General features: G+C 30.5%; 218 protein-coding genes, 6 tRNA genes, 3 rRNA genes, 1 other RNA gene, 4 pseudogenes and 1 riboswitch (1 of these 233 cut by a window edge). Of the genes and pseudogenes, 36 read left to right on the top strand and 196 right to left on the bottom strand.

Annotated features, from left to right (window positions below):
• The 4 genes and pseudogenes from FVE75_RS01140 to FVE75_RS01125 form a co-directional block, all read left to right on the top strand.
• Positions 1 to 326, top strand: the 3' portion of a protein-coding gene (locus tag FVE75_RS01140) for a MarR family winged helix-turn-helix transcriptional regulator (protein ID WP_147004826.1). The gene continues 337 nt to the left of window position 1, outside the view; only the last 326 of its 663 coding nucleotides appear in the window; its start codon lies beyond the left edge, outside the window; it ends in the stop codon at positions 324 to 326.
• 215 nt (positions 327 to 541) lie between these two features.
• Positions 542 to 1,450: pseudogene (locus tag FVE75_RS01135) on the top strand (Abi family protein).
• A 61-nt stretch (positions 1,451 to 1,511) separates the two neighbouring features.
• Positions 1,512 to 3,143, top strand: a complete 1,632-nt coding sequence (locus FVE75_RS01130; protein ID WP_147004825.1) for an Rqc2 family fibronectin-binding protein — start codon at positions 1,512 to 1,514, stop codon at positions 3,141 to 3,143.
• Positions 3,144 to 3,264: 121 nt separating this feature from the next.
• Complete coding sequence (locus FVE75_RS01125) at positions 3,265 to 3,525, top strand: HPr family phosphocarrier protein (RefSeq protein WP_147004824.1); 261 nt, start codon at positions 3,265 to 3,267, stop codon at positions 3,523 to 3,525.
• Positions 3,526 to 4,151: 626 nt separating this feature from the next.
• On the opposite strand, the gene FVE75_RS01120 is transcribed toward FVE75_RS01125, so the two are convergent.
• The 46 genes and pseudogenes from FVE75_RS01120 to FVE75_RS00900 all read right to left on the bottom strand — a co-directional run bounded on the left by FVE75_RS01120 (position 4,152) and on the right by FVE75_RS00900 (position 53,831).
• A complete protein-coding gene (locus FVE75_RS01120; RefSeq protein WP_147004823.1) occupies positions 4,152 to 5,765 on the bottom strand; it encodes a CTP synthase in 1,614 nt (537 codons plus the stop codon).
• Between the two features lie 618 nt (positions 5,766 to 6,383).
• Positions 6,384 to 7,367, bottom strand: a complete 984-nt coding sequence (locus tag FVE75_RS01110) for a class II fructose-bisphosphate aldolase (protein ID WP_006805020.1) — start codon at positions 7,365 to 7,367, stop codon at positions 6,384 to 6,386.
• A gap of 127 nt (positions 7,368 to 7,494) precedes the next feature.
• Entirely contained in the window at positions 7,495 to 8,214 is a 720-nt protein-coding gene (locus tag FVE75_RS01105; protein ID WP_147004822.1) for a glycoside hydrolase family 25 protein, read from the bottom strand.
• Positions 8,215 to 8,365: 151 nt separating this feature from the next.
• Positions 8,366 to 9,637: a serine--tRNA ligase gene (gene serS / locus FVE75_RS01100; protein ID WP_021744813.1), complete on the bottom strand. Its 1,272-nt coding sequence runs from the start codon at positions 9,635 to 9,637 to the stop codon at positions 8,366 to 8,368.
• Between the two features lie 21 nt (positions 9,638 to 9,658).
• The gene (locus tag FVE75_RS11145) at positions 9,659 to 9,973 is read right to left on the bottom strand and encodes a hypothetical protein (protein WP_232052574.1); all 315 of its coding nucleotides are present in this window, start codon (positions 9,971 to 9,973) and stop codon (positions 9,659 to 9,661) included.
• Between the two features lie 45 nt (positions 9,974 to 10,018).
• Positions 10,019 to 10,435, bottom strand: a complete 417-nt coding sequence (locus tag FVE75_RS11140; RefSeq protein WP_232052573.1) for a hypothetical protein — start codon at positions 10,433 to 10,435, stop codon at positions 10,019 to 10,021.
• 145 nt (positions 10,436 to 10,580) lie between these two features.
• Positions 10,581 to 11,594, bottom strand: coding sequence for a tetraacyldisaccharide 4'-kinase (lpxK, locus tag FVE75_RS01090; protein ID WP_147004821.1), 1,014 nt, complete (start codon positions 11,592 to 11,594; stop codon positions 10,581 to 10,583).
• A 28-nt stretch (positions 11,595 to 11,622) separates the two neighbouring features.
• Positions 11,623 to 12,525 (bottom strand): DNA-binding protein WhiA, encoded by a 903-nt coding sequence (gene whiA, locus FVE75_RS01085; protein ID WP_147004820.1) that lies wholly within the window; start codon positions 12,523 to 12,525, stop codon positions 11,623 to 11,625.
• Between the two features lie 214 nt (positions 12,526 to 12,739).
• Positions 12,740 to 12,921, bottom strand: a pseudogene (locus FVE75_RS11805) (hypothetical protein).
• Positions 12,922 to 13,082: 161 nt separating this feature from the next.
• Positions 13,083 to 13,898 carry a toxin-antitoxin system YwqK family antitoxin gene (locus FVE75_RS01080; protein WP_039901494.1) on the bottom strand — a complete coding sequence of 272 codons (816 nt, stop codon included), beginning with the start codon at positions 13,896 to 13,898 and terminating at the stop codon, positions 13,083 to 13,085.
• Positions 13,899 to 14,016: 118 nt separating this feature from the next.
• Positions 14,017 to 15,306: a thioredoxin/cytochrome c biogenesis CcdA family protein gene (locus FVE75_RS01075; protein WP_147004819.1), complete on the bottom strand. Its 1,290-nt coding sequence runs from the start codon at positions 15,304 to 15,306 to the stop codon at positions 14,017 to 14,019.
• A gap of 21 nt (positions 15,307 to 15,327) precedes the next feature.
• Complete coding sequence (acpS, locus tag FVE75_RS01070) at positions 15,328 to 15,696, bottom strand: holo-ACP synthase (protein ID WP_147004818.1); 369 nt, start codon at positions 15,694 to 15,696, stop codon at positions 15,328 to 15,330.
• A gap of 487 nt (positions 15,697 to 16,183) precedes the next feature.
• Entirely contained in the window at positions 16,184 to 17,422 is a 1,239-nt protein-coding gene (gene tyrS, locus FVE75_RS01065) for a tyrosine--tRNA ligase (protein WP_147004817.1), read from the bottom strand.
• A gap of 179 nt (positions 17,423 to 17,601) precedes the next feature.
• Positions 17,602 to 18,528: a phosphatidate cytidylyltransferase gene (locus tag FVE75_RS01060; RefSeq protein WP_147004816.1), complete on the bottom strand. Its 927-nt coding sequence runs from the start codon at positions 18,526 to 18,528 to the stop codon at positions 17,602 to 17,604.
• Entirely contained in the window at positions 18,518 to 19,336 is an 819-nt protein-coding gene (gene uppS / locus FVE75_RS01055) for a polyprenyl diphosphate synthase (protein ID WP_147004815.1), read from the bottom strand. Before uppS ends, FVE75_RS01060 begins: the two co-directional genes overlap by 11 nt.
• A gap of 200 nt (positions 19,337 to 19,536) precedes the next feature.
• The gene (locus FVE75_RS01050) at positions 19,537 to 20,295 is read right to left on the bottom strand and encodes an amino acid ABC transporter ATP-binding protein (RefSeq protein WP_147004814.1); all 759 of its coding nucleotides are present in this window, start codon (positions 20,293 to 20,295) and stop codon (positions 19,537 to 19,539) included.
• 1 nt (position 20,296) lies between these two features.
• Complete coding sequence (locus FVE75_RS01045; protein ID WP_147004813.1) at positions 20,297 to 21,010, bottom strand: amino acid ABC transporter permease; 714 nt, start codon at positions 21,008 to 21,010, stop codon at positions 20,297 to 20,299.
• A gap of 21 nt (positions 21,011 to 21,031) precedes the next feature.
• Positions 21,032 to 21,823 (bottom strand): transporter substrate-binding domain-containing protein, encoded by a 792-nt coding sequence (locus FVE75_RS01040; RefSeq protein ID WP_147004812.1) that lies wholly within the window; start codon positions 21,821 to 21,823, stop codon positions 21,032 to 21,034.
• A 60-nt stretch (positions 21,824 to 21,883) separates the two neighbouring features.
• Positions 21,884 to 22,666, bottom strand: coding sequence for a transporter substrate-binding domain-containing protein (locus tag FVE75_RS01035; RefSeq protein WP_147004811.1), 783 nt, complete (start codon positions 22,664 to 22,666; stop codon positions 21,884 to 21,886).
• A 445-nt stretch (positions 22,667 to 23,111) separates the two neighbouring features.
• The gene (locus tag FVE75_RS01030) at positions 23,112 to 26,240 is read right to left on the bottom strand and encodes a cellulase family glycosylhydrolase (protein WP_232052572.1); all 3,129 of its coding nucleotides are present in this window, start codon (positions 26,238 to 26,240) and stop codon (positions 23,112 to 23,114) included.
• Between the two features lie 72 nt (positions 26,241 to 26,312).
• Positions 26,313 to 28,052, bottom strand: a complete 1,740-nt coding sequence (locus FVE75_RS01025; RefSeq protein WP_147004810.1) for a hypothetical protein — start codon at positions 28,050 to 28,052, stop codon at positions 26,313 to 26,315.
• 501 nt (positions 28,053 to 28,553) lie between these two features.
• Positions 28,554 to 29,597, bottom strand: a complete 1,044-nt coding sequence (locus FVE75_RS01020) for a glycosyltransferase family 4 protein (protein ID WP_232052571.1) — start codon at positions 29,595 to 29,597, stop codon at positions 28,554 to 28,556.
• Complete coding sequence (locus FVE75_RS01015; RefSeq protein ID WP_147004808.1) at positions 29,491 to 30,747, bottom strand: glycosyltransferase family 4 protein; 1,257 nt, start codon at positions 30,745 to 30,747, stop codon at positions 29,491 to 29,493. Before FVE75_RS01015 ends, FVE75_RS01020 begins: the two co-directional genes overlap by 107 nt.
• A 168-nt stretch (positions 30,748 to 30,915) precedes the next feature.
• Positions 30,916 to 31,791 carry a ribosome biogenesis GTPase YlqF gene (ylqF, locus tag FVE75_RS01010; protein ID WP_147004807.1) on the bottom strand — a complete coding sequence of 292 codons (876 nt, stop codon included), beginning with the start codon at positions 31,789 to 31,791 and terminating at the stop codon, positions 30,916 to 30,918.
• 644 nt (positions 31,792 to 32,435) lie between these two features.
• Positions 32,436 to 33,134 (bottom strand): 16S rRNA (cytidine(1402)-2'-O)-methyltransferase, encoded by a 699-nt coding sequence (gene rsmI, locus FVE75_RS01005; protein ID WP_147004806.1) that lies wholly within the window; start codon positions 33,132 to 33,134, stop codon positions 32,436 to 32,438.
• Positions 33,135 to 33,178: 44 nt separating this feature from the next.
• Positions 33,179 to 34,495 carry a S41 family peptidase gene (locus tag FVE75_RS01000; protein WP_147004805.1) on the bottom strand — a complete coding sequence of 439 codons (1,317 nt, stop codon included), beginning with the start codon at positions 34,493 to 34,495 and terminating at the stop codon, positions 33,179 to 33,181.
• A 114-nt stretch (positions 34,496 to 34,609) separates the two neighbouring features.
• On the bottom strand, positions 34,610 to 35,347 hold the full coding sequence (locus FVE75_RS00995; protein WP_147004804.1) for a TlyA family RNA methyltransferase: 738 nt from the start codon (positions 35,345 to 35,347) through the stop codon (positions 34,610 to 34,612).
• 322 nt (positions 35,348 to 35,669) lie between these two features.
• A complete protein-coding gene (locus tag FVE75_RS00990; RefSeq protein ID WP_147004803.1) occupies positions 35,670 to 36,131 on the bottom strand; it encodes a divergent PAP2 family protein in 462 nt (153 codons plus the stop codon).
• A gap of 24 nt (positions 36,132 to 36,155) precedes the next feature.
• Positions 36,156 to 36,491, bottom strand: coding sequence for a ribosome assembly RNA-binding protein YhbY (gene yhbY / locus FVE75_RS00985; protein WP_147004802.1), 336 nt, complete (start codon positions 36,489 to 36,491; stop codon positions 36,156 to 36,158).
• A 1-nt stretch (position 36,492) separates the two neighbouring features.
• Complete coding sequence (locus tag FVE75_RS00980; RefSeq protein WP_147004801.1) at positions 36,493 to 38,364, bottom strand: ribonuclease J; 1,872 nt, start codon at positions 38,362 to 38,364, stop codon at positions 36,493 to 36,495.
• Positions 38,365 to 38,384: 20 nt separating this feature from the next.
• On the bottom strand, positions 38,385 to 40,352 hold the full coding sequence (mrdA, locus tag FVE75_RS00975; protein WP_147004800.1) for a penicillin-binding protein 2: 1,968 nt from the start codon (positions 40,350 to 40,352) through the stop codon (positions 38,385 to 38,387).
• A 77-nt stretch (positions 40,353 to 40,429) separates the two neighbouring features.
• The gene (gene rsfS / locus FVE75_RS00970) at positions 40,430 to 40,795 is read right to left on the bottom strand and encodes a ribosome silencing factor (protein ID WP_147004799.1); all 366 of its coding nucleotides are present in this window, start codon (positions 40,793 to 40,795) and stop codon (positions 40,430 to 40,432) included.
• Between the two features lie 184 nt (positions 40,796 to 40,979).
• Positions 40,980 to 41,693: an RsmE family RNA methyltransferase gene (locus FVE75_RS00965; RefSeq protein ID WP_036070299.1), complete on the bottom strand. Its 714-nt coding sequence runs from the start codon at positions 41,691 to 41,693 to the stop codon at positions 40,980 to 40,982.
• Positions 41,694 to 41,821: 128 nt separating this feature from the next.
• Positions 41,822 to 42,832, bottom strand: coding sequence for a Holliday junction branch migration DNA helicase RuvB (gene ruvB, locus FVE75_RS00960; protein ID WP_147004798.1), 1,011 nt, complete (start codon positions 42,830 to 42,832; stop codon positions 41,822 to 41,824).
• A 315-nt stretch (positions 42,833 to 43,147) separates the two neighbouring features.
• Complete coding sequence (locus FVE75_RS00955; protein WP_147004797.1) at positions 43,148 to 43,774, bottom strand: DUF445 domain-containing protein; 627 nt, start codon at positions 43,772 to 43,774, stop codon at positions 43,148 to 43,150.
• A 127-nt stretch (positions 43,775 to 43,901) separates the two neighbouring features.
• Positions 43,902 to 44,324 carry a flavodoxin gene (locus FVE75_RS00950; protein ID WP_147004796.1) on the bottom strand — a complete coding sequence of 141 codons (423 nt, stop codon included), beginning with the start codon at positions 44,322 to 44,324 and terminating at the stop codon, positions 43,902 to 43,904.
• 65 nt (positions 44,325 to 44,389) lie between these two features.
• Entirely contained in the window at positions 44,390 to 45,586 is a 1,197-nt protein-coding gene (locus tag FVE75_RS00945; protein WP_147004795.1) for an acetate/propionate family kinase, read from the bottom strand.
• Positions 45,587 to 45,628: 42 nt separating this feature from the next.
• Positions 45,629 to 46,633: a phosphate acetyltransferase gene (pta, locus tag FVE75_RS00940; RefSeq protein ID WP_147004794.1), complete on the bottom strand. Its 1,005-nt coding sequence runs from the start codon at positions 46,631 to 46,633 to the stop codon at positions 45,629 to 45,631.
• 28 nt (positions 46,634 to 46,661) lie between these two features.
• Positions 46,662 to 47,852: a signal recognition particle-docking protein FtsY gene (gene ftsY, locus FVE75_RS00935; RefSeq protein ID WP_147004793.1), complete on the bottom strand. Its 1,191-nt coding sequence runs from the start codon at positions 47,850 to 47,852 to the stop codon at positions 46,662 to 46,664.
• Positions 47,852 to 48,592 (bottom strand): tRNA (adenosine(37)-N6)-threonylcarbamoyltransferase complex dimerization subunit type 1 TsaB, encoded by a 741-nt coding sequence (gene tsaB / locus FVE75_RS00930; protein WP_147006423.1) that lies wholly within the window; start codon positions 48,590 to 48,592, stop codon positions 47,852 to 47,854. Before tsaB ends, ftsY begins: the two co-directional genes overlap by 1 nt.
• A 72-nt stretch (positions 48,593 to 48,664) precedes the next feature.
• Complete coding sequence (tsaE, locus tag FVE75_RS00925; protein ID WP_147004792.1) at positions 48,665 to 49,117, bottom strand: tRNA (adenosine(37)-N6)-threonylcarbamoyltransferase complex ATPase subunit type 1 TsaE; 453 nt, start codon at positions 49,115 to 49,117, stop codon at positions 48,665 to 48,667.
• Between the two features lie 482 nt (positions 49,118 to 49,599).
• On the bottom strand, positions 49,600 to 50,052 hold the full coding sequence (rfaE2, locus tag FVE75_RS00920) for a D-glycero-beta-D-manno-heptose 1-phosphate adenylyltransferase (protein WP_408610440.1): 453 nt from the start codon (positions 50,050 to 50,052) through the stop codon (positions 49,600 to 49,602).
• 588 nt (positions 50,053 to 50,640) lie between these two features.
• Positions 50,641 to 51,078, bottom strand: coding sequence for a GNAT family N-acetyltransferase (locus FVE75_RS00915; protein WP_147004790.1), 438 nt, complete (start codon positions 51,076 to 51,078; stop codon positions 50,641 to 50,643).
• 90 nt (positions 51,079 to 51,168) lie between these two features.
• Positions 51,169 to 52,017, bottom strand: a complete 849-nt coding sequence (locus FVE75_RS00910; RefSeq protein ID WP_147004789.1) for an FtsZ/tubulin family protein — start codon at positions 52,015 to 52,017, stop codon at positions 51,169 to 51,171.
• Between the two features lie 76 nt (positions 52,018 to 52,093).
• Entirely contained in the window at positions 52,094 to 52,606 is a 513-nt protein-coding gene (locus FVE75_RS00905) for a type III toxin-antitoxin system ToxN/AbiQ family toxin (RefSeq protein WP_147004788.1), read from the bottom strand.
• Positions 52,607 to 52,853: 247 nt separating this feature from the next.
• Positions 52,854 to 53,831 carry a cell division protein FtsZ gene (locus FVE75_RS00900; protein WP_147004787.1) on the bottom strand — a complete coding sequence of 326 codons (978 nt, stop codon included), beginning with the start codon at positions 53,829 to 53,831 and terminating at the stop codon, positions 52,854 to 52,856.
• Positions 53,832 to 54,337: 506 nt separating this feature from the next.
• Here FVE75_RS00900 and msrB point away from each other — a divergent pair.
• From msrB to FVE75_RS10850, 10 genes are all read left to right on the top strand, one after another.
• Entirely contained in the window at positions 54,338 to 55,417 is a 1,080-nt protein-coding gene (gene msrB / locus FVE75_RS00895) for a peptide-methionine (R)-S-oxide reductase MsrB (protein ID WP_021743700.1), read from the top strand.
• Between the two features lie 24 nt (positions 55,418 to 55,441).
• Positions 55,442 to 56,080: a cytochrome c biogenesis protein CcdA gene (locus FVE75_RS00890; protein WP_147004786.1), complete on the top strand. Its 639-nt coding sequence runs from the start codon at positions 55,442 to 55,444 to the stop codon at positions 56,078 to 56,080.
• Positions 56,081 to 56,206: 126 nt separating this feature from the next.
• Positions 56,207 to 56,677, top strand: coding sequence for a redoxin family protein (locus FVE75_RS00885; RefSeq protein ID WP_021743702.1), 471 nt, complete (start codon positions 56,207 to 56,209; stop codon positions 56,675 to 56,677).
• Positions 56,678 to 57,460 carry a response regulator transcription factor gene (locus FVE75_RS00880; protein WP_147004785.1) on the top strand — a complete coding sequence of 261 codons (783 nt, stop codon included), beginning with the start codon at positions 56,678 to 56,680 and terminating at the stop codon, positions 57,458 to 57,460.
• Positions 57,457 to 59,127, top strand: coding sequence for a sensor histidine kinase (locus FVE75_RS00875; RefSeq protein WP_147004784.1), 1,671 nt, complete (start codon positions 57,457 to 57,459; stop codon positions 59,125 to 59,127). The genes FVE75_RS00880 and FVE75_RS00875 overlap by 4 nt, the downstream gene beginning before the upstream one ends.
• 145 nt (positions 59,128 to 59,272) lie before the next feature.
• Positions 59,273 to 59,455, top strand: coding sequence for a hypothetical protein (locus FVE75_RS00870; protein WP_147004783.1), 183 nt, complete (start codon positions 59,273 to 59,275; stop codon positions 59,453 to 59,455).
• Positions 59,456 to 59,715: 260 nt separating this feature from the next.
• A complete protein-coding gene (locus FVE75_RS10860; protein WP_232052570.1) occupies positions 59,716 to 59,889 on the top strand; it encodes a hypothetical protein in 174 nt (57 codons plus the stop codon).
• Positions 59,890 to 59,919: 30 nt separating this feature from the next.
• Positions 59,920 to 60,090: a hypothetical protein gene (locus tag FVE75_RS00865; protein ID WP_232052569.1), complete on the top strand. Its 171-nt coding sequence runs from the start codon at positions 59,920 to 59,922 to the stop codon at positions 60,088 to 60,090.
• Positions 60,091 to 60,120: 30 nt separating this feature from the next.
• Positions 60,121 to 60,294: a hypothetical protein gene (locus FVE75_RS10855; protein WP_172618751.1), complete on the top strand. Its 174-nt coding sequence runs from the start codon at positions 60,121 to 60,123 to the stop codon at positions 60,292 to 60,294.
• A 115-nt stretch (positions 60,295 to 60,409) separates the two neighbouring features.
• Positions 60,410 to 60,571, top strand: a complete 162-nt coding sequence (locus FVE75_RS10850; protein WP_172618750.1) for a hypothetical protein — start codon at positions 60,410 to 60,412, stop codon at positions 60,569 to 60,571.
• Positions 60,572 to 60,880: 309 nt separating this feature from the next.
• Here FVE75_RS10850 and upp read toward each other — a convergent pair whose 3' ends face one another.
• The 28 genes and pseudogenes from upp to FVE75_RS11895 form a co-directional block, all read right to left on the bottom strand.
• A complete protein-coding gene (upp, locus tag FVE75_RS00855; RefSeq protein WP_147004781.1) occupies positions 60,881 to 61,504 on the bottom strand; it encodes a uracil phosphoribosyltransferase in 624 nt (207 codons plus the stop codon).
• Positions 61,505 to 61,557: 53 nt separating this feature from the next.
• Positions 61,558 to 61,854 (bottom strand): PG0541 family transporter-associated protein, encoded by a 297-nt coding sequence (locus FVE75_RS00850; RefSeq protein ID WP_147004780.1) that lies wholly within the window; start codon positions 61,852 to 61,854, stop codon positions 61,558 to 61,560.
• Positions 61,855 to 61,885: 31 nt separating this feature from the next.
• Positions 61,886 to 64,951 (bottom strand): efflux RND transporter permease subunit, encoded by a 3,066-nt coding sequence (locus FVE75_RS00845; RefSeq protein ID WP_147004779.1) that lies wholly within the window; start codon positions 64,949 to 64,951, stop codon positions 61,886 to 61,888.
• Positions 64,952 to 65,102: 151 nt separating this feature from the next.
• Complete coding sequence (locus FVE75_RS00840; RefSeq protein ID WP_147004778.1) at positions 65,103 to 66,218, bottom strand: efflux RND transporter periplasmic adaptor subunit; 1,116 nt, start codon at positions 66,216 to 66,218, stop codon at positions 65,103 to 65,105.
• Between the two features lie 36 nt (positions 66,219 to 66,254).
• The gene (locus tag FVE75_RS00835; RefSeq protein WP_147004777.1) at positions 66,255 to 67,529 is read right to left on the bottom strand and encodes a TolC family protein; all 1,275 of its coding nucleotides are present in this window, start codon (positions 67,527 to 67,529) and stop codon (positions 66,255 to 66,257) included.
• Positions 67,530 to 67,550: 21 nt separating this feature from the next.
• A complete protein-coding gene (locus FVE75_RS00830) occupies positions 67,551 to 68,177 on the bottom strand; it encodes a TetR/AcrR family transcriptional regulator (protein WP_147004776.1) in 627 nt (208 codons plus the stop codon).
• A gap of 156 nt (positions 68,178 to 68,333) precedes the next feature.
• Positions 68,334 to 68,753 (bottom strand): MarR family winged helix-turn-helix transcriptional regulator, encoded by a 420-nt coding sequence (locus FVE75_RS00825; RefSeq protein WP_147004775.1) that lies wholly within the window; start codon positions 68,751 to 68,753, stop codon positions 68,334 to 68,336.
• 391 nt (positions 68,754 to 69,144) lie between these two features.
• On the bottom strand, positions 69,145 to 69,816 hold the full coding sequence (locus FVE75_RS00820) for a DUF1269 domain-containing protein (RefSeq protein ID WP_147004774.1): 672 nt from the start codon (positions 69,814 to 69,816) through the stop codon (positions 69,145 to 69,147).
• Between the two features lie 70 nt (positions 69,817 to 69,886).
• Positions 69,887 to 71,530 carry an ABC1 kinase family protein gene (locus tag FVE75_RS00815; RefSeq protein ID WP_147004773.1) on the bottom strand — a complete coding sequence of 548 codons (1,644 nt, stop codon included), beginning with the start codon at positions 71,528 to 71,530 and terminating at the stop codon, positions 69,887 to 69,889.
• Positions 71,531 to 71,547: 17 nt separating this feature from the next.
• The gene (locus FVE75_RS00810; protein WP_147004772.1) at positions 71,548 to 72,747 is read right to left on the bottom strand and encodes a M50 family metallopeptidase; all 1,200 of its coding nucleotides are present in this window, start codon (positions 72,745 to 72,747) and stop codon (positions 71,548 to 71,550) included.
• Positions 72,748 to 73,012: 265 nt separating this feature from the next.
• Complete coding sequence (locus tag FVE75_RS00805; protein ID WP_232052568.1) at positions 73,013 to 73,552, bottom strand: cell division protein SepF; 540 nt, start codon at positions 73,550 to 73,552, stop codon at positions 73,013 to 73,015.
• A gap of 11 nt (positions 73,553 to 73,563) precedes the next feature.
• Positions 73,564 to 74,247 (bottom strand): YggS family pyridoxal phosphate-dependent enzyme, encoded by a 684-nt coding sequence (locus FVE75_RS00800; RefSeq protein ID WP_147004771.1) that lies wholly within the window; start codon positions 74,245 to 74,247, stop codon positions 73,564 to 73,566.
• A gap of 56 nt (positions 74,248 to 74,303) precedes the next feature.
• Complete coding sequence (gene hemW / locus FVE75_RS00795; protein WP_147004770.1) at positions 74,304 to 75,680, bottom strand: radical SAM family heme chaperone HemW; 1,377 nt, start codon at positions 75,678 to 75,680, stop codon at positions 74,304 to 74,306.
• Positions 75,681 to 75,833: 153 nt separating this feature from the next.
• Positions 75,834 to 77,552, bottom strand: coding sequence for a phospho-sugar mutase (locus FVE75_RS00790; RefSeq protein ID WP_147004769.1), 1,719 nt, complete (start codon positions 77,550 to 77,552; stop codon positions 75,834 to 75,836).
• A 147-nt stretch (positions 77,553 to 77,699) separates the two neighbouring features.
• Positions 77,700 to 78,866 (bottom strand): MFS transporter, encoded by a 1,167-nt coding sequence (locus tag FVE75_RS00785; RefSeq protein ID WP_147004768.1) that lies wholly within the window; start codon positions 78,864 to 78,866, stop codon positions 77,700 to 77,702.
• 574 nt (positions 78,867 to 79,440) lie between these two features.
• On the bottom strand, positions 79,441 to 79,800 hold the full coding sequence (locus FVE75_RS00780) for a YbaB/EbfC family nucleoid-associated protein (RefSeq protein ID WP_021743723.1): 360 nt from the start codon (positions 79,798 to 79,800) through the stop codon (positions 79,441 to 79,443).
• 67 nt (positions 79,801 to 79,867) lie between these two features.
• Positions 79,868 to 79,952: transfer RNA gene (locus tag FVE75_RS00775), tRNA-Tyr, on the bottom strand.
• Positions 79,953 to 79,975: 23 nt separating this feature from the next.
• Positions 79,976 to 80,051: transfer RNA gene (locus tag FVE75_RS00770), tRNA-Thr, on the bottom strand.
• Positions 80,052 to 80,057: 6 nt separating this feature from the next.
• Positions 80,058 to 80,134, bottom strand: a tRNA-Asp gene (locus tag FVE75_RS00765).
• A 4-nt stretch (positions 80,135 to 80,138) separates the two neighbouring features.
• Positions 80,139 to 80,214: transfer RNA gene (locus tag FVE75_RS00760), tRNA-Val, on the bottom strand.
• A gap of 44 nt (positions 80,215 to 80,258) precedes the next feature.
• Positions 80,259 to 80,333, bottom strand: a tRNA-Glu gene (locus tag FVE75_RS00755).
• A 118-nt stretch (positions 80,334 to 80,451) separates the two neighbouring features.
• Positions 80,452 to 81,042, bottom strand: a complete 591-nt coding sequence (locus tag FVE75_RS00750) for an IMPACT family protein (RefSeq protein ID WP_147004767.1) — start codon at positions 81,040 to 81,042, stop codon at positions 80,452 to 80,454.
• A gap of 210 nt (positions 81,043 to 81,252) precedes the next feature.
• Positions 81,253 to 82,407, bottom strand: coding sequence for a hypothetical protein (locus FVE75_RS00745; RefSeq protein WP_147004766.1), 1,155 nt, complete (start codon positions 82,405 to 82,407; stop codon positions 81,253 to 81,255).
• Between the two features lie 17 nt (positions 82,408 to 82,424).
• Complete coding sequence (locus FVE75_RS00740; protein WP_147004765.1) at positions 82,425 to 83,306, bottom strand: hypothetical protein; 882 nt, start codon at positions 83,304 to 83,306, stop codon at positions 82,425 to 82,427.
• 132 nt (positions 83,307 to 83,438) lie between these two features.
• Positions 83,439 to 84,203 (bottom strand): site-2 protease family protein, encoded by a 765-nt coding sequence (locus FVE75_RS00735; protein ID WP_147004764.1) that lies wholly within the window; start codon positions 84,201 to 84,203, stop codon positions 83,439 to 83,441.
• Between the two features lie 370 nt (positions 84,204 to 84,573).
• Positions 84,574 to 84,885 carry a hypothetical protein gene (locus FVE75_RS00730; RefSeq protein WP_039888993.1) on the bottom strand — a complete coding sequence of 104 codons (312 nt, stop codon included), beginning with the start codon at positions 84,883 to 84,885 and terminating at the stop codon, positions 84,574 to 84,576.
• 48 nt (positions 84,886 to 84,933) lie between these two features.
• Positions 84,934 to 86,763 (bottom strand): glutamine--fructose-6-phosphate transaminase (isomerizing), encoded by a 1,830-nt coding sequence (gene glmS / locus FVE75_RS00725; RefSeq protein WP_147004763.1) that lies wholly within the window; start codon positions 86,761 to 86,763, stop codon positions 84,934 to 84,936.
• A gap of 354 nt (positions 86,764 to 87,117) precedes the next feature.
• Positions 87,118 to 88,036, bottom strand: a pseudogene (locus FVE75_RS11895) (DDE-type integrase/transposase/recombinase).
• 387 nt (positions 88,037 to 88,423) lie between these two features.
• Here FVE75_RS11895 and FVE75_RS00715 point away from each other — a divergent pair.
• From FVE75_RS00715 to FVE75_RS00695, 5 genes are all read left to right on the top strand, one after another.
• Entirely contained in the window at positions 88,424 to 89,305 is an 882-nt protein-coding gene (locus tag FVE75_RS00715; protein WP_147004762.1) for a peptidyl-prolyl cis-trans isomerase, read from the top strand.
• A 186-nt stretch (positions 89,306 to 89,491) separates the two neighbouring features.
• Positions 89,492 to 91,006: a hypothetical protein gene (locus FVE75_RS00710; protein WP_147004761.1), complete on the top strand. Its 1,515-nt coding sequence runs from the start codon at positions 89,492 to 89,494 to the stop codon at positions 91,004 to 91,006.
• Between the two features lie 84 nt (positions 91,007 to 91,090).
• Positions 91,091 to 91,834 (top strand): phosphonate ABC transporter ATP-binding protein, encoded by a 744-nt coding sequence (phnC, locus tag FVE75_RS00705; RefSeq protein ID WP_021744166.1) that lies wholly within the window; start codon positions 91,091 to 91,093, stop codon positions 91,832 to 91,834.
• Positions 91,835 to 91,857: 23 nt separating this feature from the next.
• Positions 91,858 to 92,652 carry a PhnE/PtxC family ABC transporter permease gene (locus tag FVE75_RS00700; protein ID WP_147004760.1) on the top strand — a complete coding sequence of 265 codons (795 nt, stop codon included), beginning with the start codon at positions 91,858 to 91,860 and terminating at the stop codon, positions 92,650 to 92,652.
• 29 nt (positions 92,653 to 92,681) lie between these two features.
• Positions 92,682 to 93,488, top strand: coding sequence for a PhnE/PtxC family ABC transporter permease (locus FVE75_RS00695; protein ID WP_172618749.1), 807 nt, complete (start codon positions 92,682 to 92,684; stop codon positions 93,486 to 93,488).
• 73 nt (positions 93,489 to 93,561) lie between these two features.
• Here the strand turns inward: FVE75_RS00695 and FVE75_RS00690 are convergent, their stop codons facing one another.
• The 28 genes from FVE75_RS00690 to FVE75_RS00555 form a co-directional block, all read right to left on the bottom strand.
• Positions 93,562 to 94,278: a porin family protein gene (locus FVE75_RS00690; protein ID WP_147004758.1), complete on the bottom strand. Its 717-nt coding sequence runs from the start codon at positions 94,276 to 94,278 to the stop codon at positions 93,562 to 93,564.
• Between the two features lie 328 nt (positions 94,279 to 94,606).
• Positions 94,607 to 95,914: a preprotein translocase subunit SecY gene (gene secY, locus FVE75_RS00685; protein ID WP_147004757.1), complete on the bottom strand. Its 1,308-nt coding sequence runs from the start codon at positions 95,912 to 95,914 to the stop codon at positions 94,607 to 94,609.
• A gap of 46 nt (positions 95,915 to 95,960) precedes the next feature.
• Positions 95,961 to 96,575: a 50S ribosomal protein L15 gene (rplO, locus tag FVE75_RS00680; RefSeq protein ID WP_147004756.1), complete on the bottom strand. Its 615-nt coding sequence runs from the start codon at positions 96,573 to 96,575 to the stop codon at positions 95,961 to 95,963.
• A 5-nt stretch (positions 96,576 to 96,580) separates the two neighbouring features.
• The gene (gene rpmD / locus FVE75_RS00675; RefSeq protein ID WP_006806072.1) at positions 96,581 to 96,760 is read right to left on the bottom strand and encodes a 50S ribosomal protein L30; all 180 of its coding nucleotides are present in this window, start codon (positions 96,758 to 96,760) and stop codon (positions 96,581 to 96,583) included.
• Positions 96,761 to 96,781: 21 nt separating this feature from the next.
• Positions 96,782 to 97,291 carry a 30S ribosomal protein S5 gene (rpsE, locus tag FVE75_RS00670; RefSeq protein WP_021744161.1) on the bottom strand — a complete coding sequence of 170 codons (510 nt, stop codon included), beginning with the start codon at positions 97,289 to 97,291 and terminating at the stop codon, positions 96,782 to 96,784.
• A gap of 18 nt (positions 97,292 to 97,309) precedes the next feature.
• Positions 97,310 to 97,672, bottom strand: coding sequence for a 50S ribosomal protein L18 (gene rplR, locus FVE75_RS00665; RefSeq protein ID WP_147004755.1), 363 nt, complete (start codon positions 97,670 to 97,672; stop codon positions 97,310 to 97,312).
• Between the two features lie 13 nt (positions 97,673 to 97,685).
• Positions 97,686 to 98,219 carry a 50S ribosomal protein L6 gene (gene rplF / locus FVE75_RS00660; protein WP_021744159.1) on the bottom strand — a complete coding sequence of 178 codons (534 nt, stop codon included), beginning with the start codon at positions 98,217 to 98,219 and terminating at the stop codon, positions 97,686 to 97,688.
• A 32-nt stretch (positions 98,220 to 98,251) separates the two neighbouring features.
• Positions 98,252 to 98,647: a 30S ribosomal protein S8 gene (gene rpsH, locus FVE75_RS00655; RefSeq protein ID WP_006806076.1), complete on the bottom strand. Its 396-nt coding sequence runs from the start codon at positions 98,645 to 98,647 to the stop codon at positions 98,252 to 98,254.
• A 21-nt stretch (positions 98,648 to 98,668) separates the two neighbouring features.
• Positions 98,669 to 98,956, bottom strand: a complete 288-nt coding sequence (gene rpsN / locus FVE75_RS00650) for a 30S ribosomal protein S14 (protein ID WP_012806360.1) — start codon at positions 98,954 to 98,956, stop codon at positions 98,669 to 98,671.
• 30 nt (positions 98,957 to 98,986) lie between these two features.
• Complete coding sequence (gene rplE / locus FVE75_RS00645) at positions 98,987 to 99,541, bottom strand: 50S ribosomal protein L5 (protein WP_021744158.1); 555 nt, start codon at positions 99,539 to 99,541, stop codon at positions 98,987 to 98,989.
• A 25-nt stretch (positions 99,542 to 99,566) separates the two neighbouring features.
• A complete protein-coding gene (gene rplX, locus FVE75_RS00640) occupies positions 99,567 to 99,950 on the bottom strand; it encodes a 50S ribosomal protein L24 (RefSeq protein ID WP_147004754.1) in 384 nt (127 codons plus the stop codon).
• A 15-nt stretch (positions 99,951 to 99,965) separates the two neighbouring features.
• Entirely contained in the window at positions 99,966 to 100,334 is a 369-nt protein-coding gene (rplN, locus tag FVE75_RS00635) for a 50S ribosomal protein L14 (protein ID WP_021744156.1), read from the bottom strand.
• Positions 100,335 to 100,429: 95 nt separating this feature from the next.
• Positions 100,430 to 100,690: a 30S ribosomal protein S17 gene (gene rpsQ / locus FVE75_RS00630; RefSeq protein ID WP_018451266.1), complete on the bottom strand. Its 261-nt coding sequence runs from the start codon at positions 100,688 to 100,690 to the stop codon at positions 100,430 to 100,432.
• Positions 100,691 to 100,701: 11 nt separating this feature from the next.
• The gene (gene rpmC, locus FVE75_RS00625) at positions 100,702 to 100,893 is read right to left on the bottom strand and encodes a 50S ribosomal protein L29 (protein ID WP_006806082.1); all 192 of its coding nucleotides are present in this window, start codon (positions 100,891 to 100,893) and stop codon (positions 100,702 to 100,704) included.
• Positions 100,893 to 101,318, bottom strand: coding sequence for a 50S ribosomal protein L16 (gene rplP, locus FVE75_RS00620; protein WP_018451265.1), 426 nt, complete (start codon positions 101,316 to 101,318; stop codon positions 100,893 to 100,895). The genes rpmC and rplP overlap by 1 nt, the downstream gene beginning before the upstream one ends.
• 1 nt (position 101,319) lies before the next feature.
• The gene (gene rpsC / locus FVE75_RS00615) at positions 101,320 to 101,976 is read right to left on the bottom strand and encodes a 30S ribosomal protein S3 (RefSeq protein WP_147004753.1); all 657 of its coding nucleotides are present in this window, start codon (positions 101,974 to 101,976) and stop codon (positions 101,320 to 101,322) included.
• 25 nt (positions 101,977 to 102,001) lie between these two features.
• Positions 102,002 to 102,340 carry a 50S ribosomal protein L22 gene (gene rplV / locus FVE75_RS00610; RefSeq protein WP_147004752.1) on the bottom strand — a complete coding sequence of 113 codons (339 nt, stop codon included), beginning with the start codon at positions 102,338 to 102,340 and terminating at the stop codon, positions 102,002 to 102,004.
• A 40-nt stretch (positions 102,341 to 102,380) separates the two neighbouring features.
• Positions 102,381 to 102,653, bottom strand: coding sequence for a 30S ribosomal protein S19 (rpsS, locus tag FVE75_RS00605; RefSeq protein ID WP_021744152.1), 273 nt, complete (start codon positions 102,651 to 102,653; stop codon positions 102,381 to 102,383).
• A 215-nt stretch (positions 102,654 to 102,868) separates the two neighbouring features.
• Positions 102,869 to 103,696, bottom strand: coding sequence for a 50S ribosomal protein L2 (rplB, locus tag FVE75_RS00600; RefSeq protein ID WP_147004751.1), 828 nt, complete (start codon positions 103,694 to 103,696; stop codon positions 102,869 to 102,871).
• Positions 103,697 to 103,881: 185 nt separating this feature from the next.
• Positions 103,882 to 104,166: a 50S ribosomal protein L23 gene (gene rplW, locus FVE75_RS00595; protein ID WP_021744149.1), complete on the bottom strand. Its 285-nt coding sequence runs from the start codon at positions 104,164 to 104,166 to the stop codon at positions 103,882 to 103,884.
• Positions 104,166 to 104,810 carry a 50S ribosomal protein L4 gene (gene rplD / locus FVE75_RS00590; protein WP_147004750.1) on the bottom strand — a complete coding sequence of 215 codons (645 nt, stop codon included), beginning with the start codon at positions 104,808 to 104,810 and terminating at the stop codon, positions 104,166 to 104,168. Before rplD ends, rplW begins: the two co-directional genes overlap by 1 nt.
• Before the next feature lie 21 nt (positions 104,811 to 104,831).
• Positions 104,832 to 105,458 carry a 50S ribosomal protein L3 gene (gene rplC / locus FVE75_RS00585; protein ID WP_021744147.1) on the bottom strand — a complete coding sequence of 209 codons (627 nt, stop codon included), beginning with the start codon at positions 105,456 to 105,458 and terminating at the stop codon, positions 104,832 to 104,834.
• 65 nt (positions 105,459 to 105,523) lie between these two features.
• A complete protein-coding gene (gene rpsJ / locus FVE75_RS00580) occupies positions 105,524 to 105,829 on the bottom strand; it encodes a 30S ribosomal protein S10 (protein WP_012806349.1) in 306 nt (101 codons plus the stop codon).
• A 196-nt stretch (positions 105,830 to 106,025) separates the two neighbouring features.
• Complete coding sequence (gene tuf / locus FVE75_RS00575; protein WP_026745237.1) at positions 106,026 to 107,210, bottom strand: elongation factor Tu; 1,185 nt, start codon at positions 107,208 to 107,210, stop codon at positions 106,026 to 106,028.
• Positions 107,211 to 107,282: 72 nt separating this feature from the next.
• Positions 107,283 to 109,367, bottom strand: coding sequence for an elongation factor G (gene fusA, locus FVE75_RS00570; RefSeq protein ID WP_147004749.1), 2,085 nt, complete (start codon positions 109,365 to 109,367; stop codon positions 107,283 to 107,285).
• Between the two features lie 156 nt (positions 109,368 to 109,523).
• Entirely contained in the window at positions 109,524 to 109,994 is a 471-nt protein-coding gene (gene rpsG / locus FVE75_RS00565) for a 30S ribosomal protein S7 (RefSeq protein ID WP_021744579.1), read from the bottom strand.
• A 32-nt stretch (positions 109,995 to 110,026) separates the two neighbouring features.
• The gene (rpsL, locus tag FVE75_RS00560) at positions 110,027 to 110,395 is read right to left on the bottom strand and encodes a 30S ribosomal protein S12 (RefSeq protein ID WP_006806098.1); all 369 of its coding nucleotides are present in this window, start codon (positions 110,393 to 110,395) and stop codon (positions 110,027 to 110,029) included.
• 582 nt (positions 110,396 to 110,977) lie between these two features.
• Positions 110,978 to 111,691, bottom strand: a complete 714-nt coding sequence (locus FVE75_RS00555) for an N-acetylmuramoyl-L-alanine amidase (protein ID WP_147004748.1) — start codon at positions 111,689 to 111,691, stop codon at positions 110,978 to 110,980.
• A gap of 270 nt (positions 111,692 to 111,961) precedes the next feature.
• Here FVE75_RS00555 and FVE75_RS00550 point away from each other — a divergent pair, with 270 nt between their 5' ends.
• Positions 111,962 to 113,437, top strand: a complete 1,476-nt coding sequence (locus FVE75_RS00550; RefSeq protein WP_147004747.1) for a carbon starvation CstA family protein — start codon at positions 111,962 to 111,964, stop codon at positions 113,435 to 113,437.
• A gap of 80 nt (positions 113,438 to 113,517) precedes the next feature.
• Here the strand turns inward: FVE75_RS00550 and FVE75_RS00545 are convergent, their stop codons facing one another.
• Positions 113,518 to 114,159, bottom strand: a complete 642-nt coding sequence (locus tag FVE75_RS00545) for a hypothetical protein (protein WP_147004746.1) — start codon at positions 114,157 to 114,159, stop codon at positions 113,518 to 113,520.
• Positions 114,160 to 114,481: 322 nt separating this feature from the next.
• Between FVE75_RS00545 and FVE75_RS00540 the strand changes: the two genes are divergently transcribed.
• Complete coding sequence (locus FVE75_RS00540; protein ID WP_232052566.1) at positions 114,482 to 114,907, top strand: phosphatase PAP2 family protein; 426 nt, start codon at positions 114,482 to 114,484, stop codon at positions 114,905 to 114,907.
• A gap of 41 nt (positions 114,908 to 114,948) precedes the next feature.
• On the opposite strand, the gene FVE75_RS00535 is transcribed toward FVE75_RS00540, so the two are convergent.
• The 20 genes from FVE75_RS00535 to FVE75_RS00440 form a co-directional block, all read right to left on the bottom strand.
• On the bottom strand, positions 114,949 to 116,604 hold the full coding sequence (locus tag FVE75_RS00535) for an SEL1-like repeat protein (RefSeq protein ID WP_147004744.1): 1,656 nt from the start codon (positions 116,602 to 116,604) through the stop codon (positions 114,949 to 114,951).
• Between the two features lie 10 nt (positions 116,605 to 116,614).
• The gene (gene fic / locus FVE75_RS00530; RefSeq protein ID WP_147004743.1) at positions 116,615 to 117,313 is read right to left on the bottom strand and encodes a protein adenylyltransferase Fic; all 699 of its coding nucleotides are present in this window, start codon (positions 117,311 to 117,313) and stop codon (positions 116,615 to 116,617) included.
• Between the two features lie 54 nt (positions 117,314 to 117,367).
• Entirely contained in the window at positions 117,368 to 119,302 is a 1,935-nt protein-coding gene (locus FVE75_RS00525; protein ID WP_147004742.1) for an ABC-F family ATP-binding cassette domain-containing protein, read from the bottom strand.
• Positions 119,303 to 119,697: 395 nt separating this feature from the next.
• Complete coding sequence (locus FVE75_RS00515) at positions 119,698 to 120,783, bottom strand: MFS transporter (RefSeq protein ID WP_232052565.1); 1,086 nt, start codon at positions 120,781 to 120,783, stop codon at positions 119,698 to 119,700.
• A gap of 31 nt (positions 120,784 to 120,814) precedes the next feature.
• Positions 120,815 to 121,111: a hypothetical protein gene (locus FVE75_RS11130; RefSeq protein ID WP_232052564.1), complete on the bottom strand. Its 297-nt coding sequence runs from the start codon at positions 121,109 to 121,111 to the stop codon at positions 120,815 to 120,817.
• A gap of 78 nt (positions 121,112 to 121,189) precedes the next feature.
• On the bottom strand, positions 121,190 to 121,549 hold the full coding sequence (gene crcB, locus FVE75_RS00510; RefSeq protein WP_147004741.1) for a fluoride efflux transporter CrcB: 360 nt from the start codon (positions 121,547 to 121,549) through the stop codon (positions 121,190 to 121,192).
• Between the two features lie 115 nt (positions 121,550 to 121,664).
• Complete coding sequence (locus FVE75_RS00505) at positions 121,665 to 122,243, bottom strand: DUF937 domain-containing protein (RefSeq protein WP_147004740.1); 579 nt, start codon at positions 122,241 to 122,243, stop codon at positions 121,665 to 121,667.
• Positions 122,244 to 122,389: 146 nt separating this feature from the next.
• Positions 122,390 to 123,049, bottom strand: a complete 660-nt coding sequence (locus FVE75_RS00500; protein ID WP_147004739.1) for a lipoprotein — start codon at positions 123,047 to 123,049, stop codon at positions 122,390 to 122,392.
• 170 nt (positions 123,050 to 123,219) lie between these two features.
• Positions 123,220 to 123,459, bottom strand: coding sequence for a 30S ribosomal protein S18 (rpsR, locus tag FVE75_RS00495; protein WP_006806119.1), 240 nt, complete (start codon positions 123,457 to 123,459; stop codon positions 123,220 to 123,222).
• A gap of 90 nt (positions 123,460 to 123,549) precedes the next feature.
• A complete protein-coding gene (locus tag FVE75_RS00490) occupies positions 123,550 to 123,972 on the bottom strand; it encodes a single-stranded DNA-binding protein (protein ID WP_147004738.1) in 423 nt (140 codons plus the stop codon).
• 94 nt (positions 123,973 to 124,066) lie between these two features.
• On the bottom strand, positions 124,067 to 124,351 hold the full coding sequence (gene rpsF / locus FVE75_RS00485; protein ID WP_021744601.1) for a 30S ribosomal protein S6: 285 nt from the start codon (positions 124,349 to 124,351) through the stop codon (positions 124,067 to 124,069).
• A 155-nt stretch (positions 124,352 to 124,506) separates the two neighbouring features.
• Positions 124,507 to 125,613 carry a cell division protein FtsZ gene (gene ftsZ, locus FVE75_RS00480; RefSeq protein ID WP_147004737.1) on the bottom strand — a complete coding sequence of 369 codons (1,107 nt, stop codon included), beginning with the start codon at positions 125,611 to 125,613 and terminating at the stop codon, positions 124,507 to 124,509.
• A gap of 61 nt (positions 125,614 to 125,674) precedes the next feature.
• Positions 125,675 to 126,343: a cell division protein FtsQ/DivIB gene (locus FVE75_RS00475; protein WP_147004736.1), complete on the bottom strand. Its 669-nt coding sequence runs from the start codon at positions 126,341 to 126,343 to the stop codon at positions 125,675 to 125,677.
• Between the two features lie 99 nt (positions 126,344 to 126,442).
• Positions 126,443 to 127,297, bottom strand: a complete 855-nt coding sequence (gene murB, locus FVE75_RS00470) for a UDP-N-acetylmuramate dehydrogenase (RefSeq protein WP_147004735.1) — start codon at positions 127,295 to 127,297, stop codon at positions 126,443 to 126,445.
• 69 nt (positions 127,298 to 127,366) lie between these two features.
• Positions 127,367 to 128,728 (bottom strand): UDP-N-acetylmuramate--L-alanine ligase, encoded by a 1,362-nt coding sequence (murC, locus tag FVE75_RS00465; protein ID WP_147004734.1) that lies wholly within the window; start codon positions 128,726 to 128,728, stop codon positions 127,367 to 127,369.
• Positions 128,729 to 128,757: 29 nt separating this feature from the next.
• Positions 128,758 to 129,810, bottom strand: coding sequence for an undecaprenyldiphospho-muramoylpentapeptide beta-N-acetylglucosaminyltransferase (gene murG, locus FVE75_RS00460; RefSeq protein ID WP_147004733.1), 1,053 nt, complete (start codon positions 129,808 to 129,810; stop codon positions 128,758 to 128,760).
• 29 nt (positions 129,811 to 129,839) lie between these two features.
• A complete protein-coding gene (locus FVE75_RS00455) occupies positions 129,840 to 130,979 on the bottom strand; it encodes an FtsW/RodA/SpoVE family cell cycle protein (RefSeq protein ID WP_147004732.1) in 1,140 nt (379 codons plus the stop codon).
• Positions 130,980 to 131,015: 36 nt separating this feature from the next.
• Positions 131,016 to 132,395, bottom strand: coding sequence for a UDP-N-acetylmuramoyl-L-alanine--D-glutamate ligase (gene murD / locus FVE75_RS00450; RefSeq protein WP_147006421.1), 1,380 nt, complete (start codon positions 132,393 to 132,395; stop codon positions 131,016 to 131,018).
• 438 nt (positions 132,396 to 132,833) lie between these two features.
• Complete coding sequence (gene mraY / locus FVE75_RS00445; RefSeq protein WP_021744609.1) at positions 132,834 to 133,922, bottom strand: phospho-N-acetylmuramoyl-pentapeptide-transferase; 1,089 nt, start codon at positions 133,920 to 133,922, stop codon at positions 132,834 to 132,836.
• A gap of 90 nt (positions 133,923 to 134,012) precedes the next feature.
• The gene (locus FVE75_RS00440) at positions 134,013 to 135,392 is read right to left on the bottom strand and encodes a UDP-N-acetylmuramoyl-tripeptide--D-alanyl-D-alanine ligase (RefSeq protein WP_147004731.1); all 1,380 of its coding nucleotides are present in this window, start codon (positions 135,390 to 135,392) and stop codon (positions 134,013 to 134,015) included.
• Positions 135,393 to 136,137: 745 nt separating this feature from the next.
• On the opposite strand from FVE75_RS00440, the gene FVE75_RS00435 reads away from it, so the two are divergent.
• Positions 136,138 to 136,494: a phage head-tail adapter protein gene (locus FVE75_RS00435; RefSeq protein WP_232052563.1), complete on the top strand. Its 357-nt coding sequence runs from the start codon at positions 136,138 to 136,140 to the stop codon at positions 136,492 to 136,494.
• Positions 136,495 to 136,587: 93 nt separating this feature from the next.
• Positions 136,588 to 137,139 carry an ankyrin repeat domain-containing protein gene (locus tag FVE75_RS00430; protein ID WP_147004729.1) on the top strand — a complete coding sequence of 184 codons (552 nt, stop codon included), beginning with the start codon at positions 136,588 to 136,590 and terminating at the stop codon, positions 137,137 to 137,139.
• A gap of 798 nt (positions 137,140 to 137,937) precedes the next feature.
• On the opposite strand, the gene FVE75_RS00425 is transcribed toward FVE75_RS00430, so the two are convergent.
• Entirely contained in the window at positions 137,938 to 139,686 is a 1,749-nt protein-coding gene (locus FVE75_RS00425) for an ABC-ATPase domain-containing protein (RefSeq protein ID WP_232052562.1), read from the bottom strand.
• A 128-nt stretch (positions 139,687 to 139,814) separates the two neighbouring features.
• A complete protein-coding gene (locus tag FVE75_RS00420; protein ID WP_147004728.1) occupies positions 139,815 to 141,041 on the bottom strand; it encodes an NADH:flavin oxidoreductase/NADH oxidase family protein in 1,227 nt (408 codons plus the stop codon).
• Between the two features lie 252 nt (positions 141,042 to 141,293).
• Here FVE75_RS00420 and FVE75_RS00415 point away from each other — a divergent pair, with 252 nt between their 5' ends.
• Positions 141,294 to 141,851 carry a TetR/AcrR family transcriptional regulator gene (locus tag FVE75_RS00415; protein ID WP_147004727.1) on the top strand — a complete coding sequence of 186 codons (558 nt, stop codon included), beginning with the start codon at positions 141,294 to 141,296 and terminating at the stop codon, positions 141,849 to 141,851.
• 89 nt (positions 141,852 to 141,940) lie between these two features.
• Here the strand turns inward: FVE75_RS00415 and FVE75_RS00410 are convergent, their stop codons facing one another.
• The 4 genes from FVE75_RS00410 to FVE75_RS00395 all read right to left on the bottom strand — a co-directional run bounded on the left by FVE75_RS00410 (position 141,941) and on the right by FVE75_RS00395 (position 144,497).
• Positions 141,941 to 142,534, bottom strand: a complete 594-nt coding sequence (locus FVE75_RS00410; protein ID WP_147004726.1) for a flavin reductase family protein — start codon at positions 142,532 to 142,534, stop codon at positions 141,941 to 141,943.
• A 93-nt stretch (positions 142,535 to 142,627) separates the two neighbouring features.
• A complete protein-coding gene (locus FVE75_RS00405) occupies positions 142,628 to 143,014 on the bottom strand; it encodes a VOC family protein (protein WP_147004725.1) in 387 nt (128 codons plus the stop codon).
• 38 nt (positions 143,015 to 143,052) lie between these two features.
• On the bottom strand, positions 143,053 to 143,736 hold the full coding sequence (locus tag FVE75_RS00400) for a YczE/YyaS/YitT family protein (protein ID WP_147004724.1): 684 nt from the start codon (positions 143,734 to 143,736) through the stop codon (positions 143,053 to 143,055).
• A gap of 20 nt (positions 143,737 to 143,756) precedes the next feature.
• Positions 143,757 to 144,497, bottom strand: a complete 741-nt coding sequence (locus tag FVE75_RS00395; protein WP_147004723.1) for a TraX family protein — start codon at positions 144,495 to 144,497, stop codon at positions 143,757 to 143,759.
• A gap of 211 nt (positions 144,498 to 144,708) precedes the next feature.
• Here FVE75_RS00395 and FVE75_RS00390 point away from each other — a divergent pair, with 211 nt between their 5' ends.
• Positions 144,709 to 144,891, top strand: a complete 183-nt coding sequence (locus tag FVE75_RS00390) for a hypothetical protein (protein WP_147004722.1) — start codon at positions 144,709 to 144,711, stop codon at positions 144,889 to 144,891.
• A gap of 201 nt (positions 144,892 to 145,092) precedes the next feature.
• Here the strand turns inward: FVE75_RS00390 and FVE75_RS00385 are convergent, their stop codons facing one another.
• The 3 genes from FVE75_RS00385 to FVE75_RS00375 all read right to left on the bottom strand — a co-directional run bounded on the left by FVE75_RS00385 (position 145,093) and on the right by FVE75_RS00375 (position 148,187).
• On the bottom strand, positions 145,093 to 146,514 hold the full coding sequence (locus FVE75_RS00385) for a 6-phospho-beta-glucosidase (RefSeq protein WP_147004721.1): 1,422 nt from the start codon (positions 146,512 to 146,514) through the stop codon (positions 145,093 to 145,095).
• Between the two features lie 405 nt (positions 146,515 to 146,919).
• Positions 146,920 to 147,243, bottom strand: coding sequence for a YlxM family DNA-binding protein (gene ylxM / locus FVE75_RS00380; RefSeq protein ID WP_147004720.1), 324 nt, complete (start codon positions 147,241 to 147,243; stop codon positions 146,920 to 146,922).
• Positions 147,244 to 147,293: 50 nt separating this feature from the next.
• The gene (locus tag FVE75_RS00375; protein WP_147004719.1) at positions 147,294 to 148,187 is read right to left on the bottom strand and encodes a tetratricopeptide repeat protein; all 894 of its coding nucleotides are present in this window, start codon (positions 148,185 to 148,187) and stop codon (positions 147,294 to 147,296) included.
• Between the two features lie 344 nt (positions 148,188 to 148,531).
• Between FVE75_RS00375 and FVE75_RS11890 the strand changes: the two are divergent.
• The 4 genes and pseudogenes from FVE75_RS11890 (at position 148,532) to rfbC (ending at position 153,030) form a co-directional block, all read left to right on the top strand.
• Positions 148,532 to 149,450 (top strand): annotated as a pseudogene (locus FVE75_RS11890) (DDE-type integrase/transposase/recombinase).
• 666 nt (positions 149,451 to 150,116) lie between these two features.
• Complete coding sequence (locus tag FVE75_RS11125) at positions 150,117 to 150,671, top strand: hypothetical protein (RefSeq protein ID WP_232052561.1); 555 nt, start codon at positions 150,117 to 150,119, stop codon at positions 150,669 to 150,671.
• A gap of 550 nt (positions 150,672 to 151,221) precedes the next feature.
• Complete coding sequence (locus FVE75_RS00360) at positions 151,222 to 152,427, top strand: dTDP-glucose 4,6-dehydratase (RefSeq protein ID WP_021744573.1); 1,206 nt, start codon at positions 151,222 to 151,224, stop codon at positions 152,425 to 152,427.
• A 30-nt stretch (positions 152,428 to 152,457) separates the two neighbouring features.
• Positions 152,458 to 153,030: a dTDP-4-dehydrorhamnose 3,5-epimerase gene (gene rfbC, locus FVE75_RS00355; protein WP_147004718.1), complete on the top strand. Its 573-nt coding sequence runs from the start codon at positions 152,458 to 152,460 to the stop codon at positions 153,028 to 153,030.
• Positions 153,031 to 153,498: 468 nt separating this feature from the next.
• On the opposite strand, the gene FVE75_RS00350 is transcribed toward rfbC, so the two are convergent.
• The 6 genes from FVE75_RS00350 to FVE75_RS00325 all read right to left on the bottom strand — a co-directional run bounded on the left by FVE75_RS00350 (position 153,499) and on the right by FVE75_RS00325 (position 162,106).
• Positions 153,499 to 154,515 carry a glycoside hydrolase family 16 protein gene (locus FVE75_RS00350; RefSeq protein ID WP_147004717.1) on the bottom strand — a complete coding sequence of 339 codons (1,017 nt, stop codon included), beginning with the start codon at positions 154,513 to 154,515 and terminating at the stop codon, positions 153,499 to 153,501.
• A 907-nt stretch (positions 154,516 to 155,422) separates the two neighbouring features.
• Positions 155,423 to 156,256 (bottom strand): glycosyltransferase family 2 protein, encoded by an 834-nt coding sequence (locus FVE75_RS00345; protein WP_147006419.1) that lies wholly within the window; start codon positions 156,254 to 156,256, stop codon positions 155,423 to 155,425.
• A 1,067-nt stretch (positions 156,257 to 157,323) separates the two neighbouring features.
• A tRNA-Asn gene (locus FVE75_RS00340) sits at positions 157,324 to 157,400 on the bottom strand.
• Positions 157,401 to 157,415: 15 nt separating this feature from the next.
• Positions 157,416 to 157,528, bottom strand: a 5S ribosomal RNA gene (gene rrf / locus FVE75_RS00335).
• Between the two features lie 62 nt (positions 157,529 to 157,590).
• Positions 157,591 to 160,483, bottom strand: a 23S ribosomal RNA gene (locus tag FVE75_RS00330).
• Positions 160,484 to 160,594: 111 nt separating this feature from the next.
• Positions 160,595 to 162,106 (bottom strand): 16S ribosomal RNA (locus FVE75_RS00325).
• Together the 16S, 23S and 5S rRNA genes with 1 tRNA gene alongside form the textbook arrangement of a ribosomal RNA operon.
• A gap of 562 nt (positions 162,107 to 162,668) precedes the next feature.
• On the opposite strand from FVE75_RS00325, the gene FVE75_RS00320 reads away from it, so the two are divergent.
• Positions 162,669 to 163,028, top strand: coding sequence for a winged helix-turn-helix transcriptional regulator (locus FVE75_RS00320; RefSeq protein WP_147004716.1), 360 nt, complete (start codon positions 162,669 to 162,671; stop codon positions 163,026 to 163,028).
• Between the two features lie 283 nt (positions 163,029 to 163,311).
• On the opposite strand, the gene FVE75_RS00315 is transcribed toward FVE75_RS00320, so the two are convergent.
• The 7 genes from FVE75_RS00315 to gap all read right to left on the bottom strand — a co-directional run bounded on the left by FVE75_RS00315 (position 163,312) and on the right by gap (position 170,562).
• Positions 163,312 to 164,394 (bottom strand): SDR family oxidoreductase, encoded by a 1,083-nt coding sequence (locus tag FVE75_RS00315; protein WP_147004715.1) that lies wholly within the window; start codon positions 164,392 to 164,394, stop codon positions 163,312 to 163,314.
• 279 nt (positions 164,395 to 164,673) lie between these two features.
• The gene (gene rsmG / locus FVE75_RS00310; RefSeq protein ID WP_147004714.1) at positions 164,674 to 165,396 is read right to left on the bottom strand and encodes a 16S rRNA (guanine(527)-N(7))-methyltransferase RsmG; all 723 of its coding nucleotides are present in this window, start codon (positions 165,394 to 165,396) and stop codon (positions 164,674 to 164,676) included.
• A gap of 51 nt (positions 165,397 to 165,447) precedes the next feature.
• A complete protein-coding gene (gene mnmG / locus FVE75_RS00305) occupies positions 165,448 to 167,370 on the bottom strand; it encodes a tRNA uridine-5-carboxymethylaminomethyl(34) synthesis enzyme MnmG (protein ID WP_147004713.1) in 1,923 nt (640 codons plus the stop codon).
• Positions 167,371 to 167,570: 200 nt separating this feature from the next.
• Positions 167,571 to 167,909: a transfer-messenger RNA gene (ssrA, locus tag FVE75_RS00300) on the bottom strand.
• 66 nt (positions 167,910 to 167,975) lie between these two features.
• Positions 167,976 to 168,395, bottom strand: a complete 420-nt coding sequence (locus tag FVE75_RS00295; RefSeq protein WP_232052560.1) for a COG2426 family protein — start codon at positions 168,393 to 168,395, stop codon at positions 167,976 to 167,978.
• A gap of 252 nt (positions 168,396 to 168,647) precedes the next feature.
• Complete coding sequence (locus tag FVE75_RS00290) at positions 168,648 to 169,373, bottom strand: class I SAM-dependent methyltransferase (RefSeq protein ID WP_197735191.1); 726 nt, start codon at positions 169,371 to 169,373, stop codon at positions 168,648 to 168,650.
• A 175-nt stretch (positions 169,374 to 169,548) separates the two neighbouring features.
• The gene (gene gap, locus FVE75_RS00285) at positions 169,549 to 170,562 is read right to left on the bottom strand and encodes a type I glyceraldehyde-3-phosphate dehydrogenase (RefSeq protein ID WP_147004711.1); all 1,014 of its coding nucleotides are present in this window, start codon (positions 170,560 to 170,562) and stop codon (positions 169,549 to 169,551) included.
• A 672-nt stretch (positions 170,563 to 171,234) separates the two neighbouring features.
• Positions 171,235 to 171,342, top strand: a riboswitch (adenosylcobalamin-variant (AdoCbl-variant) riboswitch).
• Between the two features lie 178 nt (positions 171,343 to 171,520).
• On the opposite strand from gap, the gene nikA reads away from it, so the two are divergent.
• From nikA to FVE75_RS00260, 5 genes are all read left to right on the top strand, one after another.
• Positions 171,521 to 173,143, top strand: a complete 1,623-nt coding sequence (gene nikA, locus FVE75_RS00280) for a nickel ABC transporter substrate-binding protein (RefSeq protein ID WP_147004710.1) — start codon at positions 171,521 to 171,523, stop codon at positions 173,141 to 173,143.
• 128 nt (positions 173,144 to 173,271) lie between these two features.
• Positions 173,272 to 174,222, top strand: coding sequence for an ABC transporter permease (locus tag FVE75_RS00275; protein WP_147004709.1), 951 nt, complete (start codon positions 173,272 to 173,274; stop codon positions 174,220 to 174,222).
• Between the two features lie 2 nt (positions 174,223 to 174,224).
• On the top strand, positions 174,225 to 175,037 hold the full coding sequence (locus tag FVE75_RS00270; protein WP_147004708.1) for an ABC transporter permease: 813 nt from the start codon (positions 174,225 to 174,227) through the stop codon (positions 175,035 to 175,037).
• Positions 175,025 to 175,810: an ATP-binding cassette domain-containing protein gene (locus FVE75_RS00265; protein ID WP_147004707.1), complete on the top strand. Its 786-nt coding sequence runs from the start codon at positions 175,025 to 175,027 to the stop codon at positions 175,808 to 175,810. The genes FVE75_RS00270 and FVE75_RS00265 overlap by 13 nt, the downstream gene beginning before the upstream one ends.
• A 1-nt stretch (position 175,811) precedes the next feature.
• A complete protein-coding gene (locus tag FVE75_RS00260) occupies positions 175,812 to 176,582 on the top strand; it encodes an ABC transporter ATP-binding protein (protein WP_147004706.1) in 771 nt (256 codons plus the stop codon).
• A gap of 205 nt (positions 176,583 to 176,787) precedes the next feature.
• Here FVE75_RS00260 and FVE75_RS00255 read toward each other — a convergent pair whose 3' ends face one another.
• The 36 genes from FVE75_RS00255 to FVE75_RS00085 form a co-directional block, all read right to left on the bottom strand.
• Complete coding sequence (locus FVE75_RS00255) at positions 176,788 to 177,249, bottom strand: cupin domain-containing protein (RefSeq protein WP_021743459.1); 462 nt, start codon at positions 177,247 to 177,249, stop codon at positions 176,788 to 176,790.
• A gap of 25 nt (positions 177,250 to 177,274) precedes the next feature.
• Entirely contained in the window at positions 177,275 to 178,372 is a 1,098-nt protein-coding gene (locus FVE75_RS00250) for a haloacid dehalogenase-like hydrolase (RefSeq protein WP_374123913.1), read from the bottom strand.
• 83 nt (positions 178,373 to 178,455) lie between these two features.
• Positions 178,456 to 179,553 (bottom strand): ethanolamine utilization protein EutH, encoded by a 1,098-nt coding sequence (gene eutH / locus FVE75_RS00245; RefSeq protein ID WP_147004704.1) that lies wholly within the window; start codon positions 179,551 to 179,553, stop codon positions 178,456 to 178,458.
• Positions 179,554 to 179,815: 262 nt separating this feature from the next.
• Entirely contained in the window at positions 179,816 to 180,469 is a 654-nt protein-coding gene (eutL, locus tag FVE75_RS00240; RefSeq protein WP_006805299.1) for an ethanolamine utilization microcompartment protein EutL, read from the bottom strand.
• 44 nt (positions 180,470 to 180,513) lie between these two features.
• Entirely contained in the window at positions 180,514 to 181,440 is a 927-nt protein-coding gene (gene eutC / locus FVE75_RS00235) for an ethanolamine ammonia-lyase subunit EutC (RefSeq protein WP_147004703.1), read from the bottom strand.
• 13 nt (positions 181,441 to 181,453) lie between these two features.
• The gene (locus tag FVE75_RS00230; protein ID WP_006805301.1) at positions 181,454 to 182,818 is read right to left on the bottom strand and encodes an ethanolamine ammonia-lyase subunit EutB; all 1,365 of its coding nucleotides are present in this window, start codon (positions 182,816 to 182,818) and stop codon (positions 181,454 to 181,456) included.
• Between the two features lie 30 nt (positions 182,819 to 182,848).
• On the bottom strand, positions 182,849 to 184,279 hold the full coding sequence (gene eutA / locus FVE75_RS00225; protein WP_147004702.1) for an ethanolamine ammonia-lyase reactivating factor EutA: 1,431 nt from the start codon (positions 184,277 to 184,279) through the stop codon (positions 182,849 to 182,851).
• 31 nt (positions 184,280 to 184,310) lie between these two features.
• The gene (locus FVE75_RS00220) at positions 184,311 to 185,714 is read right to left on the bottom strand and encodes a sensor histidine kinase (RefSeq protein WP_147004701.1); all 1,404 of its coding nucleotides are present in this window, start codon (positions 185,712 to 185,714) and stop codon (positions 184,311 to 184,313) included.
• Positions 185,707 to 186,285, bottom strand: coding sequence for an ANTAR domain-containing response regulator (locus tag FVE75_RS00215; protein WP_147004700.1), 579 nt, complete (start codon positions 186,283 to 186,285; stop codon positions 185,707 to 185,709). Before FVE75_RS00215 ends, FVE75_RS00220 begins: the two co-directional genes overlap by 8 nt.
• A gap of 21 nt (positions 186,286 to 186,306) precedes the next feature.
• A complete protein-coding gene (locus FVE75_RS00210; protein ID WP_021743452.1) occupies positions 186,307 to 187,425 on the bottom strand; it encodes a 1-propanol dehydrogenase PduQ in 1,119 nt (372 codons plus the stop codon).
• A gap of 118 nt (positions 187,426 to 187,543) precedes the next feature.
• On the bottom strand, positions 187,544 to 187,846 hold the full coding sequence (locus tag FVE75_RS00205) for a hypothetical protein (protein ID WP_147004699.1): 303 nt from the start codon (positions 187,844 to 187,846) through the stop codon (positions 187,544 to 187,546).
• A 4-nt stretch (positions 187,847 to 187,850) separates the two neighbouring features.
• A complete protein-coding gene (locus FVE75_RS00200; RefSeq protein ID WP_039900985.1) occupies positions 187,851 to 188,120 on the bottom strand; it encodes a EutN/CcmL family microcompartment protein in 270 nt (89 codons plus the stop codon).
• A 1-nt stretch (position 188,121) separates the two neighbouring features.
• A complete protein-coding gene (locus tag FVE75_RS00195) occupies positions 188,122 to 188,766 on the bottom strand; it encodes an ethanolamine utilization protein (protein ID WP_147004698.1) in 645 nt (214 codons plus the stop codon).
• Between the two features lie 22 nt (positions 188,767 to 188,788).
• Positions 188,789 to 189,427 (bottom strand): ethanolamine utilization phosphate acetyltransferase EutD, encoded by a 639-nt coding sequence (gene eutD / locus FVE75_RS00190; protein WP_147004697.1) that lies wholly within the window; start codon positions 189,425 to 189,427, stop codon positions 188,789 to 188,791.
• Positions 189,428 to 189,447: 20 nt separating this feature from the next.
• Positions 189,448 to 190,233, bottom strand: a complete 786-nt coding sequence (locus tag FVE75_RS00185; protein WP_147004696.1) for a cobalamin adenosyltransferase — start codon at positions 190,231 to 190,233, stop codon at positions 189,448 to 189,450.
• Between the two features lie 17 nt (positions 190,234 to 190,250).
• On the bottom strand, positions 190,251 to 191,717 hold the full coding sequence (locus FVE75_RS00180) for an acetaldehyde dehydrogenase (acetylating) (protein WP_147004695.1): 1,467 nt from the start codon (positions 191,715 to 191,717) through the stop codon (positions 190,251 to 190,253).
• Between the two features lie 51 nt (positions 191,718 to 191,768).
• On the bottom strand, positions 191,769 to 192,065 hold the full coding sequence (locus FVE75_RS00175; protein ID WP_021743445.1) for a BMC domain-containing protein: 297 nt from the start codon (positions 192,063 to 192,065) through the stop codon (positions 191,769 to 191,771).
• A 2-nt stretch (positions 192,066 to 192,067) separates the two neighbouring features.
• Positions 192,068 to 192,823 (bottom strand): BMC domain-containing protein, encoded by a 756-nt coding sequence (locus FVE75_RS00170; protein WP_147004694.1) that lies wholly within the window; start codon positions 192,821 to 192,823, stop codon positions 192,068 to 192,070.
• A complete protein-coding gene (locus tag FVE75_RS00165) occupies positions 192,824 to 193,273 on the bottom strand; it encodes a EutP/PduV family microcompartment system protein (protein WP_039900984.1) in 450 nt (149 codons plus the stop codon).
• A 2-nt stretch (positions 193,274 to 193,275) separates the two neighbouring features.
• The gene (gene eutS, locus FVE75_RS00160) at positions 193,276 to 193,626 is read right to left on the bottom strand and encodes an ethanolamine utilization microcompartment protein EutS (RefSeq protein ID WP_021743442.1); all 351 of its coding nucleotides are present in this window, start codon (positions 193,624 to 193,626) and stop codon (positions 193,276 to 193,278) included.
• Between the two features lie 26 nt (positions 193,627 to 193,652).
• Positions 193,653 to 193,928, bottom strand: a complete 276-nt coding sequence (locus FVE75_RS00155; RefSeq protein ID WP_006805317.1) for a BMC domain-containing protein — start codon at positions 193,926 to 193,928, stop codon at positions 193,653 to 193,655.
• A 70-nt stretch (positions 193,929 to 193,998) separates the two neighbouring features.
• The gene (locus tag FVE75_RS00150; RefSeq protein ID WP_021770241.1) at positions 193,999 to 194,283 is read right to left on the bottom strand and encodes a BMC domain-containing protein; all 285 of its coding nucleotides are present in this window, start codon (positions 194,281 to 194,283) and stop codon (positions 193,999 to 194,001) included.
• A gap of 441 nt (positions 194,284 to 194,724) precedes the next feature.
• The gene (gene mfd, locus FVE75_RS00145) at positions 194,725 to 197,760 is read right to left on the bottom strand and encodes a transcription-repair coupling factor (RefSeq protein WP_232052559.1); all 3,036 of its coding nucleotides are present in this window, start codon (positions 197,758 to 197,760) and stop codon (positions 194,725 to 194,727) included.
• 197 nt (positions 197,761 to 197,957) lie between these two features.
• Complete coding sequence (locus tag FVE75_RS00140; RefSeq protein WP_147004692.1) at positions 197,958 to 198,995, bottom strand: RnfABCDGE type electron transport complex subunit D; 1,038 nt, start codon at positions 198,993 to 198,995, stop codon at positions 197,958 to 197,960.
• A 134-nt stretch (positions 198,996 to 199,129) separates the two neighbouring features.
• Positions 199,130 to 199,720, bottom strand: coding sequence for a hypothetical protein (locus FVE75_RS00135; RefSeq protein ID WP_147004691.1), 591 nt, complete (start codon positions 199,718 to 199,720; stop codon positions 199,130 to 199,132).
• A gap of 69 nt (positions 199,721 to 199,789) precedes the next feature.
• Positions 199,790 to 201,547: an ABC transporter ATP-binding protein gene (locus FVE75_RS00130; protein ID WP_147004690.1), complete on the bottom strand. Its 1,758-nt coding sequence runs from the start codon at positions 201,545 to 201,547 to the stop codon at positions 199,790 to 199,792.
• 142 nt (positions 201,548 to 201,689) lie between these two features.
• A complete protein-coding gene (locus tag FVE75_RS00125) occupies positions 201,690 to 202,760 on the bottom strand; it encodes a polysaccharide deacetylase family protein (RefSeq protein WP_147004689.1) in 1,071 nt (356 codons plus the stop codon).
• A 341-nt stretch (positions 202,761 to 203,101) separates the two neighbouring features.
• Positions 203,102 to 203,815 carry a glycosyltransferase gene (locus FVE75_RS00120; protein WP_232052558.1) on the bottom strand — a complete coding sequence of 238 codons (714 nt, stop codon included), beginning with the start codon at positions 203,813 to 203,815 and terminating at the stop codon, positions 203,102 to 203,104.
• Positions 203,787 to 205,343, bottom strand: a complete 1,557-nt coding sequence (locus FVE75_RS00115; RefSeq protein WP_147004688.1) for a glycosyltransferase family 2 protein — start codon at positions 205,341 to 205,343, stop codon at positions 203,787 to 203,789. The genes FVE75_RS00120 and FVE75_RS00115 overlap by 29 nt, the downstream gene beginning before the upstream one ends.
• A 31-nt stretch (positions 205,344 to 205,374) precedes the next feature.
• The gene (locus FVE75_RS00110) at positions 205,375 to 206,469 is read right to left on the bottom strand and encodes a glycosyltransferase family 9 protein (protein ID WP_147004687.1); all 1,095 of its coding nucleotides are present in this window, start codon (positions 206,467 to 206,469) and stop codon (positions 205,375 to 205,377) included.
• Between the two features lie 63 nt (positions 206,470 to 206,532).
• On the bottom strand, positions 206,533 to 207,636 hold the full coding sequence (locus tag FVE75_RS00105) for a glycosyltransferase family 9 protein (protein WP_147004686.1): 1,104 nt from the start codon (positions 207,634 to 207,636) through the stop codon (positions 206,533 to 206,535).
• Between the two features lie 94 nt (positions 207,637 to 207,730).
• Entirely contained in the window at positions 207,731 to 208,867 is a 1,137-nt protein-coding gene (locus tag FVE75_RS00100; RefSeq protein ID WP_147004685.1) for a glycosyltransferase, read from the bottom strand.
• A gap of 143 nt (positions 208,868 to 209,010) precedes the next feature.
• Positions 209,011 to 210,021 (bottom strand): capsular polysaccharide synthesis protein, encoded by a 1,011-nt coding sequence (locus FVE75_RS00095; RefSeq protein ID WP_172618748.1) that lies wholly within the window; start codon positions 210,019 to 210,021, stop codon positions 209,011 to 209,013.
• Positions 210,014 to 210,718, bottom strand: coding sequence for an O-antigen ligase family protein (locus FVE75_RS11120; protein ID WP_269472158.1), 705 nt, complete (start codon positions 210,716 to 210,718; stop codon positions 210,014 to 210,016). The genes FVE75_RS00095 and FVE75_RS11120 overlap by 8 nt, the downstream gene beginning before the upstream one ends.
• A gap of 51 nt (positions 210,719 to 210,769) precedes the next feature.
• Entirely contained in the window at positions 210,770 to 211,315 is a 546-nt protein-coding gene (locus FVE75_RS11115; protein ID WP_232052556.1) for a hypothetical protein, read from the bottom strand.
• A 46-nt stretch (positions 211,316 to 211,361) separates the two neighbouring features.
• A complete protein-coding gene (locus FVE75_RS00085) occupies positions 211,362 to 212,378 on the bottom strand; it encodes a glycosyltransferase family 9 protein (protein ID WP_147004683.1) in 1,017 nt (338 codons plus the stop codon).
• A 245-nt stretch (positions 212,379 to 212,623) separates the two neighbouring features.
• Here FVE75_RS00085 and FVE75_RS00080 point away from each other — a divergent pair, with 245 nt between their 5' ends.
• Positions 212,624 to 213,262, top strand: a complete 639-nt coding sequence (locus FVE75_RS00080; protein WP_232052555.1) for a hypothetical protein — start codon at positions 212,624 to 212,626, stop codon at positions 213,260 to 213,262.
• A gap of 185 nt (positions 213,263 to 213,447) precedes the next feature.
• Here the strand turns inward: FVE75_RS00080 and FVE75_RS00075 are convergent, their stop codons facing one another.
• The 15 genes from FVE75_RS00075 to dnaA all read right to left on the bottom strand — a co-directional run bounded on the left by FVE75_RS00075 (position 213,448) and on the right by dnaA (position 230,196).
• The gene (locus FVE75_RS00075) at positions 213,448 to 213,723 is read right to left on the bottom strand and encodes a hypothetical protein (RefSeq protein ID WP_147004682.1); all 276 of its coding nucleotides are present in this window, start codon (positions 213,721 to 213,723) and stop codon (positions 213,448 to 213,450) included.
• Between the two features lie 11 nt (positions 213,724 to 213,734).
• Positions 213,735 to 214,289 carry a hypothetical protein gene (locus tag FVE75_RS00070; protein ID WP_147004681.1) on the bottom strand — a complete coding sequence of 185 codons (555 nt, stop codon included), beginning with the start codon at positions 214,287 to 214,289 and terminating at the stop codon, positions 213,735 to 213,737.
• Positions 214,286 to 214,987, bottom strand: coding sequence for an ABC transporter ATP-binding protein (locus tag FVE75_RS00065; protein WP_147004680.1), 702 nt, complete (start codon positions 214,985 to 214,987; stop codon positions 214,286 to 214,288). The genes FVE75_RS00070 and FVE75_RS00065 overlap by 4 nt, the downstream gene beginning before the upstream one ends.
• A gap of 20 nt (positions 214,988 to 215,007) precedes the next feature.
• Positions 215,008 to 215,574 carry an aminoacyl-tRNA hydrolase gene (gene pth / locus FVE75_RS00060; protein WP_147004679.1) on the bottom strand — a complete coding sequence of 189 codons (567 nt, stop codon included), beginning with the start codon at positions 215,572 to 215,574 and terminating at the stop codon, positions 215,008 to 215,010.
• A 30-nt stretch (positions 215,575 to 215,604) separates the two neighbouring features.
• Positions 215,605 to 217,008, bottom strand: a complete 1,404-nt coding sequence (locus FVE75_RS00055; RefSeq protein ID WP_147004678.1) for an MATE family efflux transporter — start codon at positions 217,006 to 217,008, stop codon at positions 215,605 to 215,607.
• Between the two features lie 102 nt (positions 217,009 to 217,110).
• A complete protein-coding gene (gene mnmG, locus FVE75_RS00050; protein ID WP_147004677.1) occupies positions 217,111 to 219,003 on the bottom strand; it encodes a tRNA uridine-5-carboxymethylaminomethyl(34) synthesis enzyme MnmG in 1,893 nt (630 codons plus the stop codon).
• A 756-nt stretch (positions 219,004 to 219,759) separates the two neighbouring features.
• A complete protein-coding gene (locus FVE75_RS00045; RefSeq protein ID WP_147004676.1) occupies positions 219,760 to 220,656 on the bottom strand; it encodes a hypothetical protein in 897 nt (298 codons plus the stop codon).
• An 18-nt stretch (positions 220,657 to 220,674) separates the two neighbouring features.
• Positions 220,675 to 221,721 carry a tetratricopeptide repeat protein gene (locus tag FVE75_RS00040; protein ID WP_147004675.1) on the bottom strand — a complete coding sequence of 349 codons (1,047 nt, stop codon included), beginning with the start codon at positions 221,719 to 221,721 and terminating at the stop codon, positions 220,675 to 220,677.
• A 78-nt stretch (positions 221,722 to 221,799) separates the two neighbouring features.
• Positions 221,800 to 222,591 carry a spherulation-specific family 4 protein gene (locus FVE75_RS00035; protein WP_147004674.1) on the bottom strand — a complete coding sequence of 264 codons (792 nt, stop codon included), beginning with the start codon at positions 222,589 to 222,591 and terminating at the stop codon, positions 221,800 to 221,802.
• Positions 222,592 to 223,083: 492 nt separating this feature from the next.
• A complete protein-coding gene (locus FVE75_RS00030; protein ID WP_147004673.1) occupies positions 223,084 to 224,127 on the bottom strand; it encodes a DciA family protein in 1,044 nt (347 codons plus the stop codon).
• A gap of 14 nt (positions 224,128 to 224,141) precedes the next feature.
• Positions 224,142 to 225,230 (bottom strand): DNA replication/repair protein RecF, encoded by a 1,089-nt coding sequence (gene recF, locus FVE75_RS00025; protein ID WP_147004672.1) that lies wholly within the window; start codon positions 225,228 to 225,230, stop codon positions 224,142 to 224,144.
• Between the two features lie 27 nt (positions 225,231 to 225,257).
• Positions 225,258 to 226,895: an AAA family ATPase gene (locus FVE75_RS00020; RefSeq protein WP_147004671.1), complete on the bottom strand. Its 1,638-nt coding sequence runs from the start codon at positions 226,893 to 226,895 to the stop codon at positions 225,258 to 225,260.
• Between the two features lie 72 nt (positions 226,896 to 226,967).
• Positions 226,968 to 227,204 carry a S4 domain-containing protein YaaA gene (yaaA, locus tag FVE75_RS00015; RefSeq protein WP_147004670.1) on the bottom strand — a complete coding sequence of 79 codons (237 nt, stop codon included), beginning with the start codon at positions 227,202 to 227,204 and terminating at the stop codon, positions 226,968 to 226,970.
• Positions 227,205 to 227,228: 24 nt separating this feature from the next.
• Entirely contained in the window at positions 227,229 to 228,182 is a 954-nt protein-coding gene (locus tag FVE75_RS00010) for a hypothetical protein (RefSeq protein ID WP_147004669.1), read from the bottom strand.
• 661 nt (positions 228,183 to 228,843) lie between these two features.
• A complete protein-coding gene (gene dnaA / locus FVE75_RS00005; RefSeq protein ID WP_147004668.1) occupies positions 228,844 to 230,196 on the bottom strand; it encodes a chromosomal replication initiator protein DnaA in 1,353 nt (450 codons plus the stop codon).
• Positions 230,197 to 230,686 lie beyond the last annotated feature (490 nt).

Genomic DNA, 230,686 nt, shown 5'->3' with positions numbered 1-230,686 from the left:
AAATCACAGACGATATTCCACAAAAAAAACTGGACACATTTATCGAAGTTTTTGAAACAATCGTAAAAAATCTAGATAAAGTCAAAAAAGACATTCAACCTGAATCAATCTTAAATTTTGAAAAAAATGATTTAGTGCAAGTCTCTTCAATCAAAGGAAGTACTGCAATTAGAAAATACCTAAACGAAAAAGGCGTTATGATAAAATCACTTATAAAAATTTTAAATATTGATAAATATTTAATAACTTTAATTGTTGATGGGGATGAAAAAGTTTTAAATATTGAGGATGCAGAAAATATTATGGTTAGGAAAAATACGCTTTAAGAAAATCCACTATTACAAAATCATTAGATAAGATAATAATAAAACAACATAAGAACAATGGCAACTAAATATAGTAACTGTAATAAAATTTTTTTATTTTTTATTGACAATTTTATAAAAATAGAGTAGAATTAATTATATCAAACCCCCTGCAGTATTTTAAATAATACAAGGTTAGTATACCTACGCAGGGCTTTTTTTTAGGAGAATTTAAGATGATTATGGTAAGAGATGAATTTCTGACTTTTAAAGAACAAGTGAAACTCTTTAAAGATAGGGGAATGATTATCACTGATGAAGAAAAAGCTGAAAAAGTATTGCAATTTATAAATTACTATAAATTAAAAGAATGTTCGTTACCTTATTTTAAAAATGGACAATATATACAAGACATTACTTTTGATGAAATATTAACTAGATTTTATGAAAATAAGAATTTAAGAATTAATTTATTAAGATTAACTGAAAAAGTCGAAATTTCATTAAAAACTAAATTTTCTTATTTAATAGGTGAAAAATTTGGAGCTTATGGATACCTTGATTTTTATAAGTGAGTAGATAAAACAGAATATTGTAGACATTTCAGAACATTTAAAGAAAAAGATTTTAAAAAAAGAATAGATAGAAGTTTAGGAAATAGTAAAAACGAATTGCTTGAAACGTATAAACAAAATCACAATAAAATACCAATATGGCTAGTAACAGATATTTTAACATTTGGGGAAATACTGGATTTATATAAACTACTATATAAAAAATATCAGAATAAAATAGCTAAAGAACATAATTTATCTGGAATTATATATTTATCTTGGTTAGAAAATATCAATTTAATTAGAAACTTATCAGCTCATAACTCGAATATTGTAGATATAAAATTTTCCACAAAGCCCAAGATATTAGATGAATTTAAAAACAAATTATATTTCATTAATGGTAAAATATCAGATAGGATAGCAGTATCAGTTTTAATATTAGAATATTTAGTTTTTGTAATTAATTTAAAATATCCAGGTGGAGCCATTAGAAAAAGTTTAAAAAAGTTGTGTCGTAACAGAACAGATGAAGAAGCTCAAAAATTAGGTTTTAAAGATTTTGAAACAATTAAAAATTTAAAGATATAATCACAGTTATTAGTTTAATTGTGATTTTTTTGATAAAAATAAAATATATTAAGGAGGGAATATGCTTTATTTAGATGGAATTGGGATTTCATTTTTGATAAAAGAAATAAAAGAAAAAATATTACGATATAAACTGACAAAGATTTTCCAATATGACAGAGTTTCATTTTCACTCTTTTTTGGAAAAAATAACTTAATTTTTCAAGTAAAAGACAATTCAACTATTTTTTATTTAAAGGATGAAAAAGATCCAAATACTGATTTTCAGTCAAAATTTTTATTGTCATTAAAAAAATATCTGCAAAATTCAATTTTGATAAATATCAGACAAGAAGGTTTTGACAGGATTGTTTATTTTGACTTTGAGAAGTTAAATCAGTTTGGAGATGTGGAAAAATATACGTTAATTATTGAGATTATGGGAAAAGCGAGCAATATTTTTCTGACTAGCAAGGACAAAATTTTGTCTGCGCTTTATTTTACTTCAATTGATGTTGGGAACCGTGTTATTATGACTGGTGCAAAATACACGTTGCCATTTGAGGAAAAAAAGATTTCACCTATATATCTGGAAGCTGAAAATTTTCCATTTGAAACAGAATCTTTTATGGAAAAAATTGAAGGTGTAGGACGTGCTTTTGCACTAGAGTGTTCACAAGATTATGATACTTTCAAAAAATATTTATCCAGCTATAATCCTGTAATGTACGAAATCATGAATCGTGGAAAAATTCAAAAAGTACTAACTTACAACGAATTTTCTGAATTTAGCCAAAAGGAAAATACAAATTTAGAAAATAGCAGAAAATATTTTGAAACCTTAAATGATGGGTTAAACGCTTATTTTAAAACAACTATTACTTCTAATGTTATTAGTGAAAAAAAGAAAAACTTGCTAAAATATGTTGATTCTCAAATAAAAAAATTCAAAAAAATTGAAAAAAATATAAAAGTTGACTTGAAAAAAAATGAAAATTTTGAAAATTATAAAAATATCGGGGATATTCTGGCAGCAAATATGCACCAAATAAAATACGGAATGAAAAAAGTTACAGTTTTTGACTTTTATAACAATCAGGAAATTACAATAAATTTGGATCCGCTCTTATCTCCAAACGATAATCTGAATTTTTATTATAATAAATATAATAAGGGAAAACGAACTATTTCAGCCTTAAATTCTAGATTTTTAGACATTCAAAATGAGATAAAGTATTTTGAAGAAATAAAAATGTTTATTGAAAAAGAAAATGATTTTATTGGAATTGAAGAAATTGAAAATGAACTGAATTTAACAAATAATGGAAATAAATCAAAAAATAAAATTAAATTGAACAAACCGAAAAAACGTGAACTATTGTCATTTAACTACAAAGGCTTTCAAATCTTTGTTGGTAGAAACAATAAGGAAAATGAGGAAATTTCCTTTTCCAAAGGACAACCGAATGACATTTGGTTGCACATAAAGGATATTCCTGGAAGCCATGTCCTTATTTTACGAAATAATCAAGAACTTCCAAACGATGTTCTTTTGCATGCCGCAAACCTTGCCTGTGAGTATTCTAAAGCGAAAAGAGGCGACAAAGTTACTGTTGATTACTGTGAAAGAAAATTTGTAAAAAAAATAAAAAATAGTAAACCAGGAAATGTTATTTATACAAACTATCACTCTTTATTAATTGATGTTCAATAACTTTTTTAAATAAACTATATTGTTTAACTGCCCAACACAAAAAATGTTCTTCAGACTTATTGACAAATACCGAAAACTGTTGTAAAATTAAGGTAGAGATATAATTAAGGAGGATAAATAAATGGCAAGTAAAACAGTTACTATGACAAATCCTACAGGATTACATACAAGACCAGGTGGAGTATTTATTGCTAAAGCAAAAGAATTTGAAAGTACAGTAGAAGTTGAAAATGAAGGAAAAAAAGTAAACGGAAAATCTTTATTAAAACTATTATCAATTGGGATCAAAAATGGTTCAGAAGTTACAGTTTACGCTGAAGGACCTGATGCTGATCAAGCAGTTGAAGTTTTAGGAGAATTATTAGCAACTATTAGAGACTAATAAATTGTAGTAATTAAGTGAAATAAAAATATTGTTTTTTATAGATTTGTTATAGAAAATATGTTTTATTAAACTAAAAAATAAAAAGGCTTTCTTATTTTTAAGATTGTCTTTTTTTTTTGTTATTTATTTTCAGACTAAACCTCTCTCTAAGTATATACTTTATACTATTCCTCATTTAAAAATGAGAATAAATTTTCATAATAAGGTTGTTCAACAGCTAATTCATAATTATTCAACTTTTTTATTTTTTCTTTTCGTAGGATTGCTCATTGCCGCAAATCCTACAACCTATGGCTAGACTACGACTTTTATTTGCCCAACTCCGAAACTCCTCCTTTCAGTCGTCAAACAGTCGTAGTTGAACAAATAAAAGCTCCGTCGGTTTATTAAAACAAAAAAAATTATATTTTAATTATTTTGAAATACTAGGTTTTTATCCTTTATTGAAAAAGTTTATATTAAATGGTTAGTTTATTTTGTTTATATTTTAAGTAGGCTGTCTCCTTTCACCTACATTTCTAGAATTTCAATTTTACTAATTCAAAATTTCCAAAATAAAAAAGCAGAAAAACTCCTAATTAATAAAAATTTTCCTGCTTAATTTATTTTTTAATTAATTATTATTATTTTTCACTTCGTTTCTTTAATGCCGCTTTTATCCAACCTGTGAACAATGGATGTGGACGATTTGGACGGCTTTTGAATTCTGGATGATATTGTGATGCTATAAAATATGGATGGTTTTTTATTTCGATTACTTCCACATAATTTCCATCTGGAGATAATCCTACAATATCCATTCCAGCTTTTTCAAATTCTTCCCTGTAAGCATTGTTAAATTCGTATCTGTGTCTATGTCTTTCAGTTATTTCAGTTTTTCCATATATATTTGCAGCCAAGCTGTCGTCTTTTAATACACATGGATATGCTCCAAGACGCATTGTCCCTCCCATATCTTTCAGACCTTTTTGTTCTTCCATGAGGCTTATAATTGGATATGAAGTGTCTTTTTCAAATTCTGTCGAAGTTGCATCTTTATAGCCAAGTACATTTCTTGCAAATTCCACACAAGCCATTTGCATTCCAAGACAAATTCCAAAGAATGGAATGTTATTTTCTCTTGCAAATTTTATCGCTTCAACTTTTCCATCTACTCCTCTGTCACCAAATCCACCTGGCACTAAAATTCCATCATAATCAGCCAGTTTTTTCACATCAAATTCTCCAGCTTTAAAATAATCAATTTCAACTTTTGTATCAAGATTAAACCCAGCATGCTCGATTGATTCATGAATACTGATGTAAGCATCTTTTAATTCAATATATTTTCCAACAACTGCTACTTTTACAATCTTTTTAGGGTTTTTGAATTTTTCTACCATTTTAGTCCATTCAGTCAGTAATGGCTTTTCATTTTTTATTTTAAAATGTTTACAAATTACATCGGCAAGCCCTAATTTTTCCATAGTTAATGGTATTTCGTAAAGACTTTTAGCATCAAGCGATTCAATCACTGCCTCTTCATCAATATCACAGAAAATCGAGATTTTTTTCTTAATATTTTCATCAACAGGATGTTCACTTCTCACTACAATCACATCTGGCGAGATTCCAAGCCCTTGAAGCATTTTTACGCTATGTTGTGTAGGTTTTGTCTTCAATTCTCCTGCTGCTTTTAAATAAGGCAATAATGTTACATGAATGTAAGCAATATTTTCTCTTCCAACTTCTCTTTTCAACTGACGAATTGCTTCAATAAACGGATCACTTTCAATATCCCCAATTGTCCCACCAATCTCAGTAATTACAATATCAGAGTTATTCTCCTCAGCAGCTTTTATAACATTGTACTTAATTTCATCTGTCATGTGAGGCACAGTTTGCACAGTTCCTCCTAAAAATTCCCCACGACGCTCTTTTGCAATAATTTTTGACATAATTTTTCCAGTTGTCAAATTATTATACTTTGTCAAATTCTCATTGATAAATCTCTCATAATGCCCCAAATCCAAGTCAGTTTCTGCTCCATCTTCTGTAACAAAAACTTCCCCATGCTGATAAGGACTCATAGTTCCTGGATCAACATTTATATACGGATCGAATTTCTGAATTGTAACCTTATATCCTCTCTCTTTTAGCAATCTTCCTAAAGAAGAAGCCACAATTCCTTTTCCAAGCGATGAAACAACTCCACCTGTGACAAAAATATATTTTGTCGTGTTATTTTGTCTATCCATTTTTCCTCCTATTTCTATTCCTATTTATTCAGTTTTAAATATTTTGGCAATTTTATAAAATATCACTTAATTTAACAGATTATTTTTTTAATAAACTATTATTTATAAATATTTTTCTCTTTGATTTCTATATTTTTCTTTTTATTTTCGTAGGATTGCTCATTGCCGCAAAACCTTATCTTGCAGTAAAGGTTTATCCTGATAATCAAAATATTTGGCAAGATTGCTACGCAATAACCTATGGCTAGTCTACGACATTTTTATGCACTGACAAAAAACTCGCTATGCTCAGACAGTTTTGCCAGCACAGAAAAATGCTCCGACGGAACATTTATACTAGAATCTGTTTGAAAAATGAAAATTATATTTTAATTATTTGAAAATATTAAGTTTTATCCTTTAATTAGAAAAATTTGTAATAAATTCGTCATTTAAATGGGGTTTAGTATAAGAATTAAATTTTTAAATACTTTTATTGTTTTTTCCACAAAAAAAGAGGAAAAAAAAAATTTTCACCTCTTTTAAACAAATTTTATTTATGTAAAACTCAAAAGGAATATCCCAAGTTTGAGAATAAACTTGAGATAGTCTAAATTAATTTTCATTTTTTATTTGTTATTATCTTGCAGCTCCAGCTTTGTAAGCTCCATTTGATCCGAATACATTTCTGATTTTATCTTTGTAATATTCTTTCATGTAGTCTTTTGCAGGTCCTACATATTTTCTAGGATCAAATTCTCCTGGGTTTTTAGCGAATACTTCTCTGATTCCTGCTGTGAAAGCCAATCTTCCATCAGTATCTACGTTAATTTTAGCTACTGCTGATTTAGCAGCTTTTCTTAATTCTGAATCAGGGATACCAATTGCATCTGCAATTTTTCCACCATATTGGTTAATCATTTCAACAAATTGGTGAGGTACTGCTGATGAACCATGTAATACGATTGGGAATCCAGGTATTCTTTTTTCAATTTCTTCCAAGATATCCAATCTTAATTTAGGATCGTCTCCTGGTTTGAATTTGTGAGCTCCGTGAGAAGTTCCAATTGCGATTGCTAATGAATCAACTCCTGTTTTTGTTACGAAGTCTTCAACTTCATCAGGTTGAGTATAAACATGTTCTGCTGCTACTACATCGTCTTCGATTCCAGCTAAAACTCCTAATTCAGCTTCAACTGTAACATCGTGTTGATGAGCGAAATCAGCAACTTGTTTTGCTTCTGCAACGTTTTCATCGTAAGGGTGATGAGATCCATCATACATTACTGAAGAGAATCCGTATTCGATACAGTCTTTTGCTTCAGCAAAATTTGGACCATGATCCAAGTGCAATGCTACTGGAATGTCTGATCCTGATGCTTCTACATAAGCTGTTGCAGCTTTTGCAAGCCAAGGTAACATTTCTTTACCAATATATTTTCTTGCACCTGTTGATACTTGAAGAATTACTGGTGATCCTTCTTCAACGCACGCTTCGATAATTCCTTGTAATTGTTCCATGTTGTTAAAGTTAAAAGCAGGTACTGCGTAACCTTCTTTATTTGCTTTAGCAAACATTTCTTTAGTGTTGCTTAATCCTAAATCTTTAAAATGATATTTCATTTTACGCCTCCTAATATTTATTAATTAGATTAACTTCTTTAATTATATGTTATCAAATTTTCGTATAAAAATCAATAGAAAACAAAAAATAATGTTAAAAATAAGATATTTTTTTAATCTACTTTACTTAATTTATTTTACTTTGATTTATGAGTTCTTCCACTGTCATTCCTTTTCTAAGTACATTTTTATCTGTAAATCCTGGAATTCCTTCAATTCTGCCACGTCTTGAAACTTGCCAAATTATCCACCTATTCTCTTCGTCTATTTTAGGAAAATATTTATAATCTGTAATCCAAATTTTATTTTCAGGAAATTCACCTTTTATGTATGCATTATAAGTGTTATAATTCACATAGAAAATTACTCTTTTTTTATAATGTTTTTCAAGTTTTTCAACCATAACTCTCAAATGCTCAATTACATCTGGTTTTTTATATTTTTTCGTAGAAATTTCAAGATCAATAATTGGAGGTAATGTTTTCTCAGAATCAGGCACTTTACTTATATAAAAATCCGCTTGTGCTTCTCCACTGCTAGTCATTACAAAAAAATGATACGCTCCAACTACAAATCCATTTAACCTAGCGTTATTCCAATTATATAAAAAATCCGTATCAAGAAAATTCTGTCCTTCTGTCGCTTTTAAAATGATAAATTTATATTTTTTATCAACAAGAGTCCAATTCACTTTTTCCTGATGATGTGAAATATCCAGCCCATGAACTTTATATCCAGCTAATTCCGCCAAAATATCATTATGATATAAATAACCACTAAGTTCTAGAAACCCCACTATACCTCCACCAATTATCATAATTACCAAAAATTTTATAAATTTTTCCATATTCTCTCCGTTCAGTTATTTAATAACAAAATTATTTTTAAAATTCTCAAATAACCTATTTTTATTATTGTACTTAATTTTAGAGCAGTTTTTGACAGTTTAGGAAAAAATCAGATTAATATGATAGTTATATACGGTTATAGTGTTTTTGTTACTTTATAACTGTCATTCCACCCATATAAGGCACTAATACTTCTGGAACTTTTATAGTTCCGTCATCTTGCTGATAATTTTCCATAATTGCAAGCAATGTTCGTCCTACAGCAAGTCCTGATCCATTCAGAGTATGCACAAAATGGCTTTTTCCAGTTTCCTTTTCCCTGTATTTAATCATTGCACGTCTAGCTTGAAAGTCTTCTGTATTTGAGCAAGAAGAAATTTCTCTGTATTTTCCTTGACTTGGAACCCAAACTTCCAAATCATAAGTTTTTGCCGCACTAAATCCTATATCTCCGCTGCAAAGTGCCAGTACTCTATATGGCAATTCGAGTTTTTGTAATATTTTTTCTGCACAATTTACCATTTTTTCAAGTTCATCGTAAGAAGTTTCAGGTTTTACAATTTTTACCATTTCCACTTTATTAAACTGATGCTGTCTTATAAGCCCCTTTAAATCACGACCTCCAGAACCAGCTTCCTTTCTAAAACAAGCTGTATATCCACAGTAATATTTAGGTAATTCCTCTTCATCCAGAATTTCGCTGTTATGTAAATTTGTAAGTGTAACTTCTGCCGTTGGAATCAAATACATTTCATCACCTTCAATTTTATAGGCATCATCAGCAAATTTTGGAAGTTGTCCTGTTCCCACCATCATTTCTCGTCTAACTAATTGTGGCGTAAAAATTTCCTCAAATCCATTTTCTCTAGTATGAACATCAATCATAAACGAAATCAATGCTCTTTCCAATCTTGCAGCTGCATTTTTATAAACTGTAAATCTTGAACCACCAAGTTTTGCCCCTCTTTCAAAGTCCAAAATCCCTAGTTCTACTCCTAGTTCATCATGTGATTTTATTTCAAAGTCAAACTCTCTTGGAGTTCCCCATTTTCTAACTTCTACATTATCATCTTCATCTTTTCCAACTGGAGTCGTATCACTTAATTTGTTTGGAATCGTATAAGCAAGTTCCAACTGCTTTTCATCAATTTCTGCTACTTTTTGGTCAAGTTCCTTAATTTTTGCACTGACAGTCTGCATTCTCGCAAGTAGTTCAGCAGAATCTTTTCCTTCCTGTTTATATTTTCCTATCAATGCACTTGATTCATTTCTTTCTTTCTTTAACATTTCCACTTCTTGAAGCAAATTTCTTCTATCTTCATCAAATTTCAGCAATGAATTTAAATCAAAGTCACTATTTCTATTTTTTAAATATTCTCTGACTTTATCAGCATTTTCCCTTATGTATCTCATTTCCAACATAATTTTTTATTTCCTTTCTTTTTATATATATTTATATAGTATTTTTTTACTTTCACTTAAATTTTCAAAATCATAATTTTTACTAAATTGTATTTTTTTCACATTTTGAATATTATACTTTTCCACAATTTTATCATAATTTTCCACATAAATTTTTTTGTAAAGTTCATCAGCTTGATTTTCCACAAAATAGTTTAAGTTTTCCACATTTTCAAAATTTAGAAAAGCTGAATCAGATTTTATGAAATAGTTTATGATATTTTTTATTATCTCATCTATTTTATCACGAATTTCGTTAAATTTTGAACCATTTTCAGTTTCAACTTTTTCTATCATTTTTCTGCAAAAAAGTTTTTACAAGTTTATTTGTATCTGTTGAAATTAATGAATAGTTGTATAAAATTTCAAAAATTTATCTTTATTCCGATAAAGCAGTTCATTTGCTAATTTTACAGCATAAATTGATTCTTTATTAAAAATGCTTCTTCTAAATCCATCTATTAATTTGGGAAGTTCAACTTTGCTTAACCGTTCTATTTTTTTGTCTTTTTCTCTAAATGTTTCCAAAAATTGTTTGCTTATGATTTGTTTTACATTTTCATTTTTTTCGTTTTTACTAAAATAAATATATCCCAATTCTAGTATAAATGATGGTTCTTTAGCTGTTACCTTAAAATTTTTGTTAAGCTGGAAATATTTTCGTTTTTCAAAATTATTTTTATATTTTAGAATAAATTGTGAAAAATTTTCTGTATTTAAAAATACATTTTCACTTTCCAGCTTTTTATTTTCAGTCAAAATTTAATTCCTCCCTTCTGCTTCATTTTCTAATCTTTGTAAAAATTTTAATTTTTTAATAACTACAATATTTTTATATTTGATTTTATAACTTTTATTTTTAAAATTTTGTAAAATTTGGGTTTCACAAAATCTTAAATTCAATTTATTTTTCAACAATTTTAAATTCCATTTTTAAAATCATTAAATTTTCTATATTTTCATCAATTTTCACAATATCCTTTTCCGTTGTCAAAACATAATCGTAATTTTGGGATTTTTCCTTTATTTCCAAAATTTCTTCATTTGTGTAAACGTGATGATCTGTAAATTTTATTTCATCAATATTACTTGGATTTAATTTTTTTATTGTCTGATAAAATACAGCTGGATTTGCTATTGAAGAAAAAATCAGAACATTTTTATTTTTAATAATTTCTAATGGAAATTTTTCATTTCTTATATTGTTTTCATTATTTATTTTACCCAATTTTTTCCTATTTTCAAAATTTAATTTGTAAAAATGACTTTCTTCAAAAGTAGCAACAGAAATCGGTTTTTGATATTTTACCAGTCTTTCCTTAATTTTCGTAATTTCTTCTCTCGAAACATAATTACTTTTTGTAATAATAATTTCATCAGCTCTTTTTAAAGAGTCAAGCGATTCCCGCAATCGGCCTTTTGGCAAATAATCATTCATTCCAAAAGGATTTGTTGCATCAATTAGAATTATATTTTTATCTTTTTTCAATTTTCTATGCTGAAAGCCGTCATCCATAATAATTGTTTGTACACCACATTTTTCTTTTAAAAAAGTTGCACCTTCATAACGATTTTTACATACTACGACAGGAATTTGAAAATTTAAGGCATGCAAATAGGCTTCATCTCCGGATTCCTTTGAAGTGGCATAAATCTCTTTTTCATCCCGCACAAGCAGTAAATCAGTTTCCCGTTTTCCCTTGTAACCTCGACTCAGAATTCCAACTTTTTTATTCTTTTCTAAATATTTTTGCACAAAATACTGCACAGCTGGTGTTTTCCCAGTCCCTCCTGCCACAATATTTCCAATGCAAATTATTTCCACTCCATCAACCTTTTTTTCTTTAAAAATATTCAAATCATAAAGTTTATTTCGTAAAAAGACAATAAATCCATATATAATCGACAATAATTTCATTAATTCTTCCTCAGCTTAACTTTCTTAATTAGTTTTCTAATAGTCCTTTATAAATTGTTTCCAGCCGTCTAAATCTATTTTTTATTCCAGATTTGGAAATTTCCATTAAGTCTGCTAGTTCCTGTAGGGACATTTCCTGATTTTCCAGTCGAATTCTTGCGGTTTCGCTTAATACGTCTGTCAATTCTGAAAGACCCATTTTTTCATCAATTACCTTTATCATGTTAATCTGCTTTTCAGAAGCCGATAATTTTTTTGTTTCATTTGCGATTTCCCAATTCATATTTCTATTAATTTTATTTCGAATTTCCTTATTTATCGTAACTTCTTCAAATTCAAAAAACGAATTTATTCCCCCAATTAAAAAAATTATATCCAAAATGTCTTCTGAATTTCTTAAATAAACAAGGCTCTTATTTTTTTTCTCTGTCTGAAAAACTTTTTTTCCCATCTGTTTAAACAAGTAATACAAATAAGTGGCAGAATCTTCAGTATCCACAAAAAAGTCCATTGCATAAGCCTTTTCTGGAGACTTTATATATCCACAGCTAAGGAAAAAGCCTCTGATTATCCCAGCTAACTGTTTTTCATTCTCCACAACTGAAAAATTTTTGTGAAAATAGATTTTTTTTAAAAATGATTTGTATTCCTGCTGATTGTGCTGAGTGGGAAAAAGTATCACTTCATACATTTTGTGTGTTCCAAGACGCTTACTAATAACGTATTTTAGTTGAATTGGGATATTTGTTACTGCCCGTAAATTTGAATAAATTCTTTTAGCAAGCGAGACATTTTCAGTACTGAAATAAATTCCGTGTTCTGTAATTACATTCTTTGCAATAAAAATTCCAAAAAGCTCTGCATAAACAGTATCTTTATCTGAATTTTCCAAGTTGAAGATTTCTCTTTTTACATTTGCTGAATATGACATTTTTCCCCCTCTCTTTATATTTTTTTCTCTGTTCCTAAATTAAAGTTTTTGACTTTTTGCTGTTTATTATTGCTCTATTTTTATAAGACCTATACACTTGTTTATAAAATTTCGTTAAAATAAGGACTTTCAGACTTTTATTAATACTAAATCCCATTTAAAAATGAAAATAAATTTTTATAATAGGGTTGTTCAATAGATAATTTATAATCATTCAACTTTTTTCTTTTTTATTTTCGTAGGATTGCTCATTGCCGCAAATCCTTATCTTGCAGTAAAGATTTATCCTAATAATTAAAATTGTGGCAAGATTGCTACGCAATAACCTATGGCTAGTCTACGACATTTTTCCATGCTGACAAAAAACTCGCTATGCTCAAACAGTTTTGCCCACACAGAAAAATGCTCCGACAGATTAATTTATATTAGATTCTTTTTAAAAAATGAAAGTTATATCTTAAATTACTTGAAAATATTAGGTTTATATCCTTTACTTAGAAAAGTTTGTAATAAATTCGTTATTTAAATAGGGTTTAATAATTAAAACTACAACAAGCCTAATAATTCATTTTTCTAGGATTCCCTGATTTATCATAGTAAGTCCAAGTTCCTGTTCTTCTTCTGCCTTTAATACTTCCTTCAAATCCAAGGCTTCCATCTGTATAATATCCTCTTACAGTTCCAGTTTCCCCATTCATATTTGCTTCATATAAAGGTCTTCCGCTTTCGTAGTAGACATTCATTTTCCCATTTATTTCATCATTTACATAATTGATTTCAGATTTTTTACCTCCGTTAGTGTTCCATTCACTAAATAATCCATTTTTCTGTCCATTTGAATAATTTCCTTGTGATTTTTTCGAGCCATTTTCATAATACTCAGTCCAAGTTCCTGTCATTTTTCCATTCTCATAGTTCCCAACTGTTTCCTGAGACCCTGTTTTTCCGTAATATGAAGAATAACGTCCATTTAACTGATCATCTTTGTATTGATATTTTTTCCAGACTTTTCCATTTTCAGTATAAACTGTCCATTCTCCTTCTTTTTTTCCATTTTTATAATTTCCTATCGTAAATCTATTTCCGTTTGCATAAAATTCATCATATTTCCCATTCAGTATTCCATTGCTTAAATTAACAACAAGTCTTCTTCCGCCTTCTTCCATAATTCTATATTCTCCGCTTCCTGTCAATTCATAAGTGCTAGAATCTATTCTTTTTACATCTTCCATATTTGATGAGCTAAGCTTCGATAATCTAACCTTCCCAAAATTTGTCCCATAATTTGCAAATACATCTTTTCCATATGCAACTGCTGATAACATCATCATTCCAGCTATAAATAATATTTTTTTGCTATTATTTTTTTTCATTTTCATATCTCCTATTATTTTATAAAGTTTGTTTTTTTATTTTATTAATTTACCTTTTTACATTATAACAAATTTTTCTCATTTTTTAAACTAAATTGTTCATTTTTCTAGTTCCAGTTTACATTATAAGCAAACTTGGCTTAATTAGCATTATAAGTCCCAAAATTATCATAAGAATTCCACCAAACAGATTTACCCATTTAGAATATTTTGTAGTTAATTGCAATTTATTTACACTCATTAAGGCAAATCCAAAAACTATTATATCATCTATCATATAGCCAATTATGTAGATAAATGTGTAAAATTGTCTAGTCCAGAAAGGAACTTCATTTATTTGTAGGATTTTTGTGTATGTTTGAGGAATTCCAACTGAACAGGCAAATTCTATTACATTTACCGAAAGTGCCAATCCGATTATCGCAAGTGCCGTAAGCAATGTGAATGGCTTATTAGCAATGTCTTTTATCTTCTTAGAAATTTTTGCCCTCTGCTCAAAATCTGTCACTTCACATTCCAGCGTATCCCCTTTTTTCAAGTAATTTCTAATAAAGAAAATCCCACCAGCAATTCCAATAATTCCAACAAGCGGAGTTACCCATTTATCCAGTCCCACAAAATCCCAAGCATAAATCCAAGCATTTAAAATGAAAAAATACATTACAGCTTCAGCCAAGATAAACAGCCCTGCCACACGAAACATTTTCACCTTATTTCCAACGGCAATCAAAGCTGTCAAAAATAATACCAGAACCCACATTGCACAAGGATTAAATCCATCAATTGTTCCCAAAATTATTGACATTGTAAGTAGCGAATAATTTGTCAAGTCAACAGTCTTATTAATAATCGGAATATTTACAAGTACCTGATTCTCAGCACCTTTCGTAAGTCCTGGCACCTCACATACTGTATCGCCTGTACAGACTGCACCATTGCTGCTCACATTTCCCGTCTGTCCACTTTCCACATATTCCTTCAAAGTCAAAATCTTGTCCTTTATTTTCCCAGAATTTATCAAATTTTCAATTTCTTTCCCAGTCGTGTCAGCTGTATTAAACCCTTGAATAATATGTCCGTCAATGTAAATAATCGGAGTTCCCTTGACAAGTTTTAACTTCGATGTAGTTTCATCAAAAAACACTTTTTCTTCCTTGCTTTGATCAATTTTATGCTCCACATATTCAAAATCATCCCTTTTAGTAGATAATTCCTTCAAAAATTTCTCCAAATTTGCACAATTTTTACAGTCTTTTCTACCAAAGTACTCAATTTTTACTTTCTTTGACTGACTATTTCCAGCAGAATAACCAATCTGACTTATACAAAATATACCAAAAAGCATAATCATCAACGCAAAAAATCTACTTTTCTCTATCCCAATATTAAAATCTTTTCTCCAAACCATCTTTTTTCACACCTTTCTTTTTTATTTTTTATAAATAATTACCGTACTAACCGCATATTCTCTGCTATGTGAAATACTAATCTGTATTGTAAGCCCCTGTGCCTTCTCCTTTATCGCATTATAAAGCGTTACATAAGGTTTCCCCATCTCATCATTCAAAATCTCAATATCACTTAGCGAAAACCCATGCACCCCAGTCCCAAATGCCTTAGAAACTGCTTCTTTCGCAGCAAATCTCCCTGCATAACTGGCATACGGATGCCTTTTTTTTTCGATATGCTCAATTTCTTTTTCCGTATAAACTTTTCTTTTAAAAAGGCTTGTCTGGTTAATCGCTTTTTCAATTCGGGATATTTCAATAATATCTGTCCCAATACCGTATATTTCCATATTTATCTCCTTTTTTAAACTTACTATTGTTAGATTATACTACAAATTTTTAAAAATACAAAATTTGTATAATTTTAGTAGTTCAATTTTTAATGAGTTTACATATATTTTTTTCATTTTTGAAACATAGTCTAGCATAAATAACCCGTCGGAGAATTTTTCTGTGCTGGCAAAACTGTTTGAGCATAGCGAGTTTTTTGTCAGCATGGAAAAATGTCATAGACTAGCCATAGGTTGTAGGATTTGCGGCAATGAGCAATCCTACAAAAATAAAAAAGAAAAAACATAGTAATATGAAAAAATATTTATTAATCAAAATATCTAAAAAATAATTTAATTGAATAATTACGAATTTGCTATTAAACAACCTTATTATAAAAATTTATTCCTATTTCTAAACGGGATTTAGTATTAATACTTATAAAAAAAAACTCTACATAAGAAAAAATAATTCCTAAATAGAGATTTTTTTATTTGTTAAATTTTACTATTTCACTTTCACAATTTTCTTTTTCCCAGCCCTAATAATCATTCCGCTTTCGACATTTACATTTGCCTTAATATCTTTTATCGCCTCGTCATTTATTTTGAATCCACCTTGTGAAATTAGCCTTCTTGCCTCACTTGTTCCTCCAAGTAATTTTGCTTCTTTTACAAGCAAGTCAATTACATTAATTTGTCCATAAGGAACTTCCACTTCTGGCAAATCTACGTCAAGATTTCTTTTGCTGAATACGTTTTCAAACCAGTCTCTTGCTTCCTTAGCTGCTTCTTCACCGTAGTAAATTTTTACAACTTCAGCTCCTAATTGCTTTTTGGCTTCCATTGGATGTAAACTTCCATCTACAATTTGAGCCTTGATTTCTTCAATTTTTTCAAAAGGAACATCTGTTATCATTGTATAGTAATTTTCCATCAATTCATCTGAAATTGACATGACTTTACCAAACATATCGTTAGGAGTGTCCTTTACACCAATGTAGTTTCCAAGTGATTTAGACATTTTTTCCACTCCGTCAAGCCCTACCAGAATTGGCATTATCATACAGACTTGTTGCTCCTGTCCAAAGTTTTTCTGTAAATCTCTTCCTCTTAGCAAATTAAATTTTTGTTCTGTTGCTCCCAATTCCACATCAGCCTTCAGTTCAACTGAATCATATCCTTGTAAAATCGGATACATAAACTCAATTAGTGAAACTGGTTTATTTTCAGCCAGTCTTTTTGAAAAATCCTCTCTCGAAATCATTTGCGATACAGTGAACTGCGATAATAAGTTCAACGCATCCGAAAGTGATAATTTTTCCAGCCAGTCAGCATTATAAACAACTTTTATTTTATCCAAGTCCAATATCAATTTTACTTGATCCAAATATGTTTTTATATTTTCATTTACTTGTTCCTCTGACAACATCTTTCTAGTTTCAGATTTCCCTGTCGGATCTCCAATTCTTCCAGTAAAAGTTCCAATCAAAAATAGAACTTCATGCCCCAAATCTTGAAACTGCTTCAATTTTCTCAAAGGTACTGCATGTCCCAAATGTAGCTCTGAACCTGTCGGATCAATCCCCAATTTAATCCGTAGCGGAGTATTAGTTGAAATTGATTTTTCCAACTTTTTCTTAAATTCATTCTCATTAATTATTTCATCGCACCCACGGCTCAAAATATTAAATTGTCTTTCTACTTCGTTTTTTACTTCTATTTCATTATTTCTATCTATACTCATTCTTATTTTTTCTCCTTCTTCTGTTTTATTCTTTTATTTATTTCTATATTTTTTCTTTTTATTAAATGCAAAGGGAACAATCACCACCCCTTGCAATCACGACATTTTTAATTTAACTACAAAAATTAACATAAATATCAAGTAAAACAATAACTGATTTAACTTGCTTTAAAAGACTTTTATAAATATGCCACGTACTTCATAAAATAATACACAATTGGCAATACAAATAACGCACTGTCAAATCTATCTAAAAATCCACCATGTCCCAAAAGCAGATTTCCAGAATCTTTTACTTCCAACTCTCTTTTTATCTTGGATTCTACCAAATCTCCCAGTTCGGCAAAAATTCCTATTACAAGCGCAAGAATAAAGGCTTTTAATCCTCCAATGGCAACATAATCGTAATTTACAGAACAGTTTTTTGATAAAAATGTAATTCCACATACGAAATTAGCTATAAATAAATAAATTTTATCAAAAGACAGGATTACTATAAATACTGCTAGAATCCCTGCAATTGCACCTTCAATTGATTTTTTAGGACTGATTTTTGGAGCTAATCTATGTTTGAATATTTTTCCACCAATTGCCATTCCAACAAGATAGGCAAAAATATCGCATGCCCAAATTAACATAAATGTCATCACAACTAGAATATTTCCATTTGGAAATTCATATTTTATCAGCAAAATATGTGAAAATAAATATGAAACATAAATTATTCCAAATAAAGTATATGAAATTTCTGCCATTGCATTTTGAATTTTTACTTTCAAAACCTGCCTTAAAGACAGAAGAATTATTGCAAATACGATAAATCCTCCCATATCAAAGTTAATTTGCTTGAAAAGAGCAAATCTGAAATATGAAAAAATATTTTTGGAATTTTCCTGAAAATATATTGCAACTGGTAAAAACAATCCAAGTCCCATTCCAATCCTGCTTGCTACCTCAAAGCCCTTATCCTTTAGCATTTTATAAAATTCAAACAGGGACATTCCAGTTATTACAAGTGTAAATATTAGAAACATCACATTTCCCTTTAAAAATATCCACAAAAGGAAAGGTACAAATAACAAAATAATAAATAATCTACTTAACATTCAGTCCTCCGTATCTTCTATCCCTTTTATTAAAGGATAAAATTGCTTTATCTAATTCCTCTTCGTTAAAATCAGGCCAGTAAACATCTGTTATGTAAAACTCTGAATAGGCAACTTCCCAAAGCAGAAAATTACTTATTCTAAATTCTCCACTTGTTCTGATTACAAGTTCTGGATCTGGAATTTCTGGACGGTACATAAATTTAGAAAATTCTTCTTCTGTAATTTTTATATTTTCTAAACTTTTCTTTTCATCTACAAACCCATTTACTTCTTTTTTTGTAACATTCAGCCGATTATTTTCATTATTAAACTTCTCTTCTATTATTTCACTTGATTGATCCAAAAGTTTAGTTTGCAAAACTTTGTTCACAGCATCAATAATCTCTCTACGTCCACCATAATTAAACGCTATATTAAAAACAATATTCTCACAATCCGTCAAATAATTTTCAGTTTCCTCAATTTTCTTTAGCAATTTTTGTGAAATATTTTCCTTTGCTCCTGTAACAAGCAATTTTACACCTTGTTTTTTTAAATTTTTCTTCTCTTTATCCAAATACTTCGCAAATAAGTCCATAAGCCCATTTACTTCCTTTTCAGGTCTTTTCCAGTTTTCAGTCGAAAATGCATACACAGTCAAATATTTCACACCAATATTCCCAGCATACTTTAAAATCTTCTCAAGACTGCTAGCCCCAGCCCTATGCCCTTCTAGCCGAATCTTTCCACGCTCCTTAGCCCAACGTCCATTTCCATCCATAATAATGGCAATGTGCCTAGGAATCACCAATTCATCTCTATCCATATTATTCCTTTCAAGAATAAAAATATTATTGCTATAATTATAACAGCCAAATCATTATTTTTCAAGGTGTTTGTAAAATTATTACATAAAAAAGAAGCAGAATTTTCAAAATTCTACCCCTAACCATAATAAGCCTTTCTAAAATAAAAATTATACTTTAATAAATTTATTTTTCTTTCTAAAAATTTAACTACATTTTATTAAATTAAATAAACATCTGTACCGCTATCGTAATATCTTCTTAGAAAATTTTGCAATCTTTCACTTCCAGAATTTTTAAAAATTTCTTCAGGCTTTCCTTCTTCTATAATTGTTCCGCTATCCATAAATACTACATAATCGGATACTTCTCTTGCAAACTGCATTTCATGGGTAACAATTATCATTGTCATATTTTCTTTTACCATATCTTTTATAACTTTCAGAACTTCTCCAATAAGTTCAGGATCAAGTGCCGAAGTTGGCTCATCAAGCAAAATTACCTCTGGACTCATCGCAACCGCCCTTGCGATTCCCACTCTTTGCTGTTGCCCTCCAGAAAGCTGATTTGGATAAAATTCGGCTTTATCTTTTAACCCTACTTTTTCAAGCATTTTCAATCCTATTTCTGTTGCTTCGTTCTTATTCATTTTTTTTACAATCAAAAGACCTTCAATTACATTTTCCAAAGCAGTTTTGTTTTTGAATAAATTATAATTCTGAAAAACCATTGTCGTATTTTTTCTAAGCCTGTTTATATCTTTTTTATTTATTTTACTCAAGTCAAATGTTTCGTTTCCAAAAGTTATTGTTCCCGATGAAGCTGTTTCAAGAAAATTAAGGCTTCGTAAAAATGTTGATTTTCCAGATCCACTCGGTCCTATGATGCTTATTACCTGTCCTTTTTCTATTTTAAAGTTTATTCCTTTCAAAACTTCATTTTTTCCAAAAGACAATTTTAGATTTTCAACCTTTATCATTTTACAGTCCACCTACTCTCAATTTCTTTTCCACAATTCCCATGACTTTTTCCACAATTATACAAACAACCCAGTAAATTCCAGCAACAACAATATATGCCTCAAAAATATCCAGCCCTGAAGCCGATATTATTTTTGCTTTTCCCATCATTTCTACAATTGAAACTGTAAAAGCAAGTGAGGAATCTTTTATCAGACTTATAAAAGTATTTCCAAAATTAGGAAAAGTTATTATAATCGCCTGCGGAAGTACAATTCTTTTCATTGCCTGCCATTTTGTCATTCCAATAGACAATGCAGCTTCAACTTGCCCTTTATCAACCGACTGAATTGCCGCCCTAAATGTTTCCGACAGATAACCCGATACATTTAAAATAAATGCTACGTAAACAAAGATAATAGCAGGAATATTATTCACATCTATATTAAACCCATACTTTAAATGTATATAATCTAATATTTTAGGCAATCCATAATAGGCAAGGTAAATCTGAACTAAAAGAGGTGTCCCTCTTATAAAGGACACATAAATTGTAGCAAGCCTTGTCAGCACAGGAATTTTATTTATTCTCACAAGTGCGATAAAAAAACTAAGTATCAGCGAAAATATCATCGTAACAATCGCAATATTCAGAGTCATTGGCAATGCTTTCAATATTTCTGGAATAGCTCTTACCATAAATCCCCAGTTTAAAAAAGGTACATTATTATTCATTACTTTTCTCCTGTTTATAAATTATTTCGTATAATCTCCACCAAACCATTTTTCTGATATTTTGGCAAGTGTTCCGTCAGCTTTCATTTCAGCTAGTGCTTTATTTACTTTATTTTTCAATTCTTCGCTATCTTTTCTAAATGTGAAATATACAGGTGTTTTTGTTACAGGCTCTCCTACGATTTCTACAAGATTTCCTCTTTGTTTTGTGAAATATCCTACTGTCAATCTGTCATTTAAAGTAGCGTCTGCCTTTCCTTGTGCAATTTCTTCTAGTGCAATTGAAACATTTCCATCAAAATAAGCATAATTTATTTCCTTATTTTTGTCAAAATCAGTCAAAGTCTTGTTATAATTGCTTCCTACTCCTGTCATAACTCTTTTACCTTTTAAGTCCTCAAGTGTCTTAATGTCAGTTCTTCCTTTTTTAACAATAATTTGAGCAGCTGATACTAAATAATCATCAGAGAAAGTATATTTTTTCTCTCTTTCAGGATTTTTAGCAATTTCATTTGCAATAAAGTCAAATTTTTTCGATTCCAGTCCTAAAAACATGCTATCCCAAGGCGTAGGCACAAATTCTATATCTAAATTTGCCCTTTTCCCAATTTCTTCAACAACTTCCACATCATATCCAGTTAATTTCCCACTTCCATCAGTAAACGTAAATGGTGCATAAACTCCTTCTGTTCCAACTTTAACTTTTTGTTTTCCTTCACTACTCCCACTTTTACCATTTTCCTGTTTTCCTCCACAGCTGATAAGAAATAGTCCTATCAATAAAATTCCTGTTATTTTCAAAATATTTTTCATGATTTTCCTCCTAAAATTTTTATATTTTTTATTTATATTATCGTAAAATTAAATTTTTAACTATTTCGTATAATCTCCGCCAAACCATTTTTCTGATATTTTAGCAAGCGTTCCATCGGCTCTCATCTCAGCAAGTGCTTTGTTCACTTCATTTCTTAATTCTTCGCTATCTTTTCTAAATAGGAAAAATGTTGGTGTTGTACTCAAAGGCTCCCCTACCAGCTGAACTTTATCTCCTTGCTGTTTTTTATAGTAACTTACCACAAGTCTGTCGCTCAATGTTGCATCCGCTTTTCCTTGTGCTATTTCTACCAATGTCAATGTAATTCCACCGTCAAAATAGTTAAGATCTATCTTTTTAGCAGCTGTTTTATTATATTCCTCAACAGTTTTTGAATAATTGCTTCCAACTGCTGAAATTACTCTTTTACCTTCTAGATCCTTCAAAGTCTTTATATTATTCTCTCCCTCTTTTACAATAATCTGAGCAGCTGAAACTAAATATTTATCAGAAAAAATATATTTTTCTTCTCTTTCCTTAGTTTTTTCAATTTCATTGGCAATAATATCATATCTTTTTGACTCCAGCCCCAAAAATATGCTATCCCAAGGAACAGTTGTAAATTCAATATCTGCATTTATTCTTTTTCCAACTTCCTGAATAACCTCAACATCATATCCTGTCAATTTACCGCTACTTTCATCCTTAAACGAAAATGGTGCATAAACTCCATCTGTCCCTACTTTTATAACCCTTTTTTTCCCAGCATTCACTTTATTTCCACAAGATACGGCTAAAATCAGCAATAATAAAACTCCTAGCAATAATTTAATTTTTTTCATTCCAAGACCTCCAAAAATAAATATTTTTTAAAGAAAAAAGCCGAATAAGATTATCCGGCTTTCTAAGATGCAATCTTATTTTATCAATTTATTCACTTTAAAATAAGCTTACATCTAAAATTATTTTTTAATTAATTTTAAAATAAACTATACAAATTCATACACATTATCATATCTAATTTTTTGTCTTTTTTTATAATATTTTCCATTTTTACAACTCTCTTTCACAATTATATTTGTATATAAAAGCATTATACTATAAAAATTTTAATTTGTAAAGTTTTATTTTGTACATACATTTATTTTGGATTAATAAGTATTTTGTCTTATTTTATCCGATTATAACTATTTCTATATATCCGTAAGGTTTCTTTGACAATTTAAATTAATTTTCAAATTATATGAAACTAATAATCCTAAATTAATCTGAAACTGAATAATACTACTATTTCTGATACAACCGAACATAATCAATTTCTGTAGTTTGAACCGGGAATGGAGAATGCTCAGATGGCGGGTTCAATCCTGGTTCCCATTCCACATAGTCATTGAAAATAAAATGCCATTTATCATTCTCAAATCCTTGTTTAATTAAGGACGATGGAGCATTCAACTTGCTAAAGTCTTCATCTGGCATAGTAGAAAGATAATTACCATATTGGTCATATCTAGTATTATCAACTACACTGATACGTTGAGCATCCTTAATACGGTAATGAACAACAGGAATCAATCTTCCATCCATATAATAACGTACTTTTGTTCCATCAAACTCAATTGTCCAGACGTGCCATTCATGCGTCAATGATTTACTCTGTCCACCAACAATATTTTCAAGACGATGTGTAAAGCCACGTGGAGTCCATTCGTGATTTACTTGGCTGTAATAACAGCTGATATTAGTTGCAGGCCATGCATAACTAGGAGTACTTGAAAACCATTCCAAAATTAATAATGAACCATAAGGAGCACTTCCACCTGGATTTTTACAAATAGGCGTATCCACATCATTTTGCTGTTTCTGCATCCAAAGGGCTGTACGCATTCCCTGCAGACGATTCCAGTTCATTCTGGCACGTATTTCTGCACGGAACGGTTTAGAAGCATCTACAAGCTTATTAGATTCTAATCTACCACTTGAATATTGAGTAACTTTACCTGCAGGACATACACCTGTAGTGGCATTTGCATCAGTTAAAGGATCACCTTTTCTGTTAACACAATGACGTCGTGTAGTAAGTATTGCGTGATCACCATCTAAACTGATACTGCTTGGCAAATAAGTCAAATGGCTACCCAAATGATTGATAATTCTTTTACTTACCCAACCAGAAGGGATATTTCTATCTTTAAATTCCCAGCATTTCACACTCTTCCATTGTCCCGAAGCATCTGTAGCACTGCTACATCCGTTTGTTAATGGCGATGGTCCAGGTGCTGGCTGATTTTTAATAAATCTTCGAATTACATCTACTGCTTTTTTTTCTGTGCCATCTGACTTCCAAATCCCAAAATAATTTTCAGGGTCTGCAGCATCTAATATATCAGGCCGTCCGTTATTATCTGCATCAATATTCGCATCAGGAATACCGTCTCCATTTGTATCAATATTTACATCAAGCCATCCATCTCCATTACTGTCTCTATCGACTACTCCTGAGGTAATATACGGCTTTCTATCTTTTGCCTGATATAGAATAAGAGGCCCAAATATGTCTGATTTTTGATACCATCCTAAAATCTGGCTTATTACATTAGCCTGTTTTGTTTCATCAACTCCAGGATAAGCGGCATCCAGTCCTACTTCTGATGGCCATATTTTTTTATTTCCATCACCATTCTCTGACATTATCTGATACAATGTTTTTTCTCCACTACCAGGTGCCACAACATCACCTATCATATTTGCCCAACCATTATCTCGAAATGCTCTGGCATAAATTCCATAAGGATGATGCGATACACCATCAAAATACCCCTTTGCACCAGATCTATACATCCTTTCTAAAAATTCCATTGGTCCGATGTATCCTGTTGAACTATTGCTGTTTCCTACCGTCATTCCACCAGCCATAACATTTACATCATTATAAGCATTATGTGCTGCCGTATATGCTATTTTCAGCAAATGAGTATAATGTTCAGGATTTGGTCTAGGGTTTTGAATTGTATCATGCCAAAATTCTGGATTTCCTGGTTCATTCCAAAATTCATAGTCAATTACTCCCTGTGAAGCGTATCTTTTTACCAATGCACTTACAAAATTTGAAAAATCGTTATCATACTGCTGAAGCGGCGCAAATGATGCTACCCAAATTTTTCTTGCATTCAATGCATTTTTTTCAGCAGCTGAAAGTTTGTCTGCTCCTGTTGCCCATTCAGGAGCACCACTTATTTGCATTAAGACTTTCAAGTTATATTTTTTGGCAAGAGCAACAGCATCATCTATATCCTGCCAGTCGTATCTTCCATTTTTTGAAGACTGGATTCTATTCCATGAGGCTGTAATTCTTACCCATTGAAATCCTACTTTTGCTATTTGGGAATAAGAATCTTCAGCTTCCCTAAGATTACTTCTCCAAAAAGGGTTGACAGGCTGTATTCCAATTCCTTTCACATTATGAATTTTTGTATCATCTTTTTTTTGTTTTTTAGGATTATCATCTTTGCCACCATCATTTCTGCCGTTTTGATGTCCAGGGTTTCCACCTTTTCCGCCACCTTTATGATGGCCAATTCCACCAACTATCGCTCCGACAGCAGAAGCTCCTGCCACTCCGCCAATAATAGGCCCAACAGGCACTTTTCCTCCTATATTGCCTCCTAAAGATCCTATATTTACTTTTGGCTGTCCTATATTTCCAATAATATTTGCGTTTTCTGTTTTATCTGAACAGCTTAATATTACTGCAGTATCATTTTCCGAATTATCTGAAAAAACTTTATTTCCGTCAATAACTCTAACTATATTGGAACATTTTAATGTTATTTCTGTTGAATTTCCTGTTCCATTGTTTATTTTTGTTTCGTTTTTTGACAAATCTTCGGATACATTGGAACATTTTAATATTATATCATTTGAGCCACCACTATCTAATAATGGTATTTCAGATTTACCTATATTCTTTATTGTATTTGAACATTTCAGCTGAACTCCATTAATATTTTCTATTTTATCTGTCTGAAACAATTCATTTGCATTAATTATTTTGACTAAATTTGAACATTTTAATATTTTCTCATCCGAATTTTCATTTTTTACCATTTCATCAGATGTATTCTTACTTGTATCTAAACACTCCAGCAATATATCTTTAGAGTTAATTTTATTTGTTGTAACTGTATTTTCACTACTATTTTCAAAATTTAAGCATTTTAAAAATATATTATTGCCATTATTTTCAGTTATTTCAGTTCCTTGCGTACTTTCTCCCACTGTATTTAAACATTTCAATAATATTTCGTTACCTGATTTTACTTCATTTACTGAAGAAGGCATGTTACCTATATTTTCAGCCATTATTGAGAAACTCACAAAAATTAGGAGCAGTACAGCAACTATAGATTTTTTCATTTTCTGTCTCCTTCTCAAAATTAATATTTCAACTTCACATTGTAATTGGATTTTTTTAGAAAATCTGTAATTTTATAATCTGTTAAAACTTAAATTATTGATTATATCTATAGAATCTTCTTCAGATACATTTTTAGCATTTTCTTTTTTTATCTCATCTTCAAAGTATTTTTCTCTTTTTACAGTATCTTTTTTTAAAGTTGAAACAGTATTGCTTTTTCCTTTCAAATTACCAACTATATCTATCCTGTCTTCTTCTGGTATATCATTATAAGTTTTATAGCCTGCCACTCTAGCTTCCTTTATTTCATTTTCCAAAGATTTATGTCTTTTTATAGGATTCTTTCCAGAAGTTAAAACTTCGTTACTTTTATCTCTCAAATTATTAATTATATCTATTCTATCTTCTTCCGGTATGTCATTATAGGCATATCCTGCTGTCTTAACTTCTTTTATTTTGGGTTTATTTTTTATACTTCCTATTCTGTATCCTACTCTTATACCAAATGTATCAATTTTACCTTTAGTTTTTATAGGACTGACTGTATCTTTTGGCTGATATTTGAAATTTGATCTTTCGTAAAGAGCTTCTATAGAAACTGGGCCTAATTCTGTACCTAATCCTCCAGCATAGTAAAGACCACCATGAAGATCTTTCTTGTTAAAGTTTTCTTCCTTTATTTCACCGTGTACATATCCTATTCTTCCAACAGCATAAAGAAGATTATTCCCTTTATTATTTACTAAGTTAATTTTTGTTGTAGCGTAAGCGGGATAGGTTCTTAAAACATGTTTCTGTTCTTTATCATTAAAAAAAGCTGTAATATCAAGAAATCTTTGTTCAACACCTAGACCTAGTTCAACAATTCCCTGATTATCAAATAAATATTCCAAACCAACAACAGGCATCTTTTTAATATCAAAATCAGATTTTGCAGACTGCCATTTATTATTTTTCATTCCTGTTCCTAAAAATTGCTCTGGCTGGATATTATATCTATTTTTAAAATTATATCCTGCATTTAATCTAAGTTCTCCGCCATTCCATTTTCTTTTCTGAATTTTATCCGTAGTGTACTGCATATCTCCTGTTTTAGCAAAAATATCAGTTCTAAAAGGATCAAAAGGCACAGTTCCATTTTTTTTCTTTGGTAAATTTTTGATATTTCCGATACTGTATCCTACTCTTACACCAACCGTATTTATATTATCTTTCGTCTTTTTAAAATTATTTAGAGTACTTATATTATTTCTGTTTATGTTACCTAAATTTACTTTATCATATCGTAAGTTTGATCTTTCGTATAATGCTTCAATCGAAATAGGACCAATTTGAGTACCTAGTCCACCAGCATAATAGAGTCCACCACGAAAATTTTTATCGTTCAAATCTTCTTTATTGTCCCTTCCAGCTTTAGCTTTAGCATACCCTACTCTTCCGATAAGGTAAACAAGATCATTTCCTTCTTTAGAAGTTACTAAATTATATTTGCTTGTTAAGTACATTGGTGTTATTTCATACATTTTCATTTCATTCTTATCTTTTAAAGCTGAAGATTTTACAGAAAACTTATGTTCTGCACCAATTCCTAATTCAAGCCTTCCCTGATTATCAAACAGCCACTCTATTCCTGCAACGGGACCATTTTTAAATTTATAGTCATAAATAGTATTTGACAAACCTTTCTGATGTTTGGTTAAATCATTTTTATATGCCCTGTTAAAGTCCCATCCCCCATTTATCTTTATTTCCTGGGCCATTGCAGTTGCTGCTGACAGCATCATTGTACTTAAAATATGTAATTTTTTCATAATTCTGTTCTCCCTTAATTTTGAAAATCTCTTTTTTATAATTTAATATACGAACATTTAGAAAAAATTATAAAAAAATAAAAAATATTATACTTTGACTAAAATATCTCTTTCTTAACTAAGTATATTTTACTAAATTTCTTAGGTTTTTTCAAGAAAAAAAAATAACATAAGGGCATCATATAATTAAGTACAAATCTTAATTTTATCTAGTTTAGGTTAATTTTGAAAAATTTTAGGATATAAATAATAAAAAACTAGACACTTAAACAATATGACTCCTACGCTTAAATACATACTAAACAACGTTAGAAAAATAAATAAAAGAAACTTGAAGTTCTAAAAATATAATCATCCATCATTTTTAAGTCAATGTTAAAACAGTTTTTTTATTATATGATAAATTGAAATGTCTAAAATTAGAGAGAAAACCATTGTTGACTTATTGATGGTTTTCTCTTTTTGATTTATTGAAATTGTTTTTTCTAATTTTTTGAAAGGTTATCTATTTTTTTGATTTAATATATACTCATAGTATTCTTTATATTTTTTTCCTATATTCAACAAATCCCGCTCTACAGCAATATTATAGGCAGTTTCTGTAATTTCATCCAAGTTTTCCACATTGTTTTCCACAATATTTCTTATTTTTTGGCAAAATTCTTCGTTAGTCCTAGCCTTAAAGCAAGTTTTTCCATCTTCCAGCCAGTCTTCATACACAGGAATATCCCTTACTACAAGCGGTAATTTAGCCGAAAGCGCTTCTAACACTACAATTCCCTCATTTTCTTCATAAGTCATAAACAAAAAGGCTTTTGCAGCGCTAAATGCTCCAATTAGAATATCTTTATCTACATATCCTGGAAAAATTAGATTTTTTGGTGGATTTTCAATAATTTTCTGTATTTTGTCAGGAAGCATTGACTTTACGCTTGACGAACCAAACCAAAGAAATTGATAATCACTGCATTCCTGCGCCACTTTTACAAAATCTTTTATTCCTTTTCTCTCAAAAGGCAGTCCAGCTGTTATAATTAACGGCTTATTTATGTCATACACTGACTTGTATTCATTTAAAAATTTTTCTTTTAAAACTTCATTTTTATTAAATTTATTTATATTTACACCGTTTGAAATTACCCTAATTTCTTTTTCTTTTTCTAAATATTTTGATTTTATAAGATTTTTTGTATATTCTGACGGAGAAATTAAATAATCCGCTTCATTATATAATTTCTTTGTCCAGAATTTTATAATTGGCGACAGGACATAGCTTCCCTTTATACTTCCACGAAAATCTTCATAGGTTGTATGTGTGTGATAAATTACAGGTTTACCTTTTTTCTTTGCCTGTTTTAACACTTCATAAGATTTTAGTGCAACAGTATTTATATGTGCCAAATCATAATCATCTTCAGGATCCTGCGTAACTTCAATATTATTTGCTCCAAGGGCTTCTACCTGATGATTTAAGGCTTGTCCAACGCCGGATTTGCTGAAGGAACTTTTCCCCTCTGAATATAGTAAAACTTTCACGACTATCATACTCCTCTATTGTTTTTTTGTAAACTGCTTCTACTCGTTCTCCAAATTTCTGTGCTGTGTAATCTTGTGAAGCGACAAAAGCATTTTCGATAATTTTTTCTCTAAATTCCTTATCTTCTTTTAAAAGCATTATAGAATTAATAAATTCTTCTTCAGTTTTATAAACAAGTCCCGCCTCATTTTTTACAAGCAAGTCTTCCAGATTTAAGTCATATCTTGCCACGACAGGTGTTTTGGCAGCCATTGCCTCAACAAATGTAAGTCCTTGCGTTTCTGATATACTAGCATTCAAAAATACATCTCCCATTTGGTAGTAAGCAGCAACTTTATCATGTGGAACTTCCCCTGTAAAAATGACTCTATCTGAAATACCAAGATCTTCAGCTTGTTTCTTCAAGTCATCCAAAATTCTCCCACGCCCAACAATCATAAATTTAAAGTTTTCATCCTTAATTTTAGAAAACATATCAATTAACAAATCAATACTTTTTTCTTCGGCAATCCGCCCAATATACACACAAAGAAAATCACTTTTCTCTATTCCAAAATTTTCTCTCATAAATTCCAAATCTTCATCGGAATAATTTCCACGATAAAATTTATCCAATTCCAGTCCAGTTGGAATAATGTTCATTGTCTGATCAACACCATAAGAATACAAAATATCTTCAACTTTTCTTGTTGGTACAATCAGTCCATTACATTTTTCACAATAAAATTTACTAATCGCAGCTGCAATCTTTTTCCCAGCTGAAACAAATCTCGAACCAAAAATATAATGTGTATAATATTCATATAACGTGTGATATGTATGAACAAGCGGTATTTCAAGATTAACTGCAGCAAATCTCGCAAATGTTCCTACACCCCATTCTGTCTGTGAATGAATAATATCTAATTCCAGCCTCTTTATCTTTTTTATTATTTTTGAAGAATAAATCATTCCCAGTCTATACTGTGGCAACGGCTTAAATTCCATACTTGGTATTCGTAAAACATTAGGCTCAACTTGAGGTGCATCTGGATCAGTCGTAGTAATAATATATACTTTATGCCCCAGCTTTCTAAGCTCCTTCTCAAGTGTCATAATCGAACTTACAACTCCATTTACTTGAGGTCTGTATGTATCTGTAAATATTCCAATTCTCATTTTTATATTTCTCCTTCTATAATAAAGCCTTGTTTCAATTTTATTTTTACTCTCTTGAAATTTTTTTAGGCTACTATAAATTTTCACACAAATAACCATTTTTATTCTATATCTTATTATTTTTTTATATAAGTTCTATTTCAATTTAAATAAAAAAATTCTTATCTGCTAATTTTTAGCGATTTCCAAGAAGAACTTACCTATTTTCCCCATTCTATAATCTTTCATAAGCCTTCTCGAAATAATTTCATAATTATGTTCATCATTTTTAGAAACACCAAGCCGTTTTTCTAAAATTTCCAGTATCTTATGGTTTTCCAATCCCAAAATTTCCTCATTAGTTATATATTCTTCCAAATTATACACTTTTACAAGATTGTCTATTTTTCCCAAATCCTTTAATTTATCTAAAAATTTAATTGCAACATGCTCCAATTGTAATACATTGTCCTTTATTGAGCCAGTAATCGCTAAATTATAAGCTACCTCCTCATCTTCAAACTTTGGCCATAAAACTCCTGGTGTATCCAGCAGTTCCAATTTTTCATCAATTTTTATCCATTGCTTTCCACGTGTAAATCCTGGAGTATTTCCAACTCTTGCTTTATTTTTATTCACAAATTTATTAATAAATTTAGACTTCCCAACATTAGGAATCCCAACAATCATAGCTCTTACTTCAGTTTTACGAAGTCCTTTTTTTTTCATTTTTTCCAATTTCTCAGCATAAATTTTATCTGTAATTTTTCGTAGTTCATTAAAATTAGTCCCTTTTTCTACACTCAGAGCTACAAAATAATCAGAAAAATTATTTTTCAAAAAATAATCTTCCCAACTTTTTAATTCCTTGCTATCAATCAAATCTACTTTGTTCAGAACAATAATCTTTTTCTTATTATTTGCCAGCTTTGAAATATCTGGATTTTTACTAGAAATCGGAATCCTTGCATCTAAAATCTCAATAACAACATCAATTATCTTAAGATTTTCAACAATTAAATCCTTTGTTTTCTTCATATGCCCTGGATACCAGTTTATATTCATTCTTTCATTTTCTCCATTTTCTCTCTAAATTTTTATTTTTAATCCTAAAATTAAGGTTAATTTTAAAATTAAAGATAAAAACTCAATATTATTAAATTTTTCTAACCATTTATCCATCTGTTTTTTTATTTCTACTTTAGATATTTTTATTAATAATATTTTTTTCTATCTTTTTTATACTTTTTTTTATAAAGCAAAGGGGAACAGTCGCCATCCCCTTTGCAATCCCCGCTCGTCTAAGCATTTTTTGGAAACAAAAATTAAACTCGCTTTGCTCAAACAGTACTTTTTGTTTCCAAAAAATCACGACAATTTTAATTTAACTACAACAAATAGTTTAATTAAAATACTTAAAATAAGAAAAAGTAATTATTAATTAATATGTCTTATACTATTCCCCGTTTAAATAGCGAATATTTAATAAATTTTGAATTACATACTATCATTAGTAAAAAATTAAAATTTTATAACTTCTATTGACATTAGGCTGTATCTGAAAACCCAAAATCTATGTTGTTTTTAATTTTTTTTTTGATTTTATAAATTACACAAATCACAATAAAATCAGTGTTTATTATTTTTGATTTTGAAAAAATTTGTTAAAAATTCATCATTTTGAGAATTTTCAGACACGCCCTATTAAATTACTCTATTTTTGTTATTTTTAAATAAATACCATCATCATTTATTGCCCTTATAAATAAAACAATTTCTCCCTTAATTGGCTTTTCTTCCAACTTTTCTATAATTTCAGAAACATTTCCACGGATTATTTCTTCATAAATTTTGGTAAGTTCCCTTGTAATTACAACGTAACGTTCTCCCAGATATTCTTTTATATCTTTTAAAGTTTTTAAAATTCTGTTGGGGGATTCTAAAATTACAATTGTTCGTTCTTCTTCCTTTAATTTATTGAAAAGTTTCTGTCTGCCTTTTTTCTTTGGTAAAAAGCCTTCGTATGCCATTCTTCGCATATCCAGCCCTGAAATACTTGCACCTGTAACAATTGATGAAGCTCCTGGTATTCCAACGACTTTTATTTCAGCTTTTAAAATTTCATTTACTAGTTCAAAGCCTGGATCTGAAATACACGGCGTTCCAGCGTCTGTTACAAGTGCAATTTTTTTTTCATCTTTTAAAAGATTAATAATATTTGTAATTTGATGAAGTTTATTATGTTCATGGTATTGGTACACCGTTTTTTCGATTTCATAATGAGAAAGAAGTTTTTTAGTGACTCTTGTATCTTCTGCAAAAATATAATCAACTTCCTTCAAAACTTTTATTGCTCTAAAAGTTATGTCTTCTAAATTTCCAATTGGCGTACCAACAACATAAAACATATATTTCTCCTAATTTTAATTTCTTTTATTAATTTTGATAACGATTATTTTCTTTTTCCTGTTCCACTTATTTTTTTATTCATTTCTTCAATTGCTCTTTTTAGTTGAACATCCCCAGCTGAAATAATTTTAGCAGCTTCTTCTTTACCTTTATCTTTTATAATAATATCTTCTATTTCTTTTTCTCTATTTTTTCTAGCTTGTTCACTATCATTTGCATACCCTTTTAATGCAAGCAGTTCTTCCATTTTTACTTCTATATCAGGCTCAATTCCTTTTTCATGAATGTAGTTCCCTTTTGGTGTAAAGTATTGGGCAATAGTAAGTTTTATGGCATCCTCTGTTCTCAAAGGTATAACTTGCTGAACGATTCCTTTTCCAAATGTTTTTTCTCCAATGATTGTACCACGTTTGTAATCTTTAATTGCACCTGTAACAATTTCCGAAGCACTTGCACTTGCTTTATTTGTTAATACGATTAATGGGAAATTACCTAGATTTTTTGAAGTTCTGTTATAATTTCTCTGTTGTCCATTTTTATATTTTAAGTAAACAATTAAATCTTCTTTTACAAAAAGTGAAGAAATATCTTGTGCTTCTTGTAATGAACCTCCTGGATTAGAACGTAAATCTAATATTAATCCTTTCATTCCTTTAGCTTGTAAATCTTTAATAGCTTTTTCAACTTCTGCTCCAACGTGATTTCCAAATCTTAAAAGACTTACGTAACCAATGTTATTTTCAAGCATTTTGCTTTCAACCATTTCCAGTTTAATTTTAGCTCTTGTCAATGTAAATTTCATTGGCTCCTTTTTACCTTCCCTAACTACTTCTACATCAACTTTTGTTCCTTCCTTACCTTTCAGAAGTTTTACAGTTTCATTTGCTGTAAGTGGCAAAATATCTTTTCCATCAACTTTTATAATTCTATCTTTTATTTTTATTCCTACTTTTTCAGCTGGACTTCCGATAAATGGCGAAACAACTTCAAGAGCTTCCCCCTTTTTCTTGCTTATGCTCATTCCAACTCCAACATATTCTCCTTCCATATCTTCAGAAAAGTCTGCTAAATCAGCTTTAGACAAGTATTCTGAATAAGGATCCTTCAGACTATTTACAACTCCTGCAACAGCTCCTTCATAAAGTTCCTTTTTGCTTGGAGTTTCTTCCTTTCCAACATAATTGTTTTCAATAATATTTATTACATCCACAATTCTGTTCAACTCTGTTGTGTCTTTTGAATATCCAGCACTTGTATTCTTGTCATTCCTTGTTGTTTTTATTATAGTGGTAGCTGCAAATAAAGGCATGCTTACCAATATAAGTCCTAATACTGCCTGCATTATTTTGTTCTTTTTCATTTTTCCTCCTAATAATGTATTTTAACAATTATAATTATAAAAATATATTTTTATAATAAATTTTGCATTTAATTTTAAACATGTATTTTGTTGTTTTTTTACTAAAACTGCTTTTTACGGAAATTTTAGCAACATTAAAAACTCCTTATTACCCTTTGCCCCTTTTATTGGGGAATCTTCAACGCCAATTAGCTCGTATCCATATTCTTTTGAAAAGTGAATTATTTTTTTTATGGCTTCATCGTGATATTCCTCATTTTCCACAACACCATTTCTTCCTATTTTTTCTCTTCCAACTTCGAATTGTGGCTTAACTAGCATTACAGCCTTTCCATCTTTAGCAAGAAACTTCTCTAAATAAGGAATAACTTTCGTTAGGGAAATAAAAGAGACATCTATTACAATAAAATCAACCTTTTGATTTTCAATATCTTCTTCTTTCAAGTCTTTTATATGCATTTCTTCAAGCGAGACTATCCTATCGTCATTTCTTAGTTTCCAATCAAGCTGATTTTTACCAACATCGACGCTATATACACGCTTTGCTCCATTTTGCAATGCACAATCTGAAAATCCGCCTGTAGACGCTCCAATATCAAGCACCAATTTATCACTAAAATCCAAATTCCAAGTTTTTATGGCTTTTTCCAATTTTAGTCCACCACGACTTACATATTTCAACTTATCTTTTATCCGGATATTCAGTTCATCATTGTCTTTAAATATTGTTCCAGCCTTTGTTACAACTTGGTCATTTACAATGACATTTCCCACCATTATTTCCCGTTTGGCTTTTTCCCTTGTTTCAAAAAATTCCCTTTCTACTAGGATTAAATCCAATCTTTTTTTCATTACTTTCTCTTTCTAGTTCTCTAAATAAAAGATAGTTCCTAATAATACTAATTTAAAGCCAAATCCAAAAGTTATGTTGCTTTTATATTGCCTTTTTTCATTGGCTTAGCATCAAAAGGAATTTGAGTATATAATAAAACAAATCTCTTATTTTTCTATTTATTTTTTATTACTAAAATCATATTTGCCAAAAATATAGTGAAACTACTCTATATTTAACAGCTTATATATTTAATAAATCTATTTATTCTACCATATTTTAAGCTATTTTTCAAATTTTTACAAAAAAATCACAGCTAAGTTAATAACTGCGATTTAATATTTATCCTAATATATAGCCTTTAAACAAAAGTCCAATCACAATTCCTAGAACACTTCCCCAAAATACTTCTACTGGCGTGTGTCCTAAAAGTTCTTTAAATTTTTCATTAATTATTTCTATGCCTTCATGATGTTCAATGGCATCTACTAGTGTATTTAGAGCTCTAGCATGTTTTCCTGCCTGTTGTCTGACTCCTGTTGCGTCATACAAGACAATCCCAGCAAAAACCATTGAAATTGCAAATTCAATTGAACTAAATCCTTTTAATAAAAATACACCTGTTACAAGGGAAACAACCGTCGAAGCGTGAGAACTTGGCATTCCGCCAGTTTGGATAAGTCTTGCCCACTGAGGTTTCTGTCCCTTGAATACAGGAAAAAAAACTTTGTAAAACTGTGCTAAAAAGCACGAAATTGCTGCAACATCAAGCAGTCTGTTTCCAAACAGTATTCCTCCACTCATTTATTTTTCCTCTATACTTTCTTTTTATTTTATTTTTTTACTTTTTTTAAACTCATTAAATTCAGGTGTAATTTTTGCATCCTTTTTATTTTTAGGCTTAAAAAATATTAGCACTTTTCCTATTTTATCTACAAAAACTGATTTTGTTTTCTGAGCAATTTCATCTCCCATTTCCCTATTAAATTCAATCGATGAATTTTGCAATATTTTTACTTTTATTAATTCTCTTTTTTTCACAACTTCTGCAATTGACTTTAACACATTTTCATCAATTCCATCCTTTCCAATTCTTACAATCGGATCCAAGTTATGTGCCAATTTCTTTAAAAAAGCTCTCTCTTTACTTGAAAGCTGTATCATTCTAAACCTCCATTATAATTGGTAAAATAATAGGCTCTCTATCTGTTTCTTTATTCAGGAACTCTCCTATTTTCGCTCTTATTCTCTGTTTAATCTTACCAATCTCTTTTATTCCTTCATTTTCCATGCTGCTAAGTTCTATTTTAATCAGCTCTTTTGTTTCTGATAATAAGCTTTCTGCATCTTTATTATACACAAAACCACGTGTTACAAGCTCAACTTGCTTATTAAACTTACCGTTTCTGTATTGAGAAATCGAAATAATAACTATTCCATCATCTGCTAGATTTTGTCTATCTTTCAATACAGCATTCCCAATATCCCCAATTCCAAATCCATCGATAAATGTCGCACCACTAGGAACTTTTCCTGCTGTTCTGAATTTAGTTTTCGACAATTCCAGTTTTGCTCCATTCTCTGATAAAATAACATTTTTTTCAGGTACTCCTACTGCAACTGCCAATTCCTTATGTTTTTTTATCATTGCATATTCTCCATGCACAGGAAGGAAAAATTTAGGTTTTACTAGATTTAACATAAGTTTCTGTTCTTCCTGGCATCCATGTCCTGATACATGAATTCCGATTCCTTTTTCAAATACAACATCTGCATTACGTTTCATAAGCTGATTTATATTTTTAGTTGCCGCTTTTTCATTTCCAGGAATAGGTGTTGCCGAAATTACAACTGTATCTCCTTCTCTTAAAGAAATATGCTTATGTGTTCCATTTGCAATTCTTGAAAGAGCTGCAAGCGGTTCTCCCTGTGTTCCAGTACACAAGATAAGTACTTTATTTGCTGGATAAGTTTCAACTTTATCAATGTCAATCATTATATCTTTTGGTATTTTCAAATATCCAAGATTTGAACAGATTTCAAAGATTTTTACCATGCTTCTTCCATCAATTGCAATTTTTCTTCCGTATTTTGATGCAATATTTACGATTTGCTGTAATCTATGCACATGTGAAGCAAATGCAGCTAAAATAATTCTTCCATCAGCCTTTGCAAATTCATCTTTCAAGCTTTCCCCAACTGTTCTTTCTGATGGTGTAAATCCAGGAATTTGTGCATTTGTACTATCTGACAGCAATAAATCTACACCTTCCTCACCTAGCTGAGCCAATCTTCCAAAATCAAATCCTTCTCCATCAACAGGCGTTAAGTCTACCTTAAAATCTCCAGAATGTAGAATCGTTGCTGCTGGAGTCTTTATACAAATTGCATAACAGTCTGCGATACTGTGTGTCACACTTATAAATTCAACTGTAAAATATTTTGAGACTTTTAAGATTGTTCTCCCGCTAATTACTTTTTCTTTTGGTAATTTTGCATCTTTTTTCTCAAATTTTGCTTTTGCAAGAGCAAGTGTCAGTCTTCCACCATACATTGGTATATTTTCTGTTCCTAATTTTTGGTAAAAATAAGGGATTGCTCCTATATGATCTTCATGTCCATGTGTCAAAAGTAAACCTTTTATTTTATGTCTGTTTGATTCTAAATATGAAAAATCTGGAATTATAACATCTATTCCCAAATGTTCATCTTCCGGAAAAGTAAGTCCTGCATCCACTACAATAATTTCATCTTTATATTGAAAAGCTGTCATATTTTTCCCAACTTCCTCAATACCTCCAAGCGGAATTACATACATCTTTTCTTCTTTTCCATCCACTTCCTTGTCTATATGTCTATTCCTGTCATTTACTCTTGGAATATAACGTACTTCATTTTTTTCATCTAAATGTCTTCGATTCGTGTTTTTTCTTCTAAATCTTTTCATTCCAGATTTTATTTTATTAATATCTTCTTTTTTAGAAAAGTTTCTTTTAAAAGTTTGATTCCCAAACTCATTTTTTTCTTTTTCTGACATTTAGTAAACACCTCCTTGTTTTATCTTTTTGCTAAATTTTTATTATTTGCTTGCTGTTTTTTCTTTTCTTCTTCCTCTCTTTTTTTCTGCATTTCTGCTTGAGCTTTTTTTATAACATATTTATCTCTATATTTTAATATGAATTTAAGAGCCATATCTCCAGAAGCTACTCCTCCATATCCTCCACCTTCTACAATGGATACAAATACAATTTGAGGATTATCTGATGGAAAATATCCCGCAATCCATGAGTGATTATCTCCAAATCCTGTATTTTGTGCAGTTCCTGTTTTTGCAGAAACTGGATAGCCTCCAATTCTTAACAGTTTTGCAGTTCCTCCATAACCGCTTACAGGCAATCTTAAGGCATTTTGCATTAATTTTAAGTTTTTTGAACTTACATTTAGTTTTCTAACAACTTTTGGCGCATTATTTTCAACTTTTCCTGAATAAGTTACAAATCTGTCCACAACTGTAGGTTTTAACTGAACTCCATTATTTGCAATAGCCTGATAGGCAGAAGCAATTTGAATAGGAGTTGCAAGCACATAACCTTGTCCTATCGACATATTTATCAAATCTCCAGGTAGCCATCGCTGATCCTGTTTCTTCTTAAATCTTTTTTTCTTCCATTCAGGGCTTGGTAAAGTTCCAGCTAGTTCTCCCGGAATATCAATTCCAGTTTTAGACCCTATTCCAAATTCTTTTGCATATTTTACTATCTTCTCTACTCCAGCTTTTTGAGAGAAAACATAATAATATGTATTTACAGATTGTTCAATAGATTTTGCAAAGTTAGTTACTCCATTTCCATATTTATGAGAATCTCTAAATATTAATTTCCCATATCGGTATTGTCCTGTTGAAGTTACTGTTGCATATGGTGAAATACCTGATTCTAAGATACCCATTCCAGTTATCGCTTTAAAAGTAGATCCTGGAGGATAAAGTCCAGCAATACCTTTATTTACAAGTGGCTTAGCTTTTGAATTTACTAGTTCATTCCACTGATTGTCAGGTATTCTTGAACTCAATAAATTCAAACTGATTTCAGGATTACTTACAAATGCAATAATTTTCCCAGTTTTTGCCTCCATTGCAATAAATGCTCCACTTTTTCCTGTAAAGGCATCTGTCATATATTTTTGTAATTCCAAGTCAAGTGATAAATAGACATTTTTTCCAGCGACACTTTCAGTTGTTTCCATTTGTCTTATAACATTTCCTTTGGCATCAACTTCGACATTTTCCTTTCCATCCTGACCTTTCATTTCCTTATCATATGAACGCTCTACACCTTTTTTTCCAATCAAGTCACTGTTTCTGTAACCTTCTTTTTCCAAATCCTTAAATTCCTTTTCACTAATTGGCTTTACATACCCAATCACATGCGAAGCTAGAGAGTCTTCTGGATAATATCTCTTGTTATACTCTACAATATCAATTCTATCATTATCAATTTTTTCAATTGCTCTTAATGCAACTTGTTTTTCTAAATCTTCAATAACAAGAATTTTTTTATCTGTTCCCATTCTTTGCTGCTTAAAAAATCTGTCAATCAAATAATCAACTTGATAACCTGTTATCTGACTTATTTTCTTTATATCGCCTATTGTTTCCTTTATACGTTCTGCAACCGCTTTTCGTTCTTGAGAAAGTCTCGCATCTATCTGTTCTTGCGTCATATTCTTTACTTCTTTTAATAATGCTACATCTTTAGGACTTAATGGTTGCGTATGAGAATGAATTACTTGATAACCTGTTGTATTTTTTGCAAGTAATTTTCCTTCTCTATCGTAAATTTCTCCACGTGTAGCCTTTATTACATTGGTTCTAATTCTATTTTGTAACGCCTGTTCCGCATACTGAGATGCATCTAATACCTGTAATGTAAACAATCGTGCTACCAACAGTAAAAAAACTGCTCCTACAAGAACAAGAAAAACTATAAATCGTACATTTTTTTCTTTTTTATCTAATTCTCTCATAATTTTCCTCTTCATATTTTATTGCATTTTTCCTCAATTAAACTTCCAAAAACATATTATTTCAGTAAAATAGGTATCTATTCCCCATCGTTTTTGTCAATTTCTCTATTTTTTTCATTTACCCCATTATAAAAATCATCTAATCTGTAGTATTCTCTTGCATCCTTGCTAAACACACTAATAATCAAATCTCCAGCATCAATTAAAACCCAGTTTGCCTCATCAAGCCCTTCCACACTTTTCACATTCTCAAGACTTTTCTTTATATCAGTTGCTATTGCCTCAATATTTCTAGAAGAACTACCAGTACATAAAATTGAATAATCAAAAAATGGAGATTTCCCTCTCATATCATATACCTTTATATCCTGTGCTTTCTTATCTTCCATAATATTAACTATCTCTTGAACTTCTTTTTCATAATTATTATTTATTTCACTCATTCTAAAAATTCCCTTTCTTTTTATATTATTTTTATTTATAAAATCTATTTCAATTTTTTATTTTAAAATTTTTTATTTATCAAAATTTCACAAAAAAATTATTACGATACCACTACTAAGGTATATTATATTATATATTTGACTAATTTTCAATTTATTTCTCAATTTTTAGCAAAATAAAAAATTATATATAAAAATTGGCAATAATGCCACACACCACAATTGCCGCAGTTTCTGCTCTTAAAATACGTTTTCCTAGGCTAATTTCTATTGCTTTATTTTCTTTTAAAAAATTAACTTCCTCTTGGGTAATCCCACCTTCTGGACCAATTATGTATAAAATATTTTTATCTTCTTTTTTTATTATTTCTGGCAAAGATTTTGATTCATCGCTATTTTCATAAGCAAATATTATTTTATCATATTTAGAATAATCAATTTCTGCAAGTTTTTTCACAGGTGTAATTTCAGTAAATTTTATTCCTCTGCACTGTTTTAATGTTTCTCTTACAACTACGTCCCATTTTTCTTTTTTTTCATTAATTTTTACAACAACTCGTTCAGTTTTTAAGGGAATTATGCTATTTACACCAATTTCCGTCAGCTTCTGTATTGCCAGATTCATTTTATCATTTTTCAAAATTCCCATTGCAACATCAATATTTACATTTAAAGAGTAGCTGTCTTCTTTTTTTTCCGATATTTTTACAGCAACTTCCTTTTTTGAGATTTCAATAATTTTTGTAAAATATTCATATTCACCATCAATTATCCGTAATTCATCGCCTATATTTAGACGATAAACATTTTGGATATGATTGCAGTCTGATTTATCTTTTATCAAAATCTTTCCATTATTTTCATCAATATTTTCTTTTTCCGCTATTACTGTCAACAACAGTTTTTCACCTCATTTTTTTACTTTTTATCATATTTTAGCCCTATCTACATAAAAATTTTAAAGATTTGAGCAGGCAAAAATAATCATAAATTTTAAGTCTTGTTTTAAAATAATATTATCACATTTTATTCTTTTTCACTAAATATTTTTTCAATTCCTAAATGCTTATAGCCAAATTCGGTTACAACTCTACCACGTGGTGTTCTTTTTATAAACCCTATTTTTACCAAATATGGCTCATAAACTTCTTCTATCGTTCGTCTGTCTTCTCCAAGTAAAAGTGACAATGTTTCAATTCCAACAGGCCCTCCATTATACACATTTATAATTGAAAGCAGGATATTTCTATCTAATTCATCAAGTCCGTTATCGTCTACTCCCAAAAGCCTCAAAATCCCATCAACACTTTCTTTTTCCAAAACACCCGAACCTTCCACCAATGCAAAGTCTCTTGCTCTTTTTAAAAGCCTGTTTGCAATTCTAGGAGTTCCTCTGCTTCTTTTAGCGATTTCTGTAATCCCTTCTTCATCATACGAAATATTAAGAATATTTGCTCCTCTTCGTATAATTTCTTTCAAATCTTCTAATTGATAGTACTCCATCCTATGAGTAACTCCAAATCTGTCACGAAGCGGCGTACTTAACTGTCCCGCCCTTGTTGTCGCACCGATTAGCGTAAATTGTGGTAATTCTACACGAATACTTCTTGCAGACGGCCCTTTTCCGATAAGAATATCCAGTTCCCCATCTTCCATCGCAGGATACAAAATTTCCTCTACCGATGTATTCAATCTATGAATCTCGTCAATAAACAAAATATCATTTTCCTCCAAAGACGTCAAAATAGCCGCTAAATCTCCCGCTTTCTCCAGTACAGGCCCTGTCGTTATCTTCAAGTTCACTCCCATTTCCGTGGCAATAACTCCTGCAAGCGTAGTTTTTCCCAATCCTGGAGGCCCATACAATAAAATATGATCAAGCGATTCATTCCTCATTTTAGCAGCTTTTATAAATATATTCATTTTTTCTTTCAAATCTTTCTGGCCAATATATTCCTTAAAAGTTTTTGGCCGTAAACTTCTTTGAATATTGTCCTCCCCTAATTCCTTAGGTTCCAATATTCTTTCCTCATTCATTCCTTCTCCTCAATATTTTTTATTTCTTATTTTCCAAATTTTCTAAATTAGATAATAGTTTTTATTTTAAGATATTTTTATTAATAATAATTTTTTTTAGCTTTAGATAAATTGACGGAGCTTTTATTTGTTCAACTACGACTGTTTGACGACTGTAAGGAGGAGTTTCGGAGTTGGACAAATAAAAGTCGTAGTCTAGCCATAGGTGCAGGATTTGCGGCAATGAGCAATCCTGCAAAAATAAATAAAAAAATTAAAAATTATAGAAAAATATCTATAAACAACATAATCTAAAATAAAATTTTAAAATATTCTTTATATTTGTTTTAATAATAACATTACGAAAAACTGGAATAATGCAATCACTCCTCCTAATACCCCACCAATAATCTCAATATGTTTCAATTCATTTTTAGACACAGACAAAATAATTTTTTCCATTTCTTCTAATGAAAAATTTTTCATTTTTTCAAGCATAATTTCTTTAAAATTTATTTTATCTTCTGCGATTTTTATTATTTCTTCCACTATTTCCTCTTTATTTTCCAAAATGGACTTTTTAAAGTATGATTTTATTTTTTCAATTAACGAATCATTTAAAAACATCTTTAATAGTGGATTTTTTTCTAACACACTATTTTTAAGCTTTTCTCCTATAACTTTATCAAGCAGTTTATCTAAAACATCATCATTAATAACATCACTATCCTTTAGTTTTGCTGTAATATGCTCTACTGAAATAAGCTCCTTTTCGATTGTTTCAGCAAGGTTTTCTGATATTCTGTCTCGATTTTTAGGAATTAATCCTTGTATTTTAAAAAATAGAAAGTTTACTTCCTTATAAGGTCTAAATAGCAGCTTTATTGCCAGATAATTTGTAAACCATCCTATAAGTGTTCCAACAAAGACCATTATAGCCAGCTGTATTAATAAATTTCCCAATTTTTCCTCCATATTTATAACTATGAAAATTTTACAGTAATTTATTTAAAATTGATATCAAAAGTTATAATTTTTATTCAAACTATAGATTTTCTAAATTTTATTAATTCATTTTTTAAAGTTAAAATTAACCAACTATTGCTTTTCCATATTCCTTGCATTTCTCAATTTTTTCATCATCATCAACAGCTAGATGAATTATAAGACCATCATTTACAATAGAAAATCCTTCATTTATCATTTCTTCACGCCAAGTTTCCATCCAACCGCCTTGTCCCCAGTCATAAGAACCAAAAAGTCCAACTGTTTTCCCAACAATCTGTTCTTTTATCCCTTCAAAGAATTCAACCATTTCTGGTGCAATTTCTTCTGCTCCGACAGCAGGCGATCCAAATGCTACAAAATCAGCATTTATTGCACTTTCATCAGCTTCTTCTACATTTATCAATTTTACATCGGCTCCAGCATTTTCTGCTCCTTCACCAATGTATTTTGCCATATCTGCAGTATTTCCAGTACCTGTGTAATAAATTATATTTAATGTTGCCATAGTTTTCCTTTCTTTGGTCATAAATTATTGTAAAGCCAAACCCTAAAGTTTGGCTATCTGTATTTTTATTTTGTTAATCTATAAGTATCTCTTGCAATTACAAGCTCTTCTGCTGTTTCAATCTTATATATTTTAACTTTTGAATTTTTGGTTGACAATTCTATATTCCCTGGTAATCTTTGTGCATTTTTTTCTTCATCAAGTTCGATTCCAAAGTATGAAAGCGATTCACATATATGTTTTTTCACTCCAACTGAATTTTCTCCAATTCCACCAGTAAAGGCAATTGCATCAACACCGTTCATTGCCGCAATATAGGCTCCAATATAAAGCTGTATTCTATAGCAGAACATTTCATAAGCTAATTGAGCCTTTTCATTTCCACTTCTTCTTGCTGCATCTAAATCACGAAAATCTGAACTTTCTCCAAATATTCCTAAAATTCCAGACTGTTTATTCATTCTATTGTTCATTTCATCCAAAGAAAGTCCTCTTTTTCTCATTATATAAATAACAGAGGCAGGATCTACATCTCCTGTTCTTGTTCCCATCATAACTCCTGCAAGCGGTGTCATTCCCATTGATGTATCTACAACTTTACCATTTTTTACTGCTGATATGCTCGCTCCATTTCCAAGATGACATACTATAATTTTAGAATCTTCCTTTCCTAACATTTCTCTTGCCACTTCACTTACATACTTGTGAGAAGTTCCATGAAATCCGTATTTTCTCACTTTCAAGTCAGTATAATCTTCATAAGGATAAGCATACATGTATGCTTTTGGCGGCATTGTCTGATGGAAAGCTGTATCAAACACTACCACATTTTTCTTTCCTGGAAGAAGTTTTTGAATAACTCTTATCCCCATAAGATGTGCAGGATTATGTAAAGGTGCAAGCGGTGCTATTTCCTCAAGGTTTTTTATAACTTCATCATCTACGATTACAGAATCATCGTAATATTCTCCTCCATGTACTATTCTATGCCCAATAGAATCTATTTCATCCACACTTGATATTACTCCTATTTTCTCATCTTGAAGTGTTTTTAGAATCAATTCTACCGCAACTGTATGGTTTTCCATTGGAACTTCCATTTTATCAATTTTTTCTCCAGTCAATAAATTCTTGTAACTGAAAATAGGATTTGCAATTCCTATTCTTTCACAATTTCCTTTAGCTAGTGATTGCTCATTTGTCATGTCAATAAGTTCAAATTTTGCTGATGAACTTCCACAATTTATTACCAAAATTTTCATAAATTTCCCTCCAAATTTTTTATCTGTATTTTTATTTATGTTTTACATTTCTGATTCAACGGCAGTAATTGCAACAACTTCTACTATATCTTCCACACTGCATCCTCTTGAAAGATCATGAACTGGACGTGCCAACCCTTGAATTAATGGCCCTAACGCTTTTGCTTTAGCCAGTCTCTGTGTCAATTTATATCCAATATTTCCTGAATCTAAATCTGGAAAAATCAATACATTTGCCTGTCCTGCCACTTTTGATCCAGGTGCTTTTGCAACAGCTACTTCTGGCACAATCGCAGCATCAAGCTGTAATTCTCCATCAAAGTCAAAATCAACATTTCTATCTTTTAAAATTTCGATAGCTTCTCTGACTTTGCTTACAGACACTCCATCTGCACTCCCTTTTGTAGAAAATGATAGAAATGCGACTTTAGGCTCTTTTATCCCAGCAGTAAATCTAGCTTTTTCCGCTGCAGAAATAGCAATATCGGCAAGCTGCATAGCTGTTGGACTAGGTATTACTCCACCATCTGAATACACAAGAGTACCATTATCTCCAAATTCAGGAGTATTTGTTATCATAATAAAAGAACTTGATACTGTCTTTAGCCCTTCCTTTGGCCCAATTATGTGAATTGCAGCTCTTAGGACATGGGCTGTTGGTGAAGATGAACCTGCTACCATTCCGTCTACTCTTCCTTGATGTACAAGCATTGCCGCAAAATATCTTGAATCTGACATAAGTGTCGCTTTTGCAGTTTCAAATGTCATTCCTTTTTTCTCTCTTTTTTTTCTCAAAAGTTCTGCCATCTCGTCAATTGTTGCACATGACTCAGGATTATAAAAAATTGCACCTTCTAACGAAATTCCAATTTCAGATGCTTTTTCCTTTAGCTTTTTCTCATCTCCAACTAGAGCAATTTTTGCGATTCCCTCCTTAATAATTTTTTCTGTAGCCCTTAAGACTCTCTCATCTTCTGTTTCAGGCAAGATAATTGTCTTGTGGAGCTTTTTAGCTTTTTCCTTTAACTCATTCGCTAATGTGTTCATAATTTCTCTCCTTTCTTAATTATATTTATTAATCAAACATAGCTTCAACAAATTCTTTTGTATCAAATTCCCTCAAATCCTCGATTCCTTCTCCGACACCTATAAATTTAATCGGTTTTTTCAGCTCTTCTGTAATCGGGAAAATAATCCCTCCTTTTGCTGTTCCGTCAAATTTTGTCAATATAATTCCTGTCAAATCTACGATTTCATTAAATATTCTAGCCTGTTCCAATCCATTCTGACCAGTTGTGCTGTCAATCACAAGCAAAGTTTCAAAGTCTGTTTCTCCAGACTGTTCCCGTATAATTTTGTTTATTTTTTCAAGCTCCTTCATCAAATCACGTTTATTGTGCAGTCTTCCAGCCGTATCCAGTATCGCCACATCAAATCCACGATTTTTAGCAGTTTTTACTGTATCAAAAATTACAGCGGCAGGATCACTCCCATGTGCCTGTTTTATAACCTCCACACCAGTTCGTTTTCCCCATTCCTCAACTTGCTCAATCGCAGCGGCTCTAAACGTATCTCCAGCCCCAATAATAACCTTTTTTCCGCTATCCTTCAATTTTTTTGCAATTTTACCAATGGAAGTAGTCTTTCCAACACCATTTACTCCAACAACCAAAAGAATATTTAGTTTTCCATCCTGTAATTTTAATTTTGTACTGTTTTCATCATTGTAAATAAGTTTTGCTTTAAGCAATTCCTTTAGTTCATCGTAAATTTGTTCCGATGTTTTTAGTTTTTTTTGTGAAACTGATTTTTCCAGCTCCTCCACTAGCTGCATTGTCATATTCATTCCAATATCTGACTGAATAAGCAACTCCTCCAGTTCCTCGTACAAATCGTCATCTATCGCTTTACCCAAAAGCATTTCCTTCAGTTTTCCAAAAAAACCTTTTTTAGGAGTTGCCAGCCTATCCTTTAAAGGTTTTAATTTAGGCTTTCCTTTTGTTTTCTCATTTGATTTTTCTTCTATTTCTACACTTTCAGTTTTTTCTCTTTCAGTTTCAAAGTTTTTTTCATTATTTTCAGTTTTTTTAGCATTTTTTCCTAAGATTTGCTCAGCTGTTTCCTTTATTTCCTTTTCAGTTTCAGCTTTAATTTTATCTATTTCACTTTGGCTTTCTTGAATTTCTTTTTCTATTTGATTTTCCAAAGTGTTCTTCTGGTCTTCATCTTTTTTCTTTTTTCCAAATTTAAAAAAATTTTTCAGCATTATTTCTTATCCCTTTCCGCCTGTGATTTTTCCAGATAATCTGGTTTCAGATTAAAAATATCAGTCTTTCTTACCACACTAGCATTTTCCAAATTTTTATCTAAAAGCATCTGCACAAATGTCATCGTATTAATTGTCAAATTTTTATCTTCAAATATTTTTACACAACTCCCCAATTTATCTAGTATCTTAACCTTATAATTAAAAACTGCGTCCCCAATTAGATAAACTTTTTTATTATTTCCCTTATTTTCTATTATTTCATCAATTACATTGTCCAGTTTTGCAACTTCATAATTTTTTACCAATTTTAGTTTATTTTCACTTAAAGTTTCATAACCCGCACAATAAATCTTTTCCTTTCGTGAATCAATCATCGAATATATTTCCACATCTTCATCATTTTTCAAACTTTTTTTCAAATTATAATACCCCTGAAATCCAAGTGCATCCAGTTCATTCACTTCATAAAAATTTACATCTCGTCCAAAAAAAAGCCCCTTTACAACTGAAATTGCTATTCTAACCCCTGTAAACGAACCTGGTCCTATCGAAATAATTACATTTTCAATTTCATCTAGCTTTTTCCCAGTCCATTTCAAAAGGCTGTCAATCTGCTCCAAAATCGTAGTAGAATGTGTTTTTGCCATTTCCACATGAATTTCCCCCAGCAGCTTATCTTTCTCATAAAGCGACAATCCAGCCAGCTTAGTTGTAGTCGTTATCGCAAATATCAACATATTTTTCTCCATTTTCATTTTTCTTTACTTTTATACTCGAATCCATTTAAAATTGAACTATTAAAAACTAAATTATTCAATTTCAAAATCTACTTTTTCTCCATTTTCAATCGTATAAACTGATACTTCACGAGCCACATCTGAATAATGATTTATCTCAACAAACACCGCATCTTCAGACATTTCATCCAAAATCTTGTCCGCCCACTCAATAATCACAACACTCCCATCTTCCCCAATATAATCCTCAAACCCAATCTCATAAATCTCCTCAGAATCATTAATCCTGTAAACATCAAAATGATACACAGGCACATCTCCAGAGCTATACTCAATAACATAAGTAAAAGTCGGACTTTTCACATTTTCTGTCACATTGTAACATTCACAAATTTTCTTAGTAAACGTAGTCTTCCCTGCTCCCAAATCTCCAATAAGTCCTAGACAGCCTCCATTTTTTAATTTTTCTGCTAAATTTTTTGCTAATTTATCTATCTTATCAAATGTTAATATTTTATTTTTCATAATTTTTCTCACTTCTAAATATCAATTAAATTCTATTTTTATACTAAAGTCCATTTAAATAACGAATTTATTAAAAACTTTTCTAATTAAAGGATATAAACCTAATATTTTCAAATAATTAAAATATAATTTTCATTTTTTTAATATAGTCTAATTTAGCTAATCTGTCGGAGCATTTTTCTGTGCTGACAAAACTGTTTGAGCATAGCGAGTTTTTTGTCAGTGCAGGAAAATGTCGTAGACTAGCCATAGGTCATAGGATTTGCGGCAATGAGCAATCCTACAAAAATAAAAAAAGAAAAAACATAGTAATATGAAAAATATCTATTAATCAAAATATAAAAATAATTTAGTTGAATGATTATAAATTAGTTATTAAACAACCTTATTATAAAAATAAATTTTTATTTTTAAATGAAATTTAGTATTAAATAAAAATATATTTCATTAACAAATATTTCTTCTATAATTTTTAAAATTTTTTATTTTTTATACACTTCAATAATTTTATTAATAATTTCAGTTGTGGAAATGTTATCCACGAAGGATAAAATCTTTACTTCTCCGCCATTTTTTTCAACAACTTTTGTTTCTGGCAAGTCTTCTTTTTTGTAATCTCCGCCTTTTACGTGAATATCTGGCTTTAAAATATCCAGCAGTTTTTCTGGTGTTTTTTCGTTAAAAATTACTGTATAGTCTACAAATTTTGTACCCAAAAGTACAAAAGCTCTATTTGTTTCACTATTTATAGGTCTTTTATCTCCCTTGTTCACTTTAACTGAAGCATCGCTATTTACACCTACAACCAAAATATCGCCTAAATTTCTGGCTTCCTCTAGATAAGTCAAATGCCCAACATGTAAAATATCAAAAACTCCGTTAGTAAAAACTACCTTTTTCCCAGCCTTCTGGAATCTCACTATTTCATCTCTCATTTTATCAGCAGTCAGCAAATTATCTTTAAAACTTTTTTCCAATTTTCTCTCCAATATATTTATCTATTCTATTTATCATTATAATGTTTTTAATTCATAATTTACTCAATCCCTAAGTTTATTTAATTTTAAAAAGGTTTGAGCATACATCAAATTATACCACATTTTTTCCAAAAAAAGAAAATTTTTCTATTTTTTTTCAACTTTTATTTTTTCTAATTCCAACAATTTGATTTTATTATTTTTTGGATATTTTGATTAATAAATATTTTTTCTTTTTTATTTTAGTAGGATTGTTCATTGCCGTAAATCCTTACCTTGCAATAAAGGTTTGTATCCTTTCTTAAAAAAGTTTGTAATATACTCAAACTTATTTTAAATTAAACTACTAAAATTATATAAATTTATGATTTGAGTAAAATAGTCATAGCTCTTGAGTTTGATTTTAAATAAGTTTTACTATAATTTCGTTATTTAAATGAACTTTAGTATACGCATATTCTCACAATTTTTTATCAAAAGAAAAAGAAGCATAAGCTTACTGCTTTTACTTCTCTTAAATTTTAAAATTTTATTATTAGCACCTTTTTATCGAAATATTTTTATAAAACGTTTTTGAGTTTTATTACAAGTATAAACTATATTCTCATAAAATTTATGTGCTTTTGAACGATGAGAAGCCGAATTTAATCTAATGAAATTAATATTATTGTTTAAAGCATACTCTTCAACAAAAACCATCAGTTTTTTTCCTATACCCTTGCCTTGAAAATTCGAATTTACTGCTAATCCTAATATATTTAACCCAATATCACTATATAAACTTTCATACATCTCTGCATGAACAAAACCAACAACCTTACTTGTTTTTTTGTCTTCATATACTGCGATAATATGATGTTTATAATCAATAGATAATTTTTCAATTTGCATCTTGACAGTATTAATATCAACATCATATCCTAACTCATCTTTACAAATTTCTTGTATATCCTTCGCATCTAGTACATTAATCTCTCTTATCACACTTTTACCTCTATAACTTCTAATTTTTCATATTTGCTTTTTTCCTAATAAATATTATATACTTCAATTTTAGTATTATTTCATATACATTTATTTAGAAAAATCCGTTATCAGCATTTCCACTTCAATTTTATCTTCAAGATCAATATCCATAATATATCCCCATAGCATATTTGTTTGATCTGCTCCAAATTTTTCATTTATAATCATAGTTATTTCCTGTAAATCCGTTAATCCAATGTCTGGTCCTGCTGTAATGCTTAACAGTATCTTTCTCGCTTTTGGAAGATTTTTTATAAAAGGGCTGTTTATTATTTGTTCTGTAGCAAGTTTTACCTTATTCTGTCCTTCACCTTTACCAAATACTATTACACCTTCTCCTGAATTTCCTAGCATTATTTTTATATCATCAAAATCAAGATTCACTATCCCTTGTTTTTTTATTAGATTTGTTATAAATTCTACATTTTTTATAAAAATTTCATCTCTTTTTTCAAATAATTTACCAAAAGTTGTACTTAAATCTGCTTCCATTAATTTTTTAAGAGGCAAAACTATAACAGTATCAGAAACTTCTTCTAATTTCTTGATTTCTTCAGCTTCTCCATTTGAATTAATTGATGTAGCAACTACAACCACTGTTAATATTCCCATTGTTTTTGCAACTTCTGAAACAATGCAGGCTATTTCGTTATTCTTCTTTTCCGACATTTCTGTCAAAATAAATACTAAATCTGTATTTTTGAATGCACTTTGGACGTTTTCACTTAAATTCTCAGAAGCCAATATTTTTGATTCTACATTCAGTTTATCCAAATTCCCTTTATTTGTGTCAATTCCCACAAATTCAACTTCTGCAATCTCTTTTTTCATCATCTTATTCAAGACATCATTTCCCACTGTACCAATTCCAATAACTTTTATTTCAACACCTTCCATTTTTCTTCTCCTTTATATATAAAGTTTTCTTTTCTAGATTTTAACATATTTTTATCAAATATATTAGAACTTTTTACTATTTTTTATACAATTTCGCCTTTTCTTCTAATAATAAAAAATCAATCGTATGCTTTATATAGTCCATTGACATATTATGTATTTTTTGATTGTATAATTTTATTGCTGTTTTTTTAATTTTTTCTTTATTAGCATAAATAAATCTTAATTCCTTTAAAATTAATTTCTTGTAGCATTCATCCGTTTCCTTGTGAATATCATAATATTTAATTACAGCTTTATCAAAAATTGGAATCATATTGCTTATTTTTATAGTTCCTAATAAAACGTTTCTTTGTTTATCGGTAATTCTTATAATAAAATTATTTGATTTTCGCATTTTTCCATTAGTATAATCACTTTTTTTATTTGGAGATGATAATGGTGCCAAATAATCACAATTATTCACTTTTAAAAGCACCCCAATATATTTTCGTGTTTTTGTATAATTTTCTCCTGAATAATTTAAAACTCTATTGTCAAAAAGTTTCAAATAATTTATATAACTTTCATCTACTTCATATAACTTCATAAATCCCCCTCGAAAAAAAGCTACCATAATTGGTAGCTTTGCATTTAAAGTTGCTTCATTTTAAGGCAGTGCAACACCTGTTTTTATCTGTCCTTCATTTTAAGGTAGTGGAACACCTGTTTTTATCTGTCCTTCATTTTAAGGTAGTGGAACACCTGTTTTTAAACTTTTTCTTTCAATGTAATTATATCATATCTAATTGATTAGTCAATACTTTTTTTATTTATAAATTTTTAAATTATTTTTATTAATCGCAAAAATCTGTTGCAATCAAATATACTTTTACACAGCTCCCTTTTTGCTCAAAATCTTCAGAATTTCTACATTTAGTTTCTTCAAAGACTGTTCCCCATGCGAGAAATAAGTCTGGATTTTCAGTGCTTTTGGCTACTGCTGTGGCAATTTGGCTTATTTCTTCCAGGCGTATGTCATTTCCTGAGGTTATATTCATTAGTATTTTTCCTGCTCCTTTTATTGAACGTTCTAAAAGTGGGGTATTTAGTGCCTGTTCTACCGCTTTTTTTGCTCTGTCCTCTCCGTCTGCTTTTCCAAAGCCTAATACTGTTTTGCCTGAATTTTGCAATATAGACTTAATGTCTGCAAAGTCTAAATTTACAATTCCCTGTTTTTTTATCAAATCCAATATTCCTTTTACAATTATCACAAAAGCTTTTTCTGCTTTTTCATAAATATTTATTGCTGGATTTTCTTTATATAGCTCTTTTAATTTTTGATATGGAATGACTATTATTGTATCCGTGAGATGTTTTAATTTTTTCTTTCCTTTTTTAGCAAGTTTTATTTTATTGGAGGTTTCAGATTTAAAGGGACTTGATACAACTGCGACTGTTAATATGCCCATTGTTTTTGCAATTTCTGCAATAACAGCTGAGGCAAAGGCACCAGTTCTTTCAGCCATTTCAGCTATAATAAATACCATATCTGCTTTTTCCATTTCTTTTTTAATTTGCTTTTTTAATCCTTCTACAGCTTCATAAGAAATCATTGAAGATACAAATATTTTTGTATCAGCTTTTGAATTATCTAGATTGCTCCTTTCAGTATCTACAGTTATAAAATCAGCTCTTATATCCTGTCTTGCTGTCATTTTATTTATTACATTATTTCCTGTTTTACCTATTCCTATAATTTTTATTTTTACTCCATTTAATGTTTTTTTCTTAATGTCACTTTTTTCTTCAACACATTCGGCAATGTCCCACATTGTCCAATCCTCCCAAATAATCTTGCTGTAAATGTATTTCTTTTTTTATTATATGCAACTTTGGAGTATAACATATAAATCTTTGTTTTTTATTTTTTATTTTAAAATTTTTTTAAATTTAAGTCAAATTTTTTTATAATATACTCAAACCTATTTTAAATTAAACTGCTAAAATTATATAAATTTATGGTTTGAGTAAAATAGTCATAGATTTTGAGTTTAGTTTTAAATAAGTTTTACTATAATAGCAAACCTACTTTTATTTATCATTAAAAAAATTCCATTATATAACATTATTAATTTAAAACAAGAGTGGAAAGTTAGACTGTTTTCATTTCAATATTTGGTTTTTTATATATTTTTCCCAAAAATTTTTAATTGAATTAACTGTATATTATAAAATTATAGAAAAATATTACTATATTTCATTTTTTTTTATCAATTTTTGGACTATACTATTCTTGTAGATACAAAAAATATTTAAATATAAGTCGGGAGGCGGTTTTATGAAATCTAGAAGTCTACTATTATTTTTAATACTATCTTTAACTTTATTTTCAGTAGTATTATCAAATAAAAACAAAAATCGTAAAAACAGAAATGAAAATAAACCAAAAAAAGAAAATATGATTCAGGCAGGAAACGAAAACATCAGGGAAATCTATCTTGCTGGTGGCTGTTTCTGGGGACTTGAGGCATATATGGAAAGAATCGACGGGGTAAAGGATGCTACAGTTGGCTATGCAAACGGTAAAACTGAAAAAACGAGTTACAACATTGTCGCATCAACGGATCACGCAGAAACAGTTCACGTAAAATATGATGCAAACAAAATTTCTTTGAGCAAACTACTTAAATATTACTTTCAAGTTGTAGATCCTACTAGCATTAATCAGCAAGGAAATGATAGAGGCAGACAATACAGAACAGGGATTTATTATACTAATCCTAAAGATAAAGAAATTATTTTACAGGAAATTGAAGAAGAGCAGAAAAAATATACAGATAAAATTCAAGTTGAAGTTCAGCCTTTGAAAAATTATATACTCGCAGAAGAATACCATCAGGACTATTTAAGAAAAAATCCTAACGGATATTGCCACATTGATATTACTAAAGCAGATGAAGTTATCATTGATCCAAAAGATTATCCAAAACCAAGTGATGAAGAATTGAAAAAACGGCTTACTCCACTTCAATACAGCGTTACACAGAAAAAAAATACTGAACATTCTTTTTCAAATGAGTACTGGGACAATCATGAAGCTGGAATTTATGTGGATATAACGACAGGAGAGCCGTTATTTTCCTCAAAGGATAAATATGATTCTGGCTGTGGTTGGCCAAGTTTTACAAAACCTATTTCAAAAGATGTTGTAACTTATGCAAATGATACAAGTTTTAATATGGTAAGGACAGAAGTGCTTAGTCGAAGTGGAAAAGCCCACTTGGGACACGTTTTTGATGATGGACCTAAAGACAAAGGCGGGCTTCGTTATTGCATAAACAGTGCTTCAATTAAATTTATCCCATTAAAAGATATGGAAAAAGAACATTACGGATATTTAATAAAATTAGTTCAGTAAAATGAACAGGATAGGAGATAATTTATGTTTAATCAGCCATTACTGGTAGGAAGTGTATTTTTAGGAGGGGTAGCAAGTTTTCTATCTCCATGTATTCTTCCCATTGTTCCTGTATATTTGGGAATTTTAAGCAAAGGAAAAAAAACTGTACTTAATACCTTTTTATTTATTTTAGGACTTTCGCTTACTTTTGTAAGCATAGGCTTTAGTTTTAGTTTCCTTACGGGAATTTTCTTTAATGATACTGTAAAAGTTTTGGCAGGAATAATTGTAATAATACTGGGATTACATCAGACAGGCATCTTAAAATTTAACTTTTTAGAAAAAAATAAATCTGTAAATTTAAATTTAATTGGGAAAAATTCTTCATTACAGGCTTTTTTGCTAGGACTGACATTCAGTCTAGGGTGGACTCCATGTGTAGGCCCTATTCTTGCCTCAGTGCTTGCTCTTGCAGGGGAAAAAGGATCTGCAGTCTATGGAGGGTTATTGATGTTTATATACGTCTTAGGACTTGCCACTCCGTTCGTTCTATTTTCCTTTTTTTCTCAGGAATTGCTAAAAAAAGTACGAGCTTTAAATCAATACACAAATTATTTTAAAATCTTTGGAGGATTTCTAATTATATTTATGGGAATTTTGCTAATAATGAATAAGTTTTAATAATTTTGTTTTTTAAAAATTATAATTTTTTAAATTTTATAAAACAATCAGTAATCAAAATAACTTAAAAAAATAATTACAAAAAATATTTTAAATTTGTTATAATACAGAAAGGAAGTAATTTTTATGAAAAAATTAATTGCAGCAATTGCAACTTTATTAAGTTTTGGAGCGATTTCATTTGGAAATACACTACAGGGAGTTCAGTTAAAGGATATTAATAATAAACCTGTTTCCCTTAACAAGTACAAAGGTAAAAAAATATATATTAAAATGTGGGCTTCATGGTGTCCTATCTGTCTTTCGGGATTAAGCGAAATTAATTCTTTGAGTGCAGATAAAAGTAAGAATTTTACAGTTATAACAATTGCTTCTCCAGGACAAAAGGGAGAAAAACCTACAGCTAAATTTATTCAGTGGTATAAAGGGCTTAATTACAAAAACACTACTGTTTTGCTGGATGAAAAGGGTGAAGTGCTAAAAAGGGCAAAAGTTTTGGGATATCCTTCAAACATTGTACTGGATGGGAACTTAAATATTGTTAAAACTTTGCCGGGACATCTGACAGCCGCACAAATCAAAGGAGCTGTTAAATAAGTGTACAGTATTTTAATAATTGATGATGAACCGATTATAAGAAGAGGTATTAAAACCTTTATTGATTTTGAAAAATATAAGATAAGTGATGTTTATGAGGCAGAAGATGGTAATTCTGCCTTTAAGACTTTTTCTGAAGTCTTGCCTGACCTTGTCTTGCTGGATATAAATATTCCCTTTAAAAATGGGCTGACTCTTGCCGAGGAGATGAAAGAGCTGAAAAGTGATGTTAAAATAGCCATTATTTCTGGATATGACTATTTTGAATATGCTCAAAAGGCTTTAAAAATCGGAGTTGAAGACTATATTTTAAAACCTGTTTCAAAGACAGATATAAATGAGATAATTTCAAAACTTATCTATAAGCTGGAAGAAGATAAAAAATATAACGAAGCAAGAAAAATTATTAATAAAATTAGCCAAGCTGAAAAATCTGATAAAAATATTTCTCATAGCAAGTACAAAGATATTTTAACAAAAAAAATTGAAGAAAAATACAGTGATGTTTCCTTTAACTTAAATTCTCTGGCTGATGAAATGAATTTGTCTTCTGGATATTTGAGTTCACTTTTTAAAAATTTGTTTGGTATTCCTTTTCAGGACTATTTGAATAATATACGAATGGAAAAGGCAAAGCTGCTGCTTTTGACAACGGATTTGAAAAATTATCAAATTGGAGAGCTTGTAGGAATGGAAAACTTTAATTATTTCAATTCAAAATTTAAAAAAACTTTTGGAATGACACCGAAAGAATTTAAAAAAAGTGTGCTGGAGAAACTATGAAATTAAAAAGAACTATGAAAAACTCGATGCTGCTTCAGCTGTTTTTTTATTATATTATTGGAAATCTTCTGTTTGTACTTTTTTTAAGCAGTATTTTTTACTATACTTCAAAATACATCATAATGAACAAGGAAATTGAATATACTAACGGAAATGTCATAAGTACATCCCGTTATATTACGCTCTATGCAGATAAATTGAAAAATATAATTAATCTCTTATCTGTTGATGCCGATGTTAGAAATTTTTTAATATCAGGAAATGAAGATTCAAAAAAGAGCATTGAAAAAATGATTTATTCGATTCTTGATAGTAATAAAGGAATTAAAAATATTACTGTAATCGGAAAAAATGGTAACATTGTATCCAGTGACAAAAATAATGATATGAAAATATCAGAAAATATGATGAAGGAAAAATGGTATGTCGATGCTATAAACAATTCCGATATGCCCGTTTTTAATCCCAGCAGAAAAAATTCCACCTCCTCTATGAATTCAGCTCTCTGGTTTCTTTCAATCAGTCGGGACATAAAAAATTCAAAGGGAGAAAATCTTGGTGTTATTGTTTTTGACATTAAATATGAAATTCTTGAAAGATATTTAAATTCCATTTCTTTTGGAAAACAAATCGACAATATTATAGTAGACAAAAACAACAATATTATTTACTACAAAGATGTAAAATGCTTTGCTGATAAAAAGTGTCTTGCAAAATTTTCAGAAAAGAATAAAAATAAAGATACATACTTATACGAAACACAGATTGAAAATACAAACTGGAATTTAAGAAGCCTTGCAAACACAAATGACTTAGTTACCTTAAAGAAAAATTTTTCTCACATAGTTATTATCATTTTCCTAGTTTCATTAGCTTTTTCTTCCATTATTACATTTATCGTAATAACAAAGATTCTAAGGCCTTTAATAAAACTGGAAAATCATATGCAAAACTTTGAAAATAATCTACGGGAATTTCATTTAAGCGAAAAAACAGGCTATGAAGTTCAGAATCTTGTAGAACATTTTAATGTAATGGTCGAAAAGATAAAATATTTGCGGGAATATGAAATAAAGGCTCTTCACAGCCAGATTAATCCACATTTTCTGTATAATACGCTTGATACAATTATTTGGATGGCAGAATTTGAAGACAATGAAAAAGTAATCAGCATTACAAAATCACTTGCAAACTATTTTAGGCTTTCCCTTAGCAACGGTCACGAAAAAATACCCTTAAAAGATGAAATTATGCACACTAAAGAATATTTATTCATACAAAAGCAGAGATACGAAGACAAACTTTTCTATTTTTTCAACATAGAAGACGAAAGCCTTCTTTCCATCGAAGTTCCAAAAATCATAATCCAGCCAATTGTAGAAAACTCCATCTATCACGGAATAAAAAACCTTTCTGGAAACGGAATTATTACAATCGACGTTTACAGAGAAAATAGCACTATCAATATCTCAGTCAAAGACAACGGAATAGGCTTTGAAAAAGCCAAACAGTTCAAAAAAAGCAAGACAGGCGGTGTAGGATTTCAAAATGTCGATAAAAGAATAAAATTCTATTACGGCAAAAATTATGGCGTATTTATAAATAAAGACAACAAAACCGAAGGAGCAGAAGTAATTATAAAAATTCCTTTTAAATCAAGTTTGTAATGTATTCTCACTCCCTTTTAAAATCAAAAAAATTAAACTCTTGTTTAAAAATAGTTTTTTATAATATTATTCTAATTTCAAAAAAAAAAAAAAAAAGACAATTATCATAAAAATATGTTATAATACAAAAAAAGAATGTACGGAGATGATAAATATGAAAAAATTATTTTTGATTGTAATTCTTGCTCTGACTACAGTAAGTTGTGGTTTATTAGATCCCAAATTATGGGATGAAGCTCGTGAAAGAAGAGAAGAAAGAGGAGTTCATTGTTATAAGCAATATGGAAATGTTTATTGTAAAGATAGGGATGGAAATAGAGTTTACTAACAAATTATTTTTTGTTGATTGGAGTTGACAAGTTTGAAAAAATTGATATTAATTACTGTTTTGGGAATGGCTGTGGTTAGTTGCGAATTGCTTAATCCTGGTGAGTGGAAAAAAACAGAACAATATAGAAAAGAACGAGGAGAAAAATGTTATCGATATTCTAGTGGATATGTTCATTGTGAATATAGTAAGTAGATGATTTAATCTATAAATTCAATTATTTAAAATATTAAAATTTTTTTTGAATGGAGTTGATAAATTTGAAAAAGTTGTTTTTACTTGTAATTCTTGCTCTGACTACAGTAAGTTGTGAACTTTTTAGTCCAAGTTATTGGAACAAAGTAAGTGAAAGCAGAAAAAATAGAGGAGAAGAGTGTTATAGAACTAGCAGTGGATATTTTTATTGTGAAGATAGGGATGGAAATCGTTATTAATAACTTAGTTTTTGAATGGAGTTGATGAATATGAAAAAATTGATTTTACTTGTAATTCTTGCTCTGACTATAGTAAGTTGTGAACTTTTTGATTCAAATTCGTGGGATAGAGCAAGACAAAAAGCAGCAGATAGAGGAGTTCATTGTTATGAGCAATATGGAAATGTTTATTGTGAAGATAGGGATGGAAATCGTTATTAATAACTTAGTTTTTGAATGGAGTTGATGAATATGAAAAAATTGTTTTTGATTGTAATTCTTGCTCTGACTACAGTAAGTTGCGAACTTTTTAGTCCAAGTTATTGGAACAGAGTAACTGAAAGCAGAAGAGAAAGTGGCGAAAGATGTTATAAGCAATATGGAAATGTTTATTGTAAAGATAGGGATGGAAATAGAGTTTACTAACAAATTATTTTTTGTTGATTGGAGTTGATGAGTTTGAAAAAGTTGATATTAATTACTATTTTGTGAATAGCTGTGGTTAGTTGCAGTTTGTTTAGTCCTTCAAGATGGGCAGAATATGAAAAAGATAGAGCAGGAAGCGGAAGAAGATGTTATGAAAAACGAAGTGGAATTTTTGAGATTCTGCTTCTTTTTTATTTTGAAGAAAAGAAAAAATTATTATTATACTAAACCTCGGTTAAATAAGAAATTTATTACAAACTTTTCTAATAAAGAATAACAACTCAATATTTTTAAATAATTAAAATACAATTTTTACTCTTTAAAATCCGTCGGAGCATTTTTCTGTGCTGACAAAACTGTTTGAGCATAGCGAGTTTTTTGTCAGTGCAGAAAAATGTCGTAGACTAGCCATAGGTTATTGCGTAGCAATCTTGCCATAATTTTAATTATTAGGATAAATCTTTATTGCAAGGTAAGGATTTGCGGCAATGAGCAATCCTACAGAAATAAAAAAGAAAAAACATAATAATATGAAAAAATACCCTAATTGTTTTAATTAGAGTATTTTCCTAAAAAATCCATTTTACTATTTTGTTCCAAATATTCTATCTCCCGCATCTCCCAATCCTGGATAGATATACGCATGTTCATTAAGTCCATCATCAATTGCCGCTATGTACAAGTCAACATCGGGATGTTTTTCAGTAAATTTCTTTATTCCTTCAGGAGCACCAATGATACAAAGTACAGTTATATTTTTTACGCCTTTTTCTTTCAAATAGTCAAGTGTGTAAATCATTGAACCACCTGTTGCAAGCATTGGATCTACTACGAAAACTTGACTTTCAACAACGTTTGTAGGCATTTTTGCATAGTAGTAGACTGGCTCTAGAGTTTCTTCGTTTCTGTAAACTCCTAGATGACCTACTTTTGCGTTTGGAAGAAGCTGCAATATTCCATCTATCATTCCAAGTCCTGCTCTTAGGATGGGAACTAACGTTATTGGTTTATCTAGAACTTTTGTAGTGGTTTTCTGAATAGGAGTTTCTGTTTCAATCTCCTTGAGCGGCAAATGTTTTGTTGCTTCATAAACCATAAGTCCTGCTATTTCGTTTAAGCTTTCCCTAAAAAGTTTAGTGTCTGTATCTTTATTTCTCAAATTTGAAAGTTTATGTTCAATTAGTGGATGTTTCAATTCAAAAACTGCCATTAATAATCACTCCGTTCTTTTTTATACTCAAACTATTTTTTTATTCATATTTTTTACAAAATAATATCATCTACCGGTAAAAGTGCTGCACCCATTGAGATTGACTTACCTAAATCTATTTTCATAATTTTGATAAGCCGCATAATTTCCCTTGCCTGCTCATCTTCCAGATACGTTACAAGAATGCTGTCAGTTCCGGGCCAGACGTGGCTGTTAAAATGTTTTAATGTTTTGCTCCAACGGCTGTAAACTTGTGGAATTATTGTATATTGCTCAATTCCGTATTCACGCATTTCTTCCTTTATTTTATCCATAAAGTATGAATCAAAATATATTTCTACCCTCTTCAAGAAAACACCTCCTTTTCTTTAAAGTTTATTATTATTTATTTTGTGATCTTTCAGCCATTTTTTTTGCTTTTCTTGCTTCCTCTTTTTCCTTTTGTCTTCTTTCTTTTCTTTCTTCAACTATAGAATAAGCTACAGGTATAAAGAATAATGTCAGCAATGTACAGAATGAAAGTCCAAACATAACCGCTACTGCCATTCCTTGATAATAACCCGAACTTCCCTTGCTTGAAAATACCATTGGAATCCATCCAAGCACCGTTGTAAGTGTTGTCATAAGTATCGGACGAAGCCGTGAACCTGCCGCTTCCACAAGGGCCTCTCTAATTTCCATCCCCTTTTGCCGTAAACTTGATACGAAATCCAGTAATACAATTGCATTATTAACCGCCATACCAAACAGCATTAGAATACCAATCATAACGAACATGCTCAGCTGTATTCTTGTTACAGCCAGCCCAAACATTACTCCAATCATCGATAATGGCAATGCTAACATCATTATTAACGGTAAAATAAATGATTCCAGCTGTATTGCCAAGACAACATAAATAAGTGCTACCGAAAGAATAAGGGCATTCATAATTTCTCCACCCATTTCCTTCTGGTTTTGAGCCTTTCCTGCTGGAGCTATTTTATATCCTATAGCTGGATTTGTTTTTTTGAATGATTCATTTACAAATTTTGATGCATCATTCAAACCTTTTGATTTATCCAAATTTGCTCCTACTGTTACAATTTGAGAACCATTATAAGTTTCTATAGAGGCTGCACCTTCCACCTGTTTCATTGTGGCAATATCTCCTAGTCTTACAAATTGTCCTCCACTTGTTTTTATCATTATATTCAGTATTTTGTCAAGTGAATTTTTATACTGCTCTTCAAATTCCATATAAACTTTTAATGTTTCTGTGTTTTCAGTAATTTCTATCGGATCTACTCCTAAGACAGTTTGATTCAGCATTCTAGTTATATCTGTAACACTTAGCCCATAACTTTCAGCCTTTACTCTGTTTACTTCAAGCTGTGCCTGTGGATATCCGCCTTCTGATGATGATTTTACATCTTTAAACCATGTCTGCCGCTTCATGTCTGCCATAATCGCATTGGCAATTCTGTTGATTTCTTCAGCATTATCCCCTTCCACTTGGAATGAATAATCTTTTGAAACTGAACGTCCTCCAGCTTTTGATGGGGAAACAGCGATTGTAACATTTGGAATGTCGCTCATTTTTTGACGCATTCTTTCCATTGCTTTCATCGTGTCTTTTTTTACATCGACATTGACTATTGCCGCCTGAGCATTTACTATAGTAGTATAATTTTTTGTAACAGGATCTTCTTTTACAATCTGTTCCATCTGCTTAGAAATTTCGTGTGCCACTTCTACATCAAGTCCTGTCGAAAGCTGTGCTACTACCGAATACTCATCATTGTCAATCGTTGGGAAAAATGAGGTTTTTACAGTTCTTCCAAGTCCAAAAACAACTACAAAAAATAGTACAATTACTCCGATTATAACTGCTTTTCTATGATCCAAAGCCTGTTTTACAAGATCTTTGTATTTATCTCTAAACGCATTAAATCTATGCGCTTTCCCTTCTGCTCCAGATATTTTCTCAATATTTAAGAAGAGACTTGATGCCATTGGAATAAACAGCATTGCCACAACAATCGAAGTTGACAGTGCGAACATCATTGAGAGCGAAATTCCCGCAAATACTTCCTTTGCAAACCCTGGAAATAATACGATTGGCAGAAATACGCAAACTGATGTTGCCGTTGAAGCTATCATAGGAACTATTACCTCGTTTGTTCCACGTATCGCCGCAACAAGTGCTGGCTCTTTATTAATCTGGATGTGATCAAATATGTTATCTAGCGTAACGACTGCATTATCAACCAGTGATCCTATCGCAAGTGCAAGCCCCATAAGTGAAATTAAGTTTAGTGAAATTCCTTGTGTATTTAAAAGAAAGAAAGTAAATGCAGCTGATATTGGAATTGACATTCCAACCACAAGCGAGGCCCTTAAATCCTTTAGGAATACCAATAAGACAAGTACTGCTATTACTAATGCCTGTAAACCACTATTTGTTACATTGGAAATCGCGTCTTTTACTCTTATACTGTTATCAACTATTATTTCATACTTTGAACCTGATGGAAATAACGGTTTCATATTTTCCAATTCTTTTTTTGCAATATTTGCAATTTCAACTAGATTTCCATCCTTACTTTTTTGAATTACAACAGAAACCATGTCTTGACCATCATATTTTGAATAAGAAGTTTTATCTTTAGTTCCATATTCAACATTTGCAACATCGCTTAATCTTACTGTCTGATTATTATTGTTTGAAATAATAATATTCTGTATTTGATCCAGCTGCTTTAATTCACCATCAACCCTCAAGATGAATTCTTTTGATCCATCTTTTACTGTTCCTCCTGGTACAATTGTATGAGCCGCCTTAATTTTAGAATATATTTCACTCGGAGATAAATTGTATGCCTGCAATCTATATGGATCCAGCCTTACCTTTATCTGTCTTGTAGCATTACCAAATACTGATATGTTTCCAACTCCTCTGTTTCTTTTAAGCCTTGGTTCTAGTGTTTCCTCTATAAATGAAGTAATTATCGCCTGATCTGCTCCTCTTATCGCAATCATCATCGCCATATCCGAATTTCCCCCAGCTGTATTCAATTTTGAAACTACTGGATCATTGGCATCAGATGGCAAATCCTGTTTTATTTTATCAATTTCAGATTGAATCTGTACTTGCTTTATATCCGTATCTGTACCAAAGTTAAATTCTATCATTACACTTGAACTTCCATAAGTTGAACTTGTAGAAATATTTTTAATACCGTCAACATTAAGTGCCGCATCTTCTATCTTTTTTGAAATCTGAGTCTTAACATCCTCAGAAGCTGCTCCAGTCCACGTTGTATTAACAGCTACCAGCGGAAAGTTAAAATCTGGTATCAATTCCTGCTTCATTGACCGCATTGCTACAACACCTGAAAAGACCATAAATACTAATATCATTGTTGTAGAAACAACTCTTTTCGTTGCAAAATCTGCTATTGTCATTTTTTTCTCCTTAATTTTATTTTTGCTTCTGTTTTAAATTCATTTTATCTCTGTTTTTATAAATACAGTCAAACGAATCTAGAAACATTAAACTTTCAAAATCTGTCTGACTGATTATAAAAAATATTAATTTCGTCATCAATAGTAAAAATTATTGCACTTTTCTAACTGCTTCATTAGATTGCACAACATTTTGTCCGTCTACTATTAATTCTACTCCACTTGTTAATCCATTTCCTGTAACTGCTGCATAATCCTGATTTTGATTTGTAATTTTTATAGGAATAGCAATAGCCTTACCATTTTGAACTATATAAACAACTTGCTCTACCCCTCTTACAACAATGGCTTTTTTAGGGATAACTAATCCGTTTTCAGCACCAGTATCTATACTTGCTGTTCCATACATTCCACTTTTTAGCCTTCTATCTGGATTAGGAATTTTAATTTTTACAGTAAATTGTCTTGTTGCACTGCTTGCTGCGGCAGATACTTCATAAACTGTTCCTACCAGTTCTTCCCCTTGTAGTTCGTCAACTTTTACTTTTGCCTGTGTCCCTACATGGATTTTATTTATTACTTCTGGTGAAACTCCCACTTCCAGTTGCATTTCCGATTCATTTACCACAGTAAACAAGGCACTTCCAGCTGATGTTTGCTGATGGAGTTCCAGCTTCATATTTGCAATAGTTCCCGTTGTATTTGTCTTTATTACGGATTTTCTATTTGTGTCATTTGCCGAATCCAGTGCTGCCCGTGCTGAGCTTAGGCTGTTTTTTGAGGCATTTAACTGGGCTCTTGCAGCATCATAATTAGTTTTTGCCTTTAAATAGTCTGTTTCGGTTACTAGCCTCTTATTATAAAGCATATTATATTTTTCGTAATTGATTCTAGCTTCTTCAAGTGCTGCTTGTGCTGAACTAATGTTTGATGAGGCTGTATTCACATTTGAAGCTGCACTTCTCACATTTGATCTTGCAGCTTGATTATCAATTGACACTATTACCTGACCAGCATTTACACTATCCCCATTTTTTGCATTTATGACAACTATCTCTCCTGATGAAGTCGCTGTATACGGTACTTCCTCGATTCCCTTCAAAGTACCGCTTGCTGTATATCCTAAAGAAATTGAGTTTTGTCCAATAACTTGCACTTTTACAGGTCTTGCATTGACAACTTCTGCTTTTTTCTTTTTCCCGCAAGATATAGTAAACATTACAAGTACTGCCAATGCCACTACGATTTTTTTATTATATAATTTCATTATTTATTTCCTCCTATTTTCATATTTTAAATCCGATTAATCAAGAAAAGCTCCGTATTGTGACACAAGATAATAATACTTAAGTTTTGAAGTCGCATAATTTACACGGCTTTGTCTCAATTTCGCCTCTGCATCAAGTAAATTATTCATTGTTATCAAGTTATAGTTATATCTTTCCTTTTCCAGTTCATAAGTTTCTTCTGCACTTTCCACAGCCACCTTCAATGCTTCCAAACTTTTTTCAAGTGCCTGTAGCTGATAATATGTTTTTTTCATATTTGCCCTTACCTGATCCAACGTCTGTCCTGATTTAACTTCTGCAATTTCTTCAGTTTTTTGAGCATATCTTACATCTTCTTTTCTTTTACCCCAGTCAAAAATATCCCAAGTAAATGTTACTCCCGCAGCTGATGATAGATTCTTTGTTTCAAATACATTTTTCAATTTATCTTGTGATCGTAATGCCCCATAGCTTAACGTTCCGTTAATTGTTGGATGAAAACTTGATTTTTCAAGTTTTGTATTTTTTCTGCTTATATCAATTTGCTTTTGTGCGATTTTATACTCAGTATTTTGTGTTGTCAATTTTTCCATATCCTTTGATAGGTCAATCGTCTTGGTAAAATTATCTTCCACCCCAAACGGCACTATTTCAATACTGCTTGGATTCGACACCCCAATTAATATTCCTAAAGATTCCTTTGCTATTTCAATATTCCCCTGTTGTTCCACAATTTGTGCCTCTATAGCTTTTATGCTTCGTTCTGCTTCTCTATATTCAGGCTTTGTAACCATTCTTAATTTATATTTCTCAGTCTGAATTTTATAATTCTCATCTAGCGCTTCCTTAGACTTTTGTAAAACTCCAAGTGTACTAATCGCATCATATACATCAATGTACGCTTGAACAGTACTCAAAACTGTATCTTTTTTTGTTTTATCCAGTTTCAATTCTGCTAATTTTAAGTTGTCCTTACTAATTTCATTTCCAAGTCTTAATTTCCCGCCTGTATAAATTGGCTGTGATAGTGATAAGTATTGCTGATATGCTTCTCCAGTCTTCTTTGATATGATATCTTTAAAGTAGGCGTTTGCCGAAGCATTGTAGCTTACTTTGAAAAATTTCTGTTTCCAAGTTCTGCTAACATCAATTTGCCCTCTATCTACTTCCAGCATTCCAATTTTTATATCTTTATTATTTTTTACCGCCATTTCTGCCGCTTCCTGAATAGTTATTTTTTGTGCAAAATTAGGAATTGACATTAATAGGAGTAACACTGTTACTGCTATTTTGTTTTTATTTTTTTTCATTTTCTGTTTTCCTTCCTGAACTTATTTTAATGCATTATTTATAAATTTTGTTATTTCTTTCAATGATATTTCAATTTTATCTGTATTTTTTATATTGATTATCTCATCTTCCTTCATGTTTCTAAAACTTTTCAAGACAAGTTCGTCAAATAAAAATTCTTCTACTGATATTAATATGAATTCTGATATGATTTGTAAATTATATTTATTACCATTTTTCTTATTAAATTTTTCAACAATATTTATTTTTATAAAATTAACAGATATTTCCCGCAATTCTTCAAAGAAATTCCTTAATTTAGGATTTAACACATTTTTTTGAACAATATTTAATCTCATATTGTTCAAAAGTTGAACGGCACTATTCATTTTAGCTCTTACATAATCTTCTAAAACCTTATCTGGCTGCTGACTAATATCTATAGCCCCAAGAACATTTATTATTTTCTTTTTTATTTTTTCCAAAATCTCATACAATAATTCATCTTTTGTTGCAAAATATGTATAAAAACTCCCTTTAGATATCTCTAACTCCCTTGTAATATCCTCAACCTTTGTTTCCTCATATCCATTTTTTATAAATAATTCCCATTCTTTATCTATTATTTTCTTTCTTTTCTGGATTTTTACACTCTTCTTTTTTTCCAAGTATCTCCCACCTAACAATCAAGATTGACCCGTAAGTCATTATAATATAATATAATTTTTTTTCTATTTTGTCAATCATTTTTCTACTTAGAAATCCATTAAAATACGGATATAAATCATATTTTCAGATTTTTGTCATTTTTTCTTATTTATTTTTTAAAAATTACTTTTTATTTTTACTAATAGTTTTTTTAACTGTTCTCTTTCATTTTTATCTAATACATTTAAGAAACTTTCATATATACTGTTTGCAATTTGCTGATTTTTTCCTAAAAACATTTTCATTCCATCCAAAAGCTGTATATATGAAAATCTTTTATCTTCTTCTGAAACTTCTTTTATTACATATCCCTTTTGTAGATATTTGTTTATTATTTTTGTTACTGCAGGTTTTGACACTTTAGACCTTTTTGAAAACTCAGTCAAGTTTATTTTTTGTGCTTCAAAAATTATTCGCAAATAATGGAAATCCCTTTTAGATAACTCTACCTTTTCTTCCATACTTTCAAAAATTTCATAATATTTTTCTAAAAATTTCTTATCTATATCTTCTACTAATTCAAATAAATTTATCATTTTTCTCCCCAAATATTTTTTTTATACTAGTAAAATTCCCATTTTCTATTTTTAGCTCTTTTCTTCTAGTCAAATAACAAAATATCCAGTAACCTAAAAAAAGAACATACTTATTGAAAATATTTCATTCCCGAAATTTTTTTACCTCAAAAATTAAATACTAAACAAGTTATATTAACTATAATGGCAATAACGAAAATAACTTTTAATTCCACAGGAAATTTTTTAAACACAAACTCTTTTATTGTTAAATTTACATTTTTCTTTTGTATCTAAACCTCCACATATCTACATTAAGTATAATTTTTTGCTTCTATAAACTTAACAGTTCTGTATTTCAAATATATTTTAATTTAAAAACAGGGATAAAATTTCTACCCCTGTATTTTCTCTAGTTTTTAAATTTATTTTTCAAATCCAATACAAATTTTGTCAAATCTTCTGTAAATGCTTCTGCGTTAGCTTTTATCTTTTCTGAAAAATCAGCTAAATTTTCTTTTACTTCTTTTGATTTGCTTTCAAATCTTTCCTTTAATTCCTTATATTCGATATCTGTTTTTAGTTTTGATTCATATTCTTTTGCAAATTCTAAATCTTTCTGAACAACTTTGGCATCTTTTCGAAGGATTGTTTCAGGATTATATTTATTCAAAAAATTATCCAGTTCTGTATTCCCTGATTCGGAAGTTAGTAAAATCAACGCATAATGATTATTTACAAGGTGTTTTGAAACATCTTCAAATATGCTTATTATTTTTTTGTCAGCCTTTTCACCTTGGCTTTCACCTATCATAGCTCCTACTGCTCCACCAAAAATAACTCCCAACGGACCTCCGATAATTCCAATAAGGCCTCCAAGAAGCCCTCCATTTAAAAATCCTATATTTCCATTTGCATTTACTTCAAATCCATCCTTGAAACTCAGCTTATCGTCTTCCTTTCTTACAACTGCAGCCTGAGTAATTACATAATTTTCCCCTGAATATTTTGTCTTTATGTCAGCTAGAGCCTCAAATGCGCTTAGCTGATTTTCAAATGTTGCTAATAAAACATTATTTTCCATGGCAGCTCTCCTTTATTTTTTAAATTGACTAATTATAGTCCTAAAAAAATAGTTTTTATTTTGCCAGTACTTATTTTTTACTTTTAAAAAATAAATTTACTCCCATAATTCCTGCAATAACAAATCCTAATAATCCCAATCCAGAAATTCCAAATATTTTTGGAGGAATGTTTGCTAGAGCTAGTATTGATGAACCCACAAATATTGATGAAATAATAATTGCCAGTACTAATTGCTCAAAAGTTTTTTGAAATTTCTCAAAACCAATTATTTCATGCTTATGTTTTAATTCATTTTTTTGAATTTTTTCCAAAATATTTTTTAAATCTGTAGGTAAAGTTAACCAGTTATCAGAAAAGGTTTCCAATTTTTCTGCTCCCTTTTTAAAAATATTTACTGGATTCATCCGCTCTCTTGCTATTTTATCCATATATGGCTGCATAATTCTTGTTATATTAAGACTTGGATTCAAATGCCGACCAATTCCTTCAATTTGACCAATTCCCTTTATTAATAGGTAAATATCTTCAGAAAGCAGAATTTGGTTATCGCTGAATATTTTCCTTGCCTTTTCAAAAATCGTAACAATATCTATACTTTCCAATGAATTCCCGTCCACCATCTCAATTAATCCGTAAAGTTCCCGCTCAAACTTTCTTTCATCTGCAACTTCAAATTTTATAGCCAGTTTTCGTATAGTTTCAATCATTTTTTTTACATCTTTTTTCAATGAATAAATAATCAAATTTATTAAAAGTTCTCGCTCATTTGGATAAAGCCTGCCCATTGCACCAAAATCAATAAATGCAATTTGCCCATTTTCCTTTATAAAAATATTACCAGGATGGGGATCAGCATGAAAAAATCCATGTTTTAAAAACTGTACCAAATACAAATCAAGTCCAGTTCTTGCAACTTCTTCAGGTTTTTTACCTATTTCTACTATTTTTTCCTTATCAGTAATTTTAAAGCCTTCTATCATTTCCATTGTAAGAACGTGGTTATTGGAAAGATGTTTGTATACGATTGGAACGTGAATTCTCTCGTCCCCTTTAAAATTATTTGCAAAACGCTCTATATTACGAAGCTCGTTACTAAGTGAAAGCTCATCATTGAGCATTTTTTCAAAACTTTCCACAACATCTACAATATTCATTTTTTTCATTTCTTCATAATAATTTTCCAAAGCTTTTGCAAGATTTTTCATAATTTCCAAATCTGCTTCAATTACAGGCTTTATATTTTCTCTTTGAATCTTTACAACAACTTTTTCCCCATTTTTTAATTTTCCTCTAAACACCTGCCCTATTGAAGCTGATGCCATCGGCTCTTCCTCTATTTCAGAAAAATAATCATCTACTTCTATTCCAAGTTCGAGATTCATTTTTTTTCTTACATCTACTTCTTCAATCTCCACACTATCTTGTAATTTTTGAAGCTGTAAAAGCATTTCTTCAGGTAAAATGTCTTTTCGATTACTTAACATTTGCCCAAATTTTACATATACAGGCCCCATTTCCTCAATCGCCATTCTTATTCTTTCATAAAAAGTATAAGAATTTATTTCATCAATTTTGTCACTATATCTTCTTTTTATATTTCCAGGAATATACTTTTCCAAGTCTCCCCTTTTAAATAGTTCATCAAATCCATATTGAGCAATTACTGAAGAAAGCTTTACAAGCCTTTTTGTTTTCTGTATAAAATCTACCATCTAATTTATTTTCCTCTCTATTGAAAATACTTAGTAACATCAAAAAATACAATAACTAACATCAATACAAGCAAAAATATCATCCCAATCATATGTATTTTTTCTTCTATTTTTTTATTTACTTTTATTCCAAAAAATTCAGGAATGACAAATATCAGTCTTCCCCCATCAAGCGCTGGAATTGGAAGCAAGTTCATAATTCCAATATTTATGGAAATTAATACAAATACTCCAAGCATGGCAAAAATCCCTCCTTGCCCATAAGCCTCGCCAACTATCTTAGGAAGTCCTACAGGCCCTGTCATCTCCTTCATTGCCACTTTTCCTGTTATAAGCATTCTCACACCATCAAGTGTCATTTTAAAATAATCTCCAAACATAGAAAAACTAATTTTTACTCTTTCTCCAAATGTTGATTTTTGGCTTAACAGATGTACTCCAAGTATGTTTCCCTTTACTTCCTTGTTGTAAGTTAATTTTACATTTTCAGTAATTTCCTTATTATCTCTCAAGATTTTTAGAGCTATATCTTCATTTTTATAATTTTTACTAATTTCTCCAATTCTTTTTGTCATTTCACTCCAATTGGATATATTTTTACCATTAATTGCCAAAATCTTATCATTTACCTTCAATCTTCCATTTACTTTTGAACTTTGCTCAACTCCTCCAACTATAGCTTGAGAATATTTAGGCGGCAGCACTCCTGCTACTGAAAGAATTATAAATAATACTACCAATGCAGAGATAAAGTTCATCACAACTCCCGCAATCAGCACAACAAATCTGCTAAATGGCGACTTTGCAAAAAATCCATTTTTTTGAATATTTTCCTGTCTCTTTAATTCCTTTTCTACAACCTTGCTAAGCCTTCTTTCCACTTCATCAACAAATATTTCATCTTCAATTTCATTATCATTATACTTGTTACCTGTTTCATTTTTCAATTCCTCAATAATTTCATCCATTTTTTCCTTCTTAAATACTTCCAAATCAAACCTTTCAGGCTGCATTCCCTCAATATTAACAAATCCTCCTAAAGGTAAAATTCTGATTGAATAAGTCGTCTCATTCTTTTTTAACGAAAAAATCTTTGGCCCCATTCCAATCGCAAACTCAGTAACAGGCATCCCAAAATATTTAGCCGTTGCAAAATGCCCCAATTCATGCAAAAATACAATTAATCCCAAAATTACTATTGTAAAAATTATTCCCATTTATCTATTCTCCTACTTTTCTTTTGTTTTCATATTTATTTCAAGCTATTTTATAGTAAAACTTATTTAAAACTAAACTCAAAAGCTATAACTATTTTACTCAAACCATAAATTTATATAATTTTAGCAGTTTAATTTAAAATAGGTTTAAGTATAATTAATAATTTCTTTTTATAAATCTATTAAAAAATACTGCTTTAAATGAGAAAATATCTCAAAAAAAACAGCTAAATTTTAAAACTTAACACAATATTTTAATATTTAATTATAACAAGTTACTGTCTCTTGACTCTTCTCCTAATGAAGCATCAATATCTTCATAGTCAATTCCAACTGGAATAGAAGTTAAAACTTTATCAGTAACTTTTGATAGATGAGCATTCATTGCATATGCCGCTCCACTTACAAAATCTATTACTCTTTGTCCCACTTCATATTCTAAAAATTCCAAACTGAATGTTACAACTTTATTTTCTTTTATTGCATCTGCAATTAATCTTGAATCTTCAAAAACTTTCGGTCTTATAATCGAAACATAGCTTACTTTAGACGATGGCATCTTTACAATTTCCTCCTTTTTTCCTACACCAAAAAGACTTCCTATTCCTTTTTTCTCTTCTGGCTGTTTTTCTTGTTCTACACGATTTACTGCTACTTTTTGCTGAGCTTTAGACTGCTGATTTTGCTGTGGCTGTTCTACTGCCATTTCTTTTCTTTCATCATTTGACAACTCTTCAGATAACTCATCATCATCATCTTCAATATCATCGCCAAAAAATTCCATTAATTTTCTTTTAAGTCCCAAAGCATAACCTCCTATTCAAATAATTTACTTCCTATTCTAATTATTGTCGCACCATTTTTCAATGCTTCAATATAGTCATTCGACATTCCCATGGAAAGTTCGGTAATATAATTATATTTTTTTTGATATTCTTCCTTTAACTCTCTCATATTTGAAAAATAACTGTTTATTTCCTTTTCTGAAGCTTCATACGGAGCCATTGTCATAAAACCTGCTATTTTTACGTTACTCATAGAAAAATATTTTTCACTATCCTTTTTAAAGTTTTCAATATAAATTCCTGTTTTGGATTCTTCCCTTGAAACATTAATTTGAACCAATCCATTTATAATTTTGGAATTTTCAATAGCTTTTTTATTTATTTCTTCTAAAAGTTCATAAGAATCAATCGAATGTATTAAATTCACACTATTAATTATATACTTTATTTTATTTTTTTGCAACCTTCCAATAAAATCCCATTTGATATTTTTATATTTTTCATCTGAAAATTCATTTAGCTTGTCCCGATAAAGCTGAGCCCGATTTTCACCAAAATAATCATAACCCATATCAATTATAGCCTTATGCTTTTCCACGTCAAAATATTTACTAACAAACAAAATTTTTACTTTTTCAGGATACGGCGAATATTTTTTTATATCTTCAAAAATTTTATTATAATTTTGCTGAATTTTTACATTATCAAGTTCCATTCCTGCTCCTTTTGACTTGCTACATATTTTACAATAACACTATTATAACCTTTTTTTCAAATAAATTCAACAAATACATCATTTGCAAGCAACATTCCTCTTTTTGTTAATCTAAGCCTTATTTCATAAGCATTTTCTACTATATTTTCATTCAAATCTTCATTATTTTTAACTTTATTTTTTATTTCTTTTTCTTTTGTTACAATATTTTTTTCAGCTTTTCCAATATTTTTATCTAAAAACTCAACTTTTTTCACAACAAATTTTTCAAGTAGTCCATTTTTTATAAGTTTTTCAACTTTCACATTCTCAAAATATTCAATTCCCTCTTGAATTAATCTTAGTCCCAGCATTTTTTTCAGTTTTTCACTTTCGATTTCATCTACAATTTCAATTGTATTTTCATCAATCGGCAAATTTCCGCTATCAATTAAATCATAATATTTCTTAAATGTTCTTACATTACTATGTCTATTTCCACTATAATAGCTAGCAGCACTCATTCCTACACCAACAAATTTTATATTTCTCCAATATTTCAAATTGTGTCTTCCACTATTTTTCTGTTTTTTCTTAATTATTTCAAAATCTTCCACATTTTTCAATATTTCTTCATTATTTTTAATTTCTGAAAAATTTTGAAAACCTATTTTATTTTCTAAATCACAATTTTCACTAATATTTTTATTTTGCTTAAAATTCCCATCAATCCGTGCAAAATTTGATATTTCGTAATGACAATACCTATTTTCATTAAAAAACTCAATAATCATCTCATACATCTGAGCTTCTACATCCTGATCAATTTCCGACAAAATCCCCTTTTGCAATTTACTCCAGAAAACAGTCCCTTCCTCCCAGATAAGCGAGTAAATTGACACATTTTCAGGCTTTAATTCTTTCAAAATATTCAAATCCTTCTGCAGATCCTCAATACTTTGATTAGGAATTCCAAACATCAAATCCACAGTTATATTCTCAAATCCAGCTTCTCTAGCCATTTTATACACACTTATCGCATCTTCTGAACTATGCTGTCTTCCAATAAATTTTAAAACGTGATTCTGAAAGCTCTGTATACCAATACTTAATCTGTTTATCCCAATTTCCCGAATTTCCTTCAATTTTTCCAAAGTCATATCCGTTGGATTTAATTCCAAAGTAATTTCAGCATTTTCGCTCCACTCCAGTTCATCCATTATTTCTCTTATCATCTCAACTGGCAGTAATGATGGCGTTCCACCACCAAAATAAATCGTATCATACTTATATTTGGGATACATTCTCATTTCCCTAATCAAATAATCTACATATTTTCTATATTCTTTCTCCATATTAATATACGTACAAAAATCACAATATTCGCATTTTTTGTCACAAAATGGGATATGAATGTATATCGCATCAATATTTTTCTCTTTTATTTTTTCCATACTTTATTCTTTCCACAAATTCTCTCTAAAAATTTTATTATTTTTTTTATTATAAAATATCTATAGCTTTCTAATAAAAAAGATCAGGAAAACTAAACTTTTGCCAAAAAATTAGACATTTAGTTTAAGTAATCTTCTGATCTCTTTAAAAAATTATAATCCTAAAAATTTTGAAAATTCTTCCATTGTTTTATCAAGTTTTGCTTTTACATTTTCATTTGAATCTGCATTTACACTAAAATAGAATTTGATTTTTGGCTCTGTTCCAGATGGACGGGCTGTAATGTAAGTATCATCTTCCAGAACAAATTGTAAAACGTTTTCTTTTGGTAATTTTATTTCAGTTTCTGCTCCTGTTTCCAAGTTGTATTCCTTATGTGAAAAGAAATCACGTTTAATTTTAATCTTTTTACCAATCAACTGGTCTTTTACATTTTCTCTCAAATTAGTCATAAGAGCAGCCATTTGTTCAATTCCATCTTTTCCTTTAAGCGTTACAGATTTTATTCCTTCTAGATAATATCCAAATTCTTTATATAATTTTTGCAATTCTTCGTAAATTGAACTTCCGATTGAATCATAGTAAGTAGCCATTTCAGCGATTACCATTGAAGTTACCAACGCATCTTTATCTCTTGCATGTGTTCCAATCAAATATCCGTAACTTTCCTCAAATCCAAATAAATATGTTCCATCCAATTCCTTGTTTTCAAATTGTCTAATTTTTTCTCCAATATATTTAAATCCTGTCAATGTTTTCATAACTCCAACATTTTTTGAAGGTGCAACTACATCAATCATCGGTGTAGAAACAACTGTTGTTATAACTTTTGCATTTGCAGGAATGTCTTTTTTATTGTTTAAAAGATATTGCAGTAACAATAATCCAACTTGGTTTCCATTTGGATAATACCATTCATTTTTATCATCTTTTACAGCAATACCTATTCTATCTGCATCAGGATCGTTTGCCATAACTATTTTTGCCCCAATTTCATCAGCTAATTTTACTCCAAGCTTAAATGCCGCTTTTTCTTCAGGATTTGCATAAGTTACAGTTGGAAAGTTCCCGTCTGGCTCAATTTGTTCCTTCACAACTTCAAAATTGTACCCAAAATCAGATAAAATACGTTTCATTGGACGTCCACCAGTTCCATGAAGTGGAGTGTAAACTATTTTAAAGTTTTCTTTCCCTGGAATATCTGTTTTTAAAGTTTGTGTTTTTATTGCATCTAAATAATCATCATCAATTTTTCCATCCAATTGGATAATTAATCCTTTTTCTCTTCCTTCTGCTTCAGAAATTACTTTAATTTCTTCAAGAGTCTGAATTTTATTAACTTCAGCAACAATCGCAGGTGCATGAGGATCTACAACTTGAGCTCCATCATCCCAGTAAACCTTGTATCCGTTATATTCCACAGGGTTATGTGACGCAGTTACGACAATCCCAGCCATAGTACCTTTATATCTTACCCCAAATGACAATTCAGGCGTAGAACGCAAGTCTTCATAAATATATGCCTTAATTCCGTTAGCAGCCATAACTCTTGCAGTATTCAATGCATATTCCCTTGAACCAATTCTACAGTCGTGAGCAATTATAATTCCTTTTTCTTTTGCCAATTTTTCATTGAATTTCAGCATATAATTTGCAAGCCCTTGAGTTGCTTTTCTAATTACATATTTATTAATTCTGTTAGTTCCAATCCCACGAACACCTCTAATTCCACCAGTTCCAAAGCTCAAATCCTTAAAAAATCTATCTTCGATTTCCTTTTCATTTCCAGCTAAACTTCTTAACTCTTCCTTGTCTTTTTCATCAACAGCTTCTGAATTTAACCAGTATTCATATTTTTTCATATATTCCATGGTATGCCTCCTAAAAATTTTTATTTAAACAATTTTAACTTTTAATATTTTTGCAGTTTATTTTAAACTAAATATCTCCAAAAATTTTCTATTCTATATTAATTTTACCATATTTATCTAATTTAACAAATATCTAAAAGGAAAAAATTACAATTTTTTTACTAAAATTAAAACTAGCACAAAAAACATCACAATAATATTCACAACAAACGGTAAAAAAGGGTTAAAATTTAATAAATACCCTGAAAGAAGCGAACCAATTGCAGTTCCAAGAGAACCTACTGCAGAAGCGACTCCTAATATTTTTCCCTGATTTTCTTTATATCTCTGAGCAATAATAGTATTTCCAAGAGAACGTACAATTTCATAAGTCATTGTATAAAAAGCCATCAAAAGATATGGAGTTACACCAAATTTAACTCTAAATAAAATAATTGCCATCAATATTATTCCAACAAAAATCAAAAATTTATAAATACTTTTTTCCTTAAATTTTTTCAACAGTTTTCCCAGCAAAAATGCAGTTCCAAAAAAAGCAAGCAATGACGAACACATAACAAAAGTTCCAATTGTATCAGAAGAAACTTTTTCATAAAATTTCAAAAAATAGTTTAAAGCACTTCCATAAGAATAAATTCCTATTCCTGAAAGTAAAATTATAAGACAGAAGAACTTGGAATAACCATCTAACTCCTTAATATATCTAAAGGTTGCAAATGGATTTAAGTCCTTTTTACTTTTCTCTTCCAAATCGTCATTCTTTTTCACAATTTCCTTCATAATCAGTAAAATAATTATTGAAACAATGCTTCCACCAATAAACTGTAGTGCAAAGGAAGTTCTCGGATCATTAGTAACAGTTGCAGCATATCCTCCTATTTTCTGCCCAATTGCTCCACCGATTACAGTTGCAGAACTTACTTTTGCAATATTTTTTGCTTTCTCGCCTTTTTCAGAAAGCTGACTCACATATCCAAATGCCACGGCATATGTTCCTCCGGATGCAAATCCCGAAATCATACGTGCCAAAAATATAAACGGTAAATTTACCCCAAACCCAAAAATAAGTTGTGACATTCCATAACAAACTGGCATAAACACAAATATTCTCTTCATCCCAACTTTATCTGCTAAGGCCCCCAAATAAGGCGAAGAAATAAACATCGCTGTACTCATAAACGCCAGAAGTTCTCCCGAAATACTCTTCTTCCACCCTCTCAGTTCAATTAGTGCAGGTGTAGCGGGATGCCCTAAATTATAAACAATAATGCATAAAAACATTAATATTATCATCTTATTAATATTTTTCTTCATTTTTTCATCTCCTTTCTTTTTTTTATATCTCAAATATTAAATTTATCTTTAATAATTTAGATAAGTCATTTTTTCTATTTTATACTTTAAATCATTCTATAGTTATTTTTATCATAAATTATATTAATTAGCATATTTTATTTAATTTAAAGTTTGCTCTAAAAACCAAACAGTTATTTTCCTTCTAACAAATTTTCCGTACTTTTAGTTTCAATTAAACTTTCAGTCATCAAATAGTTGTAGTCGAATAAATAAAAGCTCCGTCGGTTTATTAAAACAAAAAAATTATACTTTAATTATTTTAAAATACTAAGTTTTTATCCTTTATTATAAAATTTTATAATATACTCAAACCTATTTAAAATTAAACTACTAAAAATTATATAAATTTAGGGTTTGAGTAAAATAGTCATAACTTTTGAGTTTTGTTTTAAATCAGTTTTACTATAAATTCATTTTTTAAATGAGGTTTAGTATAAATCATTCAGAATACAATTATAGAATTAATTATGAAAAAATAAAAAACCAGACATTACTCTGGTTTTCATAAAACATTTATTCAAAATTTTTATTTTTAGAATAATCCTGGAATACTTACTCCACCAGTAACTACTTCCATTTCTTTTTCAGCCATTTCTTCAGCTTTGTCTAAAATTTCATTTACTGCATTTATGATTAGGTCTGAAACAATTGTTGCGTCATTTTCTTCAATTGCATCTTTTAATACATCTAATGAAATTGATAAATCTACAATTTTTTTCTGTCCATTTGCTTTTACCGTAATTCCTCCACCAGCAACAGATGTTTCTACGAATTTATCTTTTAATCCTTCTTGAATTTTTAACATTTCTTGTTGCATCACTTGAGCTTGTTTGATTATATCCTGTTGATTTCCACCAGATTTATTTCCTGCTCCTTTTATTTTTCTAACCATAGTTGATAATTCCTCCTGCGAATTATAATTTGATATTTATAATAATTTTTATTTTTATAAAAAAAAATGGTGGAGAGGGAAGGATTCGAACCTTCGAAGGCTGAGCCGGCAGATTTACAGTCTGATCCCTTTGGCCACTCGGGAACCTCTCCACAACATTCTAAATTTTAAATAGTGGTGCCGCTTGTCGGACTCGAACCAACCACCTACTGATTACAAGTCAGTTGCTCTACCAGATGAGCTAAAGCGGCATTAAATGGCGGAAGTGACGAGACTCGAACTCGCGACATCTTGCGTGACAGGCAAGCACTCTAACCAACTGAGCTACACCTCCATAATGGTGGTCACAATTGGGATCGAACCAATGACCCCCTGCTTGTAAGGCAGGTGCTCTCCCAGCTGAGCTATGCGACCATAAATATTCACCATTTAATATTTTAATTATTCAATTTTAAACTTGGTACGGCCTAGGGGGATCGAACCCCTGTTACCGGGATGAAAACCCGAGGTCCTAACCACTAGACGAAGGCCGCACATTCATTCCCTTATTTGTTATTATCACTAACAGACAAGAAATATAATATCATATTTGATTTTATTTGTCAACAATTTTTTTTGAAAAAATTGGGTTTCTTGAAAATCAATATTTTTTTACATTTTTATCACTATTATTTTCTGTAGACCATTTAATTCATTTTCAACTTCACCATCTGCTGTTATTTTCATAGTAACTCTGCTTGAGTAATTTTTTTCTAATATTTCTATACCAAATTTTTCGCTATTTGCGCTTAAAAATGCCTCTATTTCTGAAGTATATTCATAGTCATAATCTAATATAAAAATATTTTTTTCTACATATTCTATAATTTGTGCTTCATTAACAGCAAGTTTTGCAGTTTTGGCATAATTTCTTATAAGTCCACCAGCTCCCAGCTTTACTCCTCCAAAATATCTTGTAGCAACTAATGCCACATTATACACATCCAAAATATTCAGTATTTCCGCCATTGGTTTTCCTGCTGTATTGCTCGGTTCTCCATCATCATTGTACTTAAAATACTCCTGCCCATTTTCCATTACTCTGTAAAGCGGCACATTATGAGTTGCGTTTGGATGCATTTTTTTTATAGAATCAATAAATTTTTCTGCTTCAGTTACTGTCGAAACTGGCTTAATGTAGCCAATAAATTTTGATTTTTTTTCTTCAAATTCAATGATTGTTTCTTTTGCTACAGTTTTCAACTTTTCCTCCTTTCGTTCTATAAATTTAAAATGATATTTATTATGTTATCATAAAAATAAAACTCAGACAACCTATTTTTGCAATCAAGTTCATCTGAGTTTCTATAATTTCTTATTGAGTTACTGGCTGTATCTGCACATATCCTTCCAACTGCTTAAATTTATTTGTACTCACGAATTTCTTCTATATTCTTTTATAATCTGCATCTATCAGCTTTTTATATGATTTTTATTTTGAGTCTTCCCATTTCTTTCTTTTTCCTTTTTTCTCTCATTTTTCAAAACTTCATCTAGTAGCTTGATTACTCTTGTATTTTCAAATTCTTTTCGATATTTTGATACCACATTATCATCAGCAACAGAAAGCATTTGGGCAACCGCAAGATACAATGCCAGCTCTGACTGTTCGTTAAAATAAACGTCTTCATAGCTCACATCTTTTGTCGAAACATTGTCAAGATAATATTTTACAGCATTTTCTATTCCATAGTTCATCATATTTTTTGCTATTTTTACTTCTGCGATTTTTAATTTAAATCCTCTTATATAGTCATCTGGAATCCCAAACTCCTTTTGATTTTTCGGAATTTTAAAATAATTAATTATTCGTTCATATTTACTAATTTCTTGTTTTTGAGTATCTAGGGTTTCCTTTCCGTTATCAAGAATCTCCTTTACACTTTCACTATAAGTTTGTGTATTTTCTAATACTTCTTCCTTATCTGAATCATCTTTTTTATCCTTATTTTCAATAATTCCCTTTTTATTATCGTATAAAAATCCATTAGGCAAATCATTTGCCTCATTATTAGTTTTATCTTCCTCTTCAGTCAAATAGTCACCTAATGTTTCAATAAACATTACCATATCCAGATTCTCGCTCAATGTGTCAACAAGCTCCATCACTGCCGAATTTTTATAGTAACGTTTTATAAGATTGTAATAAAATTTTGCTTTTTTTTCATCGCCTTTTAGTTTGTAATAGGTAAATTCGTTTGAAAGTTTATCAAATCTCGTTGAATAAGGAGCAATTTTATCCATATATTCCCTTGCTTTTTTAAAGTCCTTCTTTCCTCCTACTATGTAGGCTCCTACAAGAACTGATCCTAATGTTTCATTTCTTTCATCTTTTTCATAAATTTCCTTTAATTTCAAAAGGTTATCATTTTCATGCCCATCTTCTGTAAAAAAATTTTTTTCATCTTTAATATCATATTCAAATTTTATTGTTTCATCAATAACACTTTGCTTTATACCAATTTTTGAAAGCCTGTCCTGTATAAGTTCAGCTCTAGTATATGCTGGTAATTCGTATCCTAAAGAAAAAAATACTGGCAATGATAATGATACAAAAATTTTTTTCATAAACTTTCTCCTCTTTCCTAATTTACCATTTTTGATAAGAAATCCTTGTCCTTTTCAGTTTCAGCCTGGATTTTCTTAGCAATCCAAGTATCTTCCAATTTTGCTCCATTGCTTATTTTTAACAAATCTTCTTTTATTTCCTCATTCATTATCACAACATTAAAGTAAAGTATAACTTCAGCCCTTAAATTATAATTTTGTATTTCTTCACTTATATTCTCATTCACAATATTTTCAAGATACTCTGCAACAGCAGTTTTTACCTCTCCTTTATCAAATAAATTACGGATTTTATTCAAATAATAAGTCAATTTCATAAAATAGTATTCTTCATCAGAAACTCCGATTTTTCGTCTTTCGCTCTCATTTTTTAATAATTTCAAAACTTTTTCTGTAAGCATCTGTTTTTCTTCAAAGTTCTTTGCCACAAAAATTTTTGCTAATGTTACTACTACTGTATCTTTATATTTTTTAGGAATTTCATCCATATATTTTTCAAAATTTGACATATCTCCCTTATCTAGAGCGTACATCATTTTTGAAAAAGTTTTTTCGTATTCATAAGGTGTATACTTTACAAATAAGTCAAGATATTTTTTATAATCTCCACTTATTTTAGATTCAAAAATAGTAATTAGAGCTTGAGCAGCTATATAGTTTCTCTCATCCTTCTGAAGAAGTTTTTCAAGTTTTGCCACTCTTTCACGAATAATTTTTTCATCATTTTCAAAATATTCTGTATCTCTAATTTCATAATCCAAAGCTATCGTTTCATCAATTAAAGCCTGTTTTATACCAAGCTTTGATAAAGTTTCTTGAATTTTTTCCTTTTGTGTAAATCCATACACCTCAAAATTTATTGCAAAAAATATTCCTAAAATCAAAAATAATTTTTTCATCTTTACCACATCCTTAAACTTTGATAAAAATACCTTTTCTAATATTTAAACTTACCTTCAAAATTGTAATACTATATTATATCCCATATTTTTGATTTTCAAAATTTTTTATTGAATTTTCTTATAATTTTTTTAAAAAGTTAAGTTAATATCTATTCCTGCAAGTTTCAAAAAAAAATCCACAATTACTAAGAAACCTTGTGTTAAACGAGAGCCGCTAAAATAAACAATTACAAATATAATTAAAATTCCATATCTTTCAATTTTATTATAAAACTCTCTAATTTTATTTCCCGAAAAAGAATAAACTATTCTACCTCCATCAAGCGGAGTTATTGGTATCAAGTTGAACAGTCCAAGCAAAAGGTTTATTACATAAACATAAATCATGACTGTCATAAAAATATTATCCATATCCAGGTATTTACTACCTAGTTTTAAAAATACAAGTGAAATTCCTGCAAGAATAAAGTTTACTACTATTCCAGCAACTGCAACACAGAATAGTCCTAGCCGATGCGGTCTTAAATTATAAAAATTAACTGGAACAGGCTTTGCCCATCCTACCAAAAATTTGAATCCGCTCAAAAGTATAAGAACTGGTAGAATTATTCCTGTCAAATCAATATGTTTAAGAGGATTTAGGGTAATTCTTCCTTCTCTTTTGGCAGTATCATCACCAAATTTATATGCCACATATCCGTGCGCCACTTCGTGAAGAGTCATTGATATTACAAATACCAAAAGTGAAATTATCATATCCCTTGAAATTTCTACCACAAAAAAAATCCTTGCAATAAAATAAATAATAATAGCAGCAATAATCCCCAGTTTTATTTCTGAATATTGGGGATTTAAAACCTTAAACCTGTCATAATAATTTTTTACTATTTTCACAAAACTTCCTTTCCAAAATTGCAGGTCTTTCGTCCTATTCCTGCCACATTTCTCTTTTACTCCTCTTCAATCCCCACTTTCGCTTCTTTTTTCCAAAACGATATACCAATTTTTAGTTTATGTATTCCAGACTTTTTCATGCTTTCTTTCATTTATATTTAAAAGCCTCTTTTATATTAACTGATAAATACTTCTTATTTTCAACTCTCCTAACTTTTTTCAAATTCATAACCCAAGTTTATTTTTATTTAAGCTAATTATACCAAATTTCATAAAAAATAACAAAGAATTTTAAAAAAATAAATAAAAAATATATGGAGTACCAAAATTGATACTCCAACTAACCTTTTTTATTACATTTTTGTTTTTACTATTTTTTGAACATTCCAGTAACTTTATCTGCTAATCCCTTAGCTCCTTCTACTGTTTTGTCTACTGCTTCTTCAGCGCCTTTTTTCACATCTTGTACAATTTTATTATTTGCAGCTTTTTCTGCTAAATCTTTTGCACCTTCCACAGTTTTACCTAGAACATCTTCTGTTCCTTTTTTAATATTCTGAGCAACTTCGCTTCCTGCAATTTCCTTTGTTTTGTCAGCAGCCTTGTCAGCTAAGTCTTTTGCTCCGTCTACTGTTTTTTTAAGAGCATCTTCTGCTCCTTTTTTCAAATCATCAAAATTCATAATTCTTTCCTCCATTTTTTTATTATTTATAATTATTAACTAATTATCTTATTCCACAGTTACTGATTTTGCCAAGTTTCTTGGTTTATCAACATCATTTCCTTTTAATTTTGATAAATAATATGCCAATAACTGATGAATTACGATTGTAGGAAATCCTGCATAGTCATCTTCTACATTTGGAATATAGAACACTTCATCAGCCACTTCTTCTACAACTGTATTTCCTTCTTTTGCAATCGCAATAACATAAGCTCCTCTTGAGGTAACTTCTTTTATATTTGATACTGATTTTTCAAACAAGTCCGATTGTGTAACATTTACAACAACTGGCACTCCATCTGTAATTAGTGCTATAGTTCCGTGTTTTAATTCTCCAGAGGCAAAAGCTTCTGAATGAATATATGAAATTTCTTTAGATTTTAATGCACCTTCTACAGCAATTACATAGTCAAGCCCACGTCCAAGATAGAACATGCTTTCATTATCTTTAATCTTATCTGCAACATCTTTTATTTTTTCATTATATTCCAGCATTTTCTGAATGCTTTGTTCCACTTCATATAATTTCTTAATGTTCTCAGTAGCTTCATCTTTTGTAATTTTTCCAAATTTATATGCAAAGTCTATTGCCATCAAGTATAAAATAACCATCTGAGTTGTATACGCCTTTGTAGAGGCAACAGCAATTTCAGGCCCTGCCCAAGTGTAAATAACATGGTCTGCTTCCCTTGCTATCGAAGAACCAACTACATTTGTAATTGCAACGACTCTTGCTCCATGTCTTTTTGCCTCTTTCATAGCTTCAAGTGTATCTAAAGTTTCTCCAGACTGGCTTAACACAATAACTAAAGCATTATCATTAATTACAGGATTTCTATATCTAAATTCTGATGCAATGTCGACATCCACACGGATTCTTGTTTTTTTCTCAATAATATGCTTTCCAACAAGCCCAGCATGGTAAGCGGTCCCACAGGCTACAATATAAATATCGTTAATTCCTTCCAAATATTCCTTTGTAAGCCCTGCATCATCAAAATTAATGTTATAATTTTCGTCAACTCTGCTGTTCAAAGTTTTTATAAGCACTTCTGGCTGTTCAAAAATTTCTTTTTCCATAAAATACTCATATCCACCTTTAGAAGCAGCTTCCAAATCCCACTCAATATGAGTTACATCTCTTTTTATCTCATTTCCGTCTACATCCATAATTTTTACAGAGTCTTTTTTTATTTCCACAATTTCATTATTTTCAATCAAATATACATCTCTAGTATATTTCAAAATTGCAGGAATATCCGACGCAATAAAGTTTTCTCCATCTCCAAGCCCTACAATAAGCGGACTTTCCTTTCTTGCCGCAATAATTCTGTCAGGCTCGTTTACAGACATAATCCCAAGTGCATATGCACCTTTTATAACTTTTAACAATTTCTTTACTGTTTCAATCAAGTCTCCAGTATAAAGTTCATCTAACAAGTGAGCCACAACTTCTGTATCAGTTTCTGACTTAAACTCATATCCTTTTGCAACTAAATCTTTTTTTAATTCCAGATAATTTTCAATGATTCCATTATGAACAACAACTAATGTTTTATCCTTGTTAAAATGAGGATGTGAATTTTCATCAGATGGCTTACCATGTGTTGCCCATCTTGTATGTCCTATCGCAACTGTCCCTAAAAGCGGATGTTTTTCTAGTTCATCAGCTAGATTCTGCAATCTTCCCACTTTTTTTACAATCTCAAATTTCTCATTTCCAGTATTAACAGCAATTCCAGCTGAATCATATCCTCTGTACTCCAACTTTTCTAACCCGTCAATAACAAATTCCTGAGCATTTTTAGCTCCAATGTAACCTACAATTCCACACATAATTTTCTCCTTCAATAATATAAAATTACTAGAAAATGCTACTATAATACCTTTGTAACTCCAATTACTCAGAATTTTTGTGTATCATTAAGGTTGTAACCACCTAAAGAGCATCCGCCGATAATTCGATAACTCTTTTCCCTCGTCTCCTTTTAAAGCAATATTTTTCCTATTAATTATCCCAAAAGGACTGGCGCTTTTCAATTTTTATTTTCTAGTTCAAATGATTATATCAAATTTTTTATATTTTTTCAATACATTGCTTTGATTTAAAAGAAAGTAAATTGTATAGATGTCAAACATTTGTTACAAAAATATATTAAAAAAATATTTCTTTCCTAATGTATCTTTAACCTACTGATTTTCCTTGTACTCTTTTAATACTTCATTTGGACTCTTAAAGCCCAGTACTTTTCTTGATATGTTGTTGTATCTTGTATTGTATTTCCTTATTGCCCTTAACAGTTCTTCCTTGCTTTTAAATTTCTTGTCTGCATAGTACTTGCTGTCAAGCCTGTGGCTTCTTTCCACTTTTCCATTCTCCCATGGCGAATATGGACGGGTTGTCACGTACTCTATCCCCTTCTCCTCCAGTTTCAGCTCAAACAGTGTTTTCTTATCACTTTCAGAATTTGTGAACTCTTTCCCATTATCTGTCTGAACTTTCTTTATGTCAAATCCCAGCTCCCTTTCCAAGTTCTCTAGAAACTTTGCAGTCTGATAGGTGCTTTTTTCATCTGCTATCCTTAACACTCTTTTTCTTGTATATTCATCTAATGCTGTTATTTGATAATACTTCTGGTCACGTGTTCCAAACTGTATGCATTCTTCTGGAACATATTTTATGTCTATCTGCACTCTTTCCCAGGTACTTCGCCTGTTCAACTTTCTTTTTTCTTTTATGCTGCTTTTTAGGCTTTTCTTTGGCATTGCCCTTCATTTTCCTTATTATCTTGCACATTGAATCGTATGTACGGCTGTAGCCTTCCTTTCTTGCTTTAACATAGACTTCTGCCAGCCCTTCATAGCCAAATTTCCTGTACTTTTTCATAACCAGCTCTATTTCTTCTTGCGTGTGCTGGTTTGGGTGGCCTTTAGGTCTTCTGCTTTTTGGCAGAAGAGACTGGACTGTTCCGTCGTATCTGTCTCTCCAACGTTTTATCTGCTGACGTGATGTCTTATACTTCACTGCTGCCTTTGAATTATTATTATGTTTTATTGCATACTCAATTGCCCGTTGACGAACACGGTATATTTCTGATATACTACTCATATGAAAGGTTTCTCCTTAATGTGGTTTGGTAGATTTACATTATATCAGAAACCTTTCTTTTTTTGTATATTCTTGTCACATATGTATTATCTCACAACATTGCTTTGATTTAAAAGAAAGTAAATATTAAAAGCGAACTAAGTAAGCGTCATCCCACTCTGCTTACCTCATAGAGAGATTTAACTGTTACAATAAGGATTTTATTTCCAAGTATCTCTTAATAATTTAACCTCTTTAATCCAATAGTAATAACTATTTTTATTAATTTTCTAAAGTTTTAAGTACACTACAACTCTTTTTTTAATAAAGTTTGAAATGTTTGTAATGTTATGATATACTAAAGATATAATCTTAAAAACATAAAACCATTTTGGAGGAAAAGAAAAAATGAAAAATAAATTTAAAATAGTTATCTTGACAGCATTATGCACACTTGCGTTGTCTTGTGGAAATAGTAACGGAGGTAAAGTACTATTTGAATCGTCAGACAAAAAAATAAAAGTTTATGAAAAGGAAGTTAATAACGAACTGGAAAAAAGTCTATTTTCTAGTGGAATTTCTGAAAAAGAACTTACTCCTGAGCAAATTACACAAATGAAACATTCTATTATTAAAAATATCGCTCTAAACAGAGCTCTTGCCTTAAAAGCAAAAGAAAAAAAACTTGATAAAGACAAGAAATATACACAAAGCCAAGAAATTTTACAGGAACAATTACTGGCAAGTCTTGCAACATTAAGTGAAATCAACGAAAGAGCCAAAATTACAGATGCTGATGCTAAAGCTGCCTACGACGCCAACCAAGCTAGTTTTACACAACCTGAAGATTCAGTGCGATTGCAAGTTATAGTATTCCAGCCTACTGATACAGCAAAAGCTGAGCAGGCATTAAAGGAAGCTGTTGCAAATCCTAATAATTTTACTGCCTACGTAAATCAATACAATCCTGGAACTGAACAAAACGGACAAACACAATCAATTCTTCTAAGTCAGTTAGCAAGCCGATTTGGTTCAGTAAGTGAAGCTATCAAGGATGTTAAGGCAGGACAGGTTGTTAACAAAGTTGTAAATGATGGAAAAAGTTTGTATGTCGTGAAAGTTCTTGAAAGAAATCCTAAAGGACTGATACCTTTTGAAAGTGTTAAAGAAGGTATCAAAACTCAATTAAGAAATCAGAAAAGACAGATTGAACAACAAACTTACCTAAAATCAATTTCTGATGAATTTAAATTATCAAATATGGATGAAGCATTAAAAAATATTAAATAATCTAAAACTTTTAAAAATTTGGAAAGGAGCTGTTTTAAATAGATATAAATTTATAACATCTATTTTTGACAGCTTATTTGATGTAAAAACTACAGTAAACTTTAAACCCAAGCTTCAAGTTAATTATTTAATCTTACAGAAGCTTGATATTAAAAAGTTTTATCATATCTCAAAAGGAGGTTTTTTGTGAAAATTTTGAAATATTTATTAAGTCTTATATTAATAGCTTTGGTTATGCTGCTCTTTGGCGTGATGTTTTCCAGCAATATTGTCACATATATGACAAAATCAAAAAATTCGGAATTTGAAAATGTAAAATTTTCTGTAAGAAACAGTGAAATGACTTTCGATAATTTTGTAGTCAATGGAAAAAGTCTTGGAAAAGGTCGAGCTACAGTTGGCATTGTACAAAGCGGACTATTTAACCTTGTACCAAAATTAACATTATCTAATTTGAAATTGGATGATGTAAATCTTGAAAGCATATATAAAGAAAAAAATTCTCAGATTGACACTTTTACTGAAAAAATAAATTCTCTTACTTCTCAAGAAAAATCTGACAAGACAACTGCAGATTTTATCAAGGAAACAACTGATAAGGTTACAACATTGTCAAATAATACAAACAACCTTATTAACAGCAAATGGAAAGAGAATATTGAAAAAATTAATGTTCTGAAAAAAGACTATGTAGGGCTTACAGACTTGAAGAGCAAAGCTCAAAAAATTGTAGAATTAAATAACGAAATTAAGCCATTAATAAAATCTATCAATTCTGAAAAAGAAAACATTGAAAAAAATATTTCTGAAATTGAGCTTGAAAGGGATATTGCACTTGCAAATGTTTCTGATAATTTGACTAAGCTTGAAAAAGAGATTTCATTGAATGATTTTAACAATAATTCTAACAATAATGTTCAAAATATGAATCTATATATATTCCTAGACAAAGGAAAAAATTTAGAAACTTCATTAAATACAGCTTTAAAAGCTACTTCCCTTATAAAAGAAATAAAGGATTTGAACATAAGAATTTCGGATATAAATATTAATGATGGTAAAATTGCGGTTAAAGGGCTAAATGGAAACAACTCGCAGATAAATGGAGAAGTTTTACTGGAAAATAATTCAAAAGCATTGATAAAAGGGATTAATAATGGTTATGAAATTATTTATAACAAAGATAATTTCACTTCCAAAACTTTATTTGCAATCAATAAAATAAGTTCTCTTATTGAATATTCAAAAAATGATTTACTTGAAGGAAGAATTGTAAAACTTGCCTCAGAGCTTATTTTAGAAAACAGCAATTTCAAAAATTTAAATCATACTGTATTAACTGATGAGGAAAAAACACTACTGACTCAAAAAATTGAAAACCTAAGAAATAATAATTATCAGCAAATTATGTCTAAATATGAAGAAGATAACAAAAATATCGAAACATTAATTGATAATGTATATGTCCAAAAAAATAAACTTGATAAACTTCAAAGAGACTTGCTATCACTGGGAACAATTATCACATTTGAACAGACAGCCAATGAAACTGCTGAAAATAATAGTCAAAATAATAATTCTACTATTAATGTTTTAAGTAATCCAAGCTCTGTCAATAGCAATAACAGTAACACAAATAATAATACAGAAAAACAAAATAGCAATAAGAACACTAGCAAAATTAATATTGGAAATAAATAAAAGTTTTTAGGCATACCAAGATTGATATGCCTTATTTTTTAAAATATTATTTGTATAGTAAAATCATTTAGAAAGGAATTTTTTATGTTATTAAGTATAAAAAATGTTTCAAAAAAATATAATAACGGAACAAATGCCTTGAAAAATATTTCATTCGATGTGGAAAAAGGAGAATTTATATCGGTTATTGGTCCATCAGGTTCTGGAAAATCAACATTACTTAGAAGTATCAACAAAATGATTGATATTTCACAAGGTTCAATTTTATTTGAAGATAAAAATATTGAGAGCTTGAAAAAAACACAAATAGAACTTGTAAGACGAGAAATTGGAATGATTTTTCAAAGTTATAATCTTGTGGAAAGGCTAACTGTTATTGAAAACGTACTTCATGGACGGCTTGGTTATAAATCAATAATTGCTGGAATATTGGGTATTTATTCAGAGGAAGAAAAAAAAGAAGCTTTTAGCTTTCTAGAAAGAGTAAATATGACTAAATATGCTTATCAAAAATGTAGTGAACTTTCAGGCGGACAAAAGCAACGTGTCGGTATTGCAAGGGCAATCATGCAAAAACCAAAATTACTTCTTTGTGATGAGCCAATCGCCTCACTTGATCCAAAAACTGCTGAAAACATAATGGATTATCTAAAAAAAATTGTTACAGAACTAAAAATTACGTGTATTGTAAATCTTCATCAAGTTGACATTGCAAAAAAATATTCAGATAGAATAATTGCACTTAACAAAGGAGAAAAAATTTTTGATGATAAGGCAGAAAAACTTACAGAAAAAATGGTTGAATTTATTTATAAGGATGAAGAATAAATTTGATAAAATAAGGAGATTTTATGAATTTAACAAAAAAAGATATTTTTAAACAGCGATTTTATTCAAAAATTATACTGTTATCAACAATTGTAATACTTTATGGGATTTCATCTATTATTTCAGGCTTCCAAAATGGAATGGCATTTTCTTCAATTCCAGCTGGAATCTTTTGGCTTTTACAAAAATTTATTCCTACACAAAATGCTCTGCAATATTTTCCTGAAATTTTAGATTCAGCATTAAAGACTGTCCTGCTTGCTATAACTTCCACAATGATTTCATCAATTTTTGCCCTTTTTCTTGCAATAATTGGCTCAAATTCGACTGGAATAAATATTTTTACCAAAGTTATAACAAAAGTAATTGCTTCTTTTTTTAGAAATATTCCAATCGTAGCATGGGCATTAATACTGGTATTTTCATTCAAGCAGAGCCAATTTACAGGATTTCTCGCATTATTTCTAATTACGTTTGGCTATCTTACACGTGCCTTTTCTGAAACAATTGATGATGTTGCGGGCGATGTAATTGAAGCCCTAAAATCAGTAGGAGCTTCATACTTTCAAATAATATTTTGTGGAGTTATTCCAAGTGTATCTTCACAACTTGTATCATGGCTTCTTTTCTTTATTGAAACTGGAGTTCGTGAATCAACTTTAGTTGGTATTTTAACAGGAACTGGAATTGGATTTACATTCAGCCTGTATTATAAAAGTTTTCGTTACGATGCCGCAGGACTGGTAATTCTAGTTGTTACCGTTATTGTAATTGGAATAGAAATGCTCTCAAACAAACTTAGAAATGAACTGATGTAAATATCAAACAGAAAGAAGGTGAATATCCTTTGAAAAAAATAAAAATTAGAAAATTTACAAAATCAAGATTCTATCTATACACAACTTTATCTGTTTTGTCAATTATTACAATTTATACATTAACTACAATGGATTTTGATAATGTGAATATTGCTAAAGCAACTGTACATTTTTTTAAAGACTTAAAAACAATGTTCTTTTCCCCAAGATTGTCTGACAGATACACATATAGCCAAGTATTTCTTAGCCTTGCTGTAACAATTGCCCTTGCCGTACTTACCACAATAATCGGCTCATTTATTGCATTGTTTTTTTCGTTTTTTGCAGCTAAAAATTTATCAAGCTCGTATATATCAAAAGCTGTTAAAATAGGAATTACATTTATTCGTGCAATTCCAACAATATTATGGGTTATGGTATTTTCAGTCGTTGCAAATATTGGTGTTGAAGCAGCTATTATTGGTATGGCTTTCCATAGTGTCGCCTACCTTGTAAAAGCCTATTCTGAAAGTATCGAAGAAATAGATAACGGTATTATAGAAGCTCTAAAAGCAACTGGAGCATCATTCTGGAAAATTATTTTTCAAGGAATTTTACCAAGCACTGTAACTTCCATTCTATCCTGGACATTCATCCGTTTTGAGATAAACTTTACAAATGCTGTATTAGTAGGAGCTGCAGCTGGAGCTGGGGGAATTGGTTATGATATGTTTATGGCTGGAACCATGTACTTTGATATAAGAGAAATTGGGGTATTTGTATATCTAATATTTGGTGTAGCAATTATATTGGAATTTATTTCATATTTTTTGAGAAAAAAATATTTAAAAAATTAAATTCATAATTAAGAATAGTAAATAAAAAATCTCTAAAATAGAAATTGTTCTAAATTAGAGATCTTTTTATTTATTAGAATCCGAAACTGTATCCAAAGCTTAATGTAACAAATTTGTTATTAACTTTCGTATTCCATTTATCATATTCATATGTTGTACCTTTAACACCATTAACATTTGTGTGGTAAACTGAACTCATATATGTATTTTCAACTTTACTTCTAATTACATTATAAGACAAATCAACAAAGAAATTTTTGTATTTTAATCCTGTACCAAGTCCATAATACAACCCATTTTTAAATTTATAACTTTCATCTATCCTTCCAGCTGAATCAGGGTATTCTGTAGTATTCTGAGCATATTTTGATTCTAGCTTTCCTGAATTTATTGAATATCCTAAATTAGCTTTTACGTAAGGAACTATATCTTCTGAAGGTGTAGCAAAATTATATCTTGCAGTTGCATAAATTGGAAGAGCATTGAATTTTTTACTTGTTATATTTAATTCTGAGCCATCTTCATCAAGAATTGGTTCACCTACTGCATTTTTCTTAAAGCTGTTTGTCTTATAAAATATACCTCCTCCAACTTCAAATCCTGTTCCTAGATTTCTTCTATATTCTGCACCAAGTTCAAAACCTCTTTTTAATAAATCAAAACTTCCATCTTCATCCTTGATTTTTGCTTTTGAACTGAAATCAAATCCTGCTCTAACATCAACTGTATTTCCTTCAGCAAAAGAAGCTAATGCTGTAATCATAAAAATCGATAAAATTAATTTTTTCATAATAATCCTCCTATTATTTTTTATTTACTTCATTAGTATACCATATATAAATTAAAATTTCAAGAATATTTTTATATACAAATTTATTGTGGGATTTTTTGATAATTATTAATAATTTTAAAATATAATTTCAACTAATAGACAGAACTTTTATTTATTTAACTATAGATAACTATATATATAGAGAGAGAGTTAGTCTGTTCTATGATAATTTTGTTACAAATTTGATTATCAAAAATAAATATTTACCGCAATAAATAATCCTTCCAAAAAAATAAAAAAAGTACACAATTAAGTGTACTTCAAAAATATTTTATTTATACTATTCTTAACGATTTCTTCTGTTTATAAATCCTTTCATTTGCTTAACCGCTAGGTAAGAATCTATTTGTAACAATAATTCTACTGCTGTTCCAACTAAGATTAGTAAACTTGTTCCTCCAAGCATTACCGGAAGATTTAAAATATATCCAAACCAAATATTTGGCATAATACCTAATAATGATAAGAATATTGCACTTCCAAATGTTACTCTTGTTGCAACTTTTTCTAAATAGTCAGCAGTTTCTCTTCCTGCCCTTACTGTAGGAATTGTTCCTCCACTTTGCTTCAAATCATCAGCAACCTTATCAGGATCAAAAGCAATTGTAAGCGTATAGAAAAATGAAAATACTGTAATTAATATTGCAAATAATAATAGATATAAAACACCTTTTGGTTCAAACTGAGCTGTCAAAAAGTTTTTCAAACTTCCAGCTTTCATCATTGAAACTAAAAACGGCGGTGCTGCCATCAATACTGACGCAAAGATTATCGGCATTACTCCAGACATATTTATTTTTAATGGTAAATATGTTCTTTTTCCAACAGTACTCTGTCCTCCACCAAATCCAAGACTTCCTTTCCCTGCATATTGAATAGGAATTCTTCTTTCAGCAAGCTGTACAATTACCATTAATGCAATAAATACCACAAATGCTACGATTGATAACACTAATAGAACTTTTCCCATTCCACTAGGTAAACCATTAAACATTGCACTAATAACAGATGGAAGTCCTGCAACAATATTTAAGAAAATTAACATTGATGTACCGTTTCCAATACCTCTTATTGAAATTCTCTCAGAAATCCACATTAAGAACGAAGTTCCACCTGTAATAAGAACTACAGTACTAAGTATGAATTTAGGACCTGGTTCTAAAACCAATCCTTGATTTTGCATTAATACTGCAATTCCAAATGATTGAATCACTGCCAGCACAATCGTTACGTATCTCGACCATTGCGTAATTTTATCACGTTCTTTTCCACCTTCCTTTTGCATTTCATCTATTTTAGGAAAGATTACTCCTAACAATTGAAACACAATGGAAGCATTAATATATGGGACAATTCCCAAAGCAAAAATTGAAGCTCTTTCAACAGCTCCACCCGAAAATAAGTTTAAAAATTGAGCAATTGCATTTCCCTGCTGGAAATTTTTAAAAGCTTCTGTATTAATTCCCGGAACTGCTATATGAATTCCAACTCTTGCAACCATTATCATAAGTAATGTAAATGTTACTCTTTTTTCTAGTTCGGGTATATTAAAAATAGCTTTTACCCTGCTTGTTACTGCTTCAGCTAGAGTCAATTCTATCACTCCTTTAGTATATGAAGAAAAAGCAAGATATTAAATCTTACTTATTCCCATCTTCTTTTTTATTATTTCCTGCTTTAGCTGAATATGATTTTATTTCTACTAATTCTACACTTCCTCCAGCTTTTTCAATTAATTCTTTAGCTGTCTTAGAAATTTTATGTGTTTTTACAGTTAATTTTTTGTTAACTTCTGTATTCCCTATAATTTTTAAAACACTTGTAAAATCTTTTTCTTTAACATAAGATTCAATATTTGCATTTAAATATTCTTTTACTGCTTTTCTACCTTTTACATTTCTCAAAGCTTCATCAGAATATTTTGTTATAAATTTAGGGTTTTTAATTATTCCATTTTCAACTAATGTTTGTAAGCTAACTACATCTCCATCGTTAAATTTTTCTACGATATCAGCCAATGTAATTGCTATTATATCTTTTTTAAATGGTGAATTAGAAAATCCTCTTTTAGGGATTCTTCTAATAATAGGCATTTGTCCACCTTCAAATATAGGTGATACATAAGAACCTGATCTTTGTTTTTGTCCATTGTGACCTTTACCAGCTGTTTTTCCCCAACCAGTTCCGTGTCCTCTTCCTACTCTTCTTCTTTCTCTTTTCGATCCAGCAGCAGGTCTTAATTCATTAAGATTCATCTATTCTAAACCTCCTCTACTTTAAGTAAATAAGAAACTAATTTAATTTTTCCTTCAATATCAGCAGTTTTGTTATGAACTGCACTTTGACTGATTTTTCTTAATCCAAGTGATTTTACAGTCGCAACATGATTAGGTTTTCTTCCATTAATTCCTTTTACAAGCGTTACTTTTACTTTAGACATTAATTTTACCTCCTAACCTTATTATCCTAAAATTTCTTCAACTGATTTTCCTCTAAGTCTTGCTACATCTTCAAGAGAACGCAATTGTTTTAATCCTTCTAAAGTTGCTCTTGCAACGTTATCTTTAGTTTTTGAACCTCTAATTTTTGTAAGCACGTCTTTTACACCTGCTAACTCTAATAATTCCCTAGTTGCTGAACCAGCGATAACTCCTGTCCCTTTTGAAGCTGGTTTCAATAATACAGATGTTGCATTATATTTACCAATTTGCTCATGCGGTAATGTTCCACCTTTTAATGAAACATTTACTAAGTTTTTCTTAGCATTTGCGATGGCTTTTCTGATTGCATCAGGTACACCGTTAGCTTTTCCTAAACCGATACCTACTTTTCCTTTTTCATCTCCAACAGCTGCTAATACTGAGAATGAAATTCTTCTTCCTCCTTTAACAGTTTTAGAAACTCTGCTTATTCTTAAAAGTCTTTCTTTATATTCACTTTCTCTTTCTCTGTTATCTCTATCTCTAGCCAAAATAAATCCTCCTTATCTTTAGAATTTTAATCCTGCTTCTCTTGCAGCATCTGCCACAGCTTTAACTCTTCCTGTGTACACGTATCCTCCTCTGTCGAATACAACAGCAGTAATCCCTTTATCTAATGCTTTTTTAGCAATTCTTTCTCCTATTTGTTTAGCTGCTTCAATATTTGAACCTTTTTCAATTTTTGCACCTTTTTCAATAGTTGACGCAGAAACTAAAGTATTTCCTGTAGTATCATCAATTACTTGAACAAAGATATTTTGTAAACTTCTATACACAGCAAGTCTAGGTCTTTCAGCAGTTCCAACGATTTTTCTTCTAATACTTCTATGTTTTTTTTGTCTTAATTTATTTCTATCAAGTTTTTTTACCATTAAAATCTACCTCCTATCCTTTCTTACCTTCTTTTCTTCTGATTACTTCATCAGCGTATTTAACACCTTTTCCTTTATATGGTTCAGGTGGACGTTTAGCTCTGATGTTTGCAGCAACTTGTCCAACTAATTGTTTGTCAATTCCTTCAACAGAAATTTTAGTATTTCCTTCAACTTTAAAAGTGATTCCTTCTACTGCTTCAATTTCAACTGGATGTGAATATCCTAAAGATAAAGTTAATCCTTTTCCGCTAGCTTGTACTCTGTACCCTACTCCGACTAATTCTAATCCTCTAGTAAATCCTTCACTTACTCCAACAATCATATTGTTTAAGTTTGCTCTTGTAGTTCCATGAAGAGCTCTGATATTTGGTAAATCATTTGGTCTTTCAAATGTAATTTCGTTACCATCAATATTTACTTTAATTTCACTGCTTAATTCTCTTACTAATTGTCCTTTTGGCCCTTTTACAGTAAAAGTGTTCCCATCCTGCTTAACTTCAACACCAGCAGGTATAGTTATAGGTTTCTTACCTATTCTTGACATTGTTTATCCTCCTAATTTATAAAATGCGTAAATTACCACACGTAGCAAAGAACTTCTCCACCAACGTTATGCTTTCTGCATTCCTTGTCTGTAATAACACCTTGTGGTGTTGAGACAATGGCAATTCCTAATCCACCTAATACTTTAGGTAAATTTTCTACAGATGTGTAAACTCTTCTTCCAGGTTTTGAAATTCTTTTCAATCCTTTAATTACAGCTTCTCCATCTACAGTTTTTAAAGAAACAACTATATTTTTTATAGCTCCTTCTTCTTTAATTTCGTAACCGTTTATATATCCTTCATTTTTTAATATATTTGCTATACTTTCTTTAATTCTTGAAAATGGTACTGCAACTTGTGCATGTTTAGCCATGTTTCCGTTTCTGATTCTAGTAAGCATATCAGCAATAGGATCTGTTAAATACATTAATTCTTCCTCCTCTCAAAATTACCAACTTGATTTTTTTACTCCTGGGATAACTCCCTCTCCTGCTAATTGTCTGAACATAACTCTTGAAATACCAAATTCTCTCATATATCCTCTTGGTCTTCCGTTAATTTGACATCTATTTCTAACTCTTGTAGGCGAAGCATTTCTTGGTAATTTAGATAATTCTAAAACTGCTTCTCTATCACCTTTTTTAGCTCTTTCTTTTAATTCAGCTCTTTTAGCTGCATATTTATCAACTGTTTTTTGTCTTTTTAAGTTTCTTTCAACCATTGCTTTTTTAGCCATTGATTAAATTACACCTCCTTCAAAATAATACTATTTTGCAAACGGCATTCCGAATGCTTTTAATAAAGCTCTTCCTTGCTCATCATTTTGTGCTGTAGATACAATTGTAATTCCTAATCCGAAGATTTTATCTACTTTATCAATTTCGATTTCAGGGAATACGATTTGTTCTTTTAATCCTAATGTATAGTTCCCTCTTCCATCAAATCCTTTAGGTGAAACACCTTCAAAATCTCTTACCCTTGGTAATGTGATACTAATTAATCTGTCTAGGAATTCATACATTTTTTCTTTTCTTAATGTAACTTTTGCTCCAATTTTTTGTCCTTCTCTTAATTTAAATCCAGCTTCTGATTTTCTAGCTGCTCTTGGTACAGGCTGTTGCCCTGTAATTTGTGATAATTCAGCAATTGCTGTATCGATTAATTTAGAATTGCTTACTGCTTCTCCAATCCCCATATTAACTACGATTTTATCAAGTTTAGGTACTTGCATAACGTTAGATAAGTTTAATTCTTTCATTAGTGATGAAACAATTTCATCTTTGTATAATTTCTGTAATCTTGGAATATATTTTTCAGCCATTTATGACATCCTCCTCTCTAAAATATTATATTTCATTACCAGATACAACTGATATTCTTACTTTTTTACCGTCTCTTATTTCTCTTCTTATTCTTGTAGGTTTCCCTGCTCCTTCATCCCAAAGCATTACTTTAGATGAGAAGATTGGCATTTCTCTTTCTACAACTTCGCCTTGTGGGTTCATTGCATTAGGCTTAATATGTCTTTTTTTGATATTTACACCTTCAACAATTATTTTTCCAGTTTTAGGGAATACTTTTAATACTTTTCCAATTTTTCCTTTATCTCCAGTTTGTGTACTCTTTTCATTACGCAACAAATCTTTTGATCTACCGCTAATCACAATAACTGTATCTCCAGTTTTAACATGTAATCTTTTAGGTACTGATTTTAAATTTGGTTTAGCCACGTTTAACTCTCCTTCCTATAATACTTCTGGTGCTAGAGAAACTATTTTCATAAAGTTTTTCGCTCTTAATTCTCTTGCTACAGGTCCAAAAATTCTTGTTCCTCTTACTTCTAATGCTGTATTTAGTATAACAGCCGCATTATCATCAAATTTTATATATGAACCGTCTGCTCTTTTTAATTCTTTTCTAGTTCTAACGATTACAGCTTTTACTACATCACCTTTTTTTACGTTTCCATTTGGTATAGCTTCTTTTACACTCGCTACTACGATGTCTCCTATTTTACCGAATCTTCTTCTTGATCCACCTAATACTCTAATAACCATGATTTTTTTGGCTCCAGTGTTATCAGCAACATTAAGTATCGTTTGTTGTTGAACCATTTAAAATTTCCTCCTCTCAAATGTTAACTCACACTATCTTCTTCCGTTTTAATATTGAAAATAAAACATCAAGCAATTTTTTTAATAAGATTAAATTATTTAGCTCTTTCTAAGATTGTAACAACTCTCCATCTTTTATCTTTACTTAATGGTCTAGTTTCCATAATTTGCACTTTATCTCCGATTCCACAATCATTGTTTTCATCATGTGCTTTATATTTTTTAGAAGTTTTTACTCTCTTTTTATAAAGTTTGTGTAATTTCATTGTTTCTTCAAGAACAACTACAGTTTTATCCATTTTGTTAGAAACAACGATTCCTTCTCTTACTTTTCTTTCGTTTCTTTTATTTTCCACTCTTGATCCTCCTATTTACCAGTTTTTTCAGTTACAACAGTTTTTAGTCTTGCTATTGTTCTTTTAACATCTCGTATTTTAGCAGTGTTTTGTAATTGTCCAAGAGTTTTTTGAAATTTTAAATTAAACAATTCTTGTTTCAATTCATTTACTTTAACTTCCAATTCTTCCAATGATAATTCTCTAATTTCGTTAATTGTCATTACTTATCACCACCTACTTCTTCTTTTCTTACAAATTTAACTTTTATAGGTAGTTTATGTCCAGCTTTTCTTAATGCTTCCTTGGCTTTCTCTTCTGATACTCCACCAACTTCAAACATTATTTTATTCTTTTTAACTACTGCTACCCAACCTTCTGCATTACCTTTACCTTTACCCATTCTTGTTCCTTCAGGTCTTTTTGTATAAGGTTTATCAGGGAATATTCTAATCCAAATTTTACCTTCTCTTTTAAATGTTCTATTAATTGTTACCCTACAAGCTTCTATTTGTCTTGAAGTAATCCAACCAAATTCTCTAGCGGCAAGTCCAAATTCACCAAAATCAACTTTATTTCCTTTAGTTGCTACGCCACCCATTTTTCCTCTGAACTGTTTTCTATATTTCGTTCTTTTAGGTATTAACATATTATTCGTTTTCTCCTTCCTTTGTAGTAGAAAGAACTTCACCATTAAATATCCATACTTTTAATCCTAAAGCACCGTATGTAGTGTGTGCAGTAGCTGTTGCATAATCAACATCTGCTCTTAAAGTATGTAGTGGTACTCTTCCTGAAAGTGTCCATTCACTTCTTGCAATTTCGGCACCATTCAATCTTCCCGATACCATAACTTTAATTCCTTTAATCCCAGCTTTTTCTGCTCTTTGAATAGCTTGTTGAACCGCTCTTTTATAAGCAACCCTTTTTTCAATTGCAGTTGCAATACTTTCTGCTACTAATTGAGCATCTTTATTAGGATTTTTGATTTCTTGTACTTTAATTTGTACTCTTTTACCAGTTAATTTTTCTAATTTTACTTTTAAAGCTTCAATTTCTTGACCTTTTCTTCCAATTAAAATTCCAGCTTTTCCAGTTTCTATAATAACTGCTACTTCTGTAGGTGATGTTCTTTCTATTTGAATAGAAGAAATCCCTGCATGGTAATAGTTTTTCTTAATATATTTTTTTATTTTCAAATCTTCATGAAAATTTGTTACGTATTCTTTCCCCTCAGCGAACCATTTTGAATCCCAAGTTCTTGTGATTCCTAATCTTATCCCCCTAGGATCTACTTTTTGTCCCACAGACTTACCTCCTTATTTTTCTGAATTAATCTTCTCTTTCATCAACTTCTACTGTGATATGAGCTGTCGGTTTTCTAATAACATCAGCTCTTCCCATTGCTCTTGGGCTGATTCTTTTTAATACAGGTCCTTTATCAATTAATATTTTTGATACAAACAGTTTATCAGGATCCATATTATTATTATGTTCAGCATTTGCAATTGCTGATCTTAATGTTTTTTCTATATATAATGCTGCTTTTTTATTTGTAAATTTTAATATATTCAATGCTTGCAGTGCATTTTTTCCTCTTACAATATCAGCAACTAATCTTGCTTTTTGAGGGCTTAATCTTTGATATTTCAATTTAGCTACTACTGCCATTCAAAGTCCTCTCCTTTCGTTAATTTATAAATATTAATTTCTATTTTTTACCTTTTTTAGCATCTTTTCCATGTCCATAGAAAGTTCTAGTTGGCGCAAATTCACCTAACTTATGTCCAACCATTTCCTCAGTTACATATACAGGAATATGTTTTTTACCGTTATATACTGCAAAAGTATGTCCAATAAATTGAGGGAATATAGTTGATCTTCTAGACCATGTTTTAATAACTTGTTTTTTACCTCCTAATGCTTCTATTTTTTCTAATAAATACGCATCAACAAAAGGTCCTTTTTTTAATGAACGAGACATTCTTTCCTCCTTATTTCATTTTTTAAATCGAGAAATGTTACTCAATACATCTCATTTTAATATTTAATTCAATGTATTAAGCAATATTTTTATATTCAGCCAAATTTCCATTCAAATATTTTATGTGTTTATTTGACTGGCACAGTCCATTTCTACGTTCTTTATTTAAAAATATCATTAATATATTTTGGGATATCAATTCAACTTTTAAGCAATTATTTTTTTCTTCCTCTAACAATAAATTTATCACTAAGTTTTTTACCTCTAGTTTTCTTACCAAGTGTAGGTTTACCCCAAGGTGTAACTGGTGATTTTCTACCTATTGGAGATCTTCCTTCTCCTCCTCCGTGTGGGTGATCTACAGGGTTCATTACAGATCCTCTAACGTGAGGTTTTCTTCCTAAGTGTCTATTTCTTCCAGCTTTTCCTAATGATACTAATGAATGTTCAGAGTTTCCTACTGTTCCAACTGTTGCCATACATTCTTTATGAATAAGTCTTAATTCTCCAGATGGTAATTCGACGTGGCAGTAAGTTCCTTCTTTTGCAACAAGTCTTGCAGCTGTTCCTGCTGATCTTGCTAACTGTCCACCTTTACCAGGCATAAGTTCTACATTATGAATAACAGTCCCTACTGGTAAGTCTTTTAATTTTAGTGCATTTCCAGGTTTGATATCTGCACCTTCTCCTGCTAATACGATGTCACCTTTTTTAAGTCCATTTGGAGCTAAAATATATCTTTTTTCTCCATCAACATAGTGTAACAATGCGATGTTTGCAGTTCTGTTTGGATCATATTCAAGAGTTGCAACTTTTGCAGGCACTCCAATTTTATTTCTTTTCCAGTCAATTACTCTATATAATCTTTTGTGTCCTTTATGTCTGTTTCTACCTGTTCTATGTCCATAGTTGTCAATTCCATAAGATGAATTTAATGGTTCAACTAAAGATTTTTCAGGTCTTACTTTATCTAAGTCCTTATTAACTAATATCGACATATGCCGTGTCCCACTAGTCATCGGTTTTAATTTTTTTATTGGCATAACTTATGTTCCCTCTCTTCCTATTTCTCATTTTTATTTTCTTAAATCATTCAAAAAACTGAATAATTTCTACAAATTTACATAACTTATCTATTATAGCATTTTTATCGAATAATTTCCACAAAAAATATAATTACTCTTTATATTAAAGAGATTTTTTGAAATTATTAAGTACTATAATTTTATTATCCTTCGTAAGCCGTAATAGATTCTCCATCTTTCAATTTAACAACTGCTTTTTTGATAGCGGCTGTCTTATACATTGACATTCTGAATCTTTTATTTTTTGGTTTAATATTTAAAGTATTTACACCTTCAACTTTTACATTGAATAGTTTTTCAACTGCATCTTTTATTTGAAGTTTGTTTGCTCTTCTATCTACTATGAAAACATATTCATTGTTTTCTAATAAATTTCTTGCTTTTTCTGTATTAATTACAGGTTTTTTGATAATATCAGTAATATGCATTATGCTAGCACCTCCTCGATAGTTGCAAGAGCTTCTTTAGTTAAAATTACTTTATCTTGTTTGATTAACCAGTAGATGCTTAAATCTCTTGTATTTATTGCTGCAACTTTTTCAATATTTCTTGTTGATAAATATAAGAAATAATCTCTATCTATATTATCAGCGTCATCACTTGTTACATATAATTGTTTTACACCATCAAAATTTAATGCTTTTGCAAAATTAATAAATGTTTTTGTTTTTGGTGTTTCTAATGCAAAATCATCTAGCACAATTACATTTCCTTCATTAATTTTTGTTGCTAAAGCTGATTTTAAAGCTAATTTTCTAACTTTTTTATTTACTTTTTTAGCATAATTTCTTGGTTTTGGTCCGTGAACTACTCCTCCACCTACCATGTGTGGTGCTCTTGTAGATCCTTGTCTTGCTCTTCCTGTTCCTTTTTGTCTAAAAGGTTTTCTTCCTCCACCTCTTACTTCTGCTCTTGTTTTTGTTGAGGCAGATCCTTGTCTTGCTTCAGCTAATTCTGCTACTAAAACTTCGTGCATTACGTGTTTATTTGGTTCAATTCCAAATATGTCGTTATTTACTTCAATAGTTCCTGCTTGTGAACCGTCTAATTTATATATATTTAAAACTGGCATGTTATCCTCCTCTCTTTCCTATTAATATTTCTTTACCGATTTTTTGATAACTAAGTAACCATTTTTGGGTCCTGGAACAGCACCTTTTACTAATAAAAGATTGTTTTCTACATCAAATTTTATAACTTGTAAGTTTTGAACTGTTACTTTTTCAGCTCCCAATCTTCCAGCCATTTTTTTACCTTTTGGCACATTACTGTTTGATGCAGCTCCTCCTGCGTTAGAACCTCCAAGTCTGTGGTTTCTTGAAACCCCGTGTGAAGCTCTGTTTCCACCAAAGTTATGTCTTTTCATAACTCCTGCAGTTCCTTTACCTTTTGAAGTCCCAGAAATATCAACGAATTCGATACCTTCTAATACATCTACTTTAATTTCTTGTCCCAATGTAAAATCAGCTGGATTAGCTACTTTAAATTCTTTAAGAAATCTTTTTGGAGTAACTCCTGCTTTTTTAAATACACCTAATAATGGTTTAGTAGTGTTTTTTTCTTTTTTATCTCCATAAGCTAATGTGATAGCATTATATCCTTCTTTTTCTTCAGTTTTAATTTGTGTAATGAAGTTAGTCCCTGCTTCAATTACTGTAACTGGAATTAATTTTTCGTCTTCAAAAATTTGAGTCATTCCGATTTTTTTACCTAATATCATTTTTTATTTTTCCTCCTTAATATATTGGTTGACAATTTTCTTGAAATAGCCAACTTGTACTAAGCCTACGATTGCTTAATTTCAACTCCCACACCTGATGGTAAGTTTAATGATGCTAATGCATTTACGATTTGTTGATTTGAATTTTTGATTTCTACAAATCTTCTGTGAATTCTCATTTCAAATTGTTCTCTTGAATCTTTATTTACGTGAACTGATCTTAAAACTGTATATTTTTTAGTTTTTGTAGGTAATGGAAGTGGTCCTGCTAATTCTGAACCATTTTTCTTAGCTACTTCTGCAATTTTTTTAGCAGATTGATCTAACAGCTTGTGATCATAAGATTGTAAATATATTCTTATTTTATCCAAAGTTTTTCCTCCTGTTTTTTTTGTCCTGATTATTTTAATAACTAGAGAAATTAGATTATAAAAACCTAATCTCTCTTTTTGATTTAATATTTTTGGACTATTTTTCTATTACATTTCTAATCATTATAACAAATATTTTCATTATCTGCAATAATTATTTTTATTTTTTATCTTTAAGAAAGTTCCTTACAGAAAACTATTTAGTAATAGTTGCTACTACTCCTGAAGCTACTGTTCTTCCACCTTCTCTTATCGCAAATCTTAATCCTTCTTCCATTGCGATTGGGTGAATTAGTTCAACTGTCATTTCAATGTTATCTCCAGGCATTACCATTTCTACACCTTCTGGCAAGTTTACTTCTCCTGTAATGTCAGTCGTTCTGAAGTAGAATTGTGGTTTGTATCCTGTGAAGAATGGTGTATGTCTTCCTCCTTCATCTTTTGTCAATACGTATACTTCTGACTTGAATCCTGTATGTGGATTGATTGTTCCTGGTTTTGCAAGTACTTGTCCTCTTTCCACTTCTTCTTTCTTAGTTCCTCTTAACAATGCTCCAATGTTGTCTCCAGCTTGTCCTGAATCCAATAATTTTCTGAACATTTCTACTCCTGTTACAGTAGTTTTTGTTGTTGGCTTGATTCCTACGATTTCTACTTCTTCACCAACATTGATTACTCCTCTTTCTACTCTTCCTGTTACAACTGTTCCTCTTCCTGTTATTGTGAACACGTCTTCAATCGGCATTAGGAATGCTTGGTCTACTGGTCTTTCTGGTGTTGGAATGTAGTCATCAACTGCATCCATTAATTCCATGATTCTGTCTACCCATTGAGCTTCTCCATTTAATGCTCCTAATGAAGACCCTTTGATTACTGGTACATCATCTCCAGGGAATCCGTATTCTGTAAGTAATTCTCTTACTTCCATTTCTACTAGTTCTAATAATTCTTCGTCATCTACCATGTCAACTTTGTTCAAGTAAACTACGATGTAAGGTACTCCAACCTGTCTTGCAAGTAGGATATGCTCTCTTGTTTGAGGCATAGGACCGTCAGCTGCTGATACTACTAAGATAGCACCATCCATTTGAGCTGCTCCTGTAATCATGTTTTTTACGTAGTCCGCATGCCCTGGACAGTCAACGTGGGCATAGTGTCTTTTTTCTGTTTCATACTCAATGTGAGCTGTGTTGATTGTAATCCCTCTTTCTCTTTCTTCAGGCGCTTGGTCAATGTTTTCAAAATCAACTTTTTCAGCTAGCCCTTTTTCAGCCAATACTTTTGAAATTGCTGCTGTCGTTGTTGTTTTCCCGTGGTCAACGTGACCTATTGTTCCTACGTTTACGTGTGGTTTGCTTCTCTCGAATTTAGCTTTTGCCATTTTAATTTTTCCTCCATTATTTCTTTAATTTTTAAATTTTTTTAAGATTTTTATTGTTATTTTAAATTTTTATTATTTTCCTTGTCTTTCATCAATTACTTGTTGAGCAATGTTTTTTGGAACTTCTACATATTTTTCAAATTCCATTGAGTAAGATGCTCTTCCTTGTGTTTTTGATCTCAAATCAGTTGCATAACCGAACATTTGTGATAAAGGTACTTCTGCATTAATAATTTTTGCATTATTTCTGTCAGTCATTCCTGAAACTTGTCCACGTCTTGAGTTCAAATCTCCAATTACGTCTCCCATGTATTCTTCTGGAGTAGTAACTTCTACTTTGAAGATTGGTTCCAACAATACCGGATTAGCGGCTCTAAGTCCTTTTTTAACTGCCATTGAACCTGCTATTTTAAATGCCATTTCTGATGAATCGACTTCATGGTAAGATCCATCATACAATGTAACTTTTATATCTTGAACAGGGTATCCTGCGACAACTCCTGCTTCTAACGCTTCTTGAATCCCTTTATCTACTGCTGGAATATATTCTCTTGGAATAGCTCCTCCAGTAATTTCATTAATAAATTCGTAACCTTTTCCGTGATTAGCTTCAACTTTCATCTTAACATGTCCGTATTGTCCACGTCCTCCAGATTGTTTTGCATATTTTTCTTCAACATCTGCTAATCCATTGATTGTTTCTCTATAAGCAACTTGTGGTTTACCAACATTTGCTTCCACTTTGAATTCACGTTTCATTCTGTCTACGATGATTTCCAAGTGCAACTCTCCCATTCCTGCAATAAGTGTTTGTCCAGTTTCTTGGTTAGTTGTTACTTTAAATGTTGGATCTTCTTCTGCAAGTTTTGCAAGAGCTGTTCCCATTTTTTCCTGATCGGCTTTAGTTTTTGGTTCTACTGCAATTTGGATAACTGTATCAGGGAATTCCATTTTTTCAAGGATAATTGGAGCATTTTCAGCACACAATGTATCTCCTGTTGTAGTATCTTTTAATCCAACTGCCGCAGCTATATCTCCTGAGTAAACTATATCAAGTTCTTCTCTTTTGTTAGCGTGCATTTGAAGCAATCTTCCCATTCTTTCTTTTTTGCCTTTAGTTGAGTTTAATACATAAGATCCTTTTTCTAATACTCCTGAATAAACTCTAAAGAATGATAATCTTCCAACAAATGGATCTGTAATGATTTTAAATGCCAATGCTGAGAATGGAGCATCATCTCCCATTTCTCTTTGAATAGGCTCTTCGGTTTTAGGATCAGTTCCATTAATTTTTCCACCATTAATGTCTAGTGGTGATGGCATGTAGGCAACTACTGCATCAAGTAATGGTTGAATCCCTTTATTTTTGAATGCTGTTCCACATAATACAGGTACAACAGTTCCTTCGATTGTCGCAGCTCTTAATGCTTTTTTGATTTCTTCTTCAGAGATTTCTTCTCCTCCAAAGTATTTTTCCATCAATTCATCATCAGTTTCAACTACAGATTCAATCATGTGTTCTCTTGCTGTTTGAGCATCATCTAACAACTCTGCCCTAATATCAACAACTTCATAATCTGCTCCCATAGTTTCATCTTTAAATAGGTATTCTTTCATTGTTACCAAGTCGATAATTCCTTCAAAATTATCTTCTGCACCAATTGGCAATTGGATTGGCACACCATTTCCACCTAATTTTTCTTTGATGTCGTTTACACACATGTTAAAGTCTGCTCCGACTCTATCCATTTTGTTAAAGAAAGCCATTCTTGGTACGTTATATTTGTCAGCTTGTCTCCAAACTGTTTCTGATTGAGGTTGCACTCCGTCAACTGCTGAGAATACTGCAACTGCTCCATCCAATACTCTTAATGATCTTTCTACCTCAACTGTAAAGTCAACGTGGCCTGGTGTATCTATTATATTAATTCTATGTCCATTCCAGAATGCTGTTGTTGCAGCTGATGTAATTGTGATCCCTCTTTCTTGTTCTTGTTCCATATAATCCATCGTAGCAGCTCCTTCATGAACTTCTCCGATTTTATGGTTTACACCTGTATAAAACAAAATTCTTTCAGTAGTAGTTGTTTTTCCGGCGTCTATATGTGCCATGATACCAATGTTTCTAGTATCTTTCAAAGCAACTTTTCTTGCCATTTAAATTTTCCTCCTTATTTTTGTAAGCTACTTCTTATTTAAGAAGTATATTTGAAATTTGAAACAATATTTTTATAAATCCAGTTCTGAAAAAATGAATTTTGTAAAAATATAACCTTTTTTGAATACTTAATAATTTTCTTCAAGCAAATAAGATTACCATTTGTAATGTGCGAACGCTCTGTTTGCTTCAGCCATTTTATATGTATCTTCTTTTTTCTTAATTGATCCACCTTCATTGTTGGCAGCTGCAATTAATTCTTTTTTAAGTTTAGCAACCATTCCATATTCTTTTCTTTCTCTTGTATATCTAACTAACCATCTAATTGCTAATGTTTGCTGTCTTTCTTTTCTTACTTCAACTGGTACTTGGTAAGTTGCCCCTCCGATTCTTCTAGATCTTACTTCTAATTGAGGTCTTACATTTTCCATTGCTCTTCTGAAAACTTCAATTCCTTCTTCTTGAGTTTCTTCAGTTATTTGTTGCAATGCTGTATAAAAAATATTTTCAGCTAATGATTTTTTTCCATCTTTCATTAATCCATTAATGAATTTAGTTACTACTTTATCGTTAAATTGAGAATCTGGTAATACATCTCTTCTTTCGGCTCTTCTTCTTCTTGACACTTAATTGTCCTCCTTACTTTTTTAAAATTTAATTACCCTTTTTTAGCTCCATATCTTGATCTACCTTGTTTTCTGTTTACAACTCCTGCTGTATCCAATGCTCCTCTGATTATTTTATATCTAACCCCCGGCAAATCTTTTGTTCTTCCTCCTCTTAAAAGAACGATACTATGTTCTTGTAAGTTGTGTCCGATTCCTGGAATATAAGCAGTAACTTCGATTCCATTTACTAATTTAACCCTTGCTACCTTTCTTAAGGCTGAGTTAGGTTTTTTAGGTGTAGTTGTATATACTCTTACACAAACCCCTCTTTTTTGTGGATTACCTTTCAATGCAGGTGATTTTTTCTTTTTCTCAGTTGTACTTCTACCAAATCTTACTAATTGATTAATAGTAGGCATCTGTTTTCCTCCTCTCAAATTTCTTTGATTTATATATTTATTCTCGCGTTATATTTCAAAACTAAAACTTTTTATAAAGCTCATTTCTTCAATCTACATTTGATAAAGCTGCATTTGACAAAGTTTTTAATTTTTTTGCTTTTCTTGCAAATCACTTTATCAAACATAACTGCATACTTATTTTAAGTATGTCGATTTACTCTAAAATTCACTTCAAAACATATTATTTTATAAATAATATATTTTTTTAAAATTTAGTTATGAGTTCTAACCTAACTATTTTATACTATAAAAGCCCTTTTGTCAAGGGCTATAAAAGATTTTTATTCAATAATTTTTCAAAGAAGTTTTTATTTTAAAAATATTTTAAATTTTCTTTCTGAATTTCATATTTTAATCTATTTTTTACATATCAAAAAGTTTTTTTTGCTGTATTATTTATGATTTATAGAATATCTCTTCCAATTTTCTAATTTAATATTTTAAACTACTCCTTTAATTTATTGTTTTCATTTTTACAATAAATTTATACAAAAAAAAGTGCTTCAAATTTCTTCAAAGCACTTTATTTAAAATTTTAAATTATTTTTCTTTTATATATTTTTCAATACCGTTTACCATTCCTGTTACCATCTTTTCCTGATATTCTGGTGTTGACATTTTTCTGTCTTCTTCTGGATTTGACATAAATCCAAATTCAATCAAGGTGTTTGTAACTTTTGACCAGTTTGTTCCTGTCAAGTCATCTCTGTATGAAACTCCACGATTTTTAGCACCTGTTGCCTTTACATACTCTGATAATATGTCACGTGAGAATTTGTCGCTTGATTTTTGAACACTTTTTGTGTACGGATTTTTTGATGAAGATGTTAGTACCGAAGCCCCTTGTGTTGAGGAATTATTAATTCCGTCAGCATGAAGTCTTATGTATAATGAGCATCCTGCGTTATTTGTCTTGATTGCACGTTCTTTATTACTAATGTTGACATCATGAGTCTCTCGTACCATGAACACTTTATACCCTTTATTTTGCAACGCATCTCTTAATTTTAGCCCAACTTCAAGTGTAAGCTGGTATTCGTATTTTTTTGTTGCCACTCCTCTTGTTCCAGATGATACTTTAGGCTTTTTCTTAGTCGAACCAGGCCCAATTTCTTCAAGTCCTGAGTTTCCCTTAAGTTGATGCCCTGGATCGATACAGATTAACTCATTGCTTTTTTCAGCCGCATTCAATGGAAATGCCATCATCAATCCTGTTATTGCCAAACACAATATTTTTTTTATTCCTTTTTTCATTATTTTTCCTCCTAAAATTTGAAATCTAAAATATCAGTATATTTATGTCTAACCTCTAACTCTCCTTTTTAATTTTACTTTTAAAGTTCTCCATCATTTTAGTCTACCACATAACAATAAAATTGACAACAACTTTTTTTAAATTTATGTTAATTTTTTAAAAAATACACTTGTTTTTTTGCAAAATCAGGCTATCATATTAGTAGAATGATTTTAAAAATTTTTATATGATAAATAAATGAATATTTAAAATTATAGGAGGTTTTTATTATGATTTCTTTTATTTTGGCGATTATCGCACTTATTTCAGGTTATGCATTTTACAGTAAATTTGTAGAAAAAGTTTTCGGAATAGAACCTGACAGAATGCCACCTTCAATCGAATATTACGATGGTGTCGACTATGTAGAAGTCAGCACTCCAAAAGCGTTTTTGATTCAATTTCTGAATATTGCCGGAACAGGTCCTATATTTGGAGCTATTGCAGGGGCTTTATGGGGTCCAGCTGCATTTTTATGGATTGTCTTTGGATGCATATTTGGAGGAGCTGTTCATGATTTCTTGATTGGTATGCTTTCACTTAGGGATAAGGGAAGCAGTATTGGTGAACTTGTGGGACAAAATTTAGGTGTTGTTATGCAGCAGATTATGAGAGTTTTCTCAATTGTTTTACTTCTTTTAGTTGGAGTAGTGTTTATAAAATCACCTGCTGATATCCTTCACAATCTGATTCCAGGTGTGAGTGCCATGACTTTTACAATCATTATCATCGCTTACTACATTTTGGCTACAATCCTTCCACTTGATAAAATTATTGCCAAAATTTATCCAATATTTGGTTTTGCATTGCTGTTTATGGCAATTGGTATTGGAGGAATGTTAATTTATGGACAATTTACAGGTGCTTTTGCAATTCCCGAAATTACTGAAATTTTTAAAGGAAATCCACATCCTAAAGGAGTATCAATGTTCCCTTACTTATTTATCTCAATTGCCTGCGGTGCTGTAAGCGGTTTCCATGCTACTCAGTCTCCAATGGTTGCACGTTGTATAAAAAATGAGACTGAAGGAAGAAAAGTATTTTATGGTGCAATGATTGCAGAAGGTGTTGTTGCATTAGTTTGGGCTGCCGCTGCAATGACAGTATTTGGTGGAATTAAAGAACTTGCCGCTGCTGGATCACCCGCAGTTGTTGTAAATAAGGCATCTGTTCAGTTGCTTGGTGTATTTGGAGCTTTTCTAGCTGTGCTTGGTGTTGTTGCCTGCCCAATTACGTCAGGAGATACTGCCTTTAGAGGCTCAAGATTAATTATTGCTGATATTTTCAAAATTAAACAATCTCCAATAAAAAATAGATTTTTAATCGCAATTCCTTTATTTGTTGTTGGTATTTATTTAACAACTATTGATTTTAACATTATCTGGAGATACTTTGCATGGGCAAATCAAACTTTGGCGGCAGTTTCGTTATGGACTGCGACAGTATGGCTTGTTAAGAAAGAAAAACCTTTCTTATTCGCATTAATTCCTTCAATGTTTATGACAATGGTTGTTACAACCTACATTGTAATTGCTCCAGAAGGATTTGTAAGATTTTTCAAGAATGTGCCTGTTCACACTATTGAATTTTACGGAATATTAATCGCAAGTGTAGTTACAATTATCTGTACAGCATTATTATTTAACTATAAACATCATTTGCATGGAAAATCTCATCACGCTGGACATTTACACATTGCAAAATAAAATAATTAAATAAACAAAAAAATACAGTCAAACAAGGTTTTATTCAGAATTCTTTGCTTGACTGTTTTTTATATTCTCTATTATTTCAAGGGATTCCAGCTTTTTTCGACATTTTTTTGCATTTCATTTACATTTTGAGGTGAACCTTCAACACTTATTAAATAAATCTTTCCATTATATCCAATATAGTTACTTATCCAGCTCTTTCCAGAAATTCTTTTAACTTTTACCTGTTTACCTTTATATCCATTTATTATAATATTTCTCATTTCAAGATTATCTCTTGTATGTCCAGCATTCAAAAGTCCATTGTATTGATTTTTTGCTACTTCATCTACTAAATCTATCAAATTATTATTTTTATTATTTAAATAAATTATATCAAGCGTGTAAATATCAAACCCATCTCTTGTAATTTGCATAGTTGTTTTACCTGAATCTGCATCTACAAACATTTTCCATCCTCTCGGAAAATCAATAAATCCAACAGTTTTATTTCCAAATCTGCCATTTTTCAGACTTTCTTGTGATTTTTCAAAAAGTTCTGATTTTTGTTTTTTCATCTCATTTAATTTTTTCTTTCCAGTTTCAGTTGTTATGTCTGTTACGCAAGTCAGTTCACCCTTCGGAATATAACATCCTTTTTTGCTGTTTGTTGCAGCATTTGAAATAATCACAATTCCAAAATTTATCAGCCAAATTATTAAATTTATTTTTTTCATTTCAATACCTTCTTTCTTATTAAAAAATATAATAATTTTAGTATAAAACAAAAGTAGAAATTCAGACTGTATTTATAAAAATTCATTACTTTTACATATTTATTTCCATTTTTAAGTGGATTGAGTATAATTCCTACTTTATTTTTCAAGTTTTTTAATATATAATATCTGTAAAATAAATTATTTAGGAGAAAAAATGCTAAACTTTATACAAAATATTGATATTTTTATTATTAAACAATTTTACAATTTCCAGCACAGCTTAAATTCCAAACTCCTAAGCCACATACTAATATTTTTTACCAACTTAGGAAATCACGGATTGGTATGGATTGCAATAACATTATTTCTGCTTTCTAATAAAAAATATCGAAAAATCGGATATTTAGCGATAATTTCATTGATTATAAATGCAATTATTGTAAATGTCATTTTGAAAAATCTCACACATAGAGCAAGACCCTTTACAGAAATATCTGACATTATTCTTTTAGTCAAAGCCCCGAAGGATTTTTCGTTTCCTTCAGGACATACTTCAGCATCTTTTACAATGGTATATATTTTTTACAAACATTTAAAAAAATATTTTCCAGCTGTGCTGATAACAAGCATTATTATTGCCTTTTCAAGGCTATACTTAACTGTACATTTTCCAAGTGATGTTTTGGCTGGATTGCTTATTGGACTATTTGCAGGATTTTTGGGGGAGAAAATTTTTAATAAGAAAAATAATTTGATGAAAAGTTAGGATTTACTAGCTTTTTTTGTATAAAAATTTATTTTTCATAACTAATACTCCGAACATTTTATAATCAGCCGCAGTATAAAAATTATAATTCCAAATATCATCCAGAAATTTGACTTTTTTCTTTCATAAGTTTCTTCCTTTATATTTCTGCCTTTAGAATTTTTTTCTATAAAATATATCAAATCGTTATCGTATTCAATTTCATAATTTTTTTCTGAAATTTTATCACCCGTATATTCTCCCATTTCTTCCAGAAAATCCTGTGCATTTCTTATTGCTTCTCTCCCAAGTTCAATCAATCCTGTTTCATTTAATACTTTAAATGCCCATTCCTTTGATTTGTTCCCATTTTCATGTCTATTATTGTAATACATCATGTCACTAATTGCAGGAGCATATTTCATATTAGCGGCTTTTTCATACAGCTTGTATGCTTCCTCTTCACTTTTTCCAAATTCCTTACTGCATTCATAAAGTATCCCAAGTTTATAAATAGATTTTGCATCTCCCATTTCCTGCCCAATTTTATACCATTTTTCAGCTTCTTTCTCATTTTCTTCAACTATATCAAAATATTTCCCCAGTTCATAAGCCGCCTCTTTCACTCCTAAAGAATAAGCCTTTTCATACATATCTTTGACTTTTTCTCCATTGCCTGCAACATAATATGATTTTGCAAGCGACAAATATCCTCTTTCATTATATTGTGCCGCTTCAAGAAACCGTTTTTGAGCATTTCCCTTATCTCTCTTTTCCAAAAGTTCATTTCCTTGATTAATCAATTCCACGTATTTTCTGTCTTTTTCATTTCCGAGCATAAATTCAATATTCTTGATTATTTCAGAATTCAATCCCATAATTTGCTTTTCATTTAACAATTTTTCCTGCCATTCTAGTATTTTTTCTCTTTTATTCTGCTTAAAGTAAATTCTTACAAGATTGTATATTAATTCAGCATTTTTTGTATCAACAATTTTTAGATAAATACTTTCAGATTCTTCATAATCCTTCTTTTCTTCAGCAATTTTTCCTAGCCTAATTATTGAATTAATTTCGCCATTTTCCGCATCTGCTACATACCAGCCTTTTGCAATTTCATCATTTCCCGATTCTTCTTCAATCATCCCTATGTAATACATAGCCTCCTTTATTCCTGAATTGTATGCCAAATTTAATGCGTTTACAGCGCTTTGGTTATCTTTCTCGCAATAATAGTAATACTTTCCAAGCTCGTAATTTGCTCTTTGGCTGAATTTCAAGGATTCAACTATTCTATCCCTTGCTTCTCCAAAAAATCCTGACATTATAAATATATTCGCTGTTCTAATATTTTCTTGATATTCCTCGCTTTCCTTTTTATCATATTCTATAAAATCTTTCCCATAATCTTCTGTAACAATATCATCCAACGAAACTATCTTCACGCCAAATTTATCTATATTCGCTTTTTCTCCATTTTGTTTAGGTACACTTTCCGAAGAAATTCTATTTTCATCATAAGCACTTTCGCTAAAACTCGCTCTTTCTTCAGCTTCATATTTTTCAATTTCACGAACTTTTCTTTTTCTTTTTTCCCTTTCCTGCATTTCTCTCGAAAAGTCATCAAATTCATCCATTTTTTTACGATTTCTAAAATTCATTATTATCAAAATTACAATTCCAATAACTACGATTAATACCGATATTAATATTTCCATATTTTATCTTCTACTCCTGCCATCTCAACTTATTATTTCTCTTTTCTCCTTTTTTATTCGCTAATTCTTCCAATTTATTTGAAACTTCCAGTTCCTTCACATCATATTTTCTCATATTTTCATATTCATAAGACCGATTAATCCCATTCATAAATATATCTCTGCTTTCCACATCTTCCGTCAAATTCTCCTTCAAAAGAAATTTCAATTCCAAATCATTAACCACACTTCTTTTCATTGCCGATAAATAATCATTTCTATTAATATTTTGCCAATTCACACACATTCCAAGACTTCTTATCAACATCTGATCCAGCCAAATCCTAGTAGCTCTCCCATTTCCCTCATAAAACGGATGCATTATATTCATCTCAACATATTTCTCAATTATTTCCTCAAAATTATTTTCAGGCATTTTAGAAACTGTCTTTAAATTATCTTCAAGATACATGGCACGACAAAATACAGTATCGCCTTTCCGAATATCATGTTCCCGTATTTTTCCTACAGTTCCATAACATTCTTGAAACAAATACCGATGTATTTCCTTCAATCCTTCAAAAGTTCCCACTTGAATTTTTTTCAATATCCCATTATCAAATAACTCTTTTGCCCTTTTTTTACTCAAAAATTCTTCATCATCTTGTAAAACTAACCTTTTTAAAATTTTATCACTTTCGTTTTCCCAGCTGTATTTATTATTTGCCATTTGCTTTTCCTGCTTTCATAAAATTATTCTTCACTTTCAAACCAAAAAAATCTTTTATATTTCAATTTCTTCCAACTCCCCACTCTTCACATCCCACTCTTCCATTTTCTCCATCTCTTCTTCTTCCAGCCTGTCGAGCTTTTCCTGCACTTCCATCAGTTTTTCCATATTGTTTTCTTTTCCTGCTTTTTCGTATTCTGCGTTCAAGTTTTCTCTCATTTCTGTGATTTTTTCCATTTCCTTTTCCAGTTTTTCAATATCACGTTTCAATTTTGCGATTTTTCTTGACTGTTCCTTCTGCTCCTGATATGAAAGCTTTTTCTCTTCCTTCGTTTCGAGGTTTGTTCCTTGAGAAGCTGATTTTGCTGTTTTTAAGCTTTCTTTGTAGTCTTCGTAATTTCCTTTGAATTTTGTAAGTCCGTTTTCGTCAAGGCAGTAAATTGTGTTGCAGATTGTGTCTAAAAAGTGTCGGTTGTGGGAAACGACTAGCATTGTTCCGTCAAAATCCTCCAAAGCATCCTCCAGCACTTCGATGGAATAAACATCCAGATGGTTAGTTGGCTCATCCAGAATCAGAAAGTTGGCTTTTTCCATGTAAAGTTTCAAAAATGCCACACGGACTCTTTCCCCACCACTTAGCATACTGATTTTTTTCTGCACATCGTCACCTGAAAACAAAAATCCGCCTGCGAGTGTTCGCAAATATTCTTCTGTTAAATCAAGTGAATTGTTTATTTCCTGTAAAATTGTGCTTTCCTGTGAAAATTCCTGATGATTCTGATCATAATATCCGATTTTTAACCTTGTTCCAAACTCAATTTCCCCTGTATCCTTCGGCAACTTATCCAAAAGTATTTTTAGAAGTGTAGATTTTCCAATCCCATTTTTTCCAATAATCCCAACTCTTTCTCCACGGAAAAGCTCAAAATTTATATTATTCAAAACTTTTTTTCCGTCAAAGCTTTTAGATAAGTTTCTAACTTTCAGCACATTTTCCCCACTCATTTTAGCCGCTTCAAATTTTAGCCTCATTCTTTGCGGATTAAATACAGGATCTTCCATTCTCTCAATTCTATCCAGTATTTTTTGTCGTCCTTTCGCCTGCCTTGCCTTTATTCCAGCTCTAAATCTGTCAATGTATTCCTCCATTTTCTTAATTTTTTCCTGTTCCTTCTCATACCGCTTAATTTCCCCCTTCAAAATCATCTCTTTTTGAAGAATAAACGACGAAAAGTTTCCATCATACTTGTGTAATTTTTTATTTTCCAACTCAAAAATTTTTGTACAGACATTATCCAAAAATATTCTATCGTGAGAAACAAGCAAAAACGCCTTATTATACTTTTTCAAATAATCCTCAAGCCACTCAATCGAAATCAAGTCCAAATGGTTTGTTGGCTCGTCCAGAATCAGCAAGTCAGGTTCAGATAAAAGCAATTTTGCAAGTGAAACACGTGTTCTTTCCCCACCGCTCAAATCCTGCAATAACAAATTCTCGTATTCCCCAGTAAGTTCAAGCCCTGTAAGCACCTGCTTAATCTTGTATTCAATCTCATAACCATTTTTTGCCTCGTAAATAGAAGAAAGTTCAGCAGATTTGTTAATCAGCTTTTCCATTTCATCTTCGTTCGCTGTTCCTAAAAGCATATTAACTTTCTGAATCTCATCCCAGATTTTTCTCTCTTCCTCAAAAATAGTCATCATTTCCTCATAAATCGTATTTTTTTCATCTGAAAACTCTGTATTCTGTGACAAATACCCAATTTTTGTAGCCCCACTTTTCACAATTTCCCCAAACTCATTAAGATTATTCTCATTCCCATCAATCCGCTCTTCCCCCAAAAGCATCCTAATAATCGTAGACTTCCCAGCCCCATTTACCCCTACAAGCCCAATCTTATCTCTTTCTTCAATCGTAAAATTAACATCTCTCAAAATGTATGCCCCCGCAAATTGCTTATATACCTTGTTAAACTGAACTAAACTCATTAAAATTCCTTTCCTTTTCTTCGTTATTTATCAAATTATTTTTATTTAAATTTATTTTTAAATTATATCATTTTTGATATTTGTTTACAACGTTTGTGAAATTTTTGAAATCATATAAAATACAACAAAAAAAAAGACTCCATTCAATAAAGAACAAAGCCTTTTTTCATAAATTTTACTTCTCAATTCCCAAAACTTTGCAATTTCTCACAAATAAAAACGAAATATCCTCAATTATTATCTCAGATTTAGCAACAAAAATTCCAGTCATTTTATTCTATTTTTCTTAAAATTATTTTCTTGTTTTTCTACACTCTTTAACAAAGGGGTCTTAATTCCATGCTATCCCTCTCAATTTCTGCAATTTTTTACTCTTATAACTGGCTACAAACCAATTACAGTTCTTTCTTACTTTCATTAGATTTACCATTAACATTCTCTTCTTCACTTACATCATTCTCCTTTTCATCAGAATCTTCATTTTTTCCTTTATCAGAATGAATAACGTATCTTGAGCCTGAAAACATTATTTTTGAAAACATGCTTTTTATTCGGCTGCTTCCTCCAGGATACACAAATGTTTTTTCAAATGAATAAACCCTTGTTAATTCCAGCAATGAAAATAATCTCAAAATAAATCCTATAACAAAGGCAAATCTTATTGTGTAAAATTGTTCCCCAAAAATATAAATTACTCCGTTATTTATGAATTTTCCCAGCATCCCACCGAATAATCCTGCTGATATTGCTGAAAGTCCCGAAACCATAGCATAAGCTCCCACATAGGCATCAGCAGGCTCGCCTGAAACTTCCATCATAAGATTCAATAAACTTAATGTTATCGCTGTAAATCCTATTGCGTCAATTACTGCGGCTGCAAAAAGCATTGACATTTTATTGTCCTGAGTCATTGAAAAATAGGTAAGCACATAATATGTTGTAAAAAATATTCCCATTCTAAGCATTGTCTTGTTTCCGTATTTATCAGACAATTTTCCATAAACTAGATAAAGTACACTTGACAATATCGCTGTTAAAACTCCCATTTGGGAAATGAACATTGTATTTACACCGAGTATTTTTATCCTGTAATATTCTGTCATTGGCTTTAGAAATTCCCATGTAAACAGCCACACAGAAGCAAATTTTAAATAAACGACAAAATTTTTATTTTTAAATGCTGTTTTAATACTTACATTTTTTATATCCGTTCCCAAATCAGGAACATAATGAAGGCACATGAATATCGCTGAACCTATTGCCGAAAGTGACATTATCGTTGTCAATATAAGCATTGCAGTTTTTCTATCAGGCATTGATAAAACATATCCATAAATCAACGTGTAAACTACGGTAGAAAGAGATGAAAATAAATTACGCACTCCAAAATACTTCCCTCTTTCCTTTTTATTAATAATCTTTGTCATTACAGCCGTCCACACATTATTTGAAAAAGGTGCGACAAGCGCATAAATAAGCATTACGGCAAAATATACTTCCTGCTTTCTCACATCAAAAAAAAACAGCAAAAGGCATTACACATATAACCAACCTTGAAAGAGTAGCCGCTATTACCATTGTCCTTTTCCTACTTCCAAGCAAGATATTTACACGCTTAGTAAATATTTGAAGTAAATATCCCGCCGTTGGCAGCGATGACACAATTGATATAAAAAAAGAACTCATATTAAAATAAATCGCCAAGCTCAAAAGCACAAAACTCTGCATTCCTACTGTATATCCATTAAAGAACATAACCTCCAGTATCGCATATCTTTTCGTATTTTCTATTGAATGTCCCTTATCCATATTAACTCCTTCACTAAATATCCAAGTTTTTATACCAAAATTTAATAAAAATATTCAAAATTTTTTACATTACACTTTTTATGCCGCTCTAACAACCCCTCTTCCAATAAAGACCCCTGCAACTGACAGCACAACACTCAAAATCGCATATCCCAATGCAATCCAAGTATTCCCTTTCTCAATCAAGTTATATGTTTCCAACGAAAATGTAGAAAATGTCGTAAATCCTCCACAAATTCCTACTCTCCAGAATAAACTCCAATTCTGTGAAACCTGCTTCCCAGCCACCACCTCAACAACAACCCCAATCAAAATTGCTCCCAAAATATTCGTAACAAAAGTCTGCACGGGAAAACTCACTTTTAAAGGCACAATACTAATTAAATATCGAAGAATCGCCCCAATTCCCCCACCAATTCCAATCATCAAAAATTTCATTATTTACCATCCTTAATAATTAAAAATTTATCTAAAAAAAAATTAGGCTTTTGTGAGATACCTTTAAAAATAAAATAGTCCCTTTGCCTAATTTCATACTTATTTTTTACACTTTCTATTTTTTACCGCCAAAAAATTTTCCAACTAATCCCATTACATCATCCATTACATTTCCATCTTTATTTGCATCCAGCATATTTGTAACCATGCTCATAATACCACCTTCGCCTGTAAAGTTTGCTGCAAGATTTGAAGTTAAGTTACCAATTCCTTCCGCATCTAGATTATTTTCCTTTTTTTGCTGTCCTAATGCACCTAATACAAGTGGAGCCAATGTTTGTAAAATTTTCATGCTTCCTTGGTTATCTAGTCCACTTGATTGTGAAACAGCGTTTGCCACATTTTGTGTATTATTTCCAAACAAATGTCCTAAAATTCCTGCTCCATCCTTTAAATCAGGATTTTGTAAATAACTTCCAAGGTTATTTAATATTGAACCATCGTGCTGATTTAATGCGTTATTTAATCCTTCTGCTTTTTCACTGTTATTTGCATTTTTATTAACTGCTGCCAATATCGCAGGTAAAGCGGCCGCTACTCCATCTTTTACTTGCGTACTGTCCCCTCCTATCTGTTCTGTCAATTTTCCTAGATCCTGTCCCTGTAAAAGTCCAAATAATGCTTCTAAATTCATTTTACCTCCTAAATTCTATATTATAATTTATTCTCTTTTTTCGTATCTAAATCTTTTTCATATCAATAAAATCAAATAACATTAAAAGTTTGAACGAAATAATAATTTTTTATTTATAATCCAAGTTTATTTAGATTAATAAATATTTATTTTTTTTCTTTTAGATTTACTATTTTTTCAGAAGTTCCTTCATTTTTATTATTAAATTTCAGATTTTGAATACTTGTAACTGCATTTTCATTTTCTGATTCTCTAGCAAAAAATATGAATTCACCTGTAATCGAGTCTATTCTTATTCCATATATTATTCCATTTGTATATGATAATAAACTTGTTAATTCCTTTTCCCTCATACTTGCTAAGATTTTTGTATAAATTGCTCTAGCTTCAGTGTCATTAATTTTTTCATCAGAAACTTGTATAAGATTAACCACCATATTTTCAATTATTCCCAAGTTAGCTCCATCCACCTTGCTAACCTTCAGAAATATACTTGTTGCACTTATCCCGCTATAATCAAGTGCATAAATAGCATCTCCTCTAGAATGTATCTTGGCATAATAATAATTTTTGTTCTCATATACCAGTTTTTCAAAATTTCCTATACTTATCTTATTCTCTTTCGATTTTTTTGTAAAAGTTTCAATTATTTTCTCTATTGAATTATTCGAAAAAACATTTTCTTTTGTGGTTTTATTTTGTACATTATCGTGTTTCTTTTCTTTTTCTTTGCTCTCCTTTTTACTACAACCTATTATAAAAACAAATAAAAAAAGTAAAAATAACCCCAATTTTTTATTCAACATTTTTACTACCGCCTAATTTTTATTATATAAAAAATGTCTTTTTAAATACATTTGATACATTATACAATATAAATCTTAATTTTTCCATATTTTTTCACAAAAAAAGACTATCTATAACAAGTTAAAACTTATTTTAAATAGTCTAAATTTATCAAAAAATAAAATTACTATTATTTTTCAATTTTTGTATAAGGCATCAAAGCGATTTGTCTAGCTCTTTTAATTGCTTTAGCAATTTTTCTTTGAACTTTAGCTTCTAATCCTGTCACTCTCGCTGGAGAGATTTTACCTTTATCATTCATAAAGTTTTTCAATAGTTCAACATTTTTATAATTAATATCTTCTACTTTAAATTTAACTTTTGGTCTTCTTTTTCTTCTTTTAAATTCTGTAACTGGTTTAGCTCTCATTAATTTACACCTCCTAAAAACTTTTATAGTAAATTTCATTTTTAAAAAATATCTAAAATATTTTAATTTACAAAATTTACTTAGTTATTATTAAAATGGAAACTCTTCATCGTCATCCATATCATCGTTATCATTTTCAAATGAATTATTTTGTACTGGTTTGCTATTGCTGTTATTATTGTTAAAAGTCTGCTGTTGTTGGTATCCTCCACCATTACCTGAATTTTCAATAAATTCAAAACTATTTACAACAACTCTTGTCATTCTTCTTTTTTCACCGTTTTGCTCGTAACTGCTTACGTTTAATCTTCCTTGAACAAGAATTTTATTTCCTTTTCTAAAATATTCTGCAATAGTTTCTGCTGTTTTTTCCCAAACAGTACAATCAATAAATTCTGCTTCATCTTTTGTTTTTTGTACAGCTAATGTAAAATTGGCAAATGCTTTTCCTCCTGAAGTATATTTTAACTCAGGATCTCTTACCATTCTTCCCATCAGTATTACTACGTTCATAAATTTTCCCCCTATTTTAATATTTTTAACATTTAAAATAACAAAACCTCAAATTTTTATAAGTTTAACCCTCTTATAATAACGCTATTTTAAATTAGTCATTTTTAACAATCATGTATTTTAAAATTGATTCGTTAATGTTTAATTTTGATTCGATTTCAGTAAATTTAGTTCCATCTGCTTGGAATGTTGTTAAAACATAGTATCCGTTTTCTTTTTTCTTAATTGGGTAAGCTAATTTTCTATCTCCCCAAATTTCTGTCTTAACTTCAGTTGCTCCAGCAGCTGTTAATGTTTTTTCTACAAATTCAACTCCAGCTTGTTTTTCTTCATCTGTCAATTGTGTAGACAAAATAAACATAATTTCGTAATTTCTCATTTTCTTTCTCCTTTCCTATGGCTTTTTAGCCCTACTTCTGTAAATAGAGCAGGTCTTATTATTATACCAAAAAAGTCCAATAAAATCAAGTCATTTTCAAAAATATCGAATATATCTAAATAACTTTAATCATACTAGACTATTTTTATTAATAATTACTCTTCAAAAAATGGTGGTAATACAAAATCAATATCGTCTTCTTCTTTTTCATAATTATCTTCTTCTTGATAATCATTTTCTTCAAGATTTTCTTTAGTATCATTTTCTGTTTCTTCTTTTTCTTCAGATGGAGCAAATCTAATTGTATTTGAATTATCAGCTGTCAAAAATTCTTCTTCAAAGTCTGTTGCTACTAGTGATACACTTATTGTTCCTTCTAATTCAGGTTCCATAATATAACCCCACAACAAGTTAGCTTTGTCATGTCCAGCTTTTTCTGAAATTGTTTGAGCAACTTCTTGAATTTCTTGTAATCCAATATCCGGTCCTGCTGTAACGTTTATTAGAATTTTTCTTGCTCCTTCGATAGATTTTTCCAATAATGGACTGTTTAATGCTTGAGCTGTTGCACTCTTAGCTTTTTCATCGCCATTTGCTTCTCCAAATCCTAACATTGCAATTCCAGAATTTTGCATAATAGATTTTACATCTGCAAAATCCAAATTTACAATTCCTTGCTTTGTAATCAAGTCAGAAATACCTTTTATTCCCATTTTAAGAACTCCATTTGCTTCTTTAAAAGCATTCATTAATGAAATATTCATTCCAGGTATCTCAAACAATCTATCATTAGGAATAGCAATCAAAGTATCTACATTTTCTTGTAAATTATCAATACCTATTGCAGCGTTATTTTTCTTTAATGGTCCTTCAAATCCAAATGGTTTTGTTACAATAGCTACAGTTAAAATCCCCATCGCTTTTGCTACTTCAGCAATAATTGGAGAAGCTCCTGTTCCTGTTCCTCCACCCATTCCAGCTGTTATGAATAACATATCTGTGCCTTCTAGCACTTCTTTTATTTTTTCTTCAGATTCTTTTGCGGCAATTCTACCTTTTTCAGGATCTGCTCCAGCACCCATTCCTTTCCCTAAAAGTACTTTTATAGGTGCTTTTGATCTGTCTAAATCTTGCTGATCTGTATTTATTGCTATAAAATCAACAGTTGTTATATTACTCTCAATCATATCATTTATTGCATTTCCACCTGCTCCACCTACTCCTACTACTTTCAGTTTCGCTGCATTACTAAAGTTATCCATTTTTTCTTTGCTACTTATGATTATTATAACTTATTTAAAGTAGCTTCTCCTTTCCTTTTTTTTACGATTTCACAACAATATCTATAAATCTCAAATCCATAGAGATTACTGGACGTTCTTTTCTTAGTCTTTCGTATAATTTGTATGCATCATTGTATTTTTTTTCTGTAACTAATGTATCTGTTATTATTCTTACATTATTAGTAAGAAGTATTTCATAATTTTTTTCAGATTGTCTTATCTCTGAAATCATAGCATAAAAATCTTTATTTTGTATTTTAGAAAGTATCGTTTTTATCTCTTTCAAACTTTCGTCATTTGTGTAATTTATTACAGGGATATTTTTGGATGGTTCTTCTAAAATATCACCATATATATTTAAATCTTTATCTGCTAAAAATGTTTCATCTCCTTTTTTCACATATACATAAGGTTCTCTCTCTTCTAAAGTGACCACAATTTTGCTTGGAAAAAGTTTTTTTACTGATACTTTTTTTACTCTTACATCAGCTTTTATACGCTTTTCAATCTCATCAGTATTTAAATATACAATATTTTTGCCTTTCATCTGTTCAAGTTGAGTTACGATATCTTGTTTTAGTAATTTAGATTGACCTTCTACCAAAACTTCCTGAACTTTGAAGTAATCTGTATCAATAAATCTTTTACCAAAAAACATCATTCCTGCTAATAAACACAATAAAATCAATACATTAATCGACTTTTTCATATTAAAACTCCATTTTTTCTATTATTATACACTTTTTTTTGATTTTATTCAATATATTAACATAAATTTATTTTAATTTAATAGTAAAATTATTTATAATTAACTTTTTAAGACGATAATTTCTGTTTCTAATTTTACTCCAAATTTTTCAAAAACTACTTCCTTTACGTGTTCAATAACTGAAATTATATCATTAAATGTTGCATTTCCCAAGTTTGTAACAAAATTTGGATGTTTTGGAGAAATTTCCACATCTCCAACTCTATATCCCTTTAAACCAGCATCTGAAATTAGTTTTGCTGCAAATGTACCTTCTGGATTTTTAAATGTACTTCCTAAATTTGGTAAATCTAATGGATGTTTTGTTTTTCTTTGCTCCCTTTTGTCCTGTGAGGCAGCCTTATCAAATCCAAAACCAAATTTAAACAAGGCAGAGATTACAATCCATTTATTTTCTTTTATTTCAGTAGTTCTATATTTAAAGTTCAAGTCCGTTGTCTTAATTTTTACAATTTCTCCATCATTTTTGCAAACTTCCACTTCTTCAATGCAGTCAAAAATCTCTGTTCCATAAGCACCGCCATTCATATTTACAAGACCGCCTACAGATCCTGGAATACCAGTAATATTTTCTAGCCCTGAATAATTATTTTTTTCCATAAAATCTATCAAATCATCCAAGTCCAATCCAGCTTCCACTCTTACCAAATCATAGTCACCTTTTTTTTCTTCAATTACTATTTTTTTTAATCTTTTTAATGATAAAAAGTTTATATCTAAATTTCCATCATTAATAAGAGTGTTTGTTCCATTTCCTAAAAGAAAAATATTATTTCTAGTTTGTAAAACTTCCTTTAATTCATTTTTATCATCTATGAAAATAAGCTCTTTTGCAGTTCCGCCAACTTTCATATTTGAATATTCCTTCATCTTGGCATTTTTTATTATTTCCATTCTTATTTCATTCTCACTTTCTACGAATCTTTATATAAAAATTTCAGTTATTCTACAATATTAGTTATCCTAACCGTCGATCTCCATTTTTTTCAAGTCATCGGCAATCTCATGAGCCACTCTTGATACACTTCCAGCTCCCATAAATACATACGTATTTCCACTATTTCTGTCCTTTTTTATAATGCTTTCTATTTCTTCTTGAGTTTGCACTCTGACATTTCCTCCAATTTTTTCTGCAAGTAATTCTGAACTTACGCCATAAGTATTGTCTTCGCTTGCCGCATAAATTGGAAGTAAAATCAAATCATCGGCATCCTTTAATGAATTTACGAAATCATCGAAGAAAAATTTTGTACGGCTGTATCGGTGAGGCTGGAAAATTACAGTCACTTTGCCTTTTTCAGTATTATGTGCCGCATTAATTGTTACTTTTACTTCTGTTGGATGATGTGCATAATCATCAATTATTCTCAAATTATTGTCATAAATAACTTGGTATCTTCTGTTTGCACCTTTAAATTTAAAGATTCTCTCTTTTACTTTTTTCATATTACATTTAAACTCGTGAGCAAAGTAAATCACTGGAAGTGAGTTTGCAACATTATGATCTCCAGGAATGCTCAAGCTAAATGTTCCTAAATCTTCACCTTTTTTTATAACTTCAAAACTTGTTATTCCATCTTCTACTCTTATATTTTTAGCATAAATATCAGCTGTTTCATCTTTTATGCTATACCATACTACATTTTTATTTTTTATATTAAGACCAACTTTTTCAACTGTATCTTTACAAAGTATCGCTATTTTTTCTGTACTATCAATAAACTGTTCAAATGATTTCTTTATATTTTCAAAAGTCCCATGATGATCCAAGTGATCAGCTTCGATATTTGTTACAACAGAATATTTGGGTTTTATGTACAAAAATGAATTATCGCTTTCATCAGCTTCAGCAATAAAATATTCTGAATTACCAATCTGGCTGTTGCTGCTTATTTCTGGAATAATCCCTCCAACCACTATAAACGGATCCTTTTCCAAAAGTGCCACGCTCATCATTGAGCTTGTAGTAGTTTTTCCATGAGTTCCTGCTACAGCAATTCCATCAAATCTATTCATTATTTCAGCAAGCAATTCTCCCCTTTTGACTTTTTTTATATTATTATCTACAATATATTTATATTCAGGGTTTGTTTCCTTAATCGCTGTTGAATATACAAACAGATCTATTCCTTTATCTTTCACATTTTCTTCTACTTGTCCAATATAAACTTTTATTCCCATATCTTCCATATCTTGTGTTACAGACTTTCTTTCCAAATCTGAACCTGCCACATTAAATCCATCTGCTGCCAAAATTTTTGCAAGTCCACTCATCCCAATTCCGTTTATTCCGCTAAAATATACATTATTCACTTTTGTTAGCATAATTTCCTCCAAATTTTCTTTTCCTTAATTTATTTAATTCCCATTTCATTTACTATTATTTCTGCTGAATTACCTTTTTTCAATGTTTTTACATTTTCACTCATAAATTCCAGCATTGAGGCCTGACGCACTATTGATAATGTTTCGTCTATTGCTTTTTCTACTGTTTCATTTGTAAATATTTTTGCACCATTTACATATTCCAGTACATCTGCATTTTCTTTTTGTCCAACAAAATCGTATGGAATCAATACTGACGGTTTTTCAAGCTGAATAAGTTCAGAAATTGTAGAAGCTCCAGCACGGCAGATTACAATATCAGAAGCTGCCATCAGCTCTGGAACATTTTCAAAATATGGCTCAACTACTGCTGTTCCGAAATCTCTTATTCTATAAGTCGATGCTTCATAATTATCTTTTCCAGTTGCCCAGAACAATCGTATTCTTCCATCTTCTGTTATTGTTTTCCATTTTTTCACAATAGCTTCATTTATATTCTTAGCTCCAAGACTTCCACCTATAACAAGAATAACTCTTTCATCATCCTTTATTCCAAGTTTTTGTCTTTCTTCCTGCTTATTTTTCCCATAAAACTCTTCTCTTAACGGATTTCCAGTCACAACAAATTTACTTTTATATTTTTCCTTAATACTTTCAAGCGTATTTTCAAAAGCAATAAATACCTTCTTTGCACCTTTATAAAACCATTTATTAGCCTGACCCATTGTATGATTCTGTTCTTGCAGATAATACGGTATTCGTAGCACATTAGCTGCTATTAACACTGGTATTGTTATATAATTTCCAAATGCTATAATTTTTGTAGGTTTTTCTTTTTTTAGCAATTTTATTGCACTTATTGTTGCCATTATCATTTTAATTACTGATTTAACACTTCTTAATGGCAACACATCAAGTCCTATAAATCTAAAATTTTCATTTGGAACAATATCTTTTTCCATTCTATGCTTTGTTCCGATAAATAATGTATCTATACCTTTTTCTCTAACTTTTTTTGCGATTGACAAGGCTGGATAAATATGTCCACCTGTTCCTCCTGTAGTAAATACTACTTTTTCCATTGTTTTATTTTACCTCTCATTATATTTTTTTACATCATGTAATCAATTTCATTCAGTTCATCCAACTTGCTTCCCATTTCCTGCTTATATAAAGCTCTTATTATATTGTAGACGACTCCTAGCATCATCATTACAGCTATCATTGTACTTCCTCCATAACTCATCATTGGAAGCGGAATCCCTGTAGAAGGTATCAACTGGCTTGCAACTGCTACATTTCCAATTACTTGCGTTGCAATTATCATGAAAATTCCAGCTAAAAGATATTTTGCATATAAATCTTTTATTTTTTTCAAAGCAACTCCAATTATTACTAGTAAAGCAGCATACAACCCTAATAAAAATACTACTCCTAAAAATCCATTTTCTTCAGCATATCCTGAAAAAATATAATCCGTGTGTATTTCTGGAAGAAATCCGTACTTTTGCAATCCATTCCCATAGAACTTTCCAGTAAGCCTACCATTAGCTATGGCTATTAATGATTGTGATGTCTGAAATCCAATATTTTTTGAAGTGTGTGCCGCAATCCTGCTTGCCCTATATCCTACTTTCATCACACTAAACCATCCTGCAATTCCAGTCAATATCGCATAAAAGCCAATTACTGAAAATTTTATTTCTGAAACAAGTAAGTAGGTAAAACCAATTATAGCAATTTGAGCTGTATTACTAAATGATTTTTCAAAAAAGACAAGAATTATATATATTCCAGTAGTCATCATTAAAACTAAACTTGTTTCCCAAGGAAATTTTTTTATTTTATTTCGTGTTTTAAAATTATAAACAAGAGCCGAAAGTACAATAATCAGTATTAATTTTGCAAATTCTGAAGGCTGTATAACTACTCCCATTCCAAGGTCAATCCAACGTTTTGCTCCATTTACAGTTTTTCCTATTACTAGTACCATAACAAGCATAATAATTCCTGTTCCGTATAGATATTTTCCTATTTCCCTGTATTTTTTATAATTAAGATTGGCTGTGAAAATAAATCCTCCCCAACCTATAACTAGCCATATTGTTTGCCTTAACAAAAAATAAGATGCTTCTCCATATTCATTTTGCGCCTTTGGAAAACTAAGGCTTGCCATTGTTATAATACTCAATGCAGAAAGTATTAAAATTACTACTATAAATCCTGTTCCCAATATCTTTTTACTGTTCAATTTTTTCTCCTAAATTACATTTTCATAAAAACTAAATTATTTTCCTATAATTTTTTGTGTCAATTCCTTAAAAACTTTTCCTCTATGTTCAAAACTCTTAAATTGACAAAAGCTCGATGTTGCAGGTGAAAACAGTACTGTCTGATTTTGTGAGAAATCTATATTTTCCTTCAAGTAATTTAGTACATTTTCAACTGTTTCTAAATTTTTATAATTTTTATATCCAACCTTTTCCATATCATCAATTAAAATCTGAGCATTATCTCCAATTAAATAGACAAAGTCAACTTTCTCCTTAACTCTTTTAATCAAAGGCATATTGTCAATTTTCTTATCATCTCCACCAAGAATCATAATAATCGAATTATTAAATGAATCAATTGCTTTTAATGTTGATTCTACATTTGTTCCCTTAGAATCATTAATAAACGTTGTATTTCCTTTCACAAAAAAGTTTTCAAGCCTATGTTCAAGAGCGTTTGTTGATTTTAAAAATTCAGCTAATTTTTCATTTTTTACATTTAATATTTTTGCTGAACTTATCAAAAATAACATATTTTCCAAATTATGTCTACCTTTTAATGACAATTCTTCAGTTTTTAACAAAATTTCTGAAATTTCATCAATTTTTTCACCAAAATTCTGAATTTCATCAACCCGTTTACTCAAATCCTTCATTATACGAATATTATTTTCATAAACAAAAACTGTCCCTTTTGTTTCTTTACTCAAATATACTTTTTGAGCCTTTATTTTCTCATTTATCTCATTTCTTTCATACAGTTCTGCAAAAACTTCATCATCCAGATTAATCAATGCAAAGTCATCATCTGTCTGCTTATCAAAAATCGCAAACTTTGTAATATAATAATCTTCTACCGAATCATATCGTGTCAAATGATCTGGAGTTAAATTGATTATTCCAGCGATATTTGAATGAATTTGCGGATTATTTTCCAATTGGTAGCTGCTAAGCTCCAGCACAATATAATCCAGCTCTTCTTCATCAGCCACCAGTTTTGCAAATGAAAAACCTGCATTCCCGGCAAGTTTTGCACGAAACCCAGCAAAATTAAGTAATTCTGCCATTTTAGTAGATGTTGTAGTTTTTCCGTTTGTGCCAGTAAACGAAATAATTTTTATATTTTTATCCACATATTTATAAGCCAAATCAATTTCTGAAATAATCTTAACACCTTTTTCCTTGGCAACTTTCAAAAGTTCTGCCTTCCATGGAATCCCAGGACTTTTTACTATAAATTCAACTTTTTCCTCATTCAAAAGCCTTATTCCCTCTGTCGATGGCATTGCAACCTTATCATCTATCAAATACACTTCATATCCATTTTTTTCTAGCAATTCCTTAGCACCAAGCCCACTTAACCCAGCACCAAATACAATTCCCTTTTTATCCATGTGATTTTTTCCTCTCTTTAATTTATACAATTTCATAAATGTTAATTACTCCTAAGTATTTAACTAAACAGTTTTTCTATTTTACAAATGTTTATTAATAACTTTTTTATTATTTATATATTTTAATTTTTTTAACGTAAGGGCATCAAACGCCATGCCCTTACATCCCCGCTTAACGCAAAACTTTCTTATAAAAGAAAAATAGAACTCGCTTTTAAATACAGGCTATTTCAATATAAATAATTTTATTTAATTCAAAAGCTCAAACAGCTATTTTTCTTCCAACGAAATTTTGCTTGATAATATTCTGTTCTCCTTTGCATTGAAATAAAAAATAATATTTATTAACAATAATTTACTTTTGTAAAAAAATTACTTAGTTAAATACTCAAAGACAAAATTCAAATTAGTTTGCAGGGGAAAAATCCCCCGCTTTATTTATCTTAATTTCAAAATTACAAATGTTAATAGACATGTCATTATTGAAACAATCCAAAATCTTATTGTAACTTTTGTTTCAGGCAATCCTAGCAGTTCAAAGTGGTGATGTATTGGTGCCATTTTGAACACCCGTTTTCCAAAAGTTTTAAAGTGCCAGACTTGAATCATAACTGACAAGGCTTCCATAATAAATATAAATCCAGCAATCGGCAATAACAGCTCTTGCTTTATAAAAATAACAATAATTCCTAAAATTCCACCCAATGTTAAAGAACCTGTATCTCCCATAAATACTTGTGCTGGATAGAAATTATACCATAAGAAGCCGATTAAAGCTCCGATTACTGAGGCTAAATAAACTATCATTTCAGCTGCCTGCGGAACGTAATAAAGATTTAGGTATTTTGCATATTTTACATTTCCAGTTAAATACGTAATAATTAAAAGCGTAATACTTACTACAATTGTAGGTCCGCTCACAAGACCATCCAGTCCATCTGTCAAATTTACTGCATTTGAAGAACCAATTATTACAAATGCCACAAAAATAAAGAACAGGATTGGAGTTATATATAAATATGAATTTTTAATTAACGGATTTATTATTGAAAAATCGATAGTTTTACTTACAAGTCCGAATTTATATACGAATCCGAATGTTAATGCTGTGATTATTAGTTGTCCTAATATTTTTTTCTTCCCAGAAAGCCCTTTTTTGTGCTTTGTCAATTTTAAATAGTCATCATAAAATCCAATTGTTGTAAATAAAATTGTGATTACAAACAAAAACACAATGAATTTATTTGTAAAATTACCAGCGATAGCAGTTGCAAATAAAATTGCACCAATTATTAGAAGTCCTCCCATTGTAGGCGTTCCCGACTTGTCAAAATGTGATTTAGGCCCTTCTTCTCTTGCTGTATCTCCATATTTTTTCTTTTTAAGCCAAGCAATAAACGGTTTTCCTAAAATTAACATAAACAGAAACGCAATCATAAACGCCACAGACGCTCTTAACATTATTGATTTAAAAATACGTAAAACTCTCCAGTTATTGATAAATAACTCTTGCAGTAAATATAACATTCTTTATTATAGAGTTTTTTACCCAATAATCCATATTTAAACAAATTATACAGTAATAAAAAACTCTTCTCCTTTCTTTGTTTATAATATTTATTTTTCTATGATTTCTTCTAATCTCATTCCTCGTGATGCTTTTAACAGCACTGCCTTTTGTTCAGAAATCTGTCTTATTTTTTCTTTTATTTCTTCTTTTTCATCAAAATGTCCAAATTCCTTGTTTTTTAAATTTTCATTGTCCACATTTTCCTTTATTTTTTCGAATAGGCTTTTCATCCTTTCTCCAAATAAATAAAGTTTGTCAAATTTTGTAGTTTTTATTGTATTAAAAAGGTTACTATGAAGTTCCAGTTCATTTTCTCCTAGTTCCAGCATATCTCCTAGAACCATTATTTTCAGTCTGTCGTTATATATTTGGGAAAATGTTTCAAGTGATTTCTCCATAGACATTGGACTTGCATTATAGGCATCGTTAATATATGTTGTATCGCCGTTTTCAATTATTTGAAACCGCATTCCAGTCAAGCCAATATTTTTCACAGCTTCACTGATTATTTTATCTTCCATTCCGAATTGTTTAGCTACAGCAATTGCCATAACTAAGTTTAATACATTATGTTCTCCTAGAACATTCGTCTTATAATTTCTCTCAACCGTACTTTGACAAATTTTTCCAAAATATTTCAGAAAAAAATCAGTTCCGCCTTCGTTAAAATGAACGTCTCCATAATAAAAATCAGACGTCTTCTCCCTAAACTCATTACTTCCTAGATTCAAAGCCTTTACAACTTCAATATTTTCAGCTTTTACATTTTTTAAATAATCATCATCTCCATTGATTACAAGTGTATTTTTAATATACGGAATAATTTCCGTTTTTGCCAAAAATACATTTTCCTTCGTTTTTAAAAATTCCAGATGTGATTCTCCAATGTTGGTAATTACATTAATATCAGGCAATGCAATCTGCCCAAGAAGATCAATTTCTCCAAAACCGCTCATTCCCATTTCTAGAATAATAAATTTGTCATCTTCTTCAGCACGCAACAAAGTGAAGGGCAATCCAATATGATTATTGTAATTCCCTTCAGTCTTTTTTCCTTTATATTTTTGTGAAAGCAAATGGTAAATCATGTCCTTTACAGTGGTTTTTCCATTACTTCCTGTAATTCCAATTACTTTTATATCTAAATTTTTTCGCCATTCTCTAGCAAAATTTTGTAAAAATTCAACACTGTCATTTACAAGAAATGCACGATTAGCATATTTTTCATCTATTTTTAAAGTTTTACTGTCGTAAACAGCAAAAGCACCTTTTTCCAATGCTTCATTAACAAAATTGTTCCCACCTCTAATGGCAACAAAAATATCATTTTTATCAAGTTCTTTCGAGTTAATCGAAATATTATTTATCTCAAAATCTGATATTTCTACTTTATTAAAGAAACTTTGAAACACTTCAGCTTTATTCATAAAATTTCTCCAGATTCCTATCTAATTTAATACTTTTTTCACAATTATTCGCATTATAAAATTATATCATTTGAAGAGCATTTTTTCAATATATTTTTATTTTTTTTTCAAATTTTTCTAAAAGAATTTATCTTATATCCGAACCTATTTAAAAATGAATTATATAAAAAAAACATCTGATATTTTCGCAACCTTTACATTCTATTCATTTTTACTTCTTGAATACCACAAAATTAAACTCAAAATATTTCCTATTCCCCTATGTAATTCTATATTTCTTCTAAAACCGTATTTATCCCTTATTTTCAATACTATTATATTTCCATTTTTAATAAAAAGCAACCTCTATTTCAAAAAGATATATATTTTAAGCTATAATAACTATTCCTTATTCTATAATGAGTATATAGAAAAAATAGTACAATATATGCTATAATAACAAAACAAAATCTCCTAGCAAGAGAAGCAATTTATAAAAGAACTATTTAAAAGCAAAATAGAAATTATAAATTTTTAGAAAAATTCTGCTATATTAGAATACAAGCCAGATTATATAAATAATATACAAAATATAATTCAAAAACAACAAATGAAAATACCTATAAAATAAAGAAAGGAAATCAACTATGAATAAGTTTTTAAATTATTATTATTATTTACTTTTATAGCTGCTATTGGTCTATTTTATAAAAATCATTTAAAAAAAGTAAGAATAAATGTGTCGGATTGTCCAAATAATCACTATATGGCAAATAGAAAAGAATATTATGAAAAAAATTATAAGATTTTTAAAGAAAGGCAAATAAAATTTTATATAGATGACAAAAACGGAAAAATGCGAGAAATTGCTAATCAAGATGAATTTTTTACTTCATTAAGAGAAGCTACAGATTATGCTTATGAAATAGTTGGAAAAAAATGGTTTTATACAAAAAGAAAATTATTTGGGATAGCATTTGGAATTGATAAGGAAGCAAAAACAAAATATATTTCAGTACCAGAAAAAGAAAAGAAAAATATATTAAAAAATATAGACAAGTATCCTGAAAAGAATATAGAAAATAGATGTGTGCTAGTAGAAGTGCTGAAAGGCAATTATTAAAAATACTAGAATAAGAATGAAAAACAACTTTGGATTTTAAATATTTTTAAAAACAAAAAATGAAGCATTAAAATTAAAAAAGGAGATATTAAAATGTCAGAATATACAACAATATGGGAAGCAGTAAGATTTGGAACATTAAAGGACGTTATAGAAATATTCAAAAAAGGAGATGAAAAAATTGGAGATGCATCAGGAGATAGTATATTATTTCATGCATTAGCAAATAATGATAGTACTGCACGTTATGAAATTGCTAATTTTTTAATAAATAAAGGGGCAGATGTTAAAATAGTAAGAGAAGACGGGATGAGTTTGTTCTTTCCATTATTTTATCATGGACGACGAGATATAATAAAAATGACAATATTGTGTAAAACATTATTGGAAAAAGGTGCAGATATAACAACAATATATAAGAAAGAGAAAACGGTTTCATTCAAAGGATTATTTAATATCGGTACTCCTGAAATAGAAATGTTACCGTTATACCAACTGATATTTTCTCAACCAGGACTTCCTCTTTTAGTAAAAGATAAATGGGGATTAACAGTAATTGAATTTGCAAGAAGGTTTAATAGACCAATAGCAGTGAAAATGATGGAAGATTATGTAAAGAAATATAATTTGAAAGAAGAAAATTAGAATTTTTAGATAACTATTGTTGCAAAAATCAATGGTTATTTTTTTAGAATCAAGCTGTTTTTATTAAAATACGAGAAATTAATTTTTACCGAATATCTTTATTTAAAATAATTTCATACTATTTCCTATTTAAATAACGAATTTATTACAAACTTTTTCAATAAAGGATATAAACCTAATATTTTCAAGTAATTTAAGATATGATTTTCATTTTTTAAATAGAACTTAGTGTAAACTAATCCGTCGGAGCATTTTTCTGTGCTGGCAAAACTGTCTGAGCATAGCGAGTTTTTTGTCAGTGCAGAAAAATGTCGTAGACTAGCCATAGGTTGTAGGATTTGCAGCAATGAGCAATCCTACGAAAATAAAAAAGAAAAAACATAGTAATATGAAAAAATATTTATTAATAAAATGTCCAAAAAATAATAAAAAATAATTTAGTTGAATGATTACGAATTAATTATTAAACAATTCTATTATAAAAATTTATTCTTATTTTCAAAAGGGATTTAGTATTAATAATTAAATTTAATTAAAGGATATTTTAATAGCTACATAGATTATACAATAGCATAGCCCTATAAAAAAATGACTTTAATCTCATAAATTTTTTGATTTCTACTATTTAAACGGAAAATAGTATAAAAATAAAGTTATAAACAAAAAAGACTAGACTCAGAATTTACTATTCCAAGCAAGTCTTTTTTCTATTTCATTTTAAACTAATAGTATCTAATTTTCAAATTCTATTTTACTGTTTACTCAAATAAATTCTTCCCTTTATCATTTATAAAAAGATTATTTTATTTTCAACTTCCTATACCTATTCACCGCCCCACAAAATTCCTGTTTTCTAGGCAATGCCAAATTTCCTGGATGCCCTGTGTACGAAGAAATTGAATCAAGCCCGTCCTTTTCAATCTTTTCATAAATCCTGTCAGCCGTTTGCGAAAGTGTCAGTTTTTCATCCAGCACTTTATTTTTAAAATAGTCAATCATTACAGCAATGCAGTTTGTCTGGCTGTCATCCACAAGCTGCTCCAGCCCTGAAATGTCGATTAATTCCTTTCCATACAGAATGCTGCATTTCCCTTTGGCTTTTGTTTTATCGAGTTTTCCAGATTGTGAAAAACTTTTTTTGAGTGGAATTCGCTGTGTAATTCCTTGAAATTTATCATTTGAAGAAAATTCTCGCTTGTTTTCATCCAAATTTGCAATCTCTTTTGCTTTTTCTGTTACATCTTTTAGCACATATTCATCCATCATTATAACGTGATTTGCCACATCAAAATAATCTCCAGAGCCGCCGACAATCAATATCGTAGAAACTCCAAAATTGTCATAAAGTTCCTTTACCCTGTCAATAAACGGTGTTATCGGCTCTTTTTCCTTTGCCACAAGTTTTTGCATTCTTCCGTCACGAATCATAAAATTTGTAGCCGAAGTGTCCTCATCTATTAGAAGCAAAGAAGTCCCATATTCCAGTGCTTCAGCCACATTTGCCGCCTGCGACGTGCTTCCGCTCGCATTTTCAGTTGAAAAAGCCCTTGTATCCTTATTTTGTGGCAAGTTATTGATAAATCCGCTTATATTCACCTTTTCCACATTTCTTCCATCTTCCGCACATATTTTTACCGCATCCGATTCAGAAATTATAAATTCACGCCCATCTTGAGCAATATGGTTGTAAACTCCTCTTTCAAGTGCCGCAAGCAACGTGGATTTACCGTGATAACCTCCACCCACAATTAGCGTAATTCCTTTTGGAATCCCCATTCCGCTTATTTCTTTCCCACTTGGAAGCTTTAATGTAATCTCAAATTTTTCTGGACTTTTAAACTTAACTGCATTTTTCATAGGTCTATCCGAAACTCCACTTTCACGTGGAAGCACAGAATCATTAGCCACAAATGCAACAAGCCCTTTTTCCTTCAACATTTTTCTCGCATATTCCTGATCCAGCACTAGAATTACCTGCTCATTTAACGCTTTTTTATTCAAATTATCATAAATAATGGATTTTTCGACAATTTCAGGCAACTGTTCAAAAATAATTTTCTGTGCGGCTTTTCCCATTATCTGTCTGCCTCTCGCAGGCATCCCCATTTCAAACCTCACTTCAACTTTATCTCCCTTTATCATAACCGAAGTTCTTTCCAAGATTTCCTGTCCACACCTGTCAATAAAAATTCTTCCACTTCCCCCAGTTCCTGTACTGTCATTCCCACTTTTCTGAATTTCCCTGTAAAAATTTCTCGTAAGAAAATCCGAAACTGCAATATTCTTATCCTTCGTATCTGTCAGCTGACAAGGAATCCCGCAAATTTTCCTATCCATTACAACTCTCATTTTTGAAGGCGGAGCATAAGGATCCGACTGCACATGATCAATCGCAAGAATATATTTTTCAAACCTATATTCCCCTTTAAGCGACTTATACAGCGAATAACTTTTTCCATCCATTGAAAATAATATTTTTTCTAATTCTTTATAATTTTTCATTTCTGTAAACTCTCCTTTACTAGCCATATATCTTTCTATTCTCATTTTAACACACTTCTCTTTTATTTCCCAAATTCTTTTTTACTTTAATATAAAAACCCCCATAGATATATTTACCTATGAGGTTAAAGATTCTGATAAAATTTAACAATCTTTATTTAATTTAACTAAACCTATCTTCGTCTAGGTTTTAACGCATTCTTTCCATGATACAATATTGTAAATAATAGCGGACTCCAGGCATTTTTATGAATTTTTACAGGTTTATTCTCTGCAAGTCTTCGGATTTGCTGCTCATAATAGCTTAGCCCTATAAGACCTCCTAATTTTTTATCCAATCCTCTAAACCCAGTTGTTAATCTTTCTAAGGAAACTGATGATATATGCCCTTCTTTGATTTCATTAGGCAAATTTGGATATATTACTATGGGTCTTGCAATTCCTATCATGGATATTTTTTCTTTTTCGATAGCTTTTTGCATAGTTTCTACCTTTTTAAATCCTCCTGTAACTACGATAGGCGTATCTATTAACGACAATACTTTTTTAGCATAATCTATAAAAAATACCTTTTCATTATCCCCTCTTTCAGAAAGCATTTTAGAATTTTCATAATTTCCACCTGATATTTCTATAAGATCTACTCCTATTTCGGACATTTTTTTTATAACAATAATAGACTCCTCTTCTGTAAATCCATTGTTACTAAAATCTGATGAATTTATTTTTAATCCTATCGGAAATTCTTTTCCTACTTTTTCTCTCATTTCATTATATACATCAACTAAAAATCTCATTCTATTTTCTATGCTTCCGCCATATTCATCGTTTCTCACATTATCTGCAGATGATAAAAACTGGCTTATTAAATATCCGTGTGCTCCATGTATTTGAACTCCTGTAAAACCTGATTTTTTAGCAATTTCCGCTGCTTTTCCAAAACGTTTTATCAAATTTTTTATTTCATCTTTTGTAAGTTCCCTTGGCTTTACAAATCCACTTTTCAAATCTCCTTGAATTTCTATAGCGCTTGGTGCAACAGATTCTTTTGCTACACTTTTAGGAGCCTGTTTTCCTGGATGGTTTATCTGCATCCATATATGTGTATTATTTTCTTTCCCTGCTTCTGCCGATTTTTTAAGCATTTCCATGTCTCTTTCGTCTTCTATTACTACATTTCCTGGCTCGCCTAAAGCCTGTCTATCTATCATAACATTTCCCGTTATCAGAAGTCCTGTCCCTCCGTTTGCCCATTTTCTATATAAATTCACATGCAACTCATTTGGAGAATTAGTTTTAGAATTTGCCATTCCCTCGCTCATTGCAGATTTTAAAAAACGATTTTTTATAACTGCTCCATTTTTTAATTTTAACGGAGTAAATAATATTTGATTTTCCATATTTATCCTTTCACTTATTATATTTCACTATACAAGTTTAACATATTTATTTCTATTTTGAGAAACTTTTAGTTATTAAAAGTATCTTTTGACACTTTTGGTACAAAAAAGTTGCATTTTAGTATTTTTCATTGTAAAATTCCTTATAGCATAAAAAATTTAAAACTATTACAAATTATCAATTTATATAATTTCTATTATTTGAATTTTAACTATTTTTGAGTTTATTTTAGAAAGGAAACTGGTAAAACTATGATTAATTATGAAGATATAAGAATTAAAAAAACAATAAGGAATATTCACAAGTCCTTTATTGAACTTTTTAAAGGAAAGGATTATGAAAAAATAACTGTAAAAGAATTAATTGAAAAAGCTGAAATTAGCAAAAAAACTTTCTATCGTTATTATTCATCCATTGATAACTTATTTTTAGAAATACAAGACAAAATTACTGACGAATATATACAAAAATTTTCATTGCTTTCTTTTCCTAAAGATTTAAAAAATATTATTAATACTTTTATTGATTTTTCAGAAATTTATGGAAATGCTCACGACAAAATAATAATTGATTCAAAAAATGATTATGTATTACAAAAAATGATAAACAATATTATTAAAAAAACATGGGAAAAGTCAGAATTTTTTAAAGAAAAAGAGCCCTATCTACGTAATATTATTTTATCATTTGTATTTTCATCTATTTTAGGAAGTTATAAGCAGTGGATAAATGATGGAAAAAAAATACCATTGCAAAATTTTATAGAGACAATAGAAAGTCTTGTTTACAACGGTATTAAAAATTTTTAATTTAAACAATTATCAAAAAAACAATTTTTTAAAATAACCTTTCTTGAAAGACAACAGAATCTTTGATTTTAATAACTTCCAAATTCTTCTTAAACTTCCTGAAAATTAAAATTCAATCCCAATCTATCGCCTGTTGAGGTATATTCCCTAAATTTATAAATTAATGGTTTCCATTTCTTTGTATCGATGTGAGAATCATCCTTCATTATTTTTTCATCAACAAAAATCCCCTGTATTTCACAGGTTACTATGGCAAACCAGTCTTTTTTCTGAATATCTGTAACTTTTGCCTCTATGTGAATTGGACACTCCTTTATTCTCACAGAATTTACCATTTCACTAGCTAGTTCAGTAAATCCTGCAATCTTAAACTTATCTTCACAGTATATATATCCAAGATTCTGCTTTACTTCTGATATTTCTGTATCGCCTGTAAATTTTTCAATCTTTTTCACACTTTCGTACAAGTTTTCATCTGGAACATTAAAAGTTACATCCGATCCAGCTTCAATATTCTTAAATCCTTTATTTCCAAATCCTATTCCCACAACTATTGTTTTTCCAAGTACAAATGAAGATGATAACGGAGTTATGTTACTTTTTCCAGTTTCTTTATCTTTTGTAGTCATCAGTAATACTGGAAATCCATAATAAAATCCATTTTTCTCTAATTTTTTAAACATAATTACCACTCCTCTTATCTGTAAATTTTTATGTGTCTTTTTAGTAATTATACTCTTCAAATCTTTTTTCTCAATTTGCAAATAAATATTTTATTATTCTGTTATTTCAATCAAATTTCCTTCACAATCCTCAACAACACTCTCATAATATCCATCTCCAGTCGTCCTAGGTCCGCTTAAACATCTAAACCCATCATTTACAAGTCTTTGTGTCAATTTATCGACATTTTCTTTGTTTCCAACGCTAAAAGCAAGATGGATAAAGCCTTCATTCATTATTTTATCATTTCTTTCCGAAAGTTCAGGACGTGACATTATTTCAAGCCGTGCTTCACTATCTGGAAAAGTTAGGAAGTAAGTCTGTAATCCAGTATTTTTATTATGATATTTCTCATTTGCCTTTGCTTCAAAATATTTCTCATAAAATTCCCTTGTTTTTTCCAAATCTTTTACATAAATTGCTACATGATTTATTTTCATAACTAATCTCCTTCAATATTTTTTATAAAATTTATTTTTTATTCCAATCCTTCTATTTCTTTCTCAATTTGACTTTTTCCATCAACTAAATCCCATTTTTCATAGAGTTTTTCAATTCTTGGCATAAATATTCCAAGTAAAGGTCCAAAAAGAATCATGCTAATTATCGTTCCTTCACGCAGACTCCATTCTATAGGAAATACAAGTGTCAAAATAACTACAAGCCCAACGCAGAAAAAATCTATCCATTGCCTAAATTTTGCAAAAGGAATCCCAGTTTTTGCATGAATCGCACTGCAAAAACCTTCCAAAGCAAACGTTGGTAATCCCAAAACTACTATTGCTCCCATTGTAAAAGCGACTGATACAAGTACTATAATATTAGTTGTTATTCTGAAAATATAGTTACTAAATGCCATATTTTTAAAAACTACATATACAAAAAAATTAATTGAATATCCCAGCAACATAGAAATAGGTATTTGTAAAAAATTTATCTTTTTAAATTCCTTTTTTAGTAAAATAAGTTGTCCCAATACACATAAATAATTACATATTATCGCTACTGTTCCCATTTTTATTCCTGTCAAAAACGAAAAAGACAGTGCCATCGCATCCCAAGGCCCAACTCCTACGTTCATCTTTACCAAAAGCGCTAATTCCATCCCCGCTAATATTGTAAGTAATATGAGCAATCCATATGCTCTTATCATTCTATTCATTTTCTCTCCATTTCTCCATTCTAAATTCCTATTTTAAAACACAGCCTCAATAACCCCAAAATTAATAAATGTACAGGATAAAACAAATAATTCAAAATTTTATTCTGTTTTCCTCTCTCCCCATTATAAGCAAGTGTCAAGCCAAATCCTAACAAAGCCCACGGAGTCTTAACAATCGAAAGATATCCTCCTATAATTGATAATATTGGATTATTACCAAATATATAGAAAAAATATGCAATCAAAATTCCGTGATATTCATAATCCAATCCCCAAATCATGGACAACAGGCAAGTTGTTATAACAATTATTATTGAAACAGGAAACCATAATACTGGAGGAATTATATATGATTTTGGCACTTTCAATTCATCAATAACCCAAATCATAACTAATGCTAAAGCCAATGTAAACATTACGTTATTTGAATTTGGCTGAAAAAGTACTGCCGACTGGAACAAGTCAAATGGAATTTCAGAAATAATTCCAAAAACAATCAGATTTAAAAGATATTTGAATCTATTTCCTGTTTTAAAAAAACCTTCCACAAGAAAAAACATAAAAAGCGGAAATGCAACTCTTCCCAAAATATCAAATACATCGCTCACATATCTTAAAAATCCATTTTCTGTTAGCAAAGGATACATCAAAGCCTTATTCACGTGATCAATCAACATTGATAAAAAAGCGATATATTTTAATTGTGCTCCTGAAAAGACTCTTATCTTGCTAAATCTATTATTTCCATAAAATATACTCATACCAATTCTCCCTTTGTATTTTTATTTTTTATAAAATTCTGATATTATTTAAGTTTCTCAATTTCATTTTAATACTAAACCCCTGTTTAAATAGCGAATTTATTAAAATTTTTTTTTAAAAATAAAAACCTAATATTTTTAAACAATTAAAATATAATTTTTACTTTTTTAACAAAATCTATCATAAACTAATCTGTCGGAGCGTTTTTCTGTGCTGGCAAAACTGTTTGAGCATAGCGAGTTTTTTGTCAGTGCAGAAAAATGTCGTAGACTAGCCATAGGTTATTGCGTAGCAATCTTGCCAAATATTTTGATTATCAGGATAAACCTTTACTGCAAGATAAGGTTTTGCGGCGATGAGCAATCCTACGAAAATAAAAAAGAAAAAAGTTGAATAATTATGAAATAGTTATTATAAAAATTTATTCCTATTTTCAGAAGGTTTTATTATTACATTTTTATTTTTTCTATAATTCGCATTTTATTTAAGTTTCTCAGTTTCATTTTAAAAAGTTTGATACAAAAGCAAAGGGGATTCGCTATTTTAAAAATCCTCTTATTTTTTACTAATTTCTTCAATAAATAATTTCAAATGCTAATCCAAATCTTCTCCATTACTTGCAATAACTTTTTTATACCAATCAAATGATTTTTTCTTGCTTCTCTTCAATGTTCCATTTCCATCGTTATCTCTATCTACATAGATAAATCCGTAACGTTTTTTCATTTCTCCAGTTCCCGCACTTACTAAGTCGATAGGCCCCCAAGTTGTATACCCTAGAAGTTCTACTCCATCCAGTTCAACCGCTTCCTTCATTGCCTTTATATGATCTCTTAAATAGCCAATTCTATAATCATCTTCCACATATCCATCTGCATTTGGAACATCCACGGCTCCAAGCCCGTTTTCCACAACAAATAACGGTTTTTGGTATCTGTCATAAATTTCGTTTATTGTCGTTCTAAATCCTAACGGATCTAATCCCCATCCCCAGTCTGTCACTTCAATATACGGATTTCTCATTGTCTTTAGCAAGTTTCCTTCTCCAAGTCTATCAGCTTCAGCAGAGATACAGCGAGTTGTATAATAAGAAAAACTTACAAAATCAACTGGATTTTCTCTCAAAATTTGCTCATCTTCATCTGTAATTCCAATGTTTATATTTTCTCTTTCAAAAAATTTCTTAGCATAGGCAGGATAATATCCACGAGCCTGCACATCTATGAAAAAATAATTTTCTCTGTCTTTTTCAAGTGCAGTCCATACATCTTCAGGCTTAGAAGTAAGTGCATAAAATTTCCCGGCTGCAAGCATACATCCAATTTTATTTTCCGGATCAATTTCATGCCCAATTTTTGTAGCCCAAGCGCTTGCCACCAATTCGTTGTGTGCCGCAGTATATAAAACCTGATTTTTATTCTCCCCTTCTTCAAAAACAATTCCTGCTCCCATAAACGGTGCATGTAACAAAATATTAATTTCATTAAATGTAAGCCAGTATTTTACAAGTCCTTTATATCTAGTAAAAATTACAGTACACAATCTTTTGTAAAAATCAATAACTTTTCTGTTTCTCCATCCGCCATATTCTTTGATTAAGTGAATAGGAAAATCAAAGTGCGTTATTGTAACTAATGGCTCAATACCGTATTTTCTACATTCCTTAAATACATTTTCATAAAATTCAAGCCCTTTTTCATTTGGAGTTTCTTCATCTCCATTTGGGAAAATACGAGTCCATGCTATCGACATTCTATAGGTCTTAAATCCTATTTCTGCAAATAATGCAATATCTTCCTTGTATCTATGATAAAAATCAATCGCCCCTTTAGCAGGATAAAAATGCTCATCGTCAAATTCCAGCATTTTTCGCTCGCCAGTAATCACAGCAAGCCTGTCTTCCCCAACTGGCGACAAATCCACATTGGCAAGCCCTCTTCCATCCACATTATAAGCTCCTTCAAGCTGATTTGCGGCAGTAGCTCCGCCCCATAAAAAGTCTTTTCTAAATCCCATTTCTACCTCCTCCTAAAAAACTTTTGTATTTAATATTTTTAATAATTTTATTTACATCAAAAATATAGCACTAAAATCTCACAAAAACAAGAATATTTCTTATTTTTTTATTTTCCCCTTTCATTTTTCGTAATTTTTTTCCTTCTCAAGTTTACTAATAAGTATCCTTTATTTTTTTACAAGATTTTTCTTTAGCGAAATATTAACAATCTGAAAATAAAAAAGGCAAAACCAAAGGTGGAAAACGTTTTTTAGAAGCATTTCCCGCCGTTTCAGTTTTGTCTAATCCAAATAGTAATAACCTTAATTTATAATTTTACATATTCTTTACATAAATATTATACCCCAACTTTTGTATTTGTCAATAGCAGTTTATTTTTTATTTTTGTTTTTCCATTTGAAAAATTATTCTGTGTAATCAAAGTCTTCTATTATTTTTTCAAGATTTTTCATAGTAAAATTTTTTCTCAAATGTTCCAATTTTCTCTTCAGTTCTTTTTCTTTCTCAAATATTCCAAGTTTGCTCTCATATTCATCCAGTTTTTGAACTCCTTTTTTTATATTGTCAAAAACTGCCTGTCTTGTTACTCCATACTGTTCAGCGATTTCTGAAAGGGAACTGTTCTCTTCAAGATAAAGTTCCAGATACTGCCTTTTCTTTTTCGGGAAAAGTTCGCCATAATAAGAAAATAGCACAGAATATTTCAAAAAATCTTCTAATTTATCCATAATTTATTCAACTCCATTTTTTATAGTTTATCCTGTTTAGTTTTAAATTACTAATTCTTTAATTTTCTTACAGCTTTATTTTTCCAAACATACTGTTCCATTTTATTTTTATCAATCTCTTTTTTTACAATCTTTATTTTTTCTAAAATATTTTTATAATTGTCATTTTCAGTTCCCAAAATACTTTTATAAATTTTTTTATATTTTTCTATCAACTCTAAAGTTTTTTTATAGCTTTTGTTTTCAAAACACACATTTACTAAGTTATTCAAAATATTTAAATATAAGTTACTGTTTTCTCCAACTTGATTTTGTAATATTTCCAAAGCTTTTTCCATGGTATTTTCTGCCAATTTCTTTTCATCAAGCTTTATGTAGGATTTTACCATATTGCTTAATATAATTGCTTCCTGAATTTCGCTATTCTCCAACTCTTTTAATATTTCTAAACTTTTTTTCTGCCATTTTATTGAATCCTGATACTGTTCACACTCTTCATAAAAAAGCCCTAAATTATTACATATCCCTGAAAAAACATATCCATTCCTAAAATTATTTTTTTTATAAATTTTTATAGCCTTATGATATTTTTCCTCAACTTTTTCATACTTTTTCATAACTCTATAAACTTCAGCAATATTAGCATTACAAGTTACAAAAGCAAGACTATTTTCTCCATAATTCTTTAAAACAATTTTTTCCGCCTTTGTTAATAGCCTTATAGATTCTTCAAATTTTCCCACATATTTTAACGCATTTCCAAGTTCTGTCAGAATCTTCGCATTCTCTTCACTTTCCTGTCCAAAAACTCTCTTAAACAATACTCTTAATTCTCTTAAAACATTAATTTCTTTTTCAATTTCGCCATTATTTAAATATTCTTCTCTTTTTGCTAGCAATTCTTTTATTCTAGCCTCTTTTATTTCCTTTTCTCTCCCAGTCATCTACAAGTTTCCTTTTTTTAAAAAATTTTATTTTCTAATTACAATGCCATTATTTATTTATAATACCACAAATTCTACAATAAATCTAATTTTTTTCAAGAATACTATAGTAAAACTAGTTTAAAACAGAACTCAAAAATTATGACTATTTTACTCAAACTCTAAATTATATAATTTCTATCAGTTCAATTTTAAATGGGTTCGAGTATAATACAAATTTCATCAATTCGCTATTCTATAATTTATGTTGTGAGATAATACATATGTGACAAGAATATACAAAAAAAGAAAGGTTTCTGATATAATGTAAATCTACCAAACCACATTAAGGAGAAACCTTTCATATGAGTAGTATATCAGAAATATACCGTGTTCGTCAACGGGCAATTGAGTATGCAATAAAACATAATAATAATTCAAAGGCAGCAGTGAAGTATAAGACATCACGTCAGCAGATAAAACGTTGGAGAGACAGATACGACGGAACAGTCCAGTCTCTTCTGCCAAAAAGCAGAAGACCTAAAAGCCACCCAAACCAGCACACGCAAGAAGAAATAGAGCTGGTTATGAAAAAGTACAGGAAATTTGGCTATGAAGGGCTGGCAGAAGTCTATGTTAAAGCAAGAAAGGAAGGCTACAGCCGTACATACGATTCAATGTGCAAGATAATAAGGAAAATGAAGGGCAATGCCAAAGAAAAGCCTAAAAAGCAGCATAAAAGAAAAAGAAAGTTGAACAGGCGAAGTACCTGGGGAAAGAGTGCAGATAGACATAAAATATGTTCCAGAAGAATGCATACAGTTTGGAACACGTGACCAGAAGTATTATCAAATAACAGCATTAGATGAATATACAAGAAAAAGAGTGTTAAGGATAGCAGATGAAAAAAGCACCTATCAGACTGCAAAGTTTCTAGAGAACTTGGAAAGGGAGCTGGGATTTGACATAAAGAAAGTTCAGACAGATAATGGGAAAGAGTTCACAAATTCTGAAAGTGATAAGAAAACACTGTTTGAGCTGAAACTGGAGGAGAAGGGGATAGAGTACGTGACAACCCGTCCATATTCGCCATGGGAGAATGGAAAAGTGGAAAGAAGCCACAGGCTTGACAGCAAGTACTATGCAGACAAGAAATTTAAAAGCAAGGAAGAACTGTTAAGGGCAATAAGGAAATACAATACAAGATACAACAACATATCAAGAAAAGTACTGGGCTTTAAGAGTCCAAATGAAGTATTAAAAGAGTACAAGGAAAATCAGTAGGTTAAAGATACATTAGGAAAGAAATATTTTTTAATATATTTTTGTAACAAATGTTTGACATCTATACACATCAATTCGCTATTCTATAATTTATATATGGAAAAAATAATAAAATATATGCTATAATAACAAAACGAAATTTAGCAGTAAAGGAGGAAAATTATGAAAGAAATGTTCAAAAGTAAAATAGAAATTATAGAATTTCTAAAAAATACTATAAAAATAAGCGAAAAAAAGAATTAAATGACAATACAAAACTGTTAAATGAACTAAATAGAAAATTGAGACTGCTGAATGAAAAATTGAAGCAAGCAAAATTCAATAAAAATAAAATTAATAAAAAAATAGAAAAGATTCAGGAGGCAAAAAGTGGAAAAATATCAATTATTAATATAAATAGTTATATTATCAGAATTTTGTTTATAACCTTATTTTATATTTCTTTTTTAAATATATCGTTAAATTTAAAGGGATATAATTATTTTATCTATGTTTTTGCCATAATCATCATTATCTTATCACTTTTTTCAATATTAATTACCACAATTATAAAAAAGAAAATTTTTAGTGCCTATTATTACAATTTCAATATAAAAAATATTTCCTGCAATAATAATATTTCTTGGAATAGGATATTTTCTTAATTCCCACAAAAATGAGCTGGAAATGTTAAATAAAAAATCTATTCTGATAAAAAATGCTGAAATAAATTCCATTGATGACTTAAAAAACAGTTCCATCGAAATAATAAACAAAGACAGCAAAATAAAGTGGAAAATAGACAAAAACCTAAAAATTATAACTTATGAGGATTCTCAAAAGGGCTTTATAAATATTAAAGATACTGTGATTGATGATAACAACAAGGTAAATTTATCTTTTATCAATGAAAAAAATGAAATTATGTGGTTAAAAGGAAAAATTATTTATTTTAACTGGGATATTGTAAAAATAAAACTAAAAAATAAAGAAACTATTGAAGGAGAAGTATACGGAAAAATAATTAAACTGGAAAATGGTGAAACTTTAATATTAAATAATAATTTTGAATTAAGAGACACTAGTAAGAAAATCAGTGATTTTGGGGTAATGGGAACAAATTTACAGATAAAAAAGACAATAAATATATTTTTATTTGTATTTTTAATAATTTTTATTCTAATAGAATATGAGTATTACAATTTTCCATTTGAAGAAAAAGAAAAATTATTAACTCTCTAATGTCAGATGAAAAAAACATACAGACAATAAAAAAATCTGTTTTTGCTATCCTAAGAACAATAAAGCTTATAATGTTCCCAATAGCATTAATTCAGACTCTATTAATGAGAAATATAATATTTAATTTGTTCTTTGACACAAATTCAAAAAAAGGTTACAGTCTGACAAGCATTATTTTTTCATATTTCTCAAAATCTTACCTGCTAATTTTTATTATGGTTCTTCTTCCAATATTCATTGAAATTTACAAAATTTTAAAATTAATTGAAAAATATATAAAACTTCACCCAGAAAAGACTTCCTTCAAAAAAAATATAAAAAAATCTTATTCTAGAATTATGATATACAATCCCAGAAAAACAAATAAATGTATTCATATTCCAAAAAAAACTAATAAAAAAAATTAATAAACTTTTATAAAATTATCATAATTTTAAAATGACTTTACTATAACAATTTTTATTTGGAAAAAATCAAAAAAAATTGTATAATTTAATTGGTGATGATAAATAAAAAACTGTAAATTACAGTAAATTAATTAGGAGGAAATATGAAAACATATTTAGTGACAGGTGCAGCAGGCTTTATCGGTGCCAATTATTTAAAATATATTTTGAATAAATATAAAAATGATGAAATTAAGGTAATTGTCGTAGACGTGCTAACTTATGCTGGTAATTTAGGTACGATTGCTGAAGAAATTAAAGATGAAAGAGTAAAATTTGAAAAAGTTGATATTCGTGACCAAAAGGAAATTGCGAGAATTTTTTCTGAAAATGAAATTGACTTTGTTGTAAACTTTGCAGCCGAATCACACGTTGATCGTTCTATTGAAAATCCGCAGATATTTTTAGAAACAAACATTCTTGGTACGCAAAATCTTTTGGAAAATGCTAAAAAAGCATGGACTGTTTCAAAAGATGAAAATGGATATCCAGTTTACAGAGAAGGTGTAAAATATTTACAAGTTTCCACAGACGAAGTTTACGGAAGTCTTTCAAAAGATTATGACACAGCGATTGACTTGGTAATTGATGATGAAGAAGTGAAAAAAGTTGTAAAAAATAGAACGAATTTAAAAACTTACGGAAAAAATTTCTTCACAGAAAAAACTTCACTTGACCCAAGAAGCCCATATTCAGCTTCCAAAGCGAGTGCCGACCACATCGTAATTGCCTACGGTGAAACTTACAAAATGCCAATAAATATTACAAGATGTTCAAACAACTACGGACCTTACCATTTCCCAGAAAAATTAATCCCACTTATGATTAAAAACGTACTGGAAGGTAAAAAGTTGCCAGTTTACGGAAAAGGGGACAATGTAAGGGATTGGCTTTACGTAGAAGATCACTGTAAAGGAATCGACTTAGTTTTAAGAAATGCCAATATTTACGAAATTTACAATATTGGTGGTTTTAACGAAGAACAAAATATTAATATTGTAAAACTGGTTATCGACATTTTAAAAGAAGAAATTGAAAATAATGACGAATATAAAAAAGTTCTAAAAACTGACTTGCAAAATATAAATTATGATTTGATTACTTATGTTCAAGATAGACTTGGACACGATATGAGATATGCTATTGACCCTTCTAAAATTGCAAGGGATTTAGGATGGTATCCAGAAACAGATTTTGAAACAGGTATCAGAAAAACTGTAAAATGGTACTTGGAACATCAGGACTGGGTAAATGAAGTAGTCTCAGGAGATTATCAAAAATATTACGAAGAAATGTACGGAAATAAATAATCAAATTTATATAAAAAAAGGAGCAAATTAATGAACAATTTTACAATAAAAGAAACCCCAATAAAAGATTTAGTAATAATCGAGCCAAAAGTTTTTGGAGATGAAAGAGGATTTTTTATGGAAACTTACAACCAAAAATCCTTTGAGGAATTAGGACTTACCATGAACTTCGTCCAAGACAATCACTCAAAATCCAAAAAAGGGGTTTTACGTGGACTTCACTTCCAGACAAAACACACTCAAGGAAAATTAGTACGAGTAATAAAAGGAAGTGTCTACGATGTGGCAGTTGATTTAAGAAAAGGAAGCGAAACTTTTGGAAAATGGTACGCAGTAAAATTATCTGCTGAAAACAAATTAATGTTCTACGTTCCAGAAGGCTTTGCACATGGATTTCTAACACTTGAAGATGAAACAGAATTTGTTTACAGATGTACAAATTTATATGCTCCAGAATACGACAGCGGACTTTTATGGAGCGACAAAACTTTAAATATCGACTGGAAATTTGAAGAATTTGGAATAAATCCCGATGAACTGACAATTTCTGAAAAGGATAAAGTTCAACAGAAATTTGATAAAAATAAAAATTATTTTGAATAATAAAAAAATCTAAAATTAGCTATTTCTTATTGAGATAGCTTTTTTCTTTTACAAAAAAGACAGAAAAACTTTTTTCAAAAATCTTCCTGTCTAATTCACCTATATTCACGCTAATCAAATTAATACTAAACTCCGTTTAAATAACGAAATTATTACAAACTTTTCTAATTAATAAAGTATATAAACCTAATATTTTCAAATAATTAAAATATAATTTTCATTTTTTAATCAGACTCTAATATAAATAACCCGTCGGAGCATTTTTCTGTGCTGGCAAAACTGTCTGAGCATAGCGAGTTTTTTGGCAGTGCAGAAAAATGTCGTAGACTAGCCATAGGTTGTAGGATTTGCGGCAATGAGCAATCCTACAAAAATAAAAAAAATGATTTAATTTAATGATTATGAGTTAGCTATTAAACAATCCTATTATAAAAATTTATTCCTATTTTTAAATGGGTTTGGTATAAATTATTTTTTCTGATAAACCCTTACATAATCAACTTTCATTTCTGTCGGAAAGTTGACATCCCCATCTTCTCCAGTTTTCTTGCTCAAAGCAACATTTATCATTATGAAATATGGTTGGTTAAATGGGTTTTGTAACCCTCTTTTTTCCAGTTCCTTGTAAGAGAATTTTTTATATACTTTATTATTAAATAACCATTTTATTCCTTTATCATCCCATTCCACGGCATAAGTATTAAAGTTTGTCAATTTTTCCCTAGGCCATTTACTTAGTTTATAATCATCTCCATCAAATGTCTCATAAGTATTATCACTTTTAAGAACGTGAAGTGTCCCTGTCGCACGTCGCATATCATCTCCATAAGTTTCCACTATATCGATTTCACCATTTGCATTTCCATCCACTTGAGAATATCCTGCGGGCCACATCCAAAACGCAGGCCAAGTCCCAATTCCTTCAGGCATAGCCGCTCTCATTTCAATTTTTCCATACTGCACATTATAAAGATTTCTTGTGTGAATCGCACCTGAACTATAAAGAATACGTCTTTCTACACCATTAATATTAACTTTTTTATCAGTTTCCTTCTTTAGTGTTATAATCATATTCCCATTTTCAACTCTAACATTATCTCTCAAATAAAAATGTTTCGCATCAAATCCATATTGATTGACCAAATTTCCATTTTCATCTAAATAGTTCCCCGCATTCCAAGGATTCCCATTTTCCCAATAAGCCCATTTCGTACTATCTAGCTGATTCCCATTAAATTCATCATTCCAAACCATTTTCCAGCTTTTTCCTGTTACTTTGGAAATAAATCTGTTCAACTTACTTCTTCTAGAGCTTTTCACCTCAACTTCAGCTTTCCCTTCTATATTTCCAATCTTTTGTTGTACTTCACTTTCAATAACCTCGATTTTTTGAGAAGTATCTATCTTCTTATTCTCACCTGCTGCAAATACCATATTTCCAGCCAGTACAAACAAAACTGCCCTTAAAAAAATCTTTTTTTTCATTCTTCTTTTTTCTCCTTTTTTAATTATCTTTTTTCATTTATAAAAGTTTAAAATCCCTAATAACTACAATATTTTTACAATTTTTCTCCAGCACCTTTACCGTAAAATTTTAATATTTTGCATAGAAATTCTTGTATTCATTGAGTTTTTATATTATTATTTTTACAATTATCTATAAATTATACTTACATTTGTAAAAATTTAAAACAATTTTATAACATACTCTCAAGTATTTTATACTAATTCACAAATAAAATCAACTAATTTTTTATTCCGTAGATTATATAATTGTGACAATCCTAGAAAATATAAAAACCATGATAATTTCTTGTTAACACTATTCTCCGTTAAAAAATAAAAATTAATTTTTATAATAAGATTGTTCAATAACTAATTTATAATCATTCAAATTTTTTTATTTTTTATTCTCGTAGGTTTGCTCATTACCATAAATCCTTATCTTGAAGTAAAGATTTATACTAGCAATTAACATCTACATCAGTTTATTAAAATAAAAAAATTATATTTTAATTATTTTGAAATACTAGATTTTCATCCTTTATTAGAAAAGTTAGTAATAATTTCATTATTTAAACAGGGTTTAGTATAAAATGTTAATTACTACAAAAATATTAATAAAAAAATATATTATGAACTATGAATATTTTACCATAAATCAAAAAATAAACTAAAATACTACTAAAATAAAATTAATTACTAAAATATTTAATAGATACAGAATTAATATTTACCCATTAATAACAATTAATATTATCCTAAAAATGACAATTAAACATAATACAATAACTAAACTTTATTACCCACAATATTCTAAATTCATAATACCATTAGATTTTCAAACAAACCTACTTTGTAAAATAAGTAAATACAATATTTCAGTGGTAACCTATTTTCTATATTTTTTCATACATTCTATATTTTTCTCTTTCCGCTCCTTATCAAAAAACCATCCCCACTTATTAAAATACTTTATAGCTGATTTTACATGCATCATCATCATTTTCCATGACTTATAAGATGCCTTCCCATGCTCATGAATTATTTTTGCTTCAGGATAAAAAACAACCCTATACTTCTTACCAATCTGTCTACATAAGTCATAATCCTCCATATACATAAAATATCTTTTGTCAAATCCACAAATCTCCTTTAACACATCTGTACGAACAAAAATAAAGCATCCTGATAAAATTGGAACATCTATTATTTCTTCATAATCATACCATTTCATTTCATAATCATAATCCAATTTGTCAACAATCGCCTTGATTGGCAAAAACCTCCTAAATATTAAATTCATAGGCGATGGAATTAATCTGCAAGATTTTGTTACTTCTCCATCAACTCCATATATTTTTGGCCCAATCTGTCCAATATCTTTATTCTCTCTCATGTATTCTACAATTTTCTCAATAGTATTTTCTTCAAAAAAAACATCAGCATTCACCATCAGATGGAATTCCGACTTTACTTCTCCCAAAATCAATTTCTTAATTACAACATTATGCCCTGCTCCAAATCCATCATTTGAATTATTAAAAATATACTCAATTCTATCATCTGAGAATCCTTTTATAACTTCTCTCAATTCATCTTTTTCAGAATTATCAGAAATCCATAACTTAAATCTAATTCTTATCTTTTGAAAACACCCAATAATCTTTCTTAATTCATCATGCTTCGTATTATATGTAACAATACAAGCTGTAAAATCATACATAATCCAACCTCTATACATATTTTTTATTTATAAAATTATACCATTTTCCCTATAATCAAACAACTAAATTTTTACATACACTATATTCATCTTAATTTTACCATTTAAAAATTAAAATCTTGTATAAATCACTATCCATTCAAAATATACAATGATTCAAAAGTTTGTAAAACCTTTTTTAAAAAATTTTTTATTTATTCAGGCTCTATAATATACACGGGTGCAAAAAAATAAAAGGAGTAAAAATAGAAAAAATTACCTGCCAACAATATCTACCATGTATATGAAACAAGATATAATATAAAACTGAATTATTATAACACATGTAATACAAGGATTGAATTTACATAATTACAGAAACTGTTAATACAAAGAAAACTATGTTACGAGAACAGTAGAATTATACTTCATGTAGAAAAACAGATATGTACTTGTACTACATATGACAAAATAATAACTTTTTTAATAGAAATTATAGACAGGAATTACACAATTTCAAATAAAATAAAAGATAAGATAAGAAGAAAACTTTCAGAGATAAAGTCATTCGCTCAGCAAGAAAGATAAGAAAATACTAACATGTAATATTTCATGACATTAAAGTTTCAACAAGGGCTTAGAACAAAGTTTTTAAGTATATATGAAATATAAGATGTTACTGTATTCAGTAATGAACTGAAAAAATTGATATAAGAACTGAAGAAATCTGGAATAAATGAATGTATTAAATTGAAAGAAACATTATCAAACTGGAAAAAAATAAGTAATATACAAAAATATAATGTAAATAAAGGATTAGTTGAAGGGAAAATAACAAGGTAAAAATAATAAAAAGCTATCTTCTAGGATAAAAAAATCAATAAACTTATTAAACATTAAGGTTGTCAAACTTTTTTTACCTTCATGCTTAACAAGGAATTTAAATTTTAAAAAAATTTTTTAATCAATTAAAATATTGGACTTGTATTTCGGATATGGGGACGTCTTATGGAAGAGCTGTATAATGAAAAAAAAGCAAAAAAAAACTTCCGAGGGAGGAAATTAGATGATAAGGGGTATAAAAAGAATGGCGTCCCCGGTTGGACTCGAACCAACGGCCCTCTGATTAACAGTCAGATGCTCTAACCGGCTGAGCTACGGAGACGCAAAAGAAAAAAAAGTTTGGCGGCTTCCTATTTTCCCGGGACGAATCCAAGTATCGTAGGCGCAGGCAGACTTAACTGCCGGGTTCGAAATGTGACCGGGTGTATCCCTGCCGCTATGATCACCAAACTTTTGAATATAGATTGCATTGCCTAAGGCAATGGGAAATAAATAGCAGAAGCAAAAGACTACATAAAAAGCATACGTAATATTAGTACCAGTCAGCTGAACGCATTGCTGCGCTTGCACCCCTGGCCTATCGACCATGTGTTCTCCATGGATACTGCGATCACTCATCTCAAAGCCGGCTTCCCGCTTAGATGCTTTCAGCGGTTATCCGTTCCAGACGTGACTACTCAGCCGTGCCACTGGCGTGACAACTGATACATCAGAGGTCTGTCCAACCCGGTCCTCTCGTACTAAGGACAGCTCCTCTCAAATTTCCTACGCCCACGACGGATAGGGACCGAACTGTCTCACGACGTTCTGAACCCAGCTCGCGTACCGCTTTAATGGGCGAACAGCCCAACCCTTGGGACCGACTACAGCCCCAGGATGCGATGAGCCGACATCGAGGTGCCAAACCTCCCCGTCGATGTGAACTCTTGGGGGAGATAAGCCTGTTATCCCCGGGGTAGCTTTTATCCGTTGAGCGATGGCCCTTCCATGCGGAACCACCGGATCACTAAGTCCGTCTTTCGACCCTGCTCGACCCGTCAGTCTTGCAGTCAAGCTCCCTTATGCGTTTGCACTCTTAGGCTGATTTCCATCCAGCCTGAGGGAACCTTTGAACGCCTCCGTTACTCTTTGGGAGGCGACCGCCCCAGTCAAACTGCCCATCTAGCACTGTCTCCGTTTCCAGATTAGAATTCCGACGGCATATGGTTGGTATTCCAACGACGACTCTGCCAAGACTGACGCCTTGGCTTCACAGTCTCCCAACTATCCTATACACATGCGGCCAGAACCCAATGCCAAACTACAGTAAAGCTCCACGGGGTCTTTCCGTCCTACTGCAGGTAGCCGGTATCTTCACCGGCATTACAACTTCACCAGGTCTCCAGCCAAGACAGCTCCCAAATCATTTCACCATTCGTGCAGGTCGGAACTTACCCGACAAGGAATTTCGCTACCTTAGGACCGTTATAGTTACGGCCGCCGTTCACCGGGGCTTCAATTCGAGTCTCTCAACCCTCCTCTTAACCTTCCGGCACTGGGCAGGTGTCAGCCCATATACGTCGCCTTTCAGCTTAGCATAGACCTGTGTTTTTGGTAAACAGTTGCTTGGGACTCTTCACTGCGGCCTGTTTCCCCTCAGGGCGTCTAACCCTTCAGGTAAGTCAGGCACCCCTTCTCCCGAAGTTACGGGGCCATTTTGCAGAGTTCCTTAACGAGAGTTATCCTGTCGGTACCAAGTTTCTCACTCTGTCCACCTGTGTCGGTTTACAGTACGGGCGCTGGTTCTCATCGATAGAAGTTTTTCTCGACAGTCTGACGATGCGCGGCTTATGCAAGATGCACTTACCCGTCAGGTCTCACATTTAGGCATGCGGATTTTCCTGCATGCCCATGCTACGCCCTTAGAAAGGCTATTCCGTCAGCCTTCCCGCATACCTTCCTGCGTCACTCCGTCTCTCAGGCGATAACAGCGGTACAGGAATATTAACCTGTTTTCCATTCGCCATCACATTTTTGCTTATGCTTAGGTCCCGACTCCCCCAGGGCGGACAAACCTTCCCCTGGAAACCTTGGACTTCCGGCCGGCGGGATTCTCGCCCGCCTTCTCGCTACTCATTCCTGCATTCTCACTTCTGATACCTCCAGAATGGCCTTGCGGCATTCCTTCAACGGCCTACAGAACGCTCTCCTACCAGGCGTGCAAGCACGCCTCCGCAGCTTCGGTTTATGTCTTAGCCCCGTTACATCTTCGGCGCAGATACTCTCGACCAGTGAGCTATTACGCACTCTTTCAAGGCATGGCTGCTTCTAAGCCAACCTCCTGGTTGTCTGTGAATATCCACCTCCTTTCCCACTTAGACATAATTAGGGACCTTAGCTGGCGGTCTGGGCTGTTCCCCTCTCGTCCGAGGACCTTGTCATCCACGGACTCACTCCTGGCTATTAATATGCGGTATTCGCAGTTTGCTTGATTTCGGTAAGCAGTACGCCCCCTAGACCATACAGAGCTCTACCCCGCATATCTTCATGCCAAGGCTGCACCTAAATGCATTTCGGAGAGAACGAGCTATCTCCTAGTTCGATTGGCTTTTCACCCTAGACCTATCTCATCTCCCAACTTTTCAACGGCGGTGAGTTCGCTACTCCACTGAGTCTTACCTCAGCTTCAGCCTGGACAGTATAGATCGCTAGGTTTCGCGTCTATGGCTGGCGACTTGTCGCCCTGTTAAGACTCGGTTTCCCTTCGGCTCCGTTCTATTAACCTTGCCACCAGCCATAACTCGCAGGATGATTAACCAAAATCCACGCAGTCACACATAAAGTGCTCCTACCGTTTGTAAGCACACGGTTTCAAATTCTGTTTCACTCCCTTGCTCAGGGTTCTTTTCACCTTTCCCTCACGGTACTCTTCACTATCGGTCAACAGCAGTATTTAGCCTTGCGTGATATGGTCCACGCTGATTCACGCCAGATTCCTCGTGCCTGACGCTACTCGGGTGCTTCCAGTCGCAGCATATGCTTTATGTTCTACAGGACTATCACCTTCTTCGGTCCAGCTTCCCAGCTGGTTCCACTTACACATGCGGCTTAAGCATTATGACAATCCGCTGATGGAAGTCCCGTGCCAGCAACGCTGTCCGCTAAGCAAGCTTGTTGGTTTGGGCTCTTCCCGTTTCGCTCGCCGCTACTAAGGGAATCGTTTTTACTTTCTTTTTCCCGCTACTTAGATGTTTCAGTTCGCGGGCTTACCGTTTTCACGCATGTCCTCCAGACATGCAGGTTTACCATTCGGAAATCCGGGAATCACTGATCGTGTGCATCTCCTCCCGGCTTATCGCAGCTTATCACGTCCTTCATCGGCTGCTGTTGCCTAGGCATCCTCCGTGTGCCCTTGTTAGCTTTTTCTCAGAATAACTTTTACTCCAGTTTAATTGTAATCTTTTACCTACTATTCATTTCCCATTGTCCTAGTATTGAACATAGACATAAGAAGAAGCTGTGCATGTTGCTCCTTAGAAAGGAGGTGATCCATCCGCACCTTCCGGTACGGATACCTTGTTACGACTTCACCCCAATCACTATCCACACCTTAGATGCCTTCCTCCTTGCGGTTGGACCAGCAGCTTCAGGTGCAGACAACTCTCGTGGTGTGACGGGCGGTGTGTACAAGACCCGAGAACGTATTCACCGTAGCATGCTGATCTACGATTACTAGCGATTCCAGCTTCATGTAGTCGAGTTGCAGACTACAATCCGAACTGAGAACAACTTTATGGGATTTGCTTGACCTCGCGGTTTCGCTGCCCTTTGTATTGTCCATTGTAGCACGTGTGTAGCCCAGATCATAAGGGGCATGATGACTTGACGTCATCCCCACCTTCCTCCTGCTCTTCGCAGGCAGTCTCGCTAGAGTCCCCAACTTAATGATGGCAACTAACGATAGGGGTTGCGCTCGTTGCGGGACTTAACCCAACATCTCACGACACGAGCTGTCGACAGCCATGCACCACCTGTCACTGCGTCCCCCGAAGGGAAGGCTCTATCTCTAGAGTTGTCAAAGGATGTCAAGATTTGGTAAGGTTCTTCGCGTTGCTTCGAATTAAACCACATGCTCCACCGCTTGTGCGGGTCCCCGTCAATTCCTTTGAGTTTCAGCCTTGCGGCCGTACTCCCCAGGCGGATTACTTATCGCATTTGCTTCGGCACGGACACTCTTCATGCCCACACCCAGTAATCATCGTTTACAGCTAGGACTACCAGGGTATCTAATCCTGTTTGCTCCCCTAGCTTTCGCACTTCAGCGTCAGTTACCGTCCAGTGAACTATCTTCATCATCGGCATTCCTGCACATATCTACGAATTTCACCTCTACTCGTGCAGTTCCGTCCACCTCTCCGATACTCTAGCCCTATAGTTTCCAGGGCAGGCCTGCGGTTGAGCCGCAGGTTTTCACCCTAGACTTACAGGGCCGCCTAGATGCCCTTTATGCCCAATAATTCCGGATAACGCTTGCGACATACGTATTACCGCGGCTGCTGGCACGTATTTAGCCGTCGCTTCTTCTGCAGGTACCGTCACTTTCTTCTTCCCTGCTGAAAGCACTTTACAATCCGAAAACCTTCTTCGTGCACACAGAATTGCTGGATCAGGGTTGCCCCCATTGTCCAATATTCCCCACTGCTGCCTCCCGTAGGAGTAAGGGCCGTATCTCAGTCCCCTTGTGGCCGTTCACCCTCTCAGGCCGGCTACCTATCATCGCCTTGGTGGGCCGTTACCCCACCAACTAGCTAATAGGACGCAAGGCTCTCCTGCAGCGTCTCCTTTCATCAGGCCGGCATGCGCCAGCCTGACAGTACCAGGTGTTATCAGTCGTTTCCGTCTGTTATCCCTGTCTGCAGGGCAAGTTCCTTACGCGTTACTCACCCGTCCGCCTTGGCTAGGCTGCGCAAGCGCAGCTTCGCCAATGACTTGCATGTGTTAAGCATTCTGTCAGCGTTCATCCTGAGCCAGGATCAAACTCTTCATTCAATATATTTCTCATATATTTTATTTCCACCTTAGTCTTGACGAGTTTCTTGCCTTCAAAACAAGAACTCTTGACTTTTATTTATATCTTACACATTGTTGCTTCTTCTATTCTTATCTTCTATTGTCCTGCGACACTTTTTCGTATCGACAAGATATATATTATCATATTCCCTCCCCTTTGTCAACTACTTTTTTCCATTTTTTCAAAGTTTTTTTATATAAATATTATATAATCAGGTGTAATGTCTAAAATTTATACGTATTTTTTGTATTCATTGAGTTTTGACATTTTTTATTTCATATGTTACTATAACTATTATTTGTTAACAGAAACTACAAAATAATTTTTTTCTTAAACCATAGATTTAATTTGATATTAACAATGCTATTTCTATTTAAAATTATCAAAAAATTACAGACTATAATTTTATCATTTACCAAAAGATTTTTAACAAATTTATTGTTTAAACTAGACTTAAATATAAAAAGGAACAAATTGTAATTTATGAATAGAAAAATAACTTTTATAGTTTATTTTGTATAAAAAATAAAGGAGAATTTAATGGAAAATAGGATAACTATAGAAAAATATATTCAAAATCAAGCAATTTCTGAGATAGAAGATAATTGTCTAAAAAGTACTCAAGATTTTTTGAAACTGCTTTCCAGCAAATGGACAATAAACATATTATACGTACTTAATAAAAACAGTATCAAACGTTTTGGCGAATTAAAAAAGGAAATTCCTGGAATAACAAGCGTGATGTTATCTTCAACATTAAGAAAATTAGAAAAATTTGATGTTATATCACGAAAACAATTTAACTCAATACCACCTCAAGTTGAATATTTTCTTACTAAAAAAGGTAAAAAACTTATTTTTATTTTTTATGAAATAGATACATGGCTCGGAAAAATTTGAAATATTTAATTTTTTATATTATAAAACACAATTTTAAATGGAAAATAATTTTTTAATGTATCAATATTTAATTTAATTAATTCAGTTGGTTCTTAATTATTAAAAATAGATACAGAAAACTTGATAAGAACCTTAATGCTGATAAATTCGAGACCAAGAAAATGTTTAAACTATGCAAGTCCATTTTGAAAAATTTTTACGCGAAATTAGTTTTAAAAAAAATTGGGTAAAATGTTGCAATTAATATTGCAATTTATGTTTTAAAACAATATTTTTTAGATAATTATAAATATCCATTTTCTTTATACCAATTTATAACATCCTTTAAAGTTTCATCCAATGATCTAAATTCACATCCTAATTCTTTTTTACTTTTTTTATGACTGAAATTATTTCGCATATAATCATTTTTGATGACACGTATTGTAGCCTTGTTTATTAATGTCTCTTTTTTAGTTAATTTACTGATTAATTCATTAAATACAGCCAGTATTTTTAAAAAATATAAAGGTATAACCCTTTTAGGAGCAGGAATTCCTGTTACTTTAGATAATTCTTCTAACAGTTCTTTCATAGTCATAAATTTTCCAGCTGCAAGATACAATTCTCCTCTTTTTCCTTTTTCCATTGCCATTATTTCGTGTTCTGCTACATCACGTGCATCTACAACGCTATAGCTTGAAGGTATAATTCCTGGTATCTTTTTATTTACATAATCCATAACAAGCTGTCCTGATGAAGTAGGCCCCATATCTCCAGGGCCAAACATAAATCCTGGAAGTACAAAACAACAAAATATATCAGGATTTTCATTCAAAAATTTTTTAACAGCTTCATCGCTTAATATCTTACTACGGTAATAATCATTAATTTCTTTGTCATCTTTATTACGTAACATTGTTTCATCAATAAGCTGATTCTTTTCTGCTTTAAGTACTGCAATCGAAGAAGTGTGAACCATGTTTTTTATTCCTGCTTTTTTTGCAGCAGTCATTAAATCTATAGTTCCTTTCACATTTGTATTGTAAAGTTTCGACCAGTGATTTTCTCCACCTTTATACGCTTCCTTGAAATAAGCTGCTGTATGAAAAAGTCCATCGCATCCTTTGAGAGCTTCTTTATAGCTATCTGGATTATTAAGATTTCCTTCTACAAAAGTAATTTCTAAATCTGGAAACTGTTTTTTTGCATTTTTTATATTCCGTACTAATCCTGTTACTTTTATTCCTCTATTAACTAGCGCTCTTACAAGATTATTTCCTAAAAGCCCTGTTGCTCCTGTCACAAATGCATGCTTTATCTCCCTTTTTGCAGTAAAAATGCTATTTAATTTTTCATTTTCATTATTTAGATTTATTTTTTCCATATACTTATCTCCTATTTTTATTTATCTTAATATTTTTTGTCTAGTCATTATACTTAAATAATATAAACTTTTCAAGTACTTAAAATTTCTATACTTAGTAAGGTTTAATATACTAAAGTTGAAAATTCAGGAAAATTTGGAAAAAAAATATTAGCTGTCTTAGTAATTACTAAGTAGTCATTTTTTGTTTTAAAATTTATTTTCTTCATATAAATAAAAAAACTGAGACAAAATCTCAGTTCTTGTTTCTAATAATTTTACAATTTTTGAACTTTTTATTTATAACGGCTTCTTGGATGGAATTCCTATTTTTCTTGGATATTTTTTGTCTGTTTTTTGCAGTTTTAAAATTTCCAAAATTATCCTTTTATCCATACTTTCCGGAAGATTAAATTCAAAAGTTTTGTTTATTTTTGCATTTAAAATCTTTAGAGCATTTTTCGATTCCTCTATTTCGTTTAGGTTTAATTTTTGCGGTAAAAATCGTCCATTTACTTTTATGAATGGAATCATATACTCCAGTATTATTCTTAAATTGGCTACTCCTCGACAAAGAGCAACATCAAAACATTCTCTTCTATCTTTTATTAATTCTTCTGCACGTTCAAAACTTGTGGTTACATTCTGTAAATTTAATTCTTTTATTACTTCATTTATGAATTCTATTTTTTTCCTTACTGAATCTACTAGCAAAAACTTTTTCTCTGGGTAATAAATGGCAAGTACAAGCCCAGGAAATCCAGCGCCTGTTCCAACATCTATAAAAGATTTTTCGTCATCATTTATAACTTTTGTTAAAAGTAAGGAATCTATAAAATGTTTTTCCAGCATTCCTTTTTTCTCTCGAATTGCCGTTAAATTCATAATTTGATTTTTATTATATAAAAGTTCTAAAAATTTCAGCATTTGTGTAATTTTTTCGTCTGGCACTTTAATTTCTGATTTTGAAAGCAAGTTTAAGAAATATTCTCTTAAATTGGCTTCTTCGTTTATATTTTCCACTTTTTCTCCTTACGTTCCATTAATATATAAAAGGTTTTTTATAGCTAGATTTTATTTTAAAACTCCATCTAAATACATTAGCAGCACAGAAATATCTGCTGGCGTTACTCCAGACATTCTGGATGCCTGTCCTACATTATATGGTCTATTTTCTTTCAATCTTTGTTTTGCTTCTCTTGTAATTCCCTTCATACTGTCATAGTCAAAATTTTTAGGAATTTTTTTATCGTCCAGTTTTTGCTGTTTTTCCATAATTTGGATAGCTTTGGCGATGTAGCCTTCATATTTTGTCTGAACTTCAATTTGATATTCAGTTTCATCGTCAAAATTTAGATTTGGTACATTTTCAATGATTTCAGCGATATATTTTATATCCTGATATGTAACTTTTGGACGACGTAAAATTTCCTTTAAAGTCGTTCCACTTTTTAGACTTTCGTTATATTTATCAAGAATTTCCATAAGCCTTTGGTTACTGCTTCCAAGTTTTATATTCTCAAGGTTTTCTATTGTTTTCTTAACATTTTTTTTCTTTTCCTGTACAATATCATAATATTTTTTATCAAGAAGTCCAATTTTATAAGCCTTTTCAGAAAGTCTTATATCAGCGTTGTCTTCACGTAAAATAAGGCGGAACTCAGATCTTGCTGTAAACATTCTATATGGCTCAAACAATTCCTTATTTATTAAATCATCTATCATTGTTCCAATGTACGAACTTTCTCTGTCTAAAATAAACGGCTCTTCTCCTTTAATTTTTAAAGCTGCATTGATTCCTGCTATAATTCCCTGTGCAGCCGCCTCTTCATAACCACTTGTCCCATTTAGCTGTCCAGCTAAATAAAGTCCTTTTACTTTACGAGTTTCAAGAGTGTAGTCAAGTTCGCTAGGGTCTACAATATCATATTCCACAGCATACCCGTATCGCATTATATGAGCATTTTCGAGCCCATCAATTGTATTTACTATCTTTTGTTGCAAACTAGCGGGATAACTTGTGGAAAGTCCACTTATGTAGACTTCTGCCGTGTCAAATCCTTCTGGCTCCAAAAACAGATGATGGCTGTCTTTATCATTAAATTTTACAACTTTATCTTCAATTGACGGACAGTATCTTGGTCCTGTGCTGCTTATACTTCCATTATACATTGGCGCTTTATCCAGATTATCCATTATTATTTTATGTGTATTTTCATTAGTTCTTGTCAAATAGCACGATAATTGCGGTTTTTCTAAAACTTCACTATTTGGAGTTCTCATTGAAAATTTTAATGGAATACCTGTTATTCCTGGCTGTTCTTCCAATTTTTCCAGATTTAATGTTCTAATATCAAGTCTAGGAGGTGTCCCTGTCTTGAATCTATCCATTTTAAATCCTAAAGATTTTAAGGAATCTGTAAGGTCATCTGCCGATAACTCTCCCATTCTTCCACCTTTCACCCTTTTATCTCCAATGTATAAAAGTCCTCTCAAGAATGTTCCTGTTGCAAGTACAACCGCTTTTGCAAAAAACTCCATTCCTGTCTTAGTTCTTATCCCTTTTATAACCTTTTCAATTCTTTTAGAATTACCTTCTAAAATTTCAATTTCTTCTACAATTAATTCTGTGACAATATCTTGAACAGTATCTAAATTTTGCTGATTTTCTATTGTTTTTTTCATTTCCCTTGCATAAATTTTTCTATCTGCCTGAGCTCTTAACGAACGAACTGCTGGTCCTTTTTTTGTATTCAGAATTCTCATTTGTACAAAGCTTTTATCCATATTTCGTCCGATTTCTCCACCTAATGCGTCAACTTCCTTAGCCAGATGGCTTTTTGCAGGCCCTCCAACTGATGGGTTACAAGACATAACACCTATATTATCTAATGTTATTGTAAAAATTGCTGTATTCAACCCTAATCTAGCTGATGCCAATGCTGCTTCAATTCCCGCGTGTCCAGCACCAACTACAATTACATCATAATTTCTCATTTTATTTATAAATTGTAATTTTTATTCTCAAAATAATACTTTGACCTAAAATTACATTCTCCTTTCGCTTCCAATTCTTTTTATAAATCCATTATATATTAATATTTTGTTTTTTTCAATAAAGTATTTTCAAAAAAGAAAAAACGAGTTATGCAACTCGCTTACAGTTTATTTAATAATTTGATTTTTATTTTCTGTTTTGGTGGAAATGACGGGAATCGAACCCGTGTCCAAAATAAAAAGTTCTTACTATCTTCTACAAGTTTAGTCTATTTAACGCTTTAACCGTTAGATATTAAACAGACAAAAGTCTAAAGGCGAGATTATAAATTTTCCTTAGATGACATAATCATACATCCAAGTAAGCCATTAAAAATGACATCACCTAATGGAAAAATGGCATTCCCAAAAGAGATGAGCCGCTATCTTAGGCAGCTAATGCGTAATTATCGTTTCCGATTATTTTTAAGTTGGATTTTAAAGCTCCCGCTTACTTGCCAATAATAATCTTTTTATCCTGTCGAAACCAAAACATTCCCTTATTTTAAAATTTACTTTTTTAGTATAGCACATATTTAAGATTTTGAAAAGATATTATTTAAAAATTATATTAAAAACCCTATCACTCCATATACTCCCAATGTTACAAGAGCTGCTGCAATCAATACCCCAAAAAGAATATATAAAAAAGATTTTTTTCTGTCAAATTGAAGCAATGCCGCAATCAATGCTCCTGTCCAAGCACCTGTTCCTGGAAATGGAATAGCTACAAAAATCATAAGTCCCAAAAATTCTTTATTTGCGATACTTTCACTTCTGCTCATCGCCCTTTTTTCAATTTTTTCAATAAAGTTTACCAATATATTCTTCTTTTTCATAAATTCAAATAATTTTACTACAAATAAAAGAATAAATGGCACAGGAAGCATATTTCCAATAATCGAAACAATCATATTTAAGTACCAAGGTAATCCAATAGCTGCTCCAATCGGTATTGCTCCACGAAGTTCAATTATAGGCAACATTGATATAAGAAATATTCCTATAATTTTATTTAAAAGCGGAGCTCCAATTAAAGTTACCTTTATAAAATTTTTAAAAGATTTCATAATTTTTACTTTTTACTTTATAATAATTAAATCCATTAATTATCATAAATTTCTCCTTTATTGATTATTTACGTTAATTCAAGAGAACGCATACTCTATTTTATTATTTAAAATTTCATCTTAATTCTTACAAAAATTTATATATTTACAACATATTTCAAACTAAATCTAATCATCTTTTGTAATCACAAATATTAGTGGCTGTGATTTTTCCAAAACAAACTCAGACTCGTTAAAGCCTCCAAATACTTTTACATTGCTTATACCTAACTGTTCAAAAAATTTCATAAAATCAAAATAATTAACATTTGTTAAAATTTCCTCATTTTCAAGCTTGTCATCCAAAATAGTTTTAAAAATCACGTTATTATCAGTATTTTTGTAATAATAACGCTCAAATTTTACATTTTCATTTTCAATCAATGGTAAATTTCCCAAAAAATTAGATTCAGATTTTTGATTTTCAAAAAATTTATAAAAATTTATTAGTTGAATAATCAGTTTCCCATTATTTTCAAGCTGTGAATAAGCCTTTTTTAAAAATAAAAAAATCTCATCTTTGCTATTCAAATGCGGTAACGTATTTCCAACATTTATTATTGTGTCGAATTTTCCCAATTCATCAATTTTCAGCATATCCAAATTTTTTACGTCGATATTTTTTTCTCTAGCCTGCTCAATCAGTTTTTCATTTATATCAATGGAATTTACTTCATATCCTTCTTTTTTTAGAAATTTTGACAAATTACCTGTTGCAGCTCCCACATCAAGCACTTTTTTCCCTGTAATATATTTTTGAAAAAAATTCTTCTGAACATCTGAAAGTGAAAAGATAAAATCATATTTTTCTGCTATTGTATCGTAAAACTTCTTCATGTTTTCTTTATTTTCCATATTTTCCCCAAATTTTAAAATTTTTGAATTTTAACAGCAAAGTTATAATTTTAGATTATTATAACATAAATTTTACAAAATAAGAATTAAATTTGCAAAAATAATATAAAAAAAGAAAACCGACTATTTCTAGCCGATTTTCAAAATTAATTTTTAAGATTTCTGTTTAAATCAATTATTTAGCAATTTTGCTTGCGAAGTATCCTAAAGTTCTGATTAATTGAGCTGTATAAGACATTTCGTTGTCATACCAAGATACTGTTTTAACTAATTGAGTATCTCCGTTTTGAACGATTTTTGTTTGTGTTGCATCAAATAATGATCCGAAGTGAATTCCAACGATGTCAGAAGATACTAATTCTTCTTCAGTATATCCGAATGATTCGTTAGCTGCTGCTTTCATAGCTGCATTTACTTCTTCTACAGTTACTTTTTTGTTTAAGATTGATACTAATTCAGTTAATGAACCAGTTGGAACAGGTACTCTTTGAGCAGCTCCATCTAATTTTCCGTTTAATTCAGGTACTACTAATCCAATTGCTTTTGCAGCTCCTGTTGAGTTAGGAACAATATTTACAGCTGCAGCTCTTGCTCTTCTTAAGTCACCTTTTCTGTGAGGTGCATCTAAAGTGTTTTGGTCTCCAGTGTAAGCGTGGATAGTTGTCATTGTACCAGTTACAACACCAAAGTTATCGTTTAATGCTTTAGCCATTGGTGCTAAACAGTTAGTTGTACAAGAAGCTCCTGAAATAACTGTTTCAGATCCATCTAAAATTTCGTGGTTTACATTGTAAACTACAGTTTTAACATCATTTCCACCAGGTGCAGTAATAACTACTTTTTTAGCTCCTGCTTTTACGTGTTTTTCAGCTTTTTCTTTAGTTGCAAAGAAACCTGTTGCTTCTAATACTACATCTACTCCTAATTTACCCCAAGGTAATTTTTCAGGATCAGCTTCTGCGAAAACTTTGATTTCGTTTCCGTTTACTACGAAAGCTCCTTCTTTAACCTCAATAGTTCCATTGAATCTTCCTTGAGATGAATCATATTTGAATAAGTGTGCTAACATTTTAGCATCTGTTAAGTCATTAATTGCTACAACTTCAAATTTATCTGTTTGTTCAGACATTAATCTCAATGCTAATCTCCCGATTCTTCCAAATCCATTAATTGCTACTTTAACTGCCATTTTAATAATACCTCCTAAAAATTTTAATATATTAAAAAAATATATTATTCTATACAATTTGAGTATATCATATTTTCGTTGAATTTTCAACAGTTAGGAATTAATAAAATATGGTAAAATTTTTAGGTACGTTACACAATCAAATATAGTGCTAAAAAATATTAAAAAAATCTAATAAAAACAATATATTTTACAATCTATAATCTCAAAAAATTAGAAACTATGAATTTGAGGTAATACTTTCTTTTTGTAAAAAATCTATACAACTATTTTTTTTCAAAACAAAAATTTAAATTTAAAAAAATAACTTCATTTTATTTTTTTATTATTTTTTGTTTTTAATTCTATCTAATAATATAATAATTTTTACTTTATTTTATTAACAAATACATTGAAAAAATATGCATAATATGTTAAAATTCTTGTAAATTATGAGATTATTACTTTACATAACAAAACTACTCCAAACTAGATTATTATAGCTCTACAGATTTTTTATTTTTAACAGTTATTATAGTAAAACTGCTTTAAAACTAAACTCAAAAGTTATGACTATTTTACTCAAACCCTAAATTTATATAATTTTTAGCAGTTTAATTTTAAGTAGGTTTGAATATATATTATAAAATCTAGAAAAATACATTAAACATAAACCTAAACATTATTATGAGTGATTTGAAAAAATCGAAAGATAGGGAAGTAAGTGAAATTCTTACACTGTCCCGCAACCGTGAAAAAACTATATTTTAATAGTTTTTAAGTCGGATAACTATCCATAATAATTATTCATAGATTGACTACGGCAGATGGTTAAATGAAATTTAAATTCCTGAAGTTATTCAGCTTTTTTAATATATCAGTCTTTAACCGTTCGCTTTAGATAAGCATAAACGGTTTTTTTGTTTTTATAAAGTAATATGAATATAATAAAAAATAATTTAAACAGAAGGAGAAAAAAATGAAAAATTCATTCAAGATGATTATCATTTTGCTGATAATGGGAATTATTTTTGCTTGTCAGCCAAAACAAAAAGAGACGGCAAAAGGAAAAGCTGAAAAATCTAGTAAAATCACGTTGGCATTTAATCAGGATCCTGTTGGGAATCTAAATCCGCATGAATATTTGCCAAGTCAATTTATTACACAGGATATGGTTTACGATGGACTTGTATCTTATGGAGAAAATGGAAAAATTAAGCCTATGCTGGCTGAATCTTGGGATATTTCCAAAGATGGAAAAACTTACACTTTTAAATTGAGAAAAAATGTAAAATTCTCAGACGGTTCAGACTTTAATGCAAAAAATGTTGTAAAAAACTTTGACACTATCTTTTCTAAACAAAACAAATCAAATCACTCATGGTTTGCATTTACTAATCATTTAAAATCATACAGAGCAGTTGACGATTATACATTTGAAATAGTTCTAGATACAGCTTATACTGCAACACTCTATGACTTGGCAATGATACGTCCTATACGTTTTTTAGGAGACGCTGGTTTCCCTGAAAATGGAGATACTTCTAAAGGTATAAAAAAACCTATAGGGACAGGTGCTTGGGTGTTAAAAGAACATAAAAATAATGAATATGCAGTTTTCGTAAGAAATGAATATTACTGGGGAGAAAAACCTGCCGCTTCAGAAGTTGTAATTAAAAATATTCCAGATAGCGAAACACTTGCTCTTCAATTTGAAGCTGGAGATATTGATTTGATTTATGGAAACGGTTTAATCAGCCTAGATAGATTTGAAACATACAGACAAGATAAAAAATACACTACTGCCACTTCTGAACCAATGTCTACAAGAATGATACTTTTAAATACTACAAGTCCTATTTTAAAAGATCTTAAAGTAAGACAAGCATTAAGTCATGCTGTAGATAAACAAAGTATCGCAAAAAATATATTTGGTGGTGTTGAAAAACCTGCTGATACAATTTTTGCTCCAAATGTACCTCATACAAATATAGAACTTACAAAATATAATTTTGACTTGGCAAAAGCAGAGACATTGCTTGATGAAGCAGGATGGAAAAAAGGTACTGACGGTATGAGAGAAAAAGATGGTAAAAAAATGATTCTATCTTTCCCTTACATTAGCTCTAAAGTTACAGATAAAAATGTAGGAGAATACATTCAAGGAGAATGGAAAAAAATTGGTATACAAGTTGACTTAAAGGCAATGGAAGAAAAAGCATACTGGGAAAATGCAACTGCAAAAAATTATGACTTAATGTCTGACTATTCATGGGGAGCTCCTTGGGATCCACATGCTTACCTGACTGCAATGGCTGATGATTCAGTTAAAGGAACAAACCCTGCCTACGCTGCACAACTAGGTTTACCAATGAAATCTGAACTAGATAAAACTATTAAAGCTTTATTAATTGAACCTGATGAAACTAAATTAAATGAAATGTATAAATATGTATTAACTACTTTGCAAGAGCAAGCTGTATATATTCCAATCAGCTATCAAGCTTTACTAAGTGTTTATAGAACTGGAGAGCTGAAAGGCGTGAAATTTATGCCAGAAGAAAATAGAATTCCTGTATGGACAACTGTAAAAGTAAAATAAATTAAAAATATCAAAATAGTGAAGCCTCTTCAAAATTGAATCTAGAAATTACAACTAATTTATTCAAATAATTTTTAAAAGTTGGATTTTGGAGAGATTTAAAATATTCAATTTTAAGGGATGATTTTGTGATAAAAAAATTAATATCATTATTTTCAATCTTTCTGGCAATATCAGTTATTACATTTTTCCTTGTAAAACTGTCGCCAGGAGATCCTGCCCAAAATTATTTAAGGGCATCTCATGTAAGCATAACTGCTGAAACATTAACAGCAGCCAGAAAAAATTTAGGATTAGACAAACCTTTATATATTCAATATTTTAACTGGCTCACAGATATATTAAAAGGCAATTTTGGAATATCATATACAAAAAAAATTCCTGTTATAGAACTTGTAAATGAAGCTATTGTTCCAACTTTTCAGCTTGGAATTTTTTCATTTGTAATTTTAATTATATTATCTCCTTTATTAGGAGTCTTAAGCGCAATCAAGAAAAATACAATTTTTGACTATACAGTTCAAGCTTTATCATACGCAGGAGTATCACTTCCCACTTTTTGGCTAGGCTATATACTAATTATTTTCTTTTCAGTTTCATTAAAAATCCTGCCTGTTTCAGGAAGAGGCGACTGGAAAAATTTTATCTTACCTTGTATAACGCTTGTACTGCCTTTAATAGCACAGACAACTTTTTTTATAAGAAAAAATATACTTGAAGAAATGGATAAAGCTCATGTTGAAAATGCAATTATTCGAGGTGTTTCCAAAAAAAGAATAATTCTTAACCATTTGCTAAGAAATACATCTATTCCAATTATTACAGTTCTAAGTTCAAATATTATGTATTTACTGACAGGAAGTGTGTTAATTGAAGAAATTTTTGCTTGGCCTGGTATTGGAAAATTATTTACTACAGCTGTAAAAACTGGAGATTTTCCATTAATTCAAATTTGTCTTTTGTTTTTTGGAATAATGTCTATTATTGTAAATGAATTTACTCAAGCACTTGTAAAATATATGGATCCAAGATTAAGAATAAGAATAAAAGAAAAATCCAAAGCTGGAGGTGTATTGTAATTATGAAAAAAAGAAAATTATTTTATTTTTCAGTATCATTACTTGCTGGATTGATCTTCATTGCTATTTTTGCACCTTTACTTGCTCCTTATGATCCACAGTTTACTGATATTTCACAAAAACTTCAGCTTCCAAGCAAAATTCATAAGCTGGGAACAGATCATATGGGAAGGGATGTTCTTTCAAGGTTAATCTACGGAACAAGGCTGTCACTCATGATTTCAAGTCTAATTACAGTTGTTACATTATGTATAAGCTTTCCTATAGGAATTTTGGCAGGCTGGTTTGGAGGAAAGCTGGATAAAATATTTTTATGGATTGTAAATGTCTTCATGGCTTTCCCGAGTTTTCTTTTGTCAATGGCATTTGTCGGTATTTTAGGACAAGGAATAGGGAATATTGTAATTGCTGTAAGCGCTATTGAATGGATTTACTATGCAAGAATTTTAAGAAATACAGTTTCTAGCGTCAAACAGCAGGAGTATGTTCAGGCAACACGGGCAATCGGAGCTTCGCCCTTTTTCATAATAAGAAAGCATATTCTTCCTTTTGTTTTCAAGCCTGTCTTAATTGCAGCCCTAATAAATATTGGAAATATAATTTTAATGATTTCAGGATTTTCCTTTTTAGGAATAGGAGTACAGCCAAACATATCCGAATGGGGAATGATGCTAAATGACGCAAAACCTTACTTCAGACGAATTCCAGGGCTGGTACTGTATCCAGGACTTGCTATATTCATAACAGTTTTAGCATTTAACCTGTTAGGAGAAACTTTTGATAATAAAGGAATTAAAAAATTATGGAAAAATTAGATATAAATACACTAAAAGTCAGTATTGATAACAAAACAATACTAAATGACATTTCATTTACATTACCAAAGGGAGAAACTCTTATTATCATCGGTGAAAGCGGTTCAGGAAAAACAATGCTTTCCAGATTATTAGTAGGAATAAAGCCTGACAATGCCAACATAAATGGGAATATATTCTTTGATGAAAAAGATTTATTGAAAATATCAGAAAAGGAGTGGAATGAATACAGAGGTAAAAAAATTTCATACATTTCCCAAAATCCTATGGCTGTGTTTAACTCTTTTCAAAATGTGGAATCTCACGCTGTAGAACTATTTCAAAGCAGGCTCGGCTTATCAAAAAAAGAATGTATAAATAAGATGATTGAAGAAATGAAAAAATTAAATCTTCTAAATCCAGAAGCACTAATGAAAAAATATCCATTTCAATTAAGTGGAGGAATGTTGCAAAGAATAATGTTTTCTATGATGATTCAGCTAGAACCTGAACTGCTGATAGCTGACGAGCCTACTTCGGCCCTTGATTACTATAATACCGAAAAAGTTACTGAATTACTAAAAAATCTGCAATCCCAAAACACTTCACTCATAGTAATTACTCACGATTACAATCTCGCAAAAGAACTTGACGGAAAAATAATTATTATGAAAAATGGAAATTTGATTGAAAAAGGTAATACTTCTGATATGTTAAAAAATCCTCAAAGTGACTACGGAAAATCATTAATATTGAGAAAACACTACACAAGATACAAAAAAGAAGGAATTTGATATGAAAAAATTAGTAATTGAAAATGTAAGCAAACACTATGATAGAAAAGCTATTTTATCCAAAATAAATTTATCTATTTCACAAAATGAATGTATTGGCATTATGGGAGAAAGTGGTTCTGGAAAAAGTACATTAGCAAAACTGCTTGTGGGATTGGAACATTTTGATGAAGGAAATATCGTATTTAATGAAATATCATATAAAAATATCAATAAAAAGCAATTATCCTTAATTCATCGTAAAATTCAGCTAGTTTTTCAAAATGCTTTTGGAGCAGTAAATCCCAAATATACAGTAGAGGAAGTTTTAACTGAACCTCTAAAAATACACTATAAAAAAGAAATTACATACGATGAAATGAAAAAACGTGCAGAAATTTTTTTAGAAAAGGTAGGACTTAATCCCGAATTTATGTCACAAAAAGCCATTCAGCTAAGTGGAGGACAGCTGCAAAGGATCTGTATTGCAAGAGCATTAATACTGGAACCTGAAATAATTATATTTGATGAATCTGTGAGCGGGCTTGATCCTATTATTCAAGAGCAAATACTTGAACTTCTTGGCTCACTAAAGGAAACTATGAATTTAACATATATTTTCATTTCCCATGATTTTGAAGCGTGTTATTACCTATGTGATAAAATAGTTATAATAGAAAATGGAGAAATAGCTGATATTATTGAAAATCTTGATTCTCCTGTCATAATAAAAAATGAACGGATAAAACGTATTTTGGGAAAAGCTGTAAATTTTATTGAAACTATTCAATAAATAACTCTCTAGGTATTTTTTATTATTTTTCTAAAATATGCTCAAACCTATTTTAAATTAAACTGCTAAAATTATATAAATTTATGGTTTGAGTAAAATAGTCGTAGCTTTTGAGTTTAGTTTTAAATAAGTTTTACTATAAATAAAGAGGCTGTTATTGTTATATTATTTTACAGCCTCTATTTTTTAGGGGTATTTATTTAACTTATTTACAAGTGTCTTGCCAATTTGCAGGATAGATTACATATAAAAATCTTGCAAAGTTAGGAGCACTAAATTTTATTTTTGAACCTTTAGGGATTAAAATGGCATCTCCCCTGTTTCCTGTAACTTTACGTCCATCTACTATAATTTCTAATGTTCCGTCTATTACATAATCTATTTCATCGTAGTTCAGTTCCCAATCAAATGCAGATTCTTCCATTTCCATAACTCCGCAACTCAATCTTCCGCTTTCTTCTATTGTAAATACATCGGTTAAGAATACTTTGTCATTAGGATTTCCAGTATCAAATCTTTCAGGTTTTACTGAAGGAATTTTAACAACTCCTACTCCACTTTTATCAATATGTTTTTCAAATCCTCCAACTTTTCTTCCAAGTTCTTCTTGTACTACTTTTCTTAATATTTTTTCCAATGTTTCCTTATCTAAATTTTTTAAGTCCATTATTTCTTCCTCCAAAATCTTTCAATTAATTTTCAGGAACGAATAACCCTGTTTCTTCGTTTCTTGTTTGAATTAACGCTCTAGCATCTTTTGCAAGATTGTCAAGTTTTCCTTTTCTTTTCATAAGAAGAAGTGTTTTTGTACCTTTGTATTCAGAAAGCATATTTACATCTCCTTCACTGTCTCCTGCCACTAGAAGCGGATCTTTTCCACCATGTTTAGGTTTCAAGTATTTATTGATTACTTCAACTTTTCCTTTAGTCTGTGTTTGTGGATAGCCATGCTTATATTCGGCAACATATTTGTCTCCATTCATTTCAAGACGCATTCCATAAACACTATCAGAACTTAAATTATATCCATAAGACTTATTGCTTGCGAATACTTTTACAATATCTTCAAGAGAAGCTGAAACTATATATACTTTTATACCATTTTTTTCAAATTCATGAAATAAATTGGCTGTTTCAGGCTGAGTTCTTAAACCACTCTTATATTGATGGCTTACTTTACCTGCTTCACCTGTTAGTTTATCACTTGACTCAAGAACATATTTTCCAAGTTTATTCCCAATTCCAAAATCATTTGCTTCCTTAGCTAGTTTTTGAACTTCTGATACGCTCATATTTTCAAATAGGTAAAGTACCCACGGATAAGCTACATCATGCGAAAAACTTCCACCTATTGCTTCATAAAGAAATGCTAATTTTCCTCTAAAATCTTTAAATTCTTCAGTTTGTTTAATTTTTTCCAAAGACATTTTTTGAGTTTTTATGTAGTTATTGTAAAGAAAAGTGTATCTTTTATCCAAATCATTTGCTATTTTTGTAATGTTAATAGGCTGACCTTTTACATTAACATAGTCTTTTGCAAAGTTATCAAGCGGAATATCTTTTCTTATTGCTTTTGAAAATTGTGCCGGTGTCATTTTGAACTTTAAATTATCTATCTGATATCTAAACAAATTTTCTTGTGTATCTTGATAAATTGATGTATAATCCCAGTCAAAGACTACATAATTTCCTTGATTTTTATTTTCATCTATAAGTTTTGATAAAGCTTCCCTGTTTTTTGGAACCCATCTCAATTCGTCCAAATTAGCAGCTGATAAAGCGAATGCCATAACTAAAAATACCAATAATCCAATCAATTTTTTCATACTAAATTTCATCTTTCATCTCCTCAGATAATCATTTTTTCATATTTTTATTTTGCAGTTTCTTTTTTGCAGAATAATACTTTTGCTACAAATATCGCTGTTACTCCTGCTACTAATTTTCCAACTATCATTGGGAAAATCATTTGAGTATATTTTCCACCATCAAATCCAGCTGTAAATCCTAAATGGTCTCCAAAAACGAATGCTGCACTTACTGCAAAGGCAATATTCATAACTTTTCCATTTGCATCCATATCTTTTAAAATTCCAAACATAGGGATATTATTAGCCAAAGTTGCAACTAATCCAGCTGCACCAGCTTCGTTCATTCCAAGACTTTTTCCTAATACTTCAAGCGGTTTACCAAATACTTTTGTAATAAAATGTACTAATGGGTATGCTCCAGCAAGAACTATCGCAATTGCTCCAACTGTTCCTAAACCATCAGCTATTGGAGCCATTCCAGGAATTACTACAAAACCTGTCAATGCTTCAATTATTGAAGCTACTAATCCTATTGTAATTATAATTACTACTGCTTGACCAAAAACTGCAAATCCTTTTGTCATTTTTTCAGGCATAAAAATTAATCCTAAAATAATTAATGCAGCAACTATTATTATTGGTATCAAATTCACCAAAATTAATCCTATTGGGAATCCAGCCACTAATCCTCCTGCAAGTACTCCTAACGGTATTGTAGTAATTCCAGCTAAAATTCCTTTTGCCAAAAATGGCTTGTCATCTTTTTCAATAATTCCTAATGCTACTGGTATTGTAAACACGATAGTTGGTCCCATCATCGAACCTAATATAAATGCCGCTAATCTTCCAGCTTCTGGATTTTTAGCCATTCCTAATGCAAGCGGAGCTCCTCCCATATCATTTGCAAGAAGTGTTGTTGCAAACATAGCCGGATCTGCTCCTAATGCTGAATAAATTGGTCCTACTATTGGTGTCAAAATATTTCCTAAAACTGGTGCTAAAGAAATAATCCCAACCATAGCAACCGCAAGTGAACCCATAGCCATTATTCCTTCTTCAAATTTTTCACCATATCCCAGTTTATTTCCAAATATTTTATCTATTCCACCTATTGCCATAAAGATAGTCATAATAATAATTATTATTTTATCTATTCCCATTTTATATTCCTCCCAAATTTTCATTTAATTATTTTGTTTAAATGAAAATACTCAAAATTATATTTATTCAAAATCATTTTCTATAAAATACTTTTTATTAATTTGGATTACAAAAACTTTAATTACACAAATATAACTACACTTAAAAATTTTTTAAATATTTTATAAAAATTTAGAATTGCCCAATAAAAATATTTTTTATTTAAACATTTAATGCTATAAATTTACAAGGCAATTCTAGTTTATAACAATGGTTCTTCAATTAATAATTTAATGGATTATCTGCCACAGATTTTACTGCTTCAGCGAAAGCATCGCACGCAGCTTTACATGCTGACTGACTTCCTGTTAAAAGTGCTCCACCAAAGTTTGTTTCTGAAGGTGGTCCAAAGAATGCAACTAAACTTACATCTGCTGCTTTTAATGCAACATCTAAAGCGTACATTGCTTCAAGCGGAGGTGCTATTAGGTATGCTAATGATTCCCCTTCTGCAATTCCTGCTGTTTTTGATAAATAACTTCCTGTTCTTGATACACAATGTGCATAATATGCAATGCTATCATCATCATTTGCACTTATGAATGCTCCTTCATTTTCAATAAAGTCAACTGCTGCAGCTAGTCCACTTTTTACTTCCGCAGGAGTAGGTCCTGACAATATCCCTATTACTTCTCCTGCAAGTTTCGTATTCGCATTTGCAGCTCCACCATAGAATGATTTTCCGTAAACCACATCAACCACAGCTTTTTTTGTAGCTTCATCAAGTGCAGTATATGTAACATCATCACAATCTGCTGTTATAATTCCTATACTTCTATGTCCTTCAGGTAATTCCAGCTCTTTAGCCATATCATTATCTACATTTGGAATTAATCTTACAGCTAGTACATTTGCTTTTAATCTATCGCCTTTCATTGTTCCTCCTAAAGTTTTTAATTTTTATTTTTTATTAAGTTAATTTATAATTTTAAATCTTGTCCACTTGCTTTTGCATCAATTACTTTCTTAATTAATGTAGCAACGTGAGCTCCTGCTTCTGAAGATGGAGTTCCATCCTTATGAATATTTGAAACAACTGTTCTTTTTGCTTCAGAAATTCCAGGACGAGCCTTGTAAGTAATGTAGGCACTCATACTTTCTGCAGTTGTAAGTCCAGGACGTTCTCCTATTAATATACAAACTACATCAGCATTTAAAATTTCTCCAACATGATCTCCTGCTCCAACTCTTCCATATTTGATAAAAAATGGTGTTCCTGTCTCAATTCCATATCCTTTAAGCCCATTTAACAATGCAGGTATTATATTTTTTGCATTTGCTTCAACTGCAGTTGAACTTAATCCATCTGACAATAATATTTGAACTGTTGGATTTTTTTTACATTTTTCTTCTATTGTCTTTATTCCTTCTTCAGAAATTCTTCTTCCTAAATCAGGACGTGTGATATATTGGTCTCTGCTTTCACATTCAGTAGTAACTTCAAACAATCCAAGTTCATCAAGAAATTCTGTAGGCACGTCATTGAACACGGCATCTTGCGCTGCAGCGTGGTCTGCTCTTAATCTTAACAAAACTTCTGTTCTCATTCTTGTTCCAGCTCTTCCAATTCCAAGTCTTGCAGATGTTTTTTGTTTTAACTTCATATATTCTTCTCTGTCTTCAGGATTATCCACAAGCATTTGATCTTTTATGTTTATTTTTCCAATATCTCTTACTTCTCCGTTTACAATATGTGGATTTTCACGTGGCTCATCTCCGCTTTCGATATAAACTGAGCTTGTACTGACAACTGGTGCTTTTTCTTCAACAGTTGTTGATGGTTCGTCTATTTTCATTTCACCTATTATTTTTTCAATTACGTCTTTTAGTTCTCTTTCTGATAACATTGATTTTTCCTCCCTATTTTAAGAAAATTGAAGCGTCTCCGGCTCTATCTGTAAGTTTTCCATCTTTCATTATTCCCATTTTTTCTAACCATTGTTCAAAAGGTTTTATAGGTCTTCTGTTACATAGTTCTCTTAATGTAGCATCATCATGATAAGAAGATGTTTGATAGTTAAGCATTATGTCATCTCCTGCAGGAATAGCCATAAAGTAGTTACATCCTGCTACTGTTAATAATACTTTCAAGTTTTCAATATCATTTTGATCTGCTTTCATGTGGTTAGTGTAGCAAGCGTCAACTCCCATTGAGATTCCAGTAAGTTTACCCATAAAATGATCTTCAAGTCCAGCTCTTATTACTTGTTTACTGTTATACAAATATTCTGGTCCGATAAATCCAACAACCGTATTTACAATAAATGGATCAAATTTTTTCGCAAATCCGTAACATCTTGCTTCCATTGTAACCTGATCGCAACCATGGTGAGCATCTGATGACAATTCTGAACCTTGTCCTGTTTCAAAGTACATTACGTTAGGTCCTGTCGCTGTTCCATGTTTTAATGCCAAATCTCTTGCTTCCTGAATCATTGTTCCATTTATTCCAAATGCTTCATTTCCTTTTTCAGATCCTGCAATACTTTGGAAAACTAAGTCTGTAGGTGCTCCTCTTCTAATTGCTTCCATTTGTGTAGTTACGTGAGCTAATACACATATTTGAGTAGGAATTTGCCATTTAGTTTTTATTTCGTGGAATCTATGCAACACTCTCATAACACTGTCAACACTGTCATCAACTGGGTTTAATCCTAGCAAAGCATCTCCTTGCCCAAAGCTAAGCCCTTCATAAGTTGAAAGCATAATTCCATCTGGATCATCTGTTGTATGGTTAGGCTGCAATCTTGTTGCAAGTATTCCTTCTCCACCTATTTCAGTATTACAGAATTTTTTAATTCTTATTTTGCTTGCTCCTTGAATAAGATCCATATTACTCATAAGTTTAGCAACTGCTGCTACCATTTCACTTGTAAGACCTTTACTGATTCTCTTTATGTCATCACCACTTGTATGAGAATCCAAAATCCATTCTCTTAATTCACTTACAGTCCAGTTTTTTATTTCTCCATAAATCTTTTCATTTACAGCATCCTGGATAATTCTTGTAACTTCATCTTCTTCATAAGGTACTGCAGGATTGTTTCTTAAGTCTGCCAATGTTAACTCAGCCAACACAGCTTTTGCGGCAACTCTTTCTTCCGCTGTACTTGCACTTACTCCCGCAAGTTCATCTCCTGATCTAAATTCACTTGCCTTATTCTGTACATCTTTTACAGATTTAAATTCATACGTATGACCGAATAATTTTGTTTTTAATACCATCTTATTGCCACCTCTCTAAAATTTATTAATTTAATAACTGAATACCAATGTTTTTATTACGACAGGCAAAACATTTCCGTTTCCTAGCGGCGCTCCTATATCAATGTAGTCTCCGTCTCTTACTTTAACACTATCTATACAGATTATGTCATAATCAGCAAGCTCCAGTTTCATACATTGTCCAAGGACTTTTGCCATATCATTTTCAACTATGACGATTACAGGATGTTTTTTGTCATGCTTTCTTTTGATAATATCTGAAATTACTAAAGATAATTCCATTATTTCGTTATATGCCATATTATGCTTTCCTTTAAATGCAAGAGCCACATTTTCGAGTTCATTTTCAGAACTAAACCAGTCTAGCTTACCTTCTATCACTTTTCCCAGTTCATTAACAGGCAAATTCTCATCTGACTCAGACATTTTTAATACAGGAATATTTTTTATTGGGAAGATTCCTTCAGTATAAGTAATTGTGCTTCCGCTTATTTCTGTAGTATGGCTTCCTGCTCCAACTACTGTCGCTCCTATTGTTTCACTTAACTTCAAAGGCTCTATATTCAATTCTTTTAGAACTTTTACAATTTCTTCACCAAGAACTACTCCAATGTCATTATACTTGTACAAATCTTTTTCTACACGTCCATAGATGAAATCTGCAACTCCTCCAGTAAATGAGTAATGTTGAATGTCTTTATTGTGCTTTCTGAAGTCATTATATGTTACGATTTTATGATACAGTTCTGTTTTTGGAAAAATTTCTACACTTTCAAAAATAAGTTGTGCCATTCTTCTTGTTATTTTTCTCAAATCAGATTCACTTATAGGTTTTCCTAGTTCCAGCTTTACATTCACATCTTCAGCAATATCGTACATTTTTTTGAAAATATAACGTGTATTCCTGTTTTCATCAAATTTTATAAGTCGTCCTCCTATATCAAGGCAAGTAGTGTCTTCCACTTCTCCCCTATTAAAGACAACATTATTTGTAGTACCTCCTCCTATATCAAAGTTTACGATACTTGTATTTTTTTCTTCAGAATATCCATAGGCTCCCGAACCTTTTCCAGCAATAATGCTTTCAAGATCAGGACCTGCAGTTGCTACAACAAAATCTCCTGCCATTCCACTAAGTATCTGTAATACTTCCTTAGCGTTTTCCTTTCTTGCAGTATCTCCTGTTATTATTACAGCTCCTGTTGAAACATCCTTATATTGTATATTTGCTTTTTTGTATTCAGATTCTATTATTTCCTTAACTTTTTTTGCATCTATTTTTGTTTCATTTTCTAATGGGGTAATATAAATTTCACTTCTATAAACAACTTCTTTTCCTATTATTTTTATTTGAGGAGCTGTAAATGCGCTTCCCCTATTTTCAATATATATCTTTGAAAAAATAAGCTGTGTTGTGGAAGTCCCAATGTCTATCCCCACACTTAGTATTTCTTCTGTCATCTCAAGACTCCTTTGTCTTTACATAAATCTATCAATTTTCAAATCCAAAACTAATCTCAGTTCCTTTATTGCCAGTCTTTATATCCAGATTCCCATATAGTTTCTCCTTCACAAGACTTTTAACTATTTGCAATCCAATGCTTCCTTTTTCAAAATCCCTTTCATCCATTCCTATTCCATTATCACTTATGGAAACACGAGATTTCATTTCCCCTCTTTTTACCCTTATCGTTATTTGTCCTTTAGTTTTTCCTTTAAAGGCATGCTTTATACAATTTTCTACAAGTTCGTTTACTATCAAGGCTATTGTTGTTGCCTTATCTGAACTTATTTCAAAGTTGTCTCCAATGACATCTATTTTAAGCTTCAGATGCCCGTCTAAATTCTCTCTCACTGAATTTTTCAGAATCTTATTTATAACTTCCTTTATTTCAAGTTCATCAAGTCCATTCTGTGCAAGCAGTTCATGAGTAACTGAAATACTTAAAATTCTATTTATACTATCACTAAATGCAGCCTTTACAGCTTTATCATCAGTCTTTCTAGCCTGTATTCTAAGTAAGCTTGCTATTGTCTGCAAATTGTTCTTTACTCGATGGTGTATTTCCTTTATTGCAACAGATTTTAGGACTAATTCCTTTTCCTTCACTTTAATTTCGGTAATATCTTTTATAAATAAGACTACATTTTTAACGTTATTTGTTTCCTTTACTAATATGTATTCAAGGCTTAAAACCATATTTGATATATTTATATCAGATCTTTTATTTACTTTTCCACTTAGCACATCTTCAAATTCAACATTATCAATTACAATATTATCAAATTTTTCTCCAAGGAAAGAATCCTTATAGCCAATTTTTCTGTAAACATATTTTGCTCTGGAATTAGCATATATGCACATGCCTTCCTCATTAAAGATTATAATTCCATCATTTATATAGTCAATAATTTTCCGCTCCCGCATCATTCCAACAGAACTCATAAGTATATCATCAGTTGCATTGTTCAAAAAACTCAGCCCCTTGCCGATATTTTCCTCATTCATTCCTTCTTCAACTATAAGAACGGCTATTATTTTTCCATCCTGTTCATCACTTCTTATGGGTACTACATTTTGCGTTACACTTTTATTTTCTTGCGTCAATGCCTTATAATCTCTTGATGGATGCCCAGTTTCAAGAGTTCTAAGTACAGCTGGTTCATTCTTCCTATAGGCAAATTTTCCTACTACACTTTGAGTATAGCTCGATCCTATTCTTGGTTTTGCCTCAGCAACTACAATTGCTGTATCTCTATTTTCTGTCATGCAGTCTATAAACACGTCTGCCTTTAGAAGTTTACTCATTACAGGCAGCCCTTCACATATTTTTTCCAGCTTTTCAATATCTTTATTTGAAAGTTGCGTATATTGTCTACATATCGTTCTAAGCATCTTCATCTCCAGATAAAATTATAATATCTGCTATTTTTCCCATGTCACATCTTTTATTCATACTAAGCGTTCTTATGTATTCATATGCCTCATTTTCAGTAAAGTTTCTTGTTTTCATCAAAATACTTTTGGCAATATCAATTTTTTTTCTATCCTCCAGCTTCTGACTTGTTTTTAAATATTTTTTTTCCAGCTTTTCAAATTCTTCTTGCTTATTAAATATGATTTCAAGATTAGGAATAAAGGATTTTTCATCAATGGGTTTTACTATATATCCTATTATTCCTATATTCTTGGCTTCTTCTATAAATTCCTTATTGGAATAGGCTGTGAGTAAAACAATACCTCTAGACAATTTTTCCTCCGTTATGACTTTTGCTGCTTTCAGTCCATCAAGTATCGGCATTTTGACATCCATTATGACAAAGTCAGGTTTATGTTTTCTGCTCTGTTCAATTGCATCAAATCCGTCTCCCGCCTGAGCAACCACATCATAATTTGCTTCTTTCAATATTTCACATATATCCATTCTTGTTATCGGCTCATCATCTACAACTATTATTTTTCTCATTTTTTTTCCTTTTCCTCGAATTTAATATAAATCTGTCAGTAGCTGCTTCATTTCTATTCTGCTAAATCTTCTTGGGTTTTCCCCAGTACACATATCATTTTCTATCTGATCAATTACGCTTTCCATTTCTGAAAAATATTGATCTTCAGGTATACCAAGTTCTCTTAAGCTACCTGGTATTGACATTTTAGCAGCTCGCATTTTAATAGCTTTTGCTAAAATTTGTACTCCTTCTGCATCTTCCTTAGGTGCAAATCCCAATGCTTCAGCAATTTCACGATAATATCTAGCCGCATTCTTATTTTGTGCATTAAACTCTATAACTTTTGGCATTATTATCGCATTAAGCCGTCCATGCGGTTTATGAAATCTTGCGCCTAGCGAATGTGCTATACTGTGGTTTATTCCCAGTCCTGCATTGCTAAATGCTACTCCTGCCATACATGAAGCAATTTGTAAATCAATTCTTTCTCTTTCAAGTTCAGGATTTTCAAAGTTGCTTACTAAATCAGCAAAAACAGTTTTTATTGCTCCTATGGCAAGTGTATTTGTAAACAAGTTTCTAGATCTTGAAACATAAGCTTCTATAGCGTGTGTCAAAACATCCATTCCTGTATCCGCAATTATTGATGGCGGAAGAGTTTTTATAAACTCTGGATTTAAAATTGCTATATCAGGCAGCATTTCACTATCACTCAGCGGTATTTTTTTACTTTGAGTTGTAACAACTGCATAAGATGTTACTTCTGATCCTGTTCCACTTGTTGTTGGCACTGCAATAAATTTAGGCTTTTTATATTCTCCCATTGCCCTTTTTATTTTATTTGTAAAATAAATCATTGATTTACAGGCATCTATTGGTGATCCTCCTCCTAGTGCTATTATACAGTCAGGATCATAAGCGCTAAGCTCAAGCATACCCTTTATAATTTCTTCATCTGTGGGATCTGGTTTAACATCCGAATATATTTTAGCATCTATTCCTCTTGATTTTAAGATATTTGTTATTCTATTCACTACTTTTAGTTTGACCATATTCTCGTCTGTTACTAAAAATACTTTTTCGATTTCCATTGTTCTTAATATATCCAAAGAATTAGCTCCGTAATGAATATCCGGCTTTATTTGAAATAAACCCATTAAATCCACTTCCTTTCTATTGTGCTCTCAATCTCCGTAACATTTTACTAATAAATCTAAAAAGTCTAGAGTTGAGAAAATAGTTATTACTTTTAAATTTTATTCCAAAGTAATCTTACTATAATTCCTTTATTTTGGATAATATTTTTCGGATTGTGTCAGAATCTGTAATTTTATAATTTTTTACAAGTATTTCAATTACTTTCTTTTCCAAATCATCACAATCTCTTGTATTTTTTCTGATTTCATTTCCCGATGCAGAATTTGACACGCCACAAGTCTTTTCGTATCTCACTTCTATTCCTTGTTCTCTGATCATGTCTTTTGCTCCGGGAGTAATAATCATATCAGCCTGAACCACCAGTTCCTTATCTTGAATATATTCAAAAAGATTTTTTACTGTTATCAATCTTTTTCCCATTTTTTTACTCCTTTTCCGATTCCAAACTGTCTATTATTCCTACAATAGTCGCATCTACAGGAGTTTCAGCATCAAATACATGTCTTGCAGAACTTCCAGTAACGATTATTACCTTATCGCCCTGTCCAGCACCAATATAATCGGCTGCCACCATTTTTCTGCTTCCATGACCTTCGCCTGTACCTTCCACTTCAACTACCATAAGTTTTAGTCCTCTTAGCTTTTCATCCTTTCTTGTTGCCCAGACATTATCTACAACTTTTCCAATTAACATGTTATTGTCCTCTTTCATAGCACAGTTCAATGCTATTTTCTTTTATATAATCCATCGCAAGGGAAGTTACTTTAGATTTTGCATCAACTTCGAGTATCTGATTTTTTAATCCTAGCTTTCTAAGTCTGCTTTCTGTTACCAAACCTTTTAAATACAATTTTTCTTTAGCATCAAAAGTATTTTTTACTTCTGTTCTTTTCACAACCTTTATTCCAAATTCTTGAACTTTTTTGACATATTCATCATAAAGGCTTATTAATGCAGCAGGTTTAGTATATTTTTTATATTCCAGCCCTTCTTCGACAAGCAGAACTTCTCCTTCATTAAAAAGAAATTCTGTTATGATACTTTTTTTCCCTTGTGAGAGATCAATTAAATCATTTATTCCAAGAGTTGATACAACAAGTCTCTTTTGATTTTCATTTTTTTCTATTTCTTCCCATGTACTGTCCAACTTTATGTTGTCTACAACTGATGTCTCTTTTTTAAGTTCATCCTTCAAGACTTCATCATTTCCTAAAAAAGCTGTTATTATTGATTTTTCAGGAGAATGTTTGATATTTTCAGATAAACTTTGATTTTCTCTTTTGGCAATTTCCTTTAATACTTCCCTTGCAAGCACTTCTATTAAATCTTGAGTATCCATTTCATCTCCTGCCCTTTTCACTTTAATCTTTTACAATGCTTCCAGTTACTCCTGAAGTATATCCACAAGCATTTGCTTCATCAAAATCAATATGCATGCTCAATCTGAAACTGTCCTTTACTCTTATTAAAACATCATCAAATATTAATGGTCTGTCACTATGAATTTTTACTTTCACAGTTTCACCATCATTTACAGAAAATCTTTTTGCATCTTCACTTGTCATGTGTATATGTCTTCTTGCAACTATAAGCCCTTTATCCAACTGTATATATTTATCACCTACACCTATAAGTATTCCTGGTGTCCCTTCAATTTTTCCACTTTCTCTTATCACTCCTTTGACTCCAATTTCACGGCAGTCAGTAAGTGATAACTCCACTTGAGAAAAATTTCTACATGGTCCTAATATTGCAACACTCGAAAATTCTCCTTTTGGTCCAATTACTCTAACTCTTTCCTTTGCGGCAAACTGTCCAGGCTGTGATAAATCTTTTACAGGTGTCAACTCATATCCTTCTCCAAAAAGTGCTTCCACGTGTTCTTTGGTAAGATGCACATGACGACCTGATGCTTCCACCATAAAGGTATCTTCTTTTTCTGTTGTCAGAATTTCCTGCAACTTATCTCTTATTATTCTCTCCAATTCATTTTTGTCCATAATATCTCCCAATTCAGAGCTTATGATTTATAATCTCCGTTATTTGCTTTTAACATCATCAAGTACAATATACTGCTCAGACGGTTTAGTGCCTTTAGCATGTCTACTCTTTCCGTCTTCCCTTCCTTATAAAAAGCATCTACTGCAGCAACTTCACACTCTCTTGACAAAGCTCTAAGACAGTTTATATCAATGACTGCTTCATCAAAATCAGCATTTATTTCAAAGAGATGTCCTGTTTTGTAATATTTAATTGTATTATGAGTTATATCTTTTAACGTATCAATATCATATCCAAGAACATCTCTTTCCTGAAACGGTGTATCAGTCATTTCACTTATAAACAAATCTCTTACAAATCTATATGCCTGTGCAAAGTCACTTTCCAATTTTTTATTCTTTTCATATTTTTTCCAGTATCTTATTACCTCAGCCTGCAAAATATCAAACTTACCTCGTAAAACAATTCTCTTATGATTTTTTACAACAAGTTCATTTCCAAACAGTTGAGTCATAAATTCAGGCTTTTTATCATAAGTTGCTCCTGTAATATAGTCTTTATACTGTCTTTTTGGAGGGGCTTTTTCTTCGGAAGTATTTGCTTGAGAGTCTTTATCTTTGTTTACATCGTCTGATTCGTTATTCACAACTTGATCCTGTGATCTTTTTATTCTAAAATCAATTTTTTTTACATTTAAAAACTCTCTTGCTGACGGTGTAAGGATGTCTTTTTCAGTTATATGTACTTTTTCAAGCTGCCCTTCCTTATCTAATTTTCTAAGCATTCCTTCTGTTATAACAGGCATTTTTTATCACACCCTATCTATTTTTTTATAATTCCGTCCAATACTTTTCTTATGATATCTTCAATTTCATTTTCGTTCACTCGTGAATTATCAACTGAACATGTATTTACACATGAACCTTCTTCTTTCAATTCTTCCAGTTCCTTTGTACCATAAGCTACTCTTCTAATATTTATAAGGTTTAATGGTCCAATATTGTCAGAAGTTGAACTTCCTCCAACAGTTCCACATCCTAATGTAAATGCAGGTAAAAGATTAGTTGTTGCTCCTACTCCTCCAAGTGCCGCAGCTGTATTTACAAGTAGTCTTGACACAGGTTTTTTCAATGAAAATTCTCTTACGATATTTTCGTTATTTGTGTGCATTGACATTGTATGTCCAATTCCTTCATTTTCAAGAATTTCTATACATTTTTCACATGCTTTTTCCCAAGTTTCTTCTGTATAAAATCCTAATACAGGACATAATTTTTCTCTTGAATATGGATTTAAATGAGAAACTTCTGTTTCTTCAGAAACAAGTACTTTTGTAGTTGTAGGAACTGTTATTCCTGCCATTGCAGCTATATATAAAGCTGTTTTTCCAACTATTTTTGGATTCATTGTGTTGTTTGCACGCATAAGAATGCTTCCAACTTTATTTCTTTCATCTTTGTTAAGGAAATATGCTCCTTGTCTTTTTAGTTCATCTACTACTTGATTTTTAATTACTTCTTCTGTAACTATTGATTGTTCTGAAGCACAAATTACTCCATTATCAAAAGTTTTACTGTCAATAATTCTTTTAACGGCTTTTCTTATATCAGCACTTCTTTCAATAAACGCAGGTCCATTTCCAGGTCCTACTCCTATTGCAGGTGTTCCTGAACTGTAAGCAGCTTTTACCATTGCTTCTCCACCTGTTGCAAGAATTAATGAAGTCTTTTTATGTTTCATAAGTTCTTGTGTAGCTTGTAATGTAGGTGTTTTTATAACTCCAATAAGTCCTTTTGGAGCACCTTTTCTTTCAGCAGCTTTTATCAAGTATTCTGCAGTCTTAATTATACAGTCCTTTGCATTTGGGTGTGGACTTACAATTACTGCGTTTCCTGCCTTTAATGCTATCATTATTTTATAAATTGTTGACGAAGTAGGATTAGTTGATGGAATCAAGGCTGCAATTATACCCATTGGAACTCCTATTTCAGTTATCCCTTTTTCCTTGTCATCAAGAATTATCCCTTTTGTCTTCTGATCTTTTATAGTTTCATATACTCCTACTGAAGCAAGTCTATTTTTTAGAACTTTGTCTTCCCAACGTCCAAATCCTGTTTCTTCATTAGCAAGTTTTGCTAGCTCAACTTCATGTTTTTGGGCTTCTTCACAGATTTCCCTTACTATTTCATCAATTTGACCTTGCGAGAACTGACTATATTCTTCAAATGCTTTACTTGCGCTATTTAATAAATCTCTTACTTCTTGTATTGATTGTAAATCTTTATCCATAGTTTGTCCTTTCTATAAATAATTACTGTTATCTGATTACCTTAAGTTCTCTTATTCACCCTCAACTACTCTTGATTTAGGCAATATAGCTTCAATTTCAGTATGAGGACGAGGAATTACGTGAATTGAAATCAATTCTCCTACTCTTTCAGCAGCCGCAGCTCCTGCATCTGTTGCAGCCTTAACTGCTCCTACATCTCCTCTTACTAATACTGTTACTAGTCCTCCACCTACGTGTTCTTTTCCAATTAAAGTAACATTTGCAGCTTTTACCATTGCATCTGCAGCTTCTACTGCCGCTACCAATCCTTTAGTTTCAATCATTCCTAATGCATTTAATGTTGCCATCTCTATTCCTCCTGATTATTTTTTATCAAAATTTCTATCAATTTTTTCTTTGGCATTGTCTTTATCTGGTTCCAAGTATAGCCAAGTTTAAGGTTATTTACCTTTGTTTTTAAATCGGCTACCTTCGTATCCTGATACTCTTTTCTCAATTTTTTTATTTCTTCTTCTTTTTTGGAAGTTTTCTTTAGTGAGATTTCCTTATTTTCCTGATTACCGTCATTTAATTCTGATTTTACTTCTTCTTTTTGAGGTACATCTTCCATTTTTTCTATTGTTTCAATTTTTTCTGAAATTTCTTCAGATGCTTTTTCAAAAATTTCTTGAACAGGCTCTTTTACTACTATATCCTCCGTTTGCTCAACTATTGTCTCTTTTTTATCTGTATTATCAATTATTGACTGTTCCTCTATTTTCTCTTCTAGAGTTTCTTCAATAACCTTTTCTTCAGATTTTTCTTGGACAACTGTCTTTTCGTCTGATTTTTTTCCATTATCACTTATTAGGATTTTCTTCGTTTCAGCAGCCATTCTCGCAATGACATTGCTACTCAGGAAATTGCCAAGTCTTTTAGCACTTTCAACGGCGGCATCCACAGCGGCATTTACAGCAGCAACATCTCCCATCACTTCAATGGTTACAATTCCACCTTTTACATAGTAATAGTTTGTCAATGTTACATTAGCAGCTTTCAATGCAGCATCGGCAGCCTCTATTGCCGTTACAAGTCCCCGTGTTTCCACATATCCGTACGAATCCATTTATTTATCACCTTCTAACTGCCCGTTATCATCTTCCAGATATTTGACAAGCTCTTCAATTCCTTTATTTTCATAAGAACTTACAACAAAAACTTTTTGGGCTCCTGCATTTTCTAATATTTCACAAGCTCTTTCCACATCTCCACCCAAATCAGATTTTGTTACAATTCCAATTACAGGTTTTGTAAAAGCTGTGGAAAATCCTGGCGGAAAAACATTATGCTCCTCATTACACGCCTGTACCATTCCTATAACATCACAGTCATACGAACTTATAATCAAAGCCTTGTAAAGCATTCTATTTTCCATATATTCACCAGGCGTATCTAAAATATCATCAGAATACTTTAACATCTGTGTTTTTTCATATTGTATATCCAGACCGTGTATTCTTTGAGTCAATGTTGTCTTACCGCACATTGATTTTCCTATTAAAAGTATCTTTTTCAATTTTATGACCTCGTTATTTGAGTTATGCTAAATCTTAGTACATTTTTAAAATATGAAACTACTTCATTTACAGCAGCTTCTACGCTTCCCACATCTCCGTTTATTACAACCGATCCTGTAAACCTGTCAACAAATCCTATTTCAACTCCTGCACTTTTAGTAGCCAGATCTGCCGCAATTATTGCCGCTTCTCCTGGAGTTATTGTAAGTATTCCTATCGCATTTGTATTATTTTCGGAAAGCCCTATCTTTTTTGATAAATCTCTTTGTGGATTTGCAATTATGTGAGCCAGAGTCAACTGTCTACCGGGCACATATTCCTGTATCATTCTCTGTTTTTTTTCTTCTTCCATCTGACAAATCCTTTCTAAAAATCCCTTTATCTAGGCAAAATAGTTTCAACTTCAGCATGTGGACGTGGGATTACATGAATTGAAATCAATTCTCCTACTCTTTCAGCAGCCGCAGCTCCTGCATCTGTTGCAGCCTTAACTGCTCCTACATCTCCTCTTACTAATACTGTTACTAGTCCTCCACCTACGTGTTCTTTTCCGATTAGAGTAACGTTTGCTGCTTTTACCATCGCATCTGCTGCTTCTATTGCCGCTACTAATCCTTTTGTTTCAATCATTCCTAGTGCATTTAATGTTGCCATAGTTTTTTCCTCCTAAAAATTTTATTTATAAACATTGTTTATATGCTATGTCATTTTAAGAACTTAAAAATTATTCTCTTCCTTTTGGCAGAATTGTCTCAACTTCAGCATGTGGACGTGGGATTACGTGAATTGAAATCAACTCTCCTACTCTTTCGGCAGCCGCAGCTCCTGCATCTGTTGCAGCCTTAACTGCTCCTACATCTCCTCTTACTAATACTGTTACTAGTCCTCCACCTACGTGTTCTTTTCCGATTAGAGTAACGTTTGCTGCTTTTACCATCGCATCTGCTGCTTCTATTGCCGCTACTAATCCTTTTGTTTCAATCATTCCTAGTGCATTTAATGTTGCCATAGTTTTTTCCTCCTAAATTGTTTTATTAACAAAATATTCGAATTTTTCACCTCCTTAATTTTTCTAAAATCAATAATTTGTCTATATATAAAAAATTATTAATTGACAAAAATAAAAAAGGAACTAAAAAAATAAATAATTTCTCAAGCTCCTTTGCTTTAAATATTATTGTTCTTAAATATGTTTAGTTTAGTTGATTTTTTCACTATTTAATAGTCTTTTCAAAAGTTTTGCATACCCCATTGTAACACAACTTCCACTTTGAGTATACTACGATTTTTCATTTTGTCAATAGCATTTGTGAAAAAATTTAAAATCATATTTAATTTTGTATAATTAATTTTAAAAAATACAAAAAAAGCTCTAGCCTTTAACTGACTAAAGCTTTTATATATTTATGACAAAATTTTTTTAATCCTGAACCTAAAAGTTTTGACAATTTTATTCACATCCCACAACAGTTAAAAAATCCGATTTTCTTACTTTCATTACAACAAGATTATCAACTGTATCCTCCTCTTTATTTTTTCCTTTCGGACTTACTGCATCAATAGTTTTTACAACTTTCTTCATCTCAAATTTTTCATTTAATTCTGCCTGTTCTTTTTGAGCGTTTCCTAAAAAGTACAGCTCAAAATGATTTCTTGTTTCAAAAATTCTCTGAATTTTGTATTTTTCAGCAAATAATTTTAATTTAATGCTTAAAATAAATTTTTTCATCTGTTCTGGAATTTTCCCAAATCTATCTCTAATTTCATCAAGCAAATCAGTTAATTCGCTATCTGTTTCCAGCATTGCAAAACGTTTATAGATATTCAGTCTCTCATCCTTTTCAATATATGTTTCCGGAATAAATCCTCTTTCATCCAGAATAATTTCCACATTTTCAATTTTTTCGACAAACTCGCCCTTTTGCCTACGAATTTCCTCATTTAGCATTTTTATATATAAATCATATCCAAAAGTTTCAATTGTTCCGTGCTGTTTATCTCCCAAAATTTCCCCAGCACCACGTATTTTCAAGTCTTCCATCGAAATTTGAAAACCTCCTGATTTTATTCCTTCCACTTTTAGCATGCTTTCTTCCTTTTGACGTCCCTGCTTTGTAATATTTCTCGTTTTTAATAAATAACAGTAACCTTGCCTGTTGCTACGCCCTACACGCCCTTTCAGCTGATACACCTGCGATAATCCTAGACCAGTAAAGTTTTCAATCAAAATGGTATTGGCATTTCCCACATCAATTCCATTTTCAATAATTGTTGAAGCAATCAGAATGTCAAACTGCCCGCTTTCAAAACGCAACAACTTATCCTTAATTTCCTTTGGCGGGAGCTGTCCATTTATAAATTCGATTTTTACAAAATCTGGAAGCATTTCCTTCAGTTCCTTCAATTTTTCCTTCATATTTTTTACATCATTATAAATATAGAAAACTTGCCCATCACGTGACAGTTCACGCAGTATTGCCATTTTTATTGTTTCCTCATCCCAATCGAGAATTTCTGTTATAATGGGAAGCCTGTTTGTTGGCGGAGTGTCAATTATGGAAATTTCACGGATTCCAAGCATTGCAAGGTTTAGAGTACGTGGAATCGGAGTTGCAGTTAATGTCAGCACATCCAGTTTTTCCCTTTGAGATTTTAATTTCTCTTTAGCTTTAACCCCAAATTTCTGCTCTTCATCAATAATTAAAAGTCCTAAGTTCTTAAACTGCACATCATCACTCAAAAGCCTGTGAGTTCCAATAACCAAGTCAATAATTCCACTTTTCAGATTTTTTAAAATGTCCTTTGATTTACTTTTCGTAAGCCGTGATAAATTCTCAATTGTAATCGGATAATTTTCAAATCTTCTTTTAAACCGTTCAAAATGCTGTTCTGCAAGTACCGTAGTTGGAGCTACCATAACAACCTGCTTTCCATTGTCAATCGCTTTGAATGCAGCTCTCATCGCAACTTCCGTTTTCCCATATCCAACATCTCCACAGACAATCCTATCCATTATTTGCGGACTTTCCATATCCTTTTTCACATCATTTATGGCATTTCTCTGATCTTCCGTTTCCTCAAATGGAAAATTTGCTTCAAATTCCTCCTGCCATACAGTATCCTTCTGGTATACAAAACCATTCTGGCTTTGTCTTCTTGCCTGTATTTTGATAAGTTCTGCCGCAAATTTCTGAATATCTTCTTCGAGTTTTTTCCTTTTTCGCTTAAATCCACGTGTTCCTAGCCTGAATAACTGCGGTTCCGTATCATTTGACACATATTTTTCAAGTCTGTCCAGCTTTTCCACAGGAATATACAAAATATCCTCGTCAGCATACTTGATTTTCAAATAATCCCGCTCTTCCATTGTCTGAATTCCTTTATAAATTCCAACACCATATTGAACGTGGATTACATAGTCACCTTCGATTATCTGATTGACTTTTTTATATTTTATAGCTTTTGCTGTTTTTTTCTTTCGCTCGTAAATATATCCGTCAAGCTCCCTGTCTGTAAGCACAATAAAATTATTTTTTCTATTTTTAGTATCTAGATTTTCTGAACTGTCATTAAAGATAAATCCTTCAAACAGCTCATATTTTTCAATTTCCAGATTGTTTTCTTTTTCAGTCAGAATTTGTCCAAATTCAGCCATTTTCTTCTCATAGTTATTCGTAAAAATATAAATATCTTCAATTTTTGACAATTTTTCAATCCTATTTTTATCCCTGAAAGTCTCAATCTGTTCCTGCGAGAAATTTTTAGTCTGCACAAAAATACTTTTTTTCTTCAGATTTTCATATCTTTTTCGATAAATTTCCTCACGGCTTCTGTCAAGCAAAATAAACTCTTCCATTTTATAGTCCAGCAATTCCTCATTTTCAACAACAATCGTTACGTCTTCTGCCCTTAATTCATCAATAAGCTCTATCAATTCATAATTATTTCCAGAAAGCAAATTTCCAAAAACTTTTGTTTCTTCCATCTTTTCCACAGAAATCTGGCTATCAATATCAAAAACTCTTATACTTTCCAGTTCATCACCAAAAAATTCGAGTCTAACAGGATGTTCCAAGTCTGGTGGGAAAATATCAAGAATATCCCCACGTCTGCTGTACTGCCCCTTTTTTTCAATCAAATATGAATTTTCATACCCATTTTCCACAAGAAATTCTACAATTTTCGTAAAACTATATTCTTTTCCAATCTCAAAAGAAAAAAACTTAACTTTTTCAAAAAATATATCCAAAGTAATCTGTAAATTCACAAATAAAATAAATTTTTCCTGATTTTTTAAAATATCCAGCAGTCTTATATTTATTCCTGTTATATCTTCCTTATTTTGTGAAATATTTTGAAAAATATCAATTATTTTTTTATCTTCTAGCTTATTTATATTCTCTTTGCTATTTTTTTTGCCAGTTTTAGATTTTTTCATTAAAATATCTTTTTGTTTTTCTGACATTTCATAGTAATTTTCCAGCATTGCATGATAATTTTCCAAATTTCTGTTGGATGTGGAAATATAAATTATCTTTTTCTTTCCCGAACATAATAAAAACCACGGAATTGCACCGCGGTAAAAATTATTTTCAGATTGTAAAATATCTATTTTTTTATCTTTTAATTTTTCTATTTTATCTAAAAACTTAAGTTAAAGTTCATAAAAAGCCTTCCCTATTTTTATCTGTTGTTATATAATCGCCATATTCCGTATACAACATAAATATAAACAATATATGGAATAAATCCATAAGTATGCAGGTAAGATGTTGCAAATACAATTAAAACTACAATAATTGCAAAACCGATCCCTTGTATTATTTCAGCAAAGGAAACTGATTCATCACCAAATACATTTGGCTTGAAAATTGTATTTATAGGTTTTGTGAAAGGGTTCAAAATTAATACTGAATAAATAATTGCTTCAGTATGAATTCCTAAAAACCAAAATATTATTGTGGAAAGTCCAGCTAAAAATCCAAAGAATATTTTTCCAAACCCATGTTGAGGAGTAGTGAAAGTATCTGTCAAAACAAAAATTCCCATAAATATTACTTCTCCAAGCGAAGTCGTTACATCGACATTATGACTAGAAGATACATAATATCCAATGAAAATTGTAACGAAAAATGCTACTGACACATGCCAAGTTATTTTTGTTCTAAACATTAAATATATAGCTCCTAAAACCATTGCAATTATTGAAAATTCGCCAATTATACCTTTATTTATTAAAATCAAAGATGCTAACCCTGATATCTTTTCATTGGAAATATTCAAAATTTCTGAATTAGTCCATGCTGTAGAATTAGGTGCAAGAACTGCTGGGAAAAATGTTAACACAAATAATTTCCCCAAAATCACAGGATTAAAAATTTTCTTATCCATTCCTCTGTATATAACTTTTCCAAACAGTGTGGCCATTCCACCAGCAAATGCCGCTACGTAAAATGGTGTAAATGGAGCGAGCACAAATCCTGTTAAAGCCCCTATTACAACTCCCGAAAAATCTTTTAAAGCATCTCTGTTCTTCTGTATTAAGAATGAAAATATTATTTCTATCAGTTCTGAAGCAACAACTGCTGATAATATCACTAAAACTGGCGTTATTTCATAAATAAAGAATGCCACAAGCAACATGGGAATTAGAGATACTAAAATATCTATATTAGTTTTTGTTAAATTTTCCTGTAATTCTTTTCTCCTACTTCTAAACATATTAAATTTCACTACCTTTCTTTTATATTTTGATATTTCCATATTTTGATAAATATAATTTTCTATAATTAGTTGCTAAAATCAAAAATTTATTTAATTTACATCAACTATGTTTTCAAAAAATTTGAATACTGTTATTCTGAAGAGCTTGAATCTCCTCCACCTGATGAAGACGAACCTGAACTGCTACTTCCACTAGAACTACTGCTTCCAGATGATTTTGGAGCAGAATCTTGAGATTTAATTTTGGATGTAGTTTCTTTTGATGCTGCTTCCGAACTATCTTTTAAACGGCTATGTCTTGGCGCTTTAGATAATCCGTTTCTATTATTTCTTCTATTTTTTCTATTTTCTTTTTTACCATTAGCTTTGTTACCTTCATTAAGAGCAAATTCTGGATTAACTGTACCTTCTGTTAATGCTGCAGGTTGTTGCGGAGGAGTATTTACAGCTGGTTGCTGTGTTTGAGACTGAGGCTGTGCCTGAACGTTTGCTGCTAAAGGCTGCTGTTGAACCTCTTTTTTCTGTTCAGGTTTTTTCTCTTCTTTTTTAGCTTCTACTTTTGCTGTTTTTACTTCCTTAACTTCTTTTATTTTATCTCCTACTTTTTTAGTTTCATCTTCTAATTGTTTTACTAAATTTTTCGAGCTCTTTGAATCTTGACTTCCAAATGCCACAAGTACAATTGACATTAAAAATAAAAAAATACCTTTTATCTGTTTCATTTTTACACTCCTAACTTTTTATTTTTTTTAGTAAAATATAATTTTATATTCCATAATTTTGAATTTTTATTAATTTTTTATATTATTATCAAAGTTTTTATTATATAATGCTTTGTAAATACCCTCTTTGCTTAATAATTCATTATGACTTCCTACTTCTTTTATTTCACCTTTCTGTATCACTACTATTTTATTACTATTTTCGATTGTTGTCAACCTATGAGCGATAATAAATGTTGTTTTTCCTTCCATAAGTTTTTCAAGCGCGTCCTGAACCAGCTTTTCAGACTCATTATCAAGAGCTGAAGTTGCTTCATCCAAAATTAATATTTGAGGATTTTCTAAGATTGCACGTGCAATTGCAATCCTTTGTTTCTGTCCACCTGATAATTTTACTCCACGTTCTCCAATTTCTGTATCATACCCATCAGGAAGATTTTCAATAAATTCATGTGCATTAGCTTGTTTTGCAGCTTCTACAACTTCTTCAAAAGTAGCATCCTGACGGCTATATTTTATATTACTAAGTATCGTCCCAGAAAAAAGGAATGTTTCCTGTGGTACGATTCCTATTGCTTTACGTAAACTCTTTATTTCATAATCTCTAACATCAATTCCATCAATTTTTAATGAACCATTTGATACATCAAAAAATCTTGGTATTAAATTTACAAGTGTTGATTTTCCACCACCTGAGTTCCCTACAAAAGCAACTGTTTCACCTTTTTTAACATCTAAATTAATGTTTTTCAATATTTTTTCAGGATTATCTTTATATTCAAAATCTACATTTTCAAAGCTTATTCCATCTGTAAAATTCTCAAATTTTATGCAGTTTTCTTTATTTACAATAGATGGCATTTCTTCTAAGATTTCAGAAACTCTTGTAATTGAAGATAAGTTTACGCTTATTGCATTAAATCTTGTTATGGCACGTCTTGCAGGCGTATACATTGATGAAATAGCACCTACTATTGTTATAAAGTCTCCAGGTGAAAAATCTTTCGCTCTTAATACACGATAACCACCAAATAATAATAATAAAGCCACAATTATATAATTCAATGCTTCCATTATAGAATTAGCTTTTGCATTATATCTTGCTGTTCTTATTGCGATTTTTTTAAGACTTTTATTTTTTTTATTAAAATCCTTTATTTCAGATTTTTCTGTAGCAAATGCTCTTATAATTCTAATACCAGATAATGTTTCTTGCAATTTAGAATTTAGGTTATCAATTGCTTCTTGTCTGTCTTTTCCCGACCGTTTTAGTCTTTTAGCATATCTTCTGACTGTTACTACTAATATTGGAGCTATAATCATCACTCCAAGTGTCAAATCAAAATCTATGTAGAATGCTATACCCATACAAATTATTACTTTTATTATTTCAGGTATCATATTAAAAACTTCAAGTATAATGGAATTTATATTGCTTGGATCTGTCATTACCCGTGTCATCATATCTCCTATTTTTTTCCCTGCAAAATATTCCATATCCAAAGTTTGTATTTTATTATAAATATCGGTGACAATGTCTTTATAAATAGATGATGATATTACTGTTGAAAAAATAGTATTCCAATACATCAGTATTGCACCAATTATAGCAAGCATTATCATTGCTCCAGCTGCATAAAGAATATCTTTTTCATTTCTTCCTGCAATCCCTTTATCAAATAACCTTTGTATAAGCATTATTGGAGCAGATGAAACAAGAGATGACATGGTTGCTAATAAAATATTCAGTATGATTAATATATAATATTTTTTTATATATTTTTTTAATTTTTTAATTACTCCAAAATCGAGTTCTATCTTTTTCATATATTTAAATTTGCCTTTCATTATTTGCTTTTATATGAAACCATTTTAAAATCGAACTAAAATTTGTAGGTTATTTTTTCTAACTCGCTCAATCTTTTCTAGGCTCAAATAAATTTTAAATTACTTTTTGTAAAATATCTGATTAACGTTTTTTTACAAAAATATTTCTCAATTTTCTATAATATGGACTGCTTCCATCAGTCAGTTCATTTTTAAATTCGTCAAAACTCTTAAAATCGTCTCCACTTACACGATAAATCCAGTTTTTATTAAGTTTTAATGGATTCACACCTTTTCTTGTAGTAATAAATACATCAACTCCCAAATTTCTTATGTCTTCACGGTTTCCTTTGTATCGATGACCCCAAGGATATGCAAGGCAATCTGGAGTTTTTCCAAGTTTTTCTTCAATAATTTTTTTATTTTCCAGAATTTCAAATTCCACAATCTTTCTAAACTCTTCTTCACTAACTTTATCAAAAAATTTTTTTTGATTTTCTTTAAATAATTTATTTAAAAATTCTTTTTTTTCTTTTTCAGATTTATTATTTTTTTGTAACTCTGTTATATTTCTATATTTTTCTACAAAGTCCTTCTTTGGCTTATATCCAGGAATTGAAATTTTACTTCTTAATTTAAATACTGGAAGTTCATTTAATTTTTCCATATCTTTTTTTTCATCATAATTTCCTTCAAAAAATAAATTATAGCTTTCTCTTTTAAAATATGGCGAACTTTCATTATCATAAAAATCAAGCACTTCAATATCCTTTACTGTTAACTGATGAGAATGTGTGTGAAGCTGAAAGTCAATCAGTCCGCTTTCATACATTTCTCTTATTTCATCCCAGTTTAAATACGCTTCATCTTTTTCAATAAATTTTGTATTCAAAAATATTGTAGCTTTCATATTATACTTTTTCAAAATTGGAAAAGCTAAAGTGTAATTATTTTTATAGCCATCATCAAAAGTTATTAATATTGAATTTTGCGGCAATGTATAATTTAATCCCTTTAGTTCCTCCATTTTAAAAGTTTTTTTATCTTTTATCCATTTTATATGTTCTTCAAATTCATCTACAAAAATTCCACCTTTTCCTTTTTCATTGTCAACACTATGATACATAAGACATAAAACAAAATTTTTTCTAGTTTTGTTATAAATGACAAATATAAAAAATAGTAGAATTATTATTAAAAATAAATATATCATTTTTCCATCCTTTATTTACAAATAGTAAAATTATTCTAAATACTGAAAAATAATTACTTTAGTAAATATTTTTTATTTTAATAGATATTAATTTTATACTTCAACATAAATTAAAGGTTTTTATATTTATTCTTTTTAATTTTATATTATTTTAAAAACAAATTCAAAAATTATAAATATTTAAGCCAAACCTAAGATTATTTGATATACAAGTTTGATATTAAATGTAAAATGGAATTATTATAACCATTTGTACCTATATTTTATACGAAACATAAAAAATAACAACTAAAAATAAGAAAAATATTTATTAAAATATAATTATAACTTTCCTTTCAGTTTTAAGATTTTTGCTCTGATTTTTTTATCAATCTATCAATTTTAAAGCTTAATACAGTATTTTTACGATTTTTACTAAAATGAACATGTCTTTTATTTCCAATATGTGTTACATATGGTTCCTTAAAAAATATTGTTTTAAACCCATGTTCTTTATAAAAATCAGACAAAACTTCTTCATATCTCTGATTTTCTAATTTTTCGTGAAGTCCAAACAAGTCCATATCTTTTTTTCTTCTTAGGGCTGGATTATAAGTAAATATTTCACCTTTTACACTATAATATTTTTCGCCATTTTTTGAAATATAGTCTTCGTCATAAAAAAAATCTTTTGCAAAATCTTTTTTATCACGTAGTCCAACAACTAGAATTTTTTCATCTTCCTCCATCAGTTCCATTGATTTTTCAATAAAACCTTTTTTCAAAAATTTCCAGTCATCTTCACAGTGAAAAATATACTTAGTATCAACCTCACGGTAAGCCTTATCAATTGACTTTAATTGCCCCAGCCGTGTTTCATTAACTATAAGCTTGAAATTATTATTTTTATCGTTATATTTTGAAATTAATCTCTCCAATTTTTTCCCTTCAGTACTGTCTTCTGTAATTATTATCTTTTTAATTGGATAAGTATTGCATTCAAAAAAGCTGTCAAGCGTTTCTTCCAGCAAATCGAATCTTCCGCAGCTAGTTATTACCAGCGTTACTTCTTTCATATCTATCAAGCCCTTTCTTAGCTTTTGTTTTTTTATTTTCTATTGCCTTTGCCAAATATTCATCATTTTTTTTCAACCTGCTTCTATCATTTTCATTATGATATAAATGGCAAGTCAAAGCCTCAAACTTGAGTTTTTTCTTTTTACATCCAATATTAAACAGCCTTACGGCAAGTTCACTATCCTCTCTTCCCCAACCTTCTATTTCTTCCTCAAAGCCATTTACTCTAATTAAATCATCTTTAAAGAAGGACATGTTGCAAGATCTTACTCCACGTAAATTTCTATCTACTTTTGTAAAAATTTTTGAAAGAAGTTTACTTCTTACCATATTCATATTGTTTTTAAGTCCTTTTGTAAAAAGATTTATTTTTTTGCCTTCCATTATTTCCTTTGCCACAGCTGGTGAAGTTATAACTCGTGAACCTTGAATAAAACAACCTCTTTCCATATTTTTTATATGGTCTTCAACAAAATGCCTATTTAATATCAAATCACCATCAATTATTATTATATAATTACCCGTTGCCTTGCTTATCGCCCTATTTCTAGACATTCCAGCCCGAAATCCCTTATCTTCCTGCCACGAATGGATAATATTGCTTTGAGGATAGCTTTGCTGAAATCTTTTTACTAAATCTATTGTTTCCTGCTTTGAGCCATCATCAGCAATTATGATTTCCTTTGGTGTAACAGTTTGATCTAATGCACTATTTAAACAAGCTTCCAAAGCTTTTGGCCAATTGTATGTAGTAATAACAAGAGAAGTATCGTTTCCTAAGTTATTATAATATTCTTCACGTAATTTTGTATATTTTGTCATTGTATAGATAGAACTATATTTAGCAAGTAAATACCCTTCATAGCCATCCAGAAACCCCAGTTGCAAAATATACATCTTTATAAACCTGAACAGCATTTTGGAATATATTTTTATAAAACTTGGGTTTTTACCTTTTTTTATATATTCTTTAGCACTTTGGGAAGTATATCTATTTAATTTTTCAAGAAATTCCTCTATACTATCGTAAGTATAATGGATTATCATTTCTTTTATTTTTTTTATTTGACTGTCAGTTTGATACTGCTCATGAACTTCGCGGCTATTTATTTTTACTTTTCCATTTTTCCATAATCTGATTACATAATCATCCCATCCGCCAAATTTTATTTCTTTTTTAAAAGCTATATTTCGCAGTTTAATTTTGTAAACATCACCTGATGGATTTTCATTGTTTATAATTGATTTTATTTTTGCTTTCAGCTGTGGCGATATTACTTCGTCAGCATCTATCAATAAAATCCATTCACCCTTGCATTTTTTTAAAACAGAATTTTTTTGCGGTCCATATCCTTTCCATTTTTCTACAAAAACTTTTGCTCCCTTCGCAAGTGCAATTTCCACAGTTCTGTCGTTACTTCCACTGTCCACAACTATTATTTCATCAGCTATTTCTCTTACCGAATCCAAAGTTTTCCCAATTCTGTTTTCCTCATTAAAAGTTATTATTCCTACGGATAATTTCATCAGCATTCTCCTATTTCATATTTTTTAATTACTAAACAGCAGGCAGAGCATTCTTTTGACACAATTCATCAAACATTTTTTCAAAGTTTACATCATTAATACGATTTTCAGGATAATCAATTAATATATTGCCTTCTTCCCTTATACGCCATTTATTTTTATTAATTTTCGGACCATAAAAAGCCATTATTTTCTTATCCAGCCCTTCGGCAATATGTAAAATCGAAGTATCAAGTGACACTACCAAATCGCTGTTCTTAATTATTGATATAGAATCCAAGATTGTTTTAGATTTTTCAAAAAATAAAACATTTTTATTATCTGTTTTTTTTAGGATATTATGTATTGTTTCCCTATCATTTGGTGAATCTAGAATTATAATTGTATAATCCTTATACATTTCTCCCAGTCTTTTTATTATAATAAGCGCATTCTCCTCGTTTATCTTTCTCCCTCTTGAAGCTCCAAAAAAATTTAATGCTATTATTTTATCTTTCACGTTATTTTCTTCAAGAAATTTATCTACATTTTTTTTAGACTCTTCAGAAACAGGAACATCATATTTTGTATCTTTTATTTCAACATTTACGCTTTCCATCATCTGTCTATAAATTTGAATCATTTTTAAAGTATTATTCTGTTTTATATTTTTGTTATATATCTTATATTCATCTTTATTATAGCCAACATTTACAATGGCATTTACCCTGTTTAAAAGATAAACCTGCTTATACTTTAATCCTTCGGTTGAATCAAATAATACATCATATTTATTTTTTCTTAACACTTTTACTATATTTCTCCACTCATGCATTTTTTTTCTATCAAGAATATAATATTTATCTATATTGGGGTTTAGTTTTAATAAATTTTCCAAAGACTTGTCGGCAACAACATCAATTTGTATATTAGGGTAATTTTTTTTTATCTCTCTAAAAATAAATGAACTTATTATATAATCACCAATTTTACCATCTGTTCTTAAAAATAAAATACGTTTTATTTTTGAAGGTACCAAATTAATATCTTTTTTATTTTTATCAAATATACGGCTCAAAACTTCATTTTTTTTATCAATGAGTTTATCCCTGTATGGTCTGTAAAATTTCCAATTTATTTTTTTCATTATTTTTTTTATTCCTTATACAGATATTTTTATTTACGTTAGTTCAGGATAACGCATAATCCTTTAGTCGTAATTATTTTTTTCTGACAATTCTTTTATTTTAGAATTTAACCATTTTGTTGCCTCTGCTAATGGAAAGCCATATGTATGATTGTGATCTCCAATATTTTTAGAAACAACTTGAAGACTATCAGCAGTAGTCTTTGGTGACCATCTAAAAATATTATACTTATCATTAGCATAAAAACTTAATAATGGCTTATTTAAAGAAGAGGCTATGTGAAGTGCTCCTCCATCAACTCCTATTACTAAATCAGCCAATGCCATAAAAAATACATATTCCCTAATATTAAATTTTTCAGATAAAGTAATATCCAAATCTGTATTTACATATCTCATCAAATTTTTGTAATATTCTTCACTTCCTGATGTTTTCCCCATGATAATCTTGACTTTTTTTCTTATTTCTTTTTCAATGCTATTTAATAGTTCGGCAACCTCTTTAGCTTTCATTTCTCTATCGCTACCTTGCGGAACTAATAAAATTTTTATTTTTGAATCAAATTTTTCAGAATCAGTTTTCCAAAATTTTTCCATTTTAACAATGTCTTTTTCTAAAATTTCTATATGCGGCTTTTCATTTTTTATCTTAAAATATTTTGAAAATTCAGAATTTATAAGATAATCAATAATATGAGTTTCGATTCGCGGAGTACAGTCAAAATCATAATTTTTTAAGTTTTTTCTGTTATAATAATGCTTCTCGTCACTTTCTCCAAAAATCATTGTAATTTTTGGACTTAATATTTTTTTCCAAATCATACGCTTTGTATTTTCCTTGCTCAAAAAATCCAATAATAAATCCCACTTTTTACGATTTTTAAGCACATCCTTACGTTTTACAATACTATCAATTATTTTTTCATTTTCATTACACAGTTTTGTAAATTCTATATTTCTGTCTGTTACTATAATTCCCAATTTTGCACTAGGATACATTTTTTTTAGTTGCCTTGCATAACAAAAAGACATTAACGTATCCCCAATAGAATCCTTTGGATTAAGCAATATAGTATTTACTCTTTTTAAATCAATGTCTTTATACTTTTTTTTAGTACCAAATAGCCATATTATTATTTTAGATTTTATACTGTTTATTATATCCATGTATAACCTTTCCTTATATTAGAGTCTACCATTCAAGTTTTAACTTTTTACAGTATTTCAAATGCGCTATCTAAATTATATAGTGTCAATATATTTATTTAATATTCTCTATTAATGTCTGTAATTTTATTTTATTATTTTTCATCGAAAAATCATCGGCTCTAACTAATGATATTTTTCTATAATTTTTATATTTTTCATCATCATTCATCAACTCACAAACTTTTTCTACGAATACATCTTTATCATTTAAAGGAATCAATTTCCCATATTCACTATTTTTTCCTAATATATCCTTTGGTCCCGTAGGGCAGTCATATGCCACAACAGGTGTTCCCAAAGCAAGGCTTTCCAGTAATACAGTTGGCAAACCTTCATACTTTCCAGTATGTACAAATAATTTAGCATTTTTAAAGAATGGATATGGATTTTCAATTTGTCCAAGCAGAATTACATCGTTTTGCAGCTTATATTCTTTAATTTTTTGTTTAATCAGCTCCACTTTTTCACCATTTCCGATGAAATAAAGCTTCTCTTTTATTCCGCGCTGTTTTAATTTATAGTAAATATCAACAAGATGTTCAGGCTGCTTTTGTTCTGTCAAACGTGAAACTTGCAGGAAATAGTCCTGCTTTAAATAATTTTCATACTTTTTATCAATATTTTCAGCTTTTTTACGAATAGCTTCTAAATCTATCGGATTGTAAACAAGTTCCACTTTGTTTTTATCCATTCCTAAAATTTCGAAAAATTCATCTCTCATTGTATCACAGATTGCCAGTATCTTATCATATTTTTTATATTGTTTTTTATATTTTTCTATTTTGTCTGCACTTAGTTTCTCTCCAAAAGTAAGTGAGAAATGAATCCAGGCAAATACAGGCACTTTTATATCAAAATTATTATATTTCAATAAATTTGAAGAATAATCTATAATAACATCATATTTATTTTTTTTTATTATTTTTTCAATCTTTTTCAAATAAGTTACCTTTGCCCTTATTCGATAAATTTCTTTAATAAGTTTATTTTTACCATTATAGTTATCAAATAAGAATTTATAATTTACCTTTTCAGGAATTTCATTTTCAAATAAGTTATTTTCTCCATGATTCCAAGTTATAAGTAAATCAACATCGTAATTCAGTTCCACCAGATTTTTTAAAACACTAAGTAAAACTCTTTCTTCGCCACCCATACTAAGATGTCCGTGCAATACCAATACTTTCATTTTTTCCCCATTCTTAATTACTATAAAAATCTTCTTTTTTATATTAATCTACAATACTCTAAAAATTTAAAATTTATATTATTATAAATTTTTCAAAAGAAATATTGTAAAAAACATTATTTTAATCACTTTATACAGCTATTTTAGTCTATTTCATACATTTTTTTAAAATGTTCCAGAAAACTTCCTGCTGTATCCCGTTTTCCAGCATCAATTTTATATGTAAGTTTGTGAATATTGATTCTTTTAGTTATTTCATCCAGCTTTTGCTGTGAAAATTTATCAAACCAGACTCTTATCATTTCGTGTGTCAATGTATCTGAGACAACTTTACATTTTTTATCTTTGTAATAATTTTCAATTAACTCAGTATACAGCACTTGAAAGAAAAAGTAGTTTGGAGCTAAATCGTTATATTTCCAAAAGATTAGCAGCATATCAAGCAAGACCTTCAATACTTGATTGTTTTTCTTTGCAAAAATTACGCTGTTTAAGACTCTGACTTTCATTTCATCATTCCACGAAAAATAAAAATCATCATAATCTTCCCAGTCCTTTTTCTCTTCCAAACTAAGGCTGTCATCTCTTTGAAACATAAAATAGTCCATTTCAAAATATTCCTGCGGCAAATAGTCTGTAAGCAAAATTGTCGCATCAATCCATACACCACCATAGTTAATTAGTAAAGCCAGTCTTATTATATCTGTAAAATGTGCAAAATTTATTTTTTTTGCTTCAAGCTTTTGTAAAATATATTCTGGTATTTCAAGATAATCGTTTATATTATTCATATCCAAGTGTATTACTGTGTAGTCTTTTTTATATTTTTGTACAGATTTATAGCTTATTTTCACTACATCAGGCAATTTTTCAAAATCCCATCCTTGCCCCCAGAACTGCCATATAATTTTTTCATTCTCAAATGATTTTTTAGGCTTAATTTGCTCTGCTTTGATACCTTTTGTAAAATATTCATTTAAAAGCTCATTCCAGTCTTCTCCAACCATTTTTTGAGTTATAAAGTAAACTCTGTTTTGGATTTTATTAAATAATTTTTTTGGCATCATTTCCTTGTATATATATTTATATGGTTTTTGCCTTAACTTTTTGTTAAGCCTATCAAGTTTTGAAATATTAAATTTGTAATTATTCATTCTCATCTTGTCCCTTTTCCAGTTTTATTTTTTCTCTCCATAAATAATTCAACAAAAACAGCAATATTACTGAAATTATAATCATATATTTATTATTTAGGTTTATATCAGTAATTCCCTGTATTGCCCATGCCGCAAGAGCCGTTTTTGTACCAATTTCAAGAGCAACTAGCTTGCTATCATTATTTTCCTTATTTTTAGAAAAGTTTATAGAAACTGCTTTCATGAAAGTACTTACAAAAAATATCACAAAGAACAGAATTCCTACAATCCCAAAATCCAGCAGGAACTGAAGATAAGTATTGTGTGTATGCACATAATAAATCGGCCATTCGCTTAATTTATCAAGAAAATTTTCGTGTACATATTTACTGACACCTATTTTTTCATAATAGTCAAGATTAAATTCCTTTCTATCTTCCCATTTCCATCCAAGTACCGGCTTTTGCCTAAAAGCTTCCATTCCTGTTTTCCAAAAAATTATTCTTAATTTACTTGAAGGATCTTTTTCATAATTCACAATGTATTGCATTCTTTCTGAAATTGAACTTGGTAATAAAAAATACCCGCCTACACAAACCAAAAAAACTGCTAGAATATATCTTTTTCTTTTTTTTAAAGCAATGTAAAAAATTGTTGGCAATAAACAAATATAAACCATTTTAGATCTGTTTACAATGACTAAAAACAATGTCAATATTGTTATTGCAGCTAAAACTATCTTTATTATCCTATTTTTCTTTTTATCTTATCTTTTATAAAAAAGTAGAAAAGATATTAAAAATAACAAAACTATACACATGATATTAGCAAAGTCTTGCACTGTTAAGATTGCAGTAATTCTTGGATAATAAGACCCTACTGGCGTTGCCCAGGCCTTATAATCTTTTATAAAATTATAAGTTGCAAGAAACATTACTATCATAGCTCCAGCCAAAGTCGCTTTCAAAAAAATCATGACCCTTTTCATACTTCTTATAAAAAATATAAATGGAAAAAAGATCAAATATTTTAAAAGATAATTATCTAAACGAGTATCTATCCCACCATCAAAATATGCTATTATAAAAGGTACAAACACAAAAAGCAATAACTCTATAGAAAATTCTATATCTAAATTTTCAAAGAATTTTTTTCGATTTTCTCTAAAAATCATAGAAATTACAAATGCTAATAATAAGACATGTATCACAATGTTATTTTCAAATTTTTCTGATAAAAACAAAGCAATTCCAGCCAATAAACAAAAAACAAATCCTGTTTTATTTATAATTAAATTAATTTTTTTATTCATAATATAAGTTCTCTTTCTTTTTTATTTTTAAAATGATAACTTTATCTTAAATCCGATTCATAATTTCTTTAAAGACTCTATCCACACTAATTAAAGGAATTCCTTTATAGTAGTCTTTTTTATATTCGTGTCTTTTCTCAGGAATTTTCACAATGTTATTTTCATAAAATTCATTATCCTCAATAACATTACTTTTTTCAGTATACGGAAAAAAACCCAAATCTCGTTTTCCTGGACCAAAAATCCCAATCACAAACGGTTTTTCAAATCCACTTGCAATATGAATTGGAGAACTGTCATTTCCAACGACAATATCAGCCTTTGAAATCAAAGCTCCAAATTCTACAAGATTAATTTCTCCACGAAAATCAATAACATTTTTATCATTTGGGAAATTTAGAGATAATTTTTTTTCGGCTTTTGAGCCAGTTATACCAATAAAATAATTTTTATTTTTTTTCAATCTTTCAATAATCTCACGATATTTTTCTATTGGCCACATTTTTTCTGCTCTTTGGCTACCTGGTGCAACTAATATGAGTTTTTGTCCCTCATTTCCAAAGTAGCCGTGATGTTCCAGAATTTTATTAATTTTAGTAAAATTTTCTTTTGCAGGATAAATTCTAATTGGAATTTTTTCTCCTTTATATTCCACTAAATCAAGCAATCTTTCCACTTCATGCTTTTTCATATCATAATGAACTTTCTTATTTAGCAGGAATGAGCCTGTCGCTACATCAAATCCTACAATATTAGGAATTTTTGCTAATTTTGCAAGTAATATGGATTTTATAAATCTATGTGGAATTACCGCATAGTCGTATTTTTTTTGTTTTAAAATCTTTAGAACTCTCAAAAAACCTTTTATCCCTTTATCTTGCCCTTTTTTGTCATAAAGAATTATTTCATTTAAATTTGGATTGTTACTTATCACACTTTTATTTGTCGGCAATGTCAAATAATCAATTTCTGATTCAGGATACATGTCCTTTAACCTTTGTATCAAAGGCGTAGACAATACAATATCTCCAATAAATGCTGTATGTATTACCAATATTTTCATTTCTTCTCCTTTTTCAAAACCCCATTAATCCAAAATCTTCTAAAACATCCTATTTTTAAGCTTTTTTATAAATATTTCATTTATCTTTATATATAGAGTTATTATACCATATTTTAGTATTTTTTTACATAGGTTAACAGGTATATTGAAATAAAAAATATAATATGTTAGAATTGTCAAAAGAAAATAAAAATTAGATAAAGGAAAAAAGAAAATGCAGGAAACTAAAAATTTAAATATAGATAATGAAAAAATTTTTTATAAAAACTTATGAATACAAAAATACAAAAGCTCTAAAAATATTTTTGGGATTTACAAGGGAAAAAGGAAAAAATTCTTTCGAAATTGCAAAACACTTAAAAAATGATTTTCCAGAACTTAATTTCATGAAGATAACAGAATATAAAGTTATAAAATATACTCCCTTTCACATAAAGATAGAAACTGTATCAGAAAATATAAATAAGACATTTAACAGTAACTTTATATCTTATTACAATTATCTAATCGAAAAAAATGATTTTCGTCTTACGTATAAAACGCTTGATTTATGGCTTAATTTTGAAAAAAATTTTTTTGAAAAGGAATATTATCATATGGATTTTAGTTTAGGAAATTTTTTTATAGATAAAGAAAATGGTAAAATTGCCTTTATTGATTTTGACGATATTGTTAGAAAACCTCCTTTTTTTAGAAAACGTCTCTATTTGACAAAATCCATCAGAAGTTTTGAAGGCTCAATGAAATTTTTTTTATCAGTAAAAAGATTTTCAAGGGAAGAGAATCAGAAAGTTATTGATAGACTAGAAGAGATTAAAAAGCAGTATGGTGTTATTTCGAGAAAAAAAGATTTGGAAATGACTAAAAAAATTTTAAATAGATAAATACTAAACCTAGTTTAAAAATGAAAATTATATCTTAATTATTTGAAAATATTAAGTTTATATTCTTTATAAAAAGTTTCTAATAAATTAGTTATTTAAACGGGAAGCAATATGAATCCATAAAATGTAAAAAACTCTAAATTTAACTAACCTACATTAGTTTTTTAGAGTTTTTATTTACTTGTTTATTCTAAATTCAATTTATTTTTTAATAAATAATTTACTATAAAAAATAATATAATCGAAAACATTATACTTATATAAATCAGTCCCAGATTGGTATTAAAAATATATTCAAATGTTTTTAAAGCTCCCAAGTCTGTATTGTTATAAATATTACTATAATTCTTAATATCAAATATATATGAAACTGTCAAAATCATTCGTTTTATTAAATTTATAACTCCACCAAGAATTATGTATGCCCCAACTCCAGTCAAAATTCTGTAAGACTTTACCATATTTGCAATACTTACACAAAGAAATAAAAATAATATTTTTCAATTGTCATAACTAACAATGAAATGATACCTATAATTAGAGTCGTTCCTACAGAATGACGTAAAATCATCTCTATCTCACGAAAGGCTTCAGGTCGAAATATATTTGCCTTAAATACTTCTTCCAGAGGTATAATGAACCAGAAAGTAAAAAATATTATAATTCCATTTACAATAAACCAGCTAATAAATGTTATTAATTTTGCTAAAATTATTTCATATGTTTCAATAGGAAGAGTGTTTGTCAAGTACCCTTCATTTCCATAAATAGAACGATAATAACGGATTATTACTACATAATAAGTCATCAAAATTATCCCAATAATTACAACTACATAGCCAAAATACGACATAAACTGAAAAACACCTGTAGAAATTTTTATTCTATCATCAATTTTCTCATTTAATAAAACAAACCAAAATATTCTTATAACAATTCCCATTACTCCCATTCCAATATAAAATGGTATTATCAGCTTGCTCGCATCCATAAAATCATATTTAATTAATTTACCTAAATTTTTCAATATTTAAACACCTCCCTAAAGTATTCATCAACTGTTTTATTATGTTCATTTATTATACTTTTCACATCCTGATAAAGTAAAATTTCTCCTTTTCTTATGAAAATTGCTTCATCCAGCACCTTTTCCACATCGGCTATTAAATGTGTGGAAATAATAACTGTTGCTTCCCTGTTATAATTTTTTATAACAGTATTTAAAATATAATCCCTTGCCGCAGGATCAACTCCTGCTATTGGCTCGTCCAACAGGTATAACTTGGCACGTCTGCACATAACCAGTATTAACTGGACCTTTTCCTTCGTTCCTTTTGAGAGCAACTTAAATCTTCTTGTTATATCAATTCCCAAATCTTTTAACATATTTTGTGCCCTTTCCAGGTCAAAATCATCGTAAAAGTCTGCAAATAGCTGTAAAATCGCCTTTACTGTCTTAGAATTATCCAAATAATTTTTATCAGGCAAATATGCAACAATCTTTTTAGTTTCTACTCCTGGATTTTTTCCGTCTATAAAAATTTCTCCTTCAGTAGGTTTCAGAAGTCCATTTAACAGCTTTATAAAAGTTGTTTTTCCACTTCCATTTGGTCCTAATAATCCAATAATTTTACCAGTTTCTATTGATAAATTTACATTATTTAATGCATTATCAAAATCATAAGTTTTGGATAAATTAGTGCATTTTAAAATAACGTTACCCATTAAACCATTCCTTTCCATTTTTATTTAGTGTTATATTTATTCATTAACTTTGAAATCGTCATATCGTCTTTTATATCGTCAATCAAGTTAAATATTTTCTCTTTTGAATCTTTCACAACTTCTTTTTCCTCAGGCGAAAATTTTCCTAGTACAAATCCCAATGTTTCTTCCTTTGTTTTTGGTTTTCCAATTCCAAATTTTATTCGCACAAATTCATTTCCAACATGGGAAATAATGGATTTTATCCCATTGTGCCCACCTGCACTTCCATTTTGCTTAATTTTCAGTTTTCCAAACTGCATATCCATATCGTCGTAAATTACAAAAAGTTCCGTTTTCGGATCAATCTTAAAAAATCTGACAGCTTCTCCAACTGCTTCTCCACTTAAATTCATAAACGTAGTTGGCTTCTGATAAAAAATCTTGTCTCCATTGTAAGTAGTCTGTACAAACAATGACTTAAACTTTTCCCTTACATCATTTATATTATTTTCCTTCAAATATTCGTCAATAAATATAAACCCAATATTATGCCTTGTTAATTTATATTGTTCTCCAGGATTTCCAAGTCCCACTATTAATTTCATTAAATTCTTTTCTCCTTTATTTCAAACTATTTAATCATCTTCATCTTTTTTTGGAATTCTTTTCATTTCCTTTTTCAAAATGATTACCGATACAATAAATGCCACCAGATCCGCTATTGGAAAAGCGAACATAATTCCATCAACTCCCATAAAGTACGGTAAAATTATAAGTAGCGGCAATAATGATATAATCTGTCTTACAAGCGATAGGACAGCCCCTTGGAATGCCCTTCCAATTGATGTTAAGAACAATGTAATTGCACCTTGAATACCATTTAAAAATATGAAAAATAAAAATATTCTCATATATTTTGTTCCGTATTTAAAGTAAAGTTCGCTTCCACTTCCAAATACAGAAATTATCTGTACCGGGAAAATTTGGAATATCGCAAATGCTACTATTGAAATAACAAAAGCGGCTTTTAATGTCAATTTTAATATTTCACGGACTCTCGTATATTTCCTTGCTCCATAGTTGTATCCTGCAATAGGCTGTGCCCCCTGTGTCAGTCCCAATACAATCGCTATAAATATAACATTTATTTTCATAACAATTCCAGCAACAGCAATTGGAATTTCACTTCCATAAATGGATTTTGCCCCGTATATCTTTAGCAGATTATTTGTTACAATTTGAATAACTAAAGCAGAACATTGAAAAATAAAAGGCGATGTTCCCAATGCAAATAAAATCCCTATTTCTCGTATTCTTATCTTAAAATCCCTTAACTCAAATTTCACGCTTTTAAATCTGAAAAAATACAAAGCTAGCATAACTGCCGATACAAACTGCCCAATTACAGTTGCCCAAGCCGCACCATCCATCCCCATATCAAATCCAAACATAAATAACGGATCTAATATAGTATTTACAAGCGATCCAACAACTATCGCAAGCATCGAATAAAAGGCATTTCCATCAGCTCTTACCAAAGGGTTTGCACCTATTGAAAATAATAAAAATGGTATCCCTAAAGATGTAATCCGAGTATATTCAATAGCATAGTCAAAAATCTGATTTGTCGCACCGAATGCTGTTAACATAGGTTTTAAAAATATATTAATCAATATGCATAATATAATTCCACCTAAAAGAAGCATTGTTACTGCCGTTCCAGCCACACTTTTTGCTCTTTTTGGACGCTTTCTACCTAATTCCAGATTAAAGTTCGTTGCAGCCCCCACTCCCGTCATAAGTCCAATCGCAAGACAAATTGTCGTAAGCGGAAAAGCCACATTCGTAGCTGCATTTCCTAGAAATCCAATTTTCTGTCCAATAAAAATCTGATCCACAATATTATAAAGTGCACTTACAAGATTAGCAATAATTGCTGGTACTGCAAGTGAAACTAGCAATTTTGGAATTGATTCCGTCCCAAATCTCATTTTTTTATTATCTACCAAGCTGTTTTTTATCTTTATACTTTCTTCCATTCTTTTTCCTTCCTAAATTTTCAAACATTTCAATAAAATTTATTAAAACTGAACTCAAAAACTATAACTATACTTTCTAGACTCCAGTATTATTTAATTTTATCAATTCTTCAAAATCGCAATTAAAAGCGAAATATCATTATAAGTAACTCCACTAATTCTGCTAGCCTGTCCAATTGTTTCAGGCTGTCCATACATAAGCCCAGAAATAGCAATATTGCTAAGCCCTTTTACGCTTTCATAGTCAAATCCTTTTGGAATTATCATTTTTTCCAGCTTCTTAAATTTCTCAATCTGTGCCTTTTCCCTTTCAATAAATACATTATATTTCGCATTTATTTCTACTTGTTCCTTCGCTAAATCCGACAATTCCACAGTTTCTACAAATTCACTTAAATTATCATAGTTAATTTCTTTTCTCGCAAGAAATTCAAAGGCTGAAACAGGGCTGTTCATACTATTTTTACTATTTTTTTCAATTTCCGGACTTTCAGATTGATTTTGTTTTTCTACAATTTCAAGTAATTTTTCATTATTTTCCTTAGTCGGATAAACCGTAATTCCCTTCAATCTTTCAACTTCATTTTCAATTTCCTGACACGTATTTTCAAGTTCGGCTAATTTTTCAGCATTTAATAACCCAATTTCCTTCGATTTTTCCAAAAGTCTTATAAAAATGTTGTCTTGACGCAAAGTCAGTCTGTATTCAGCTCTTGAAGGCAGTACACGATAAGGCTCTGGCGTTTTTTTATTTATTATATCATCTATCAAAACCCCAATATATCCTTCACTTCTGTCAATCACAATTTCCTTTTTCCCTAAAATTTTTCTCGCAGCATTCACTCCCGCCATAAATCCTTGACAGGCTGCTTCTTCATATCCACTCGTTCCATTAATCGTTCCCGCTGTGTAAAGTCCATCCAGAACTTTTGTTTCAAGAGTCAATTTTAACTGGTACGCAGGAACAAAGTTATACTCTACCGCATACCCGTAACGTACAATTTTAGCATTTTCTAGCCCACTGATTGTTTTTAACATTGCTTCCTGTGCAAATGGAGGCATTGCTGTCGTAAATCCATTTATGTAGATTTCATCTGATTCTACAGATTCCTGCTCTAGAAATATCTGATGATTTGTCTTTTCTGGAAAATTCATAATCTTTCTGTCAAGGGAAGGGCAGTGCCGTGGACCTTTCGTACTTACAATTCCTGTAACAATTGGTGAATATTTAAGCATTTCCTGTCCCACTCTTATTGTTTCAGGTGTAGTGAATGTAAGCCAAGTTGGTAAAGTAGAATTATATTCTTTTTTTGTTTCGTAAGAAAAATATCGTGGCTTGTCCTCTCCCTTTAATTCCTCTGTTTTTGAAAAATCAATTGAAGATTTGTCAATTCTCGGAGGAGTGGCAGTCTGGTATCTATCCAGCTCAAAGCCATATTCCACTAGTTTATCAGGCAAATCTACACTTGCAGGCTCTCCTTGCCGTCCTGACGAATATTTTACATCCCCCATAACATATTCTCCGCCTAAGAACGTTCCTGTACATAAAACAACAGCCTTTGCCCCATATTTTATTCCAAGATTGTCTTCAACTCCCATAACTTTCTTATTTTCCACAATCAAATCTACAACAATTCCCTGCACCAAATCCAGATTTTCCTGCTTTTCGATAATTTCCCTCATTTTAACCCTGTACCAGTATTTATCAGCTTGAGCCCGTGTAATCCGAGAGGCTAGTCCCTTTGTATGATTCAAGTTCTTTAACTGCAAATTGTAATTGTCAATATGCCTTGCCATTTCTCCGCCAAGCATTCCAAGTTCCGACACCAGATGGCTTTTTCCAGGACCTCCAACTGACGGATTGCACGACATCATTGCAATATTGTCAAGATATATCGTAAACAACGCTGTTTTCAATCCATGCCTTGCCGCAGCAAGTGCTGCTTCCACCCCAGCATGCCCCGCTCCAACAACAATTATGTCATAATTTTTCATTTTTTAACTTTTCCTTTCAATTTTATCTATTTTTTTACTATTCTTATTTTATAACCTTATCAAAAAATTTAATTTTAACTCTAAATATTTATCTTAATAATTGTATTTAAAATTGACAAATATTATTTTTATTAATATTTATTTTTTTATCTATCTCAATACTTTTATTTTTTCTAAACGTAAAGAGGATCAGTCGCCATCCCCTTTACAATCCCCGCTCGTCTAAGCATTTTTTTGAAATAAAATTGAAACTCGCTTTTTAACAAAAGTTATTGTCAACTCTTTAAACTAATCAAAATTTAAAAAGTCTGAAAAAGCTCAAACAGTCAATTTCATTCCAAAAAAATCACGACAATTTTAATTTAATTATATACAGATTATTTAACTAATACTAACCCCCTTTTAAATAACGAATTTATTACAAATTTTTCTAATAAAGGATTATAAACCTAATGTTTTCAAATAATTAAAATATAATTTTCATTTTTTAAATAGAGCATAATATAAACTAATTCGTCGGAGCATTTTTCTGTGCTGGCAAAACTGTTTGAGCATAGCGAGTTTTTTGTCAGTGCAGAAAAATGTCGTAGACTAGCCATAGGTTGTAGGATTTGCGGCAATGAGCAATCCTACGAAAATAAAAAAGAAAAAACTTGAATAATTATAAATTAACTATCGAACAACCCTATTATAAAATTTATTCTTATTTTTAAACAGGGTTTAGTATTAGATAAATTTTAAAATTATTAAACAAATTTACTTCTTCTTTTTAAAAACATTCCTTACTGGACGAGTAATATCCTTGAAATAAACATAACTTTTGTGTTTTCTAATATAATATCTTAAATATCTAAAAACCAATTCTTCACTCTGTTTGCAGTACTTCGCATATTCATTTGCAAAAATTCTGGCTATTTTTTCATCTTCCATCATACGTGAAACATTTTTCATTCTTTTATCCAAATTCAGTTTCACTCCAAATTTCATTCTATTTAAGTCAACCAGATAAAACTCGTAATTTCCACTTTTATCTTTAATCAGTACATTTCCTGGTGAATAATCTTCAAATTCCACACCGCTTTCATGTAAGTCAAACGAAAATTTTGCAAATTGTCTTATGATTTTTTCACGATTTTTTTCTACTTTTGCAAGCATTCTTTCAGTTTCTTCGCTTATCTTGTAGTTTTCTCCCTGCTCAGCCTTGTCCCGCTCAATATCCTCAGGCCAAAAAACTTCCCGACAGGTAAAATCATATTTTAATTCCTCGCTTATATAATAACTGTTCTTTTTATTATTTTTATTTACAAAGTCATCAAAATATGCGATTGGCTCTGGCGTCTTTATTTTATATTCTAATAATTTTTTTGCATATTCATAAGAACGCTTTGCTTTTGAGCCTTTAAACCTGTAGAAAAAGTTTGTAATAAAACCTTTTTGTTTAAATTTTTTTATATTTATCATCTTTTTGGTTTCAAGGTTTTCACTCTTATTATTTTGTTTTTCCAAATTATTTTTAATATCTATTTCAAATTTTTTTATTTCATTTCTTCCTGGCTCTACAACATATTCTCCGCTTTTATCAAAATTTTTCAGTACATTTATCAATATTTTCTCATCATATTTTTTGTTAACTTCATAATTTTTTTCTTCCATTTAAAATCCTCATAATTTCTAAATTTTTTCGCTTTTATTTTTTTCAAGCCTTTTCTCATTTTTCCTTTCAAATTTTCTCTTATTTTTCTTTAATCTTTTTTTCAATTCCTTCAAAAACTCTTTGTCTTCTACCAATTTATCCATCTTTTCAACATATTCAAGTGCTTCATCATATTTATTCTGCAATTCCAGTACGTATGCTAAATTCATATAATGACGAGAATTTTCAGGTTCTAAAATAATCATCTTATTACAAACCTTCTGTGCATTTTCATAATCTTCCGTTTTCACAAAAAATCTTCCCTGCAAATTTAGCATTTTTATTCTTGAAAGCCCTTTATTCTCATTCGTCGCATTTTCATAATTCAAAAGCAGAAGTTTTATTTCCTCAAACTCCTCCACTCTAAACAATATCTCAAAATAATCTTCAAATATATAATCTTCCACATTTTCACAATTTATAGCGATATTATAATATTTTACAACTCCTTTTATATTATTTGAATACGCCATTGTGTCGCCCATTCGGGCATAGAGGGAAAATTCTTCAACTTCGTTAAATTTTGCATTTAAAAGTTTTTTGTATTCAGAAATTGCTTCGTCGTATCTGCCCATCATTGTAAGGCAATCACCTTTTTCCACATATGCTTCTGAGCTTTCAGGCTCCATTTCTATCGCTTTGTCAATGTTTTCTATCGCCTTTCTATAATACTTTAACAAAGCGTAGGACATTCCCATATTCAGATACACAAAATAATTTTTTTCTATTTCCAGAAATTTTTTATAAAGTGAAATCGCCTTTTTCAATCTTCCAAGCGACTGATAGACAAATCCCAACGTAAAAAGCGTATCCCTGCTGTCAGGATACTTTTGTTGCAGTTTTTCCGCATATTCCTTCGCCTGTTCAAACATTCCAAAGTCTGAATAAAGTTTGGAAAGTGTCATCAGTGCCGAATAATTATTTTCATCAATTTCAAGCACTGACTTTAAATATACAAGCGCATCATCGAACTTGTAATTTTCCATTGATTTATCCGCTTCCTTCAATAACTCTTCTATATACATCTTTTCTCCATCTATATTTTAACTTTTTAAAATCAACTGATAAAAACTAAACAATCGTAAAATCAAATAATATCAAAATTAATTATTAATCATATTTACGATTTCTATAAATTTAGACGGCTTCTTATCATACGGATTTGGCATAATGTCATCCGTTATCATTAGCCATCCTGCATTTCTTTGTCGAGAAAGCCTTACAATCTCAGCATATTCCTTAGGAGTCGCACTATGCACAATATGCCAGATATGTTTTGCATTTGACTGATTATTTTCAAAATTAGATTTTGGCTTTTCAAATTTGTTAATATACGTATTTGCACTTACCTCGCTTGTCACAAAAATATCTGCATACGGCGAAATTGCATCTGTAATAGATGCTCCAGGATTAGCAATCACAAGGTTATTTTTTGACTTACTTTTTACATATTCAAAAACTTCCTTCATATAGCTTACCTGCTGAGGAGTACTAGTCGCAATTTCATCAAAAAAGAATCCATTTATACTATCCTTTCCATAAAATTCAAAATACTTATCAACTTCCGCCTTTACTTCCTTAATATTTCGCTTCTGATATGTTGTCGGAATATAAGCAATGTTCTTAATTCCAGCCTCTTTATTTTTCTTAATCTGAGCTGCATAATTCACTTCTACCTTTTTTCCTGCACCATTATTTGGATTTATCAGCACGTAAGGAACTTTATCTTTCCCAAGTGTCAAGACATCATTCCAAAACGAATTTTTACCATCTGGATACGTATATGTTGTAGCTATCACAGACTGCTTTATTTTCACATTATTTTTATTAATATTTTTTTCTGCAAACCCATTAATTCCCAATAACATTCCAATCATTAAAAATATTTTCTTCATATCCTTTTTACCTTCTTTCAAAATTTTTTATCAAATAGTTAAGATATATTATTTTATCATATTTTTTAGTTTTAATAAACCGACGGAGCTTTTATTTGTTCAACTACGACTGTTTGACGACTAGAAGGAGGAGTTTCGGAGTTGGTCAAATAAAAGTCAGAGTCTAGCCATAGGTGTTCGTAGCAATCTTGCCATACATTTTGATTCTCAGGATAAACTTTTACTGCAAGATAGGATTTGCGGCAACGAGCAATCCTGTGAAAATAAAAGAAAAAACATAATAAAAATAATAAAAACTGTTATTAAACAAATAATCTAATACTAAATCCAATAAAAAAATAGAAACTATATTGAAAACAAGAAGTTTTAATTCCCTACTAAATAGTGCATAATTCAAAATTTATTAAACATTTATTTTTTAAATGAGTAATAATATTAATCCGAATAAATCATGATATTGAAATATGTTTTAAAAAAATTTTACTATAAAAATCAATATCTCCTATTATTCTCAAGCCTAAATTTCATATCCTTTCTTAATCTTCTCAAAGCCCACTTTCTCTCAATCTTAAAAACCTCCTCATTATCGCTTCCAATTTTATAGTCCACATAATTTTTTATAAATTTTTCCACATCTTCCCTCGACTCACTTCGAATTTCAAACTCATAATCTTCATTTAAAGAAATTTCCCTGTTTTTTTCAAGGCAATAATAAAGCATATCATTGTAAGTCTGCTGTGCCAATATATCTCTTGCTTTATAATATGTAGATTTGTCGGTATTTGTCATTCGGACTGCCTGTTTTTCTGAAATATACGGTTTATTTCTTATTAAATCAGCCATTTTCTGAAATTTTCGATTTTTTTCATTCATTCTACACTCAAAGCACATTTTCTCGCTATTTTCCTGCAAAAATAAAATTTTACAGTTTTCACACTCAATATATCCATTATTCTTTAAGTATTTTTCTCTCTTTTTCAGTTTTATCGCAATTTTTTCCAGCCTTCTGGCAATATCTTCATACTTTTTGTCAATTTTATCAATATTCTCATGAATTTCCTTAACTTCTTCAGGCAAAAGCACAATATCCTTTACTTTTTCTGCAATTTTATTTTCAGAATCAATATTTCTATTTTTTTTCCTAACATTTCCTCTTGGAATTTCCCCAGCCCGAATTGTCCCTCTATTTTCATCATTTTCAATAAGTTCATCCAGCAAATCTCGCTTTATTTTGTAATTTATCTTCGAAAATTCAATACTTTCCAAAAATTTCCCATTCAAAAATGTGTTTACTTTTTCCTTTATATTTTCCGCATACATTATCGTCGTATGGTAAATAACACCATCATTGATAACCACAATAAGATTTCCATTAAATAGACTTTTCGGATAAGTTTTCTCACCAATTGGCCCACTCACAATCTGCTTCCAATTTTTCTTGATTTTCCACAAAATATATTTTTCATTTTTCAAAAGCGAACTTCTTTTCTCAATTGCTTCCAGTGCTAAATTCTTTAAATCCTTAATTCCTTCCATTTTTCAACCCCTTTTTACTCATTAATAATCTTCCCCTTTTCCACAATAAATTTTTTCCCCTCTATTCCCAAATCCTCTGTCGAAGTTATAAAACATTGGATTTTTTTATTTACAAAATAACTTAAAATACTTTTTTTTCTCACTTCATCAAAATATGAAGCAATGTCATCCATCAGAAATATCGGATATTCCTTTTTTTCCTTTATTAAAATATCAATTTCTGAAATTTTTAGCGAGAATATTATAGATTTTTTCTCCCCTTGTGAAGAATATGCCTTTGCATTTTTCCCGTTCAGCTCAAAGATAAAATCATCTTTTTGAGGTCCGAGCAGGCTGTATCCAAGAAACTTTTCCCTCTCACTTTTCCTTTTGCATAACATTTCAAATTTTTCCTTCAGTTCTTCTCTAGTCTTCTTTTCCACATCCCCAAGAAAACAGTCATATTTTAATTTCAGCTCTGAATTTTCATCAAATAACTTACGATAATTCAAGTTCAACAAAATTGATATTTTTTTTATAAATTCCTGCCGACTTAAAACAATATTTAGCCCTTCCTCTATAAATTTTTCGTTATAGATCTTATAAATTTCCTCGCCAGTCTTTTTTTCCTTTATAAGCTTGTTCCGCACCTTCAATATTTTCTCAAAATTCACAATCGACTGTAAATACTCCTTTTTTGCCTGCGAAATCTCGTAATTAAAAAAGTTCCTCCTAACACCAGGATTCCCAATAATCAGTTCAATATCCTCAGGAATAAATGAAATAATGTTAAGTGACCCCACATAGTTTATATATTTATCTTTTTCCCTATCAATGTAAAAATCTTTCTTATCCTCATTCACATCAATAGCAATAGCATTTTCGGATAAATCTTTATTTTTATATTTCCCAAATACAATCAGCCTGTTCAAATTATACTTGCGAATCTCTTTCACTTTCTTAGTCCTAAAGCTTTTCCCAGTAGCTAAAAAATGAACAGCCTCAATAAGCGATGTCTTCCCCTGTCCATTCTTCCCATATATTAAATTAAAATATCTGTCAAACTTCAACTTCCCGTCTACAAGGCAACGAAAGTTATTAAAACTAATCTGATCCAAATACATCGCTATTTCTTCCCTTTCACACTATAACTATCTGTAACTGACTTTTACCACTTTTCCGCAAAAAGCAACTCCAACAAAAGTAACATCCTTAATACCTCTATCTCTTAACCCAATATCATACTTCTTCTCTATTATCTGCTCTATCGCCTCTTCCGAAACTTTCTCCAAATCATCTTCATTTTTCACAACTTTAAACTCCAGAATAAACCCTCTACTATTCTTATTCTTTGGCTCAATTACAACATCATACCTTCCAAGGCCACTTTCTTCATTAGATTTTACATAATAATGATTATCCAGATAAAATATCATTCCTAAGACTAATCCATGATAGAAGTCTTCATTTTTAGTATCCATAAAACTTGTTGATTTTAATAAAATATTTTGTAAATATTTTTGAAAAATATCAAATTTAAGGTTTTTAAGCCCTTCCATAGCCTTTCTAAACATACTTTCCCCAAAATTTACATCAATAAATTTCTTCCTAAAAAACTCCCTTACCTCCCTATTAGGCAGTCTCAAGGAATACACATCCTCATAGTCTTCCCCAATTTTTTCATCAATAGTTAAATATCCGCTAAATAAAAGAAGTTCCCAAATTTCTTCTTGCCCCAATAAACTAGATAAATCAGAATTACCACTGATATTTTCTTCAACAGTTTCTCCATTAAAAAGAGCTTCCAAAGTTTCCATAATTTCAGAATCTGTATTTTTCAAAATCTGATTAATCAAGAAATTTCCAGAAGTATCAATCCAGTGAGAACCAATTTTTTTAGATTTTAAAAATTTTAAAATACTCCAAGGGTTATACACATCAGAATCACCAAATTTGTAACCGTCATACCAAGCCTTAACATCAAAAAGTTCATACTTTACATCAAAATATTCAAGAGTTTCTTCAACCTCATCTTGATTAAAACCAAAAAACTCGGAATATTCATTTTCTAAAATAGAATAAACATTTAGATTATTCAAGTCAGAAAATATTCCAGCCTTAATAACCCTTATAATCCCAGTCATAACTCCCATTTTTAAATATTGGTTAGTTTTCAGCGCTTCTCCGTAAAATACTTTAAAAAATGCGATGGCATCGCTATAATAATGATATTCATAAGCAGAAATCAAAGGACTATCGTATTCATCAATTAATAAGATAACTTCTTTTTTATACTTCTGAAATAATATTCTAGTTAAAAACAGCAAGGCATTTTTTAACTCAGAAAAATCTGCATTGCCCAGTAAATACTTCTTAAATCTAGGCAAGTCATACTCATCCAAATCTTCTAGAAGATACTTGTACTCAGAAAACAATTCTAAAACCAGCAGTCTAATTTCCTGTATTGCTTCCTCCCAAGTTTTTGCCTTTATGCTTTTCAGTGAAATAAAAATTACTGGATACTGTCCCTGTTCAGACATATATTCAGATTTTTCAATATCAAGTCCACTAAATAACTTTTTATTTTCTTCTTTATTTTCAACATTAAAGAAATATTTTAACATCGACATATTAAGCGTTTTCCCAAATCTTCTTGGACGTGTGAACAGCTTTATTTTTGATTTATCCTCTAAAATTTCCTCTATCCATTTTGTTTTATCAATATAGTAGCAATTCTCTTTTATTACTTCACTAAAATCTTCTACTCCAATTCCTATACCTTTTTTCATAAAAATCTCCCCTTAAATTCTCCACAGTCTGCTTCCACAACTATTCATCTGTTTAGTAAATCAGCAAACTATTTAATTTTTTGCCCTTACAAGAACTTTTTCTCCAGCAAACTCCACAATATCCCCATCATAAATTTTTTTCCCACGTCTAGTTTCTACAGCGTTATTTACCTTTACTTCACCATTCTGAATAAACATTTTTGCTTCCACTCCAGAACCTGTAAAGTTTGCCCACTTCAAAAGCTGATCCAATTTTATAAACTCAGTATTTATGATAACTTCTTCAATATCATTATTTATATTTTTCATTAATTTCCCTCCATAACTTATTTTTTACCAAACATATTTTTCATCATATCCATTACCATTATCTACCAAATAGTAAAACAGAATTGTAAAATCTTTTTGATTATAGTATGGCTTTATTTCATCTCTAATTTTTTCAATTTTTTCTTTCGAAAAATATCCTACATAAATTGTTATAATAGGATGAATATTATTAAATTTCATAAATTCATACCAGTCTATCTCCTCAAAATTTCTAGGCTTTGAAAAATATTCCTCTAATTTTTTGCCATACATTTTCAGCCTTTCTACTTTCCCTTCCACTATTTGATTCCCACATTCTTCATCTATTACTATTAGTACTGTATTTTTACTTATCAAATTTTTTTCAAAACTTTCATCATTTGATTCTTTGAGCATTGTGCCACATACCCATGTTCTTTTAGAAACTCCAACTGGTACTTTTTTATCATATTTTATACCATGTTTTTTTAATATTTTTTCTATCTTTTCAAAATCATTTCCTTTAGATTTATCGTATATGAGACTGCTCCATAAATACGGTCTTAATCCATAGTAATCAATAATTTCAAGCAATAATCTTGATTTTGTTGTTTTATTAAAAAATGGAATGTCTTTTAAAGCTTCGAATTCAAGAGGCCATATTAACCTATCTCCTCCTTCAAAACGAAATTTTGTTGGAGGATATTCTACATGTATTACTTCTCTGTTATAAAAGAATTCTGATTTATACCTAGGAATGTTATAGCTGTACAGGACATAGGAGTATGGATTATGTATCAGATCTCCAGCTACAAGCTGTTCTTCTTTTACATAATATGCTCCCTTGTTCATTCTCAAGTTAAATTCTTTTTTGAGCATCTCCATATAGTCATCTAGCATTTTTTCTTCATTCATAGCCGTTACTTCTTCAGGGTCTCTGCAGGAATGAAGACATAGCATGGAAAGTATAATTAATAACAACGTCATCATTTTTTTCATCTTATTTCAACACCTTCACACCTTATATTATTATAACTTAGAATCTATCTATTACTAATTTAACCATTAACCAAATTAATGTTTAATTTTATTGTGGAAAATCCGATTTTTACGTTGAAAACTTTTCCCACAAATATTTCCACATCTTTTCCACAGTTATGATATATTCTTATTTTTAAAGAACTTCTTTGTGAATTTTTTTCCTCCTTAAATTGTGTAATTAATTTTTTCATATGTGGAGAAAATTTATATGTTTTTATTTTTATTATTTTATCACAACTTTTCTTTAATTTAAAATTAATTGTTTTTGATTTATCCACAAATGTGGAAAATTTTGTTTATTATTGTGGGTATCTAAATTTTAGTTTTACACAATAAAATTTTATTTTTCCACAAAACTTGTTTTAATACAATATTTTTGATTAAATTTTTCCACAATTTTTGTGTATAAATTTTCAACATATAGTGGAAATTAATTTTTGTTTTTACACATTGTAATTTTACAATTTATTTTATTAAATATAATTTAATTTTTTTAATAAAATTTTTTTATAAAAACAATTTATGTAGAAAACTTTTTCAACTGTGGATAATTTTTAAAATATTATCATTTTTTCCCCACAAAATTTTCAACATTCTTTCCACATTTTCCACAATTTTTTTAAGCTCTGAAAATCTTCTTGTTTAAAGATTCAATTTCTTTTTTGAATGCAACATCTTCCTTTGTTTTCTTATCAATTTTTCTAATACTGCTTATAACCGTGCTATGATCTTTTCCACCAAAAAGCCCACCAATTGCTGTCAGGCTTAAATCCAATTCATCATTATTCTTTAGCAAATACATAGCGATTTGTCTTGTTTCTACTATTTTTTTCTGACGTTTTTTGGATTTCATGTCAGTTACGCTGACACCATACTGTGCAGAAATCATTTCTATTACTTTTTTTGCTGTTACTTTAGACTGTTCTCGTTTTACATTATGCATAAGCATTTCCTGCACAAGCTCTAATGTTATCTGTTCATCTAGAAGTTTTGCACGGGCATTTAAGTTTGTAAGTGTTCCTTCCAGTTCCCTTACATTTGTATCAAGAGAGTCTGAAATATATTCTAAAATGCTGTCGTCTATTTCTATTCCCTGTGCCTTTGCCATATTTTTTAGAATCATCATACGAGTTTCATATCCTGGACTTTGGATTTCCACTGTTAAACCTGACAAAAATCTTGATTCTAGACGTTTTGACAGATTTTTTATTTCCTTTGGCGACTTGTCACTTATCATTATTATCTGTTTTCCCAGTTCCTGCAACTTGTTAAATGTGTGGAAAAATTCTTCTTCCACAGTCCCTTCTCCACGTCCAAACACCTTTTCAAAAAATTGTATATCATCTAGAAGAAGTACATCTAAAGCACGGAATGTATCACGAAAATGCTGAATTCTTCCGCTGTTCAAAACTTTAAAAAACTCATTTGCAAATTCTTCAGATGTAGAGTAATAAACACGCTTACTTGGGTCATTTTCTAAAATTGCATTTCCTACAGCCTGCATAAGATGGGTTTTTCCAAGCCCTGAACTTCCAAAAATAAAAAGAGGGTTATAAACCGTTGGATTTTTTACAACTGCTAGACAGGCATTATATGCAAGCTTACTGTTTTCACCAACAACAAAATTATCAAGCCTGTGCTTTGGATTTAGTCCTGTGTGAACAAGTGAAGCTTTTTCCATTGTTTCTTTTGGAAAACTGTGAGTTTCAGGCTTATATGACATCACATCCTGTTTTTTTATCTCAAAGTTTATCGTAACTTCTTCATCTGTCACAATTTCTATAATTTCTTCCATCTGGCTTTTATATTTTTCCATATTTTCCTTTATTAGCTTCGAATTACAAGTAAGAGTAAAGACACTCTCTTCAAGTTTAGTTGCCTCCACATTTTCAAAAAACAGCTCAAATTCCCCTTCATTAACTCTTTTTTTCATAATTTTCTTAATTTTTTCCCACAATTTCACAACATCCATTTATTTTTTCTCTCCTTTTTTAACAGTATTCCTATAAATAAAAATTTTAAATTTCACAATAATTCCAGCCTTTCTATTTGCCTTAACTATAACATATATAAAATAAATAATCAAGATTTTCCACAAAAGTTTTCCACATGCTTTCCCACAAGAAAAAATATTAATTCTTTCAGTATTTACAATGCTTTATAACTTTTGTATAATTTTTTCCACAATAATTATATATAGTGATTTCTATTGCATTCCCACATATTATACACATAGTTTTCATTTTCCCACATAAGCTGTTGACAATCATGTGCGAAACTTTGTTGATAATATTTCTCCACAAAAATCAAATTTTTTTTCCACAGGATATTCTCTTGCAACCGCTCTATTTATATATGTTTCCACATTTCCACAGTGCATAATAATAATATATTTAATAATATATATAATATTAAATATTATAGGAGTGTGGATAAAAATAATTAACAAAAACTCTAAAAAT

The organism is Leptotrichia hongkongensis (genome assembly GCF_007990635.1).
GTDB classification, from domain to species: domain Bacteria; phylum Fusobacteriota; class Fusobacteriia; order Fusobacteriales; family Leptotrichiaceae; genus Leptotrichia; species Leptotrichia hongkongensis.
Note: the sequence above shows the minus strand (reverse complement) of the source record. Positions and strands in the feature narration are given on the sequence as shown.

Coding starts and splice junctions, on each gene's coding strand:
- FVE75_RS01000 (WP_147004805.1), bottom strand. CDS start 34,495: ATGAAAAAGAACAAAATAATGCAGGCAGTATTAGGACTTATATTGGTA.
- rpsS (WP_021744152.1), bottom strand. CDS start 102,653: ATGTCTCGTTCATTAAAAAAAGGACCTTTTGTTGATGCGTATTTATTA.
- FVE75_RS01045 (WP_147004813.1), bottom strand. CDS start 21,010: ATGAATAATAATGTACCTTTTTTAAACTGGGGATTTATGGTAAGAGCT.
- FVE75_RS00075 (WP_147004682.1), bottom strand. CDS start 213,723: ATGGTAAAGTCTTACAGAATTTTGACTGGAGTTGGGGCATACATAATT.
- FVE75_RS00400 (WP_147004724.1), bottom strand. CDS start 143,736: ATGAATAGAATGATAAGAGCATATGGATTGCTCATATTACTTACAATA.
- rpsN (WP_012806360.1), bottom strand. CDS start 98,956: ATGGCTAAAAAAGCAATGGTTGAAAGAAACTTAAAAAGACAAAAAACA.
- FVE75_RS01075 (WP_147004819.1), bottom strand. CDS start 15,306: ATGGTTTGGAGAAAAGATTTTAATATTGGGATAGAGAAAAGTAGATTT.
- ftsZ (WP_147004737.1), bottom strand. CDS start 125,613: ATGGATAACTTTAGTAATGCAGCGAAACTGAAAGTAGTAGGAGTAGGT.
- eutH (WP_147004704.1), bottom strand. CDS start 179,553: ATGGGAATAGATAAAATAATAATTATTATTATGACTATCTTTATGGCA.
- FVE75_RS00785 (WP_147004768.1), bottom strand. CDS start 78,866: ATGAAGAAAAATATTAATAAGATGATAATATTAATGTTTTTATGCATT.
- FVE75_RS00555 (WP_147004748.1), bottom strand. CDS start 111,691: ATGAAAAAAGGAATAAAAAAAATATTGTGTTTGGCAATAACAGGATTG.
- gap (WP_147004711.1), bottom strand. CDS start 170,562: ATGGCAGTTAAAGTAGCAATTAATGGATTTGGAAGAATCGGGAGATTA.
- FVE75_RS00790 (WP_147004769.1), bottom strand. CDS start 77,552: ATGGAATATATGAAAAAATATGAATACTGGTTAAATTCAGAAGCTGTT.
- FVE75_RS00405 (WP_147004725.1), bottom strand. CDS start 143,014: ATGAAAATAAATCATGTAGCAATTTATGTAAAAGATTTGGAAAAAACA.
- murG (WP_147004733.1), bottom strand. CDS start 129,810: ATGGAAAAAGTAGTATTTACTACAGGAGGAACAGGTGGACATATTTAT.
- rplP (WP_018451265.1), bottom strand. CDS start 101,318: ATGTTAATACCTAAAAGAACGAAATATAGAAAACAGTTCAGAGGAAAA.
- FVE75_RS00980 (WP_147004801.1), bottom strand. CDS start 38,364: ATGTCAGAAAAAGAAAAAAATGAGTTTGGGAATCAAACTTTTAAAAGA.
- FVE75_RS01060 (WP_147004816.1), bottom strand. CDS start 18,528: ATGTTAAGTAGATTATTTATTATTTTGTTATTTGTACCTTTCCTTTTG.
- FVE75_RS00030 (WP_147004673.1), bottom strand. CDS start 224,127: ATGGAAGGAATTAAGGATTTAAAGAATTTAGCACTGGAAGCAATTGAG.
- yaaA (WP_147004670.1), bottom strand. CDS start 227,204: ATGAAAAATATAAATAATGATATTGAAGAAGTTATCATAAATACTGAG.
- FVE75_RS00125 (WP_147004689.1), bottom strand. CDS start 202,760: ATGATATATTTATTTTTAATAATAATTCTACTATTTTTTATATTTGTC.
- FVE75_RS00515 (WP_232052565.1), bottom strand. CDS start 120,783: ATGCTTATTTATGCGCTTGTCGCACCTTTTTCAAATAATGTGTGGACG.
- fusA (WP_147004749.1), bottom strand. CDS start 109,367: ATGGCAAGAAAAGTTGCTTTGAAAGATACTAGAAACATTGGTATCATG.
- FVE75_RS11125 (WP_232052561.1), top strand. CDS start 150,117: ATGTTAAATAAAAAATCTATTCTGATAAAAAATGCTGAAATAAATTCC.
- FVE75_RS00945 (WP_147004795.1), bottom strand. CDS start 45,586: ATGAAAATTTTGGTAATAAATTGTGGAAGTTCATCAGCAAAATTTGAA.
- FVE75_RS00840 (WP_147004778.1), bottom strand. CDS start 66,218: ATGAAATTATATAATAAAAAAATCGTAGTGGCATTGGCAGTACTTGTA.
- FVE75_RS00745 (WP_147004766.1), bottom strand. CDS start 82,407: ATGAAAAAAATTTTTGTATCATTATCATTGCCAGTATTTTTTTCTTTA.
- eutA (WP_147004702.1), bottom strand. CDS start 184,279: ATGACAGAAGAAATACTAAGTGTGGGGATAGACATTGGGACTTCCACA.
- rplO (WP_147004756.1), bottom strand. CDS start 96,575: ATGAATCTTAATGAATTAAGACCTGCTGCTGGATCGAAAAGAGAAAGA.
- FVE75_RS10855 (WP_172618751.1), top strand. CDS start 60,121: ATGAAAAAATTGTTTTTGATTGTAATTCTTGCTCTGACTACAGTAAGT.
- FVE75_RS00845 (WP_147004779.1), bottom strand. CDS start 64,951: ATGACAATAGCAGATTTTGCAACGAAAAGAGTTGTTTCTACAACAATG.
- rplN (WP_021744156.1), bottom strand. CDS start 100,334: ATGGTTCAACAACAAACGATACTTAATGTTGCTGATAACACTGGAGCC.
- murB (WP_147004735.1), bottom strand. CDS start 127,297: ATGGAAATAATAAAAAATGCCAAGATGAAGGAATATTCAAATATGAAA.
- FVE75_RS00315 (WP_147004715.1), bottom strand. CDS start 164,394: ATGGAAAAAATAAATCTAAATAATGAAAATGAAAAATTAAATAGCATT.
- FVE75_RS00950 (WP_147004796.1), bottom strand. CDS start 44,324: ATGGCAACATTAAATATAATTTATTACACAGGTACTGGAAATACTGCA.
- FVE75_RS00820 (WP_147004774.1), bottom strand. CDS start 69,816: ATGGAAAATAATGTTTTATTAGCAACATTTGAAAATCAGCTAAGCGCA.
- rplW (WP_021744149.1), bottom strand. CDS start 104,166: ATGCATATTACTGATATTATCAAAAAACCTGTAATTAATACAGAAAAA.
- FVE75_RS00135 (WP_147004691.1), bottom strand. CDS start 199,720: ATGAAACAGATAAAAGGTATTTTTTTATTTTTAATGTCAATTGTACTT.
- FVE75_RS00250 (WP_374123913.1), bottom strand. CDS start 178,372: ATGGCATTCGCTTTATCAGCTGCTAATTTGGACGAATTGAGATGGGTT.
- ylqF (WP_147004807.1), bottom strand. CDS start 31,791: ATGAATATAAACTGGTATCCAGGGCATATGAAGAAAACAAAGGATTTA.
- FVE75_RS00140 (WP_147004692.1), bottom strand. CDS start 198,995: ATGTTTAGAAGTAGGAGAAAAGAATTACAGGAAAATTTAACAAAAACT.
- FVE75_RS00435 (WP_232052563.1), top strand. CDS start 136,138: ATGGCAAATAGAAAAGAATATTATGAAAAAAATTATAAGATTTTTAAA.
- FVE75_RS00885 (WP_021743702.1), top strand. CDS start 56,207: ATGAAAAAATTAATTGCAGCAATTGCAACTTTATTAAGTTTTGGAGCG.
- FVE75_RS00320 (WP_147004716.1), top strand. CDS start 162,669: ATGGAAAATAGGATAACTATAGAAAAATATATTCAAAATCAAGCAATT.
- FVE75_RS00040 (WP_147004675.1), bottom strand. CDS start 221,721: ATGTATATAGAAGAGTTATTGAAGGAAGCGGATAAATCAATGGAAAAT.
- rplC (WP_021744147.1), bottom strand. CDS start 105,458: ATGATATTAGGTAAAAAAATCGGAATGACTCAAATTTTTGAAGACGAA.
- rsfS (WP_147004799.1), bottom strand. CDS start 40,795: ATGAGTGAAATAAATAATAATTATGAAAAAGAAGTTCAAGAGATAGTT.
- rplB (WP_147004751.1), bottom strand. CDS start 103,696: ATGCCAATAAAAAAATTAAAACCGATGACTAGTGGGACACGGCATATG.
- FVE75_RS00875 (WP_147004784.1), top strand. CDS start 57,457: ATGAAATTAAAAAGAACTATGAAAAACTCGATGCTGCTTCAGCTGTTT.
- dnaA (WP_147004668.1), bottom strand. CDS start 230,196: ATGGATGTTGTGAAATTGTGGGAAAAAATTAAGAAAATTATGAAAAAA.
- FVE75_RS00995 (WP_147004804.1), bottom strand. CDS start 35,347: ATGAAAAAAAGATTGGATTTAATCCTAGTAGAAAGGGAATTTTTTGAA.
- FVE75_RS00890 (WP_147004786.1), top strand. CDS start 55,442: ATGTTTAATCAGCCATTACTGGTAGGAAGTGTATTTTTAGGAGGGGTA.
- crcB (WP_147004741.1), bottom strand. CDS start 121,549: ATGAAATTTTTGATGATTGGAATTGGTGGGGGAATTGGGGCGATTCTT.
- FVE75_RS00525 (WP_147004742.1), bottom strand. CDS start 119,302: ATGAGTTTAGTTCAGTTTAACAAGGTATATAAGCAATTTGCGGGGGCA.
- FVE75_RS10850 (WP_172618750.1), top strand. CDS start 60,410: ATGAAAAAGATAGAGCAGGAAGCGGAAGAAGATGTTATGAAAAACGAA.
- FVE75_RS00780 (WP_021743723.1), bottom strand. CDS start 79,800: ATGGTTAGAAAAATAAAAGGAGCAGGAAATAAATCTGGTGGAAATCAA.
- FVE75_RS00130 (WP_147004690.1), bottom strand. CDS start 201,547: ATGAAAAAGATAGAACTCGATTTTGGAGTAATTAAAAAATTAAAAAAA.
- FVE75_RS00215 (WP_147004700.1), bottom strand. CDS start 186,285: ATGAGAAAAATAATAGTTGTAGATGATGAGCCGATAACAAGAATGGAT.
- tuf (WP_026745237.1), bottom strand. CDS start 107,210: ATGGCAAAAGCTAAATTCGAGAGAAGCAAACCACACGTAAACGTAGGA.
- acpS (WP_147004818.1), bottom strand. CDS start 15,696: ATGGAAATATACGGTATTGGGACAGATATTATTGAAATATCCCGAATT.
- FVE75_RS00505 (WP_147004740.1), bottom strand. CDS start 122,243: ATGAATTTAGAAGCATTATTTGGACTTTTACAGGGACAGGATCTAGGA.
- FVE75_RS01125 (WP_147004824.1), top strand. CDS start 3,265: ATGGCAAGTAAAACAGTTACTATGACAAATCCTACAGGATTACATACA.
- rsmI (WP_147004806.1), bottom strand. CDS start 33,134: ATGTTTTATGTTGTTGGTACGCCAATTGGAAATTTAGAAGACATAACT.
- FVE75_RS00100 (WP_147004685.1), bottom strand. CDS start 208,867: ATGAAAGTATTGGTATTGCACGGACATCTTAGTATGGGTGGCGAAGAA.
- FVE75_RS00095 (WP_172618748.1), bottom strand. CDS start 210,021: ATGAATAATTACAAATTTAATATTTCAAAACTTGATAGGCTTAACAAA.
- FVE75_RS00260 (WP_147004706.1), top strand. CDS start 175,812: ATGAAAAAATTAGTAATTGAAAATGTAAGCAAACACTATGATAGAAAA.
- FVE75_RS00210 (WP_021743452.1), bottom strand. CDS start 187,425: ATGGGTTTATTTCAAATAAAGCCGGATATTCATTACGGAGCTAATTCT.
- murD (WP_147006421.1), bottom strand. CDS start 132,395: ATGGATAAAAAGGGAATTGTATTTGGTGCTGGGTTAAGTGGGCTTGGT.
- phnC (WP_021744166.1), top strand. CDS start 91,091: ATGTTATTAAGTATAAAAAATGTTTCAAAAAAATATAATAACGGAACA.
- FVE75_RS00115 (WP_147004688.1), bottom strand. CDS start 205,343: ATGAAATTATCCGTAGGAATAATAACTTTTAATGAGGAAAACAGAATT.
- FVE75_RS01050 (WP_147004814.1), bottom strand. CDS start 20,295: ATGATAAAGGTTGAAAATCTAAAATTGTCTTTTGGAAAAAATGAAGTT.
- FVE75_RS11130 (WP_232052564.1), bottom strand. CDS start 121,111: ATGGATAAGGGACATTCAATAGAAAATACGAAAAGATATGCGATACTG.
- FVE75_RS00065 (WP_147004680.1), bottom strand. CDS start 214,987: ATGGGTAACGTTATTTTAAAATGCACTAATTTATCCAAAACTTATGAT.
- FVE75_RS00425 (WP_232052562.1), bottom strand. CDS start 139,686: ATGAGAATAGAAAGATATATGGCTAGTAAAGGAGAGTTTACAGAAATG.
- pta (WP_147004794.1), bottom strand. CDS start 46,633: ATGAACACATTAGCGAATGAGTTAAAGGAAAAAGCTAAAAAGCTCCAC.
- FVE75_RS01030 (WP_232052572.1), bottom strand. CDS start 26,240: ATGAAAAAATCTATAGTTGCTGTACTGCTCCTAATTTTTGTGAGTTTC.
- FVE75_RS01110 (WP_006805020.1), bottom strand. CDS start 7,367: ATGAAATATCATTTTAAAGATTTAGGATTAAGCAACACTAAAGAAATG.
- upp (WP_147004781.1), bottom strand. CDS start 61,504: ATGGCAGTTTTTGAATTGAAACATCCACTAATTGAACATAAACTTTCA.
- FVE75_RS00220 (WP_147004701.1), bottom strand. CDS start 185,714: ATGCTTAGAACGATATGTAGACAATATACGCAACTTTCAAATAAAGAT.
- FVE75_RS00170 (WP_147004694.1), bottom strand. CDS start 192,823: ATGGATTCGTACGGATATGTGGAAACACGGGGACTTGTAACGGCAATA.
- FVE75_RS00350 (WP_147004717.1), bottom strand. CDS start 154,515: ATGAAAAAAAAGATTTTTTTAAGGGCAGTTTTGTTTGTACTGGCTGGA.
- FVE75_RS00730 (WP_039888993.1), bottom strand. CDS start 84,885: ATGAATTTTGATGATTTGAAAAAAGGAGCAGAAGATGCTCTTAAAAAA.
- pth (WP_147004679.1), bottom strand. CDS start 215,574: ATGAAATTAATAGTGGGACTTGGAAATCCTGGAGAACAATATAAATTA.
- FVE75_RS00035 (WP_147004674.1), bottom strand. CDS start 222,591: ATGAAGAAAATATTTTTAATGATTGGAATGTTATTGGGAATTAATGGG.
- FVE75_RS00195 (WP_147004698.1), bottom strand. CDS start 188,766: ATGGATACTCAAGATTTAATAGAAGTGCTTGCAAGGGAAGTATTAAAG.
- rpmC (WP_006806082.1), bottom strand. CDS start 100,893: ATGACAATTAACGAAATTAGAGAATTATCATTGGAAGAATTGGAAGTT.
- serS (WP_021744813.1), bottom strand. CDS start 9,637: ATGTTGGAAATGAGATACATAAGGGAAAATGCTGATAAAGTCAGAGAA.
- rplE (WP_021744158.1), bottom strand. CDS start 99,541: ATGGCTGAAAAATATATTCCAAGATTACAGAAATTATACAAAGATGAA.
- FVE75_RS00360 (WP_021744573.1), top strand. CDS start 151,222: ATGAAAACATATTTAGTGACAGGTGCAGCAGGCTTTATCGGTGCCAAT.
- FVE75_RS00990 (WP_147004803.1), bottom strand. CDS start 36,131: ATGAGTGGAGGAATACTGTTTGGAAACAGACTGCTTGATGTTGCAGCA.
- rplD (WP_147004750.1), bottom strand. CDS start 104,810: ATGCCAGTTTTAAATATATATAAATTAGACGGTTCACAAGCAGGAACT.
- eutS (WP_021743442.1), bottom strand. CDS start 193,626: ATGGAAGAAGAAAAAAAACAGAGAATGATACAGGAATATGTGCCCGGT.
- FVE75_RS11115 (WP_232052556.1), bottom strand. CDS start 211,315: ATGAATAAAAAAATTAATTTAATTATAAATAAAACAGGATTTGTTTTT.
- tsaB (WP_147006423.1), bottom strand. CDS start 48,592: ATGTTGATATTTGCGATAACGACTACAACTAAGCTGGCTGGATTGTCG.
- FVE75_RS00490 (WP_147004738.1), bottom strand. CDS start 123,972: ATGAACGTAGTAATACTGATGGGAAGAATGGTAAGAGATCCTGAGTTA.
- FVE75_RS00865 (WP_232052569.1), top strand. CDS start 59,920: ATGAAAAAATTGATTTTACTTGTAATTCTTGCTCTGACTATAGTAAGT.
- eutD (WP_147004697.1), bottom strand. CDS start 189,427: ATGGACAAAAATGAATTGGAGAGAATAATAAGAGATAAGTTGCAGGAA.
- FVE75_RS01080 (WP_039901494.1), bottom strand. CDS start 13,898: ATGAAAAAAAATAATAGCAAAAAAATATTATTTATAGCTGGAATGATG.
- FVE75_RS00185 (WP_147004696.1), bottom strand. CDS start 190,233: ATGCCTGTTATAACAGAAGGAATGCTTAGAAAATTAGATAAGGAAGGG.
- whiA (WP_147004820.1), bottom strand. CDS start 12,525: ATGTCATATTCAGCAAATGTAAAAAGAGAAATCTTCAACTTGGAAAAT.
- murC (WP_147004734.1), bottom strand. CDS start 128,728: ATGCTAACAAAAGTGAATAATGTATATTTTAGCGGAATAAACGGAATT.
- rpsR (WP_006806119.1), bottom strand. CDS start 123,459: ATGAGAGCTAAACCAGTTACAGAATTTAAAAGAAGAAAAAGAAGACCA.
- FVE75_RS00870 (WP_147004783.1), top strand. CDS start 59,273: ATGATAAATATGAAAAAATTATTTTTGATTGTAATTCTTGCTCTGACT.
- FVE75_RS00535 (WP_147004744.1), bottom strand. CDS start 116,604: ATGGAAATATTAATATCGGTATTAATCGTAGTTATTGGAATTGTAATT.
- FVE75_RS00415 (WP_147004727.1), top strand. CDS start 141,294: ATGATTAATTATGAAGATATAAGAATTAAAAAAACAATAAGGAATATT.
- FVE75_RS00550 (WP_147004747.1), top strand. CDS start 111,962: ATGATTTCTTTTATTTTGGCGATTATCGCACTTATTTCAGGTTATGCA.
- FVE75_RS00080 (WP_232052555.1), top strand. CDS start 212,624: ATGAAAAAATTTTTTATAAAAACTTATGAATACAAAAATACAAAAGCT.
- FVE75_RS00270 (WP_147004708.1), top strand. CDS start 174,225: ATGAAAAAAAGAAAATTATTTTATTTTTCAGTATCATTACTTGCTGGA.
- rpsF (WP_021744601.1), bottom strand. CDS start 124,351: ATGAGAAATTACGAAATTATGTTTATTTTGTCTACACAATTGACAGAT.
- FVE75_RS00290 (WP_197735191.1), bottom strand. CDS start 169,373: ATGGAAAATAAAGAAAACATGAAGAAGTTTTACGATACAATAGCAGAA.
- FVE75_RS00910 (WP_147004789.1), bottom strand. CDS start 52,017: ATGGAAGGTGTTGAAATAAAAGTTATTGGAATTGGTACAGTGGGAAAT.
- FVE75_RS01105 (WP_147004822.1), bottom strand. CDS start 8,214: ATGGAAAAATTTATAAAATTTTTGGTAATTATGATAATTGGTGGAGGT.
- yhbY (WP_147004802.1), bottom strand. CDS start 36,491: ATGATACAGCTTTCAAGTAAAGAGAGAGCTTTTTTAAAGAAATTGGCA.
- FVE75_RS00800 (WP_147004771.1), bottom strand. CDS start 74,247: ATGGAACTTGATAATGTAAAAATTCAGCAAAATTATAATAAAATTTTT.
- FVE75_RS00055 (WP_147004678.1), bottom strand. CDS start 217,008: ATGGAAGAAAGTATAAAGATAAAAAACAGCTTGGTAGATAATAAAAAA.
- FVE75_RS00045 (WP_147004676.1), bottom strand. CDS start 220,656: ATGGAAGAAAAAAATTATGAAGTTAACAAAAAATATGATGAGAAAATA.
- FVE75_RS00740 (WP_147004765.1), bottom strand. CDS start 83,306: ATGAAAAAATTATTTTTGATTTTAGGAATATTTTTTGCAATAAATTTT.
- FVE75_RS00900 (WP_147004787.1), bottom strand. CDS start 53,831: ATGTGGGACATTGCCGAATGTGTTGAAGAAAAAAGTGACATTAAGAAA.
- glmS (WP_147004763.1), bottom strand. CDS start 86,763: ATGTGTGGAATTGTAGGTTACATTGGAGCTAAAAATGCTCAGGAATTT.
- FVE75_RS00835 (WP_147004777.1), bottom strand. CDS start 67,529: ATGAAAAAAAATAAAAACAAAATAGCAGTAACAGTGTTACTCCTATTA.
- FVE75_RS00180 (WP_147004695.1), bottom strand. CDS start 191,717: ATGGATAAAGATTTACAATCAATACAAGAAGTAAGAGATTTATTAAAT.
- ftsY (WP_147004793.1), bottom strand. CDS start 47,852: ATGCTGAAAAATTTTTTTAAATTTGGAAAAAAGAAAAAAGATGAAGAC.
- FVE75_RS00810 (WP_147004772.1), bottom strand. CDS start 72,747: ATGGGAATAATTTTTACAATAGTAATTTTGGGATTAATTGTATTTTTG.
- FVE75_RS00385 (WP_147004721.1), bottom strand. CDS start 146,514: ATGGGATTTAGAAAAGACTTTTTATGGGGCGGAGCTACTGCCGCAAAT.
- rplV (WP_147004752.1), bottom strand. CDS start 102,340: ATGGCAGTAGTAGCTAAATTGAAATATCAAAGATTAAGCCCTCAAAAA.
- mnmG (WP_147004713.1), bottom strand. CDS start 167,370: ATGAGAAATTATGATGTAATTGTAGTTGGTGCTGGACACGCGGGAATT.
- hemW (WP_147004770.1), bottom strand. CDS start 75,680: ATGGAAAAAATAAAAGAGAAAAATATTGATGCGATATACATTCATATC.
- FVE75_RS00155 (WP_006805317.1), bottom strand. CDS start 193,928: ATGGCAACATTAAATGCACTAGGAATGATTGAAACAAAAGGATTAGTA.
- FVE75_RS00085 (WP_147004683.1), bottom strand. CDS start 212,378: ATGAAAATATTGGTAATACATACAGCATTTATTGGAGATATTGTATTG.
- mnmG (WP_147004677.1), bottom strand. CDS start 219,003: ATGAAAAATTATGACATAATTGTTGTTGGAGCGGGGCATGCTGGGGTG.
- rpsH (WP_006806076.1), bottom strand. CDS start 98,647: ATGTATTTAACAGATCCTATTGCTGATATGCTTACTAGAATCAGAAAC.
- fic (WP_147004743.1), bottom strand. CDS start 117,313: ATGGCAAATAATAAATACAGCTGGGAAAACGAAAGTGATAAAATTTTA.
- rplF (WP_021744159.1), bottom strand. CDS start 98,219: ATGTCAAGAATAGGTAAGAAACCTATAACTATACCTGCTGGTGTTGAA.
- FVE75_RS00200 (WP_039900985.1), bottom strand. CDS start 188,120: ATGTTAATTGGAAAAGTTGTAGATAATGTCTGGGCAACAAGAAAGGAT.
- FVE75_RS00230 (WP_006805301.1), bottom strand. CDS start 182,818: ATGGTATTAAAAACAAAATTATTCGGTCATACGTATGAATTTAAATCT.
- FVE75_RS00715 (WP_147004762.1), top strand. CDS start 88,424: ATGAAAAATAAATTTAAAATAGTTATCTTGACAGCATTATGCACACTT.
- FVE75_RS00420 (WP_147004728.1), bottom strand. CDS start 141,041: ATGGAAAATCAAATATTATTTACTCCGTTAAAATTAAAAAATGGAGCA.
- FVE75_RS00120 (WP_232052558.1), bottom strand. CDS start 203,815: ATGAAAGAAGTAACGCTGGTAATAACTAGCTGCGGAAGATTCGATTTG.
- FVE75_RS00105 (WP_147004686.1), bottom strand. CDS start 207,636: ATGGATATAATAAACAGTATAAAATCTAAAATAATAATATGGCTATTT.
- mfd (WP_232052559.1), bottom strand. CDS start 197,760: ATGCTGGAAAATTACTATGAAATGTCAGAAAAACAAAAAGATATTTTA.
- eutL (WP_006805299.1), bottom strand. CDS start 180,469: ATGAAAGGCGATAGATTAAAAGCAAATGTACTAGCTGTAAGATTAATT.
- FVE75_RS00175 (WP_021743445.1), bottom strand. CDS start 192,065: ATGGCAACATTAAATGCATTAGGAATGATTGAAACTAAAGGATTGGTA.
- FVE75_RS01040 (WP_147004812.1), bottom strand. CDS start 21,823: ATGAAAAATATTTTGAAAATAACAGGAATTTTATTGATAGGACTATTT.
- lpxK (WP_147004821.1), bottom strand. CDS start 11,594: ATGAAATTATTGTCGATTATATATGGATTTATTGTCTTTTTACGAAAT.
- FVE75_RS00020 (WP_147004671.1), bottom strand. CDS start 226,895: ATGAAAAAAGGTATAGGAATTGGAGTAGAAGATTTTAGTGAAGTAATA.
- FVE75_RS00345 (WP_147006419.1), bottom strand. CDS start 156,256: ATGTATGATTTTACAGCTTGTATTGTTACATATAATACGAAGCATGAT.
- FVE75_RS00150 (WP_021770241.1), bottom strand. CDS start 194,283: ATGGCAACATTAAATGCACTAGGAATGATTGAAACAAAAGGATTAGTA.
- FVE75_RS00500 (WP_147004739.1), bottom strand. CDS start 123,049: ATGTTGAATAAAAAATTGGGGTTATTTTTACTTTTTTTATTTGTTTTT.
- eutC (WP_147004703.1), bottom strand. CDS start 181,440: ATGTTATCAGAAAGAGAACTAAAAGACGTAATTGAAAAAATAATAGGT.
- FVE75_RS00700 (WP_147004760.1), top strand. CDS start 91,858: ATGAATTTAACAAAAAAAGATATTTTTAAACAGCGATTTTATTCAAAA.
- ylxM (WP_147004720.1), bottom strand. CDS start 147,243: ATGGATAAATTAGAAGATTTTTTGAAATATTCTGTGCTATTTTCTTAT.
- FVE75_RS00110 (WP_147004687.1), bottom strand. CDS start 206,469: ATGAAAAAAATAAATTGGAAATTTTACAGACCATACAGGGATAAACTC.
- tyrS (WP_147004817.1), bottom strand. CDS start 17,422: ATGAGTATAGATAGAAATAATGAAATAGAAGTAAAAAACGAAGTAGAA.
- FVE75_RS00255 (WP_021743459.1), bottom strand. CDS start 177,249: ATGGACTTAAAAAATTTAGATAAGGAAACATTGGAAAAAATATTAAGA.
- rpsL (WP_006806098.1), bottom strand. CDS start 110,395: ATGCCTACTATTAATCAATTAGTAAGATTTGGTAGAAGTACAACTGAG.
- FVE75_RS00430 (WP_147004729.1), top strand. CDS start 136,588: ATGTCAGAATATACAACAATATGGGAAGCAGTAAGATTTGGAACATTA.
- FVE75_RS00295 (WP_232052560.1), bottom strand. CDS start 168,395: ATGTTGCCTATAATTGAACTTCGTGGAGCAATACCGATTGGAGCAGCT.
- FVE75_RS00825 (WP_147004775.1), bottom strand. CDS start 68,753: ATGATAAATTTATTTGAATTAGTAGAAGATATAGATAAGAAATTTTTA.
- rplR (WP_147004755.1), bottom strand. CDS start 97,672: ATGGTAAAAAAACTTGATAGAAATAAATTAAGACAAAAAAAACATAGA.
- FVE75_RS00545 (WP_147004746.1), bottom strand. CDS start 114,159: ATGAAAAAAATAAATTTAATAATTTGGCTGATAAATTTTGGAATTGTG.
- FVE75_RS00395 (WP_147004723.1), bottom strand. CDS start 144,497: ATGAGTATATTTTATGGAAATAATAGATTTAGCAAGATAAGAGTCTTT.
- FVE75_RS01035 (WP_147004811.1), bottom strand. CDS start 22,666: ATGAAAAAAATTAAATTATTGCTAGGAGTTTTATTATTGCTGATTTTA.
- ruvB (WP_147004798.1), bottom strand. CDS start 42,832: ATGAATGAGGAAAGAATATTGGAACCTAAGGAATTAGGGGAGGACAAT.
- FVE75_RS01020 (WP_232052571.1), bottom strand. CDS start 29,597: ATGATAGTCGTGAAAGTTTTACTATATTCAGAGGGGAAAAGTTCCTTC.
- FVE75_RS00410 (WP_147004726.1), bottom strand. CDS start 142,534: ATGTTTAAAAAATTAGAGAAAAATGGATTTTATTATGGATTTCCAGTA.
- FVE75_RS00690 (WP_147004758.1), bottom strand. CDS start 94,278: ATGAAAAAATTAATTTTATCGATTTTTATGATTACAGCATTAGCTTCT.
- FVE75_RS01130 (WP_147004825.1), top strand. CDS start 1,512: ATGCTTTATTTAGATGGAATTGGGATTTCATTTTTGATAAAAGAAATA.
- msrB (WP_021743700.1), top strand. CDS start 54,338: ATGAAATCTAGAAGTCTACTATTATTTTTAATACTATCTTTAACTTTA.
- FVE75_RS00375 (WP_147004719.1), bottom strand. CDS start 148,187: ATGACTGGGAGAGAAAAGGAAATAAAAGAGGCTAGAATAAAAGAATTG.
- FVE75_RS00815 (WP_147004773.1), bottom strand. CDS start 71,530: ATGGTAGATTTTATACAGAAAACAAAAAGGCTTGTAAAGCTTTCTTCA.
- tsaE (WP_147004792.1), bottom strand. CDS start 49,117: ATGAAAAATAAAATATTAACATTTGATAAGATAGATAAATTAGCAAAA.
- FVE75_RS00205 (WP_147004699.1), bottom strand. CDS start 187,846: ATGGGAAAAAGATTGATAACAGTAAAAAATCTTTTTGAATATATTCAA.
- recF (WP_147004672.1), bottom strand. CDS start 225,230: ATGTATTTGGATCAGATTAGTTTTAATAACTTTCGTTGCCTTGTAGAC.
- FVE75_RS00905 (WP_147004788.1), bottom strand. CDS start 52,606: ATGAAGTTATATGAAGTAGATGAAAGTTATATAAATTATTTGAAACTT.
- FVE75_RS00440 (WP_147004731.1), bottom strand. CDS start 135,392: ATGAATAAAGCTGAAGTGTTTCAAAGTTTCTTTAATAAAGTAGAAATA.
- FVE75_RS01025 (WP_147004810.1), bottom strand. CDS start 28,052: ATGAAAAAATTACATATTTTAAGTACAATGATGCTGTCAGCAGCAACT.
- FVE75_RS00010 (WP_147004669.1), bottom strand. CDS start 228,182: ATGAAAAAAATGATGACGTTGTTATTAATTATACTTTCCATGCTATGT.
- FVE75_RS00475 (WP_147004736.1), bottom strand. CDS start 126,343: ATGAAAAAGTCGATTAATGTATTGATTTTATTGTGTTTATTAGCAGGA.
- FVE75_RS11145 (WP_232052574.1), bottom strand. CDS start 9,973: ATGATAGAAAAAGTTGAAACTGAAAATGGTTCAAAATTTAACGAAATT.
- FVE75_RS01120 (WP_147004823.1), bottom strand. CDS start 5,765: ATGGATAGACAAAATAACACGACAAAATATATTTTTGTCACAGGTGGA.
- FVE75_RS00265 (WP_147004707.1), top strand. CDS start 175,025: ATGGAAAAATTAGATATAAATACACTAAAAGTCAGTATTGATAACAAA.
- rfaE2 (WP_408610440.1), bottom strand. CDS start 50,052: ATGAGAGATGAAATAGTGAGATTCCAGAAGGCTGGGAAAAAGGTAGTT.
- rpmD (WP_006806072.1), bottom strand. CDS start 96,760: ATGTCTAAAGTAAAAGTAACGCTTGTAAAAGGAATTAATGGAAGAAAA.
- nikA (WP_147004710.1), top strand. CDS start 171,521: ATGAAAAATTCATTCAAGATGATTATCATTTTGCTGATAATGGGAATT.
- uppS (WP_147004815.1), bottom strand. CDS start 19,336: ATGGATAGAGATGAATTGGTGATTCCTAGGCACATTGCCATTATTATG.
- rfbC (WP_147004718.1), top strand. CDS start 152,458: ATGAACAATTTTACAATAAAAGAAACCCCAATAAAAGATTTAGTAATA.
- mrdA (WP_147004800.1), bottom strand. CDS start 40,352: ATGAGAGAATTAGATAAAAAAGAAAAAAATGTACGATTTATAGTTTTT.
- FVE75_RS01015 (WP_147004808.1), bottom strand. CDS start 30,747: ATGAGAATTGGAATATTTACAGATACATACAGACCTCAAGTAAATGGA.
- mraY (WP_021744609.1), bottom strand. CDS start 133,922: ATGTTATATTTACTGCAAGAGTTATTTATCAATAACTGGAGAGTTTTA.